This is a genomic window from Nocardia thraciensis (genome assembly GCF_054782435.1).
On record NZ_BAAGSM010000023.1, the window covers coordinates 226494 to 457179 of the forward strand.

Annotated in this window: 185 protein-coding genes, 1 other RNA gene and 3 pseudogenes (2 of these 189 only partly in view); 76 read left to right on the forward strand and 113 right to left on the reverse strand. The window is 70.0% G+C overall.

Annotation, left to right across the window (positions count from 1 at the left end):
• Positions 1-216, forward strand: the final stretch of a protein-coding gene (gene trpD / locus ACYVLQ_RS14785; RefSeq protein ID WP_460698019.1) for an anthranilate phosphoribosyltransferase. Its footprint begins 840 nt before the window's first position; the window shows 216 of its 1056 coding nt (coding positions 841-1056); its start codon lies beyond the left edge, outside the window; it ends in the stop codon at positions 214-216.
• On the opposite strand, the gene ACYVLQ_RS14790 is transcribed toward trpD, so the two are convergent.
• The 6 genes from ACYVLQ_RS14790 to cysD form a co-directional block, all read right to left on the reverse strand.
• Complete coding sequence (locus ACYVLQ_RS14790) at positions 213-665, reverse strand: MaoC family dehydratase (protein ID WP_460698020.1); 453 nt, start codon at positions 663-665, stop codon at positions 213-215. The two genes, trpD and ACYVLQ_RS14790, sit on opposite strands and share 4 nt — an antisense overlap.
• A gap of 76 nt (positions 666-741) precedes the next feature.
• Positions 742-1878: a sulfotransferase family protein gene (locus tag ACYVLQ_RS14795; protein ID WP_460698021.1), complete on the reverse strand. Its 1137-nt coding sequence runs from the start codon at positions 1876-1878 to the stop codon at positions 742-744.
• Between the two features lie 15 nt (positions 1879-1893).
• Positions 1894-2700, reverse strand: a complete 807-nt coding sequence (locus tag ACYVLQ_RS14800; RefSeq protein ID WP_460698022.1) for an SDR family oxidoreductase — start codon at positions 2698-2700, stop codon at positions 1894-1896.
• Positions 2697-3890, reverse strand: coding sequence for a hypothetical protein (locus ACYVLQ_RS14805; RefSeq protein ID WP_460698023.1), 1194 nt, complete (start codon positions 3888-3890; stop codon positions 2697-2699). The genes ACYVLQ_RS14800 and ACYVLQ_RS14805 overlap by 4 nt, the downstream gene beginning before the upstream one ends.
• Before the next feature lie 40 nt (positions 3891-3930).
• A complete protein-coding gene (gene cysC / locus ACYVLQ_RS14810) occupies positions 3931-5853 on the reverse strand; it encodes an adenylyl-sulfate kinase (protein ID WP_460698024.1) in 1923 nt (640 codons plus the stop codon).
• On the reverse strand, positions 5853-6770 hold the full coding sequence (gene cysD, locus ACYVLQ_RS14815) for a sulfate adenylyltransferase subunit CysD (RefSeq protein ID WP_460698025.1): 918 nt from the start codon (positions 6768-6770) through the stop codon (positions 5853-5855). The genes cysC and cysD overlap by 1 nt, the downstream gene beginning before the upstream one ends.
• 162 nt (positions 6771-6932) lie before the next feature.
• Between cysD and ACYVLQ_RS14820 the strand changes: the two genes are divergently transcribed.
• Positions 6933-7748: a helix-turn-helix domain-containing protein gene (locus ACYVLQ_RS14820; RefSeq protein ID WP_460698026.1), complete on the forward strand. Its 816-nt coding sequence runs from the start codon at positions 6933-6935 to the stop codon at positions 7746-7748.
• A gap of 21 nt (positions 7749-7769) precedes the next feature.
• On the opposite strand, the gene ACYVLQ_RS14825 is transcribed toward ACYVLQ_RS14820, so the two are convergent.
• The 9 genes from ACYVLQ_RS14825 to ACYVLQ_RS14865 all read right to left on the reverse strand — a co-directional run bounded on the left by ACYVLQ_RS14825 (position 7770) and on the right by ACYVLQ_RS14865 (position 15396).
• Positions 7770-8015: a hypothetical protein gene (locus tag ACYVLQ_RS14825; protein ID WP_460698027.1), complete on the reverse strand. Its 246-nt coding sequence runs from the start codon at positions 8013-8015 to the stop codon at positions 7770-7772.
• A 277-nt stretch (positions 8016-8292) separates the two neighbouring features.
• Positions 8293-9201 carry a cutinase family protein gene (locus tag ACYVLQ_RS14830; protein WP_460698028.1) on the reverse strand — a complete coding sequence of 303 codons (909 nt, stop codon included), beginning with the start codon at positions 9199-9201 and terminating at the stop codon, positions 8293-8295.
• A 304-nt stretch (positions 9202-9505) separates the two neighbouring features.
• The gene (locus tag ACYVLQ_RS14835; protein ID WP_460698029.1) at positions 9506-9736 is read right to left on the reverse strand and encodes a hypothetical protein; all 231 of its coding nucleotides are present in this window, start codon (positions 9734-9736) and stop codon (positions 9506-9508) included.
• 102 nt (positions 9737-9838) lie between these two features.
• Positions 9839-10786: an NADP-dependent oxidoreductase gene (locus tag ACYVLQ_RS14840; RefSeq protein WP_460698030.1), complete on the reverse strand. Its 948-nt coding sequence runs from the start codon at positions 10784-10786 to the stop codon at positions 9839-9841.
• A 91-nt stretch (positions 10787-10877) separates the two neighbouring features.
• On the reverse strand, positions 10878-11009 hold the full coding sequence (locus ACYVLQ_RS14845; protein ID WP_460698031.1) for a hypothetical protein: 132 nt from the start codon (positions 11007-11009) through the stop codon (positions 10878-10880).
• Between the two features lie 38 nt (positions 11010-11047).
• Positions 11048-11452 (reverse strand): hypothetical protein, encoded by a 405-nt coding sequence (locus ACYVLQ_RS14850; protein ID WP_460698032.1) that lies wholly within the window; start codon positions 11450-11452, stop codon positions 11048-11050.
• A 134-nt stretch (positions 11453-11586) separates the two neighbouring features.
• Entirely contained in the window at positions 11587-13539 is a 1953-nt protein-coding gene (locus ACYVLQ_RS14855; protein WP_460698033.1) for a vWA domain-containing protein, read from the reverse strand.
• 16 nt (positions 13540-13555) lie between these two features.
• Positions 13556-14950, reverse strand: coding sequence for an ATP-binding protein (locus ACYVLQ_RS14860; RefSeq protein WP_460698034.1), 1395 nt, complete (start codon positions 14948-14950; stop codon positions 13556-13558).
• Between the two features lie 104 nt (positions 14951-15054).
• A complete protein-coding gene (locus ACYVLQ_RS14865) occupies positions 15055-15396 on the reverse strand; it encodes an MmcQ/YjbR family DNA-binding protein (protein WP_460698035.1) in 342 nt (113 codons plus the stop codon).
• A gap of 189 nt (positions 15397-15585) precedes the next feature.
• Here ACYVLQ_RS14865 and ACYVLQ_RS14870 point away from each other — a divergent pair, with 189 nt between their 5' ends.
• The 7 genes from ACYVLQ_RS14870 (at position 15586) to ACYVLQ_RS14900 (ending at position 22159) form a co-directional block, all read left to right on the forward strand.
• Positions 15586-16320: a DUF6008 family protein gene (locus tag ACYVLQ_RS14870; RefSeq protein ID WP_460698036.1), complete on the forward strand. Its 735-nt coding sequence runs from the start codon at positions 15586-15588 to the stop codon at positions 16318-16320.
• A gap of 150 nt (positions 16321-16470) precedes the next feature.
• A complete protein-coding gene (qcrB, locus tag ACYVLQ_RS14875) occupies positions 16471-18099 on the forward strand; it encodes a cytochrome bc1 complex cytochrome b subunit (protein ID WP_460698037.1) in 1629 nt (542 codons plus the stop codon).
• Positions 18096-18341 (forward strand): hypothetical protein, encoded by a 246-nt coding sequence (locus ACYVLQ_RS14880; protein WP_460698038.1) that lies wholly within the window; start codon positions 18096-18098, stop codon positions 18339-18341. The genes qcrB and ACYVLQ_RS14880 overlap by 4 nt, the downstream gene beginning before the upstream one ends.
• Before the next feature lie 79 nt (positions 18342-18420).
• A complete protein-coding gene (locus ACYVLQ_RS14885) occupies positions 18421-19059 on the forward strand; it encodes a carbonic anhydrase (RefSeq protein WP_460698039.1) in 639 nt (212 codons plus the stop codon).
• Positions 19060-19332: 273 nt separating this feature from the next.
• A complete protein-coding gene (locus tag ACYVLQ_RS14890; RefSeq protein WP_460698040.1) occupies positions 19333-19626 on the forward strand; it encodes a hypothetical protein in 294 nt (97 codons plus the stop codon).
• A gap of 42 nt (positions 19627-19668) precedes the next feature.
• The gene (locus tag ACYVLQ_RS14895; protein ID WP_460698041.1) at positions 19669-21495 is read left to right on the forward strand and encodes an alkyl/aryl-sulfatase; all 1827 of its coding nucleotides are present in this window, start codon (positions 19669-19671) and stop codon (positions 21493-21495) included.
• A gap of 214 nt (positions 21496-21709) precedes the next feature.
• A complete protein-coding gene (locus ACYVLQ_RS14900) occupies positions 21710-22159 on the forward strand; it encodes a hypothetical protein (protein WP_460698042.1) in 450 nt (149 codons plus the stop codon).
• Here the strand turns inward: ACYVLQ_RS14900 and ACYVLQ_RS14905 are convergent.
• Together ACYVLQ_RS14905 and ACYVLQ_RS14910 are read right to left on the reverse strand one after the other, a co-directional pair.
• Positions 22150-22386, reverse strand: a pseudogene (locus ACYVLQ_RS14905) (aldo/keto reductase); the annotation flags it as partial. The gene ACYVLQ_RS14900 and the pseudogene ACYVLQ_RS14905 sit on opposite strands and share 10 nt — an antisense overlap.
• Positions 22387-22482: 96 nt before the next feature.
• Complete coding sequence (locus ACYVLQ_RS14910) at positions 22483-22923, reverse strand: pyridoxamine 5'-phosphate oxidase family protein (RefSeq protein ID WP_460698043.1); 441 nt, start codon at positions 22921-22923, stop codon at positions 22483-22485.
• A 242-nt stretch (positions 22924-23165) separates the two neighbouring features.
• Here ACYVLQ_RS14910 and ACYVLQ_RS14915 point away from each other — a divergent pair, with 242 nt between their 5' ends.
• Positions 23166-23501 (forward strand): hypothetical protein, encoded by a 336-nt coding sequence (locus ACYVLQ_RS14915; RefSeq protein ID WP_460698044.1) that lies wholly within the window; start codon positions 23166-23168, stop codon positions 23499-23501.
• A gap of 484 nt (positions 23502-23985) precedes the next feature.
• Here ACYVLQ_RS14915 and ACYVLQ_RS14920 read toward each other — a convergent pair whose 3' ends face one another.
• From ACYVLQ_RS14920 to ACYVLQ_RS14940, 5 genes are all read right to left on the reverse strand, one after another.
• Positions 23986-24591, reverse strand: coding sequence for a dihydrofolate reductase family protein (locus ACYVLQ_RS14920; RefSeq protein ID WP_460698045.1), 606 nt, complete (start codon positions 24589-24591; stop codon positions 23986-23988).
• An 84-nt stretch (positions 24592-24675) separates the two neighbouring features.
• Positions 24676-24993 (reverse strand): DUF222 domain-containing protein, encoded by a 318-nt coding sequence (locus ACYVLQ_RS14925; protein ID WP_460698046.1) that lies wholly within the window; start codon positions 24991-24993, stop codon positions 24676-24678.
• Positions 24994-25163: 170 nt separating this feature from the next.
• Positions 25164-25898: an SDR family NAD(P)-dependent oxidoreductase gene (locus ACYVLQ_RS14930; protein WP_460698047.1), complete on the reverse strand. Its 735-nt coding sequence runs from the start codon at positions 25896-25898 to the stop codon at positions 25164-25166.
• 111 nt (positions 25899-26009) lie between these two features.
• Entirely contained in the window at positions 26010-26600 is a 591-nt protein-coding gene (locus tag ACYVLQ_RS14935) for a TetR/AcrR family transcriptional regulator (RefSeq protein WP_460698048.1), read from the reverse strand.
• 69 nt (positions 26601-26669) lie between these two features.
• On the reverse strand, positions 26670-27131 hold the full coding sequence (locus ACYVLQ_RS14940) for a hypothetical protein (protein ID WP_460698049.1): 462 nt from the start codon (positions 27129-27131) through the stop codon (positions 26670-26672).
• 80 nt (positions 27132-27211) lie between these two features.
• Here ACYVLQ_RS14940 and ACYVLQ_RS14945 point away from each other — a divergent pair, with 80 nt between their 5' ends.
• Complete coding sequence (locus ACYVLQ_RS14945; protein WP_460698050.1) at positions 27212-28576, forward strand: wax ester/triacylglycerol synthase domain-containing protein; 1365 nt, start codon at positions 27212-27214, stop codon at positions 28574-28576.
• A gap of 90 nt (positions 28577-28666) precedes the next feature.
• Here the strand turns inward: ACYVLQ_RS14945 and ACYVLQ_RS14950 are convergent, their stop codons facing one another.
• Entirely contained in the window at positions 28667-29461 is a 795-nt protein-coding gene (locus ACYVLQ_RS14950) for an alpha/beta fold hydrolase (RefSeq protein ID WP_460698051.1), read from the reverse strand.
• Positions 29462-29785: 324 nt separating this feature from the next.
• Here ACYVLQ_RS14950 and ACYVLQ_RS14955 point away from each other — a divergent pair, with 324 nt between their 5' ends.
• The gene (locus tag ACYVLQ_RS14955) at positions 29786-31063 is read left to right on the forward strand and encodes an FAD-binding oxidoreductase (protein WP_460698052.1); all 1278 of its coding nucleotides are present in this window, start codon (positions 29786-29788) and stop codon (positions 31061-31063) included.
• A 43-nt stretch (positions 31064-31106) separates the two neighbouring features.
• On the opposite strand, the gene ACYVLQ_RS14960 is transcribed toward ACYVLQ_RS14955, so the two are convergent.
• From ACYVLQ_RS14960 to ctaC, 3 genes are all read right to left on the reverse strand, one after another.
• Positions 31107-31721 (reverse strand): molybdopterin-dependent oxidoreductase, encoded by a 615-nt coding sequence (locus ACYVLQ_RS14960; protein ID WP_460698053.1) that lies wholly within the window; start codon positions 31719-31721, stop codon positions 31107-31109.
• A 180-nt stretch (positions 31722-31901) separates the two neighbouring features.
• Positions 31902-32318, reverse strand: a complete 417-nt coding sequence (locus tag ACYVLQ_RS14965) for a cytochrome c oxidase subunit 4 (RefSeq protein ID WP_460698054.1) — start codon at positions 32316-32318, stop codon at positions 31902-31904.
• A 13-nt stretch (positions 32319-32331) separates the two neighbouring features.
• A complete protein-coding gene (ctaC, locus tag ACYVLQ_RS14970) occupies positions 32332-33330 on the reverse strand; it encodes an aa3-type cytochrome oxidase subunit II (RefSeq protein ID WP_460698055.1) in 999 nt (332 codons plus the stop codon).
• A 414-nt stretch (positions 33331-33744) separates the two neighbouring features.
• Between ctaC and asnB the strand changes: the two genes are divergently transcribed.
• Both asnB and ACYVLQ_RS14980 read left to right on the forward strand, forming a co-directional pair.
• Complete coding sequence (asnB, locus tag ACYVLQ_RS14975) at positions 33745-35667, forward strand: asparagine synthase (glutamine-hydrolyzing) (RefSeq protein ID WP_460698056.1); 1923 nt, start codon at positions 33745-33747, stop codon at positions 35665-35667.
• 43 nt (positions 35668-35710) lie between these two features.
• Complete coding sequence (locus tag ACYVLQ_RS14980) at positions 35711-35980, forward strand: DUF2277 domain-containing protein (RefSeq protein WP_460698057.1); 270 nt, start codon at positions 35711-35713, stop codon at positions 35978-35980.
• A 16-nt stretch (positions 35981-35996) separates the two neighbouring features.
• Here ACYVLQ_RS14980 and ACYVLQ_RS14985 read toward each other — a convergent pair whose 3' ends face one another.
• The 4 genes from ACYVLQ_RS14985 to ACYVLQ_RS15000 form a co-directional block, all read right to left on the reverse strand.
• Entirely contained in the window at positions 35997-36563 is a 567-nt protein-coding gene (locus ACYVLQ_RS14985; RefSeq protein ID WP_460698058.1) for a dihydrofolate reductase family protein, read from the reverse strand.
• A 100-nt stretch (positions 36564-36663) separates the two neighbouring features.
• On the reverse strand, positions 36664-37413 hold the full coding sequence (locus ACYVLQ_RS14990) for an adenosylcobinamide-GDP ribazoletransferase (protein ID WP_460698059.1): 750 nt from the start codon (positions 37411-37413) through the stop codon (positions 36664-36666).
• Positions 37414-37731: 318 nt separating this feature from the next.
• Positions 37732-39768, reverse strand: coding sequence for a nicotinate-nucleotide--dimethylbenzimidazole phosphoribosyltransferase (cobT, locus tag ACYVLQ_RS14995; RefSeq protein WP_460698060.1), 2037 nt, complete (start codon positions 39766-39768; stop codon positions 37732-37734).
• 71 nt (positions 39769-39839) lie between these two features.
• Positions 39840-40796, reverse strand: coding sequence for a helix-turn-helix domain-containing protein (locus ACYVLQ_RS15000; RefSeq protein WP_460698061.1), 957 nt, complete (start codon positions 40794-40796; stop codon positions 39840-39842).
• A gap of 86 nt (positions 40797-40882) precedes the next feature.
• On the opposite strand from ACYVLQ_RS15000, the gene ACYVLQ_RS15005 reads away from it, so the two are divergent.
• Positions 40883-41095, forward strand: coding sequence for a hypothetical protein (locus ACYVLQ_RS15005; protein ID WP_460698062.1), 213 nt, complete (start codon positions 40883-40885; stop codon positions 41093-41095).
• Positions 41096-41194: 99 nt separating this feature from the next.
• Here the strand turns inward: ACYVLQ_RS15005 and ACYVLQ_RS15010 are convergent, their stop codons facing one another.
• Complete coding sequence (locus ACYVLQ_RS15010) at positions 41195-41872, reverse strand: DUF3043 domain-containing protein (RefSeq protein ID WP_460698063.1); 678 nt, start codon at positions 41870-41872, stop codon at positions 41195-41197.
• 299 nt (positions 41873-42171) lie between these two features.
• Between ACYVLQ_RS15010 and ACYVLQ_RS15015 the strand changes: the two genes are divergently transcribed.
• From ACYVLQ_RS15015 to ACYVLQ_RS15025, 3 genes are all read left to right on the forward strand, one after another.
• The gene (locus tag ACYVLQ_RS15015; protein ID WP_068033002.1) at positions 42172-42522 is read left to right on the forward strand and encodes an iron-sulfur cluster assembly accessory protein; all 351 of its coding nucleotides are present in this window, start codon (positions 42172-42174) and stop codon (positions 42520-42522) included.
• Between the two features lie 221 nt (positions 42523-42743).
• Positions 42744-43715 (forward strand): carbohydrate kinase family protein, encoded by a 972-nt coding sequence (locus ACYVLQ_RS15020; protein ID WP_460698064.1) that lies wholly within the window; start codon positions 42744-42746, stop codon positions 43713-43715.
• Positions 43716-43891: 176 nt separating this feature from the next.
• Positions 43892-44605 (forward strand): MBL fold metallo-hydrolase, encoded by a 714-nt coding sequence (locus ACYVLQ_RS15025; protein ID WP_460698065.1) that lies wholly within the window; start codon positions 43892-43894, stop codon positions 44603-44605.
• A gap of 4 nt (positions 44606-44609) precedes the next feature.
• Here the strand turns inward: ACYVLQ_RS15025 and ACYVLQ_RS15030 are convergent, their stop codons facing one another.
• Positions 44610-45707 carry a branched-chain amino acid aminotransferase gene (locus ACYVLQ_RS15030; protein WP_460698066.1) on the reverse strand — a complete coding sequence of 366 codons (1098 nt, stop codon included), beginning with the start codon at positions 45705-45707 and terminating at the stop codon, positions 44610-44612.
• A 228-nt stretch (positions 45708-45935) separates the two neighbouring features.
• Here ACYVLQ_RS15030 and ACYVLQ_RS15035 point away from each other — a divergent pair, with 228 nt between their 5' ends.
• Positions 45936-46145, forward strand: a complete 210-nt coding sequence (locus ACYVLQ_RS15035) for a hypothetical protein (RefSeq protein WP_460698067.1) — start codon at positions 45936-45938, stop codon at positions 46143-46145.
• Positions 46146-46177: 32 nt separating this feature from the next.
• On the opposite strand, the gene gcvT is transcribed toward ACYVLQ_RS15035, so the two are convergent.
• Together gcvT and ACYVLQ_RS15045 are read right to left on the reverse strand one after the other, a co-directional pair.
• Entirely contained in the window at positions 46178-47278 is a 1101-nt protein-coding gene (gcvT, locus tag ACYVLQ_RS15040) for a glycine cleavage system aminomethyltransferase GcvT (protein ID WP_460698068.1), read from the reverse strand.
• Between the two features lie 30 nt (positions 47279-47308).
• Positions 47309-47923, reverse strand: a complete 615-nt coding sequence (locus ACYVLQ_RS15045; RefSeq protein WP_460698069.1) for a GNAT family N-acetyltransferase — start codon at positions 47921-47923, stop codon at positions 47309-47311.
• Positions 47924-48084: 161 nt separating this feature from the next.
• Here ACYVLQ_RS15045 and ACYVLQ_RS15050 point away from each other — a divergent pair, with 161 nt between their 5' ends.
• Positions 48085-48933 (forward strand): TetR/AcrR family transcriptional regulator, encoded by an 849-nt coding sequence (locus ACYVLQ_RS15050; protein ID WP_460698070.1) that lies wholly within the window; start codon positions 48085-48087, stop codon positions 48931-48933.
• 10 nt (positions 48934-48943) lie between these two features.
• Positions 48944-50470, forward strand: coding sequence for a leucyl aminopeptidase (locus ACYVLQ_RS15055; RefSeq protein ID WP_460698071.1), 1527 nt, complete (start codon positions 48944-48946; stop codon positions 50468-50470).
• Between the two features lie 73 nt (positions 50471-50543).
• Here the strand turns inward: ACYVLQ_RS15055 and ACYVLQ_RS15060 are convergent, their stop codons facing one another.
• Entirely contained in the window at positions 50544-50888 is a 345-nt protein-coding gene (locus ACYVLQ_RS15060; protein WP_460698072.1) for an oxidoreductase, read from the reverse strand.
• A 326-nt stretch (positions 50889-51214) separates the two neighbouring features.
• Here ACYVLQ_RS15060 and sucB point away from each other — a divergent pair, with 326 nt between their 5' ends.
• The 6 genes from sucB to ACYVLQ_RS15090 all read left to right on the forward strand — a co-directional run bounded on the left by sucB (position 51215) and on the right by ACYVLQ_RS15090 (position 58912).
• Positions 51215-53005, forward strand: a complete 1791-nt coding sequence (sucB, locus tag ACYVLQ_RS15065; protein WP_460698073.1) for a 2-oxoglutarate dehydrogenase, E2 component, dihydrolipoamide succinyltransferase — start codon at positions 51215-51217, stop codon at positions 53003-53005.
• A 13-nt stretch (positions 53006-53018) separates the two neighbouring features.
• Positions 53019-53921, forward strand: a complete 903-nt coding sequence (locus ACYVLQ_RS15070) for a TIGR01777 family oxidoreductase (protein ID WP_460698074.1) — start codon at positions 53019-53021, stop codon at positions 53919-53921.
• Between the two features lie 37 nt (positions 53922-53958).
• Positions 53959-54480, forward strand: a complete 522-nt coding sequence (locus tag ACYVLQ_RS15075) for a GNAT family N-acetyltransferase (protein ID WP_460698075.1) — start codon at positions 53959-53961, stop codon at positions 54478-54480.
• Between the two features lie 231 nt (positions 54481-54711).
• A complete protein-coding gene (gene lipB, locus ACYVLQ_RS15080) occupies positions 54712-55491 on the forward strand; it encodes a lipoyl(octanoyl) transferase LipB (RefSeq protein WP_460698266.1) in 780 nt (259 codons plus the stop codon).
• A 52-nt stretch (positions 55492-55543) separates the two neighbouring features.
• Positions 55544-56596, forward strand: a complete 1053-nt coding sequence (gene lipA, locus ACYVLQ_RS15085) for a lipoyl synthase (RefSeq protein ID WP_460698076.1) — start codon at positions 55544-55546, stop codon at positions 56594-56596.
• A 123-nt stretch (positions 56597-56719) separates the two neighbouring features.
• On the forward strand, positions 56720-58912 hold the full coding sequence (locus tag ACYVLQ_RS15090) for an elongation factor G-like protein EF-G2 (protein ID WP_460698077.1): 2193 nt from the start codon (positions 56720-56722) through the stop codon (positions 58910-58912).
• 19 nt (positions 58913-58931) lie between these two features.
• Here the strand turns inward: ACYVLQ_RS15090 and ACYVLQ_RS15095 are convergent, their stop codons facing one another.
• Positions 58932-59300, reverse strand: a complete 369-nt coding sequence (locus ACYVLQ_RS15095; protein ID WP_460698078.1) for an anti-sigma factor antagonist — start codon at positions 59298-59300, stop codon at positions 58932-58934.
• A gap of 161 nt (positions 59301-59461) precedes the next feature.
• Positions 59462-60211, reverse strand: a complete 750-nt coding sequence (locus tag ACYVLQ_RS15100) for an ATP-binding protein (RefSeq protein WP_460698079.1) — start codon at positions 60209-60211, stop codon at positions 59462-59464.
• A gap of 205 nt (positions 60212-60416) precedes the next feature.
• On the opposite strand from ACYVLQ_RS15100, the gene ACYVLQ_RS15105 reads away from it, so the two are divergent.
• Positions 60417-61160, forward strand: coding sequence for a DUF4191 domain-containing protein (locus ACYVLQ_RS15105; RefSeq protein WP_460698080.1), 744 nt, complete (start codon positions 60417-60419; stop codon positions 61158-61160).
• A 15-nt stretch (positions 61161-61175) separates the two neighbouring features.
• Here the strand turns inward: ACYVLQ_RS15105 and ACYVLQ_RS15110 are convergent, their stop codons facing one another.
• Positions 61176-61634 (reverse strand): RDD family protein, encoded by a 459-nt coding sequence (locus ACYVLQ_RS15110; protein WP_460698081.1) that lies wholly within the window; start codon positions 61632-61634, stop codon positions 61176-61178.
• A gap of 342 nt (positions 61635-61976) precedes the next feature.
• Between ACYVLQ_RS15110 and glnA (ACYVLQ_RS15115) the strand changes: the two genes are divergently transcribed.
• The gene (glnA, locus tag ACYVLQ_RS15115) at positions 61977-63413 is read left to right on the forward strand and encodes a type I glutamate--ammonia ligase (protein WP_460698082.1); all 1437 of its coding nucleotides are present in this window, start codon (positions 61977-61979) and stop codon (positions 63411-63413) included.
• A 355-nt stretch (positions 63414-63768) separates the two neighbouring features.
• Here the strand turns inward: glnA (ACYVLQ_RS15115) and ACYVLQ_RS15120 are convergent, their stop codons facing one another.
• The 3 genes from ACYVLQ_RS15120 to ACYVLQ_RS15130 all read right to left on the reverse strand — a co-directional run bounded on the left by ACYVLQ_RS15120 (position 63769) and on the right by ACYVLQ_RS15130 (position 80490).
• A complete protein-coding gene (locus ACYVLQ_RS15120) occupies positions 63769-64698 on the reverse strand; it encodes an aldo/keto reductase (RefSeq protein WP_460698083.1) in 930 nt (309 codons plus the stop codon).
• 27 nt (positions 64699-64725) lie between these two features.
• On the reverse strand, positions 64726-78984 hold the full coding sequence (locus ACYVLQ_RS15125) for a non-ribosomal peptide synthetase (protein WP_460698084.1): 14259 nt from the start codon (positions 78982-78984) through the stop codon (positions 64726-64728).
• A gap of 618 nt (positions 78985-79602) precedes the next feature.
• On the reverse strand, positions 79603-80490 hold the full coding sequence (locus ACYVLQ_RS15130) for an oxidoreductase (RefSeq protein WP_460698085.1): 888 nt from the start codon (positions 80488-80490) through the stop codon (positions 79603-79605).
• Positions 80491-80558: 68 nt separating this feature from the next.
• On the opposite strand from ACYVLQ_RS15130, the gene ACYVLQ_RS15135 reads away from it, so the two are divergent.
• The 7 genes from ACYVLQ_RS15135 (at position 80559) to ACYVLQ_RS15165 (ending at position 87711) form a co-directional block, all read left to right on the forward strand.
• Entirely contained in the window at positions 80559-81149 is a 591-nt protein-coding gene (locus tag ACYVLQ_RS15135) for a TetR family transcriptional regulator (RefSeq protein WP_460698086.1), read from the forward strand.
• 442 nt (positions 81150-81591) lie between these two features.
• A complete protein-coding gene (locus tag ACYVLQ_RS15140) occupies positions 81592-82503 on the forward strand; it encodes an oxygenase MpaB family protein (RefSeq protein WP_460698087.1) in 912 nt (303 codons plus the stop codon).
• Between the two features lie 105 nt (positions 82504-82608).
• Positions 82609-83964 (forward strand): M20/M25/M40 family metallo-hydrolase, encoded by a 1356-nt coding sequence (locus ACYVLQ_RS15145; RefSeq protein WP_460698088.1) that lies wholly within the window; start codon positions 82609-82611, stop codon positions 83962-83964.
• Between the two features lie 145 nt (positions 83965-84109).
• Entirely contained in the window at positions 84110-84946 is an 837-nt protein-coding gene (locus ACYVLQ_RS15150; protein WP_460698089.1) for a lysophospholipase, read from the forward strand.
• Between the two features lie 69 nt (positions 84947-85015).
• Positions 85016-85507 (forward strand): SRPBCC family protein, encoded by a 492-nt coding sequence (locus ACYVLQ_RS15155; protein ID WP_460698090.1) that lies wholly within the window; start codon positions 85016-85018, stop codon positions 85505-85507.
• An 85-nt stretch (positions 85508-85592) separates the two neighbouring features.
• A complete protein-coding gene (locus tag ACYVLQ_RS15160) occupies positions 85593-86318 on the forward strand; it encodes a DUF2334 domain-containing protein (protein WP_460698091.1) in 726 nt (241 codons plus the stop codon).
• Between the two features lie 277 nt (positions 86319-86595).
• A complete protein-coding gene (locus tag ACYVLQ_RS15165) occupies positions 86596-87711 on the forward strand; it encodes a glycosyltransferase (protein ID WP_460698092.1) in 1116 nt (371 codons plus the stop codon).
• Positions 87712-88217: 506 nt separating this feature from the next.
• On the opposite strand, the gene ACYVLQ_RS15170 is transcribed toward ACYVLQ_RS15165, so the two are convergent.
• The 9 genes from ACYVLQ_RS15170 to ACYVLQ_RS15210 form a co-directional block, all read right to left on the reverse strand.
• A complete protein-coding gene (locus ACYVLQ_RS15170) occupies positions 88218-89108 on the reverse strand; it encodes a DMT family transporter (protein WP_460698093.1) in 891 nt (296 codons plus the stop codon).
• Positions 89109-89164: 56 nt separating this feature from the next.
• Complete coding sequence (locus ACYVLQ_RS15175) at positions 89165-90613, reverse strand: neutral zinc metallopeptidase (protein ID WP_460698094.1); 1449 nt, start codon at positions 90611-90613, stop codon at positions 89165-89167.
• A complete protein-coding gene (locus tag ACYVLQ_RS15180; protein WP_460698267.1) occupies positions 90537-91136 on the reverse strand; it encodes a YciI family protein in 600 nt (199 codons plus the stop codon). The genes ACYVLQ_RS15175 and ACYVLQ_RS15180 overlap by 77 nt, the downstream gene beginning before the upstream one ends.
• A gap of 25 nt (positions 91137-91161) precedes the next feature.
• Positions 91162-92481 (reverse strand): MFS transporter, encoded by a 1320-nt coding sequence (locus ACYVLQ_RS15185; RefSeq protein WP_460698095.1) that lies wholly within the window; start codon positions 92479-92481, stop codon positions 91162-91164.
• Between the two features lie 40 nt (positions 92482-92521).
• Positions 92522-92968, reverse strand: coding sequence for a VOC family protein (locus ACYVLQ_RS15190; RefSeq protein ID WP_460698096.1), 447 nt, complete (start codon positions 92966-92968; stop codon positions 92522-92524).
• A gap of 159 nt (positions 92969-93127) precedes the next feature.
• A complete protein-coding gene (locus ACYVLQ_RS15195) occupies positions 93128-94507 on the reverse strand; it encodes a bifunctional lysylphosphatidylglycerol flippase/synthetase MprF (RefSeq protein WP_460698097.1) in 1380 nt (459 codons plus the stop codon).
• Between the two features lie 579 nt (positions 94508-95086).
• Positions 95087-98098 (reverse strand): bifunctional [glutamine synthetase] adenylyltransferase/[glutamine synthetase]-adenylyl-L-tyrosine phosphorylase, encoded by a 3012-nt coding sequence (locus tag ACYVLQ_RS15200; RefSeq protein ID WP_460698098.1) that lies wholly within the window; start codon positions 98096-98098, stop codon positions 95087-95089.
• Positions 98099-98196: 98 nt separating this feature from the next.
• Positions 98197-99534: a type I glutamate--ammonia ligase gene (gene glnA, locus ACYVLQ_RS15205; RefSeq protein WP_460698099.1), complete on the reverse strand. Its 1338-nt coding sequence runs from the start codon at positions 99532-99534 to the stop codon at positions 98197-98199.
• Positions 99535-99592: 58 nt separating this feature from the next.
• Positions 99593-101137: an alpha/beta hydrolase gene (locus tag ACYVLQ_RS15210; protein ID WP_460698100.1), complete on the reverse strand. Its 1545-nt coding sequence runs from the start codon at positions 101135-101137 to the stop codon at positions 99593-99595.
• A gap of 159 nt (positions 101138-101296) precedes the next feature.
• Between ACYVLQ_RS15210 and panB the strand changes: the two genes are divergently transcribed.
• From panB to ACYVLQ_RS15230, 4 genes are all read left to right on the forward strand, one after another.
• Positions 101297-102145, forward strand: coding sequence for a 3-methyl-2-oxobutanoate hydroxymethyltransferase (gene panB, locus ACYVLQ_RS15215; RefSeq protein WP_460698101.1), 849 nt, complete (start codon positions 101297-101299; stop codon positions 102143-102145).
• A 203-nt stretch (positions 102146-102348) separates the two neighbouring features.
• On the forward strand, positions 102349-102807 hold the full coding sequence (locus ACYVLQ_RS15220; RefSeq protein ID WP_460698102.1) for a hypothetical protein: 459 nt from the start codon (positions 102349-102351) through the stop codon (positions 102805-102807).
• Entirely contained in the window at positions 102807-103766 is a 960-nt protein-coding gene (pip, locus tag ACYVLQ_RS15225; protein WP_460698103.1) for a prolyl aminopeptidase, read from the forward strand. Before ACYVLQ_RS15220 ends, pip begins: the two co-directional genes overlap by 1 nt.
• Positions 103766-104638: a CHAD domain-containing protein gene (locus ACYVLQ_RS15230; protein WP_460698104.1), complete on the forward strand. Its 873-nt coding sequence runs from the start codon at positions 103766-103768 to the stop codon at positions 104636-104638. The genes pip and ACYVLQ_RS15230 overlap by 1 nt, the downstream gene beginning before the upstream one ends.
• 152 nt (positions 104639-104790) lie before the next feature.
• Here the strand turns inward: ACYVLQ_RS15230 and ACYVLQ_RS15235 are convergent, their stop codons facing one another.
• From ACYVLQ_RS15235 to ACYVLQ_RS15245, 3 genes are all read right to left on the reverse strand, one after another.
• Positions 104791-106362, reverse strand: a complete 1572-nt coding sequence (locus tag ACYVLQ_RS15235) for an RNB domain-containing ribonuclease (RefSeq protein WP_460698105.1) — start codon at positions 106360-106362, stop codon at positions 104791-104793.
• Between the two features lie 15 nt (positions 106363-106377).
• A complete protein-coding gene (locus ACYVLQ_RS15240; protein ID WP_460698106.1) occupies positions 106378-106710 on the reverse strand; it encodes a hypothetical protein in 333 nt (110 codons plus the stop codon).
• A gap of 755 nt (positions 106711-107465) precedes the next feature.
• On the reverse strand, positions 107466-107687 hold the full coding sequence (locus tag ACYVLQ_RS15245) for a hypothetical protein (RefSeq protein WP_460698107.1): 222 nt from the start codon (positions 107685-107687) through the stop codon (positions 107466-107468).
• 463 nt (positions 107688-108150) lie between these two features.
• On the opposite strand from ACYVLQ_RS15245, the gene ACYVLQ_RS15250 reads away from it, so the two are divergent.
• Together ACYVLQ_RS15250 and ACYVLQ_RS15255 are read left to right on the forward strand one after the other, a co-directional pair.
• A complete protein-coding gene (locus tag ACYVLQ_RS15250; protein WP_460698108.1) occupies positions 108151-109464 on the forward strand; it encodes a hypothetical protein in 1314 nt (437 codons plus the stop codon).
• Positions 109465-109468: 4 nt separating this feature from the next.
• Positions 109469-110335 carry an EamA family transporter gene (locus ACYVLQ_RS15255; RefSeq protein WP_460698109.1) on the forward strand — a complete coding sequence of 289 codons (867 nt, stop codon included), beginning with the start codon at positions 109469-109471 and terminating at the stop codon, positions 110333-110335.
• On the opposite strand, the gene ACYVLQ_RS15260 is transcribed toward ACYVLQ_RS15255, so the two are convergent.
• Positions 110274-110972, reverse strand: coding sequence for a phosphoribosylanthranilate isomerase (locus ACYVLQ_RS15260; protein WP_460698110.1), 699 nt, complete (start codon positions 110970-110972; stop codon positions 110274-110276). The genes ACYVLQ_RS15255 and ACYVLQ_RS15260 overlap by 62 nt on opposite strands.
• Positions 110973-111457: 485 nt before the next feature.
• On the opposite strand from ACYVLQ_RS15260, the gene ACYVLQ_RS15265 reads away from it, so the two are divergent.
• On the forward strand, positions 111458-111658 hold the full coding sequence (locus ACYVLQ_RS15265) for a hypothetical protein (RefSeq protein ID WP_460698111.1): 201 nt from the start codon (positions 111458-111460) through the stop codon (positions 111656-111658).
• A 28-nt stretch (positions 111659-111686) separates the two neighbouring features.
• Here ACYVLQ_RS15265 and rnpB read toward each other — a convergent pair.
• Positions 111687-112093, reverse strand: an RNA gene (gene rnpB, locus ACYVLQ_RS15270) — RNase P RNA component class A.
• A 220-nt stretch (positions 112094-112313) separates the two neighbouring features.
• On the opposite strand from rnpB, the gene ACYVLQ_RS15275 reads away from it, so the two are divergent.
• Positions 112314-113201 carry an alpha/beta fold hydrolase gene (locus ACYVLQ_RS15275; protein ID WP_460698112.1) on the forward strand — a complete coding sequence of 296 codons (888 nt, stop codon included), beginning with the start codon at positions 112314-112316 and terminating at the stop codon, positions 113199-113201.
• A 92-nt stretch (positions 113202-113293) separates the two neighbouring features.
• Positions 113294-113764 carry a GNAT family N-acetyltransferase gene (locus ACYVLQ_RS15280; protein ID WP_460698113.1) on the forward strand — a complete coding sequence of 157 codons (471 nt, stop codon included), beginning with the start codon at positions 113294-113296 and terminating at the stop codon, positions 113762-113764.
• A gap of 101 nt (positions 113765-113865) precedes the next feature.
• Here ACYVLQ_RS15280 and ACYVLQ_RS15285 read toward each other — a convergent pair whose 3' ends face one another.
• Both ACYVLQ_RS15285 and ACYVLQ_RS15290 read right to left on the reverse strand, forming a co-directional pair.
• Positions 113866-115080, reverse strand: a complete 1215-nt coding sequence (locus tag ACYVLQ_RS15285; protein ID WP_460698114.1) for a bifunctional RNase H/acid phosphatase — start codon at positions 115078-115080, stop codon at positions 113866-113868.
• A gap of 8 nt (positions 115081-115088) precedes the next feature.
• Complete coding sequence (locus tag ACYVLQ_RS15290; RefSeq protein ID WP_460698115.1) at positions 115089-115826, reverse strand: zinc ribbon domain-containing protein; 738 nt, start codon at positions 115824-115826, stop codon at positions 115089-115091.
• 182 nt (positions 115827-116008) lie between these two features.
• Between ACYVLQ_RS15290 and ACYVLQ_RS15295 the strand changes: the two genes are divergently transcribed.
• Positions 116009-116449 (forward strand): OsmC family protein, encoded by a 441-nt coding sequence (locus ACYVLQ_RS15295; protein WP_460698116.1) that lies wholly within the window; start codon positions 116009-116011, stop codon positions 116447-116449.
• Here the strand turns inward: ACYVLQ_RS15295 and ACYVLQ_RS15300 are convergent.
• The 7 genes and pseudogenes from ACYVLQ_RS15300 to cobC form a co-directional block, all read right to left on the reverse strand.
• Positions 116446-117525 (reverse strand): alpha/beta hydrolase, encoded by a 1080-nt coding sequence (locus tag ACYVLQ_RS15300; protein ID WP_460698117.1) that lies wholly within the window; start codon positions 117523-117525, stop codon positions 116446-116448. The genes ACYVLQ_RS15295 and ACYVLQ_RS15300 overlap by 4 nt on opposite strands.
• Entirely contained in the window at positions 117522-119783 is a 2262-nt protein-coding gene (locus tag ACYVLQ_RS15305; RefSeq protein WP_460698118.1) for a thioester reductase domain-containing protein, read from the reverse strand. Before ACYVLQ_RS15305 ends, ACYVLQ_RS15300 begins: the two co-directional genes overlap by 4 nt.
• A gap of 14 nt (positions 119784-119797) precedes the next feature.
• On the reverse strand, positions 119798-125185 hold the full coding sequence (locus ACYVLQ_RS15310) for an HAD-IIIC family phosphatase (protein ID WP_460698268.1): 5388 nt from the start codon (positions 125183-125185) through the stop codon (positions 119798-119800).
• A pseudogene (locus ACYVLQ_RS15315) lies at positions 125168-133084 on the reverse strand (SDR family NAD(P)-dependent oxidoreductase); the annotation flags it as partial. The gene ACYVLQ_RS15310 and the pseudogene ACYVLQ_RS15315, both read right to left, overlap by 18 nt.
• A 60-nt stretch (positions 133085-133144) precedes the next feature.
• Positions 133145-138376, reverse strand: a pseudogene (locus ACYVLQ_RS15320) (beta-ketoacyl synthase N-terminal-like domain-containing protein); the annotation flags it as partial.
• A 554-nt stretch (positions 138377-138930) separates the two neighbouring features.
• Complete coding sequence (locus ACYVLQ_RS15325) at positions 138931-140070, reverse strand: Nif3-like dinuclear metal center hexameric protein (protein WP_460698119.1); 1140 nt, start codon at positions 140068-140070, stop codon at positions 138931-138933.
• A 25-nt stretch (positions 140071-140095) separates the two neighbouring features.
• Positions 140096-141151: an Rv2231c family pyridoxal phosphate-dependent protein CobC gene (cobC, locus tag ACYVLQ_RS15330; RefSeq protein WP_460698120.1), complete on the reverse strand. Its 1056-nt coding sequence runs from the start codon at positions 141149-141151 to the stop codon at positions 140096-140098.
• Between the two features lie 44 nt (positions 141152-141195).
• Between cobC and ACYVLQ_RS15335 the strand changes: the two genes are divergently transcribed.
• Entirely contained in the window at positions 141196-141684 is a 489-nt protein-coding gene (locus ACYVLQ_RS15335) for a low molecular weight protein-tyrosine-phosphatase (protein ID WP_460698121.1), read from the forward strand.
• The gene (locus ACYVLQ_RS15340) at positions 141681-142562 is read left to right on the forward strand and encodes an SURF1 family cytochrome oxidase biogenesis protein (RefSeq protein WP_460698122.1); all 882 of its coding nucleotides are present in this window, start codon (positions 141681-141683) and stop codon (positions 142560-142562) included. Before ACYVLQ_RS15335 ends, ACYVLQ_RS15340 begins: the two co-directional genes overlap by 4 nt.
• Before the next feature lie 28 nt (positions 142563-142590).
• Here ACYVLQ_RS15340 and ACYVLQ_RS15345 read toward each other — a convergent pair whose 3' ends face one another.
• On the reverse strand, positions 142591-143589 hold the full coding sequence (locus tag ACYVLQ_RS15345; RefSeq protein ID WP_460698123.1) for a cobalamin biosynthesis protein: 999 nt from the start codon (positions 143587-143589) through the stop codon (positions 142591-142593).
• A 171-nt stretch (positions 143590-143760) separates the two neighbouring features.
• Between ACYVLQ_RS15345 and sigJ the strand changes: the two genes are divergently transcribed.
• Complete coding sequence (sigJ, locus tag ACYVLQ_RS15350) at positions 143761-144690, forward strand: RNA polymerase sigma factor SigJ (RefSeq protein WP_460698124.1); 930 nt, start codon at positions 143761-143763, stop codon at positions 144688-144690.
• Positions 144691-144716: 26 nt separating this feature from the next.
• On the opposite strand, the gene ald is transcribed toward sigJ, so the two are convergent.
• Both ald and ACYVLQ_RS15360 read right to left on the reverse strand, forming a co-directional pair.
• Positions 144717-145829: an alanine dehydrogenase gene (gene ald / locus ACYVLQ_RS15355; protein WP_460698125.1), complete on the reverse strand. Its 1113-nt coding sequence runs from the start codon at positions 145827-145829 to the stop codon at positions 144717-144719.
• Positions 145830-146150: 321 nt separating this feature from the next.
• The gene (locus ACYVLQ_RS15360) at positions 146151-146681 is read right to left on the reverse strand and encodes a hypothetical protein (protein ID WP_460698126.1); all 531 of its coding nucleotides are present in this window, start codon (positions 146679-146681) and stop codon (positions 146151-146153) included.
• Here ACYVLQ_RS15360 and ACYVLQ_RS15365 point away from each other — a divergent pair.
• The 3 genes from ACYVLQ_RS15365 (at position 146680) to ACYVLQ_RS15375 (ending at position 148286) form a co-directional block, all read left to right on the forward strand.
• Complete coding sequence (locus ACYVLQ_RS15365) at positions 146680-147195, forward strand: gamma carbonic anhydrase family protein (protein WP_460698127.1); 516 nt, start codon at positions 146680-146682, stop codon at positions 147193-147195. The genes ACYVLQ_RS15360 and ACYVLQ_RS15365 overlap by 2 nt on opposite strands.
• A gap of 173 nt (positions 147196-147368) precedes the next feature.
• Positions 147369-147527 carry a hypothetical protein gene (locus tag ACYVLQ_RS15370; protein ID WP_460698128.1) on the forward strand — a complete coding sequence of 53 codons (159 nt, stop codon included), beginning with the start codon at positions 147369-147371 and terminating at the stop codon, positions 147525-147527.
• Between the two features lie 138 nt (positions 147528-147665).
• Positions 147666-148286 (forward strand): TetR/AcrR family transcriptional regulator, encoded by a 621-nt coding sequence (locus ACYVLQ_RS15375; RefSeq protein ID WP_460698129.1) that lies wholly within the window; start codon positions 147666-147668, stop codon positions 148284-148286.
• A 1-nt stretch (position 148287) separates the two neighbouring features.
• Here ACYVLQ_RS15375 and ACYVLQ_RS15380 read toward each other — a convergent pair whose 3' ends face one another.
• The 5 genes from ACYVLQ_RS15380 to ACYVLQ_RS15400 form a co-directional block, all read right to left on the reverse strand.
• On the reverse strand, positions 148288-150549 hold the full coding sequence (locus ACYVLQ_RS15380) for an Eco57I restriction-modification methylase domain-containing protein (protein ID WP_460698130.1): 2262 nt from the start codon (positions 150547-150549) through the stop codon (positions 148288-148290).
• A 151-nt stretch (positions 150550-150700) separates the two neighbouring features.
• Positions 150701-151498 (reverse strand): nuclear transport factor 2 family protein, encoded by a 798-nt coding sequence (locus tag ACYVLQ_RS15385; RefSeq protein WP_460698269.1) that lies wholly within the window; start codon positions 151496-151498, stop codon positions 150701-150703.
• Between the two features lie 81 nt (positions 151499-151579).
• Positions 151580-153085, reverse strand: coding sequence for an MFS transporter (locus tag ACYVLQ_RS15390; RefSeq protein WP_460698131.1), 1506 nt, complete (start codon positions 153083-153085; stop codon positions 151580-151582).
• A 336-nt stretch (positions 153086-153421) separates the two neighbouring features.
• Positions 153422-154360 carry a DoxX family protein gene (locus tag ACYVLQ_RS15395; RefSeq protein ID WP_460698132.1) on the reverse strand — a complete coding sequence of 313 codons (939 nt, stop codon included), beginning with the start codon at positions 154358-154360 and terminating at the stop codon, positions 153422-153424.
• Positions 154361-154537: 177 nt separating this feature from the next.
• Positions 154538-155452, reverse strand: a complete 915-nt coding sequence (locus ACYVLQ_RS15400; RefSeq protein ID WP_460698133.1) for a helix-turn-helix domain-containing protein — start codon at positions 155450-155452, stop codon at positions 154538-154540.
• A 153-nt stretch (positions 155453-155605) separates the two neighbouring features.
• Between ACYVLQ_RS15400 and ACYVLQ_RS15405 the strand changes: the two genes are divergently transcribed.
• From ACYVLQ_RS15405 to ACYVLQ_RS15415, 3 genes are all read left to right on the forward strand, one after another.
• Positions 155606-155839, forward strand: coding sequence for a hypothetical protein (locus tag ACYVLQ_RS15405; protein WP_460698134.1), 234 nt, complete (start codon positions 155606-155608; stop codon positions 155837-155839).
• Positions 155840-155907: 68 nt separating this feature from the next.
• Entirely contained in the window at positions 155908-156708 is an 801-nt protein-coding gene (locus ACYVLQ_RS15410) for an SAM-dependent methyltransferase (RefSeq protein WP_460698135.1), read from the forward strand.
• A 59-nt stretch (positions 156709-156767) separates the two neighbouring features.
• Entirely contained in the window at positions 156768-157181 is a 414-nt protein-coding gene (locus ACYVLQ_RS15415) for a maleylpyruvate isomerase N-terminal domain-containing protein (protein WP_460698136.1), read from the forward strand.
• A gap of 34 nt (positions 157182-157215) precedes the next feature.
• Here ACYVLQ_RS15415 and ACYVLQ_RS15420 read toward each other — a convergent pair whose 3' ends face one another.
• The 3 genes from ACYVLQ_RS15420 to ACYVLQ_RS15430 form a co-directional block, all read right to left on the reverse strand.
• On the reverse strand, positions 157216-157788 hold the full coding sequence (locus ACYVLQ_RS15420; protein WP_460698137.1) for a putative immunity protein: 573 nt from the start codon (positions 157786-157788) through the stop codon (positions 157216-157218).
• A 402-nt stretch (positions 157789-158190) separates the two neighbouring features.
• Entirely contained in the window at positions 158191-159126 is a 936-nt protein-coding gene (locus ACYVLQ_RS15425; protein ID WP_460698138.1) for a serine hydrolase, read from the reverse strand.
• Positions 159123-159998, reverse strand: a complete 876-nt coding sequence (locus ACYVLQ_RS15430) for a LysR family transcriptional regulator (RefSeq protein ID WP_460698139.1) — start codon at positions 159996-159998, stop codon at positions 159123-159125. Before ACYVLQ_RS15430 ends, ACYVLQ_RS15425 begins: the two co-directional genes overlap by 4 nt.
• Positions 159999-160163: 165 nt before the next feature.
• Here ACYVLQ_RS15430 and bla point away from each other — a divergent pair, with 165 nt between their 5' ends.
• On the forward strand, positions 160164-161090 hold the full coding sequence (bla, locus tag ACYVLQ_RS15435; RefSeq protein ID WP_460698140.1) for a class A beta-lactamase: 927 nt from the start codon (positions 160164-160166) through the stop codon (positions 161088-161090).
• A gap of 133 nt (positions 161091-161223) precedes the next feature.
• On the opposite strand, the gene ACYVLQ_RS15440 is transcribed toward bla, so the two are convergent.
• Entirely contained in the window at positions 161224-161556 is a 333-nt protein-coding gene (locus ACYVLQ_RS15440; RefSeq protein WP_460698141.1) for a hypothetical protein, read from the reverse strand.
• Between the two features lie 147 nt (positions 161557-161703).
• Between ACYVLQ_RS15440 and ACYVLQ_RS15445 the strand changes: the two genes are divergently transcribed.
• Together ACYVLQ_RS15445 and ACYVLQ_RS15450 are read left to right on the forward strand one after the other, a co-directional pair.
• A complete protein-coding gene (locus ACYVLQ_RS15445; RefSeq protein WP_460698142.1) occupies positions 161704-162222 on the forward strand; it encodes a GtrA family protein in 519 nt (172 codons plus the stop codon).
• Between the two features lie 82 nt (positions 162223-162304).
• On the forward strand, positions 162305-162877 hold the full coding sequence (locus ACYVLQ_RS15450; RefSeq protein WP_460698143.1) for a DinB family protein: 573 nt from the start codon (positions 162305-162307) through the stop codon (positions 162875-162877).
• A gap of 8 nt (positions 162878-162885) precedes the next feature.
• Here the strand turns inward: ACYVLQ_RS15450 and ACYVLQ_RS15455 are convergent, their stop codons facing one another.
• Positions 162886-163389, reverse strand: coding sequence for a nucleoside deaminase (locus ACYVLQ_RS15455; protein ID WP_460698144.1), 504 nt, complete (start codon positions 163387-163389; stop codon positions 162886-162888).
• 662 nt (positions 163390-164051) lie between these two features.
• Here ACYVLQ_RS15455 and ACYVLQ_RS15460 point away from each other — a divergent pair.
• From ACYVLQ_RS15460 to xdhC, 3 genes are all read left to right on the forward strand, one after another.
• Entirely contained in the window at positions 164052-165527 is a 1476-nt protein-coding gene (locus ACYVLQ_RS15460) for a xanthine dehydrogenase small subunit (RefSeq protein ID WP_460698145.1), read from the forward strand.
• Between the two features lie 64 nt (positions 165528-165591).
• Entirely contained in the window at positions 165592-168081 is a 2490-nt protein-coding gene (gene xdhB / locus ACYVLQ_RS15465; protein WP_460698146.1) for a xanthine dehydrogenase molybdopterin binding subunit, read from the forward strand.
• A 1-nt stretch (position 168082) separates the two neighbouring features.
• Entirely contained in the window at positions 168083-168892 is an 810-nt protein-coding gene (gene xdhC, locus ACYVLQ_RS15470; RefSeq protein ID WP_460698147.1) for a xanthine dehydrogenase accessory protein XdhC, read from the forward strand.
• 372 nt (positions 168893-169264) lie between these two features.
• Here the strand turns inward: xdhC and ACYVLQ_RS15475 are convergent, their stop codons facing one another.
• Positions 169265-169708 (reverse strand): winged helix-turn-helix transcriptional regulator, encoded by a 444-nt coding sequence (locus tag ACYVLQ_RS15475; protein ID WP_460698148.1) that lies wholly within the window; start codon positions 169706-169708, stop codon positions 169265-169267.
• Between the two features lie 84 nt (positions 169709-169792).
• Between ACYVLQ_RS15475 and ACYVLQ_RS15480 the strand changes: the two genes are divergently transcribed.
• Positions 169793-171043 carry an MFS transporter gene (locus ACYVLQ_RS15480; protein WP_460698149.1) on the forward strand — a complete coding sequence of 417 codons (1251 nt, stop codon included), beginning with the start codon at positions 169793-169795 and terminating at the stop codon, positions 171041-171043.
• Positions 171044-171056: 13 nt separating this feature from the next.
• Here ACYVLQ_RS15480 and ACYVLQ_RS15485 read toward each other — a convergent pair whose 3' ends face one another.
• The 4 genes from ACYVLQ_RS15485 to ACYVLQ_RS15500 all read right to left on the reverse strand — a co-directional run bounded on the left by ACYVLQ_RS15485 (position 171057) and on the right by ACYVLQ_RS15500 (position 172642).
• A complete protein-coding gene (locus tag ACYVLQ_RS15485) occupies positions 171057-171473 on the reverse strand; it encodes a methyltransferase domain-containing protein (protein WP_460698150.1) in 417 nt (138 codons plus the stop codon).
• 64 nt (positions 171474-171537) lie between these two features.
• Positions 171538-171876 carry a hypothetical protein gene (locus ACYVLQ_RS15490; RefSeq protein ID WP_460698151.1) on the reverse strand — a complete coding sequence of 113 codons (339 nt, stop codon included), beginning with the start codon at positions 171874-171876 and terminating at the stop codon, positions 171538-171540.
• A gap of 114 nt (positions 171877-171990) precedes the next feature.
• Positions 171991-172326 carry a histone-like nucleoid-structuring protein Lsr2 gene (locus ACYVLQ_RS15495; protein WP_460698152.1) on the reverse strand — a complete coding sequence of 112 codons (336 nt, stop codon included), beginning with the start codon at positions 172324-172326 and terminating at the stop codon, positions 171991-171993.
• Positions 172327-172456: 130 nt separating this feature from the next.
• Positions 172457-172642 carry a hypothetical protein gene (locus ACYVLQ_RS15500; protein ID WP_460698153.1) on the reverse strand — a complete coding sequence of 62 codons (186 nt, stop codon included), beginning with the start codon at positions 172640-172642 and terminating at the stop codon, positions 172457-172459.
• An 18-nt stretch (positions 172643-172660) separates the two neighbouring features.
• Between ACYVLQ_RS15500 and ACYVLQ_RS15505 the strand changes: the two genes are divergently transcribed.
• Positions 172661-173383, forward strand: a complete 723-nt coding sequence (locus ACYVLQ_RS15505) for a hypothetical protein (protein ID WP_460698154.1) — start codon at positions 172661-172663, stop codon at positions 173381-173383.
• 345 nt (positions 173384-173728) lie between these two features.
• On the opposite strand, the gene ACYVLQ_RS15510 is transcribed toward ACYVLQ_RS15505, so the two are convergent.
• Genes ACYVLQ_RS15510 through ACYVLQ_RS15520 form a run of 3 tightly spaced genes read right to left on the reverse strand, consistent with a single transcriptional unit; the run spans position 173729 to position 176380 of the window.
• On the reverse strand, positions 173729-174382 hold the full coding sequence (locus tag ACYVLQ_RS15510; RefSeq protein WP_460698155.1) for an isochorismatase family protein: 654 nt from the start codon (positions 174380-174382) through the stop codon (positions 173729-173731).
• A gap of 50 nt (positions 174383-174432) precedes the next feature.
• Positions 174433-175575, reverse strand: coding sequence for an isochorismate synthase (locus ACYVLQ_RS15515; RefSeq protein ID WP_460698156.1), 1143 nt, complete (start codon positions 175573-175575; stop codon positions 174433-174435).
• A gap of 7 nt (positions 175576-175582) precedes the next feature.
• A complete protein-coding gene (locus tag ACYVLQ_RS15520) occupies positions 175583-176380 on the reverse strand; it encodes an SDR family oxidoreductase (RefSeq protein ID WP_460698157.1) in 798 nt (265 codons plus the stop codon).
• Positions 176381-176470: 90 nt separating this feature from the next.
• Between ACYVLQ_RS15520 and ACYVLQ_RS15525 the strand changes: the two genes are divergently transcribed.
• Complete coding sequence (locus tag ACYVLQ_RS15525) at positions 176471-178117, forward strand: (2,3-dihydroxybenzoyl)adenylate synthase (protein WP_460698158.1); 1647 nt, start codon at positions 176471-176473, stop codon at positions 178115-178117.
• A gap of 38 nt (positions 178118-178155) precedes the next feature.
• Here the strand turns inward: ACYVLQ_RS15525 and ACYVLQ_RS15530 are convergent, their stop codons facing one another.
• The 8 genes from ACYVLQ_RS15530 to ACYVLQ_RS15565 form a co-directional block, all read right to left on the reverse strand.
• Positions 178156-178395 (reverse strand): phosphopantetheine-binding protein, encoded by a 240-nt coding sequence (locus ACYVLQ_RS15530; RefSeq protein ID WP_460698159.1) that lies wholly within the window; start codon positions 178393-178395, stop codon positions 178156-178158.
• Between the two features lies 1 nt (position 178396).
• Positions 178397-179236: a siderophore-interacting protein gene (locus ACYVLQ_RS15535; protein WP_460698160.1), complete on the reverse strand. Its 840-nt coding sequence runs from the start codon at positions 179234-179236 to the stop codon at positions 178397-178399.
• Positions 179233-180351, reverse strand: a complete 1119-nt coding sequence (gene entS / locus ACYVLQ_RS15540) for an enterobactin transporter EntS (protein WP_460698161.1) — start codon at positions 180349-180351, stop codon at positions 179233-179235. The genes ACYVLQ_RS15535 and entS overlap by 4 nt, the downstream gene beginning before the upstream one ends.
• A 102-nt stretch (positions 180352-180453) precedes the next feature.
• Positions 180454-181446: an ABC transporter substrate-binding protein gene (locus ACYVLQ_RS15545; protein WP_460698162.1), complete on the reverse strand. Its 993-nt coding sequence runs from the start codon at positions 181444-181446 to the stop codon at positions 180454-180456.
• A 36-nt stretch (positions 181447-181482) separates the two neighbouring features.
• On the reverse strand, positions 181483-188922 hold the full coding sequence (locus ACYVLQ_RS15550) for an amino acid adenylation domain-containing protein (RefSeq protein ID WP_460698163.1): 7440 nt from the start codon (positions 188920-188922) through the stop codon (positions 181483-181485).
• Positions 188923-189044: 122 nt separating this feature from the next.
• Positions 189045-189884 (reverse strand): ABC transporter ATP-binding protein, encoded by an 840-nt coding sequence (locus tag ACYVLQ_RS15555; protein WP_460698270.1) that lies wholly within the window; start codon positions 189882-189884, stop codon positions 189045-189047.
• 13 nt (positions 189885-189897) lie between these two features.
• Positions 189898-190947: a FecCD family ABC transporter permease gene (locus ACYVLQ_RS15560; protein WP_460698164.1), complete on the reverse strand. Its 1050-nt coding sequence runs from the start codon at positions 190945-190947 to the stop codon at positions 189898-189900.
• The gene (locus ACYVLQ_RS15565) at positions 190944-191975 is read right to left on the reverse strand and encodes an iron chelate uptake ABC transporter family permease subunit (protein WP_460698165.1); all 1032 of its coding nucleotides are present in this window, start codon (positions 191973-191975) and stop codon (positions 190944-190946) included. The genes ACYVLQ_RS15560 and ACYVLQ_RS15565 overlap by 4 nt, the downstream gene beginning before the upstream one ends.
• 434 nt (positions 191976-192409) lie before the next feature.
• Here ACYVLQ_RS15565 and ACYVLQ_RS15570 point away from each other — a divergent pair, with 434 nt between their 5' ends.
• A complete protein-coding gene (locus ACYVLQ_RS15570) occupies positions 192410-193117 on the forward strand; it encodes a hypothetical protein (RefSeq protein WP_460698166.1) in 708 nt (235 codons plus the stop codon).
• A 54-nt stretch (positions 193118-193171) separates the two neighbouring features.
• Here ACYVLQ_RS15570 and ACYVLQ_RS15575 read toward each other — a convergent pair whose 3' ends face one another.
• Genes ACYVLQ_RS15575 through ACYVLQ_RS15590 form a run of 4 tightly spaced genes read right to left on the reverse strand, consistent with a single transcriptional unit; the run spans position 193172 to position 198769 of the window.
• On the reverse strand, positions 193172-193957 hold the full coding sequence (locus tag ACYVLQ_RS15575; RefSeq protein ID WP_460698167.1) for an IclR family transcriptional regulator: 786 nt from the start codon (positions 193955-193957) through the stop codon (positions 193172-193174).
• A gap of 60 nt (positions 193958-194017) precedes the next feature.
• Positions 194018-195166 carry an aromatic ring-hydroxylating oxygenase subunit alpha gene (locus tag ACYVLQ_RS15580; protein WP_460698168.1) on the reverse strand — a complete coding sequence of 383 codons (1149 nt, stop codon included), beginning with the start codon at positions 195164-195166 and terminating at the stop codon, positions 194018-194020.
• The gene (gene solA, locus ACYVLQ_RS15585) at positions 195163-196311 is read right to left on the reverse strand and encodes an N-methyl-L-tryptophan oxidase (protein WP_460698169.1); all 1149 of its coding nucleotides are present in this window, start codon (positions 196309-196311) and stop codon (positions 195163-195165) included. Before solA ends, ACYVLQ_RS15580 begins: the two co-directional genes overlap by 4 nt.
• A 4-nt stretch (positions 196312-196315) precedes the next feature.
• Positions 196316-198769 carry a GcvT family protein gene (locus ACYVLQ_RS15590; protein WP_460698170.1) on the reverse strand — a complete coding sequence of 818 codons (2454 nt, stop codon included), beginning with the start codon at positions 198767-198769 and terminating at the stop codon, positions 196316-196318.
• 199 nt (positions 198770-198968) lie between these two features.
• On the opposite strand from ACYVLQ_RS15590, the gene ACYVLQ_RS15595 reads away from it, so the two are divergent.
• The 3 genes from ACYVLQ_RS15595 to ACYVLQ_RS15605 all read left to right on the forward strand — a co-directional run bounded on the left by ACYVLQ_RS15595 (position 198969) and on the right by ACYVLQ_RS15605 (position 206327).
• The gene (locus ACYVLQ_RS15595) at positions 198969-199316 is read left to right on the forward strand and encodes a bifunctional 3-phenylpropionate/cinnamic acid dioxygenase ferredoxin subunit (protein WP_460698171.1); all 348 of its coding nucleotides are present in this window, start codon (positions 198969-198971) and stop codon (positions 199314-199316) included.
• Complete coding sequence (locus tag ACYVLQ_RS15600) at positions 199309-200475, forward strand: NAD(P)/FAD-dependent oxidoreductase (protein ID WP_460698172.1); 1167 nt, start codon at positions 199309-199311, stop codon at positions 200473-200475. Before ACYVLQ_RS15595 ends, ACYVLQ_RS15600 begins: the two co-directional genes overlap by 8 nt.
• Before the next feature lie 401 nt (positions 200476-200876).
• Positions 200877-206327 carry an ATP-binding protein gene (locus ACYVLQ_RS15605; protein WP_460698173.1) on the forward strand — a complete coding sequence of 1817 codons (5451 nt, stop codon included), beginning with the start codon at positions 200877-200879 and terminating at the stop codon, positions 206325-206327.
• A gap of 239 nt (positions 206328-206566) precedes the next feature.
• Here the strand turns inward: ACYVLQ_RS15605 and ACYVLQ_RS15610 are convergent, their stop codons facing one another.
• The gene (locus ACYVLQ_RS15610; RefSeq protein WP_460698174.1) at positions 206567-208162 is read right to left on the reverse strand and encodes a dolichyl-phosphate-mannose--protein mannosyltransferase; all 1596 of its coding nucleotides are present in this window, start codon (positions 208160-208162) and stop codon (positions 206567-206569) included.
• Positions 208163-208233: 71 nt separating this feature from the next.
• Entirely contained in the window at positions 208234-209037 is an 804-nt protein-coding gene (locus ACYVLQ_RS15615) for a hypothetical protein (RefSeq protein WP_460698175.1), read from the reverse strand.
• A gap of 540 nt (positions 209038-209577) precedes the next feature.
• On the opposite strand from ACYVLQ_RS15615, the gene ACYVLQ_RS15620 reads away from it, so the two are divergent.
• Positions 209578-210126 carry a hypothetical protein gene (locus ACYVLQ_RS15620; protein ID WP_460698176.1) on the forward strand — a complete coding sequence of 183 codons (549 nt, stop codon included), beginning with the start codon at positions 209578-209580 and terminating at the stop codon, positions 210124-210126.
• Positions 210127-210129: 3 nt separating this feature from the next.
• Here ACYVLQ_RS15620 and ACYVLQ_RS15625 read toward each other — a convergent pair whose 3' ends face one another.
• The 3 genes from ACYVLQ_RS15625 to ACYVLQ_RS15635 all read right to left on the reverse strand — a co-directional run bounded on the left by ACYVLQ_RS15625 (position 210130) and on the right by ACYVLQ_RS15635 (position 214311).
• Positions 210130-210789, reverse strand: coding sequence for a Crp/Fnr family transcriptional regulator (locus tag ACYVLQ_RS15625; RefSeq protein ID WP_460698177.1), 660 nt, complete (start codon positions 210787-210789; stop codon positions 210130-210132).
• Positions 210786-212771, reverse strand: a complete 1986-nt coding sequence (locus ACYVLQ_RS15630; protein WP_460698178.1) for an adenylate/guanylate cyclase domain-containing protein — start codon at positions 212769-212771, stop codon at positions 210786-210788. The genes ACYVLQ_RS15625 and ACYVLQ_RS15630 overlap by 4 nt, the downstream gene beginning before the upstream one ends.
• A gap of 241 nt (positions 212772-213012) precedes the next feature.
• Complete coding sequence (locus tag ACYVLQ_RS15635; protein ID WP_460698179.1) at positions 213013-214311, reverse strand: flavin-containing monooxygenase; 1299 nt, start codon at positions 214309-214311, stop codon at positions 213013-213015.
• Positions 214312-214431: 120 nt separating this feature from the next.
• Here ACYVLQ_RS15635 and ACYVLQ_RS15640 point away from each other — a divergent pair, with 120 nt between their 5' ends.
• Positions 214432-214869: a MerR family transcriptional regulator gene (locus tag ACYVLQ_RS15640; RefSeq protein ID WP_460698180.1), complete on the forward strand. Its 438-nt coding sequence runs from the start codon at positions 214432-214434 to the stop codon at positions 214867-214869.
• 33 nt (positions 214870-214902) lie between these two features.
• Here the strand turns inward: ACYVLQ_RS15640 and ACYVLQ_RS15645 are convergent, their stop codons facing one another.
• The 9 genes from ACYVLQ_RS15645 to ACYVLQ_RS15685 form a co-directional block, all read right to left on the reverse strand.
• On the reverse strand, positions 214903-215880 hold the full coding sequence (locus tag ACYVLQ_RS15645; protein ID WP_460698181.1) for a glycine betaine ABC transporter substrate-binding protein: 978 nt from the start codon (positions 215878-215880) through the stop codon (positions 214903-214905).
• Positions 215877-216614, reverse strand: coding sequence for an ABC transporter permease (locus ACYVLQ_RS15650; RefSeq protein ID WP_460698182.1), 738 nt, complete (start codon positions 216612-216614; stop codon positions 215877-215879). The genes ACYVLQ_RS15645 and ACYVLQ_RS15650 overlap by 4 nt, the downstream gene beginning before the upstream one ends.
• Positions 216611-217894 carry an ATP-binding cassette domain-containing protein gene (locus ACYVLQ_RS15655; RefSeq protein ID WP_460698183.1) on the reverse strand — a complete coding sequence of 428 codons (1284 nt, stop codon included), beginning with the start codon at positions 217892-217894 and terminating at the stop codon, positions 216611-216613. Before ACYVLQ_RS15655 ends, ACYVLQ_RS15650 begins: the two co-directional genes overlap by 4 nt.
• The gene (locus ACYVLQ_RS15660) at positions 217891-218535 is read right to left on the reverse strand and encodes an ABC transporter permease (protein ID WP_460698184.1); all 645 of its coding nucleotides are present in this window, start codon (positions 218533-218535) and stop codon (positions 217891-217893) included. Before ACYVLQ_RS15660 ends, ACYVLQ_RS15655 begins: the two co-directional genes overlap by 4 nt.
• A gap of 312 nt (positions 218536-218847) precedes the next feature.
• Positions 218848-219642, reverse strand: coding sequence for a MerR family transcriptional regulator (locus tag ACYVLQ_RS15665; protein ID WP_460698185.1), 795 nt, complete (start codon positions 219640-219642; stop codon positions 218848-218850).
• 12 nt (positions 219643-219654) lie between these two features.
• A complete protein-coding gene (locus tag ACYVLQ_RS15670; protein WP_460698186.1) occupies positions 219655-220473 on the reverse strand; it encodes an alpha/beta fold hydrolase in 819 nt (272 codons plus the stop codon).
• Positions 220474-220617: 144 nt separating this feature from the next.
• Positions 220618-221040, reverse strand: a complete 423-nt coding sequence (locus tag ACYVLQ_RS15675) for an organic hydroperoxide resistance protein (protein ID WP_460698187.1) — start codon at positions 221038-221040, stop codon at positions 220618-220620.
• A gap of 1 nt (position 221041) precedes the next feature.
• Positions 221042-221491: a MarR family winged helix-turn-helix transcriptional regulator gene (locus tag ACYVLQ_RS15680; RefSeq protein WP_460698188.1), complete on the reverse strand. Its 450-nt coding sequence runs from the start codon at positions 221489-221491 to the stop codon at positions 221042-221044.
• An 82-nt stretch (positions 221492-221573) separates the two neighbouring features.
• Positions 221574-221927: a hypothetical protein gene (locus ACYVLQ_RS15685; protein ID WP_460698189.1), complete on the reverse strand. Its 354-nt coding sequence runs from the start codon at positions 221925-221927 to the stop codon at positions 221574-221576.
• A gap of 133 nt (positions 221928-222060) precedes the next feature.
• On the opposite strand from ACYVLQ_RS15685, the gene ACYVLQ_RS15690 reads away from it, so the two are divergent.
• From ACYVLQ_RS15690 to ACYVLQ_RS15700, 3 genes are all read left to right on the forward strand, one after another.
• Positions 222061-223011, forward strand: coding sequence for a glycoside hydrolase family 43 protein (locus ACYVLQ_RS15690; RefSeq protein WP_460698190.1), 951 nt, complete (start codon positions 222061-222063; stop codon positions 223009-223011).
• 29 nt (positions 223012-223040) lie between these two features.
• Entirely contained in the window at positions 223041-224048 is a 1008-nt protein-coding gene (locus tag ACYVLQ_RS15695; protein ID WP_460698191.1) for a glycosyltransferase, read from the forward strand.
• 109 nt (positions 224049-224157) lie between these two features.
• Positions 224158-225531 (forward strand): FAD-dependent oxidoreductase, encoded by a 1374-nt coding sequence (locus tag ACYVLQ_RS15700; RefSeq protein ID WP_460698192.1) that lies wholly within the window; start codon positions 224158-224160, stop codon positions 225529-225531.
• A 10-nt stretch (positions 225532-225541) separates the two neighbouring features.
• Here ACYVLQ_RS15700 and ACYVLQ_RS15705 read toward each other — a convergent pair whose 3' ends face one another.
• Positions 225542-226420, reverse strand: coding sequence for a TIGR03619 family F420-dependent LLM class oxidoreductase (locus ACYVLQ_RS15705; RefSeq protein ID WP_460698193.1), 879 nt, complete (start codon positions 226418-226420; stop codon positions 225542-225544).
• Between the two features lie 228 nt (positions 226421-226648).
• On the opposite strand from ACYVLQ_RS15705, the gene ACYVLQ_RS15710 reads away from it, so the two are divergent.
• From ACYVLQ_RS15710 to ACYVLQ_RS15720, 3 genes are read left to right on the forward strand one after another with little or no spacing between them, the layout of a single operon-like run.
• Positions 226649-227458, forward strand: a complete 810-nt coding sequence (locus ACYVLQ_RS15710; protein ID WP_460698194.1) for an ABC transporter ATP-binding protein — start codon at positions 226649-226651, stop codon at positions 227456-227458.
• Positions 227459-227482: 24 nt separating this feature from the next.
• Complete coding sequence (locus ACYVLQ_RS15715; RefSeq protein ID WP_460698195.1) at positions 227483-228463, forward strand: ABC transporter substrate-binding protein; 981 nt, start codon at positions 227483-227485, stop codon at positions 228461-228463.
• Positions 228460-230487: an iron ABC transporter permease gene (locus ACYVLQ_RS15720; protein ID WP_460698196.1), complete on the forward strand. Its 2028-nt coding sequence runs from the start codon at positions 228460-228462 to the stop codon at positions 230485-230487. The genes ACYVLQ_RS15715 and ACYVLQ_RS15720 overlap by 4 nt, the downstream gene beginning before the upstream one ends.
• Positions 230488-230603: 116 nt before the next feature.
• Here the strand turns inward: ACYVLQ_RS15720 and ACYVLQ_RS15725 are convergent, their stop codons facing one another.
• Positions 230604-230686, reverse strand: the 3' portion of a protein-coding gene (locus ACYVLQ_RS15725) for an FAD-binding and (Fe-S)-binding domain-containing protein (RefSeq protein ID WP_460698197.1). It continues 2770 nt past the right edge of the window; the window shows 83 of its 2853 coding nt (coding positions 2771-2853); the start codon falls outside the window, past its right edge; its stop codon occupies positions 230604-230606.

Consider the following 230686-nt stretch of genomic DNA (forward strand, 5'->3'; position numbering starts at 1 on the left):
CTGGCCGGTCAGCCGGGTCCGGTCCGCGATGCGGTGCTGCTGAACTCGGCCGCCGCCATCGTCGCCTACGAGCTGACCCCGGAGACCGCCGACAAGGACATCCACGACGCGCTGGGCGGGGCCGTGGACCGGGCGGCGCACGCCGTCGACAGCGGTGCGGCGACGCGGTTGCTGGACCGCTGGATCGTCCTCACCAGCGAACTCGGTTCGGACTAGTACAGATATCGGGCGATGCTCTCGGCGACGCAGGCGGGCTTGTCGGCGCCTTCCAGTTCGATGGTGATGGTGCGCTCGGCTTGGAGGCCGCCCGGGATGTCGCGCACCGCGTCAAGGGTGACGCGGGCACGGATGCGACCGCCGGAGGGCACCGGGGTGATGAAGCGAACCTTGTTGAGGCCGTAGTTGATTCCCATCCGGATGCCGCCGACGGTGGCGGCCTGGTTGGCGAGCGGCACCGACAGTGACAGGGTGAGGAAGCCGTGCGCGATGGTCCGGCCGTAGGGGCCCGCGGCCGCTCGGTCCGGATCGACGTGGATCCACTGGTGGTCGCCGGTGGCCTCGGCGAAGGTGTCGATGCGGTCCTGCTCGACGCGCAGCCAGTCGCTGACCCCGATCTCGGCGCCCACCGCGGCTTTCAGCTCCTCGAGATCGGCGAAATCCGTCATGTGAAGCGCTCCTTCGGTTCTCGCTGGCGGACCTTGTACCGTGCCACGGCGACTCCCCTACAGTCCCATACCCTTATCAGGGCAGCCGGAACTCGTCTCGAATCCGGTCCTCGGTCAGGCCGTAGTCCGACAGGTCGTACCGGTGCGCGGGCCTGCGGTCGCCGGTGCGGCTCTCCTCGTCGAGGGCGGACATCGCCGCGCGGGCGGCGTCGGTGAACTCGATGCCGAACGCCCGGTAGATGGCTTCGACGGTCCCGAGGGGGTCGGCGCGCAGGTCCGTGAAGTCGATATCCAGGAATTGCGCCTGGTCGTAACGCTTACGCGCCGTGGTGAATTCGTGCAGTCCCCGGGACCACAGCTCGAGCTGGCTCTCGCCGATCCGGGAGCCGGTGAAGGTGTGCGACCAGCCGCGCGCTGCGTGTTCGGACAGGCTGCACACCGAGGCCAGCACGGTGGCCGGGTCGCGGTGGGTCTGGATCACCAGGGCGTCCGGGTACACGGCCATGAGCGCGTCGAGCGCGAACAGGTGGCTGGGGTTCTTCAGGATCCAGCGGCGCTCGTCACCCAGGCCGATGAGCTGCAGGTTGCCGCGGTGGCGGGCGTAGGCGTCGGTCCAGTCCTGCTGCCGCAGCCACCGCGAGTAGGTGGGCAGGTAGGCAAGGCACTCGTAGGACACCGATTTCACCGTCTGCCGCAACAGCTGCCAGCATTCCTCGACCTCGGCGGCGGTCATGTAGTGCAGGCCCATGAACTCGGGATTCTCGATGTGATGCTGGGCGAATCCGGCGTCGATCTGCCGGTAGACGGGGTTGTCGGCCCAGGTCTCGCGCGGCGGTCGGGGCTGCGGGAACTCGGTCAGCCACATCTCCAGCGCCTGGTGGCCGGGGTCGGCGGCCAGCAGGCGGTGCAGCGCGGTGGTACCGGTGCGGGGCAGCCCGGTGACGAAAATCGGCCTGGTGACCGGGGTTTCGGCAGAGCCGGGATTGGCCTTCCAGGAGGCCTCGCTCAGCGCGCGAGCCACCAGGGCGCCGCGCAGGAAGTAGCGGTTCATCTTGCTGCCCAGCTCGGTGAGGTCGGCATCGCGCCGATAGCTCTCGAGCAGGATGCCGAGGGCCTCGTGGTAGTCGCGGGAACCGAAATCGGTCAGGCCGCAGGCTTTGGTTGCCGAGGCGTGCAGATCCTCGACCGTGCCTACGTCGGTGCGGGTGGTCATAGCGCGATCCTTGGTTCAGGCGTGGTATTCGCCGCAGTTGACGTCGAGGGTCTGGCCGGTGATGGCGCTGGACCAGTCGGAGGCGAGAAACACCACGGCGTGGGCGATTTCGTCCGGTTCGGGCAGGCGTTTGAGGTCCGACCGCGCGGCGGTCTGCTCGTACACCTGGTCGACGGTGATGCCGTACTTCTTGGCGACCTCGCCGAAATACCACTTCAGCTGGTCGCTCCAGATGTAGCCCGGCGCCACGCTGTTGACCCGGATTCCCTTGTCCCCCAGTTCGGTCGCCAGGGTCTGCGACATGGCCAGCAGGGCGGACTTGGCCATCTTGTAACTGCCGTAGCGCGGTTCGGAGTGGCGCAGCACGGCCGAGTTGATCATCACCACCGCCCCCTCGGTCGCGGCCAGCGCCTCGGTGAACGCCTGCGTCATGCGCAGGCCGCCCAGCACGGTGAGGTCCACGCTGTCGCGGATCTGCTGAAAGTCGGTGCGGGCCAGCGGTTTCATCGACGGCACCGAGAACGCGTTGTTGACCAGGGCATCGACCCGGCCGAACGCGTCGACGGTGCGCCGAACCAGATTATCGACCGCCGCCTGGTCCGCGATATCGGTAGGCACACAGAGGGTTTCGCCGCCACCGGCCTCGATCTCGGCGGCGACCTCCCGCAGGCGGGATTCGGTGCGCGCGGCGAGCACCACCTTCGCCCCGGCCGCCGCGGCCTCCAGACAGATGGACCGACCCAGGCCGGGGCCGACCCCGCTGACCACGACGACCTTGTCCGCCAGCAATGCGGTACTCACGCTGTTTCCTTCCTCGCTCATCCGAGCATCCGTGCCGCGAAACCGCGCTGCCGGGCGGCGATACGATCGCGCCAGCCCGCCTCGTCGACGGCGTTCAGTTCGTAGTGCGGCAACAGATCCCGGACCTTGCCGAACGGCACCACCTCGGCCACCGGACCGTCCGCGGGGGTCATCGCGCGGTCGGTGCGCTGCCAGCGGAACTGCAGGATGCCGTGTGCGCATCCGGTGGTCTCGATCCAGTTCGCGACGCCGGGATCGCGCGCGGCGACCACCATCCGGATCATGCCGTCCGGATCGACCTGCGCTTGGGCGCTGTTGAGGCTGGTCTGGTGGTGGACGTAGTCGAGCGAGATGTACCAGCGGCTGCCGAGCTGGAAACCTTGGTAGGGCGCATCGGATTTCGGCACGGTGATCAGCAGCGCCTGATCGTCGTCGAGGTCGAAGTGGCCGACCGAGGAGTACTGGGTGCTGAGCCCGCCGGGCGTGAGCCGCGGTTCGGTGAGCGTGTTGACCGGCAGGTCCAGGTAGAACCATTTCGGGAAGTTGAACCAGGTGTGGATGCGCTGCACCAGCATGCGCGCGGCCGCCCGGTAGCGTTTGCGCAACTGCTCGACACTCGGTGCGGCAGGGGCGGTACCGAGGGTGTCGACGCGTTCGATGCGGATGGCGCCCTTGTGTTCAGCGTTCCAGTCGCCGTACACCTCGCGCACCGCGAGCATGGAGGCGCTCTCGCCCAGCACGAAGTAGTTCGGGCCCGGATCTTGTTTCGGCGGACCGAATCTCAGCTCGTAGGAACCGTCCGGGGCGATGTCGATCCGACGGTCGTCGAAGGCGTCGTCGCCGCCCGGGACATTGGTGGCGGTGTAATCGCCCTGGAGGACCTGGAAACTCAGATCGACGGTGCTGCCCCGCGTCCCGGTGATCAGGTATTCCACGTCCGGCTCCACGTTCGCGTGGTAGTAGAGCGTATCCGGGTTGTCCAGGCCCATCTTGGTATACGGGCCGGTGGAGGTGACGAAGGACGGGTGGCTGGTGCCGTGCACGCCGGACAGCTGCATGACGGCCTGGATGCTGCCCGCGAGGTACTCGTAGCCCTCGGCCAGATCCCGCTCGTCGCGAATGAAATCGGCTGTGGCGATGAGCCTTTCGGCCTCGGCGATGGCGGTGAGCAGCGGCTCGGTCAAGGGCGGATCTGGCTGGGATGGTTCCATCGGATTCCTGTTCTCGAGGCGGACTGTGCGTGCCGCGCGGCTACAGCCGCAGGTGGTGACGGATGTGCGCGGCGATCTCGGCGGGCGTGCCGTGGTCGGGGGTGACCACGAGGTCCGGATGTTGGGGCGCCTCGTAGGGCGAGTCGATGCCGGTGAATTCGCGCAGTTCGCCCGCGCGGGCGCGGGCGTACAGCCCCTTCGGGTCGCGCCGCTCGCACAGCGCCAGGGGGGTGTCGACGAAGACCTCGTGGAACGGTAGTCCACGGTCGCCGTGCACCGCCCGGGCGAGCTTGCGCTGCGCGGCGAACGGGCTGATCAGAGAGACGATCGCGGTCACGCCCGCATCGGCGAACAGGGCGGCGACCTCGGCTACGCGGCGGATGTTCTCGCGGCGATCGTCGTCGCCGAAGGCCAGGTCGCTGTTCAGCCCGTGCCGCAGGTTGTCGCCGTCCAGCAGATACGCCGGGCGGCCCGATTCCACCAGCCGCCGCTCCAGCTCGACCGCGATAGTGGACTTTCCGGAGCCGGACAGGCCGGTCAGCCAGATCGTGGCGCCCGCGTGCGGGCGCTCGGAGCGGGTGACGGCCGAACTCTGCCAGACCACGTTCGCGCTGCGGCCACGGCCCGCCGCGCGCTCACCCGCATCCGGCCCGATCCCGGTGTCACGCGCCAGTATCATCCCCGCCGCCACCGTCTGGTTGGTCGCTTCGTCGACGAGGATGAAGCTGCCCGTGCGGCGGTTGTCGCGGTACGGGTCGGCCATCAGCGGCTGTCGACCGGACAGTGAAACTCGCGCGATATCGTTGAGCGCCAAGCTTTCCGCGTCCGTGACGCGGTGCAGCGTATTGACGTCGAGGCGGTAGTCCAGACCCGTGACACGCACCCTGCCGGACTGCGCGGCGGTGCGCAGTTCGTAGTCGCCGCCGACGCGCAGCTCCGTATCGTCGGAGAACCAGCACACCATGGCGTCGAGATCGCGGGCGATGTGCGGGCGATTTCCGGGGCGCGCCAGCATATCTCCGCGCCCGACGTCGATCTCGTCGTCGAGGGTCAGCGATACCGCCATCCCGGTGAACGCCTCGTCCACCTTGGCGCCGCCCGGGCCCCAGATGCGCGCGACCCGGGTGGTCCGGCCCGAGGGCAGGACCACCACCTCGTCGCCGGGCTTGAAGATGCCACCGGCCACCGTTCCGGCGTAGCTGCGCTGCGCGGCGTCGGCCGCTGTCCCCGACCGCCCCACGGGCGCGCTCGTGTCCGGAGCCGTACCGCGCGGACGGATCACGTACTGGATCGGCAGCCTGGCGTCGATCAGGTTCCGGTCCGAGGCGATGTGGACATCCTCCAGGTGGCGCAGCAGCGACGGGCCCGGATACCACGGCATATGCGGCGAGGAGTCGACGACGTTGTCGCCGTGCAAGGCCGAGACCGGCACGAAGCCGAGGTCGCCGACGGTCAGTTTGGCGGCGAAACCGGCGAATTCCGTGCGGATCTCGTCGAACCGGGTCTCCGACCAGTCCACCAGGTCCATCTTGTTCACGCACACCACCAGGTGCGGCACCCCGAGCAGTGCGGCGAGAAAGGCGTGGCGGCGGGTCTGCTCGACCACGCCGTGGCGCGCGTCGATCAGGATCAGCGCGAGGTCGGCGGTGGACGCGCCGGTGACCATGTTGCGCGTGTACTGCACGTGCCCCGGAGTGTCGGCGATGACGAATTTCCTTCGCGGCGTGGCGAAGTAGCGGTAGGCCACGTCGATGGTGATGCCCTGCTCGCGTTCCGCTCGCAGCCCGTCGGTCACCAGCGCCAGATCCGCAGCGGCAGCACCGCGTTGGGCGCTCACGCGCTCGATGGCCGCCAGTTGATCGGTGAACAGACTCTTGGAGTCGTAGAGCAGTCGCCCGATCAGCGTGGACTTGCCGTCGTCCACGCTGCCCGCCGTGGCCAGTCGTAACAGGTTGCGGCTCATCAGAAGTACCCTTCCCGCTTGCGGTCTTCCATACCGCTGTCGGAGATTCGGTCGTCGGCGCGAGTCGCGCCGCGTTCGGTGAGCCGGGTGACGGCGGTCTCGGCGATCACCGCGGCCGGGTCGGCGGCCGTGCTCTCGACGCACCCGGTGCAGGTGGCGTCGCCGACGGTGCGGAAGCGCACGGTGGCGTCGAGCACCTCCTCGCCGTCGCGGGGTGTCAGGAATCGCCCGGCCGCCAACAACATTCCGTCGCGGCGCAGCACGGTGCGGCGGTGCGCGTAGTACAGCGAGGGCAGTTCCACCGCCTCCCGGTCGATGTACTCCCAGATGTCGAGCTCGGTCCAGTTCGACAGCGGGAACACCCGGATGTGCTCGCCCGCACGGTGTCTGCCGTTGTAGAGGTTCCAGATTTCCGGCCGCTGCGCCCGCGGCTCCCATGCCCCGAACTCGTCGCGGAAGCTGAACACCCGCTCCTTGGCGCGCGCCTTCTCCTCGTCGCGCCGGGCCCCGCCGAAGACGGCGTCGAACCGGTGCTCGGCAATAGCGCGCAGCAGCGTCGTCGTCTGCAGACGATTGCGGGTCTCCCCCGGCCGCTCCACCACGCGTCCGGCGTCGATATCGTCCTGCACCCGCGCCACCAGCAGCCGCGCCCCGACCCGTGCCGCCGTGCGGTCGCGGAAGTCGATCACCTCGTGGAAGTTGTGCCCGGTATCGACGTGCAGCAGCGCGAACGGCAGCGGCGCGGGCCAGAACGCCTTGCGCGCCAGCTCCAGCATCACCGCCGAATCCTTGCCGCCGGAGAACAGCAGCACCGGCCGCTCGAAGGTGGCCGCGACCTCCCGGAAGATGTGCACCGACTCGGCCTCCAGGGCCGCCAGATGCGACAGCTCGTATCCCGTCCGCAGCACTGCGCTCACCCACTCACCGCACCGAACACCCACACTTGCAGTGTCGAATATTCGACGCTAACGTTCGATATTGTGACACCGACGATAGGCCGATCCGGGCCCGCCGGTCAAGAACCTGTTTCAGAAAATGGGTCCGCGACCGCCTCACCGCCCACCCGCCGCGTGGTCCGGGTGGTCGAGCTGTTGTCCCGCCATCCGGCCGACCACCTATCGCTGGCCCGCATCGTGCGCGATACCGGCCTGTCGCGCGCCACCGCGCACGCCGTGCTCACCCAGCTCACCGCGGACGGGTGGACGATCCGCGACGCCGACGGCAATTACGGCCTCGGCCTCGGGCTGCTCACCGTGGCGAGGCGGGCGGAGGCGGCCTTCCCGCTGCGTCGGCTCGCGCTGGATCCGATGCGGGAACTGTCTTCTCGGCGCGGCATCCCCGTCTTCCTCGCCGAGCGCGACGGCGACGCCATCCTCATCACCGAGGTCGTCGGCACCCCGTCGGTGCCGTGGATTCGCCGGGGCCGCCGACTGCCCCTGGCGCCGCCGGTGGCCCGCGAATTCGTCGCCTGGGCACCGGAATCCGAGCGCGCCGCTTGGCTGGGCCACGCCGACCCGGCGCACCGCGACCGCCTGCGGGCGGTGCTCGATGCCGTCCGCACCCGCGGCTACTCGGTCGAGCGCCTCGCCGACGATTCCGCTCCCATACTGGAAGCCCTTGCGGCCCTGCGCAATTCCCCCGTCACCGACCCGCTGCGCCACCGTCTGGGCGGCATGATCGCCGACCTCATCACCATCGACTACCTCCCGCAGGAACTGGGCGAGGAGAACGCGGTGGTGACCGTCGCGGCGCCGATCCGCCACGGCGACACCGTCTCCGCCGCGCTCGTCGCCTGCCCCGATACCCGCCTGTCGGCCACGGCCCTGGCCGACCTCGGGTCCGCACTCGAGTCCACCGCCGACCATCTCACGTCGGCTCTCACCCGGACGCACTGAACGGCCGCTGCGAACACCGACCTATCGCGTGAGCACCGGCAGGAAAGTGTCGGCAATGCGGCGGTATCCGGCGGCCGTGGCGTGGCCGTCGTTGTCGGTGCACTGGTATGCCCAGGCGCAGATGCGGGCCACGTTCCGGGGGATGGCACCGTAGCGGGGGTCGGCGGTCGGGGTGAAGTCGTGGGTGTCGAAGGCGGCGTTGACGTCGGCGACGGCTAAACCGTTGGCGTGGTAGGCAATTCGCCCCAAGGCGTTGAAGGCGTCCACGAGCGGCACCGAGGCGGCCGCGACAGCCCGGCCGGGAACGCCGGTGAGCCAGGCGGCCAGTCGGGGTCGTAATAGGCCATCGCGGCGTAGACCGGGGTGTCACCGCCCGCCTGCCGCAGCCGCGAAGCGATTCGCGACAGCTCGGTGAGCAGCGCCCCGCCGCCACGCATACCGCACGAAAGGTCGCCGTGGAGGACGCACCCGGCGTGGCGGACGAGCGGGAGCGCAGGATTCTTCGCGGGTGCGTCCCGATACCACTGTCCGTCCGGAGCCGGTGTCAGTTCCGCGTCGAGTTGATCAACTGCTGGCGCAGCCACGTCAGGGGAGTGGCGCCGCCGGGACCGACCACGTATCCGGGGTAGCTCTGGTGGATGCCGGACTTCACGAAATCGTCGATCTGCTGCTTGCGTTCGTCGTAGGCGGACGTGTTGAGTTGGTCGCCCAGCAGGCCGAGGCCACCCGCGGCGAGCGCGTCGGCCAGCAGGTTGGAACCCTGCTGCTGATACACGCCGAACTGGGACGGGTCCGGATTCGAGATCTGGGCGAAGAATCCGGCGATGCGACCGGCGAAATCGCCGTCCGGCATCGCGCAGTACAGATCGCCCGGGACGCAGAAGGTGTAGGTCTTGGGAGTCAGCCAGCCGAAACCGCCCACGCGCGAACCACCGGCGCCGGCGCCCAGCACGGGCGGGCCGATCAGGTTGTCGGTCGGGGAACGGCGCGGGTCGGCGATCAACCCGACCAGCGACACGCGGTTCGGCGGGACGACACCGAGCCCCGTGCCGATCTCAGCCGCCAGATCACCCGCGGCGTCCGCGCCCTGGCTGTAGCCGAGCAGCGCGATCTGCGTGGCGCCGCACCGCTGCGCCATCGCGGCGACCAGCCCGCGGGCACCGTCGACGGCCTCACGCTTGGAGCGGCCGTAGACGTCGCCCTCCCACGGGAACGCGGTCGCCGGGTAGGCGACGTAGTCCGTCTGCACGCTTCCGGGGAGGTTGTCGGTGACAGCCGACAGCATGCCCTGGCCCGGGTCGGACTTCGAGGTCTCCCACGTTCCGGGAACCGCCACGACGTATGTGTCGGGGCACTGCGGTGCGGCCTGCGCGGGCGTGGCCGCGGCGATCGGAAGTACGGCGATAACCGTGGCGGCCGCGCACAGGGCGGCGCCCCTCCATCTAGAAAACATCCTGCTACTCCGGGTGTTCACGGTCGGCATGGGTGGCCGACCGGCGAAATCTACTCCGTGAGTGTAGACGTCGGGACGGAATTGCGCCGGAGTAACCAATCAACGGGAGGAATGTCCGGTACGACACGGCACAGGTAGTCGGGCAGCTTCGCGAGGATTCACCCGTTTGTTGCGCGAATATTCACCTTCGGGGCCTGGATTCAGCTCGGCGCCGCGGACTCGCGCACGCTGCGCCCACGTAATCCGTTGCGGACCTGCGGGTCCGGCAGCAGCACCGCGGTGGTGAGGCGCGCCGCCACCCCTGTCAGGCGCCGAGCAGGCGAATCTCCGTATTCAACAGCTCCGCCTCGACGGCCAATTGCGAAGCCTCGGGCTGGTCGCCGATGCGCTCGGCCAGTTCGCCGCGGGTGACGACCTGCAGCCCGCTCTCGTCGCCGCCGGCGCCCGGTGCGAGCCGGATCTCGCCCTCCACCACGATCAGCCGCGTCCCCGGGCTGCCGGTCTGCAGCAGTTGCCGCAGGTCGGCCTCCGTCACCTGCGGACGTCGGCGCGACGCCGAATATTGTCCTGTGCCAATCTGTTCGTCGGTATTCATGTTGTCCCGGGTGCCCGGGCGCACCGGGCCGAAACAACCGGGTCAGAAGCGCAGCACCAGTCGCCCGCGCACCCCGCCGGCCTCCAGCAGGCGATGGGCCTCCGCGGCGCGCTCGGCGGCGAAGGTCCGCGCCACCCGCAGCGAAAGCACGCCCGCCCCGGCCAGGCGACTCAGCTCGGCCAGCTTGGCGGCGTCGCGGACGTGGTCGGTGACCATGACGTAGTGCACGCCGATGCCCCGTTCGGATTCCACCCCGCCGGTCAAGACGGGTGGTCGCAGCGCGACATAAGCACCGCCGTCGCGGACGGCGGGCAGCACGGCGCCGCCCAGCAGCGCACTGTCCACGACCGCATCGACGCCTTCTGGGGCGTGCTGTCGAATCCGTTGCGCGACATCGGTTCCGCGTGCCACGACGATATCGGCGCCGAGGTCGGCGACCAGCTCGGCATCCGCCGGCGCGGCGTCGGCGATCACCGTGAGCCCCAGGTGTTTCGCCAGCTGGACAACGTAGCCGCCCACCGCGCCCGCCGCACCGGTCACCGCGATCGTCCGTCCGGGTTCGGGCCCGAACGCCTCGAGGGCGATGAGGGCGGTCAGCCCGTTCATCGGAAGTGTCGCGGCCGCGGCCATATCCGCGCCCTCGGGCAGGCGGGCCACCGAATCACCGTGTACCACAATCCGTTCGGCGTAGGCGCCGCCACCTTCGAGGACCGGCTTGGTGACGGCGACGACGCGGTCACCCACCCGCCACCCGGTCTCCGGATCCGCCTCGTCGATCACGCCCGCCGCGTCCCAACCCGGCACATACGGCGGCGCGACGTCGCGATACCGGTCGTGCGCCCGCCCGGAGCGGGTCACGATATCGGATGGATTCACCGTCGCGGCCTCGACCCGGATGCGGACCTCTCCCGCTCCCGCATGCGGTTCCGGCAGCTGCACCGGCCGCAGCACCTCCGGACCACCCGGCTCGTCGAATCCGATCGCCAGCATCACCACTCCCAACCGTCGCTTGCCCCTGCCCTGGCAGCAACGCCGCGCACATACTTCGCTGTTCCCGAGCCCTCGACCGCCGAGGCGGCGATCAGTTCTGCCGCGGCACCGGTTCGGCCACGAAGCGGTCGATGAACTCGTCGATCGGTCGAATACCTACGAGTTCACCGGCGAGGTCGAGGTCGCCTACGTCGCGGATCCGCCCGCGGCGTACGCGGAGCACGTGGCGCGCTCCGCCGCGACATAGGCCGACCTCGCCCGCTAGAACGCGCTTCCGGTCGACGGCGGCACCACGGGCCAGCCGTACCAGCCGGGGTAGACGTATCCGGGACGGTTCCAGCTGTTCCAGCCGCCGTAGCCGCCGTAGCCGCCCCAGCCACCGTGGCCCCAGCCGCCATGCCCCCAGCCACCGTTCCCCCAACCGCCGCGATGGCCCCAGCCACCGCGGTGACCCCAGCCACCGCGATGGCCCCAGCCACCGTGGACTTCCTGTGCGGACCCGTCGGCCTCGAGCTGGACGGGCTGTTCCGGTGCGGCCGGTGCGCTCACCGCCGGGGAGGCGAGGGCGGGCGCGGCGACGGCCAGCGGCGACGCGGCCACGGCGAGCACGGCGGCGACGCGGAACACGGTCTGCCGGGAGCGTACGGGGATGTGATTCCGAGTCATCGGAACTTCCTTACCTGCGGTCGTTTCCAGCGGATGACCGGCGATCCGGCCAACCTCCTGCCACAAAGTAATGTACCGCTATTTAATGGCACGTTCAATGGGGTATTTACCACTCCCGTGTCGGTACCGGTCCGTCAGCCCCGCCGACCACGCAGGTAGTCGCGCACCACGGCTGCGCCGAGGCCGTCGAGATCGGGCGCCACCACGCGCCCACCGCTGCGCCGCGCCACCAGGTCGACGAAGGCGGCCAGGCGCGGGTCCTCGCCGAGCATGAACACCGTCACCGAGGCGCCCAGCTTGGCGAGGACGTCGACCTGGTTCATCGTCACGCCCAGCGTGCGCGGTTCGGGCGGCCAGTTGAAATACGCCTCGCCGTCGGGCTCCAGATGCGCGGTCGGCTCCCCGTCGGTGACCACGAGCACGACGGGCACCGCGTCCGGATGCCGACGCAGGTGCCGCCCGGCCAGCAGCAGCGCGTGGTGCAGATTGGTGCCCTGCTCCCAAATCGGTTCCTGCGCGGTCAATTCGCCGATATCGACGGTGGCGGCGTGCCGCCCGAAGGTGATCAGGCTCAGCGCATCGGAACGGAACCGGGTACCGATCAGGTGGTGCAGGGCGAGGGCCGTGCGCTTCATCGGCACCCACCGGCCGTCCTGCACCATCGACCACGACGTGTCCACGCACAGCGCCACGGCCGCCCGCGCGCGCTGCTCGGTCTCCATGATCTCGACGTCCGAGACATCCAGCGCCACCCGGCGACTCCCGGACGACGCCGACCGCAGCACCGCGTTGCGCACGGTCCGCGGCACGTCCCAGGGCTCGGTGTCGCCGAACTGCCAGGCCCGCGCGGCGCCGGTCGGCTCACCCGCCGCACCGGCCAGCGCGGTGTCCCGCTCGCCGCGCCGGGAACGCAGCTGGCCGATCACATCTCGCAACGCCGTCTCGCCGAGCCTGCGCAAGGCCCTGGGCGTCAACCGCAGCGACCCGTCGGGCGCGCGCTCGAACAGCCCCTGCCGCCGCAGCTCCCGCTCCAGCTCGGCCAGCCGGGCGGCGTCCACGCGGGCGTCGTCGCCGAGCTGACGGGCCAGCGCGTCCAGGTCGATGTCCCCGAGCCGGGCGCCCGGGTAGGACTGGCCGAGTTGCTCTGCGAGAGCATCCAATTCGGCCAGATCCTGTAGGGCCTGCGCGCCCTCGCCGAGACCCAGGGGATCCTGACCGCGGAATCGCCGCGCCGAATCCCAGTCCTCCCCCGGACGCAGTGCCCGCAGGTTCGCGTCCAGCGCGGCGATCTGCCGGGCGATGCGCGGGTCGCCGAACGCCTGGCCGGTCAACTCGGACAACTCGGCCCGTTGCTGTTCGGTCATCGAGTTCATCATGCGCTGCGCCGCGGCGGCGCGGGCGGCCAGTGCGTCGATCAATTCCTCGGTGTCGCGCGGGTTTTCGGGAAAGAACTCACCGTGCTGCGCCATGAAATCGGCGAACTGCCGCTCGGTGTCGTCCCCGCGGGCGTGCGCCGCGAGCAGATCGTTCAGGTCCGACATCATCCGGCGGATCCGCTCGACATCCTCCGGCGTGGTGTGCCGCAGCGCCTGCTTCATGCCCTGGAAGCGGGACTCCAGCAGATCCCGGCCGAGCAGGTCGCGGATCTTCTCGTAGTTCGCCCGGCCCGTATCGGATCGCCAGGGGTATTCGGCGAGTTCACCGACGGCGGCGGCCGTGCTCGACGGCAGCGCGTCGAGGCGCGCCTCGGCGAACCGGGCGTCGTCGGACGGGTCGGGGAACAGCGCACGACGCTCGGCTTCCAGTGCCTCGTCCAGCAATTCGCGAAGCTGCCGCAGCGAACCGTCGAGTCGATGCCGCCGGGAGATCTCCGACCGGCGCTGCCACAACCGGCGGGTGAGATCGTCCAGCCCCGCCGTATCGCGCAGGCCCCGCCGCAGCAGTTCCTCGAGCGCGCTGCGCGGCGAACTGCCCTCCATCACATCCCGCCCGACCTGATCCAGTGCCTCGCGGAGGTCGAGCGGCGGCGCCAGGGGATCAGGTCCGTCGTGATAGGGGCCGTAGGAGTAACGGTCAGCGGAAGTCATTGCGTCTCATCGGTTGTCACTGGCCGTACACCGTCATGCCGTCGTCGGAGTCCTTGGCGATTTGGCGGGCCAGATACAAAGACTCCAAGGCGAATTCGACCGCTGCGGCGATGCGGGCCGGGGTGTCGGCGGCGTCGACGCCGAGCCTCGCGGCGACCTCGTGCAGCACGGGGAGTTCCGGCAGGGCGGACAGGACGTCCCGGCCGGGCACGCTCTCGCCGGTGGTGACCAGGTGGCCGTCGCCCACGGCCTCCGACAGCGGCCGCAAGTTCAACCCGCCCAACCGCTCCCGCGCGGACTCGGCGAACGACCGGCGCAGCAGGTGGGTGAGGTGTTCCTGTTCGCGGCCCTCCTCGCCCGATTCGAACTCCAGCTTGCCGCGCAGCACCGCCGGTACCGAGTCGAGGTCGACGGGGCGGGCGACGGCGGGCCGCTCGCCCGTGATCGCGGAGCGGCGCAACGCGGCCGCGGCCACCGTCTCCGCGGCCGCCACCGCGAACCGGGCCGACACCCCGGATCGCTGATCGATCGCCGGGGATTCGCGCAGGTTCCGGACAAACCGGGCGATCACCTCGATCAGCGGATCACCCACCTCGGCTACCAGATCGGCCTCCTGCCGGACCATCGTCACCTCGGCCTCGATCGTCAGCGGGTAGTGCGTGCGGATCTCCGCGCCGAACCGGTCCTTGAGCGGGGTGATGATCCGGCCGCGATTGGTGTAGTCCTCCGGATTGGCGGTGGCGACGAGCAGCACGTCCAGCGGCAGCCGCAGCGTGTAGCCGCGGACCTGGATATCGCGCTCCTCCATCACGTTCAGCAACGCGACCTGGATACGCTCGGCGAGGTCGGGCAGCTCGTTGATCGCGACGATGCCGCGGTGGGCACGCGGAACCAGACCGAAGTGGATGGTCTCCGGATCGCCGAGGCTGCGCCCCTCGGCCACCTTCACCGGATCGACGTCACCGATCAGGTCGCCGACCGACGTATCGGGCGTGGCGAGCTTCTCGGCGTAGCGCTCCGAGCGGTGCCGCCACGCCACCGGCAGGTCGTCACCGAGCTCGGCCGCCAGGCGCCGACCGGCCGGGCTGATCGGGTCCAGCGGGTGTTCACCCAGTTCGGTGTTCGCGATGACGGGCGTCCACTCGTCGAGCAGACCGGCCAGCGTGCGCAGCAGGCGGGTCTTGCCCTGGCCGCGCTCCCCCAGCAGCACCACGTCGTGCCCGGCGAGCAGCGCGCGCTCCAGCTGCGGCAGCACGGTCCGATCGAAGCCGACGATGCCCGGCCACGCGTCCTCGCCGGAACCCAGCAGCGCCAGCAGGTTGTCGCGGATCTCGGTCTTCACGCCGCGCGGCTCGTAACCCGCCGCGCGCAGCTCACCCGCGGTGGCGGGCAAGTGTTCTGGAACAGTCACGACATCGACGCTACGACGATTCCGCGATCACGTCGACGTGGAGTAACTCCAGCAAAGCCGCTGGAAAAGCGGTTGACAGCAGGAGCGACACGGCATTCGGGACCCTATGTGGCGTCGTTGTCCAGCAGGTTGCGCGGCGCGGCCTGACGCCACGAATCGGTGATGATGGTCTCCAGCTCGTCCCGGTCGTCGAGGGCGGCCAGGCGCACCCGGACCCAGGCGTTGTTGGCTTCGTGGGAGGCGATCCAGAACTTGCCGGGCTCGGCCAGGACCAACTCGTCGCGTTCGAGGACGGGGCAGCGCACGGCCATCGAGGTCTCGTTCTCCGGCAGCGTGAGATACAGCTTGCCCGCGACCCGGAAGGTCGGCATCCCCCAGGTGAATTGCTCGGCGGTCTCCGGCAGCGAGAGGGCGAAGGTGCGGACATCATCCCCAGTCGAACTCATATGCGGGATCTTTCCAGGCCTACACCCCGACCGACATTCACGTGTCCATTTCGACCGAATTGTGAGATTGGACAACATTTCTCGGAGACGGGAGCGACGGGTGTCGCGAACTGTATTTTCGACACAGATCGATCAGCCTCCGCAGCCGACCATCGCCGTCGGCGGAGTGGGCCGAAGGGGCGGTTGCAGATGGAACACACGGCCGAAGCGAGCGGATGGGCCATCGCCGGTGCGATCGGCATGGTGCTGCTCATGGTGGTGATGTGGGCGGGGGTCGCCGTCCTGCTCGTCGGGCTGCGGAAACCGTTGCGGCCGTGGATGTTCTGGACCGGAGCCGGCGTGGTGGTACTCGGAGTCTTCGCGCAGATCGGCCACTTCCAGGAGCATGTGCTGCAAGCCGGATACTGGATCGGGCACTCCAACGCGCCCGCGTGGATGACGCCGTGGGGCACGAGTCTCGCCAACGGCTTCGGCCAGGTGAACCACGCGAAACCCACACTGGGAATGGAGATCCTGCATCTGGTCGGCAACTTCCATTTCCTGGCCGGGCTGGCCGGAGTCGCACTGCTCACCCACCATGCTATGCAGAGCAAGGCGCGGCGGTGGGGCCGAATGGGCGTGCTGATGCAGGGCATCCACGGCCTGGAACATATCGCCCTCACGGTGTCGGTCCTGCTGGGCAGCAAGGCGATCGGCCTGTCCACCATATTCGGCCTGCTCGAGGCCGGACCCGGGCTGTGGACCTTCCGGGTCTGGTGGCATTTCCTCGCGAATGTCGCGGGCACCAGCATCTTCGCCATGGCCCTTTACCACCTCTGGCGCGAGCGCGCGACCATCACGGCTTCCTACAGCGTGGCGGGACTCCCGCGGACGACGACCGCCCCGGCCGGTCCGGTCGAGGACGCGGTACCCGCACTGCCGTAGTACCGCACACTCAGATATCAGTTCCGCCATCTCGGCCATGTCGGTTCCCGTCTCGGAAATGTAACGACGGTCACACGGCGTCACAAATCGCACCTCCCGAACGTCTCATGGGCACACGGTTTCGTCGGCCGATCGGGAGGTCATGCATCCATGAGCACGGTGGCACACCAGGCGGACGCGGTAGACCAGCGCTACCACGCTGCCGCTTTCGTCAAACGGTCGATCAACAAGGTCTTCCCGACCCACTGGTCGTTCCTGCTCGGCGAGATCGCGCTGTACAGCTTCATCATCCTGCTGCTGTCGGGCGTGTATCTGACGCTGTTCTTCGACCCGTCGATGAGCGAGGTCGTCTACAACGGCGCCTATCAGCCGCTGCGCGGCGTGACCATGTCCCGGGCCTTCGAGAGCGCGCTGAACATCACCTTCGAGGTGCGCGGCGGCCTGTTCGTGCGACAGGTACACCATTGGGCCGCACTGCTTTTCGCGTCCTCCATGATCATTCACATGTGTCGGGTGTTCTTCACCGGCGCCTTCCGCCGCCCGCGCGAGGGCACCTGGGTGATCGGTTCACTGCTGCTGATCCTGGCGATGTTCGAGGGCTTCTTCGGCTACTCGCTGCCCGACGACCTGCTCTCGGGCACCGGCCTGCGCGCCGCGTTCTCGGGCATCACCATCAGCATTCCGATCATCGGCACCTGGCTGCACTGGCTGATGTTCGGCGGCGACTTCCCGGGCGATCTGATCATCCCGCGCCTGTACATCGCGCACGTGCTGTTGTTCCCGGGCATCATGCTTGCGCTGATCGCCGCCCATATCATGCTGATCTGGTATCAGAAGCACACGCAGTACCCGGGGCCGGGCCGCACCGAGAAGAACGTCGTGGGCGCCCGCATCGTGCCGGTGTTCTCCCTCGATCAGACGGCGTTCTTCATGTTCACCCTGGGCGTGCTGGCGATCATGGGCGGCGCCCTGCAGATCAATCCGATCTGGAATCTGGGCCCCTACAACCCTTCTCAGGTCTCCGCCGGTACCCAGCCCGACCTCTATCTGATGTGGACCGACGGGTTCCTGCGCCTGTTCCCGGCGTGGGAGGGCTACATCTTCGGGCACACCGTCCCCGGCGCGTTCTCGATCGCCCTGCTGATGCCGTTGATCTTCGGGCTCATGACGGCCTACCCGTGGATCGAGAAGCGCCTCACCAAGGACTACGCGCACCACAACCTGGTGCAGCGGCCGCGCGACGTGCCGGTGCGCACCGCGATCGGCGCCATGTCGCTGACGTTCTATCTGGTGCTGACCCTGGCCTGCGTCAACGACATCATCGCCCTGCAGTTCGACATCTCGCTGAACGCGACAACATGGTTCTTCCGCATCGCCCTGCTGTTCGGACCGCCGCTGGCCTATTTCCTGGCCTACCGACTGTGCCTGGGTCTACAGCGCAGCGACCGGCAGGTGCTCGAGCACGGCATCGAGACCGGCATCATCAAGCGACTGCCGCACGGCGAGTACATCGAAATGCACCAGCCGCTCGGCCCGGTCGACGACCACGGCCACCCGATCCGGCTGGAATACCAGGGCGCCCCGGTACCGAAGAAGATGAACAAGCTGGGCTGGGCGGGCAAACCGGGCCTGGGCTCGTTCCTCAGCGCGGACCCCACCGCGCAGGTAGCGGACCTCACCGCCGACGAGCACGAGCAGGAGCGCAAACAGCTCGCGGTGCTGCGGGACTATCAGGACCGCAAGGGAATCGGCCGCAACGGGAGCGGAGACGACCGATGAGACCGTGGCGCAACCGATCGGCGGCGGAACCCGAGACCGAGGACTACGGCCTGCTGGTCGTCGCCGCCACGGCGCCCAGCGACGACGCGGCCCGCGTGGTCCGGAACCTCCTGCGCGCCAATGGCATCCGTTCGACTGTCGGACCGGCGTTCCGGCACCCGGAACGCCACCACCGCCGCGTGCTCGTCTTCGCCGAAGACGCCGCGCGAGCCTATCGAGTGATATGCGCACACACGAGGTGACCCGCGCGCCGCCCTCGGAGAACAGCGTGGTCGAGGCCCGTCGTTCGCCAGCCGGATGCTCATATGGTAAATCGGACATATGCCCCACACGAACCCCATCAGTGCCTGGAAGTCCCTGCGTGACGGCAACGACCGATTCGTCGAGGGAGCGCTGCAGCATCCCGGCCAAGGAGCCGCGGACCGGGCCAAACTCGTCGGCGGACAGCAGCCGTCCGCGATTCTCTTCGGATGCGGCGACTCCCGCGTCGCGGCCGAGATCATCTTCGACCGCGGGCTCGGCGATATGTTCGTCGTCCGCACCGCCGGTCACGTCGTCGACTCGTCGGTCCTCGGGTCGATCGAGTACGGCGTGGCGGTGCTGAACGTCCCGCTGATCGTGGTGCTCGGCCACGACAGCTGCGGGGCCGTGCGCGCGACCATCGACGCGCTCGACGGCGAGGGCGTGCCGGGCGGGTTCATCCGCAGCGTCGTCGAGAAGGTCACGCCGTCGATCCTCATGGGTAAGCGCGAGGGCCTGACCGGGGTCGACGAACTGGAGGCCCGCCACGTCGTGGAGACCACCCGACTGCTGATGCAGCGATCCTCGATCATCGCCGAGCGTGTCGCCGCCGGAGAGTGCGCGATCGCCGGTGTCACCTACACACTGGCCGACGGCAAGGCGCAGCTGCGCGGCGTGATCGGCGACATCGGCGAAACGGCAGTGCCCATCGAACTCTGAGCGGATCACCGCGACGGCAGGACCTCGACATATCCGTCCGCGCCGTTCACCCGGGATGCGGTCCCCGTCGCGGATCAGCTCGGTGGCATGCTCCACGCCGACGACGGTAGCCGCGCCGACGTGTCAACTCTTCACACCTTCCGGACGAATTCGATCCGATCAAGATTCCATAGCACCCTCGGCATACAGCAAACCTTCGGTATACGTTCGGGAACGGTCAGATCAGACGCGCTACACACGCTCGGCCGAAATGGAGAACCTTACGGAGGGGTTGTGGCTGCACCGGAACTATCCGCTGTCGATTCGGGCGACAACCGTGGTCTCGCCGAGCACGGAACAAGGCATACGCCGCCCGTTCTCCCATTCGCTCCGGTCCCAGTAGCCGAGTCGCACGAACGTCTCGACCGCGCCGCCCGCACACCCAGCGGGCATACCGTCCTCGTCTGCGCCCCGAGCGTCACCGCCGACACGGGCGTCTCGATCAACACCGTCGAGACCCACCTGCGCGGCATCTACCACAAGCTCGGCGTCCGAATCCGCGCCGACGCGATCACCGGCCTCATCTGAACCCGTCGGAACCGATATTCCCGTGACCGAAACGAGGCATCCATGACCACATCGCCGAACTTCGACGACGCCACCGACTTCGACGACGCCGCAAGGGGTTTCGTCGCCGCGCTCGATCCCGCCCTCATCAAGACGGCGGACGGGCGCACGGTGTGGGACGGCGACGCCTACCGCTTCCTCGACGCCGAGTGCCCGCCCACGGCGAACCCCAGCCTCTGGCGACAGGCACAACTGTGCAACAAGCAGGGCCTGTTCGAGGTGGCCGAGGGGATCTATCAGGTACGCAACCTCGACCTGTCCAATATGACCCTCGTCGAGGGCGACCAGGGCGTGATCGTCATCGACCCGCTGATCTCGGCCGAATGCGCGGCGGCCGCCCTGGCGCTGTATCGCGCCTATCGCGGGGACCGCCCGGTCACCGGCATCATCTACACGCATTCACACGCCGATCACTTCGGCGGCGTGCGCGGCGTGCTCCCGGAAAGGCACGAACCGGTTCCGATCCTCGCGCCCGCGGGCTTCCTCGAACATGCCGTGAGCGAGAACGTCTACGCCGGAAACGCCATGACCCGCCGCGCGATCTTCATGTACGGCGGCGCACTCGCCAAGGGCCCGCAGGGGCAGATCGGCTGCGGGCTGGGCATGACCACGTCCCTCGGCAGCATCGGCCTCGTACCGCCCACGGTCGACATCACCGAGACCGGGCAGGAGGAGAAGATCGACGGGGTCAGCATGGTCTTCCAACTCACCCCGGGCACCGAGGCGCCGTCCGAGATGAACTTCCTGTTCCCCGACCGGCGGGCACTGTGCATGGCGGAGAACGCGACACACAACATGCACAACGTGCTCACGCTGCGCGGCGCCCTGGTCCGCGACTCTCGCGTCTGGGCGCACTACCTCGATGAGGCCATCGCGCTGTTCGGCGACAAGGCCGATGTGGCCTTCGCCTCCCACCACTGGCCGACCTGGGGCGCCGACCGCTGGACCGCCTGGCTGGCGGGGCAGCGCGACATGTACGCCTACATGCACGATCAGACCCTGCGACTGATCAACCAGGGCCACACCGGAGCCGAGATCGCCGAGGAGTTCGAGTTCCCGCCCGAACTCGACCGACTCTGGGCCAACCGCGGCTACTACGGATCGACCAGCCACAACACCAAGGCCGTCTACCAGCGCTACATGGGCTGGTTCGACGGCAATCCCGCGCATCTGTGGGAGCATCCCCCGGTCGAGCAGGCGAAACGCTACGTGGCCGATTACGGCGGCGTCGACGCCGTCGTCGCCAAGGGCCGCGCCTACGCCGACCAGGGCGATCTCCGGTTCGCGGCCACTCTGCTCAATCACGCCGTCTTCGCCGAGCCGGGGCACAGCGGCGCCAAGGACGCCTTGGCCAGAGTCTACGAGCAACTCGGGTACGGCGCGGAGAACGGGCCGTGGCGCAACTTCTACCTCGTCGGCGCCCAGGAACTGCGGCACGGCACCACACCGGCCGAACTCGACACCACCGATGCGGAGATGCTGTCGGCCCTGACCATCGACATGCTCTTCGACTCACTCGCCGTGCGCATCGACGGTCCTCGCGCCGCCGCGGCCGGGAACCATACCATCGACTGGGATCTCACCGACCAGGACCGCACAGTCCGCCACACCCTGTCCAACGGGGCACTCACCCACCGCACCCACACCACGCAGGCCCCCCTCCGCGGCGCCGCCGACCTGACCCTCCACCTCACCAAACGCCAACTCCTGCAAATCCTTACGGGCGCGGATCCCGACGGCGTCGCCATGGACGGCGATCCGCGCGTACTCGAAACCCTCACGGGGCTGCTCGACGTCCCGGACCCGCGCTTCCACATCGTCGAGCCCTGACGCGCCGGTCCGCGGGCGTAGTCCCCACTTGACCTTGACCCGAGGGCAAGGTGCAGCCGCCCGGCATGACCGATCGCCGACGCCATCGGCCACCCGGCCTTCCTGGGCTGGGCCGCACGCGCACCGGCCGCTACATTCCCCGGATTCTGGTTCGCCTGGCGGCACAGGGACATTCGGCTGTCGACCGGTATGCACGTCGGCGTGACAAACGATCGTGGCGACCATCGGCGCCGTCACCCTCGCGCTGGACTCGCCTGAGCGACGTCACCTCAGCGCGGACGACCGCACCTACCAGCGTCGGCAACTACAGGCATTCCGCACGCTGCGCCCGAACTCGGCGCTCGGCAAGGCTCGTGGCATGAGCGCGAGGGGGCGTATCCACCGTTCGGTTTCGACCTGGCAGCAGCCGTTTCCGGGGTTCGTTTCAGCCGAGCGTGAGGCACTGGTCGATCGGATCGCCGAACGCGTTCTGGCGCTGGGCTCCCATCGTCTGGCGGTGGGCATCGACGGATTGACGGCCTCGGGCAAGACGAGCTTCGGCCACGAACTCGCCGAGCGGATCGCGCGGACCGGGCGGCCCGTACTGCGGACGAGCCTGGATGATTTCAAGAATACGTGGCGGGACCGGCACCGCTACGATCGCGCGACCGGTGAGGGCCCATAGGCTTCGGCGGTGTCGATGAAGTCCACCCCGAGTTCCGCGGCGTGCCGCAGCACGGTGATGGCCGCTTCACGGTCCGCGGGATCACCCCAGGTGCCTGGTCCGGTGAGCCGGATCGCGCCGTAGCCGAGGCGGTGCACGGTCAACTCACCGAGCCGGACGACCCCCGCACGATGGGCTGGCGGCTCGAGAGACAACGGGCCCACAGATCGAATCTGTCTATCGGTCATTCCCATATGCTCGCTATTGAAGTCGGCTTGAACGCAACCCAGAGATTCGAGTGGACCGAGAGCTGTACTCCCTCGCCGATGTGGCGCGCGGCGGGATCAGCGGGGGCGCCGGTGGTTGTCGACCGGTTGTGTGGCGCGGCGGTAGTCGGTGCCGGTGATGATGTCGGGCCGGATGACGATGAGGCGTTCGCGTTGTCGGTCGGCCGGTGAGCAGGCGGTGAGCGTGGCTTCGCGCAGGGCGTGCTGGTCGGGGTCGGTGATCTCGGTGGCGAGACCGGTGACGGTGACGAACCATCCGGCGCGGGTGCGATGGTCGAGCGTGTCGGCCTGATAGGTGACCACTTGGGGGTCGCTGCTGAGCGTCAGGGCGTCGGGAGCGGCGTGTACGAGGAGTTCGCCCGCGTCGAGCACGTGGTCGACGGGCCGCACGATCAGCAGCGCATACCTGCTGTAGACGAGACGGCCGAACGACACACTGCCCAACCTGCGCAGCGCCTCGTCGATCGACAGCGAATGGATGACAGGCGGCCCAGTCATAGCGATGTTCCCTCCTGTGGTGATGTCGACGGGCGGAGTATCCGGTTCCGTCGAGGACGGCGCCGGATAGTATCGAGTTTTGTTCTGCCCCAGGGGTTTCCGCCCGTCGAGTGGAGGGAACACGAAGTCTGGGATGGTGTATAAATCCTAGTTGGATTCGTCATCGATGACGGATCGCGCTTGCAATTCGAGTGTCCTCCGCACCCGGAGTTCGATGCTCGACCGCGGAGTGTGGACGTCTGATGGGCACTGAGAACAACACCGCCGACGACCGGTCGTCCGGCGGGCCATGGCCCTTGACGCCGGACAGCATGCTCGCGGGCTGGTCAGGAGCCGAGGTCGAGGAGTTCATGCGGTCCTGCGACCGTCTCGTCCGGCACCTTTTCGACGTCGGCCTGCGCCTGCACACGCTACGCGGCGGCCGTCCCGGCACCGCGCTGGATGCCGAACTGTCGAGCGTCCTCGACGAACTGGACATCCTGATCCGCGACTCGGCCATCGCCATGCTGACCCTGGCCCGCGCCTCCGGCAACACCAACCACCACCACGGCCGCCCCACTCGCCGCCGACGACGGTAACCGGACGCTATCCCGAACCGGGCCACCGCTGAGCCGGACACCGAACTGGTGGCTGTACATCGTCGGCTGGGACTGCTGTGATCGTCGGGTGAACGCACCTGTGTCGCCGTCCCGTCCGGCACCACGATCGTCGCAACGGTCCGGCCGGTGGGCGTACGTCGCGCTCGGTCTCGCGTGCATCGCAGGGGCCGCGACGTTCACGACGTATCAATTCACCTGCCCGTGGGACCCGCGTCAGGTTACCTTGACTGGGTCGCTGACCTGGGCCTTGTGGCCCATGGTCCCGGCGTCCCTAGCGCTCTTGCTCGGCGGCACGGGAAAGGTTCGCGCCGAAGACACGAGACGCCGACCCTGGCCCGCAATCGCCGCGCTGTTCATCGCGAGCCCTGCCCTCTTGCTGGCCCTGCACCAAGCGGCGCTCATGCTGGTTCTCGCCCTGGCGATGCGAGACTCCTCGACTTTCGACTGAGTCCGGACCGGCGGATCACGCAGGGGCGCCCAGCGGCGGGTGCTCGAGCACGCGGGGCTTGTACTCGACCAGTTGGATGCTGCCGTCGAAGGTGCGGTGGTCGATCATCTCGAGGGCGATGTCGGGATAGCCGTCGTAGATGCGTTCCGCGCCTGTGGCACCGGTGATCACCGGGAACATCACGACCCGGAAGCGGTCGACGAGTCCGGCTCGCAGCAGGGACCGGCACAGGCTCAGGCTGCCGATCGTGGTGAGCAGCCCCGAGCCACTCGACTTCATGGCGCGGACCGCCTCGACGGCGTCGTCGCGGACGAGTGTGGAGTTGGCCCACGTCAGCGGCTCCTCGAGCGAGGAGGAGAACACGACCTTGGACGCGCGCGTGAGCTCGTCGACGGACGCCTCTTCCTCCGGCCTGAACTCGTCCTGGCCATCCGGGACCTCACCGGCGGCGAAGCCCGACATCAGGCGGTAGGTGTTCGCTCCCATCAGGTGGGTGGCCTCGGGCTGTTCGCCGAGCCATGCGAGATACTCCGGCCCCTCGAGACCCCAGAACCCGGGCCACCCCTCTCCCGAGGCGTAGCCGTCGAGAGAGGTGATGAAGTCGACGAGAAGCTCCGACATGGCGATGTCCTTTCCTAGGGTGTCACCAACTTCGACCGGCCGAGAGCCGCAAACTCATCGGCCGCGTTCGTAACCGGAGATCGCTCAGCTCGCCGCCGTCAGCACCCGCCACGCCTTTCTGGGACGCGAGCGGGCCCGCGGAGCGGCGTAGTCGATCCGGCGGCGCGCCTCGGAGGCGCTGATCCGCAGTAGATCACTCAATAGCTCCGCTGTGTCCCGATAGCCGGTATCGGCGGCGAGACCACGGCGCTCCGCCTCGGCGACGGCCGAGACCATGGCCGCCCCCAGCCGACGCCGACGCCGTTCGGTTTCGACCAGGGTGCGCAGCAAGTCGACATCGGCCAGTTCCGCCCAGCTCCGCGCCGGAGCATCCGATGCCAGTGCAGTCGAATGTGTCTTCACCCGAGCCACCCTACCTCACATCTCGAACATACGTTCGATTAAAGCGGAGTAGATGCGCGCCACTAGCGGACGTTCGGGCGCTGCTCGACCGGCGTCGAGGACCAATGGTCCTCAATCGCTTCGACAGACCGATTTCAGCGAGTTCTGAACCGGCGGCCGTGGCTTGGGCCTCAGACCTGGGCGAAGCCGCCGTCCACGGCGAGTTCGGAACCGTTGACGTAGCTGGACGCGTCGGAGGCGAGGAAGACAGCTGCCGCGGCGATTTCCTCCGGTTCGGCCAGCCGGCCGAGCGGAACCGACGCCCCCGCAGCGGCGGCCGTCTCGGCTGAGATCAGGTCGACCAAACCCTGCGTGCGGGTACCGCCGGGGGAAAGCATGTTGATCCGATACCGACGCGCCCCGGCGTCGTGGGCGAATCCGCGAACCAGGTTACGGAGCGCGGCCTTGGACGCCCCGTACACGGGCAGGTACGGCTCGGGCCGCGAGGCCGCCGTCGATCCGGTGAGGATGATCGACGCCCCCGGCGAGAGCAGCGGCAGCGCCTTCTGCACGGTGAACAGCGAACCCTTGACGTTGGTGGTGAACATGGCGTCGAACTGCTCCTCGGTGATCTCGCCCAACGGCGCCACGATCCCGATCCCGGCGTTGGCGACCAGGACATCGATCCGGCCCGCCTGCTCGGCGACGGCCGAATAGAGCCGGTCGAGGTCTTCGAGTCGGCCCACGTCGCAGCGAATCCCGGTGACCTCGGGGCCGAGTTCGGCCTCGACCTCGTCGAGCTGCGCCTGGCGACGACCGGCGACGAACACTCGCGCCCCCTCAGCACGGTAGGCCCGCGCGATCGCCAGCCCGATACCCGCGTTCGCCCCGGTCACGACCGCGACCTTGCCCTCCAGCATCTTCATGACAGCTCCTGTACCGATTATTGACTGTTCGGTCCATAACCCTCCTCTATATGGACTGAACAGTCAATAACCTGAGCGGCGCTGTGTCGTACACCACTACGGCAGGAATGCTCAGGACGCAGGCAGCAGGCCGTCGAGCAGACCCTCGGCCATGGCCGACAACGCGGCCGGGTCCTGGCCGACTCGACCGAGCACGATCAGCCCGAGCTGCCCGGCCAGCACCGCGCGGGCGGTGACGTCCGCGTCGAGACGGGGCGCGACATCGCCCTCGCGCTGTGCTCGTCGTACCGCGTCGGCCAGCACCGCAGTGGTCGAGGCGTAGCTGCGCCGCGCCTCCGCGGCCACCTCGGCGGCCCCCACCGACAGCTCCATCGCAGTGTTGGCGAGCAGGCAACCCCGACGTGCCTGCACGCCGCTGGGATCACGCACGGGCCCGGTCACGAAATCCCGGATGACATCGATGCCGCGCTCGGCTTGCTCGAGCCAGCTGCGCAGCATTTGATCATTGGCCTCGTCATACATGCGCAGCACGCGCAAGAACAGGCTCTTCTTGTCTCCGAATGCTCCATACAAGCTCCCCTTGCCGAGCCCACTGGCCATCAGGAGATCTTCGAGCGATGTGCCCGCGTACCCATTGTCCCAAAACACCGCCTGCACGGCCGACAGCACGCGCGCTTCATCGAACTGTCGTGGACGTGGCACGTGGTCGATCCTACCCGTGCTGGACCGATCGGTCCAGTATAGTTGCGGGGGCCCGACCTGCACTACGGCTCACTGAACTCGATGCGCGTCATCTACGTCGAGGTAGCCGGTGGACCGTCGGTTCGCGATAGCGTCGAACCTGTGCGGCTCCAGGACGCGCACTCGCATCTGTGTCTGTGCTGTGAGGGAGGCCTTCAAGAGTCGGTGGATTCCGTCGAGGATCACGATTCGGCCGTCACGACGCAGGTAGGCGTCCACGGGATAGCGCAAGTCGGCGGCGTGGGTGCGTTGCCACTGCCGCTGGTAGACCTCCGGTCGGGCGGCGACCGTGTTCGGCGTGACCGCGAACGGGATCGCCTGTGCCGACCAGAACGGTAGATCGAGATGCCAGGCCAGCTCGGCGGTCGGTACGGTTCGCACAGGCAGGTCCAGCGCGTGTAGCCGCTCGAGGTCGAAATGGAAGTCCAGGATGACATCTCGCAACTCGGCAGGAACCTGAGCCAGAAGCGGGAACGGCGCACGGTACGGCACGACCCGACAGTATCTGACCGGCTCGACCGAGCCCGCCCGGCGTTAGAGTGCAGGAAATCGGGATCGACGAGAGCAGGCGGATGCACGAAGCACAGCTCGCGGCCAATGACGCGTGTTATTACTACTTCACGCGCTCGGGTCGCCACATCGACTGGCCGATGTGGTGGGTGTTCGAGAATTCGGGGGGCGCACCGTCGGCCGCCGATCTCGTCCGCCACGTCACCGATCGGGCCACCGCGCTGGAACCGCTGCGCCGCCGGATTCACGAGGTGCCCGGGGGACTGGGCCATCCGTTCTGGGGCACCGACGACAGCCCGGTCGAGAGCCACGTGACCGTGCATTCCGAAAGCCTGGACTGGGCAGGATGTCTCGAACGGATGGGCGCGGTCCTGGAGCAACCGCTCGACGCCCGGGTCAGCGCGTGGGAACTGCACATCTTCCCCGACGTCGCCGGAATTCCGGCGCTGACCGGCCCCGGGACCGTCGCCATGATCCACGTCAGCCATGCGCTGATGGCGGGCCCGGCCATGACGTCGCTGTCGGAGGCCCTCTTCGCACCCGGACCGCCCGCGCTACGCATCGAAGGACTCGGCCCGGCCGCGCGACGCCCGCCGGTACGGCTCGCGGCCGTCCTGGGCGCGCTGCGCTGGCCGGTGCAGCTGCTGCGCTTCGCGGCCGGGGTCCGGGCGGAGAACCGGCGCATCGCCCGCGAGAACGACGAGGGCGGGCCGAACCTCACGCCGCGCACGCCGACTGTCCTCAACCGGCGCATCGGCCCCCGCCGCGCCGTGCGGACCTTCCCCGTGGACCTGCGGACCGTGCGCGTCCCGGGGACCACCGTGACGGCAGTCGGCCTGACCGCGATATCCCAAGCGATGCAACGATATCTGGACAAACGCGGCGCGGAATGCCCCGACGATCTGGCGGCCTTCGTGACCATCGCGGTGCCCGACGCGACCGTGATGGGCGTCAACCGGGTCGGCGCCGACGTGGTCGACCTGCACCCGGCGACGACCGATCCGGCCGAGCGGACCCGAGCGGTCGACGCCACCCTGCGCGTCCGCCGCGGCTCCGCCACCAGCCGCCGCGAACTCAACCGTCTGGAGTTGACCGACATGCTGCCCAGTCGCATATACCGTGCCGCGCACGGGACGCTCCGACCACCCGAGGCGGCGCCGCCCACCGTCGCGCACACGGTCCTGACCAGCATCCGGTGCGAGCCGAGCGCCGAATGGTCCGTGCTGGACAAGCCCTTTCGCTTCGCGGGCATGCTGCCGCCGGTCTATCCGGACATCGGCCTGGCCCATTCGTTCGTAGGCGCGGGCGACGCCTTCGCGGTCTCGGTCGTCTGCGATCCGGCCCTCGTGGACGACATCGACGACTACTGCGACATCCTCCAGGAGGCGTTCGGCACCGTCACCGCCGCCCTCGCCGACTCGCGGTAAGCCCGTCGGCGCATCGGCGCCGCGGCCAGGAACTCGCCGGTAAGCCCGTCAGCGCATCGGCGCCGCGGCCAGGAACTCGCGGTCAGCCCGTCAGCCCGTCGGGATCGCGGCCAGGAACTCGCGGATGGCCGGGGCCACGGCGTCGGCAAGGTCGTCGGCCGTGCGCATCTCGGCGCTGAAACCCGGGCCGAGCCGGGCGTCCGGCAGGATCCGCGACAGCTCCTCCGCCAGCGCCGTGGGATGTCGCCGGTCGATGCCAGGAAACAGCAGGACCGGCGCCGCGATGGCCGCGAATTCGGCGGGACCGCGGAAGCTGCGGTCCCGCCCGATCGCGGCGGCCGCGGCGATACTCGCCGGATCGCTGCGCGGAATCGCCTCGCGGACAAGGGTTTCGATCACCGGCGCCAGCTGCGGCAGGATCGGCGCCCACGCCGCCTCGATGCCCGCCACGGTCACGGCATCGGCGAAGGCGTCCATCATCGCCGTCTCGGCCCGTTTCGCCTCGTCGTCCTCGATGTCCTCGACGCTGATCAGAATCCCCGCGGCGAACCGGTCCGGATAGGCCAGCAGCGCCCGTGCCGCCACGGTCGCCCCGAGCCCCGTCCCGCCGACCACGGCACGCTCAGCGTCCAGATGGTCGAGCAGGGCCACCACGTCCTCGGCGTAGCGCGCCCAGGTGTGCCGGGCCGGATCCGCGCAGCGCGACGCGCCGTAGCCGCGGACGTCGGGCAGCACGACGCGGTAGCGATCGGCCAGCCGATCGGCCAGCGGCAGCAGGCTGCGATGGTCCGGACCGCCGCCGTGCATCAGCACGACATCCGGCCCGGCGTTGCCCACCGTTGACGCGGACAACGGCCAGCCGTCATGACCGGAATAGCGGAACACAGGTCCTCCAAGAATCGTCGATGCTGATCAGGGTAGGGACGGGACCGGGTTGCCGCTTCCACCGAAGCGCCACGCGATGTCGGCAATCCGCCACGCCGCGCGTGTCGCGATCGCCCGCTCGAGTTCGGGGCAGACGAACCGCCGCGACTGTGGTTAGCTGTGAGGCCATGAGCCAGCGCAGTGAGCAATCCCCGAAACACAATGCGCCCGTGCGCATGCCGGTGCCGAGCAGCGGCGAGGCGACGGCGTGAGCGGGCTTGCGAGCGAACCGAGGACACGGCGCTCCCCGCGCGCGACGGAGCCGAGCGTCAGCGAGGTGCAGTCGTGAGCATCACCCTGGCCGATCTGCCCGATGAGTATCTTCCCCGCGATACCGCGGATGTCGTGCGCACGGTTCGCGACTCCCGCCCGCAGCCGCTGACCGTCCGCGGCGGTGAGTACGGCGACCACGCCGAGGACGAGCTCGCCCCGCCCGACCGCCGCGTCGTGCTGTCGCTGCGGCGGATGAACCGGGTGCAGGCGGTCGACGCCGACGCCCGGCTGGTCCGGGTGCAGGCCGGTGCGCGGCTGTCCGATATCGATCGCACGCTGGCCGCGCACGGTCTGGGGCTCCCGATCGTCGGCGACCACCGCGAGATCACGGCGGGCGGGTTCGCGGCGGTCGGCGGGCTCAGTGCCGCTTCGCATCGCTACGGCATGTTCAGCGATAACGTCGTCGCTCTCGAATACGTCGATCCGGACGGCAGATTCGGCACCTGCGGGCGCGCCCACCACGCCGACCGCTTCCGCCGCATCCTCGGCGGGGCCGGTCGCACCGGCATCATCACCGCGCTCACCCTGGAGGCCGTCGAGGTCGACAAGGACCACACCTGGCTGACCTCCGAGGCGCACCGCTTCCTCGACTTCGACACCTTCGTCGAGCATTCGGTCGCCGAGATCGAGCGGCCCGGCGACGCCATGCTCCAGGTGGGCCGCTGGGTCGACACCGCGCCGCTGCGGGTGTCGCGCCCCGTCGGCACCGGGCATGTGCAGCTCGGCACGGTGCGCTTCGGCCAGTGGTCGAGCCTGCACCCCACCACCGCCACGGCCTCGCTGCGGGCCCGGCGCGAACTGGGCTCCCGGGCGCGGAAGTCGCTGGGCGCCATCGCCTCCGCGGCGCGCGGCCCGGCGGGCATGCCCGTGCGCAACGCCGCCGCCGGTGCGCTGATGTTCTCGCCGAAGGTGCTGACGCTGCGCGACGCGGAGTATCTCGCCGATACCGTGATCACCTCCGCCGAGCGCGGCCCGGCCTACCGGGTGGCGGTGTTCGCGCCGCTGTCGACGTATACGGCGGTATTCCACCGCCTGCACGACCTGTTCACCGACTACCGCGAGCGCAGCGGCTGCTTCACCGTCATCTCCGCCATGACCTATGGCGTGCGCTCCCCTTATCTGCACGAACTATCCGGCGAGGACCACGGCTTCCTCACCTTCACCTGCCGGGTCCGCCCCACGGAGACCTACACGGGCAAGTCGGGCACCTCCGAACTACTCCGCGAGATCGACGCCGCCATCGCCGACATCTGCCACTCCGAACGCGCCCAGCGCTACGAGACGGACTAGGTGCGGGGGCTGCCCAGGGCGCTCAGCTTGCGGATCGGCGCGATCAGTAGCCGGTAGATCGGGCGGACCACGCGGCCGGGCAGGTAGCGGTGGCGTTCCTCCTGCCAGACCCTCGCGCGAGGGTTTCCCGCGGTGACCATCGGTCGGGGGCCGGGGGTTCGGAGCTGTGTAATTCGATGCGGCACAGGTGTTTGATGCTGATGTAGCCGTACTGGCTGGGGCTCACCAGCCGCATCGGAGCGCCGTGGTCGCCATCGAGCGGACGCCCGTCGAGTCGGTCGGCGATGAGCACATCATCGGCCAGGGCGTCCTCCAGCACCACGATCGACCGGATGCCGTCGAGGCCTTCGAAGACCACGTGGCTGATCGCGGCGCCCGGCTCGAGCAGCGGTTCGATCCGCGTGCGGTAGAGGATCCCGAAGGGGATTCCTTCCCACAGCAGACCGGTGGCCGACCACCCAGCGACACAATGGAAGTCGGCCTTGCGCTCTTGGCGCGGCAACTCGGCGAGGTCGGCCACCGACAGGGTCGATGCCTCGGTCACGGCCCCGCAGATCTCGATCACCGGGTCGGCGGGAACAGGCGGCGGCGGGTGATGCAGATGTGTGCCGAACCGAGGGAATCCGTCGACGGCACGTTGGCCCGGGGGAAGTGTCATGCCGATCCTCTGTCTTCGCGATGCCGCTTCTATTTGGAGCAGACGCTCCATATAGAAGAAACGTACTAGAACGAGGCGTCATCTCGCAAGCACGACCTTGGCGTGGTCGAGCAGCCGCCCGACATGCAAAACGCGGCGCCCCGGTCGGAGTCGACCGGGGCGCCGCGTTCGTCTTGTGCGCTAGTGCTTCTCGGGGCCCAAGTGGTACTCGAACACCAGGCCGCCCACCGTGATGAGGACGCAGATCACGCCGACGGCGATCAGCCACAGCTGGAAGAACGCGAAGCCGATCGCGGTCACCGAGGCGGCCGCGGCGATCAGGATGGGCCAGAAGCTGCCGGGCGAGAAGAAGCCCAGGTCGCCGGCGCCGTCCACGATCTCGGCGTCCTCGTAGTCCTCGGGCCGCAGATCCAGGCGGCGGGCCACGAAGCGGAAGTAGGTGCCGACGATCAGCGTCAGGCCCGCGGTCAGCACGATCGCGGTGGTCCCGGCCCACTCGACGCCGGTGCGCGACTGCGCGGTGAAGAATGCGTAGACGACGCCCACGATGATGAAGAACACCGTGAGCAGCTCGAAGATGCGTGCTTCGACCTTCATGTCAGTTCAGTCCTCACTTGCTCTCGGCCTGGGCGGCTTCGCGCGCGGTGCGGTCGGTGTCGAACGGGTGCGTGGTCACCGACACCGGCGACTCGCCGATGCTCGCCAGCGCCTCGGCGTTGGTCGCGCCCTTCTCCCGCACCTGCAGGTAACGCTCGAACTTCTCCGGGCTCACGGCCCGGACCTCGAAGTTCATCATCGAGTGGAAGGTACCGCACATCTCCGCGCAGCGGCCCACGAAGGCGCCCTCCCGCTCGATCTTGGTGATCTGGAAGGTGTTGTCGGAGTGGTTTTCCTTGGGGTTCGGCATCACGTCGCGCTTGAACAGGAACTCCGGCACCCAGAAGGAGTGGATGACATCCGCGGCCGCGAGCTGGAACTCGACGACCTTGCCGGTCGGCAGCACCAGCACCGGGATCTCCCGGCTGGAGCCGATCGTCTCGATCTTGTCGTAGTGCAGATACGAGGTGTCGTTGGCGGGCAGGCCGTTGTTCGGCCCCGGCCGCGGGTGACCGTCGACCTTGCGCTCCCGGTACTCCTCGATGATCTCCTGGTTCAGGGAGTTGCGCTCCTTGTCGGCGCCGTCGTAGATCTGGCCGCCCGGCAGCACCGCCTTCTGGTAGCCGAACTTCCAGTTCCACTGGAACGCGGTCACATCGACGACCACATCGGGGTTGGACACCTTCTCGTGCACGTAGTTCTGCACGACGACGGTGAAGTAGAAGAGCACCGCGATGATCACGAACGGGATCGCCGTGTAGGTCAGCTCCAGCGGCACGTTGTAGCCGGTCTGGCGCGGGAACTCCGGCGAGTTCGACTTCTTGCGGTGGAAGGCCACGGTCCAGAAGGTGAGGCCCCAGACCAGCACGCCCATCGCGAGGGCGGCGACCACCGACCAGGTCCACAGCTCGCGCATCCGGGTCGCCTGCGGGGTGACACCCGTGGGCCAGCCGAACCGCAGCACCGGGTTGTCGATCGAGCAGCCCGAGACGAGCAGCACGGTGATCCCCATGGACACCGCCAGCCCGGCCCGCCGAAGGGCGCGGCCCCGTCCGCCGGAGGTAGAGCCCCCGCCGGGGCGTGCCCCTGTCGCTTCGCTCGCCTTGTGCGCCACGCTCAACGCCTTCCTGGTCGTCCAACCGACTGCCGCCGCCCGGCGCGGACCGGGCGACGCAATATTCAGCACGTTCGGGGATCATGGGCGGACCGGTGCAAACGCGCGGCCACGCCCGGGAGTTCCCGAGTACTACGCAGCGTAGACCAAACCGGGTACCGCGTTGTGCCCGGGTCGCATTCGACACACCGACGACCTCCGGTTCCTCGGAAATCCCCTCCCGCACGCACCGCGGCTCGGTACGGCATACTCGGAGACTGGGTTTCGCTCGTCCTGCCCGCACCCGATCCCGGAAACGAGGTTCTCGACGCAGTGTGTGGACTGCTCGGATTTCTGACCGCTGACGTCGCGACCGACGACGTCGTCTCCCAGGTCTACGACGCGCTGCAGTGTGGCCGCCACCGCGGCCCCGACGAGCGCGGCACCTGGCACGACGAGCACATCATCCTCGGCTTCAACCGGTTGTCGATCATCGACATCGAGCATTCGCACCAGCCGCTGTTCTGGGGGCCGCCGGAGAATCCGGAGCGGTACGCGCTGGCGTTCAACGGGGAGATCTACAACTACCTGGAGCTGCGCGAGCAGCTGCGCGACGAGCACGGCGCGCAGTTCCGCACCGAGGGCGACGGCGAGGCGATCGTCGCCGCCTATCACTACTGGGGCACCGACGCCGTCGCCCGGCTGCGCGGCATGTTCGCCTTCGCGATCTGGGATACCGAGCGGCGCCAGCTGGTGCTGGCCCGCGATCCGTTCGGCATCAAACCGCTGTTCGTCGCGACCGGCCCGAACGGCACCGCCTACGCCAGCGAGAAGAAGAGCCTGCTGGAACTGCTTCCGGCGCTGGGCCTCTCGGACGAGCTGGATGTGCGGGCGCTGGAGCACTACACGGTGCTGCAGTACGTTCCGGAGCCGGAATCGCTGCACAAGAACGTGCGGCGGCTGGAGTCCGGGTGCTACGCGACGCTGGGTCCGGGTGAGACTCCCCGGGTCACACGGTATTTCGAGCCGCGGTTCCGGGTGGCGCCGTTCAGCTCCGCCGAGTCCCGGTATCACGAGATCGCCGAGGTGCTGAAGGATTCGGTCGCCAAGCACATGCGGGCCGATGTCACCGTCGGCTCGTTCCTGTCCGGCGGCATCGACTCGACCGCCATTGCGGCACTGGCGATTCAGCACAATCCGAACCTGCTGACCTTCACCTCCGCCTTCGAGCGCGAGGGCTACTCGGAGGCCGACGTGGCCGCCGAGACCGCCGAGGCCATCGGCGCCAAGCACTACATCCGGACCGTGAGCCCGGAGGATTTCGCGGGGGCGATCCCCGAAATCGTCTGGTACCTCGACGATCCCGTGGCCGATCCCGCCTTGGTGCCGCTGTACTTCGTGGCCAAGGAGGCCCGCAAGCACGTCAAGGTGGTGCTGTCCGGGGAGGGGTCGGACGAACTGTTCGGCGGTTACACCATCTACCGGGAACCGTTGTCGCTCAAGCCCTTCGAGTACCTTCCGCAGGGTCTGCGGCGACTGGCGGGCCAGCTGTCGGACCGCATCCCCGAGGGCACCCGGGGCAAGAGTCTGCTGCACCGCGGCTCGCTGACGCTCGAGCAGCGCTACTACGGCAACGCCCGCAGCTTCAACGATGCCCAATTGCGTTCGGTGCTGCGGGAATTCCGGCCCGAGTGGACGCATCAGGACGTGACCGGGCCGATCTACGCCAAGCAGGACGCCGACATGGATCCGGTGGCGCGCATGCAACACCTGGACCTGTTCACCTGGCTGCGCGGCGACATCCTGGTCAAGGCCGACAAGATGACGATGGCCAACTCGCTGGAGCTGCGGGTGCCGTTCCTGGACTCCGAGGTCTTCGCGGTCGCCGAGAAGATCCCCTTCGACCAGAAGATCACCAAGGAGACCACCAAGTACGCGCTGCGGCGGGCATTGGAGGAAATCGTCCCGCCGCACGTGCTGCACCGTCCCAAGCTGGGTTTCCCGGTACCGCTGCGGCACTGGCTGCGCGGGCCCGAACTGCACGACTGGGCGGCCGCGCAGATCGCCGACTCCCAGACCGACCACCTGCTGGACAAGTCCGCGATCAAGGCGATGCTGGAGGCGCACCGCACCGGCGCCTCCGACCACAGCCGCCGCCTGTGGACACTGCTGGTGTTCATGATCTGGCACGGCATCTTCGTCGAGGACCGCATCAAGCCCCAGATCCAGGAACCCACCTATCCGGTGCGTCTCTGATCGAGGCCTCGTACCTGTCGCCCGGCGGCGCTAGCCTCGGAGCATGTGCAGAAATATCACGCCCCTGCGCGGGCTGGAGCCAGCGGCGACGTCCGAGGAGATCCAGGCCGCGGCGTTGCAGTACGTGCGGAAGGTCGGCGGCCTGTCCAGCGTCTCCGAGGCCAACCGCGCGGTGGTGGAGGCCGCGGTCGCCGATATCGCGGCCGTGACCACTCGCCTGCTGGCCGAACTGCCCGAGCGCAAGGTCCCCCCGAAGGCCCTCCCGCCACTGCGCCGCCCCGAGGTCCGGGCCCGCATCGAGGCCCGCGGCTGAGCCCTGCCCGTCCAGGTCACCTTCGGTAGGACTGCAGGACGACGCCCGAAGCGGGGAACGCGCGGGATTCGGTGAAGCGCAGGTTCCGGCGGGTGTCGTCGGCGAAGAGCCGCTCCCCCGCGCCCAGGAGTACCGGGAAGACCAGCAGCCGGATCTCGTCGACCAGGTCGCGGCGCAGGAATTCCTGTGCCGTGGCGGCCCCGGCGAACAGCACCAGCGGTCTGCCGGGCTTGCTCTTCAACTCGGCCGTCTCGGCGGTGAGATCGGCGCCGATGGCCGACGCGGGCTGCCAGTCCAGCGGGGCGTCCGGCCGCGAGGTGACCACGATCTTCGGCAGCCCGTTGACCAGTGCCGCGAGCTTCGCATCGCCCGGCGTGGCCGGATTCTGCTGCGCCTGCGGCCAGTACTCCCCCAGCAGTTCGTAGGACTTGCGCCCGAAGATCTGCGCGTCCACGCTGCCGAGCAGATCGGCCAGGTAGCCGTCCAGATCGGGGTCGTCCACCTCGATCCAGTCCAGGTCGCCGCCCGGCCCGGCCGCGTACCCGTCCAGGGTGACCATCATGTGCAGGATCAGTGGTCGCATAGCTCTCCTCGTCGAATTGAGTCGTCTCTCCGATTGGGACGAGCCGAGCCGACGAAACTTATCGGGTCCCCGCACCGTGTGCATCCCCTGGGTCCCGGTGTCACGGGTGCAGGGACAGCAGGGCTGCGGTCACGGTGACGGTGAGCTCGCTGGCGGCCCCGAGGACGTCGCCGTTGAGGCCGCCGAAGCGGCGGCGACAGTGGCGGACGAGCAGTGCGGCGCCGGCAAGACCCGCCGCTACCGCCAGCGCCCCGAGCCAGGGGCGGTCGAGGATCGCGAAAACTCCTGCGGCGAGCGCGATTACACACCAGACGGCCACGACGCCGATGGACTGTGTACCGGCCACCAGCGCACCGAATCCGGCGCCGGGCGCGGCGGTACCGCCACGGTGGCAGGCCAGCACGACCGCGACCCGCCCGGCCGCGACCGCCAGCGCGACGGCCCACCACCTGCCGTGCTCGACCAGCGCCGCGAACGACAGCGCCTGAATTCCGACGGCGAACAGCAACGCCGCCACGCCGAACGGCCCCGCACCCCCACTCTTCATGATCTCGCGCGCCCGTTCGGGCGGGCCGTAACTGCCGAGGCCGTCCATGGTGTCGGCCAGGCCGTCCAGGTGCATACCCCGCGTCGCCAGCGCCAGGACCGCGACGGCGAGCACCCCCGCCAGCGCGAAAGTCGTTCCCGCCGTAGCCGCTACCCACAGCACCCCGGCCGCACCGCCCCCGAGCAACAGCCCGACCAGCGGGGCGAGGGCGATCGCCCGGCCCGCGACCGCCCGATCCACGGTCGTCGGCCCACGAACCGGCAACACGGTCAACCACGACAGGGCCAACCGAACCCCGCTCACAGCCCCCGCCCCCGAACCCGGTCATCAGCACGTACACCGCGCCCCACCCCATCACGGCCCGCAACCACAAGCCCGACAACCCCGCTCCCGCACCCCGCGCCTGGTCCCGCACCACCTGCAGGGCCAGGGAGCGGGTGCGAGGACATGCGGCGGGTGCGCGAAGCGGCCTGCGATGACCGGCGCCGCGGCACCGTGCGAGACCCCTGCCCTGGAGTTCCGGGATGGGGGCGCGAGCCGCACCGGCCGAGACTCACCATTCCGGGCCGCCGGGTGCCGGATTACCGCGGGCAGACTTGACGCGGTGCATCACGTGCCCGGTCAGGGCGCGACTTCCGATGGAGCCGGGGCGCTTTCGGCCGCGGTGCTGACGCCCGCGTCGGCGAAGGTCGACATGTCGGCGAGGGACGCGACGGCGGCCCGCAGGATCGGAAGGGCGGTGAGCGCGCCCGACCCCTCGCCGAGCCGCATCTCCAGGTCCACCAGTGGTTCCAGGCTCAACCTGGACAGAGCCTGCGCGTGCGCCGGTTCGGTGGAGCGGTGGCCCGCCACCCACCAGGCCTTCGCGCCGGGCGCCAGCATGTCGGCGAGCAGCGCGGCGGCGGTGACCACCAGGCCGTCGAGGATCACCGGGGTGCGGCGCGCCGCGGCCTGGGCGAGATAACCGGCCGCGGCCGCCAGGTCGGCGCCGCCCGCGACGCGCAGCAGGGCGACCGGGTCGTAGCGGTGCGTGCGGGCTCGCCACATGGCGTCGCGGACCGCGGCGGCCTTGCGCATCCACCCGGCGTCGTCGACACCGCTGCCGCGCCCGACCGCCAGCACCGGCTCGGTGTCGGTCAGTGTGGCGATGAGAACCGTTGCGGGCGTGGTGTTCCCGATGCCCATATCACCGGCGATCAACAGATCGGCGCCGCCGTCGACCTCCTCGTCGGCGATCGCCTTGCCCGCCGCCAGCGCCGCCCGCACCTCGGCCTCCGACAGCGCGTCCTCGCGGTCGATGCTGCCGCTCGAGCGGCGCACCTTGTACCCGGAGGCAGCGGGGTCGGTGTCGCCCTCGACGGCGATGTCCACTACCCGCACGGTGGCGTCCGCGAGACGCGCGAGCGCGTTCACCGCGGCGCCGCCGGCCAGGAAATTGGCGACCATCTGCCCGGTCACCGCGCTCGGATACGCCGAAACCCCGTGTCGCGCAACGCCGTGGTCCCCGGCGAACACCACCACCCGCGCGCGTTCGAACTGCCGCGGCGGACACACCCCCTGGCAGGCCGCCACCCAGTTGCCCAGCGCCTCCAGCCGCCCCAGCGCACCCGCGGGTTTGGTGAGCTCGAGCTGCCGCGCCTCCGCCTCGGCCCGCAGCCCCGCATCGGGCGTGGCCACCGGCCCGAATTCCGGTGCGCCACCGGAGGATCCCGCAACATACCCGAACTCCCCGCCACCGGGTTCCGTTGCGGCCGAGCCGTTGTCATCGTGCGAGGACGAACCCGTATCGACCGAATCCGGCCCCGCCCCACCGGAAGTCGCGATCACCTCAGTACCACCGACCGCAGCAGCCGTCGGCCCCGCACCGGCACCACCTGCGTCAGTCGCGGCGGCCGAACTCACATCAGCAGTCGCCGCCGGGTTCACCTCGGCAGTCGCCGCGGTCGTTTCGGAGGCGGCGGCAGAGGTCGAGTTCCGGTAGGTAGCTGCGCGCTGCACATCGGACCCACGTGCCGCGGACCCAGCGGCCACCGCTGCGCCACTCGCTGCCGATCCGACACCGTCCGCACCCGCCGAGGTCGATTCGGAATCACCAGCGCCTGGCGAAACCTGGGCACCCTTGACGCACGTCGGGATGCCCGCGACCACCAGGTAGACCTCGTCGCAGACCGCGGCGATCCGCTGGTTCAGCTCGCCGATCTCGTCCTGGAACAGCCGCCCGGACTTGGTCGCCGGGACGACGCCCAGCCCGACCTCGGGACTCACGATCACCAGCCGCTGCCGGTATCCCCGCACGGCCGCGACGAGGGCGTCGGTGTCGGGTTGTACGGTGCCGCGCGGCGACTCCCAGGCCGCCCGCGCGTCGATGCGCCCGGTCAGCCAGGTGCCGAGATCGTCGATCAGCGTCACCGGCGCGGGGTCGGCGAGCACCGCGACCGGATCGCCCTCCACCACAGTCCATACGCCGGGCCGCCGGACCCTATGTGCCGCAACGCGTTCGGCGAAATCGGCATCGGCGGGATCCACCACGGCGGTCGCGACGTACCGCACCGCACCGGACAGCCCGGCCAACTCCTCGGCGAACGCCGACTTCCCTGACCGCGCCCCGCCGAGTACCAGCGTCCGCACCGCTCGCCCGCTCGCCGCTTCGTCAACCACGCCAGAACGGTACCAACCACCGCCCGCCCCTGGACGACCTGCACACTCGCGAGCGAAGGGTTGGTGGCGGGTCAGGCGCCGAAGCGGCGGCGGTATTCAGTGGGGGCGATGCCTACCAGGCGTTGGAAGTGGTGACGCAGGAGGGCGCCGGAGCCGAAACCGGAACGGCCCGCGATGGTCTCCAGGTCCAGGGTGGTGTCCTCCAGGAGATGCTTGGCCAGCAGGACGCGCTGGTTGGTGAGCCATTTGAGCGGGGTGGTGCCGGTCTCGGCGACGAACCGGCGGGCGAAGGTGCGCGTCGACATGGCCGAACGGGCGGCCAGGTCCTCGACCGTGTGCGGCAGCTCGAGATGCTGGTCCATCCACAGCAACGTCTCGCGCAGGCTGTCGGATTCATAGCCCGGCATCGGTCGCTCGATGAACTGCCGCTGCCCGCCGTCGCGCTGCGGCGGCACCACCATCCGCCTGGCGATCTTGTTGGCGACGGCGCTGCCCAGCTCCCGCCGCACCAGGTGCAGGCAGGCGTCGATCCCGGCCGCGGTGCCCGCACTGGTGATCAGATTGCCCTCGTCCACGAACAGCACGTCCGGATCGACGGTGGCCTGCGGATACCGCTCGGCGAGCTGGTCGACGTAGCGCCAGTGCGTGGTGCACTTGCGCCCGTCCAGCAGCCCCGCCGCGCCCGCGAGGAACGCGCCCGAACAGACCGTGAGCACGGTCGCCCCCGAATCGGACGCCGCGCGGACCGCCTGCACCACGCGCGGATCGAACTCGTAGCCCGGGGTGACCGGATACGCGGGGACGGCGACCAGATCGGCGTCGAGCAGTTCGTCCAGGCCGTGCTGCGGTGTGACGGTGATACCGGGGGTGCTGGAGGTCAGCGACGCGCCGGGCTCGGCCCCGCAGCCCCGGAAGTCGAAGGCGGGCAGCCCGTCGTCGCGGCGGTCCAGCCCGAAAACCTCGCAGAGGACGCCGAATTCGAACATGGCGACGGTCTGGCTGAGCACCGCGGCGACCTTCGTCAGCATGCCCACAGTGTACGTGGCCGAATATTTACGAACAATGACACAACTGCCACTGGTGGCAGGAAGTGCATGGGGGAAAAATTACTGCCATGCTCACTTACCTGCTCTCCTTCCTGTTCATCGTGATGATCGTGCTGGCGATGCGGGTCTTCCTGCACCACGGAATCACCCTCCCCCCAACCGGATCCAGCAACATCGACGACCGCGACGCCCAGCGCATCGACATCGAACTACGCGCCATCACCGGCATGCGCGAACAGCTCCCCGGCGGCTGGAACACGGCAGACCACCCGACCCGGTAATCAGCATTCCCGCACCCCGTGTTCGCTCACGCACCCTGTACAACGCATGTACCGGGTGCGCGAACACGCAGGGGGTGCGAAGGGGGCCGGGACGCCCGGCTAGACCGAGTCGCCGGGGCTGACGCGGGGCTTGGGAGCGCGCATGCGGCGGATCTGGGAGGCGCGGACGAAGGCGTACCAGCCCAGCGACCAGGACGAGCTGGTGTCGTCGGGGTAGCGCTCCTGGACCCGCTTGTTGATGGTGCGGCCGATCAGGAAACCCTCGCCGACCATGAACACCATCATCACCAGCATGGCGAGCGTGACGTAGGCCTGCACGGCGGGGGTCAGGAACATGGTCAGGATCAACACCAGCGCCAGCGGCATGAACAGCCCGACCAGGTTGCGGCGCGCGTCGACCAGATCGCGCACGTACGCGCGGACCGGGCCGCGATCGCGCGGCAGCAGGTACTTGTCCTCACCGGCGAGCATGCGCGCGCGCCGGTCGGCCGCGGCCGCGCGACGATCGGCGGCGGCCGCCTTGCGCTCGGCCCGGTTGCCGCGGGTGGCCTTGCGGCGGGCCCGCGCCTCCTTCGCCGTCAGGGGCGCGGGCGCGACCGGACCGCGCCGCTTGCCCTCGGCATCGCGGCGCTTCGGGGTGGGCCGGCCCTTACCGGCGGTGGCGGCCACCCGGTCGGGGGTGTCGACCGAGCCGCCCGACTCATCGGCGGGGGCGCCCGAGGTCCGGTCGGCGAGGTCGTCGGTCTTGCTGGCATCGCCGCGGCGGAGGAACTTCACGCCGACCAGGCTATTCGATGGCACACCGCCCTGGAAATCCGGTTCGCCGAGTTGTTGTGTCCTGTGCCATACCCCGGCGTTCACCCGCCGCTAACCGGCCGTTTCCGCTCGGCATCCGAGTACGGTCGATAGGGAGCAGAACAAGCACGACTGGTATTCAGCCCGGATGCGAATGGGTATACGGACTGGGGCGCGACCGCGTGAGAGTGGCAAGATTGGAATAGCCACCCGCGAAGTGGCGTTGACAGCTTCGAGCCGTGCGCTGTTCACGGGATGACCACGGGTCCTGAGGAGACTTCATGACTGCACCGAACGAGACCACCACCCACGGTGTGACGCTGACCGATGCGGCCGCCGGCAAGGCGAAGGCGCTGCTCGATCAGGAGGGCCGCGACGATCTGGCGCTGCGGATCGCCGTGCAGCCCGGTGGTTGCGCCGGTCTGCGCTACCAGCTGTTCTTCGACGACCGCAGTCTCGACGGCGATCTCGTCGCCGAGTTCGGCGGTGTCAAGCTGACCGTCGACCGGATGAGCGCCCCCTACGTGCAGGGCGCCGCGATCGACTTCGTCGACACCATCGAGAAGCAGGGTTTCACCATCGACAACCCGAACGCCACCGGCTCCTGCGCCTGCGGCGACAGCTTCAACTGACCCTCGCCGTCAGCGCGGAATCCCCGACCGGGGGTTCCGCGCTGACTGCTGCCCGGGTGAACCAAACCGGTTGTCGCACAACATGAGTGTTACCGACTGAGACACTCGTGTCGCTCAGGTGGTGAGGTTCCTGTTCGACGGTGTACGTTACGAGCGACCGATTTACGCGTCTGTCGAGCAGCGACGAGGCGTGCGCAGCGCACGACACCGAAGGACCTCCCGTGACCATCGCCGTGTCCGCATCCATTGCGACCGACAACCTCATGCACTTCCCCGGAAAGTTCTCCGAGGCGCTGCTGGCGGATCAGCTCGAGCATGTCTCCGTGAGCTTCCTCGTCGACGATCTGAACATCCGCCGCGGCGGCGTCGCCGGGAACATCGCCTACGCCATGGGCCTGCTCGATCGCAATCCCCTGCTGCTCGGCGCGGTCGGCTCCGATTTCGGCGAGTACCGCGAATGGTTGGAGCGCCACGGCGTGGACTGTTCGGCGGTGCTGGTCTCGGAGAAGGCGCACACCGCGCGGTTCATCTGCACCACCGACGACGAGATGGCCCAGATCGCCGCGTTCTACCCGGGCGCCATGAGCGAGGCCCGCGACATCTCGATCACCGAACTCGCCCGCACCCACGACCTGGAACTGGTGCTGGTCGGCGCGAACGATCCCGACGCCATGCTGCGCCACACCCGCGAATGCCAGGAGCTGGGCATCCCCTTCGCCGCCGACCCGTCGCAGCAGCTGGCGCTGCTGAACGCCGAGCAGGCCCGCGAGCTGATCGACGGCGCCGCATACCTTTTCACCAACGAGTACGAGCTCGGCCTGCTGCGGCAGAAGACCGGCCTGACCCTCGACGAGATCGGCCAGCGGGTCGGCATCCGGGTCACCACGCTGGGCGCGAAGGGCGTGCAGATCGTCGACCGCGACGGCACCGAGGTGAACGTCGAGGTGGTGCCGGAGCGGTCGAAGGTGGATCCGACCGGCATCGGCGACGCCTTCCGCGCCGGCTTCCTCACCGGCCACACCGCCGGGCTCAGCCTGGAGCGCTCCGCCCAGTTGGGCTCGCTCATCGCCGTGCTCGTGCTCGAGACCGACGGCCCGCAGGAATGGGCACTGCGGCGCGACGAGGCCCTCGATCGGCTCGGCGCGGCGTACGGTCCGGACGCCGCCGCGGATATCGCGCCGCTGCTGCGCTGATCGCCGGCGAAAACGTCTGCGCCGCAGCGTCGTTCGCCGAGGTGCAATTTCCGCAATCCGCAAATAGGTGATCCGGCGATTCGGCCGCGAGTGTTTCGTTTCCTTCCTCCCGCGACGTGACGATTCACAGTCCGACCGAATGCGCGCCGATCGCCACCGAGCCATAGGGTGTGCGTATGGGATCCAACCGTGTGTATTTTCGTCAGCTGCTGGCCGGGCGCGATTGGGCCGTGGGCGATCCGATCGCCACGCAGATGCGCAATTTCGCGTATTTGATCGGCGATAGAGACAGCGGCGAGTGCGTGGTCGTGGATCCCGCGTACGCCGCGGGCGATCTCGTGGATATCGCGGAGGCCGACGGGCTGCGCCTGACCGGCGTGCTGGCCACCCATCACCACCCCGATCACGTGGGCGGCACCATGCTCGGTTTCACCCTGCGCGGGGTGCGCGAGCTGCTGGAGCGGGTGCAGGTTCCGGTGCACGTCAACGCCGAGGAACTGCCGTGGGTGGCCAATGTCACCGATATCGCGCCGAGCGAGCTGACCGGCCACGATCACGGTGACAAGGTGAGCGTCGGCGGATTCGAGATCGAATTGCTGCACACCCCCGGGCATACGCCGGGCAGCCAGTGCTTCCTGTTCGAGGATCGGCTCGTAGCCGGTGACACCCTGTTCGTCGACGGCTGCGGCCGCACCGATTTCCCGGGCGGCGATTCCGATGCGATGTTCCGCAGCCTGCGCTATCTGGCCGGGTTAGCGGGAGATCCGGTCGTATATCCGGGCCACTGGTATTCGCAGGACCCGAATGCCGCGTTGTCGAACGTGCGCGACAACAACTATGTGATGCGCCCGCAGACTTTGGAGCAGTGGCACATGCTGATGCCGGGGTGAACGATCAGAGCGTGCGCATCCAGCCGTGAATATCGGCGAAGGTGCCGCGCTGAATTCCGGTCAGCGTCTCCCGCAGCGCCATGGTCACCTCGCCCGGTTCCCCGTCGCCGATGGTGAATTCCCCGTCCTCCGAGCGCACCGAGGCGACCGGGATCACCACGGCCGCCGTGCCGCAGCCGAAGACCTCGGTGATCTCCCCGGATTCGACGCCCGTGCGCCACTCCTCCACCGACACCTTGCGCTCCTCGACCTGGTAGCCCGAGTCGGCGGCCAAGGTCAGCAGGGAGTCGCGGGTGATGCCGGGGAGCAGCGAACCGGACAGCTCCGGTGTCACCAGCCGCGCCTGTGAGCCCGCGCCGAACACGAAGAACAGGTTGTTGGTGCCCATCTCCTCGACGTAGCGGTGGTCGCAGGCGTCCAGCCACACCACCTGGTCGCAGCCCTTGTCGGCGGCCTGTCTCTGCGCCAGCAGCGACGCGGCGTAGTTCCCGGCCACCTTCGCCTCGCCGGTGCCGCCGGGTGCCGCGCGCACGTACTCGGTCGACAGCCACACCCGCACCGGCTTCAGGCCGCGCGGAAAGTACGCTCCCGCGGGCGAACCCAGCAGCAGGTACTTGTAGGCCTCGGCCGGTTTCACCCCGAGGCCCGACTCGGTGGCGAACATGAACGGGCGCAGATACAGCGAATCCTCGCCGCCCGCGTCCGGGACCCAGTCGGCGTCGACCTCCAGCAGCTGCCGCACCGACTCGACGAACAGGTCCTCCGGCAATTCGGCCATCGCCATCCGGCGCGCCGACCGCTGGAACCGCTGGGCATTGGCGTCGATGCGGAACGTCGCGATGCCGCCGTCGGGCTGCCGGTAGGCCTTGAGGCCCTCGAAGATGGCCTGACCGTAGTGGAACACCATGGTCGCCGGGTCCATCTGCATCGCACCGTAGGGCTCGACCCGCGGGTTGGCCCACTCCCCGCCGATGTAGTCGATCGAAACCATGTGATCGGTGAAGAAGCGCCCGAAGCCCGGATCCGCCAGCATCTCCTGTCGCCGCGCCGCCGGTGTGGGCGACGGATGCGGAACGCGGGTGAACTGTGCGGCAACGGTCATAGTTCCGATCCTAGAACCCGGCGCCCGGCCCGTGATGCCAGGTCCGCCATCTCGAACCTGTGCGACCTCGGGTGCTGCGCACTCTGCTCGGCTGGGCGGGAGCGTGGCCGGTGACCGGTGGGCAAGTCGCGCGGCGGCCGGTCCCGGACACCGAATTCGTCGAGGGCGCTAACGGCTGGCGGCCGTCTGCGATGGAGGGGTGGGGTCCGAGCAGGAGGGAGCGGGACCGTGCGCTTCGCGGCACAGTGGCGGCACCGCCGATGGGCTTACGTCCGCACCGGTGCCGGGGTTCTGGCGGCGATCGCTCTGATGTGCGCGGCGCTGCTGCTCCTGCCGGAGCGGAGTGCGCCCGGGCACGACGGTCAGCCCGTCGTCCTGCTGCCGGTCATCTCGACGGTGGCGCCGCCCGCGTCCGCCCCGGTGACGCCGACCGGCTGACGACCGGTGAAACAGCGGCGGGCTCCCGCCCGTCAGGAGGTGTGGGGGGTGACGAACGGGGGTTTGACGACCTCGGCGCGCAGGCGGCGGCCGCGGACGTCGACCTCGACCTCATCGCCCGGCTCGAGACCGGCGGACTTGTCCAGCAGCGCGAGGGCGATGCCGATCCCGAGGGTCGGCGAGAAGGTGCCCGAGGTGGTCTCGCCGACGGTCTCGTCACCGCGCAGCACGGTCTGGCCCTGCCGCAGCACGCCGCGGTCGAGTGCCTTCAGCCCCAGCAGGGTTCGGCGCGCTCCCGCCGACTTCTCCTGCTCCAGTGCGGATTTGCCCCAGAACTCCGGCTTCTTCCAGCCGACCGCCCAGCCGCAGCGGGCCTGCACCGGCGAAATATCCAGGGACAGTTCATGTCCGTGCAGCGGATAGCCCATCTCGGTGCGCAGGGTGTCGCGGGCGCCCAGTCCGGCCGCAGCGCCGCCGGTGGCGCGCACCTCCGTCAGCAGAGCGCGGAAGAGCGGTTCGGCGTCGGCCCACGGGGGCAGCAGTTCGTATCCGTGCTCGCCGGTGTAGCCGGTGCGACAGACCCGGACCGGGCGACCCTCCCACTCGGCATCGGCGTAGGCCATGTACTCCATGTCGGTGGGCAGGCCCAGCGCGGTGAGCACCTCCGCCGACTTCGGGCCCTGCACCGCGAACACCGCGTACTCGCGGTGCTCGTCGGTGACGGTGATGCCCGCCGGGGCGGCCTTCCGCAGCGCCCCGACCACCCCCGCGGTGTTGGCGGCGTTCGGGACCAGGAACAACTCGTCGTCGCCGACGTAGTAGACGATCAGGTCGTCGATCACGCCACCGTCCTCGGCACAGCACAGCGTGTACTGCGCCTTTCCCGGGCGGATCTTCCCGAGATCGTTGGTCAGCGCGGAATTCACGAACGCCGCCGCTCCCGCTCCGCGCACGGTCGCCTTCCCGAGATGGCTCACATCGAACAGGCCGACGCTCGTTCGCACCGCGGTGTGCTCGGCCACCGTCCCCCCGTACTGAACCGGCATTTCCCACCCCCCGAACGGCGCGAACGTCGCCCCCAGCTCCACGTGCACGTCATGGATAGGCCCCTGCAGCAGCGTCGACTCGGTCACCAGCCGAGCTTAACCGCCACCGCGTGAGGCTCAGCCCCGGAACCACATGGGGCGGAGGGTGGGGCCGCCGTCGGGGAGGAGGATGGGCTCGCCCCGCAGGACGAAGCCGCAGCGTTCGTACAGGCGCGACGAGCGCTCGGTGCTGGCTTCGAGATAGGCCGGAAGGCCCTCCGCCGCAGCGGCTTTCAGGCGGTCGGTGAGGATCGCGGCACCGGCGCCCGAGCCCCGGCGGTGCGGCACCGTGGCGATGGACTGCAGGTAGCGGTGCGGGAATTCCGTCGGATGGCGCGCGTTGACGGCGGTGAGCACCGCCTCCAGCCGCTGGAACGGGAGCGCCCCCGTGGTCCGCGCCAGTTCCCGGATCTCGGCGTGCTGCGCCTCGTAGCGGTCCAGCGAGGCGACCGTGTGCCAGAGCGAGATCGCCCAGATCTCCTCGCCGACACCGGCCACCCAGACCTCGTCGTCGCGCAGGTTCTGCGCGATCATCTCGGGTACATGGTGCGCCGCGAACTCCGCGGCGAACTCCGCGTTGCCCGCCAGCACCCAGGTCGTCACCGCCTCGTCGGCATTCGCCTCGGCATACGCCGCCGCCACCGCGTCGAGTTCGTCCGCGCTCGCGCGCCGAATCACGATCCGTTCGTCCATCCGCCGACCTCCCGTCGAGAATTCGTCTCCGCCACGCGTCGCGGCGGCACCCCGGCCGCGGCCGGGACACGATGTGCCAGGTGGTCGCCGGAACACCGTGTGCGACTGCCAACCTATGAGCTCCCCAGCGCAGTTACGAGTAATTCGTCACACTGAATATTGTGACGAAATCAGAGCAGCCGTGCACGATCTGCGGCGAGCCGTTCGCTCAGCGCCCGCGCGGCAGGCGGCGGCGCTATTGCTCGCGCTCATGCCAGGCCCGCGCCTATCGCGCCCGTCGTACGACGCCCGCGCCGCCCCGCCGCGCCGCCCAGACGCACCATCTCACGACCGTTGGGATCGTCAGGGCCGCAGTCGAATTGGCCGATCGCGAGGACCTGGACGCACTGTCGATGCGCCGCCTGGCCACGGAACTGGGAGTGGCAACCTCCAGCCTCTACCGCTATTTCACCGACCGCGACGCGTTGCTCGCCGAGATGGCCGAACTCGTCATCGCCGATGCCCCGCCCCCGCCTGCCGAGCCCGCGGACTGGCGGTCGCGGCTGGCGCACGAGGCCCGCGCCGAATGGCTGCTGTACCGGCGGCATCCCTGGATGCTGCCGGTCCTCGCCCAGACCCGGCCGCCGGTGGGCCCGGCCCTGCTCGACAGCCTGGAGCGCTCGTTCGCCGCACTCGACGACCGAGACCTGACCCGGGACCAGATGCTGACCATCTATCTGACGATCTCGGGGCTGGTGCAGGGCCTGGCCCTGCTGCCGGGGTCCGAACGCACCCCGCAGGGCATGGACTCGCCCTCGGTGGCGGACTTCCGCGCCGCGGCGGCCGATCTCGTCGCCGACGAAACCCACCCCACGCTCGCCCGCTACTTCGATCCCGATCAGGACGTCGAGGGCCTGGAGCTGGACTTCGATCAGCTGCTCGAGGACGGCATGGCGTTGCTGCTCGACGGCATCGCGTCCCGGCACTTCCCCGCCACCCGGCTCGGCGACCCGTATCCGCCCGACCAGTAGCCTTGTCCGCATGACAGCTGTTGCAGATCGTTCGCTCGGACCGGAACTGGCACTCACCGCGACCATCGGCACCGAAACCGATGTGCTCGTCGTCGGACTCGTCACCACCGACGACGGCCCGGCGATCGTTCCCGGTCCGGCGCTCGAGGGCGAGACGGCGTTCGACGACGTGCTGGACGCCGACACGCGGGCGGCGCTGCTGGCGCAGCTGCGGGCGGTCGGCGCGAAGGGCAAGGGCGAGGAGCTGACCCGGGTTCCGGCGCCACGGGGGCTCGGGGTCGCCAGCGTGCTCGCGGTGGGTCTGGGCGCCGCGGAGAAGGCCGACGCCGAGCAGATCCGCAAGTCGGCCGGTGTTGCCGGGCGCGCGCTGTCGGGCACCAGCACCGCCGTCACCACCCTGTCCGGCCTGAATCTCGGCGCCGCGGCCGAGGGCTTCTACCTGGGCGCCTACACCTTCACACCGTTCAAGTCGGACAAGTCCGCGCCCAAGCCGGACGAGCAGCCGCTGCGGCGCGTCGAATTCCTCGTTCCCGAACCGGGTCTTGGCGAGGAGGCGCTGTTCCGCGCGCAAGCGACCGCGGAGGCCGTCGCCACCGCCCGCGACTTCGTGAACACGCCGCCCAGCCACCTCTACCCCGCCGAATTCGCCGCGCGGGCACAGGAATTGGCCGAGGCAGCCGGGCTGGAGGTCGAGGTGCTCGACGAAAAGGCCTTGGAGGCACAGGGTTTCGGCGGCATCGTGGGCGTCGGCAAGGGGTCCTCGCGGCCGCCGCGGCTGATCCGCATCAGCTACCGCGGCGGCGCCAAGAAGGTGGCGCTGATCGGCAAGGGCATCACCTTCGACACCGGCGGCATCTCCATCAAGCCCGCCGCCAACATGGAGAATATGACCTCGGACATGGGCGGGGCCGCGGCGGTCATCGCCACCGTCCTGCTGGCGGCGCGGCTCAGCCTGCCGATCACGGTCACCGCCACCGTGCCCATGGCCGAGAACATGCCGTCGGCCACCGCGCAGCGCCCCGGCGATGTGCTCACCCAGTACGGCGGCACCACCGTCGAGGTGATCAACACCGACGCCGAGGGCCGTTTGATCCTCGCCGACGCCATCGTGCGGGCGGGCGAGGACGAACCCGACTACCTCATCGATGTCGCGACGCTGACCGGCGCGCAGTTGGTGGCGCTGGGCGCCCGCACCCCCGGCGTGATGGGCACCGACGAGTTCCGCGATCGGGTCGCGCGCCTGTCGCAGCAGGTCGGCGAGAACGGCTGGGCCATGCCGCTCCCCGCCGAACTGCGCGCCGACCTCAACTCCAAGGTCGCCGACCTGGCCAACGTGACCCCGCACCGCAACGGCGGCATGCTCGCGGCCGGGCTGTACCTGAAGGAGTTCCTCCCCGAGGGCGTGCAGTGGGCCCACCTGGACGTCGCGGGCCCCGCCTTCAACACCGGCGCCCCGTTCGGCTACGTCCCCAAGGGCGGCACCGGCGTCCCCGTCCGCACCCTCATAGCCGTCCTCGACGACATCGCCGCCGAGTAACCACCCCGCCGCACGTCGACCAGCCGGTCCAGGGGGCCGTCGGCGACTGCGCCTGATGGAGGCGGCGGACCGCTCACGGGCCGGTGTCGCCCAGATCCCGCTCCAGCGCCCGCTTCCGCTCTATGCGGCGGCGGGCGTCGTAGTCGCGCATGCGTTGCGGGTAGCCGGTGCGGCCCACGTCGTAGACGGGAATGCCCAGGCGGGCCGACAACCGCCGCGCGCCCTGCTCCCCCACGACGCGCCTGGTCCATTCACCATCCGTGGCAACAAGAACCACCGTGACATCGGTCACGGTGGTTTTCGGTTCCACGAAGGCCTCCACCCCGATGTGGGTGCGCACCCAGTTGTCCAGATAGCGGAAATCACCGGCATCGGCGCCGCCCGGCCCGCTGCGGCGGAAACGATCCAGCAAACCCATCCCCGCCCCACCTCCTCGTTTCACAAACCGGACACGCTCGGACCCGGTCCATCGATACTGCCAGGAGGACGGCCGCCGCGTCGGGACCTGCGTACGCTCGCGGCGAACACGGCCGCGGGCGCGGGGTACCACCCGGGACACGGCCCGCCCTGTGCTACGCGCCGCGGCGGCGAGTGCAAGGATGGAGAGTCGGAACAAGAACCACGGTTCTCCGGTGCCACAGAATGAATCGGTGGCAGTTCGGACCTCCGCCGCGACCAACGGCGGGTGCCCGCCGAGAGACGAACTGTTGTAGACCCGTCGAGCAGTTAGAGGAGTCAACGGACATGGCCTTCTCCGTCCAGATGCCAGCGCTTGGTGAGAGCGTCACCGAGGGCACCGTGACCAGGTGGCTGAAGCAGGAAGGAGACACGGTCGAGGTCGACGAGCCCCTGCTCGAGGTATCCACCGACAAAGTCGACACCGAGATTCCGTCACCCGCCGCCGGCGTGCTGACCAAGATCGTGGCCCAGGAGGACGACGTCGTCGAGGTCGGCGGCGAGCTCGGCGTGATCGGCGAGGCCGGTGCGGACGCCGCGTCCGCCCCCGCCCCGGCTCCAGAGGCCGCCGCGCCCGCGCCCGCCGAGGCCCCCGCCCCCGCGCCCGAACCGGCCCAGCAGCCCGCCCCCGCGCCGGAACCGGCCGCGGCTCCGGCCCCCGCCGCCGCGAGCGGCACCCCGGTGCAGATGCCCGAACTGGGCGAGTCGGTCACCGAGGGCACCGTCACCCGCTGGCTGAAGCAGGTCGGCGACCAGATCGAGGTGGACGAGCCGCTGCTCGAGGTCTCCACCGACAAAGTCGACACCGAGATCCCGTCTCCGGTGGCCGGAACCCTGCTGGAGATCTCCGCGAACGAGGACGACGTCGTCGCGGTCGGCGGTCAGCTCGGTGTGATCGGCAGCAGCTCCCCCGCCGCCGCGTCCACCCCTGCTCCCGCCCAGGCCCCCGCGCCCGCCCAGCAACCAGCTCCCGCACCGGCCGCCGCCGCTCCGGCACCCGCACAGGCTCCCGCCCCTGCACAGGCTCCGGCACCCGCACAAGCTCCCGCCCCTGCGCAGGCTCCCGCCCCCGCACCGGCTCCGGCACCCGCCCCGGCCCACGCCGCCACCTCCTCCGGCAATGGTGAGGCTCCGTATGTGACGCCGCTGGTCCGCAAGCTGGCCGCCGAGAACAACGTCGACCTGTCCACCGTCAAGGGCTCCGGCGTGGGCGGCCGCATCCGCAAGCAGGACGTGCTCGCCGCCGCCGAGCCCAAGCAGGCCCCCGCGGCATCGCAGCCCGCCGCCGCACCGGCCGCCACGCCGAAGGCCCCCGCGCCCGCCTCCGCACCGGCGGGGGTCCGCCCGCAACTGCAGGCGCTGCGCGGCACCGTGCAGAAGGCCAGCCGCATCCGGCAGATCACCGCGGTCAAGACCCGCGAGTCGCTGCAGACCACCGCGCAGCTGACCCAGACCCACGAGGTCGACGTCACCAAGATCGCGGCGCTGCGCGCCAAGACCAAGGACGCCTTCAAGGAGCGTGAGGGCGTCAACCTGACGTTCCTGCCGTTCTTCGCCAAGGCCGCGGTCGAGGCGCTGGGCGTGCATCCGAACGTGAACGCCTCGTACAACGAGGAGACCAAGGAGATCACCTACCACTCGGCGGTGCACCTGGGCATCGCGGTGGATACCGATCAGGGCCTGCTCTCGCCGGTCATCCACAACGCCAGCGACCTCTCGCTGGCCGGTCTGGCCCGTGCCATCGCCGATATCGCGGGTCGCGCGCGCACCGGCGGCCTGAAGCCCGACGAGTTGGCCGGTGGCACCTTCACCATCACCAACATCGGCAGCCAGGGCGCGCTGTTCGACACCCCGATCCTGGTGCCGCCGCAGTCGGCGATGCTGGGCACGGGCGCGATCGTCAAGCGGCCCATGGTGATCGCGGACAACGGCAACGAGTTCATCGGCATCCGCTCGGTGTGCTACCTGCCGCTGACCTACGATCACCGGCTCATCGACGGCGCCGACGCGGGCCGCTTCCTCACCACCATCAAGCACCGGCTGGAGGAAGCCGCGTTCGACGCCGACCTGGGTCTGTAAAAAGAGATCCGGCATGAAGGTTGTGATCGCCGGTTCGTCCGGACTGATCGGGACGGCGCTCGTGGCGGCCCTGCGGCGCGACGGGCACGAGGTGGCTCGCCTGGTGCGCCGTCCCGCCGCGGGCCGCGACGAGTTCTCCTGGGACCCGGCGCGCGCCCAGGTCCCGCACCAAGCGCTGCGCGGTGCGGAGGCGGTGGTCAACCTCTGCGGTGCCGGGCTCGGGTCCCGCCGCTGGAACGGCAGCTACAAGCAGGAGCTGCGGGACAGCCGGATCACGCCCACCGACGTGCTCGCCGAGGCGGTCGCCGCCGCCGGGGTGCCCACGCTGCTCAACGCGAGCGGCGCGCACTTCTACGGCGGCGACACCGGCGACCGGGTGATCACCGAATCCGCCCCTGCCGGAACGGGTTTCCTGGGGACGCTGTGCCGCGACTGGGAGGCGGCGACGCATCCGGCGGCCGAGGCGGGCGCACGGGTGGTGCTGCTGCGCAGTGCCGTCGTGCTGGCGCGCCACGGCGGCATGCTGAGCATGCTGCAGCCCCTGTACTCGCTGGCGCTGGGCGGGCGGCTGGGCAACGGCCGCCAGTACATGCCGTGGATCTCGCTCGACGACGAGATCGGCGGCATCGTCTTCGCCCTCACCCACGACACCGTGTCGGGCCCGGTGAACATGGCCGGTCCGGCCCCGGTGACCAACGCCGAGTTCAACCGCGCACTCGGCCGCGCGGTGCACCGCCCCGCGCCGTTCGTGGTGCCCGCCTTCGCTTTACGCCTCCTCATCGGCGAATTCGCCCAGGAGGCAATCCTGCACGGCCCCCGCGCCATCCCCACGGTCCTCGAGTCCGCGGGATATACGTTCCAGCACAACACGATCGGCCAGGCCCTGGATGCCGCGGTGGGCCGCCGCGACGCTTGACACTCCCCCGACACCATTTCCGAGCGAGCAGGTCGATGTGATCATCCGCGACGCACGGGAGGCGGACCTCCCGGAGATCCTCGTGATCCACAACGATGCCATCGCCGCGACCACCGCCATCTGGGACACCGAGCCGGTCGGGATCGAGGAGCGGCGGACGTGGCTGCGGGACCGCCGCGCCGCCGGGTATCCGGTCCTGGTCGCCGAGATCGACGGCGAGGTCGCGGGATACGCGAGCTACGCGCAGTGGCGGCCGAGGTCCGGCTATCGGCTCACCGTGGAGAACTCGGTGTACGTCGCCGACCGCTTCCACCGCCGCGGGGTGGCCACGGCGTTGCTGGCCGAACTGCTGAACCGCGCCGCCGGGGCCGGGACCGTGCACGCGATGATCGCGGCGATCGAATCGGCCAACACCACCTCCGTCAAGCTGCACGAGAAGTTCGGGTTCCGGATCGTCGGCGAGCTGCCGGAGGTCGGCCGCAAGTTCGGCCGCTGGATGGATCTGACATTGATGCAGCTCACACTGCCTGTCGCGGATACCGGGGACGAGCCGCGCTGACCACGCCGACAGCTGCGCGCAGCACCGTCGACGCCGCTGCCGCACCCGCCGCGCACCGGTCTCGCGGCCGACGCCCGGCCGGCCGGCGGCCCGCCCCCGCACACCGGTAACGATGGCGTAACCTCGCTGACCGTGAGTGAGCGCAGCGACCCTGCAGGCGACCCTTCTCTATCCGACGGACCGTCGACCACATCGACCCCGGAGTCGCTGACCGACACCTCGGCCCTGCCGATCCTCCCGGCCGCCCGCAAACCCGCCGAATCCGCGCGCTACGACGACACCCCCGTGATCGTCGAGCAACTCGGCCTCATCGACTACCACCACGCCTGGGAATTGCAGCGCGGCATCGCCGAGGAGCGCGCCGAAGACCAAGGCAGCGACCGGCTGCTGCTGCTGGAACACCCCTCCGTGTTCACCGCCGGACGCCGCACCGAACCGACCGACCTGCCGATCGATGGCAGCCCGGTGATCCAGGTCGACCGGGGCGGCAAGATCACCTGGCACGGTCCGGGGCAACTGGTCGGCTATCCGATCGTGCGGCTGGCCGAACCGGTCGACGTGGTCGACTACGTCCGCCGCCTGGAACAGGCCCTGATCACCGTGTGCACCGGCCTCGGCGTCGAATGTGGACGGGTGGAGGGCCGCTCCGGGGTATGGGTGGCGGCCGACGCCACGCGGCCGGACCGGAAGGTCGCGGCGATCGGCGTGCGGGTGCAGCGCGGCGTGGCCCTGCACGGCATCGCGCTCAACTGCAATTCGGCCCTGGACGGCTTCGAGACGATAGTGCCCTGCGGAATCCGCGACGCCGGGGTGACGACCCTGAGCCGCGAGCTCGATCGCGAGGTCACCGTGCCCGAGGTCCGCGACCTGGTCGCCGACGCGATCCTGCGAGCCCTCGACGGCGCCCTGCCGGTCACCGACCACACGACGCACCCCGTGCCCGGGCGGTCGCGGACGGAATGCGAACACAGGCACAGGCCGAATGATTCCCGCGAGGCCGCGTCGCGATGACCACCCCACCACCCTGGAAACCGGGTCGCAGGCGCCGCGTAGAGTCGATTTCGTGACCTCCGTCGACACCCCGACATCGCAAGGCTCGGCACACACCGCCGCAGCGCCCAACGGCCGCAAGCTGCTTCGCATCGAGGCACGCAACGCGGAGACGCCGATCGAGCGCAAACCCTCGTGGATCCGCACCCGCGCCACCATGGGCCCGGAGTATTCCGAACTCAAGGGCCTGGTGAAACGTGAAGGGCTGCACACTGTCTGCGAGGAGGCGGGCTGTCCCAACATCTTCGAGTGCTGGGAGGACCGCGAAGCCACCTTCCTCATCGGCGGCGAGCAGTGCACCCGCCGCTGCGATTTCTGCCTGATCGACACCGGTAAGCCGCAGCCGCTGGATCGCGACGAGCCGCGCCGCGTGGCCGAGAGCGTGCAGCAGATGGGCCTGCGCTACTCGACCATCACCGGCGTCGCCCGCGATGACCTCGAGGACGGCGGCGCGTGGCTGTACGCCGAGACCGTGCGCGCCATCGAGCGCGTGTCCCCGCACACCGGCGTCGAGCTGCTCATCCCCGATTTCAACGCCAAGCCCGACGCGCTGGCCGAGGTGTTCTCCTCCCGCCCCGAGGTGCTGGCCCACAACGTGGAGACGGTGCCGCGGGTATTCAAGCGGATCCGCCCCGCCTTCACCTACGAGCGGTCTCTGAGCGTCATCACCGCCGCCCGCGAGGCGGGCCTGATCACCAAGTCCAACCTCATCCTCGGCATGGGCGAGACCCCCGAGGAGGTCACGCAGGCGATGCGCGACCTGCACGAGGCGGGCTGCGACATCCTCACCATCACCCAGTACCTGCGCCCCTCCCCGCGCCACCACCCGGTGGACCGCTGGGTGAAGCCGCAGGAGTTCGTCGAACACTCCGATGTCGCAACGGAAATCGGCTTCGCCGGCGTGATGGCCGGGCCGCTGGTCCGCTCCTCCTACCGCGCCGGAAGGCTCTACGCCCAGGCCATGAAGCGCCACGGCCGCGAGTTGCCCCCGCAGATGGCGCACCTCGGCGACGAGAGCACCGCCGCCCAGGAGGCCACCTCGGTGCTGGCCCGCTTCGGTTCCTGACCGCCCGTCTCCCGCGGGCCGCGTGCGGCGCGTCCCGGGATCTTTCGAATCGATGACAGGCCGTGGTCCCCGGTGGGAAGCTCGAGTGAACCGCACGTGTCGACTCCGGGAGCGAGGACACACATGGCCGACAGAGCGAGTACATCGGCAGGCGCCAACGGTACGACCATCACGGCGGAGCGTCCCGACGCCATCCGCAATGTGGTGCTGGTCGGCCAGAGCGGATCGGGTAAGACGACACTGGTGGAGGCCCTCGCGATGGCCACCGGCGCCGTCACCCGGGCCGGTCGCGTGGAGGACGGCACCTGCGTCTCCGATTACGACGACATAGAACAGCGACAACACCGGTCGGTACAGCTGTCGGTGGTGCCGGTCGGCTGGGCGGGCATCAAGATAAACCTCCTGGACACACCCGGGTACGCCGATTTCGTCGGGGAGCTGAGGGCCGGTCTGCGCGCCGCGGACGCGGCCCTTTTCGTGATCTCGGCGGCCGCGGGCGCGGCGGGCGTGGGCGGGCAGACGCTGGCCCTGTGGGAGGAGTGCGCGAGCGTCGGCATGCCGCGCGCGCTGGTGATCACCCACCTGGACGCCGCCCGCGCCGATTTCGACGAGATGACCGAGACCTGCCGCGAGTTGCTCGGCGGCGGTGCGGCGGAAAGCATGCTGCCGCTGCATCTTCCGGTGTACGGCGCGAAGGGTGCCGACGGGCACCGCCCCGTCACGGGCCTGATCGATCTGCTCACCGAGCATGTCTTCGACTACTCGAAGGGCGAGCACACCCGCGCCGAGCCCACCGCCGACCAGGCCGCGCTGATCGATCAGGCGCGCGGTCGGCTCATCGAGGGCATCATCGCCGAGAGCGAGGACGAGTCCCTCATGGAGCGGTACCTGGCGGGTGAGGCGATCGACCTGACCACGCTGGTCACCGACCTGGAGCGGGCCGTCGCGCGCGGCACCTTCCATCCGGTCCTGATCGCGGCGCCGCCCCCCGAGGGCGCGCGCGAGGGCCTGGGCATGGTGGAGATCCTGGACCTGATCACGCGCGGATTCCCCACTCCCGCAGAGCATCCGGTGTCGGCGTCGGGCCTCGACGGCGCCCGACCCGCCCCGCTGTCCTGCGATCCCGACGGCCCGTTGGCAGCGGAGGTGATCCGCACCGCGTCGGACCCGTACGTCGGCCGCCTGTCGCTGGTGCGGGTGTTCTCCGGGACGCTGCGCGCGGACGAGACGGTGCACGTCTGCGGCCACGGCCCGGTCGAGGAGCGCAATCACGACGTCGACGAGCGGGTGGGCGCGGTATCGGTGCCGTTCGGCAAGCAGCAGCGCCCGCTGGGCCAGGCCATCGCCGGAGATATCGCCTGCGTCAGCAAGCTCGGCCACGCGGAGACCGGCGACACCGTCTCGGCGAAGGACGCGCCGCTGCTGATCGAGCCCTGGCCCATCCCGGAACCGCTACTGCCCGTGGCCATTCGGGCGCACGGCAAGGCCGACGAGGACAAGCTCTCGCAGAGCCTGGCGCGCCTGGTCGCCGAGGATCCGACGGTCCGGCTCGAACAGAACGGCCAGACCCACCAGCTGGTGCTGTGGTGTCTGGGCGAGGCGCATCGCGATGTCGCCCTAGAGCGGCTGCGGTCCCGGTTCGGGGTGCGGGTCGATACCGTCGAGCATCGCGTCGCGCTGCGAGAGACGTTCGCCACCACCGCATCCGGGCGCGGGCGGCATGTGAAACAGTCCGGCGGCCACGGCCAGTACGCCATCTGCGAGATCGAGGTCGCGCCGCTACCGGAGGGCTCGGGCATCGAGTATATCGACAAGGTGGTGGGCGGAGTCGTTCCGCGACAGTTCATTCCGTCGGTGGAGAAGGGTGTGCGGGCGCAGGCCGCGCGCGGGGTGGCCGCGGGATATCCGCTGGTGGATGTGCGAGTGACGCTGTTCGACGGCAAGGCGCATTCGGTCGACTCCTCCGACGCCGCCTTCCAGACCGCCGGTGCGCTGGCCCTGCGCGAGGCCGCCGCGGCCGCCCGCATCAGCCTGCTGGAGCCGATCGCCGAGGTCCGGGTGACGGTGTCCGACGACTACGTCGGCGCCGTGCTCAGCGATCTGTCCGGCCGCCGCGGCCGCGTGCTCGGCACCGAGCCGACCACCGCGGGCCGCACCGTGATCCGCGCCGAGGTCCCCGAACTCGAATTGAGCCGCTACGCCATAGATCTGCGCTCCCTCGCGCACGGCGGCGCGCAGTTCACCCGCAGCTACGCCCGGCACGAGCCGATGCCCTCGCAACTGGCCGAGAGCATCCGGACCCAGACCTCGGCCTGAGCACGTCCGCGCGCTGCGCTCACCCGGCCGACGCTGCGGTGTCGGCGCTCCGATAGACGGGCAGCAACGCGGAGAGGTCGGCGGCGCCGATGATGCGCGGCACGATCGAGGCCGTACTGACCAGATGCAGGTCGATACCCCGCCGACGGCACCGGGCGGCCTCGTCCGCCAGCGCGGCGAACGCCCGGCATCCGATGAAGTCGAGTTGCTCGAGATCGACGACGAGCGGGCCGGGCGCGGTCACGGCCGCGGCGGCCGCATCCAGCAGGTGCTTCCAGGTCGGCAGCGTGCACGCGTCCACTTCGCCCTGCGCGCGCAGGAGCAGCGCCGGGCCTCGGAACTCGATATCGCCCGTGAGCCGGGACGAGATGGCGGCCGGGCCGGACATTCTTCCTCGGCGGTGGGTTATGGAGGAGACGGTGGGGCTCATAGCGCCCTCCCGGTAGTCGCGCCGTAGCGTTCGATATCGGATCCGCCCTGCCGATCTGAAGGCCGATCCTTCCTTCGAGTAACCGCCGCCCAGACCACCGAAACCTGTCGGCGAAGCCGCTACGCACGGGCAATCGGCAGCGACGCCCAGACCACCTTGCCCAGCGGCCAGCGCGGAATACACCCCCAGGCCAGCGCCAAGCGGGCCACGATGTGCAGCGAGCCGGGCGGCTCCGAGCCCGGCGCGGGTTCGCGCAGCATCGCCACGCGGGGGTCGGAATCGGACACCGCCACGGTGAACGTCCCCCTGCTCAGCTCCAGCCGCAGCCCGATGTCGTCATCGCTGTCCGCGTGTATCAACGAGTTCTCCACCAGTTCGGTCGCCACCAGCGCGCCGTCCGGACACACCTCGGGCACGGCCCAGCGCTCGCACACCTCCTCGACGAATCGCCGGGCCCGGCGCCCGGAGGGCGGAGCCCGGGTGAGCCTGAGCCCGGCGTGCCGCCGGGGCGGCGTCGCGATGACACCGGCCACCGCGGCGGCGAGGGTGGCGAACACCGGCACGACGCGATCGATGGCGCTGGACCGGAAGCGGGCACGCATTCCCGCCTCCTCCACGACCAGCAGGATCGGCACCGCGGGCCAAGTGCCGGTGCGCATCCGGGCGCTGGAGAACGCGGTCAGCGACAGATCGGAGGGGATCGCCAGATCGTCCACCGGCACGATGACGGCCCGCGGCTCCTCGATGGCGAATCTGACCAGGTCATCGCCGAAATTCCGGTAGTTGAGCGCATTCAGCTCGCCGCGCGGCCGGATGATCGAGTAGCCCTCGAACTCTGTTCGTACCCAAACGATTTCAGAATTCGTCATCTGCCTCATACCCTTCGGTCCCGCCGGTCGGGCCCTGCGGCCCCGGCGACCCGTCACGACACCGCGTCGGCCCGACTCCGACCGACTCCTTCGTCGGGTAGCCGCCCCGGCCGGTGCCAAACAGCCTCCCGTCACGGCCGCAACGGCCCCCTCCCGGTCCCTCCCGCCGCCGAGGCAATCGGGCATTCCCGATATCCTGAGAGCCATGGCAGCAGGGAAGGGCGGGAAGCCGTCCAAGGAAGCGAAGGCCGCGGCGAAGGCGGCGCGCAAGCAGGCGTCGAAGGAGCGGCGCCAGCAGCTCTGGCAGGCGTTCCAGATGCAGCGCAAGGAAGACAAGCTCCTGCTGCCGTTGATGATCGGCGCATTCGTCGGCATCGCCGTGGTGCTGTTCGTGATCGGCCTGATCGTGGGCCTGCAGTGGTTCTTCCTGCCGGTCGGGCTGCTGTTGGGCGCGCTGGTGGCGTTCATCATCTTCGGGCGCCGGGTGCAGCGCAACGTGTACGCGCGGGCCGAGGGCCAGGCCGGGGCGGCCGCGTGGGTGCTGGACAATCTGCAGGGCAAGTGGCGCGTCACCCAGGGCGTCGCCGCCACCACCCAACTCGACGCCGTGCACCGCGTGATCGGCCTGCCGGGCGTGATCCTGGTCGCCGAGGGTTCCCCGTCGCGGCTGAAGTCGCTACTGGCGCAAGAGAAGAAGAAGACCGCGCGGCTCGTCGGAGACACCCCGATCTACGACGTCGTCATCGGCAACGAGGAGGGCCAGGTCCCGCTCAAGGGCCTGCAGCGCTACTTGACCAAGCTCCCCCGCAATATCGACGCCAAGCGCATGGAACTCATCGAGGGCCGCCTCGCGGCGCTCGCCACCCGCGGCGGCCCCGCCCTGCCCAAGGGCCCGCTGCCCACCGGCGCCAAGATGCGCGGCGTGCAGCGCACCATCCGCCGCCGCTGACGCGGTGACGACGGGCTAGCGCGAGCGGACCAACGCCGTTCCCGTGGCGCGGTCGTGCATGCCGCGGCCGTCGGAGTCGGTGAAGAGGGCGGGGACGACGAAGATCAGCAGGACCTGGCGGGCCAGGGCGCGGACGATGCCGACCGTGGCCTCGGCGTCCACCCGGATCACCCGCATGCGCAGGAAGAACTGGCCGGGCGTGAACCCGAACAGGGTCACGCACCCCACGCCGAGCGCGAACCACACCAGCAGCGTGAGGGTGTTGATGGAACCGCCGCGCGCGATGATGGCCGCGATCCCCATCGCGATGAACCAGTCGATGAAGAGCCCGGCGATGCGCCGCATCATCGACACCAGCGATCCGGCGCCGGACTCCGGCAGCCCCAGCAGCTTGCCCGGATACTCGTCCGGCCCAGGCCCACCCGGGTCCGCCGCATCAGGTCCGGACAACCAGGAACCGGTAATTCGCGCCATGCCCCCAGCTTAGGCGGCCGAAGCACATCGGACGGTGGGCAGGTTGCGCGTGGGAAACTCTCAGCATGCCATGGCGCTCGAAGCGCGATTCGTAACACATATTTACGGGCCTCCGCGACCGCCCGCTTCCGCGGAGTGGCAGGATATGCGTGCTGGTCGAGCAACGATCGGCGTCGAACCCGGCCCCGCGGACGGCTCCGGGACGCCGCGATGCGCGGTCGGCGCCACGTGTAACACTGGCGAAACACAGTCTTGATTGTCGGGAAACACCGCGTCCATAGCGTTCATCGACGACGCCCAGCAATCGGCACAGGCTGGGAACCGATCCGTAAGGAGTACTAAGTGGCGTTCAGCACGGCCGACGAGGTCATCAAGTACATCAAGGAGGAGGACGTCGAGTACGTCGACGTCCGGTTCACCGACCTCCCCGGTGTGCAGCAGCACTTCTCGATCCCGGCGAAGGCCTTCACGGCCGACCTGGCCGAAGAGGGCCTGGCGTTCGACGGATCGTCGGTGCGCGGTTTCCAGTCGATCGACGAGTCGGACATGCTCCTGCTGCCCGACTTCAGCACGGCTCGCATCGACCCGTTCCGCGCGGCGAAGACCCTGAACCTCAACCACTTCGTGCACGACCCGTTCACCCGCGAGGCCTACAGCCGCGACCCCCGCAACGTCGCGCGCAAGGCCGAGGAGTACCTGAAGAGCACCGGCATCGCCGATACCGCCTTCTTCGGCCCCGAGGCGGAGTTCTACATCTTCGACTCCATCCGCTACGACTCGGCGATGAACGGCTCCTTCTACGAGATCGAGTCGGTCTCCGGTTCGTGGAACACCGGCGCCGAGTTCAACCCGGACGGCACCCTGAACCGCGGCTACAAGGTCCGCAACAAGGGCGGCTACTTCCCCGTCGCGCCCTACGACCACTACGTGGACCTGCGCGACAAGATCTCGACCAACCTGCAGAACGCGGGCTTCGAGCTGGAGCGCGGCCACCACGAGGTGGGCACCGCCGGTCAGGCCGAGATCAACTACAAGTTCGGCACCCTGCTGTCGGCGGCCGACGACCTGCAGCTGTTCAAGTACATCGTGAAGAACACCGCGTGGGCCGAGGGCAAGACGGTCACCTTCATGCCGAAGCCGCTGTTCGGCGACAACGGCTCGGGCATGCACGTGCACCAGTCGCTGTGGAAGGACGGCAGCCCGCTGTTCCACGACGAGGCCGGCTACGGCGGCCTGTCGGATCTGGCGCGGCACTACATCGCGGGCATCCTGCACCACGCCCCGTCGCTGCTGGCCTTCACCAACCCGACCATCAACTCCTACCACCGGCTGGTGCCGGGCTACGAGGCCCCCATCAACCTGGTGTACTCGCAGCGCAACCGCTCGGCCGCGGTCCGCATCCCGGTCACGGGCAACAACCCGAAGGCCAAGCGCGTCGAGTTCCGCGCGCCGGACTCCTCGGGCAACCCGTACCTGGCGTTCGCCGCGATGATGATGGCGGGCCTGGACGGTATCAAGCGCAAGCTGGAGCCGCTGGCCCCGGTCGACAAGGACCTCTACGAGCTCCCGCCGGAGGAGGCCAAGAACATCCCGCAGGCCCCCACCAGCCTGGATTCGGTCATCAACAAGCTCGAGGAGGACCACGAGTACCTCACCGAGGGCAACGTCTTCACCGAGGACCTCGTCGAGACCTGGATCTCGCTCAAGCGCGAGAACGAGATCGCCCCGGTCAACCTGCGCCCGCACCCCTACGAGTTCGAGCTGTACTACGACGTGTAAGTCGCTGTACCGCAGGTTCTCTCACGGAGCCCCGGCCGATTTCGGCTGGGGTTCCGCCCTTTTCGCCCTCATCACCTCCGGCACGCGATGCCTCATCTTATTTCCGGCGCGCCACATACGGAGGGCTTCGAATGCCTTGGGGCGTAGGAGAATTTGTGTTGTCGATAGCGAATCCCGGTGAGTGCGTGGACAGTCCCGCTCAGTGAGGCAACGGCGGCGAGATGGATGAGAAAGCTGTCGCGGACGGTGCAACCGGTTCTAACGTCGCCCGCCATGAAGATTTCGCTCATTTCCCTTCTCGGCGCGGCCGTTACGGCCGTCGCCCTGACCGCCGGTCCGGCAACGGCCGACCCGATCAGCGCCCCAGCTTCGGCAGGCGGAAGCGTGAGCCCTTCGCCGCGGCGGCGGGCTTGTTCACCGCGGACAGGGCGGCGTACTCGTCGTCGGTGAGGGTGAGGGTGAGGGTGGCCGCGGCGATGTTCTCCTCCACGTGCGCGACGCTGGAGGTGCCGGGGATGGGCAGGATGACCGGCGACCGGCGCAGCAGCCAGGCGAGGGCGAGCTGCGACGGGGTGGCGTCTTCGCGCTTGAAGGTGTCGAGCGGTCCGCCCGGCCGGGCGAGATCGCCGGTGGCCATGGGGAACCAGGGGATGAACGCGATATCGTTCGCCTCGGCGTAGTCGAGGACGTCCTCGGCGCTGCGGTCGGCCAGGTTGTACAGATTCTGCACGGAGACGATCTCGGCGATCTTGCGCGCCTGCGCCAACTGCGCCACCGTGACCTGGGACAGCCCGATATGCCGGATCTTCCCCTCCTTCTGCAGCGCCGCCAGCTCGCCGACCTGATCGGCCAGCGGCACCTGCGCGTCGATACGGTGCAGCTGGTACAGATCGATGCGCTCCACGCCCAGGTGGCGCAGGCTCAGCTCGAGCTGCTGGCGCAGGTATTCGGGACGGCCGACGGGGATCCACTCGCCCGGGCGGGGACGGCTCAGCCCGCCCTTCGTCGCGATGACCATATCGTCCGAATACGGGTGCAGCGCATGGCGAATGAGCGTCTCGCTGACGAACGGACCGTAGGAGTCCGCGGTGTCGATGAAGGTGACACCCAGCTCGGCGGCCCGGCGCAGCACTCGGATCGCCTCCTCCGGATCCTTCGGATCACCCCACACGCCGGGGCCGGTGATCTGCATCGCGCCGTAGCCCAGGCGATGCACGGGCAGATCGCCGCCGAGGGCGAAGGTGCCCGAGGCGGCGGCGGGACGCGAGTCGGCTTGGGTGGTCATACATTCCTTCCGAACGGGGATGGCTGATCAGTCGGGGCTGGGAAAGAAGCCCGAGTTGATGAAGGACCGGACATAGGCGTCCAGCGCCGCCGCATCGATCGGCGGGCAGTGGATGCCCGCGCCGCGCAGCGCCGCCCGCGTCCGGGTGTCGTCGACGGGCGCGACGGTTCCACCGTAGTTGCCGCTGACCAACACCGCGCGCACGAGCGAATCGTCGCCGGACGCATCGCGGGCGGCGGCCTCCTCGGCCAACCGGGCCGCGATCTCCTCGATCGGGGCGACCGACACCGCGATCCCGTTGCCGCGCAACGAGTCGAAGATATCGGCGATCGCCACCGACTCCGAGTGCACCAGATGGTAGGCCGAACCGTCGGCGGGCCGCGCGGACAGCGCCACGATGGCCTGCACGACGTAGTTCACCGGGACCAGCGGCATGGCGGCGTCACCGGTGTCGGGCGCCAGTCCGAGTACGGCGGCGGCCCGGATCATGTTCCAGAACGAGTCGTCGACGCTGTTCACCCCGACCCGCGGATCGCCACTCACGATTCCGGGGCGGTAGATACTCACCGGGACGCCGCGCTCCCCCGCCTGCCGGACCAACTGCTCGGCAACCCATTTGCTGGCGACATACCCGTTCGCGGCCACGTCGCGGACGTCGAGGTGGGCGTCCTCGCGGCCGACGAAATCCGGTGCGGGAGTGGCCGGTACGACCGCGTTGACGGTGGAGACGAAGTGCACGGGTTTGATCCGCCCGAGCGTCGCCAGCCGCAGCACCTCGCGGGTGCCCGCCACATTCGCCGCCCGCAGCCGGGCGTAGGGCTCGATGTGATTGACGCGGGCGCCGTTGTGGTAGATCGCCTCGATCCGGTCGGCCAGGCGGGCGTATTCGGGGCCGTCCAGCCCGAGCCTGGGCACGGCCAGATCGCCCGGCACCGCGACGATCCGGCGGCGATCGGCGTCGTCCCAGATGCGGTACTTCTCCAGGGCGCCGCGAATCCGCTTGTGCGCCTGTTCCTCGTCATCGGCCCGCACCAGGCACCACACGCGGGCGTCGGTGCCGGACAACAACTCTCGTGCCAGATGTGCGCCGACGAATCCGGTGACGCCGGTGAGCAGCACGTCGCGCGGCGCCCGCGTGCGACCGGGGGCCGCGCCCGCGCCGTCGATATCCGGTTCGAGCACGGCATCGGCGGCGAGCATGGCGAAGTCGACCGGCGGCGGCGCGGCGGCCGGTTCGGTCGGGTTGTCGATGCGGGCGGCGAGGCCGCGCACGGTGGGCGCGGTGAACACCGCGGCCATCGGCACGTCCACGCCGAGCCGGGCGGTCAGCGCGCGCTGCAGCGTGAACGCCAGCAGCGAGGTGCCGCCGAGGTCGAAGAAGTCGTCCTCGGCGCCCGCCCGGGCCACGGCGAGCACCTCGGAGAACGCCTCGGCGACAAGGCGTTCGGTGACGGTGACCGGTTCGACGTACTCGCGGGCCCGGAAGACCGGCCGCGGCAACGCCGCCCGATTCAGCTTGCCCGCGTCATTGGTCGGGAAGGAGTCCAGCACCATGATCACCGACGGCACCATGTACGACGGCAGCACCTGCCCCAGCGATTCCCGCAGTCCGTCCACCGAGATAGCGCCCGGGACAGCGGAATCCACCGCCTCAGCGATCGAAGTACCAGCGTCCGAGGCAGCGGGAGCCGTCACGGCGTCCGCCGAACCAGCGATCGTCGCGGTAGAGCCCGCGGGGACTGAGTCTGTCGGCGCGGCCGGGACCACGTAGGCGGCGAGCTGGTCGCCGGTCTCCGTGGCCGCCGCGACCACTACCGCCTGGGCGACGGCGGGGTCGGCCAGCAGGGCGGCCTCGATCTCGCCCAGCTCGATGCGGTGGCCGCGGATCTTCGCCTGGAAGTCGCTGCGGCCCAGGTATTCCAGCACACCGTCGGCGTCGCGGCGGACCAGATCACCGGTGCGGTACATCCGGGCGCCGTTGCCCCCTGAGGCACTCATCCCCCCGAAGGGGTCGGCGACGAAGCGATCCGCGGTCAGCTCCGCGCGCCGCAGGTATCCGCGCGCCAACTGGTCTCCCGCCAAATACAATTCGCCGACCACTCCGGCGGGCACCGGGTGCAGTCGGGTATCGAGTACGTAGGTGCGCGTATTCCATTGCGCGACACCGATCGGCACGGTCGCGCGGTCGCGGGTCGAGGCCTGCCGGTAGGTCACCGAGACGGCGGCCTCCGTGGGCCCGTACAGGTTGTGCAGACCCGCGTCGGACAGCGCGGCGAACTCGGCGACGGTCCCCGGCGGCAGCGCCTCGCCGATGACGAAAACATCACGCAGCGAGGACAATTGCTCCGCCCGCGCGGCGGCGAGGAACACCTGCAGCACCGACGGTACGAAATCGGTGAGCGTCACCCCGTGGGTGGCGATCAACCCGGCGATATAGCTCGGGTCGCGCTGGCCGTCCGGCGCCGCCAGCACCAACCGCGCACCCGCCCACAGCGGCGCGAAGAAGCCCCACAGCGAGACGTCGAACGTGGTCGCCGTCTTCTGCAGATAGGTGTCGCCGGGCTCGAATCCGTAGTGCGCCACCATCCATTCGATCTGGTTGGTGATCGCGCCGTGCGAGACCAGCACGCCCTTGGGGCGGCCGGTCGACCCGGAGGTGAACAGCACGTACGCCGGGTGGTCCGGTCGCACCGGGGCGCGCAGTTCACGGGCGGCGACGGAATCGGCGGCGTACTCGGACAATTCGAGGGCCTCGATGTCGACGACCCGAATGCCGTTCTCCGGCACCGAATTACCACCGGCAGTCAGCACGCAGACGGGTTCGGCTGTCTCCAGCACGTAGGCGATGCGCCCGGCCGGATGGTCGAGATCCAGGGGCAGGTACGCGCCGCCCGCGGTCAGCACCGCGTACATCGCCACCAGCAGCTCCGGCGAGCGCGGGATCGCCAGTGCCACCACGGACTCCGGGCCGATCCCCTGCGCGATCAGGTACCGCGCCAAACGGTTCACCCGCGCATCGAATTCTCCGTAGCTCCAGGCGGTTTCGCCGGAGACCAGCGCCGGTGCGTCCGGCGTCGCGGCCACGGCGCGGCGGTAGCCGGTCAGCAGCAACTCTCCCGCCACGGGATGCGCGGTGTCGGCCGCATCGGACAGCAGCCGCGCGCGCTCGCCCGCGTCGAGCAGGTCGATATCGCCGACCGCGGCACCGGGGTCCGCGGCGATCGCCGCGAGCAGGCGCACGAACCGCTCCACGAAACCCCGCACGGTGTCGTGGGAGAACATGTCGGTGGCGTAGGTGACGATGCCGCCGAGCCCCGCCGGGGCGCCCGCCGCGTCGTAGGTGTCGCCGATCATCCAGTGCAGGTCGAACTGCGAGACCTCGGCGCCGATGTCCAGACTCGTCACGGTCAGCCCGGGCAGTTCCAATTCGACCGAGCCCAGATTCTGGAACGACAGCGCCACCTGGTACAGCGGGTGGCGGGCGGTCGACCGCACCGGATTCAGCGCGTCGACCAGGCGCTCGAACGGCACGTCGGCGTGTGCGAACGCCTGGATGTCGGATTCGCGCTGCCGGGCCAGTTGCTCGCGGAAGCTCGCGTCGCCGTCGTAGCGGGTGCGGAACACCAGGGTGTTGATGAACATGCCGATCAGGTCGTCCAGCGCGGCGTCGCCACGCCCGGCGACCGGCCCGCCGATCGCGATGTCGTCGGTGCCCGACAGCCGCGCCAGCAGCACCGCCAGCGCGGTGTGCACGACCATGAACAGCGTCGCGCCCTCCGCGCGCGCCAAATCGGCCAGCGCGCGGTGGGTTTCGGCATCGATGGCGATCTCGACCCGGCCACCGGCGATGGACCGCACCAGCGGACGCGGCCGATCCGACGGCAGGTCCAGCTGGTCGGGCAGCCCGGCGAGGGCCTCCCGCCAATAGGCGATCTGCTCGGATACCGGCGACCGCGGATCGTCCTCGGATCCGACCACCGCCCGCTGCCAGATGCTGAAATCGGCGTACTGCACCGGCAGCGGAGCCCAATCGGGTGCGGCCCCCGCGCCGCGCGCCGCATAGGCGGTCATCAGGTCGCGGGCAAGCGGGCCGATCGACGAGCCGTCGGCGGCGATGTGGTGCACCACCATCGCGAGCACGTACTCGCGCCCGACGGTGGGCGCGGCGCCGAGGTCGAACAGCACGACTCGCACCGGTATCTCGGCGGTGAGATCGAACACCGTCCGCGCCAGCGCGGCCAGCTCCGCCGTCAGATCCGCGGGGTCGACGGGCACGACGCGCAGCTGCGGAACCGCCTGCGACGCAGGCAGAATCACCTGGACCGCGGCATCGCGCCCGCTCCCGTCCGGCGTCTCCCGCGGCGGGTAGACCGTGCGCAGGATCTCGTGGCGGGCCACCAGGTCCGCGATGGCGGCCTGCAGCGCGTCGGCGTCCACGGCGCCGGTGAGTCGCACCGCCAGCGGCACGTTGTAGGCCACCGAGGCGGTGTCGAGCCGGTTGAGCAGCCAGAGTCCCTGCTGTGCCAGCGACAGCGGAATCTGTTCCGGCCGTGGGCCCGCGGTGAGAGCGGGACGGTCGTCGGCGGCCCTCTGCTCGCCCAACCGGACCGCCAGCGCCGTTACCGTCGGCGCCTCGAACAGCAGCCGGACCGGCACCCGCAGGTTCAGCGCGGCGCCCAGCCGCGCCATCAGCCGGGTCCCGATCAGCGAGTTGCCGCCGAGTTCGAAGAAGTCGTCGTCGGCGCCGACGGGCGTCGCGGGACCGAGCAATTCGGCGAATACGTCCGCGACCAGTTCTTCCAGCCGACCGGACGGCGCGCGGAATTCTCGGGTGTGCAGGACGGGCGCGGGCAGCGCTGCGCGGTCCAGCTTGCCGACCGGGGTGAGCGGGATCTCGTCGAGCAGCATCACGGTCGTCGGCACCATGTGCGCGGGCAGGTTGGCCTCGGCCAGCGCGGTCAGATCCGCCACCGCGACCTCGGATCCCGGGGCCGCGTGCACGTAGGAGACGAGAATCGTCGCGCCGCTGGGCAGTTCGTGCCCTACGGTGACGGCGAAATCGACCGCCTCGTGCCCGGCGAGGACCGCGTCGATCTCGCCCAGTTCGATGCGGAACCCGCGGATTTTGACCTGGAAGTCGTTGCGGCCCAGATACTCCACGTTCCCGTCGCCGGTGCGCCGCACCAGATCGCCGGTCCGGTACAGCCGTTCGCCTCCGGAACCGAACGGGTTGGCGACGAACCGGGCCGCGGTCAGCGCGGGCCGCTCGTGATATCCCCGCGACAGCTGCGCGCCGGTGATGTACAGCTCGCCGACTGCCCGGCCGGGCACCGCCGAGAGGCGTTCGTCCAGCACGTATTCGGTGATGCCGCGAATCGGTCCGCCGATGGTGACGGTCTCCCCCGGCGCCAGCGGCGCGCTGATGTTGGTCATGATCGTCGTCTCGGTCGGCCCGTAGCCGTTGTACAGTTCGCGGGTGCGGCCGCCGGCGATCGGAATCACCCAGCGCCGCACCAGGTCCGGCGGGCAGGCCTCGCCGCCGGCGATCACCACCCGCAGCTTGTCCAGACCCTCGGGATCGACCGACGCCAGCGCCGACGGCGTGATGAACGCGTGCGTCACCCGCTCCCGGCGCAGCAGCGCGGCCAGTTCCGCGCCGCCGTAGACGGCCGGCGCGGCCACCACCATCGTGGCGGCCCCGCCGACGGCCAGCAGCAGTTCCAGCACCGAGGCGTCGAACGACGGCGACGCGAAATGCAGAGTGCGGGAACTGCTCGTCACCCGGTACCGCTCACGCTGTTCGGCGCAGAAGCCCGCCAGCCCGGCCTGCGTGACGATCACGCCCTTGGGCTTGCCGGTCGATCCGGAGGTGTAGATGGCGTACGCCGGATGCTCGGCGCGCAACGGCCGCAGACGGTCGGCATCGGTCACGGGATCGGCCGAGTAGCCGTCGAGTTCGCTGTCCACATCGTCGCCGTCGACGGTCAGCCACGGCAGCTCACCGGGTAGCCCGGCGGCCAGCCGCTCGGCCGTAAGCCCCAGTACCGCATGCGAATCCGCGACCATGTGGGCGATCCGCTCGGTCGGGTAGGTCGGGTCCACGGGCACGAATCCCGCGCCGGTCTTCGCGATCGCCCAGACCGCGAGCACCGACTCCACCGAGCGCGGAATGCCCACGGCCACCAGGTCTTCCGGGCCGACGCCGCGGCCGATCAGCAGTCGCGCCAGCCGGGTCGACCGCTCGTCGAGGTCGACGTACTCCAGCTCGTCCAGCCGCTGCGCGGCATCCGCGAGCACGACCGCGATGCCGTCCGGGTTGTCGTCGACGGCGGCGGCGAGCAACTGCGGCAGCAGGGTCGCCGCGTCCCGCGCCGCGGGTTCCGGCCGGGCGGGCGCGGACAGCGCCCGGTCGCGTTCGGCCGCGTCGAGCAGATCCACGTCGCCGACGACCGCCTGCGGATTCGCGGCGACCGCGGTGAGCAGCCGCTCGAACCGCCGCCCCAGGTCTCGCACGGTGGATTCGTCGAAAACGTCCGTCGCGTAGGTGAATTCGGCGACCAGCTGGTCCGGGGCGCCGTCCTCGGCATAGCGCGGCTCGACGGTGACCTGCAGATCGAACTTGGCCACGATCTCGCCGGTGTCGACCGCCGCGACCGTGAGACCCGGCAGCTCGAGCGCGGGCTGTTCGAGGTGCTGGAACGACAGCATCACCTGGAACGGCGGACCGTCCGCGCCGGCAGTGACCGTCTCGACCACCCGCTCGAACGGGATATCCGCGTGCGCGAAGGCCGACAGGTCGGTCTCGCGTGCCCGCTCGACGAGCGCCGCGAACGGGGCGGCGCGATCGACGTCCACGCGCAGGGTCAGCGTGTTTACGAACATGCCGACGAGATCGTCGAGGACCGCGGCGCCCCGGCCCGCGATCGGCGTGCCGACCGCGATGTCCGATCCGCCGGAGAAGCGGGCCAGCAGCGCCGCCAGCGCGGCGTGCACCACCATGAACAACGACGAATTGTGTTCGCGCGCAATACGGGCCAGCCCGGCGTGCGCGGCCGCGGGGACGGCGGCCGTGACCGCGGCGCCCCGGCCGGACGGCCGGGCCGGGCGGGCACGGTCCAGCGCCAGCCGCGCGGCGCCGGACACACCGGCGAGTTGCCGTCGCCAATAGTCCAATTGCCCTGCGGCGACGGATGTCTCGTCCTCGTCGGTACCGATGACCGACCGCTGCCAGATCGCGAAGTCGGCGTACTGCACCGCGAGCGGCGCCCAGCCCGGCGCCGTGCCGCCGGTCCGCGCCAGGTAGGCGGTGACCAGATCACGAGCGAGCGGCGCCAGGGATACACCGTCCGCCGAAATGTGGTGCACGACAACGACGAGCAGGTGATCGCCCGCCGCCGCGTCGGAGAACAGTCGGGCCCGCACGGGCGGCTGCGCGGTGACGTCGAACCCCGCGGACATCAGCGCGGCGACCTTGTCGTGGTCGCCGGGCATCGCGGACTCGACCACCAGGCCGTCCGGCAGCGCCTCTGCCACCGGCAGGATCTCCTCGTACGGTTCCCCGCCGGGTCCGCGCACCGGGAACCGGGTGCGCAAGGCCTCGTGCCGCTCCAGGACGTCCGCGACGGCCTGCCGCAGCGCGGGTACGTCCAGGTCGCCGGTCAGGCGAATGGCGAAAGGCAGGTTGTACGACGGGGATTCGGGGTCGACCTGGTTGAGCAGCCACATGCGCTGCTGCGCCAGCGACAGCGGCACGAATTCCGGCCGTTCGGCGCGGGCCAGCGGCGGCCGGTCGTCCGCGTCGCCCGCACCCGGCACGATCCCGGCGGCCAGCGCGGCCACCGACGGCGTGTCGAACAGCGTCCGCACCGACACTCGCGTATCGAGCGCCGCGCTCAACCGCGCGACCACCTGGGTGGCGATCAGCGAATTGCCGCCGAGGGCGAAGAAGTCGTCGTCGGCGCCCACGCGGTCCATGCCGAGTACGTCGGCGAACACCCCGGCCACGATCTCCTCGATCGGGGTGGCGGGCGCCCGGAACTCGCGGGCAGCGAATCGCGGCCGCGGCAAGGCCTTCCGGTCCAGTTTGCCGCTGGTGTTGAGCGGGAACTCGGCCAGCTCCACGAGCGCCGCCGGGACCATGTAGACGGGCAGCGTCCGCCGCAGCGCAGCGAGCAGCTGATCCGCATCGATCCGCGCACCGGGTGCGGGGACCGCGTATGCCACCAGTTGGTCGCCCAGTTCGGACGGCAGCACCAAGGCGACGGCCTGGCTCACCGAAGGCTGCGCCAACAGCGCCGATTCGATCTCACCCAATTCGATGCGCTGCCCCCGGAACTTCACCTGGAAGTCGGTGCGCCCGATGTACTCCAGCACCCCACCCTCGCGCCACACCACGAGATCACCGGTGCGATACATCCGCCCACCCGTGCCAGCAGCCCCGAAGGGGTTGGCCACGAACCGATCCGAGGTCAGATCGAGACGGGCAACATACCCGCGCGCCAACTGGACACCGGCGAGATACAGCTCACCCGGGACCCCGGCAGGCACCGGCCGCAACCGCGAATCCAGCACGTACACCTGAGAATTCCACTGCGGCCGCCCGATCGGCACACCCGACCGCTCCTCGCCCGTGGCGGGCCAGTACGTGATCGACACCGCCGCCTCGGTCGGCCCGTACAGGTTGTGCACCGCCGCCTCCGACACCGACCGCAGCGCGGCAACGGTCTCCGGCGGCAACGCCTCACCGATCACGAACACATCGCGCAGCGACGGTATGGAACCCTCGGGAATCTGCGTGGCGAACACCGTCAGCATCGAAGGCACGAAGTCGGTGACCGTAACACGCTGTGCGGCAATCGTTTCCGCGATATACCGCGGATCGCGATGGCCGTCGTGCGTGGCGACCACCAACTTCGCCCCGGCCCGCAACGGCATGAAATAACCCCACAGCGACACGTCGAACGTGGTCGCGGTCTTCTGGAAGTAGACGTCGTCGACACCCATCGGGTACTCGGCCAGCATCCATTCGACCTGATTGTGAATCGCCCCGTGCGACACCGCCACACCCTTCGGGCGACCCGTCGACCCCGACGTGAAGATCACGTAGGCCGGATTGTCCGGATGCACGGGTTCCAGCAGCTCGTCCGCCCGCACCGGGGTGCCGTCGAAACCGTCGAGATCCACGGTGTCCATATGCAGCACCGGGATATCGCCGGGCACGGGCACCGCGTCCGCCGTCGTGCTGAGCACGCACACCGGTTGCGCGGTCTCCAGCACGTGCGCGATGCGCTCGGCCGGATGATCCGGATCGAGCGGCACGTACGCACCGCCCGCGGTGATGATCGCGTACATGCCGACGACCAGGTCCAGCGACCGCCGCACGGCCAGGCCGACCAGCGATTCCGGTCCGACATCCTGGTAGATCAGGCGCCGGGCCAGCACGTTGACCCGCTCGTCGAACTCGCGATAGGTCAGCTCGTGGCCCTCGAAGGCCACCGCGACCCGATCCGGATGCTCGGCCACCGCGCGGCGATAACCGTCCAGCAGCAGTTCGGACCGCACCGGATGCCGGGTCTCGTTCCAGTCCAGAACGATCCGGTCCCGCTCGGCGGCGGAGCGCATGATGTCGATCTCGCCCACCGGCGCGTCGTGGTCGTCGATCAACGCGTCCAGCACCCGGACCATCCGTGCCGCAAGAGCTTCCACCTCGTCGGCGGTGAACCGGCTGTTCAGGTACTTCCAGGTGAACTCGATGGTCGAATCGGCCAGCACCATCAGCGTCAGCGGGTAGTGCGTCTCGTCGTGCATGCCGACCCCGGTCACCGACAGCCCGTCGATGGAGCTGGCGGCGGCGATGGCGTCCCGGTCGATCGGATAGGATTCGAAGATGATCAGGGAGTCGAATTGCGCTCCCGCACCGGCGATCTGCTGGATATCCGGCAGCCCGACATAGTGGTGGTCGAACAGCTCCGCCTGCTCGGCCTGCAGCCGCCGCAGCAGTTCGCCCCGCGCGGCGCGATCGTCGACGCGGACCCGCACGGGCAGCGTGTTGATGAACAGGCCCACCATGGATTCCACACCGGTCAACTCGGCCGGGCGGCCGGACACCGTGGCGCCGAACACGACATCGTCGCGGCCCGTGAGCCTGCTCAGCAGAATGCCCCAGCCCGCTTGGACGATGGTGTTCACCGTGACGCCGAGGTCGGCGGCGCGCTCGCTGAGGCGGCGGGTGCGCTCGGCATCGATCTCGGTGGCCAGCTTGCTGATTCCGTGCCCCTCGGGACCGTGCGCCCGCGGCGCGAGCTGGGTCGGCTCGTCCACACCTGACAGCGCGCGTTCCCACACCCGCAGCGACGCCACGCGGTCCCGGCTCGCGAGCCAGTCCAGGAACGTGCGGTAGGACGCCACTCGCGGCAGCGCGGACCGATCACCGCGAGTTGCGTACAGCAGCAACAGATCCCGCATGAGCAACGGTATCGACCAGCCGTCGAGCAGGATGTGGTGGGACGTGATCACCAGATGCCACCGCCCGTCGGAGGCGGCCGAGGTGCGGTACAGGACGAAGCGCATCAGCGGCGCGGCGGCCATGTCGAAGCGGGTTTCGCGCTCGGCGACCACCAGCCGTTCCAGCTCCGCCGCCCGCTCGGACTCGGGCAGGTGCGTCAGATCCACCTCGCGCCAAGGCACTTCGACCGAATCCATGATCAGCTGCACGGCGTGCCCGCCGGAGTCGGGGACGAAGGCAGCCCGCAGATTCGGGTAGCGGTCCACGATCGCCTGCGCGGCCGCGCGCAATCGGCCGGTGTCCAGCGTGCCGCCCAGGTCCACCCGGGCTTGGGTGGTGTAGATATCCACCGTCGCCTGCGCCATCAGGGCGTGGAACAGCAGGCCCGACTGCAGCGGCGACAGCGGCCACACATCGCTCAGCGCCGGGTAATCGCGTTCCCACCCTTCGATATCCGGCTGGGTGACCCGGACCAGCGGCAGATCCGACGGCGTGCGGCCACCGGACTCCGGGCGCCGCGCGTGCCGGGCCAGCGCGGTGAGCGCCTCGACCCACAGATCGGCGAGTTCCTGCACCCGCTCGCGCGACAGCAGCCCGGTCGGGAAGGCGAACGACGCGCCCAGCCGCGGGCCTTCGGCGCCGTCGGTGACGATCGCGTTGATGTCGATCACCCCGTTCGCGGGCATATCGGAATCCAGCTCCGCGTCGAGCGACCCCAGATCGGTGACCGGCGCCCAGCCCGCTTCGGCGATCTCCCCCGCGTCCGCGGCGCCCCCGGCCGACACGCGGCCCAGGTAGTTGAAGGCGATCTGACCGGACGCGGGCAGCTGCGCGGCGGTCTCGGGATTCAGATGGCGCAGCAGGCCGTAGCCGAGGCCCCGGCCCGGCACCGCCAGCAACTGCTCCTTCACCGCCTTCAGCACCGACCCCAGCACAGGGCCACCGTCGAAGGCCTCGGCGAGATCCGCGCCCGCCGGATCGATCCGCACGGGGTACGCGCTGGTGAACCAGCCGACCGTGCGGGACAGATCCGCGCCCGGGGCGAAGTCCTCCTCACGACCGTGCCCCTCGAGCTTGACCAGCGCCGGGCGGGCGGTGGTCTCGCCACGCCAGCGGCTCACCGCCAGCGCCAGCGCCGACAGCAGACCGTCGTTGACGCCGCCGCGGTACGCCGCCGGGATCGCGGTCAGCACCGCATCGGTCACGGCGGCCGGGACCGTTACCTGTACTCGGTCGAGCGTAGCGAAGGTGTCGACGGCGGGATCGAGCGGCCGGGTACCGAGCAGCGGATCGGGAGTCTGTGAAACCTCTTGCCAGAAAGGCAGTTCCGCGATCCGCGCCGGATCCTCGGCCGCCTCGGCCAGCGCGTGTGCCCAGCGCCGCACCGAGGTTCCGTTGGCGGGCAACGACACCGGCTGACCGGCCACCACCTGCAGCCACGCCATCGCGAGATCCGGGATCAGGATCCGCCAGGACACGCCGTCGATGACGAAGTGGTGCGCGACGACGAGCAGCACGTCACGGCGAGTGTCCTGTTCCGGGAACGCGAACCAGACGAACCGCACCATCGCGGCCGCGGCCGGGTCCAGACGGCCCAGTGCCGCATCATATTCCGTGCTCGCCAGCCGCGACAGACCGGCATCGTCGATCTCGGCGGGCACCTGCACGTGGTGCAGCAGCACATCGACGTCGACCGCGCCAGGCTCCAGCGCCTCGAAGGTCCAGCCCTGCTCCGCCGAACCGCGCAGCCGGGCGCGCAGGATGTCGTGGTGGTCGAACACTGCGCCCAGCGTCGCGACCAGGATGTCGCGGTCGATGCCCTCGGGCAGGCGCAGCGACATCGACTGCGAGTACCGCTCATACGACGTGCCGCCGCGCACGGTCGCCGCGATCAGCGGCGTCAGCGGGATCTCGCCCACCCCTCCGCCGGGCAGCTCGGCCAGCTCCTCCCGCACGGATGTTGCTGCGCGGGAAGCGATCTCGGCCAGCGCCGCCACCGTGCGATGTTGGAAGACGTCCTGCGCGCTGAACACGATACCGCGGGCCTTGGCCCGCGACACCAGCTGAATCGACAGGATCGAGTCGCCGCCCAGCGCGAAGAACGAATCGTCCACGCTCACCCGCTCCACGCCGAGCACGGCGGCGAACAGCTCGGCCAGGACGGTCTCGTCCGCGGTGGCCGGGGCACGGAATTCCCGCGTCTCGAAGACCGGTGCGGGCAGGGCGGCGCGGTCGAGCTTGCCGACCGGGGTCAGCGGAATCTCGTCCAGCACCATGATCAGTGCCGGAATCATGTGCGCGGGCAACGACTCCGCGAGGAACTCCGCCAGCGCGGCGGTGTCGACGGCGGTTCCGACGCGCGGCAGCACGTAGGCCACCAGCGCCGCCGCGCCCGAGGGCTGGGTGTGGCCGATGGTGGCCGCGTAGTCGATATCCGGATGGGCGGTGAGCGCGTTGTCGATCTCGCCCAGTTCGATCCGGAAACCGCGGATCTTGACCTGGAAATCCGAGCGGCCGAGATATTCGATCGCGCCGTCGGATTCGTTGCGCCGCACCAGGTCTCCGGTACGGTACAGCCGGGTGCCCGGGCTTCCCGTATCGGCACCGAACGGGCTCGCGACGAACTGCCCCGCGGTCAGGCCGGGCCGTCCCAGATACCCCTGCGCCAGCGCCGGACCCGACAGATACAACTCGCCTGTGACGCCGGACGGCACGGGGCGCAGCCGCGCGTCGAGAACGAAGGCGCCGAACCCGGGGAGCGCGGTGCCGATCGTGATCGGCTCGTCCGCCGCCATCGGCGCGGTGGCGGTGGCCCAGATCGTGGCCTCGGTCGGGCCGTAGACGTTGGCGAACGACCGACCGTCGCGCGCCCACCGCCCGACCAGCTCCGGACCGAGCCGATCCCCGCCGACCATCACGACCGCGAGGTCGCTGAGGTCCGCCGGATCCACCGACTCCAGGACGCCGGGCGTGATCAGCAGGTGCGTCACCCGTTCGCGCCGCAGCAGCTCCGTCAGGTCGGCGCCGCCGATCACCTTCGGCGGCACCACCACCAGCGTCGCGCCCGAGGAAAAAGTGGCCAGAAATTCCAGGACGGAGGGATCGAAGTTCGGCGAGCACACGTGCGTCATCCGCGAATCCCCGCGCACCCCGAAGCGTTCGCGCACGTAGGCCACCAGCGCACCGAGCCCGGCGTGGGTGACCACGACGCCCTTCGGCCGCCCCGTGGACCCCGAGGTGTAGATGACGTAGGCCGGATGCTGCTCGGTCAGCGGGCGCACGCGGTCGGCGTAGGAGATCGGATGCGAAGGCCGTTCGGCGACCCGGGCGGCCTGAGCGGGCTCGTCCAGCTCGAGCCAGTCGGTGCCGGTGCCGAAGGCCGGTCGGTGCGCGGTGGTGGTCAGGCCGAGCGCCGCGCCGGAATCGGAGAGCAGATGCGCGATCCGCTCGGGCGGATAGGCCGGGTCCACCGGCACGAAGGCCGCGCCGGTCTTCGCTACCGCCCAGACCGCCAGCACCGATTCGATGCTGCGGGCGATGCCGATCGCGACCGTATCACCCGCGCCGATCCCGCGGTCGATGAGTTCGCGGGCCAGCCGTGAGGAGGTCTCGTCGAGCTCCCGGTAGGTCAGCTGCCGGGCCTCGGCCCCCGCGCCGGATGGGGGGACGCGCACGGCGACGGCGTCGGCCGCGGATTCCACCGCCGCGGTGAGCAAATTCGCGAACAGCAGGCCGCCGCCTCGACGACGACTACCACGCGAGGAACGACGATCCCTACCCACTTTGGTGCTTCACCTCTTGCCTCATACCAGCTCTACCCGCACGAAAATCATTGCCCGGAACGGAAATACGTTTCACAGGCGGACCCGGATATCGACACGAGTCGTACTATTCACACCGAATTCGGCAACTTTTTCGCGTATTCCCAATACTGGAAATATATTTCGGGAACACCGCGAATCGTCGTGGCGCCCCGCGAAACCGACTCGGACCGGCCGCGCCGCGTCGATCACGGCCGGATGCTGCGGCAGCGAGGGGCGGGGGTCCGCGCATACGGCGGCGGGGGCTTCCCGTCCGTTCACCGCGCCGAACCTTCGTCCGTCACATATCATTCGCTGAGCACCTATCCGACCGATCGACGTTGCCGCACAACACACAACACAACAACGCGACACGGCAACCTGCGAAATCATAGCGATCGCGCGCGGCTATCGCACACCGCGTTTCTCACCACCAGGTCAGGGCGTTCCCGAGGATCGACCAGGACGTTGCGATCCGTGCAATGCACAATTGGTATCGACGGATATTCGGCAATCCGCGGCCGCTCCGGGTGATGCGCGCACGCGGATTATACCGAACATTTCCAGCAGCCCCGGAGCTATCACAACGGGCGCCGGGCGTCAGCCGAGGTAGCGCACACCCGTCGCGGTCTCCGAGGCCGACCACAGGGCCGCTCGCAGCCGCGAGTCCTGCGATCGCGCGCTGGATTTCACCACCTCCGGATGGCCCTGAATCTCCAACAGCCCACCCGGACCGTAATACTGGCTCCCCCGGGCGGACGGATCCGTGGCCGCCCGCAGCGTCGGCAGGGCACCCATCGCGGGCGTGCGCCCGAACAACTTGGCAACGGCCAGATTCGGGATCCGGAACCATGGCGCCGAATACCGGAACACCTCCGTGCTGGCCCCGCCGGGGTGGGCTGCTAGTGCCGACACCGGCCGGTCCGCCGCCCGCAGCCGCCGGTCCAGCTCGTGCGTGAACAACAGGTTGGCCAGCTTGGAATCCGCGTACGCGCTTGTGCCGCACGGATTTCCCGCATCATCGAAACGGCCGAACCGGTGGCCGATACTGCTGACCGACACCACCCGCGCGCCCGGCGCCAGCAGGTCCAGCACCAGGCCGGTGAGGGCGAAATGGCCGAGATGATTCACCCCGAACTGGATCTCGGCGCCGTCGGCGGTGCGGCCCCGCAAGCCGGTGACGCCCGCATTGTTGATCAGCAGGTCGATCCGTTCGTGCCGGTCGCGGATCTCGTCCGCCGCGGCGCGCACCGAGGCCAGGGAGCCGAGGTCCAGCGGCACCGTCGCGACCTCGGCGCCCGGCGCCGAATCGGCGATCCGCTCGGCCGCGGCCCGCGCCCGCTCGGCGTCCCGGCACGCCAGCAGCACGGCGGCCCCGCGCGCGGCCAGCGCCCGGGCGGTCTCGTAGCCGATGCCCGTATTGGCGCCCGTGACGACGGCCACCCGGCCGCGCTGATCCGGCACATCCGCCGCAGTCCATTTGCTCATCGTTCGCTCCTAACATGAACCATCCGTTCATATTTAAGGTGAACGACTGGTTCATGTAATGTCAAGCCATGGCTACCCCACGCCGAGCCGATGCGCAGCGCAATCGGGAGGCGATCCTGCGCGCCGCGCGCGACCTGGTCATCGCCCGCGGGCCGGAGGTCGGGATGGATGAGATCGCCGCCGCCGCGGGCGTGGCCGTCGGCACCCTGTACCGGCATTTCCCGACGAAGAAGGATCTGATCGAGGCGATCGTCGCCGAGTTGGAGGCGCGGATCACCGCCTCGCTGGATGCCTCGGCTGCCCGCGTCCGCGCGCGCGAATCCGCCGCGTTGGACGAGATCGTCGGCCTGCTCCGCCAGGTGACCGTGGAACTGCGGGAAGAGCGGCTACTGCGGCATGCCGTCACCGGGCTCGCCGACGACTCTTTGCGGCGGCTCCGAGACGGCGCGGCCGAGGCGGTGCGCGGCTTGGTCGCCGCGGCCCACCGAGAGCACGCCCTGTATCCGGACGTCACGGTCGATGACGTGGTATTGCTGCTGGCCACCGCTCCGGCCGACAATGCCGCGCAGGCGGTGCGGTCCAGATGGCTGACCCTGGCCCGGCGCGCCCTGGGTCCGATATCTACCGGGGCGTCCCAGGTTTCGGTGGACCACACCTAGCGACCGGGCAGGACAGGTTGCGGCGGCGCGGGTCTCAGCGAATCACCGCTGGCAGCCGCGCGAAACAGGCTGCGGCGTAAGCAATGCCGCCGTGCTCAGAGATGTGGGTGGCAGCCTAGAGACGCGGAGAACACCGCGGGCCGACGGTCGGGCACTGCGCGATGCGCGCGTTCGGGCGACGTACGGCCGAACCGCAGTGACCGGCGCGCATAATCCCGCAGCACCGGCAGGAATGCGCGGTGTTCGGTGTGGTGGAAGTGGGTTCGGATGCCCATCACGCTCCCTTCTCCGCCCTCGGGGGGAAGGCTCATTCTTCCACCCATACCGCCGGTATGCCCGTCGAATTTCCGTTCAATCACCTCGGCGGTTGCCGACCCCCCGAGAGAGTGAGATGATTCGCTAGTAAGCCTCTCATCTTATCTAGTGGTCGAAGGAGATCACCATGACCGCGTCGGTCGCACATATCGATAGGAACACCCGGGACCTCCCGCCCCGGCAGCCCTTCGGACCGGGCAACATCATGTGGGACGAGACCGGGCTGATCACGTTCTCGCTCACCGCGGGCTCGGCCTTCCTGCTGCAGACCATGGAGCCGACGATCGCCGCGGTGGTGGACGAGCACTCGACCTTCCGCACCGACCCCATGGGCCGGGCGCTGCGCAGCGTCGCCTCGGTGATGATGTGGATCTACGGCGGCGAGGAGGCGCTGGCCGAGGCGGACCGGCTGCGCAAGATGCACGCGACCCTGAATACCGTCGACGCCCACGGAGTTCAGCACAAGGCGCTGTCGTCGGGACCGTGGGCCTGGGTGCTGCACACCGCCATCTACGCCTATACCGAGGGCAATCGCCACTTCACCCGCAAGCCCCTGACCGACGCGGACAAGGAGCAGTACTACCGCGAGGTGGTGCAGCTGATGCGCAACTTCTCGGTGCCGCCCAAGGAGATTCCGCCGACCTACGCCGAATGGGAGAAGTTCTTCACCGACACCGTCGAGAACCATTTGGTGGCAACCACTGTCGCCGAGGACTATCTGCGGGTGAGCCGCAAGATCGCGCGCCCGACCTTCGTGCCGCGGGCCTTGGCTCCGGCGTGGAACGTGGCGGCCACGCCGGTCAGCCGGATGCAGTACTTCTTCACCGTCGGCACCACGCCCGAGGTGGCCCGCCGCAAGCTCGGCCTGACCTGGACCGCCGCCGACGAGCGCAAGCTGCGCGCGCTGGGCTGGGTGATCGGCCGCACTCTCCCGCTCCTGCCCGAGCGGGTCCGCTACTTCCCCATCGCCTACGAGGCCCGCCGTCTCGAGCGCGACCGGGCCCGGCTGCGCAAGATGATCGACCTGCGGCCGCTCTGAGCCGCGACCGGCCGGTCCCGGTACGGCGTAGTTCCCCGCTACGCGCCTCGGCGTGTTGAAGAATGCTACGGTGACCGACCCCTTCCCCGACCGCGGCGGTGATCGATGACGAGCAGTACGCATTCGGCGTCCGGCGTGGACGACGACACCGCCGAGCGACTGGCGCAGGCACTGCGCTGCGCCACCGTCTCCGCCGATACCGGCGCCGCCACGGCCGACGCCGCGTTCGAGCAGCTGGCCGCCCATCTCGAACATTGTTACCCGCTGGTCCACGCCGAGCTGGAACTGCGGCGGTTCGGTCACAGTCGGCTCTATCGCTGGGCGGGCGCCGAGCCGGGCACGGCGGCGATCCTGTTGGCGCACATGGACGTCGTGCCTGTCGACGACGAAGCGCGCTGGACGCATCCGCCGTTCGCCGGGGTGGTCGACGACGAATTCGTCTGGGGCCGTGGGGCGATCGACGACAAGAGCCGCGTGATGGCGATCCTGGAGTCCGTCGAGGCGGCGCTGGCGGCGGGAAAACGGCCGCGCCGCACCATATTTCTCGCCTTCGGGCACGACGAGGAGGTATTCGGCACCACGGGCGCCGCCCGGATGGCCGAGTACCTGCGCTCGCTCGACATTCGCGCGGACCTGCTGGTCGACGAGGGCGGCGTGGTCACCACCGGCATCGCCCCGGGGGTGCGGCGGCCCGTCGCCTTCCTGATGCTCGGCGAGAAGGGCTGGGCCACGGTGCGTCTGGCGGTGACCGACGTCGGCGGGCATTCGTCGATGCCGGGGCGGCAGACCGCGGTCGGGCGAATCGCGCGGGCGGTGGCGCGGCTGCAGGACAATCCGATGCCGCTGCGCATGACGCCCGCGATCGCGGACATGCTCACCCGGACCCGGCCCGCCATGTCCGGATTCCGCCGCGCCGCAGTGGGTTTGCTGCCCAGGTCGGGTGGCGCGGTGGCGCGGGTGATGGCCACGCAGCCGCAGACCGAGGCGCTGGTGCGCACCACCACCGCGCCCACGGTCATCCGCGGCGGTGTGAAGGCCAACGTGCTGCCGCAGTCGGCCGAGGCCCTGGTGAATTTCCGCATCCTGCCCGGTGATTCGGTGGCCGGGGTGCTCGAGCACTCCCGGCGGGTCGTGCGCGACGACGGGGTAGCGATCGAACTCGTCGGACTCGCCTCGGAGCCCTCCGACGTCACCGGACCGGGCCCGGACTTCGACGTCCTCGCCGACATCGCCCGCGCCGTCGTACCCGAGGCGGTGATCAGCACCGGCCTGGTCCCCGGGGCCACCGACTCCCGCTACTACGACAACCTCGCCACCACCCGCTGCAACTTCGCCCCCATAATCCTCACCAAATCCGACCTCGACCGCATCCACGGCACCGACGAACGCCTCTCCCGCACCAACTACGCCCGCCTCATCACCTTCAACACCCACCTCCTAACCCACCTAACCACCCCCTAACCCCTCCGCGCACAGGCCAAATGCGGCAACCCCGAATGGTGTGAGCGGAGATGATGCCCGGCTCCGACGTCGTGGGCAGGTTGGTGACGCGGGGGTCGTGCCGGAGAATGGCGGAGTCCGGTGGATTGGTGGAGGGAGAGGTGTGATGACTGGGAATGCGGGTGGGCGGTTCGGTGGGCGGGGTGGGGAGATCTTCTGGCGGGCTTGGGGGCCTGAGCGAGAGGTGCGGGGGGTTATGGTGCTCGTGCATGGGGTGGCCGAGCACTCCGGGCGGTATGGGCATGTCGGGGAGCGGCTGGCGCGCGGGGGGTTCGGGGTGTACGCGCTCGATCACATCGGGCACGGACAGTCGGACGGAGGGCAGGCGAATATCGACTCCATCGAGGGGGCGGCCGACAATGTCGCCCGGATGCTCGAGATCGCGACCGAACGGCATCCGGGCCTCCCCCGGTTCGTCGTCGGGCACAGCATGGGCAGTCTGATCACCCTCTACCTCGCCACCCGGGCGCCGCTGGACGTGGCGGGAATCGCGGTATCGGCCCCGCCGCTGGTGATCGAGGCAGGCAACTCGGTACAGCGGCTGCTCGCACCGGTATTGAGCCGCTGGACTCCGAAACTGGGTGTGCTGCAATTGGATTCATCGCTGATCAGCCGCGATCCGGAGGTGGTGCGCGCCTATGACGCCGATCCGCTGGTGTTCCGCGGCAAGTTGCCCGCCCGCACCGGTGCCGAGATCTTGCGGGCGACCGAAACGGTCGTCCGGCGCCTGCCCCGGCTCACCGTCCCGACACTCGTGCTGCACGGCGGCGCCGACGCCATCGCGGCGCCCTCGAGCGCGGACCTGATCGAGCAGCGCGCGGGCGCGAAAGACCTTACCGTCGAACGGTATCCGGGTCTCTACCACGAGATCTTCAACGAGCCGGAACAGGAGACCGTGCTCGACGACCTGGTCGACTGGCTCGACAAGCACCTCGCCCCATAGCGCTTCCGGACGGCAACCGTGGGCCGCGGCCGAAAGGCTTACGGGATAGCACCCCCGGCTTCTACTATGATGTGTAGTAGCACCGCAACCCCGGGGAAGGTCGCACATGGAACCATTACCGTAGAACGCACCATCGCGGCGCCGATCGAGGACGTCTTCGAATGGTTGTCCAACGCGGACAACTACACCCACTCATCGGTCGTCCTGCGTCGGCGGCTGGTGCGGCCCGGCGCGGACGCCCCCTACGGACGTGCCGCGGTCCGGGATCTCACCTGGGTCATCGGCTGGTTCCGCGAGCGCATCACCGCCTACAACCCGCCGCACAGCTTCGACTACTACGTCGAGCGCAGCATCCCGCCCGCCCGGCACGACGGCGGGAGGCTCGTCTTCGCCGAGGTGCCCGGCGGAACGCGGGTCGTCTGGACGACCACCGCGGAGGTGCCGGTGCCGCTGGTCGGGGGCCTCGTCACGCGGGTGCTGGCCGGGCCGATCATCTCCTACGTCTTCGGGAAGGTGCTCGAGACCGCGGAGCGCTCGCTCGGCGTCGGCACCCCGGCGTAATTCGCCGCCGACCGCTCCCGAACCGGCCCGCAATGCGACGAAAACTGTTCAACCAGCGGCAACCGTGGGCTGTTACCGTGCGCGCGTGTCCGCACGCCTGGTGGTAAGTGTCCATGACGTGGCTCCGGCGACCGCCGGCGAGACCGAACGCTGGTGTGCCGACGCCGATGCGCTCGGTATTCCCGTCTCGTTGCTCGTGATTCCCGGCCCGTGGCGCGGCGGCAGCCTGTCCGAGGCGCCCGAGTTCGCGGCATTCCTGCGGGGGCGCCGCGAGCATGGCGACGAGATCATGGTGCACGGCTGGGACCATCGCGCGACCCGTGCGGGCGCGCTGAAACGCAGGGCGGTGGCCCGGCTGGTCGCGCGGGGCGCGGCCGAATTCGCCACCCTCGATTCCGCGGACGCCGAGGAACGGCTGCGGCGGGCCGTCGCGGTGATGGACGAGCAGGGGTTGTCCACCACCGGCTTCACCCCGCCCGGCTGGCTCACCTCACCCGCCGCCGAACGCGCGCTGATCCGGACCGGATTCTCGCACACCACAGACCATTTCGGCGTGCGCGACCTGCGTTCCGGACGCCGCGTGCGCGGGTTCGCGCTGTCGCAACGTCCCGGCGGCCTGGGCGAGCGCCTGGCCACGCGGCTGCTCCAGGTACAGGCCCGCCGGACGGCCGAACGTGGTGGATTCGTCCGTATCGCACTGCATCCCGACGACCTGCGCCGCCTAGGCCTGCGAGATGCCGCCCTCCGCGCCATCGACCTCGCACTGTCCGCCGGTGCCCGCGCCACCACCTACGCCGAGGTGATCCGATGACCACAACCCGGCACCCCACCCCTGATCGACGGGTGGATCCCGGCCAAAAGCACGCCGGGAATAGGAGGGGGCAAAGCGCCGGGGTTATGAAGGGGGATGTAGCGATGGGCGTATCCGAGCTGGTCGATCGTGGTGGTTGCCAGGGCTCGTGGCTTGGTGCCGAGGGGGAATGCGCGGCCGCTCCGGTGCGTGCCGAAGGACGCGGGCAGGGACGGGGCGATCAAGGACGGGTTCGGGGGCTGTCGGTGGTGGGGCGGGGCGGGATGGTTGGCGGCTGATGCGGATAGTGCAGTTGGCCAATTTCTATACGCCTGCCTCGGGTGGGCTGCGGACCTGTGTCGATGAGATCGGGCGGGGGTATCGGGGCGCCGGGCACGACCGAGTGCTGGTGGTGCCGGGGCTGGCCGATGCGGACGAGTTCACTCCCGCCGGGCGCCGAATCACGGTGCGGGGGCCGCGTTTCGGCACGGCCGGATATCACGTGCTCACCGCCCGGCGCACCCGTCCGCTGCTCGAACGCCTGCGGCCGGACGTGCTGGAGTGCAGCGACAAACTCAGTATGCGCTGGCTGGCGCCGTGGGCCCGGCGCGCGGGTGTGCCGCTGGTGCTGTTCTCCCACGAACGCATCGACGCCATCCTGCGGACGCGCGTACCCCCGGGCTTTCCGCTCGCCACCGCCGCCGACCTGGCCAACCGGCGGCTGGCCAACCGGGTCGAACACATCGTCGTCACCTCCGATTTCGCCCGCGCGGAATTCACCCGCATCGGTGCGCGCAATGTGCACCGCATCCCGCTGGGCGTCGATCTGGGTGTCTTCCGGCCTGACGAGAATAAAAGTCCCGCAGGGCATTCCGGGCCGCTGCGCCTGATCCTGGTGAGCCGGTTGTCCCGGGAGAAGCACCCCGAACGCGCGATCGAGGCGTTGCGCCTGCTGCGCCACAACGGCATGGACGCCGAACTCACCGTCGCGGGCGACGGCCCCCTCGGCGATGATCTGCAGGTGCTGTCCCGCGGTCTCCCGGTCCGGTTCGCCGGACACATCTCCGACCGCGAGGTCGTGGCGGCCATGATCGCCACCGCCGACATCGCGCTGTGCCCCTCCCCCGCAGAGACTTTCGGCCTCGCCGTCCTCGAATCCCTCGCCTGCGGCACTCCCGTGATCGTCCCGCGTGACGGCGCGGCCCGCGAACTCCTCGGGCCGCCCGGCTCCGGAATCGATTGCGACGGAACCCCACAAGGTATCGCCGCGGCGACCCGCAAACTGCTGTCCGTCCCCGCCGAACACCGCGGCCGCGCCGCCCGCGCCAGCGCCGAACGCTTCCCCTGGTCGCGCACGGTGACCGGAATGCTCTGCCTCTACGCGGATTTCGAACCGGGACTGCGCACGGCATAGAACGCCGCGTTCTCGCATCCATCCCATGGCTGGACCGCTGGTCACACACGACCCACCAAAATGCTCCGCCACCAGGCATTCCAAGCGGGGCTGCGCACGGCACAGAGCGCCCACGGCACACCAGCCCGGCACCCACTAGGCGCGCCGGTTCCGGGCCTCCATTGCGGTATCCACCAACGTCGGACAACCCTCCCTTAATTTCTGCACGCGTTTGGCCGGAATCTCACTGCGGCTGAGGAGATCCCGGCCAAGAGCACGCCGGGATGACGGGGGCGGCACACCGAGACGACAAGAGCGGCACGCCGGGGACGACACGAGCAGCACACCGGGGACGACGGGAGCTGTCACCGCCGGGATGACAGGGGTGCCATCCGCAAACGAGATGGGGCGCAGACGTTCGGCCCTTCCGGCTGGGGACCGAGCCGATGTGGAAGGTCGTGCAGCGCCACGCCCTCGTGGGCGGGGCGCTGGTCATGGCTGGTGAGCCGGGTTCTGACGATGGGTGTCTACCGGTGGGAGGTGGACAGGACCGGTTCCGGCGCCGGGAGTTCGTCGCGCAGGGTGGGCGAATTGGCGAGCAGCGCAACGCCTCCGATCACCGAGGCCGCCGCGGCGACGAGCGGGACGACGGGCGGGTACGTGGTAGCGGCGAACAGGGTCAGGCCCGCCGCGTAGCTCAAGACCGGGTCGGTGATGGTCATGGTGGTCAGGGCGGTGGGCAGCGAGCCACGGGCGAACGCCTCCTGCGTCAGGATCCCACCCACCACGGTGGACACCGGCACCCCGAGCCACGCCCAACTCAGCTGCGGCAGCGCCGATGTCGCGACCGTGACCAGCACCGCGGTCGTCGCGAAACACCAGCCCGCCGCCATCGCGGTGCACGCAGAACGCAGTTGCGGCGGCCGCACGAGACGCCCCACGGCCAGCAGTGCCGTCACCGCGACCAGCGCGATGCAGGCCGCGACGGGAAGCCGCTCCACGCGGACCTCACCGTGCGGAACACCCGGCGCCACAAGCAGAACCAGCCCACCGCACACCGACGCGGTCCCCACCCAGTCCCGCCGCGGCAGTCGCGATCGGCGCCGCCCGGCCGCGAACGGCAGCGCGAACAGCAACTGGGTCACCAGCAGCGCCTGCACCATCGAGATCGCCCCGACGCGCAGCGCCGCAGCGTGACACAGGAATCCGGCGACGCTGCACGCCTGCCCGATCAGCCAGCGACGATTCGTCAGCAGCGTCCGGGCGATCCCGGCCACCGCGAGCACCCCCGCGTCGCCGCCCGCCGCCAGCGCGGCGCTGCGAGCACTGCCCTGTTGCAACGCCGCCGACACCGCGAACAGCAGGGCGGCCAGCAGCGCCAGCGCACCACCGGCCGCCCCCGGCCCGGTTGCGATCACCAGCCCATCCTGGCCGCCCCGGGTTAATCGGAGATGGCGTCCGCGTGGATCGCCGCCTACTTGTAGTTCGCCAGGCAGGCGCCCTCGCCGTCGAGCACGCCGGATCGGAACGCGTCCAGCCGCTGATAACCGCTGGCCACGACCTTGCCGTCGACATCACCGGCCGCCGCGCCGTCGGCGAGCAGGCCGGACACGGCCGCGTCCAGATCGCCCGCGGTCAGCCGCGGGTCGCTGGCGGGATCGCTGAGCCTGGTAGTGATCACACCCGACAGGCACGCGGTGCGCAGGCCCGCGCTCTCCGCGCCGGACAGCGGCAGATTCCGGTCCTGCTGCACCGCCAGCGCGTAGCGGGAGATGAACACGAGGAATGCGTTGTAGTTGCCCTCCACCATCGCCGACAAGGGCTCGTCGGCGCCCGGCAGATCCCCGGCCCGCTCGGCCAGTCCCGGCACATTCGCGCCGATCTTGTTGGTCGCCGGACAGTACGACACCGGTTCCGCCGCAGTGCCTTTCGGGCAGTTCCGCACGACGCCCGAGTAGTCGATCTGCGGCGCCTGCCGCACCGGATAGATCCGGCCCAGCGCCTGGGCGACCAGGTCCAGCGACGCGTTGTCGACCGGCAGCTGGTTCTCCCTGTCACCCTCTTCGAAGGTGGTCGGCAGCTCGCCGCGCCGCTGCTTGATCTCCTTGCGATTGATGTTCTTACAGCCCTCGGTGCCGTCCTGCCAGCCGATCTGCACGGCCGTCACCCGCTCGAACGCCGATCCGTGCACATTGCGCGGGTTGTCCGGATCGTGATCGCGGACCGCGACGGCCGCGCCCAGCACACCGTTCATCCCGTCGGTGGTGTTGAGGGTGAAATGCGCCGAATTGCCCTCGGCCACTTGCCGAAGGAACACTCCGGCGAAGCAGTCGGCCTGCTGTTCCAGGACGATGCCCGGGGTGAGGAAGCCGTTCAGCCGGGCCTGGTCCTGCAGCGCGTGGCCGTACTCGTGAGCGAGCACCATCACCACGGCCATCTTCCCGTACTTGTCCGCGATCAGCGGCAGCAGTTTGCCGCGGTCCCAGCCGATGGTCTTGTCCAGTTTGCAGTAGGCGGCGTTCACCATTTTGTGGGTGGAGGACTTGCAGAAGGTGACAGCCTGCTCCTTGGGCGCGCGCGCATCCCAGGAGATGAACCGGTCCACCGGTTTGAAGTCGCCCTTGAAGAACTCGGGATATTCGGCGGCCCAGTATTCCTGCAGATCCGACAGTGTATTGAGGGCCAGCCGGTCCATCTCGCCGCCGTCGCCGTTCTCCGCGTGCAGCGGAGCGTCCGGCGCGCCCGCGCGCGGCCCGCTGGGCCCGCCGCTCTGGGCCGCACCCGCCACCGCCCACGGATTGTCCGCCTCGGCGGCGACCTGTTGCACCGCGGAGCCTTTCGGCTCGTCACCGCATCCGGCCAGTGCCGCGCCGAGCACCAGCAGCGCGGCCAGCGCCCGCCGCGGCCGTATGTGTCGTACCAAGTTGTCTCGCCTCCCCGAATTCCGATATCACCGACCCGGATCCCACGACGATCCGGAATCCGCGACAGCGGCCCCCCGTCTCCGAGCGCACACATCGTAATCGCAAACACCCGCACCAGCGCAACGAATGTGGCGAGATCGTGTGGTCGCCGAGGGCGAGCAGGCGTTCGTAGAGCAGGGTGATCTGCTTGGCGCGAGTGATGCGCCGGGTCGTGGTCGCCTCGGACACCGGGAACGCGCGGGCGATCTCGGCGGCGCAGCAGGTCGCCGGTTTCGCTGCGGGACTTCCCGTCTCGTCCGCGGACTCCATGATCGGCCTGATGTCGGTGTAGGCGACCGGAGGCGCTGGGCACCCCTGCCAGCACGCCGCGATCTCGGTGGCACGGTCGAAGCTCTCGCACTCGACCCACCAGAAGCCCGCCAGCACCTCCTGCGTTTCGGCATACGGCCCGTCGATGACGAATGCCATGCCACCGTCGTGAACTCCGCCATCTTCGCGAAACCCTCGGGCGTCCAGGCCGATTCACCAGCGACGTCGGAGCCGCCTCCTATTCTCGGACATCGCGACGCGAAACATTTCGCGTCCGCAGGGCCAGCGTGGCCAGTCCCGCTATCACCATATACACGCCGACGACCCACAGTCCCGCGCGCTGCGTGCCGGTCAGATCCTTCAGCCAGCCCGTGATGTAGGGCGCGGCGAACCCGCTGACATTGCCGAGGGAGTTGATCAGCGCGATGCCACCGGCCGCCGCCGCGCCGGACAGGAACGTGCTGGGCAGTGCCCAGAACGTGGGCAGCGCGGCCATCACCCCGACCGCGCACACCGTGACCGCGGTCATCGCCGCGAACGGGTTGCCCAGATACAGCGCGACGGGGATCGCCAGGCCGCCGAGGATCGCGGGCAGCGCCACATGCCAGCGCCGCTCCCCCGTCCGGTCGCCGTGGCGGCCCCACCACACCATCGCCACGGCACCGATCACATACGGCACCGCGGTGATCAGCCCGCGCTGCACCACCGAGTAGCTCGCCCCGTACTGCTCCTGGAATCCCGCGACGATCGTCGGCAGGAAGAAGCCGAGCGCGTACAGCCCGTAGGCGATGCCGCCGTAGATGGCGGCGAGACCGAGAATGCGCGGGTGGGTCAGCGCCTTGCGGACCGTCCAGTGCTCGGCCTGGGCCAGTTCCTCCTGTTCGCGCGTCAACTCGGCGGCCAGCCATTCGCGTTCGGCCGGTGCCAGCCAGCCCGCGCGCTCGGGCCGGTCGGTCAGATAAAACCAGGTCAGCACCGCCAGCAACAGCGCGGGCAGCCCCTCCACCAGGAACATGAACCGCCAGCCGGACAACCCGAACACCCCGTCGCCGTACTGGATGATCAGGCTCGACAGGGTGGAGCCCAGCGCGGTGGAGATCGGGACCGCGGTCATGAACAGCGCCACCACCCGCGCCCGGTACCGCTGCGGGAACCAGTAGGTCAGATACAGCAGGATCCCCGGAAAGAATCCCGCCTCGGCGACGCCGAGCACGAATCGCAGGATGACCAGCACCGTCGGATTGGGCACGAAGGCCATCGCCGTGGCTATCACACCCCAGCTGAGCATGATCCGGGCGATCCACCGCCGCGCGCCGAAGCGGTGCAGCGCCAGGTTGCTCGGCACCTCCAGCACCAGATAGCCGAGGAAGAAGATGCCGGAGGCGAACCCGAACACCGTCTCCGACATCCCGAGTTCGGCCTTCATGCCGCTCGGCCCGGCGAAACCGATGTTCACCCGGTCCAGATAGTTCACGAAATACAGCAGTCCGAGGTACGGCACCAGGCGCAGTCCGACCTTGCGCAGGGTGGTCCGGGAGACATCGGTGTCATCGAGCACCTGCGTACTCTCCGGTCCGGAATGCCGGAAGTCAAGGCCGCTATTGCACGCAGAACTCGTTGCCGTGCGGGTCGGCCATGGTGGTCCACTCGCCGCCGAGGTCGCCGTCGTAGAGCCGGGTCGCGCCCAGGGTCTCGAGCCGGATCACCTCGGTCGCCCGGCGTTCGGGACCGACCTCGACATCCAGGTGCAGCCGATTCTTGACCGTCTTGGGTTCGGGCACGAACTGGAACACGATGCGGTCGCCCTGCGCGATGCCGGTCGTCTCGTCGACCGCCGCCTCCGGTGCGCGGATGGCGGAGAAGTCCAGCCAGTACAGTCGGTCCCCGGCGCGCACCACGCGGTCGGCGGCGATCTCTCCCGAGTCGACCATCCGGCGCAGCAGCGGCGTGTGGTTCTCGATCACATAGCCGAGCGCCTGCGCCCAGAACCGGGCCAGTTCGTTCGGGTCCGGTGAATCGATGACGACCTGGTAGCGGATGCCCATCCTGTTCCTTCCTCCGGTGTAATCCCTGCCACGTGACAGGATTTCACCGTCGGCCGCAACTCGGAGACGCGATGCCGGATCCGGCTCGCGAGGCGGCACAGGGATAGACGGCAATCAGCGCGCGAACCTCTTCGGGCTCATTCCCGGGGCCGGCCTCGACTACTCCGACCGAGGGCGGTGGGGGACGAATTCCAGGGTGAGCAAGGCCGCGGCGGTGAAGACGATCTCGCGCCAGCGGATCAGGACGAAGCGCTGGTCGCCGAAGGAGTTGAACTTGCGCAGGAACCGGTACAGCGACTCCAGGCGGATCAGTGGGTCGAGGGTGCGGGCGGCCAGGTAGATCGCCTGTAGCGAACGGGTCCGCTGCTTGTCGGCGAACAGCTCCGGGAATGCCGCGAACGCCAGCGAGATACGCTGCACGCCTTTGTCTTTGCCGTATTCGACCAGATCCACGATCATGCGCTCGTCCAGGCCGTTGGGCGCCTCTTTGCGGCGCCACGGGACGTCCAGGCTCAGCTCGGCGCCATGGTTCGATTCGCCGTAGCGCTGGAAGCCGACCACCCGTCCGTCCGCGTCGCGCGCGATGACCACGAGCATGCCGGGGTGGCGGCCGTCGAGGAGGTGGTCGAGGATCATCGAGAACCCGCGCGTCTGACGGCCCTTGCCCCACTCGTCGACGATGTCGAACAGGGCGCCGCGCAGCCGCGGGTCCAGCTCGGTCTCCCTGACGATCTCGGTGGTCACCCCGAAGTTGCGGGTGCGGCTGACACCCTGGCGCAGATTGCGGTACTTGCGGCCCACCATGTCGAACCGGGCGACGTCGATGACCACGTCCCGGCCGATCGGAATCGCCCGCAGCCCATGATGTTCCGCGGCGCAGCCGCGCCACAGCTCGGTCAGGTCCGGGCTGGCGCCGAGCACCGCGACACGCCAGCCGTGGTTCATCGCGAAGTCGGAGAACTCCCGGATCAGGGTGGCGAAGTCGGCGCGGTTGCCGACCGGATCACCGGCCACCACCGCGATGCCGAAGCGGGTCCGATAGCCGAGGGCGGCCGTCGAATTCGCGTTGAAGAAGTAGGTTTTCGCCGAGTGCAGGGCGAAGGGCGCCAGCGGGTCGCCGGCGGTCCGGTCGACAAGCGCGGCCACCCGGTACTGCTGTTCCGGCTGCGGGCACGAGGAGACCGGCAGCATCAGGATGAATCCCGTCGCGGCCAGGCTCACGAACCCGATGGCCGAATGCCCGTTGTGGTAGGCGATATTCGAGATGCCGAGCACCAGCAGCGCCCACGCGAAATGCGGCAGCGTGATCGGCCGCCGCAGATGCAGCCCGCGGGCCACGAACAGCCCCGCCAGCGACACCGCGACGAACCAGCTGTGGTCGACCCCGACCCGCGAGGCCCGGTCGGCGGCGTACACCAGCACCACGCCGACCAGCAGCAGCACCACGATCAGTGGGACCCGGACCGCGCGGGCGGGCGAGACGGCCGCGTCCCGGTACGTCCTGCGGTACCCGGTGACAGCGGAGTTCAGCTCGGCCACGTCACAAACCCCGGCATCCACGCAGGTGAGCCCGCCGACCGCCCACGAAAACCCTCGCCATCCTCATCCTCCCGATGGTCCCGTCCCACCACGACTATCCAGAACAAACCCTCCGGTCGGAAGTATCCCACCGAAATCCGCACACCTCACGACCCGCCCGACCGACATCGAACCCACCGACCCTGCGGACCCATCCCCTAAATCATAGGATGAATCCGCAAACGGGCGCGCACGGAGTTCAACCGATACTCCCCCACCCCTGTTCCCGCAACGGGTTTATGCATTGCGCCACACCACAATTCCCGCACCCCTCATTGATTCACGCACCCCCTCCAGCACATGCGGAGGGTGCGTGAGCATGCACGGAGTGCGACGGTGCTCACACCCCATCGGCCAGCGGGCTGGTGCGCGAGCCTGCGCGGAAAGGTACGCCCACCTGACCGACCCACGCACCCCGCGTCGATCCGCGCACCCGCTGCAGCACGTGCACAGGGTGCATGAGTACGTACGGGGTGCGACGTCCTCACATCCAGGGGCCATCCGCCCGGCCAGCGCGGTGGAGAGGTGCTGGATGCGGGGCTACCCCCCGAAGACTCGTTCGACCACGGTTTTCGCCCGTCGCGTCACCCGCATGTAGTGGTCGAGGAACTCGCTGCCGTCGTCGTTCGGCCAGCCCGCGACCCGGGCCACCGCGGACAGCAGCTGCCCCGGTCCTGGAAGCTGGTCGACAGGTTTACCGCGGACCAGCACCAGGGCGTTGCGCGCGCGGGTGGCGGTCAACCACGCGTCCCGCAGCAATTCCACATCCTCGGCGTCCAGCAGCTCCGCCCGCTCGATGGCATCGAGGGACTCCAGCGTGGACGTGTTGTGCAGCGAGGGCACCTCGTGCGCGTGCCGCAACTGCAGCAGCTGGACGGTCCATTCGATATCGGCCAGCCCGCCGCGCCCCAGCTTGGTGTGGGTCGCCGGGTTGGCGCCGCGGGGCAGCCGCTCGGAGTCGACCCGGGCCTTGATGCGGCGGATCTCACGCACCGCGTCGGCGGAGACGCCGCCCTCGGGGTAGCGCACCTTGTCGATCATGTGCAGGAACCGCAGGCCCAGTTCCTGTTCGCCCGCGACCTGGTGCGCGCGCAGCAGCGCCTGCACCTCCCACGGCTGGGCCCACTGCTGGTAGTAGGCCTGATACGCAGCGAGCGTGCGCACCAGAGCACCGTTGCGGCCCTCCGGGCGCAGGCCCGCGTCGACCTGCAGCGGCGGGTCGGTGCTGGGCGCGCCCAGCAGGCGCTGCACCTTCTCGGCGATGCCGATCGCCCACTTGACCGCCGTCGTCTCGTCCGCGCCGGGCCGGGGGTCGCAGACGAACAGCACATCGGCGTCGGAGCCGTAGCCCAGCTCCTTCCCGCCGAGCCTGCCCATGCCGATCACCGCCATATCGGCGGGCGCGGGCCCGCCCAGTTCGGCCTCGCTCGCCCGGATCACCGCCAGCAGCGCGGCCTCGAGCACCGCCACCCACACCGACGACAGCGCCCGGCACACGCGCGGCACGTCGAGCATGCCGAGCACGTCGGCGGAGGCGACGCGGGCCAGTTCGTGGCGGCGCAGCGACCGGGCGGTCGTGATCGCGCGCTTGGGGTCCTCGTAGCGGGCGGCCCCGGCGAGGATGCCGTTGCGGACGTCGTAGAGCTTGGGCGACAGCAACAGCGGGCCGTGGGGCCCATCGGCGAACATCCGGATCGTCTCCGGCGCGTTGATCAGCAGGTCGGGCAGATAGGCCGAGGAGCCGAGCACGATCATCAGCCGCTCCGCGATGGCGCCCTCGTCGCGCAGTTCGCGCAGGAACCAGATCTGGTTCTCGAGCCCCTCCGACACCCGGCGGTACGCGAGCAGGCCCTGGTCCGGATTGGGGGTGTCGCCCAGCCATTCCAGCAGGGTCGGCAGCAGCAGCGCCTGGATGCGGCCCTTGCGGCCCACCTCGCCGGTGAGCGCCTTGAGGTGCCCGAGGGCGTTCTCGGGGGCGGCGTAGCCGAGCGCGGCGAGCAGCCGCACGGCCGCCGTCGGGCTCAGCCGTAGCGCGGCGGCGTCCAGGCGGGCCACCGATTCCAGCAAGGGGCGGTAGAACAGCTTGGCGTGCAGCCGCCGCACCCGCATGGCATTGCGCTTGATCTCGCTCCGCAGGACACCGACCGCGTCCTGGCGGCCGTCGGGGCGCATATGGGCCGCGCGCGCCAGCCAGCGCATGCCCTCGTCGTCGTCGGCGGCGGGCAGGGTGTGGGTGCGCTTGAGCCGCTGCAGTTGCAGCCGGTGCTCGAGCAGGCGCAGGAATTCGTAGGAGGCGGTGAGATTCGCGGCGTCGTCGCGGCCCACGTAGCCGCCCGCGGCCAGCGCCGTCAGCGCCTCCACCGTGCCCTGCACGTGCAGCGACTCATCGGCCTTGCCGTGCACCAATTGCAGCAGCTGCACGGCGAATTCGACGTCGCGCAGGCTGCCGTGGCCGAGTTTCAGTTCGCGCTCGCGCAGGTCCGCGGGCACCAGATCCTCCACGCGGCGGCGCATGGTCTGCACCTCGGCGACGAAATCAGGCCGCTCCGAGGCATTCCAGACCATGGGCATCAGCGCGTCGCGGTATTCCTCGCCCAGCGCGAGATCTCCGGTGGCGGGCCGATTCTTCAGCAGGGCCTGGAACTCCCACGTCTTGGCCCACCGCTTGTAGTACGCCACATGGGATTCCAGAGTGCGCACCAGCGCACCCGCCTTACCCTCGGGCCGCAGCGCCGCGTCCACCTCGAAGAACGCGCTGCCCGCGACGGTCATCAGCTCGGCGGCCAACCGGGTGGCGGTGGTGTCGGCGGGTTCGGCGACGAACACCACGTCCACGTCGGACACGTAATTCAGTTCGCGCGCACCGCATTTGCCCATGGCGAGCACGGCCAACCGCACCGGCACCGGCTGATCCGGGCACACTCGCGCCACCGCCACCGCCAGCGCGGCGGTCAGCGCCGCATCCGCCAGATCGGTGAGATGGCGGCCGACCTGCTGGTACGGCAGGACCGGCTCGTCCTCCACGGTCGCGGCGAGGTCGTAGGCCGCCAACTGCATCAGCTCGTCGCGATACCGCTTGCGCAGCAACGCGATAACCTCCGGCCCGGCAACCTTCGCGCGATACAACAGGGGCCCGGCGTTCGGCCCGTCCTCGGGCACGGCCTGCACCACGCCGAGCAGGTCGGCGATCAGCTCGTCCCGCTCGGGCAGGTCCGCCCGGCGCAGCAACCGCCAGGTGTCCGGCTCGGCAACCAGGTGATCGGCGAAGGCGCTGGAGGAACCGATCAGCGCGAACAGTCTGCCGCGCAACGAGATTTCGGTGCGCAGCGCCGCGTCGAGCTCCGCCCAGCCCGGCCCGAGCCGCTCCCGCAGGCGTGTGAGGGTCAACAGAGCGAGGTCGGCATCGGGTGCGCGCGACAGCGCCCAGAGCAACGGAATGCTATCGACGTTGTCCCAGGCCAATTCTCGCAGGGAATCGGCGGCCGTCGGCTCGAGCAGTCCCAGCCGACCGGCGCCGGGGACCGCGGGACGGGCAGTCGGTGGCCGTACCATGCTCTCAAATTACATGGTCGGCCCCGGCCATCACGCCCGCATGCGCCGGCCGTGGAGAAAGTGTTCTCACTTCGTGCCGCAATGCCCTGCGGGGGCCTTTACAGATCCAGGTACTCCTGCAGCTCGTACTGGGTGATCTGGGCCCGGTAGCCCGCCCACTCGCGGCGCTTGTTGCGCAGGAAGAAGTCGAACACGTGCTCGCCGAGGGTCTCGGCGACCAGCTCCGAACGCTCCATCGCCTTCAGCGCCTCGTCCAGGCTGCCCGGCAGTTCCTTGAAGCCCATGGCGCGGCGTTCGGCGGTGGTCAGCGACCACACGTCGTCCTCGGCCTCCGGCGGCAGCGTGTACCCCTTCTCGATGCCGCGCAGGCCCGCGGCCAGCAACACCGCGAAGGCGAGGTACGGGTTGCACGCCGAATCTGGGCTGCGGATCTCGACGCGGCGCGAGGACTGCTTGTCGGGCGTGTACATCGGAACCCGAACCAGCGCGGAGCGATTCGAACGGCCCCAGGACGCCGCGGTCGGCGCCTCGCCGCCGTGGATGAGCCGCTTGTAGGAGTTCACCCACTGGTTGGTGACCGCGCTGATCTCGTGCGAGTGCTCCAGGATGCCCGCGATGAACGCCCGCGCGGTCTCCGACAGGTTGATCGGGTCATCCGGGTCGGCGAAGGCGTTCTGCTCGCCCTCGAACAGGCTCATATGCGTGTGCATGGCCGAACCCGGGTGCTCGGCAAAGGGTTTCGGCATGAACGTCGCGCGCGCGTTCTCGTCGATGGCCACCTCCTTGATGAGGTAGCGGAAGGTCATCACGTTGTCGGCCATCGACAGCGCGTCGGCGTAGCGCAGGTCGATCTCCTGCTGGCCGGGCGCGCCCTCGTGGTGGCTGAACTCCACCGAGATGCCCATCGACTCCAGCGCGTCGATCGCGTGGCGGCGGAAGTTCGGCGCCTCGTCGTGCACGGCCTGGTCGAAGAAGCCGCCGTTGTCGACCGGCACCGGGTTGCCGTTCTGTAGCGCGGACTTCACCAGGAAGAACTCGATCTCCGGATGCACGTAGCAGCTGAAGCCCAGGTCACCGGCCTTGTTCAGCTGCCGACGCAGCACGTGCCGGGGGTCGGCCCACGACGGCGAGCCGTCGGGCATCGCGATATCGCAGAACATGCGCGCCGAGTGCTGGTGGCCCTTGCTGGACGACCACGGCAGCACCTGGAAGGTCGAGGGGTCGGGCCGGGCGACCATATCGGCCTCCGAGACGCGGGCGAAGCCCTCGATGGCCGACCCGTCGAATCCGATGCCCTCCTCGAAGGCGCCCTCCAGCTCGGCGGGAGCGATGGCGACCGACTTCAGATACCCGAGGACGTCGGTGAACCAGAGTCGTACGAAGCGGATATCCCGCTCCTCGAGCGTCCGCAGCACGAATTCCTTCTGGCGATCCATACGCGCGAGCGTAAGCACCCGGCGTTAAATCCGTGTTACATAGCCATTGTGGAGCTAATTAACCGCATGTGAGGCCGGGCGCAGGCTCGGTCAGATCCGTCAAATACGCGAACGCCGCGTCGTCGACGCAGGGCACGCCGCCGGACAGGAACACGGTGTGCCGGGTGCCGCGGTTCGTGATCAGCGCCGCACCCAGCTCCTGCGCCAGGTTCACGCCCGCCTGGTAGGGAGTGGCGGGGTCCTGGGTGGTGGAGACGACGACGGTCTTCGGCAGGCCCGGCGCCGAGATCCGGTGCGGGCTGCTGGAGTTGGGCACCGGCCAGAACGCGCACAGCTCGAGCGGCGCCTGCCCGGTGGCGTGGCCGTCGTCGAGGAAGGGGGCAACCTTGCGGTATTCGGTGTCCTGCTTGTCGGCGACCGCCCGATCCTTCACCGCGGGGTCGTCCACGCAGTGGATCGCCAGGAACGAGTCCTGCGAGTTGTCGTAGCTGCCGTCCTTGCGGCGGCCGTCGTACAGGTCCGCCAACCGCAGCAGGATGTCGCCCTGCCCGGCGGTCAGCTGGGCGAGCCCGGCGCTGAGCACATTCCAGCTGTCGTCGGCGTAGAGGGTGTTCTGGACGCCGGTGATCGCGTCGCCGTAGGTGAGGCCGCGGCCGTCCTCGGTGATCGCGGGCTTGTCCCACAGCGGCCCGACCAGTTCGCGGAACCTCGTCACCGCCTGCGCCGGATCCGCGCCCAGCGGGCAGTCCGGCTTGCTCGCGCAGTCGGCGGCGTAGGCGTTGAAGGCCTGCTGGAATCCGGCGGCCTGCTGCACCGATTCGGAAACCGGGTCGGCGTTCGGGTCCAGGGCGCCGTCGAGCACCATCGCGCGTACCCGGTCCGGGAACTTCTCGGCGTAGGCCGAGCCGAGCCGGGTGCCGTAGGAGTAGCCGACGTAGTTGAGTTTCTCGTCGCCCAGCACCGCGCGGATCACGTCCATGTCCTGCACCACCTCGCGAGTGCCGACGTGGGCGAGGAAATCGTTGCCCGTGCGCTCGGTGCAGCGGGAGGCGAACTGCTTGTTCTCGTCCTCGGCCGCGGCGATGCCCGCCGGGGTGTTGTCCTTGGGCGGCTCGGCGCGCTCGCGGTCCCATTCCTCGCCGGTCAGGCAGGTGATCAGCGGTGTGGACGCGCCGAGGCCGCGCGGGTCGAAACCGATCCGGTCGAACCGCTCCGCGAGCGGGGTGTCCTGCCCCTGCTGCGCCATCCACAGGCCGGGCTGGCCGGGGCCGCCCGGGTTGAACAGCAGCGAGCCGATGCGCTGCCCGGTCGCCCTGATCCGCGAGATCGCGATCCGCGCCGTCGCGCCCTGGGGCTCGGCGTAGTCGACCGGCACGGTGACGCGGGCGCACTGGGCGCCGTCGGGGAATCGGCTCGACGCGTCGCCGAAGCCCTCGCAGTCGCTCCACTCGGGGGTCTGGGCATAGAACTTCTCCAGCCCGGCCGGTGACGACGAGCCCGCCGGAGGCGAGGCGGGCTGATCATTCGTCGATGTGGAACAGGCGGCGGCCACACAGATCAGGGCCAGCACGGCTGTCGAACGACCGGTACGCGACAAGGGCATGCGAAGAATCCTTCCAGACCTCGCCGTGTGACGAATTGCATGGTCGGCACGCCTTAATCGGGGTGCCGGGGCGGTGGCACACTGGGAGGCGTCCAGGCTTGGACGAGTCATGAAAACCCGGGGACCCGCACGGGCCTCGAGGAGACGACGAAAGGGACGATGATGTCCGCATCCGGAGAAACCGCTGCCTACGGTGCCGCACCGACAACTTCGCGAAAGAAGACGCGAGTACAGCACCTGCAGCAGATGAAGGCCGCGGGTGAGAAGTGGTCGATGCTGACCGCCTACGACTACTCGACGGCGAAGTTGTTCGAAGAAGCAGGCATTCCCGTGCTGCTGGTCGGCGATTCGGCCGCGAACGTGGTGTACGGCTACGACACCACCGTGCCCATCACCATCGATGAGCTGGTCCCGCTGGTGCGGGGCGTGGTGCGGGGTGCGCCGCACGCGCTGGTGGTCGCGGACCTGCCGTTCGGCAGCTACGAGGCCTCCCCCGAGCTGGCGTTGGCCTCGGCCACCCGGTTCATGAAGGAGGGCGGCGCGCACGCGGTGAAACTCGAAGGCGGAGAACGGGTTTCCGAGCACATCGCGCGGCTCACCGCGGCCGGGATCCCGGTGATGGCGCATATCGGGTTCACCCCGCAGAGCGTCAACACCCTCGGCGGGTTCCGCGTACAGGGCCGCGGCGACGGCGCGGAGCAGCTCATCGCCGACGCCCTCGCGGTCCAGGAAGCCGGGGCGTTCTCCGTGGTGATGGAGATGGTTCCGGCCGAACTCGCCGGGCAGGTCACCCGCAAGCTGACCATCCCGACCGTCGGCATCGGCGCCGGTGTCGACTGCGACGCCCAGGTGCTGGTCTGGCAGGACATGGCCGCCTACACCAGCGGCAAGACCGCCAAGTTCGTCAAGCACTTCGCCCAACTCGGCGACCAACTCCGCGACGCGGCAGCCACCTACGCCGACGAGGTCCGCCGCGGAGTCTTCCCGGCCCCGGAACACAGCTTCTGACCGATACGAGATACCGGCGCCCGCTCGTGCCCGTGTACGGGCGGCGCTTGAATTCCGGCCAAAAAGCACTCCGGGAAATGAGAGGCGAGGAGGCCGGGAAACGAAAGGCAGTGGCCAACCCTCTACTCCGCGGGAACAACCCTCGCCCCCGATCGGTGGCAGACTCGGTGTCCGACGGAGCACGAAACGAGTAGAGGGAACAGATGTCGCAGAGCCGTTGGATGACTCGTGGGGCGCTGGGCGCGGCAGGGGTGGCCGCCATCGCACTGATCGCCGGATGTGGGGGCGGCACGAGCGGATCGCCCGAATCCGCCGGATCCAGCGGATCGGCGACCACCACCGCACAAGCCAGCGGTTCGGCCACCGCGACCGGCACCACGACGCCGGGCGCCGTCGACGTGCCCGACCAGGCCGCCAAGGCGCTGTGCGACAGGATCCAACCGCAGCTGTCGGACTGGCGGGTGCAGGGGCCGACCCTGGGCCGGGTCGCCTGGAACATCACCGTCCACGAGTGGGCGGCCCAGAACGGCGGCATCAACGGCCGGGTGCTCGCGGACAAGGCGGTCGTCGACCGCATCACCACCGCGAGCTGCCCGGACGTCCGCACCCAGGCCGTACAGGCGCTGGAGCTGCCGAATCTGGCCGCGGGGGTCGCGTTCTGATGCGCACGCTGTATCCGCCCCTGGAGCCGCGCCGCGAGGGCATGCTCGACGTGGGCGACGGTCAGCGGATCTACTGGGAGGAGAGCGGCAACCCCGCGGGGAAGCCGGTGGTGTTCCTGCACGGCGGGCCCGGCGGCGGTACCGCGCCCTTCCATCGCCAATTCTTCGATCCGCAGGCCTATCGGATCGTGCTGTTCGATCAGCGCGGCTGCGGGCGGTCCGCCCCGCACATCGCCGACGGCGCGAGCCTGGAGACCAACACCACCTGGCATCTGGTCGCCGACATCGAGAAATTGCGAACGCACCTGGGCATCGAGCGCTGGCAGGTGTTCGGCGGCTCGTGGGGTTCCACGCTGGCGCTGGCCTACGCGCAGACCCATCCGGATCGGGTCACCGAGCTGGTGCTGCGCGGCATCTTCCTGTTGCGGCGCAAGGAAATCGACTGGTATTACAACGGCTCGGCCGGTTACGTCTATCCTGACCAGTGGGAAAAGTTCCTGGCCCCGGTGCCGGAAACGGACCGTCAGGGAGATCTCGTGAGCGCTTACCACCGGCTGCTGCACTCTCCCGATCCCGAAGTCGCCACCGCCGCGGCGGTCGCCTGGTCGACGTGGGAGGGGGCGACGAGTTCGCTGCTGCCGCAACCCGATCGGGTGGCCGAGACCGCGGAGCCCCGGTTCGCGCTGGCCTTCGCGCGCATCGAGAACCACTATTTCGTGAACGGCGGCTTCCTCGACGACGGCCAGCTGCTGCGCGATATCGACCGCATCGCCCACATCCCCGCCGTGATCGTGCAGGGGCGCCACGACATCGTGTGCCCCGCGGTCAGCGCCTGGGACCTGCACCGGGCCTGGCCGAATTCGACGCTGCACCTCGTCGGCGACGCCGGTCACGCCGCCAGCGAACCCGGCATCACCCACCACCTGGTGGAAGCCACCGACAAGTTCCGGAGCACCTGATGAGCACGACGACAACCGGCCCCGCCCTCCGCGCCGCCCTCGACGCCGACGTGGACCGGTTGTTGTCGGCCGAACCCGATGTGCGCCAAGACCTTCCGGACTCGGTACACCAGATGCGGGTCGCCACCCGGCGGCTGCGCAGCGTGCTGCGCTCGTACCGGAAGGTGCTCCGCCGCACGGAGACCGACGACCTGCGCGACGAATTGCGCTGGCTCGCAGGGCTGCTCGGAGCCGCCCGCGACGCCGAGGTGCGGGCGGAGCGATTCACCGCCCTGGCCGAGGAACGGACCGCGGCCCAGCGGCGCGCCGGGCGGCAGCTGGCCAAGGCCGAACGCGCCCGATACACCTCGGCCCACCGCGCCGTGGTCGAGGAACTCGACGGCGAGCGCTACGCCCGCCTGCGGGAGCGGCTCGAGCGACTGCGCACCCGTCCCCCGCTGCGCCGCAAGCGTGCCCGCAAGGGCGCCGCCAAGCACTTCTCCGCCGTGCTGCGCGACGACTTCCGCCGCGTGCGCCGGCTGGTCCGCGACGAACCCGAGGTCGAGGAGTCCGAGCGCACCGAGCACATGCACGATATTCGCAAGGCCGCCAAGCGATTGCGCTACTCCGCCGACGCCGCCGCCCCCGTGCTGGACGGCCCGGCCGAGGAACTGTCCGCCCGCGCGAAGAAGCTGCAATCCGTCCTCGGTGACCACCGCGACGCCGTCGAGGCGATGGACACCATCCGCGCCCGCGCCGTCACCGCCGCCACCCGCGGCACCGACACCACCGGCTACGACGGCCTCTACGAGGCCGAATCCGACGCCGCCCGCAAGGCCCTCGACCAATACCCCGCCGCCGCCACCTTCCTCCGCCACAAGTACGCCGACTAACCCGCCTTCTCGCACCCCTGGCATGTTCCCGCACCCGCTGCAGCGCTTGTAGCGGGTGCGGGAATATGCCAGGAGTGCGGGAAGTGGGGCGGTAGTGCGAGCGATGCCCGGGCGCGGAGACTGGCGGGGGGTGCGGGAAGTTGGGCGTGGGGTCAGGGGGTGGGGTATTCGAAGATGACTGTGCGTTTGGTGGGGTCCGCTTCGATGAGGCGGATGCGGACGCGTTCGCCTTCCGGGGGTGAGCCGACGCATTTGGCGAGGACCGGTGGGTCGGCGACGAAGACCTCGGCGCGGCGGGTGCCGTTGCCCTCGCGGACCACGACGGCGTCGAAGTCGCCGCCCAGACGTTGCGCGAGGACGGTGGATTCGGTGAGGTCGATGCAGGCGCGTTCGAGCTTGCCCGCCACGGCGTCGCTGCGCCGCATCGAGTCGGCGGCGGGGGCGAGGCCCTCGCGGGCCCAGGGCGGGATCTCGGTTCCCGCGCAGCGGGCCAGGCAGACCTCCGTGGCGAACCGGTCCGCCAGCCGCCGCAGCGGCGCGGTCACGTGGGCGTACGGGGCGCCGATGCCGCTGTGCTGCACCACCTCCGGGACCTCGCCCGCGAGCACGGTGTAGGTGGCGCCGCGCAGGAGACCGGTGGCCTCCGACATCAACACCAGGGCAGCGGGTGAGTTCGGGTCCAGACCGGCCAGCATGCGGCCGACCGGAGCGTCGGCGGGCCAGTCGATGCCGAGGGCGGTGGCGGTGCGGCGAATGGAATCGAGCGCCGACTGCGGCGGCGGGGGCATGGTGCGTAGCACACCGACCGGCTCGAAGGGAGCACCGGCAGGCTCGCCTCCAGCTCCGGAACCAGGACCGTCACCGACGTCCGGTCGGCCGCCCCTGCCGTCGCCGGGGCCACTGCCGTCGCCACCAGCGGGATCGGTGCTACTGCCGGAACCGAAGTCTCCCAGCAGGATTCGGGCCGCGCAGATGCCGGTCAGCAGGGAGATCTGTTCGTTCCAGTCGTCGGCGGCCGTGCGCGGTTCCACGATCAGCTGCCAGTGCTCGGGGCCATCGGGCGCGTGGTTGTGGCCGTCGCGCACCACGGTCTGGGCGGGCAGTCGCAGGCCGATCGCGCCGCGCGCCTGTCCGGCTTCGATGCGCAGCCGCCCGAACTCGGGCAGCGCGGCGATCGAGGGGTGCAGGCGGCCGGCGTCGGCGTCGGCCTGGACGCCGGTGTAGTCGAGGCGGGCCCGCGAGCGCACCAGCGCCCGGCGCACCGAGAAGCGGATCGGCTCGGCCCGTTCGTCGCATTCGATGGTCCACAGCGCGGCCGGGCGGTCCTGCCCCGGCAGCAGGCTGGCCGACCCCTCCGACAGCACCGGCGGATGCAGCGGCACGGTGCCGTCGGGCATGTAGAAAGTCTGTCCCCGGGCCAGCGATTCCCGGGCGAGCGCCCCGTCGGGGGCGATGACCGCACCCACATCCGCGATCGCGTACCGCAGCAGGAAGCCGGTGGGGGTGCGTTCGAGAGACAGCGCCTGGTCCAGATCCAGCGCGCCGGGCGGGTCGATCGTCACCAACGCGATGTCGGTGCGATCGACCCGGGCGCCCGCGAACGCGTCGACCGCGTCGCGGGCCTCCGAGACGGCCTCGGACGGATAGTCCGAGGCCAACCCGAATTCGGTTCGCACGGCGCCGAAATCGACCGGCGCCGACACGATCCTCTGATGGAGCTCCACGCGTATGCGCTGAAACTACTGCAGCGCCAGCATGGTGCCGCTCAACTTGTCGAACGGCCCGTACACGGTGAACACCACACGCCCGCCCGGGTACTGCGAGGACAGACCCGACGCCGCGTCGAGCGACTGCCCGAACGACGCCGCCGACGGGTGCGGCAGGCCCGAGATAGCCTGCCCGATGCGATTCTGGTGCACCCACTGGGTGTCACCGTGGTTCAGATCGACCTGCATCCCACCGGGCAGCGGGGTAACCGCGACCGCATTGGCGGACCCGGCCCCCAGCACACCCAAAACCGAAGCAGCACCGGCGATCAGCGCACCGGCAACCAGCTTGCGAACTACTCGCATAGAGACAGAACCTGCTTTCCGACGTTCGTTGACACCCACAGCCCCATTACCACCCCCAGCAACGGAACTTTCCAACGCGCAACACTTTATGACGTCGATCACCCATCCGGCCAGTTACCGACGGAACGCCGCGTCGGACACGCCCTCAGCGACGACTTCCGGCCGTCGTATGGCTGAATTCCGCGATTCTGGGAGCCCACGCCACCCGCGTCGGCCGCATCGGGCCTCGAAGACCTGCCACCCGGGGAAGCCTCCGATCGGAGGAACCGGGCGGTCGACTTTCGGCCTTTCCGGGCTTCCGAAAGGCGTCTCCGGCAGCGCGAGCCAGACTCCACCGCAATCCTCGGGCAAGTCACGCGTTCAAGATCAAGAGTCGATGACTATGACATCCGGGACGAACAGGCGGCTTCCGGACAGAAAGGACGACAGGGGTCGTCATGACCGAATCGCGTCCGAACCCCGGCCGATCCCCCCACAGCGACCGATTTCCGCTGGTAGTGCGCGGGCGTGCCCGCGCTGTTACTGTGGCCCGCAGTGTGCCCGGGGGAAGTCGATCTTCCCTCGCGCCTCGCTTTGTCCCCATCGTCGAGAAATAAGGGAGTTCCGCACCGTATGTCGTCCATCGTCTACGACTACCTGTTGCCGCTGCTCGGTCCCGAGCAGGCCGCCTACTGGGCGCAGATCCTGGTGATCAACCCAGCCGGCTGAGGACGTCCCAGCTCCACGGCGGTGCCCGACAAGGGCGCCGCCGTTCGCTATTTCGGCGGGTCCCGGCGTAGTTCTCCGGCGCGGATGCGGAAACGCCCTGGGGCCGTGCCGAATTCGCGTTCGAATGCCTTGGCGAAGCGTACCCGGACTGGTAGCCGCGGGCCGCCATCGTCATCCCGATCGGTCCGCAGCGCGATCCGCGCCGACGCGGCCGACCTGCCCAGCACGACGGCGAGCGCGGCCGCCACCGCGGCCACGTGCGGATACATGTCGGCCGCGTCGGCCCGCCCCGTACGCTCGGCGATCGCGGCCGCCAGCGCCTCCTGGATCAGGGCCTGCGCAATTATCCGACGAAGGCGCCGCCGGAGAACTGACCGCGACCCCGAATGCCCCGAATCCGACCTACACCGACATTGCAATTCGAGTGCAGACCGGGCCTGATCCCGTAACACACCCAACCATCCTGTGCCGCACCGTGATACAGGGCTTCTGTCGATACCGGAGACCGCTCCGAACCCCACTCCGGAACTCTTTCGCCCCCTATCGAATTGGCGCCGAACCCCGACTCCCGGCAGACCGATCCGTCCTTGATATGTAAACGAAATATGGCCGCCGCCAACTCATTCGGGCGATCGTCAGATTGCTCCGCTTGTCGGACCATCCGAGTAACGTGGCAGTTACCAGCGCCCCATCGGCGAGTCTCGGGGCCGCGTTCCAAAGGGCGGAAGGGCAGTGTCGAATATTGACGAGCGCATCCTGATGGCGGTGGAATGGCTGCGCGGCAGCCAGATCCCGCACCTCAGCGGCGGCGCCGGCTGGGGCTGGATTCCGGATGTGCCGCCGAATCCACAGAACACCGCCGAGGTGGTCTGCATGCTGCACCGCGCGGGCTGCGAGATCCCCCGGCCCGAGAAGGTCGCCGCCCTCGTCCGAATGACGGTGGTGCAGCGCCCCGTTGGCGACGAGTGGTACTTCCGCACCCCGATAGACGTGGCCTGGCGGGTGCGCGCCCTGCGCTGCCTGGGCGTCGACGAGTCCGATTCCGGTGTGGTGGAGGGCATCCGGTCGCTGCTGGATCAGCAGGATTCCGAGACCGGCGGCTGGCGGATGTCCGGCTTTCTGGGCCCGGTGTCCATCACCGCGACCGCCGCCGCGGTGCTGGCGCTGATCGCCGAGGGCGCCTTCGACGGCGAACGGCAGCAGGCGATCTCGCACGGCATCGCCTATCTGGTCTCCGCGGTATATCAGGAGCCGCGGACGCTGCCGATGTACGCGGCCGCGCACATCGCGAGCGTACTGTCGCGCCCGGAGATCGTCGCCATCGGCGACAAGCGCGCCGAGCGCGCCTGCACGCTGGCGGTGCAGCGGCTCATGACCGGCCTGCGCCGCTCCGAATGCGAGATCGAGACCGAGATCTTCCGCCGCGACGACCTCGTCGACACCTGGCGCCACATCACCCTGCACCTGGCCATCGGCGCGGTGGTGTCCGCCGACAGCCGCACCATCTTCGATCCGGCGGTCCGCGCCGCCATGGTCGAACTGCTGGATATGCAGGAGGTCGACGCGCTGGCCATCTACCGGGGCGGATTCCGCATCTCGGCCGAGGGCCCGGTCACCTCCTACGCCACCACGCAGGCGCTGGAGGCCCTGCTGCAGGTGCGGCCCGCGATCAACGAGCGGGTCAATCCGGCGAAGGTGTACGACGAGATCTGCCGCGCCGACGGCGCCCACCACACCGATCCGCAAACGGTGACCACGGTGCGCGGCCGTCCGGTGCTGATGAATTCGTCGGCGGGCGAGATCCTGCTGCTGCTCGGCGCCGCGGCGGGAGCGACCGTGTTCGGCCTGGCCTTCGGCTTCGACGAAGCCCTCGGCAAGATCGCCAGCCGCGCGCTGGTGGTGTGGGGCACGCTGCTGATCGCGCTCGGCACCTTCTGCGGGCTCGCGACCCGGTTTCCGCGACTGCCGAAGCGGCGGGTGGCCGCCTCCGTATTCGCCGCGTTCACCGCGCTGGTACTGCCGGTGATCTCGTTCCTGCTCACCTAGCGTCGTGACCGCCCCGCTGGCTCCCCTCACCCTGATGGTGGCCGTGACCTGCCTGTGGGGCGCCTCCAGCGCACTACTGGCCGCGGTCGCGGCGCCCACCACGGCGGGCCTGGTGGCGCTGGGCGGCGCGGTGACGCTGCTGGCCCTGGCCCGGCTGTGCGGGGAGCGGCCGTGGGAGACGCTGACCGCGCAACCCGCGCTGTATGCGCGGCTGGGCGCCCTGGAGGCGGCGAACCTGGCGCTCTACGTCGCCGCGCTGCGGATCGGCCCGCTGCCGGTGGTGGTCGCGCTGCACCTGACCGCGCCCGTGCTGATCATCACCGTGGCCCTGGTGCGCGGACGGCGACCGCCCACCGTGCCGGTGCTGCTCGAACTACTGCTGGTCGCGATGGCGATCTGGCTGGTCACCGGCCGTCCCGCGGCCGACGCGGGGGCGAGTTCGGCGGTCCTCGGCTGCCTGCTGGCGCTCGCCAGCGCGGGGTGCGTGGCCGCGCTGGTCAGCCTGATCGCGCGCAAGGCCACGGCCAACAACACGATCACCTCGGCCGGGCTGCAACTGCTGCTCGCCGGAACCGCCGGCAGCCCGCTGCTGGTGTTCGAACCGCCCACGGCGATGGTCGCGGCCGAGTTGGCCGCGCTCGGCGCCCTGCTGCTCGGGCCCGGATTCGCCCTCTACTGGCAGGCGCTGCGACGGCTGGACGCGGCGACGGCCAGCATCATCGGACTCAACGAGGCGGTGGTGGCCGCGCTGGTCGGCGCGCTGTGCACCGGCACCCGGCTCACCGCCGCGACGGTCGGCGCGGGCGTGCTCATTCTGCTGGCGGTCGGGCTAGAGCAGCGGTCGGCGCCTCGACGCCATGTGCCGCCCTGACGAATCCGGCGCAGTCCGACGGGTCCTTGTCGCCGCCGAGGCCGTCGACGCCGGAGTTGACGTCGACCCAGGAGGGCCGCACGGCCTCGATCGCGGTCCGCACATTGCGGGGGTTGAGGCCTCCGGCCAACATCACCGGGAAGTCCAGGCTGGCGAGCTTGTCGACGATGCGGGCGCTGATGGTCCAGTCGTGGGTGCGGCCGGTGCCGCCGAGCCGGTCGGCCGAACGCGAATCCAGCACGATCCCATCGCAATCGGGCGCCACCGCCAGCGCCGCGCCGATCGCGTGCGGCCCGGTGACGTGCACCGCGCGGATCACCCGCCGCCCCGCCGCGCCCGCCCGCACCGCGCGAACGGTGTCCAGCGTGATCAGGCCGTGCAACTGGATGCAGTCCACCTCGATGTAGTCGGCCAGACGCAGCACCTCGTCGGCCTCGGTGAGGTGGGTGACCAGCACTCGCTCCATCGCCGCGGGCACCAGCCGCGACAGCCTCCGGGCGCGCCCCGCGTCCAGCACGTCTTCGCTGAAATGTGTTGTGCCCGAGATGAATCCGGCCGCGTCGGCGTCAGCAGCGACCACGGCCCGGAGATCGGATTCACTCCGGATACCGCAAATCTTCGTTCGGACGTTGATCATCCGGCACACGATACTGCCTAGTCTGTGCCGCATCCGGCGAGCTAACGCCGGAGGAGGATCGCTGGTACTGCCGGTGCCGGGCACCGGACCGCCCGGAGCGGCCCTGACGACCGGCTTCCGGTGCCGACGGATTCACCGCACGGCTGCGTCGACGTTGATGCATGCCCCCTCAGTATGGGTACCCGGAGGCTCGGAGCGATATCACACTCTGATCACACCCAAGACACGACTTCACCCCCCGGTCCGGTTAGCCTGCCCGTCGCTCTGTGCCGCGCGGGGCACCCGATCCTCACCACGGGCCCGATAAGGGGTCTATCGCGTTCCGCACCCGCGCTTCTTCCGATACTGCGCCCGTGGCGCGGACGTGCGCGAGACCTCGAACTCGAGGGGCGAGCCGGTCCGAGAAGCGGGTCGCCGGCCCGAATATCGCCGACATGCGGGGCCTGGGCCGCGACACCGACCATCCCGTCTGTGAAGGTGGCATCATGACCAATCCTGCCGACGGTGAGCAGCGGGCCACCGAATACGTCCTCCGGCTCACCGTTCCCGCGGCGATGACCGAGGAGTTCGCACCGGCGTTCGGTCAGCTCATCGGGGCGATCGAGCCGCTGATGGGTGCGATCGTCGACCGTGGCGGCGACGTCCGGATCACGATGAACGGCGACGACATCACCGACATCCTGTGACGCCGGCGCGCAGCACCGAGGGCGGGTGGAGACGAGTCGGCCTGTAAGCCGGATCCTGTCCCAGCTCGCGCTGGGGGCGACCATCCATCTGGGTGCACCGTCGCCGGGCACCTCGAGCGGCCCACCCGCAGGCTCGGGCGAGCAGCCCTCGAACACCTGCGCAGCCGCACTCCGGGGAGTGCGGCCTTCGACCTTGCTCCGGGCGGGGTTTACCGAGCCGCCCCGGTCACCCGGGGCGCTGGTGCGCTCTTACCGCACCGTTTCACCCTTACCGGCGCTCGCGCGCCGGCGGTCTGTTTTCTGTGGCACTGTCCCGCGGGTCACCCCGGGTTGCCGTTAACAACCGCCCTGCTCTGTGGAGTCCGGACTTTCCTCGGCGACAGGCGGCGGCACAGCCGTGCCCGTTCCTGTCGACGCGGTCGCCCGACCGACTCGTCTCCACCATTGTGCCGTGCACCCGGCGCACCGGGCTCACGACCCCCGGGGAGCGGGTGCCGAAGATCCCGGCGGCCGGATCACCGCGACGCGACGGCACGACGCCGTCCCACCCGGCAACACCTCACACCTGACGCGCTCCGAACCGTTCATTACTGATCCGAAAAAGAAAGGGATCCAGGTCGCGGGCCGATTCCGCAACGCAGTACGGTATTCGGCCATGGAACGTGTCGAGGTGGGGTTCCCGTCGGGAAGCGAACAGTGTGCAGCGTGGCTCTATCGCCCGGACGGGCCGCCGAAGCCGCGGCCGCTGGTGCTCATGGCGCACGGCCTGGGGGCCGACCGGGAAATGGGCCTGGACAGGTACGCCCGTCGGTTCGCCAACGCCGGAATGGGCGTGCTGGTCTTCGATTACCGGCATTTCGGGGCCAGCGGGGGTAAGCCGCGCCAGCTGATCCATATCGGCCGCCAGCGCGAGGACTGGCGGGCCGCGATCGCCTTCGCCCGCACGCTGCGCGGATTCGACGCCACCCGAATCGCGCTGTGGGGCACCTCCTTCGGCGGCGGGCACGTGCTGTCGATCGCGCACGAGGACGACTACCTGGCCGCCGTGGTCGCCCAGTGCCCGTTCACCAGCGGCTGGGCCTCCGCGCGGGCCAAGGGCCCGATCAGCCTGCTCAAGACCGGCACCGTGGCGACCACCGACCTGCTGGTGGGCCCGATCCGGCGCAAACCCGTGGGCGTGCGGCTGGCCGGGCGCAAGCGGTCCTCGGCGCTGATGAGCGCGTCCGACGTGCCGGAGGGATTCGGCCGACTGGCCGAGGAGAGCGAGCAGTACCAGCCCAAGGTCGCCGCCCGCATCGGCCTGTCGACGCTGTTCGACTCGCCGTGGCGGCGCACCAGAGGCATCAAGGTTCCGGTGATGTACGCGATCTGCGACAACGATTCGGTCGCTCCCGTCGGACCGACGCTCAAGGCCGCCGAACGCACCAAGCACGCCGTCGTGAAGCGTTATCCCATCGGGCATTTCGACATCTACTTCGACGACTGGTTCGAGAAGGCCATCTACGATCAGGTCGATTTCCTGGTCTCGGTGCTGCGGCCGTAGTCCCCGGCCGCGTTTCGGCACAGGGCGACCCGCCGAGACGCCTCCGCATATTCCGATTGCCGGGCCGGGCGAGGTCGAGGCACGATCGGATCATGATCGTGCGACAGGTGGACGCCGAAGACTGGCGGGTGGTCCGGGCCGCGCGGCTGGGCGCACTGGCCGGATCCGCACCCGGAACCTTCGCGACCTCCTACGACGAGGCCGCGCTCTGGGACGAGCGATGCTGGCGGAGGTGGGCGGGCGGCCGGACGCTGTTCGTCGCCGAATCCGGGGGCGAGGTGCTCGGCTGCGCGGGCGGCCTGCTGGAGGACGACCTCGCCGTGCTGGTGTCGATGTTCGTCGCCGCATCCGCCCGCGGCACGGGCACCTCCGACCGGCTGATCGAGACGGTCGCGGACTGGGCGCGTACGGGCGGCCACGCGGACCTGCGACTGTGGGTACTCGACGGCAACACGCCCGCCGAGAATCTGTACCGCAGAAGGGGATTCGCCCCCACCGGACGACGCAGGCCGAATGCGCCCGACGACCCCCGAATCGAATACGAGATGGCCCGCGCGTTGTGAGGTGAGCCCCAGCCCACGCCGCACCCCGTACACGTTCCCGCACCCCGTGCGAGCGCTGTGGCGGGTGCGGGGATCGGCGCGGGGTGCGAGAACGGCGCCGACTACAGGTAGGACGTGTCGTTGACCAGGCGGACCGAGGAGCCGCCGTCGGGGTAGAACTCGGCGACCGACAGCGAGGCCAGGTCCAGGTGTAGGCGGTACAGCAGGGAGGGGCCGACGCCCAGCGCCAGTTGCAGCAGTGTCTTGATCGGGGTGACGTGGCTGACCACCACGACATTCCGGCCGGGGTACAGCGCAACCAGGTCGCGGCGCACCGCCTCGACCCGCTCGCGGACCTGGTCGAAGCTCTCGCCGCCCGGCGCGGGCAGCGACGGGTTGCTCAGCCACCGCGCGTGCAGTTCCGGATCCCGTTGCGCCGCTTCGGCGAACGTCAGCCCCTCCCACTCGCCGAAATCGGTTTCGATCAGGCCGTCGAGTACCCGCACGGGGACGTCGAGCGCCTGCGCCGCGGCCTCGGCCGTCTCCCGTGCCCGCCCCAGCGGGGAGGTGACGACTGCCGCGATATTCCCTTTGGCCGCAAGGTATTTCGCCGCCCGTGCGGCCTGTTCCCGGCCCAGCGCCGTCAGCGGCGGGTTACCCCGCCCCGAATACCGCCGCTGCACAGACAGTTCCGTCTGCCCGTGCCGCAGCAGCAACAACCGGGTCGGACGGCCCCGCGCGCCGGTCCACCCGGGTGCGGTGGTCTCGGATCCGCCGGATTCCGGCCCCTCGTGCCCTTGCTCGGACGACGAATGTGCCTGTGCCGCCTGCGCATCCGCGACCTCGTCTATCCAGCTGGGCAGGTCACGCTCGGCACCGGCCGCGGGACTGCCGTGCCCCGCTTCCTCCGCGGCGCGCACCTCGGCGACCACATCCGCGTCGTCCATGGCGTCGTTGGCCAACCGGTCGGCGTGCGAATTCTCCGCGCGCGGAATCCATTCGAACTCGACCCGGTCGAATCCCGCGACCAGCCGCCGGGCGCGGTCGGCGAGCGGAATCATGGCCGCGTGCTTGACCTTCCAGCGGCCCGACATCTGCTCCACCACGAGCTTGGAGTCCATCCGGATGTCGACCTCACGGGCGCCCAGCTCGGCGGCCGCCTCCAAACCCGCTATGAGCCCGCGATATTCGGCGACGTTGTTGGTCGTGACCCCGAGTGCCTCGCGCCGCTCGGCCAGCACCCGCGCATGGCGCGAATCCCACACCACCGCACCGTATCCGGCGGGCCCCGGATTGCCGCGCGAACCGCCGTCGGCCTCGACGATCACCTTCGTCACGGCCGAGCTCACAACCCGGACTGCTTGGTGCGCACCAGGATCGCGCCGCATTCGGGGCAGCGCACCACGACCTCCGGATCGGTCTTGGCGATGCGGGCGATCTCGCCCCGGTCGAGTTCGATGCGGCAGGCGCCGCAGCGGCGGGCCTGCAGCAGCGCCGCGCCCACGCCGTGCTGGGCGCGCTGCTTGTCGTAGATCGCCAGCAGTTCGGGCGCGAACTGGGTCACGAGCTGCTCGCGGTCGGCGGTGCAGCGCTGCGCCGCGACCTCGAGGTCGGCCAGCGCCTCGCCGCGACGACGCTGCGCCTCCTCCAGGTCCTGTTCGGCCTTCGACAGATTGGCCCCGGCGTGCTGGTGGTCGGCGACGGCCGCCTCGCGGCGCTCCATCACCTCGAGCATGTCGTCCTCGAGCACCGTGCGGCGGCGCTGCAGGCTGCCGAGCTCGTGCTGCAGCTCCGACAGCTGCTTGGCGGCGACACTTCCGCTGTCGAGCATGCCCTTGTCACGCTCCTCGCGCTTGCGGACGCCGTCGACCTCGGTCTCCAGCTTGCGGATGTCGCGGTCGAGATCGTCGATCATGATCTCGACCTTCACCGCCGCGTCCTTGCGCGCGGTGCGCTCCTGCTCCAGCCGCTGGACCTCCTGCTCTTCGGGCAGCACCTTGCGGCGGTGTTCGATCCGCGTCAGCTCGGCGTCGACGGCGGCGAGGTCGAGCAGCTTGGCCTGGATCGGTGGTTCGACATTCAACGCGGAACTTACTCCTCGGCACTATGGACGGTTCGGCGGCGGCCCGGTCGGGCGACCGACATCGAAGTTCAACCGTACTCCGCCGCGCACGCGATTCCTGCCAACCCCGCCTTCCTCGCCCGGCCACCGGTCGGCACGAAACCTCCGAGCGGGCGAATCGGGCGGTATGGCAGGGTCGTTGCATGCATCGCTACGAGGTGGAGGTCGTCTGGAACGGGGCGACCACCGACTATCGCTCCTACTCCCGCAACCACGAGGCGCTCGCGCCCGGCCGCCCGCCGCTGCCGAGCAGTGCCGATCCGGTCATCGCGCGCGGCGACGCCACCCGCTGGAATCCCGAGCTGCTGTTGGTCGCCTCGCTGTCCGAATGCCACATGCTGTGGTACCTGCACCTGTGCGCCGAGGCGGGCATCGTCGTCACCGACTACCGCGACCCCGCCGAGGGCGCTATGAACAATCAGCGTTTCCTGCGGGTCACGCTGCGCCCGCGGGTCACCATCACCGATCCGGCGCGCGTCGACGACGCCCGCGACCTGCACGCCGAGGCGCACAAGCGCTGCTTCATCGCCAACTCGGTGAACTTCCCGGTCGAGCACGAACCCACGGTCACCACATCCGGTTAACGGCCGGACGCCTTCCTCTGGCCGTCCAGGAACGCCAGGATGTGGCCGAAGACGTCGAGGGCGGCGCCGCGGCCGATGAAGGCGTCGAGGTGACCGTAGCCGGGGATTTCGACATATCGCACATCCACCTGCGGATAGCGGGTGCCGAGGACCTCATGGCACAGCTTGTTGGAATCGTGCCAGAACTTGTTCTCACTGCCGGACAGCAGCAGCACCGGGCAATCGATCCGGTCGGCGTGATCGAGGGCGTTGTCGGGCAGTGCGCGGTAGCGGTCGTCGCGTTCGTTCCAGCGAACCATGGTGTGCGCCAACTCGACTCGCCGTATATGCGGCAGTGTCCAGAGCGGGAGCGGACCGAGCAGGTCGGCGAGCCGGTCATGGGTGCGGCGGTCCAGATTGCGGTGGGCGAACAGCTCACCGCCCATCCCCCAATTCTTGTGCACCAGACGGCAGGTGGGGTCGATGCAGTCGCCGCCGCGGGACATCGCCGCGAACAGCGGCGTGTACCGCGACCACAGGCCGACCTTGCGGAAGTCGGTAGGGATGTGGTCGATCCAGGTCCGCGCCAGTTCGCCGCCCAGCGCCGACCGCATGCGGGCCGGACCGCTCAGCTTGGGCGTGAGAAACACTCCCTGGGCGACGACGCCCGCGAGGCCGGGCAGCAGTCCGGCGGCGAGGCTCATGGAGAGCGCGAGCGCGCCGATGCACTGCGCCACCACGAACAGCGGGCGCTCGCCGATGACCCCGCGGATATGCGCCACGGCGTCGGGAATGTCGTAGAGCGCGACGTCGTCGTAGCTGAATCGAGCGCCTGTCTCGTTGTAGGGCAGCGCGCTGCTGCCGCGCCAGTCCAGCAGCCATGGCTCGTACCCGGCGTCCACCAGCGAGTCGACGATATTGCGAATCTCGGGCAGCACGAACATCTCCGACGAGGCGGACTGGCCGTGCAGCAGCAATACCGCGGGACGATTCGTGTCGCCCGTCCCGACGCGGCGCAGCCGGAGCCGGGTGCCGTCGCCCGCGCGCAGCGGAATATCGTCGACGGGCGGTGGCGTGGTCGCGGGCAGCAGTGTCATCGGTGCAGCTCCTTCGATCGGGCGCCCTGGCGCAGGTCGAGCAGTTCGGCACCGGCTCGCAGCATGGGCTCGGCGAGCCCGAGGCCGACCTGGGAGTACAGCCACCCGAGCCAGAGCAGTTTGGCGGTGCGCGCCTCCCGCTCGGTGAGTTCGGGATCGGTCCGGATGCCGTCGATCTGATCCGCCACGTAGCCGTCGGGCGGCACGACGACTTCGCCTGTCAGAGTGGCTGATTCACCCTCGCGGCCGATCTCGACGGTCAGCGCGCGGGTCTGCCGCCACCAGTCGCGGCGGGCCGCGGCGGTCTTCTGGCCCGCCAGCCACCACGCGTTCCCGTCGGCGTCGCGCAGCCGCAGCCGGTACTGCAGCAGCGGGTGGCGCAGGCCGTGGCGGCGCGGGATACCCGCTTGCGGACGGACCCGCGCCGCACCGGATTCCACCGTGAGCGGGCCCGAATGTATTGCCGCGCAGCGGACCTCACCGGACACGTCGATGCGGCGCTCGGTGGTCAGCTGGTACATGCTCGCGATCGACAGCGTCAGCGACAGCGAGCACGGGCTGTCGCCGACGGTGCCCTCCAGGGTTTCCGGGAACCACAGGTGCGGGGCGTCTCCGGGCCGGGGCAGGACCGCGACGCCGCTATCGGCCAACCGCTCCACGGTCGCCTGCTGCGCGCGGGCGTCGTACCGCTCGGCGGGCGGGAGATCGCGCTCGGCGATGAACGCGCGGGTGCGCTCGCAGGTGGCGGCGGGCACGTTCATCGACGCCTCGCACAGGTGCCGCGCGGCCGGGTTCTCCAGGATGCGGGCCAGATACTCCAGCTCGGGCACCGGCTCGGATCTGATGCGGTGCAGCGTCTCCGCGCGCCAGTCCTCCCAATGCTGCACGCGCAGGCTCATTCCGGCGATCGACATATCGCGGACGACGTCGTCGAGGGCCCTGGGGACGCCGGTCAGGTGGTAGGTGTAGCCCCACGCCGACGGATCGCAGATGACGGCCGCCGAGATGCGGCTGACCCAATCCACCGGGGCGACATTGAGATACCGGAAGGCGGGGGCGGTGCGGAAGCGGGTGAAGGCGCCGCTGAACGCGCTGCTCAGATCGTGCGGGTTGTGGGCGCCGGTCGCGGTGTGCCCGCCGATGCCGCCGGGGCGCAGGAAGGTGACGGGCAGCCCGTGTTCGCGGGCCCGCCGCAGCGCGGCCTCGGCGGCCCATTTGGACTTGTCGTAGCCCGCGACCAGTTTGTCGAGGTGCGCGACCGGGTCGTCCTCCCCCATGGATTCGATGCCCAGCTCGTTGAACACCGCGATCGACGAGATGTGGTGCAGCGGTTTGGTTCTGCCGGTGGTGGCCAGGTCGGCCAGGGTCAGCGGCCCGATCACATTGCTCTGCCGCAGCGAGGAGTAGCCGCGCAGGAAGTCCACGGCCGCGGCGACGTTGACGATGGCATCCAGCTCGACGGCCAGTGCGTCCCAGTGCTCGTCGGACAGGCCGAGGCGGGGCTGGCGAATATCGCCCGCCAGCACCGTCACTCGTCTGCGCACCTCCGCCGACCAGGGCAGGTGGAAACGCGCGAGAGCCTCCCCCAGCCTAACCAGCGCGGCCTCGTCGTTCTCCGCCCGCACCAGGCACGCGACGTGAGCGTCGCTGTGGCGCAACAGATCCAGCAGGAGATGGCTGCCGAGGAAGCCGGTGGCGCCGGTCAACAGGATGCGCCTGGGGGCGATCTTCTCCGGCGCACCCACCCAGGGCAGATCGTCGGCGACCGCGACATCGGCCATGATTCGCCGTAGGTCCTCGTCCTCGACGGCAGGAACGACCGCCGCTGTCGCCGAGGCGGTATCGATGCCCCGCGCCGCCAGCCACCGCTGCGCCAGCCGCCGCGGCCGCGCATCGGCGAACACATCGTCCAGGCTCAGCTCGACCTCGAGCTCCCGAGCGGCGGCCGCCACGAACTCCACCGCCGCAACGGATGTCCCTCCCCCGTCGAAGAAGTCGGTGCCCGCGGTGATGGGCTCGGAAAGGAACCGATTCGCCACACTGGTGAGAGCCGCGGCCAAGGTATCGAGGTCCTCAGCGACTACAGGATCGGCGGGGGCGGGCTCGACGCGGGAGTGGTCGGCGGCGACGTGTTCAGTGGTGGTGGATTGAGGCGCGTCGGCGGGGGCGGTGCCGCGGGCGGCCGCGAGGAGGTCGGCGACGGACGAGCGGGGGCGCTCACCGGATTCGATGAATGCCGCGCGGGAATGGGGGTCCACAGGAACACCTTTCATTATCGCTGCTTCCACGACCGGTAGGCCCGTAGTCGGTCGGGCGATACCGTGACGTCGAGCGTCGGGGCGTCGGGATCGCCGTCGCCGAGGGCGGCGACCAGGCGGTGGGCCGGGACGTTGCGGCCGGTGTCGTGTGCCGTGAGGCGCACGCGGTCGCGGCCCAGGTCGTCGGCTCGGTCGGCGAGCCAGGCCAGCAGCCGCTCCTCGACGCCGCGACCCAGCGCGCGGCAGCTCAGGTGCCAGCCCAGCACCCGCAGCGCGTCCGCCTCGGCGCGCACGGCCAGCACGGCGATCTGGCCGTAGTCCCCGAACCGGTCGCGGGCCGTGGCCGTCCACACCTCGCCGTCGCGGCGCCACCGTTCGAGTTCTCCCGCGGCGACCGCGTGCAGCGCGAACTGGTTGGTGCGGCGGATGAGCTGGGCCGAGCGCTCCGCGGTCTCCTCGGTCAGCTCCGCGACATCCACCCGAAGTTCCAGCCGCGCGAGGAATTCCGCGAACTCCGTGCTGTCGCGAACCGCCTCGCGATCACGTTCCTGGTCGTAGAACCGCGACCGGGCGGCATCCTCGGCGGTGACCGCCAGCGGCACGACCGGCCACAGCCGCTGCAGGAATCCGTCCAGCTCGTCGGCCCCTGGGCAGGTGAGGCTCAGCACCTCGGGCAATTCGGCACGGACGCGGGCGATTTCGACAGGATTGTCGTCGAGGAACACGAAACTGTCGATCCCGAGCCGCAATTCGCGCGCGGCCTCGGTCAGACGCTCCGTCTTGGGCCGCCATCCGGTCGAGATCATACTGAAGTGCTCCGCCCGCAGGATGGCGTCGGGGCGATTCAGCACCGCGCGCACGGTGGCGTCGTCGTTGTTGCTGACCAGGACCAGCAGCGCACCCGCCGACCGCCACTGCGACAGTCGCCGGGCCAGGCGGGCCCGCGGCCCCGTGAGGTCGACGGCCTCCGCGCCGACCTCGCCCGCCACCCCGCTCCACAGTGTCTCGTCACCGTCCACCGCGATCACCTTCGGCGCGGGGGCGCTCGCGGCGGCGACGATATCGGCCAGCGTAAGTGCCACCGCCGCTTGGAATTCCGGCGTGAACGGCAGATGCGCGAGCGCCTCGGTGCGTTCGTCGAATCGATCCTCGACCGGATGGCGCCGAGCCCACCGGTCCGCCTCGACCACGGCGACGCCGGGAAGTTCGCGCAGGTCATCGGCCACCTGCCGCTCCCACCGCACGAACCGCTCCTCGACGGTGTGCGACGGGAGGAAGCCGATGATCAGCGGCCGCCGGGTCCGCTCGGTCAGCGACCGCACCGCCGCCGGGTACCCCGCGGCGAGTTCCGCGAGCACGTCGTCGGTAACCGGCCCGAACCGTTCCAAGTCCGCGCCGCGCAACAGGACCACCCCGAGACCCGTGGACGACGCCGCGAAGACGCCGGACGGATCCCGCAGGGCCGTCAGCACGTGATGGTACGGCGCCTCGGCGACCGGAATCCCTTCCAGCGCAAGCCCGCACAGCTGCGGCAGTGAGCCCAGCGCGAATGTCGCGCCCAACGCCACGGCCGGGGAGGGCGCGGGCGGCTGCGGCCGGACGGGCCGGTCGGGACTCTCGGCAATCTCGGCGAGCAGGCCGAGGTACTCCGCCCCGAGTTCGGCGCAGGCGTCCTCGTCGAGGATGTCGCGGTTGAAGATCACCCCGATCCGGCCCAGATCCGCCATCACCGTCACCATCAGGTCCAGGTCGGTGCTCCCGCTGGCGGCGGGCACCGCCTCCAGACGGTCGAAGCCCCGGCCGGAGCGCAGGAAATTGAAGTAGACCTCGACCATCGGCGCGTTGTCCCGATACAGTCCCTCGGCCGCGAGCAACGCCAGCGCATCGGAGAACCCGGTGCCGTGGGTGAGCAGCCTGCGCAGTCGGGAACCGGTGCGCCGCAGCACCTCCGCCACCGGCTCGCCCGCATCGACCGTCGCCGGATACGGCATCGGGACACCGAAGTATCCGACGGCATCCGGTGCGTCGCCGTAGATCCGGGTATCGACGGGGACGGCGAGCACGAATTTTTCGAGGCTCCGGCGGCGAGCCAGCAGCACAGTGAGGACGCCGAGAAAGAACGCGGCCGGGGTGATGTCCAACTCCCGCGCTCGCTCCGACACCCGGTCCAGCAGCCCGTCGGGCAGATCCAGTGCGAGCGTTCCGGACCGGTAGGACCGCGCCGCCGGGCGGGCTTCGGGCGGCACCAGATCGATCCGGCCGCAACCGCTGAATTCCGCACGCCAATCGGCATTTCCGGTCTCGGCGGCCCGCCGCTCCTGAGCGGTGACGAGGTCGTCGATATCGCGATTCGAGGCGGCCGCCGCCGCGGGCCGACCCGACAGCTCGGCATCGAGTTCGCCCGCCACCAGCAGCATCGATGCGATATCGGACACGCTGTGATGCGCACCGAAGATCAAAGCCTTTGCGCCGGAGTCGGTTTCGAGCAGCTCGAACCGCCACAGCCGGTCCGTGGCCAGATCGAACGCCGGCTCCAGCAGGACCCGCAGCCGCTCGGCCACCGTGTCGTCGCTCAGATCCGCGACGCGGTCCACGCGCAGCAGCGGGCCCGCGGGTGCTCGCCGCACTTCCAGGCTGCGGCCGTATTCGGCGCTCGGCACGATGGCGGTGCGCATGGCCGCGTGCCGACCGGCCAGCCGGTCCAGCGTCGCTTCCAGTTCCGGCGCCGTGAGCTCGGCATCGAGCCGGACCGCCATGGCGACGGTGTGCGCCGCCGCCGGAACCCCGTGCTGGGCACTGCGAATCAGCCGCATGACGTCACGCGGCGCCGGCCACGATTCGACCTCGGGCACCTCCGCGTCCTCAGCGCGCACGATCGCCGGGACTTCTCCGTCCGCCACGGCGGCCACCAGGTAGCGCGCGAGCGCCAGCGGAGTCGGGTTGTCGAAGATCGCGGACACCGCGACGACGGCGCCGGTGCTGTCACGCAATCGATTTCGCAACTCCACGACGGTCAGCGAGTCGAAGCCGAAGTTCTGCAGGGACTGTTCGGCGCCGATATCCGCCGACTGCGCGTGCCCCAGCACCGCGGCCATCTGTTCGCGAACCACGTCCAGGGCCAGGGCTACGGCCGCATCCTCGGGCAATCCGGCGACGCGCGCGGCGAACCGCGGCGCGGCGGCCGGATCGGCGGCCGCGGCGACCGCGGCCCGCCGGGGCGCCGCCTTGACCAGGCCGCGCAACAGCGGCGGCACGACCCCGTCGAATACTGCGGTATCGATCCGCACCGGGACGAGAACCGGTTCCGAGAGCCCGATCGCGGTGTCGAACAACGTCATTCCATCGCCCGGCGCGAGGGCCTCCACTCCCGCGCGGCGGATCCGGTCCCGGTCGCTGCCCGAGACCGAGTCGGACAGGCCGATGGCCCACATGCCCCACGCGAGGGAGTGTGCGGGCAGGCCCCGCGCCACCCGGTGCGCGGCCAGGCCGTCCAGGAAGGCGTTCGCCGCCGCGTAGTTCGCCTGCCCCGGCGAGCCGATCACGCCGGACACCGAGGAGAACAGGACGAACAGCGACAGGTCCAGGTGCGCGGTCGCCTCGTGCAGATGCAGCGCGGCATCGACCTTCGGGGCGAGCACCGCATCCAGGCGGTCCGGGGTGAGCGAACCGACGGTCCCGTCGTCTATCACGCCCGCCGCGTGGACCACACCGGTCAGCGCCGTATCGGAGACCAGCTCCCGCACGCTCTCGGCGTCGGCCAGATCACACTGCGCGACAACCACTTCGGCGCCCAGGGCGGTCAGCTCCGCGACCAGTTCGCCCGCACCGGGGGTGTCCAGCCCGCGGCGACCGGCGAGCAGCAGCCGCCCGACCTTGTGCTCGCTCGCCAGGTGTCGCGCGACGACTCGGCCTATCGCACCGAACGCGCCGGTCACCAGCACCGAGCCGCCCGCCAGCGCGGGGCGCTCCGGCTCGGCGCCGGGCTCTCGGACCAGTCGGGCCGCATGGGTCCGGTCGCCGCGGATCACCACCTGCGGTTCGCCGACAGCGACGGCGGCCACGATATCCAGCGGACCGTCGGTGTCCACCAGCACTATTCGACCCGGGTTCTCCGTTTGCGCCGATCGCACCAGACCCCACACGGCCGCACCGGCCAGATCCGCCACGTCCTCGCCGGGGAGGGCAACGGCATGCCTGGTGTGCACCAGAAGAATTGTCCCGCTGTGCTTTTCGTCGGCAAGCCAGTCCTGCAGCGTCGCGAGCATCTCCCGGGTGGCGGAATGCACGGCCTCGGCCGTGGCTCCGGGCGGGCTCTCCACCACGGTGACCGGCGAGCCCTCCGGCACGACCGGCGCCTGGACGGGCCGCCATTCCACCCGGTACAGGTCCCGCCGCGCACCGGAAAGCCCGACCGTGAGCTGCTCGGCGGGAATCGGACGAGCATAGACCGACGCGGCCGAGATCACCTGCTGCCCAGCGGGGTCCGCCGCGACGAGGGCCGCGCCGCCGGACTCGGATCGACGCAGCCGCACCCGCAGCGACGTGGCGCCGACCGCCGAAACGGTCACATCGTTCCACGCCAGCGGCAGCAGCACCTGATCGCTGTCGTCGTCGACGATCAGCGCGGCGTGCAGCGCGGCGTCGAGCAGCGCCGGATGCAGGCCGAAACCGCCCGCGTCGCAACCGGCGGGCAGCCCGATATCGGCGAACAGTTCGTCGCCGCGCCGCCAAACCGAACGCAACCCCTGGAAGGCCGGGCCGTAACCGTAGCCGCGCGCGGCCAACCGCGCATAGGCGCCGTCCAGGTCGACCGGGGTGGCATCGCCGGGCGGCCAGGCGCCGAACTCTTCCGGCGGAATCGTCGGCGCACCGCTCGTCAGCACCCCGTGGGCGTGCTGGCGCCACGCACCGCCGTCGCGGCCGAGCCGGGAGTAGATCGTCACCGGCCGCTCACCGTCGGCCTCGGTGCCGACGACGACCTGCACCTGCACCGCACCCCGCCGGGGAATGATCAAGGGCGCCTGCAGGATCAGCTCGCGCACCGTGCCGCAACCGGTTTCGTCGCCCGCACGCACCGCCAGCTCGACCAGCCCGGCGCCGGGGAACACGATCACGTCGGAGACGGTGTGGTCGGCAAGCCACGGCTGGGTCTGCACCGACAGCGAGCCGATCAGCGTCACCGCATCCGATTCGGGCCGCGGCACCACCGCGGTCACGAACGGGTGGCCGGACGAATCCCATTCCGCCACACCGGTGTCCGCGGCGGTCGGCTGCAGCCAGTGGCGAGAGCGCTGGAAGGCATAGGTCGGCAGATCGACGCGCCGCCCGCCATAACCCGCGTAGAAGCCCGCCCAGTCGACCGTCCCGCCCGCCGCGTGCAATCGGGCGGCCGAGGTCAGCATGCGGCGCAGTCCCCCGTCCTCCCGCAGCAACGTCGCGCCGATGTAGACGTCGGCGAAGGGGTCGACGGCGTCCACGGTCTCCTGAATGCCGGTGGTCAGCAGCGGATGGACCCCCACCTCCACGAACGACCGGTACCCGGCCCGGTAGGCGGCGCGTACCGCATCCTCGAACAGGACGGCGTCGCGGACGTTGTGCCACCAGTAGTCCGCGTCGAGTGCGCTGGTGTCGAGCAACTCGCCGCGCACGGTGGAGAAGAACGCGACGGGGGCGGCGGACGGGGCGGTATCGGCGAACGCCTCGTCCAAGCGGTCCCGCACGGCCTCGACGTGGTGCGAATGCGACGAATAGTCGACCGCGATGCGGCGCGCCCACGTGCCGTCGGCCTCGCACTGCGCCAGCAGTTCCTCGATATCCGCCCGGTCGCCGGAGACGACCGTCGAGGCGGGGCCGTTGATCGCCCCGACCTCGATGCGCCCGTGCCACTGCGCGATTCGCTCGCGCACCGCCGCCGCGGGGCTCGCCAGCGTCGCCATCGCCCCCGAGCCCGCGAGGGCGGCCAGGGCCCGGCCGCGCCGCGCGACCAGCCGCGCCGCCTCGCGCAGCGTGAGCGCACCGGCCACGCAGGCGGCGGCGATCTCGGCCTGCGAATGCCCGATCACCGCGGCCGGACGCACGCCGAGCGATTCCCAGAGACGGGTCAGCGAGACCGCCACCGCGAACAGCACCGGCTGCACCACGTCCAGCCGGTCCGGTTCGGGCGCGCCCTCGACACCGCGCAGCACGTCGATCAGCGACCAGTCGACGAATTCGCCCAGTACGTCGGCGCATTCGTGCAGCCTGTCCGCGAAAGCCGGTGCGGTGTCCAGCAATTCCAGTGCCATACCGGGCCATTGCGAACCGTTACCGGCGAAGACGAACACCGTCTCGCCGCTGCCGGTGCGGTGCCCGCGCACGACATCGGCGGACGGTGCGCCCGCCGCCAGCGACCGCAGCCCGGCCAGCAGCCGGTCGCGGTCGTCGCCGAGCACGACGGCGCGCGCGTCGAAGGTGGATCGGGTCGCCGACAGCGACCAGCCGACATCCACCGGATCCAGGTCCGGATGACGCTCGAGGTGCTCGAGGAGCCTGCGCGCTTGGGCGGCCACCGCTTCGGAAGTCGTGCCCGACAGCGCGAGTGGCAGCAGGGCGGGCCGCTCACCCGCCGCCGCGTCCCCGTCGACGACGGGCATCGCGTCGAGGGCCGGCGGTTGTTCGAGAATCACGTGGACATTGGTGCCGCTGATCCCGAACGACGACACGCCCGCGCGGCGCGGATGACCGTTCACCGGCCACTTGCGCGCGGCGGTCAGCAGTTCCACCGCACCGGCCGACCAATCCACGTGTGTAGTGGGGGCATCCACGTGCAGCGTCGCGGGCAGCACCTCGTTCCGCATCGCCGCGACCATCTTGACGACACCGCCGACCCCCGAAGCGGCCTGGGTGTGACCGAGATTGGACTTCAGCGAGCCCAGCCACAGCGGGCGATCGGCCGGGCGGTCCTGCCCGTAGGTGGCCAGCAGGGCCTGCGCCTCGATGGGGTCGCCGAGCGTGGTGCCGGTGCCGTGCGCCTCCACCACATCCACTTCGGCGGCCGCGACGCCCGCGTTGGCCAGCGCCCGGGCGATCACGCGTCGCTGCGACGGTCCGTTCGGCGCCGACAGGCCGTTGCTCGCGCCGTCCTGGTTCACCGCCGACCCGCGCACGACCGCGAGCACCGGATGCCCGTTGCGGACGGCGTCGGAAAGACGTTCCAGCACAACGACGGCCGCGCCCTCGGAGAAGCCGGTGCCGTCGGCGGCCTCGGCGAACGCCTTGATCCGCCCGTCGGGCGCGAGCCCGCGCTGACGCGAGAACCCGACGAACACGCTGGGGGTCGACATCACGGTCACACCGCCCGCCACCGCCAGCGTGCACTCCCCGGCCCGCAGCGCCTGCGCGCCCAGATGGAGCGCGACCAGCGACGACGAGCACGCGGTGTCCACCGACACCGCGGGGCCCTGCAACCCGAGCGTGTAGGCCACCCGCCCGGAAACCACACTGGTGGTGATGCTTTCGCCGAGATAGGCCTCGGCGCCGTCGGGCACCCGGCCGTGCAGCCGGGCCGCGTAGTCGGTGTAGGAGACCCCGGCGTAGACACCGGTCGAACTCCCCTTCAACGTCCTGGGGTCGATTCCCGCCCGCTCCAGGGCTTCCCACGTCACCTCGAGCATCAGCCGCTGCTGCGGGTCCATGGCCGCCGCCTCACGGGGGCTGATCCGGAAGAAGTTCGCGTCGAAATCGGCTGCGGCGTGCAGGAATCCGCCGGAGCGGGTGTAGGTCCGGCCCGGCGCGTCCGGATCCGGGTCGAACAGTTCGTCCAGATTCCAGCCGCGGTCGTCGGGGAACGGCGACTGCACGTCGCGGCCCTCGGCGACGACCTCCCACAGGTCCTCCATCGACTCCACGCCGCCCGGATACCGGCAGCCGATGCCCACGATGACCACGGGGTCGGCGGCGGGATCCGCTGTGGGCTCGGCGCTTTCGGGGGCGTCCGCGACCTGCGAGGGCGCCAGTATCGAGACGAGATGGTCGGCCAGGTCCTGCGGCGTCGGGTAGTCGAAGACGGTGGTGGCCGGGAGCTTCAGACCGGTCAGCTGACGCAGGCGATTACGGAGTTCGACGGCTCCCAGCGAGTCGAAACCCAGGTCCCGGAAGGTCGATTCGGGTTCGAGGGCGTGACCGCCGTCGTGGCCGAGCACCTCCGCGGCGTAGGCGCGGATCGTCGAGAGCAGCAGTGCGCGCCTATCGTTCTCGGGCAGCCCGGCCAGGCGGGCGACGATCTGCGGCCGCTCCGTGCCGCGCACCGGCCCGGCGTGCGCGCGGGTGAGGATGGCGGGCAACCGCGACTCGGGCACCTCGCGGACCACCAGCGAATCCAGCTGTGCCACGGGATTTCCCGCCTCGTCCGACAGAGCGACGCGCACGCGGCCCTCACCGGTCCGGCCCAGCCGCACCCGCAGCGCCGACGATCCGGCGGCGTACAGCGATACACCGGACCAGGAGAAGGGGAACAGCACCCGGCCCTCCCGCGCCGCCAGGCCCGCGAAGCCCGCGGCGTGCAGCGCCGCGTCGGCGAGCGCCGGGTGCAGGCCGTAGCGCCCGGCGTCGCGGCGCACCGGTTCCGGTGCGACGACCTCGGCGAAGATGTCGTCACCGCGCCGCCACGCCGACCGCAGCCCGCGGAAGGCCGGGCCGAATATGTATCCGCGCGCAGCGAGTTCGCGGTACAGCTCCTCCAGGTCGAGCGCCTCGGCGGCGACCGGCGGCCAGTCGGTCGGTGCGGGCAGCACCGAAACCTGTTGCGGCACAGCGGACAAGGTGCCCTCGGCATGAGTCACCCAGGGCGCGGCGGCATCGGAGTCCGGCCGGGAGAGAATCGAGATGCCGCGCTCCCCGGAGGCGTCGGGCCCACCGACCGCCACGTGCACCGCGAGCCCGCCGGAGGCCGGTATCACCACCGGGGCGCTCTGGACCAGCTCGCCGATCCCGGCACAGCCGACCTCGCGCGCCGCGCGCAGGGCGAGTTCGACCAGACCCGCACCGGGCAGCAGGACCCAGGTGCCACCGGCCGAGACGCCGTGGTCGGACAGCCACGGGCAGTTGGCCTGGGACAGGTGCCCGGCCAGCAGAACGCCGCCGGAATTGTGCTGCGGCACCACCGCGTCCAGGATCGGATGGTCCACATCCCGCAGTCCCAGGTGAGTCATGGTCGAGACCGCGTCGACCCGGCCGCCACCCGGCTGCATCCGTTCCCAATCCAGCGCGTAGCCACCGGCATACAGCTGCGCCAGGCCCTCGTGCAGGCAGGTCGGTCCGTGCTCGCCGCGCCGCAGCGACCCGGCCGCGACGATCTCGTGCCCGGCGTCCTCGGCAATGGCGTCGAGGGCGGCCACCAGCGAGGGGTGCATGCCCATTTCGACGAAGTACCGGAAGCCGTCCGCCAGCATCGCCTCGGCGGTCTCGGCGAAACGGACGGTATCGCGCAGGTTGTCGTACCAGTACTCGGCGTCCGGAATCCGTTCTCCGACAGGCGCGCCGAGAACGGTGGAGTACCAGGGCAGGTGACTCGGCCGCGGTGCCAGTTCGGCGAGGTCGGCGAGCAGGCGCTCGCGGATCGGCTCCACCTGTCGGCAATGCGACGGACGGCGGATCGCGAGCCGCCGCGTGAACACATCCTCGCGCTCGAGCTCGTCCAGCAGTGCCAGCAGCGGCTCCGGCTCACCGGACACCACCGTCGCGCGGCCGCTGTTGACCGCCGCCACCGAGACCCGGCCGTCCAGCGCCGCCAAGCGCTGCTCGATCTGGTCGCGGGGCAGCCCGATCACCGCCATGAGTCCGGTGCCGTCGTTGTCGGCCATGGCCCGGCTCCGCAGCGCCACCACGGCGGCGGCATCGGACAGGCTCAGCGCACCGGCGATGTGCGCCGCCGCGATCTCGCCCTGGCTGTGCCCGATCACGGCATCGGGCTCGACGCCCCGATCGCGCCACACCGCGGCGAGCGACACCATGACCGCGAACAGCACCGGCTGCACGATCTCCTCGCGATCGAGCAGCTGTTCCAGCGACGGCGCCCCGGCCTCGCCGCGCAGCACCGCCGCGGCGGACCAGTCGGTCAGCGGGCGCAGCGCGGCGTCGCACCGCTCGAACTGCGCACGGAATACCGGGGATTCGTCGAGCAGGTCGCGGGCCATGCCCACCCATTGCGCGCCCTGGCCGGGAAAGACGAACGCCAGCTTGCCCCGCACCGCGGCCGCCGGGGACGACACCAGCCCGGCCGCGGGCTGCTCGTCGGCAAGGCCATGCAATCCGGTGATCAGCCCGCCGCGATCGCGGGCCACCACGGCCGCACGGTATTCCGCGTGTGGACGGCGCGCCAGCGATCGCGCGAGCGCGGGCAGGTCCGACCTGCGATCCGCCGCGAGGGTGCGGGCCAGCCCGGCCGCCACCTCGCGCAGCGCGGCGGGAGTCCGCGCGGACAGCGGGTAGACGACCGGCTCGCGGCCGCCCGCGGGTTCCGACGGCTCGAGCCAGTAGCGCTTGCGCTGAAACGCGTAGGTGGGCAGGTCGATTCGGCTCGCACCCGTCCCCTCGAAGAAGCTCGCCGGGTCCCGGATCAGCGCCGCCCACGCCGTCTCCTCGGAACCCCACCGGACCTCGGTGTCGGAACCTGTTGCCAGCGCCCGCAATTCGCGCAGAATATGTTCCCGATCCGGCCCTGCCACGACCGTCCACTCGTCGAGCAGCGCACGACCGGTCGCCAGGGACCAGGCAACGTCGAGGATGTCCAGTTCCGGGCGCGCCTGCACGTACTCCAGCAGCCGAGCCGCCTGCGCCACCACCGCGGCGCGGGTCGCGCCGGACAGCACCCACGGCACCGACTCCAGCGTCCGCGTCCGCTCCGGCGCCTCCACGCCGACCGCGGCGGCCTGCTCGAGAATGACGTGCGCGTTGGTGCCGCTGATGCCGAACGACGACACCGCCGCCCGGCGCGGGCGGCCGTTCGCGGCCCACTCCCGCGGCTCCCCGAGCAGCCGCACCGCACCGGCCGCCCAGTCCACGCGGCTGCTCGGTGCGTCCACGTGCAGGGTCGCGGGCAGTACGCCGCGCCGCATCGCCTCGATCATCTTGATCACGCCCGCGACGCCCGAAGCGCCCTGGGTGTGACCGATATTCGACTTCACCGAGCCCAGCCACAGCGGATCATCGGCCGGACGCTGCCGCCCGTAGGTGGCCAGCAGCGCCTGCGCCTCGATCGGGTCGCCCAGGGCGGTGCCGGTGCCGTGCGCCTCCACCGCGTCGACGTCGCCCGCGCCGAGCCCCGCATGGGCCAGCGCCTGCGCGATCACGCGCTGCTGCGCGGGGCCGTTGGGTGCGGACAGCCCGTTGCTCGCGCCGTCCTGATTCACCGCCGAGCCCGCGAGCACGGCCAGCGGTCGGTGCCCGTTGCGGATCGCGTCCGAGCGGCGCTCCAGGATCACGACGCCGACGCCCTCGCCCCAGCCGGTGCCGTCGGCGCCGTCGGCGAAGGCCTTGCAGCGGCCGTCCGCGGAAAGCGCTCGCTGACGGGAGAATTCGATGAACACGTGCGGAGACGACATGACGGTCACACCGGCGGCGACCGCCATCGAGCATTCCCCGGCCCGCAGCGCCTGCGCCGCGAGATGCATCGCGACCAGCGACGACGAGCACGCGGTATCCACGGTCACGGCGGGCCCCTGCAGACCCAGCGAATAGGCGACCCGCCCCGAGATGACACTGCCGCCGTTGCCGGTGCCCAGGTACCCCTCGGCCTCGGACGGCACCCGGCCCTCCAGGCGGGACAGGTAGTCCTGGTACAGCACGCCCGCGTACACGCCGGTTTGGGTGTCACGCAACGATTTCGGGTCTATCCCGGCGCGTTCCAGCGCCTCCCAGGACACCTCGAGCAGCAAACGCTGCTGCGGATCCATGGCGGCCGCCTCGCGCGGGCCGATCCGGAACAGCCCGGCGTCGAAATCGGCTACCCCGTCGATGAATGCGCCGGTCCTGGTGTAGGTGGTACCGGTGTTGTCGGGGTCGGGATGGTAGAGCGAATCCGTGTCCCAGCCGCGGTCGTCGGGAAAGTCCGACAGCACGTCGCGACGGTCCGCGAGCACCTCCCACAGGTCGTCGGGCGAGGCGATCCCGCCGCCGAATCGGCAAGCGGTGCCGACGATCACGATCGGATCGTCGTCGGCGGCGGGAGCCACGGTGACGACCGGGACGGCCGCCGACTCGCCCATCGATTCGGTCCGCAGCCGACGCGCGAGAGCGATCGGTGTCGGGTAGTCGAATACGGCGGTCGCGGGCAGCCGCACGCCCGTCGCGCGCTGCAGCCGGTTGCGGAACTCCACGGCGCCGAGTGAATCGAATCCCGCCTCCCGGAAAGCCGTCGCGGCGTCGATGGTGTGGCCGTCCTCGTGCCCGAGCACCGCCGCCGCGTGCTCCCGGATCACCGACAGCACCAGCTCCTCCTGCTCGGCCACGGAGCGTCCGGCCAGCCGGGCGGCGAAGCGCGCCGCCGCGTCGGAGGCCCCCGCGGTACGCCGCTGCCCGCGCACCAAACCGCGCAGCAGCGCGGGGATTTCGTCCAGCTCGGCCACCGCGGCGGTGTCGAACCGCGCGGGCACCAACAGCGGTCGGTCCGACCGCAGCGCGGAATCGAGCAGTGCGAGACCGTATTCCGACGACATCGCCGCGACCGCGCCGCGAGTCAGGCGGCTGCGGTCGGCGCCGTCGAGATGGCCGGTCATGCCGGTGGCACGCTCCCACCAGCCCCACGCGAGCGCCGTAGCGGGCAGTCCGCGGCCGCGGCGGTGGTGCGCCAGCGCGTCGAGGAAGGTGTTCGCGGCGGCGTAGCCGCCCTGACCCGGCGCGCCGAGCACGCCCGCCGCGGACGAGAACAGCACGAACGCCGACAGATTCAGCTCCGCCGTCAGCTCGTGCAGATGCCAGGCGGCATCGACCTTGGGGCGGAACACGGTGTCGAGGCGCTCGGCGGTGAGCCCGGCGAATACGCCGTCGTCGAGCACCCCGGCCGCGTGCACCACCGCGGTCAGCGGGTGTTCGGCCGCGATCGTGGCGAGCACCGCCGCCAGCGCGTCCCGGTCCGCCGCATCGCACGCCTCGATCCGGACGTCGGCGCCCGCCGCCCGCAACTCGGCCGCGAGCGCGTCGGCGCCGTCAGCATTCGCGCCGCGCCGACCGAGCAGCAGCAGATGCCGAATTCCGTGCTCGGACACCAGATGACGGGCGACGAGCCCGCCGAGCACCCCGGTGCCACCGGTCAGCAGGACCGTGCCGTCGGGGTCCCAGGGGGCGGTCTGCCCGGGTTCGGAGCGATCCCGGCGCAGCCGCGGCGCCAGCACCTCGCCACCGCGCAGGGCCAGTTGCGGCTCGTCGGCCGCCATGGCCGTGGCGACGGCGACGTCCCTGACGTCGGGGTCATCGATGTCGACCAGCACGATCCGGCCCGGATTCTCGGTCTGGGCCGACCGCAGCAGACCCCAGACGGGCGCATGTCCCAGGTCGGACACGTCCTCGGCGTCCTCGGTGGCCATCGCCCGGTGGGTCAGGACCACCAGTCGCGAGTCGCCGTGGTCCCGCGCCAGCCAGGCCTGCGCGCGAGCCAGCACATCGGCCGTTCGGGACCGTAGATACTCGGCGAAATCGCCTGTAGCGGCGGCGTTTTCGCACTCCAACAACAGACCGGGCAGCGCGCCGGGATCCAGGCTCGGTTGCGGCACCCGCACCCACTCGACCGCGTAGGCCGCGTCCTCGCGCGGCACTGTGCCGAGATCGGGCAGGGCCAGCGGGCGCAGGGTCAGCGAACCGATCTCGGCCACCGGATCGCCCGCCTCGTCGGCGACGGTCACCCGCATCCGGCCGTCGTCCACACGGGTGAGCCGCGCCCGCAGCGCCGTCGCGCCGACGGCGTGGAGCACGGTCTCGCTCCAAAGGAACGGCAGCGCAACGGTTTCCGGATCGGTCTCGAACCCGGCGAAGTACATCGCGTGCAGCGCGGCGTCCAGCAGGGCCGGATGCAGGCGGTACCGGCCCGCGTCGCTCAGCGTCTCGGGCAGGGCGACCTCGGCGAAAATGTCGTCGTCGCGGCGCCACGCTGCCCGCAGGCCCCGGAACGCCGGACCGTAGAGCAGACCCCGGTCCGCCAGCCGGTCGTAGACGTCGTGCACGTCGAGAGCGGCCGCGCCCGGCGGCGGCCACTGCGCCAGATCCGATGTCGCCGCCCCGTCGCGGCCCGGCGCCAGGGCGCCGCGCGCGTGCAACACCCACTGGTCGATCTCGCCGAATTCGGTTCGCGCATAGATCGACAGCTCGTGTTCCCCGGAGTCCTGGGCCGCGCCCACCACGACCTGCACCGCGACACCGCCGCGCGGCGGCAGCGCCAGCGGCGCCATCATGATCAGCTCGACCAGCTCACGGCAGCCCACCTCGTCACCGGCCCGCACCGCCAGCTCGATCAGTCCGGTGCCCGGCACGAGCACCGTTCGCGCGCCGTCCGCGGGCCGCACGGCGTGGTCTGCCAGCCACGGGTGCGTTTCAGCCGACACCCGGCCCGTCAGTGTCACCGTGCCGGATTCCGGGTGCTGCACAACGGCTCCCAGCAACGGGTGCGCGGCGGCGGCCAGGCCCAGATGCGCGGCGCCACCCTGGACCGGGGCGGTCCAGAACGACGCCGGATCCCATGCGTACGTGGGCAGTTCGATGCGCCCGCGCGGGGGCGTCAGCCGCGCCCAGTCGAGATCTCGGCCGCCGACATACAGTTCGGCCAACGCCCGATCGATATCCGCCGACCCGACGAGCACCACCTCCGCGACGGACACCGGTTGCCCCGGGCCCACGTCCACGAGGTATCGGAAACCGTCCGCGCGCAGGCGTTCCGCCGTCGTGGTCAGCGCATCCGCCGCGTCGATCACCGCGTCCGGCACCACGCCGCGCGCCCGCCACTCGCGCGCGTTCGACGCGGCCTCGATGCTGTGGCCGGAGTGCACGAACGCCAGCTTCCCCGACACCGAAACCGGGGCCTCCCCCGTCACGACACCCTCGCCGGGCTGTCCCTCGGCCAGTCCGCGCAACCCGGTCAGCAATTCGTCCCGGTTCCGGGCGACCACGACGGCGCGCCGCTCGAAATGCGTCCGCTCCACTGCCAGCGAGCGCGCCAAGGCCGGTAGCGACAGCTCGCGATCCCCGGCGACCAGGGCGTGCAGCCGGGCCGCCTGCCCGCGCAACGACACCTCGCTGCGCGCGGAGACCGGATACAGCACCGGCTCGGGACCGGTCGCCTCCGGCGGCTCCGCAACCGGGGCCTCCTCGAGGATCACGTGCGCGTTGGTGCCGCTGATCCCGAAGGCGCTCACCCCCGCCCGCCGGAGCCGCGGGCCGGTCGGCCACGGCGTCGGGCGGTCCTGCACCCGCAGGCCGCCGTCCACCTGTGCGATCGCGGACTCCGCGTGCAGCGACGCGGGCAGCAGTCCGTGCCGCAGCGCCAGGACGGTCTTGATGACACCCGCGATGCCCGCGGCGGCCTGCGTATGCCCGAGATTGGACTTCAGCGAACCGATCCCGAGCGGCCGCTCCGCCGGACGTCCGGGCCCGAAAACCCGTGCCAGCGCCCGTGCTTCGATCGGATCGCCCAGCGTCGTGCCGGTGCCGTGGGCCTCCACGTAGTCCAAGTCGCCGGGCTCGAGTCCGGCCGCCGCGAGTCCGGCGCGCACGACGCGCTCCTGCGCGAATCCGTTCGGCGCGCTCAGACCCTGGCTGCGGCCGTCCTGATTGACCGCGGATCCGCGAATGACCGCCAGCACCGGATCGCCGTCGCGCACAGCGTCATCGAGCCGCTTCAGCATGAGCACGCCGCAGCCCTCGGACCATACCGCGCCGTCGGCATCGGCCGCGAACGGCGCGCACCGGCCGGTCCGCGACAGCACGCCGAGCCTGCTGAACTCGACGTGTGCGCCGGGCGAAACCAGCAGTGTCGCACCGCCCGCCAGGGCCGCATCGCACTCACCCAGGCGCAGCGCCTGCGCCGCGAGATGCAGCGCCACCAGCGACGACGAACAAGCGGTGTCGACGGTGACCGCGGGTCCCCGCAGCCCGAGCGCATAGGAGATCCGGCCCGAGGCCACGCTGGGTGCGGTACCCGTTCCGACATAACCGTTCAGCTGATCCAGGCCCGAACCCGAGAGGTACCCGCTGCTGTACAGACCGAGATACACGCCGGTCGCCGTGCCGTTCAGCTGCCGCGGATCGCGGCCGGACCGCTCGATGGCCTCCCAGCTCGCCTGCAGCAGCAACCGCTGCTGCGGATCCATCGCGGCCGCCTCCTTCGGCCCGATCCCGAAGAACTCGGCATCGAAAAGGTCGATGCCGTCGACGAAGCCGCCCCGCAGCGTGTACGCCTTCCCCACCGCCTCCGGATCCGGATCCAGCAGGCCGTCGGTTTCCCAGCGTCCGGCGGGCGGGTCGGACACCACGTCGACACCGTCGACGAGCAACCGCCACAACGCATCCGGGTCGTCGGCGCCGCCGGGGAAGCGGCAGGCCATCCCGATCACGGCCACCGCCCCCTCGGAACCGCTCTCGACGCGTTCCGGGTGGTCGGCTTCCGCGCCGGTGATGGCACCGGCCAGGGCGTTGATCGTCGGGTACTCGAAGATCAGGCTCGGATCCAGTTCCCGGCCAACCTGTTCCGAGAGTCCGGCGGTCAACTCCACCAGTTCGCGGGAGCCGAGACCGAACTCTCGCAGCGGGCGATCGCGGTCGATCCGCGATGCGTCCACTCCCGCCGCCGCGGCGACATTCTCCACCAGCCACCGCGCCACATCGTCGTCGTGCGGTGCGCTGCCGACGCCGTCGCCTTCGAGCGGCGCCGATGCCACGGGTGTCACGGCGACCAATTCCCCTGCGAGATAGGCTTTCCGGCACGCCTGGCGTTGAATCTTGCCGCTGCTCGTCTTGAGGATCGTACGCGGCGCGACCGGCACCACCGCCCGCACCGACAGCCCGTGTGCGGCGCTGATCGCGCCGCGCACCGCGTCCTCGAGTGCCGCCAGCACGTCGGCGTCGGTCGTCGACACCTCCGCCACGACGACGGCCCGCTCCCCGGCGCCGTCATCGACGGAGAAGGCCGCCACACAGCCGCGCCGCACGCGTTCGTGCGCCTGCTCGACGGTCAGTTCCAGATCCTGCGGATAGTGATTCCTGCCGTCGACGACGAGCAGGTCCTTGCTGCGTCCGGTGACGAAAAGTTCGCCGTCGCGGCGGAATCCGAGGTCGCCGGTGCGAAGAAAGCCGCCCCTGCCGTCGGCCAGGCTCACGTCGAACACCTCGGTGGTCGCCGCCTCGTGACCGAGGTAACCCGTCGCGACGCCGTCCCCGGCCACCCAGATCTCGCCGATCTCCCCGTCGGCGAGCTCCGTCCGGTGTTCGGCGTCCGCGATCACCACGGTGACGCCCGACCCGGGATACCCTGCGGCGACCACCTTTCCGGCGGCGTCGGGGTGATCGGCCAGGGTCGGCGCCCGGTCGACCGGGGTACCGGCCACCAGCAGCGTCGCCTCCGCCAGGCCGTACACCGGCTGCGCGGCCTCGGGGCGAAAACCGGTCTCGGCGAAGCGATCAGCGAAGCGGCGCAGGGTATCGGCGCGCACCGGTTCCGCGCCGTTGAACGCCACCCGCCACCGGCTCAGGTCCAGGCCGCTCAGCCACTCCGGTGTCGCGCGGCGCAGGCTCAGCTCGTAGCCGAAGTTGGGACCGCCGCTCGTATGCGCGCCGAACTCCGACACCGCGTTCAGCCAGCGCTGCGGCTTCTGCAGGAAGTGCAGCGGGGACATCAGCACGGTGGTCGCGCCGAGATACAGCGTCTGCAGCACCGGGCCGATCAACCCCATGTCGTGGTACATCGGCAACCAGCTGACCGAGAACGCCGCGCCCTCCCACTCCGCCACGCGCTCCGGCGAACTGTTCGTCAGCTCGGCGATGGCCCGCTGGTTGTGCATCAGATTGCCGTGTGTGACCATCACGCCGCGCGGTGCGCTCGTCGACCCGGAGGTGTACTGCAGGAACGCCAGCGAATGCGAGCGGAGCCGCGGCGGCCGCCACGACGACGCGGCATCGTCGGGAATGTCCTCGGTCGCGATCCAGGTCAGCGCCGCCAGCTCCGGAAGCTGGTGCGCCAGACCGGAAACCGCCTCGATCACGGGGCGCGTCGCCAGCACCACATCGATATCGGCATCGGCGATCATATCGCGCAGCCGCCGCATCGCGCGGTCCAGTTCGTGCGGCTGCGGCACCGGTGCGGGCACCGGGACCACCGCGCCCGCCATGCAACCCAGGAAGCCGCAGGCGAATTCGAGCCCGGGCGGATAGAGCAGCAGCGCGCGCCGCCGCGCGAATCCGCTGTCCACCAGATGGGCGCCGATCGCGCGGGCACGGCGACTCAGCCCGGCATAGGAAAGCTCCGCCGTCGGCCCGTCGGCTTCGCCCGACTCCAGGAACCGATACGCGATGGCGTCGGGCTGCCGCAACTCCTGCGCGGTCAGGACATCGAGAAACGAGCGATACACTGCAATCACCAATCTTCACGAGAGCACGAATCACCGAACCGCGGACGCCGGAAATCGCACTCGCGACATTCGAAGGAAGCGACCGCGCGGTCGTGGTGGTGGTGCCGGAATAATTCGGGTAGCGGCATGCGCCCTACGGCGCCACACGAATTCGAAGTCTCAGGCCCCCAAATCACCAAATCTCATTCAACCGACCGTCGCGAAGGGGAGGCACCGTGACCATTCGGCAAACAGGCACACGACTCGACCCAGGAGTCGCAAGCAGGACGGACTATACCGGCCGCCGCCGTGGCAGCTACCTCCCAGCAGCGGGAAGGTGGTCGGCGCAGAGGCGATTGTTATCCGGTCCAACCGGCCGACGCCGTGGATTGTATTCGGCGACAACGGCTTACTCGTTCACGAATTCGCTGATTCGGTGATAATAGGTTCACCTGCTGTCCATCTTCCCGTCGATCGATTCGCGCCAGCTAACGGCAACCGACAGTACTGGAAACCGCGGCGACCGGCAGTATGAGAAGTTCCTCACCAACACGCGGTCGAGTTGCCACGATAATGACACCGCCTCAGCCGTCGGCCGCGCCCAGCGTCCAGGGGTCGGTGCGGATCTCCGAGATACGGGTTTGCAAGGCGGGCAACGCCTCTCGCACGATCTCCGCCGCTTGGGCGCACCACGGGAATTCGGTGGCCCAGTGCGCGGCGTCGATCAACGCCGGACCACCCGCGCGCAGGTGTTCGTCCGCGGGATGGTGGCGCAGGTCGGCGGTGACGTAGGCGTCCACCCCGAGGCGGGAGACGGTGCCGAGGAACGAGTCTCCGGCGCCGCCGCATACGGCGACCGTGTGGATCGTCCGGTCCGGGTCGCCCGCCGCCCGCACGCCCCACGCCGTTCCCGGCAGCGCGGCCCGCACCCGGGCGGTGAACGCGCGCAACGACTCCGGCCGCGCGAGCGCACCCACGCGGCCCAGGCCCAGCCCGGAGGGCAACTCGGCGCGTTCGGTGACGTGAAAGGCCGGTGATTCGTACGGGTGCGCCGCCCGCAGCGCGGCCAGTACGGCGGCGCGCGCCGACGGCGGGGCCACCACCTCGAGGCGGTCCTCCGCGACCCGCTCCAGCGAACCGATCGTGCCGACGGCTGGATTCGCCCCCTCGACCGGCCGGAACTGCCCGGTACCCGGCACCTGCCAGCAACATTCGCGATAGCCGTCACTGCCACCCGCGCCCGCCGCGAACAAGGCCGCCAGCACGGCGTCGGTGTGCTCACGCGGCACCTGGACCGCCCATTTATCCACGGCCGCAACGGGTTTGGCGGAGATCGGCCCGGTCACCGTCAGCCCGAGGGCATACGCCAGTGCGTCGGAGACGCCCGGATCGGCCGAATCGGCGTTGGTGTGCGCGGTGAACAGCGCGCACCCGTTGCGGATCAGCCGATGCACCAGCGCCCCCTTCGGGGTGCTCGCCGCCACCGTGTCCACGCCGCGCAGCAGCAGCGGGTGATGCGCCACCAAAGCCTGTGCGCCCCAGCCGATCGCCTCGTCCACCACGGCCGCGGTCGCATCCACCGCGAACAGCACCCGCGACACGGCCTCCCCCGGATCTCCGCACACCAAACCCACCGAATCCCACGACTCGGCCAGCCCCGGCGGATACGCCGCGTCCAGCACGCCGATCAACTCCGACAGCGCCACCGCACCGCTCTCCGTCACCGAACCTCCTCCACTCCAGTAGCAGTCACCGACCCGCGCTCCCAGCCGGAACGAGCCCTTCAAGCGCGGTGATCAGATGGTCGACCTCGGCCGGGGCGCGGACGGCCAGGCGGAGATGGCCCGGGGCCAGGCCGGGGAAGGTGTCGCCGCGGCGAACGGCGATCTTCCTGTCCGCCAACCGTTTGCGAAGCGAATCGGCGTCGGGCACCCGGATCAGCAGGAACGGGCCGTGCGCGGGCTCGTGCACCTCGATGCCGAGTTCGCGCAGGCGCCCGATCATCGCCGCCCGGTTCGCCGCGATTCGCTCAGCGCGCGAACGGGATTCGGCGACCGCGGCCGGATCGGCCGTCGCGGCAATGGCTTCCAGCTGCAGCGTGCCGATCGGCCAGTGCGCCCGGCCGCGGTGCAGCCGCGCCAGCACCGGCGGCGGACCGAGAACATAGCCGCAGCGCAATCCGGCCAGCGCCCACGTCTTGGTGAGGCTCCGCAACACCAGGATGTCCGGAAGGGATTCGCCCGCAAGCGATTCCGTCTCACCGGGCACGGCATCGGCGAAGGCCTCGTCGATCACGATGAGGCGACCGGGGCGGCGCAGCGCGTGGATCGCCGCCGCCGGATGCAGCACCGAGGTCGGATTGGTCGGATTCCCCACCACCACGAGGTCGGCGGCCTCCGGCACCAGCCCCGGGTCCAACGCGTACGGGGGCTCCAGCACGACCCGGGCGACCGCCACCCCGGATTCCCGCAGCGCCAGCTCCGGTTCGGTGAACGACGGATGGATCACCGCCGCCAGCTCCGGCGCCAACCGCGGCAGCATGGCGAACCCCTCGGCGGCACCGGCCAGCAGCAGCACCTCCTCGGGTGCGCGACCGTGCCGGGCCGCCACCGCCGCGCGCACGGCGGATTCCTCTCCCGCGTCGGGATAGCGCCCGAGATCGCTCAGCCGGGCCGCGAGTCGCCGCCGCAGCCACTCGGGCGGCGCGTTCCCCTGCACGTTCACCGCGAAATCGAGCATGCCGGGACGCACATCGGCATCGCCGTGGTGGCGCAGCCGCGCGCGATCCGTCGTGTCCTGTGGCACAGCCCCCCACCCTACGTGGCTGCCGTCGGCACCGACCGGCCAGAATGGCTGTCGTGGGCGAGCTGCACGTGACCTTCATCTGCACCGGCAACATCTGCCGGTCCCCGATGGCCGAGAAGATCTTCGCCGCGCACCTGGAGCGGGCGGGCCTCGCCGACCGGGTGCGCGTGAGCAGCGCCGGGACCACGGCCTGGCATGTCGGTTCCGATGCGGACCCCCGCACCACCGCGCTGCTGCGCCGCCACGACTACCCGGTCGGCCACCTCGCGGCCATGATCGGCGCCGATCACCTGGACGCCGACCTGCTGGTCGCGCTCGCCATCTCACACGAGCGCGAACTGGCACGGCTGGGTGTGCCGCGGGCGCGCCGCCGCCTGCTGCGCAGCTTCGATCCGCACGCCGACGACGGCGACGTGCCGGATCCGTACTACGGCGGCGACGCCGAGTTCGAGCTGGTCCGCGCGCAGATCGAGGCCGCCGTCCCCGGCATGCTCGACTGGGTCCGCGAGCAACTGGGCGACGATCGATCATGAACCTCGTCCGCCGCCTCACGTTCCTGCTGCGCCCCAGCTGGCTGATCCTCGCGGTCGTCGTGGTGGCGTTCGCGTATCTGTGCTTCACCATCTTGGCGCCCTGGCAGCTGGGTAAGAACAACAGCACGTCTCATCGCAACGACCTGATCGCCGCCTCGGTGAACGCGGCGCCGGTCGACATCACCACGCTGCTCGACGATCCCGGGGCGCGCGACACCGAGTGGCGGCGCGTCGTCGCCACGGGCAACTACGTCCCCGGCTCCACGGTGCTGGAGCGGCTACAGCGGCTCAACGACAGCCCGGCCTACGGCGTGCTGGCCGAATTCCGGCTCGACGACGGCCGGACGCTGCTGATCGACCGCGGCCTGATCGCGGCCGTCGACGGCGCCCGCGTCCCGCCGATCGCCGAGCCGCCCGCCGGACCGCAGCGCCTCGAGGGCCGGGTGCGCAAGTCCGAGGGCGTGATCCCCGGCAAGGAGCCCATGACGCGGGACGGCTACCGGCAGGTGTACTCCATCGACACCGGCCAGCTGTCGGCCGTGTACGGCGCCCCGCTCACCACGGTGCCGCCGGACGGCGGGTTCCTGCAGCTGACCGACGGCCAGCCGGGCGCGTTCAGCCCGCCACCGCTGCCGCAGCTCGACGCGGGCCCCTACCTCTCCTATGGCCTGCAGTGGATCGCCTTCGGCATCATGGCTCCCCTCGGCCTCGGCTACTTCGTCCGGGCCGAACTCCGCGAGCGCCGCAGAGAGCGCACCACCACCCCGGCCCGCACCGAACCCCCCACCACAACAACCGATCCCGCCACAGACACCACACCCACACCGTCCTCCAACGCCGACCGCCTCGCCGACCGCTACGGCAACACCCGCCGCTGACCCCAGCGCGACTTCCCGCGTACCCGATTCAGGGGGCGGCGCGTCCGCGGGCGAGTGCCACTGTCGCGGCGATGAGGGCGGCCGCCGCCTGGATCGCCTGCGAGAGCTGGACCGCGCGGCGCAGGTCGGGGACGCGGGGGGCGGGGCCGTCGCCGAGGGTGGGGCGCATCTCGACGCCGTGCCGGTACTCGGTGCGGCCGCCGAGCCGGACGCCGAGGGCACCCGCCATCGCCGATTCGGCCACGCCCGCATTGGGGCTGGGGTGGGCGGCGGCATCGCGACGCCACGCGCGCACGACCGCGGCGGGCCGACCACCGACCAGCGGGGCCAGCACCGCGGTCAGCGCCCCGCTCATCCGCGCCGGGATCAGATTCACCAGGTCGTCGACGCGGGCAGCGGCCCAGCCGAAGTCGGTGTAGCGCTCGTTGCGGTAGCCGACCATCGCGTCCAGGGTGTTCGCCGCCCGATATCCGAGCAGTCCCGGCACGCCCGCGACCGCACCCCAGAACAGCGGGGCCACGGTCGCGTCGGAGGTGTTCTCGGCGATGGATTCGAGACCGGCGCGCGCCAGCCCGTCGGCGTCGAGCAGCTCTGGATCGCGCCCGCACAGCGACGGCAGCACCCGTCGCGCACCGTCGATGTCCCCTGCCTCCAGCAGGTCGGCCAGCTCCCGCCCGGTCCGCGCGAGAGTCGTCCCGCCCAGCGCGGTCCACGTGGCGAGCGCCACCGCCACCACCGTCCCCGCATTCGCCCCGACCACAACCGACACGTCCCCGCACCGCACGCCACGATCCGCGCGTGTACCGGCCCCCCATTGCACGACCGCCCCCGCCGCGGCGACGCCGCCGACCAACAGCGCCTCGTGCACGGCTCCCGCGCTCCGGGAATCCCGGTACGTCACGGACTCGAGCCGTGCCGCCGCCGACCCGAACCCGGCCACCGGATGCCACCGCCGCGGATCACCCAGCACCCGGTCCAGCGCAAAGCCCAGCACCAGCCCGACAGCCCTCGCGGTCCCCTTACGCACCGGGCGAGAGTAACCAGCAGACACCCGGATCTCGGCAGACCCCCGTCCCGAACACCGAACTCACGCACCCCGCGCCGCCTCTCGCACCGCCTGCACGACCTCTGGCGCCTGCGTGTCGTCACCCTTTCGACGCACCGATAAGCTCGGGCGAACGGACAGAAAGGCCCGCACGTGACAACCGAGGAACGCCCCGGCGATATCGACCAGGCGGAGCTGGCCCGGCAGTTCGAGGAGCACCGGCAGTACCTGCGCCGCCTCGCCTACAGCACGCTGGGCAGCCTCAGCGACGCCGACGACGTGGTGCAGGACGCCTGGCTCCGGTTGCAACGGTGGCACGAAACCCTTTCCCCCGGTGAGCAGATCGACAATCTGCGGGCCTGGCTGACCACCGTCACCGGTCGCCTGGCCCTGGATCAGCTCGGATCGGCCCGCGCCCGACGCGAACAGTACGTCGGCGAATGGCTGCCCGAACCGGAGGTCACCACCATGGACGATCCCGCCGACCGGATCACCCAGGACGAGCGGGTCACCACCGCGCTGCTGGTCGTGCTGGAGTCGCTGTCACCGGCAGAGCGCACCGCCTTCGTCCTGCAGGACGTGTTCGGCATGACCGGACCGGAGGTGGCCGAGGTGGTCGGGCGCACCCCGGCCGCGGTGCGGCAGCTGGCCTCGCGCGCCCGCAAGCACGTCGAGGAGGGCACGCCGCGCTTCCCCGCCAGCCGCGACGAGCAGGAGAAGGTGGTGTCGGCGTTCGCGCTGGCCTGGCGATCCGGCGATCTGAGCGCGCTGCTCGGCGTGCTGGACGAGAAGGTCACGCTGACCGCCGACGGCGGCGGCAAGGTGCCCGCCGTCCGCGAGCCGCTCAGCGGCGCCGAACTCATCGCCAAGCTGTTCTTCGGCTGGTACAAGGCGGGCACCGGCGCCTGGGGCAAGCACGTGCTCGTCAACGGCGAGCCCGGCCTGGTGGTGTACGACGGCAGCCACACCGGGGTGTTCTCGTTCATCGTCGACGACGGGCGGATCACCGGGATCACCATCGTCCGCAACCCCGACAAGCTGCACGAGGTTCCGGACGACGTCGAGCCGGATTGGTACCTGTAGGAGTCTGGACCGCGAACTCGCGGTACTCAGATCGCGGCCGGCGCGCCCACCGCGACCAACCCGTGCGCCTGCGCGACCTCCGTCGACAACAGTTGCCCCGCAGCGGCGGCCAGCCCGTGCGCCAGTCCCGGATCGGCCTGGCACGCCCGCTTCCAGCCGAGGTCGGCGATGGCGCGCACATACGGCAGCGTGGCGTTGGTGAGCGCGACGGTGGCGGTGTGCGGCACCGCGCCGGGCATGTTGCCCACGCAATAGAACAGCGAATCCGCAACGCGGAAGGTGGGTTCGGCGTGCGTGGTCGGGCGCGAACTCTCGAAACATCCGCCCTGATCGATCGCGACGTCGACCAGCACCGAACCCGGCCGCATCCGGTCGACCAGCGTGTCCGGCACCAGCCGCGGCGCCCGCGCGCCCGGCACCAGCACCGACCCGATCACGAGATCCGCTGCCGGAACCGCCTTTTCGACCTCGGCCGCATTGGAACCCAGGGTGGTGACGCGGCCGCCGAAGCGGGCGTCGAGTTCGCGCAGGCGGACCAGATTGGTGTCGAGCACCGTGACCCGCGCTCCCATCCCGACGGCGACGGTAGCGGCATTGGCTCCGGCGACTCCGCCGCCGAGCACCACGACATCCGCCGGTCGGACCCCCGGAACACCACCCAGCAACACCCCGGCACCGCCGTTGGGAGCCATCAGGTGATGCGCGCCCATCTGTGTCGCGAGCCTTCCGGCGACCTCGCTCATGGGCGCCAGCAGCGGCAGCGACCCGTCGCGGCCGCGCACCGTCTCGTAGGCGAGGGCGGTGATCCCGGACCGCAGCACGGCGTCGGTGCACTCCCTGGACGCGGCCAGATGCAGGAAGGTGAACAGCGCCTGCCCGGGCCGCATGCGCGGGTATTCCGGCGCGATCGGCTCCTTCACCTTCAGCACCAGTTCGGCCTCGCGCCAGACGGTCTCGGCCGAGGGCACGATCCGCGCGCCCACAGCGATGTAGTCGGTGTCGGTGAATCCGGAACCGTCGCCCGCACCGGTCTCGATCAGCACCTCGTGCCCGTGGCGGCCGAGTTCACCGGCGCCCGCGGGAGTCAGCGCCACGCGCCGCTCCTGCGGTTTGATCTCCCGCGGAACCCCGATCCTCATACCGCCATCGTCGTCCACCCGAACCCCGGCCGCCACGATCACGCATCGGCGATTCGCAAGATGGCGACCAATCGGCAACAGAGCGGCGGGATTCTCCGCAACGTGCGCAGTTCGGGGCGGTCCCGCCGCCGCGATCGCCGCGCCCAGCCGTGGTCACGTCTCGCCCCGAGCGCGAACATCGCACTCGCCGAACGCTATTGACGCAGACGCTGAATCCACGCGCGGTCTCGCATGGGGCTCGGCCTCACCTGGGAGCCGACAGTCGCGACCTGCTCCTCGACGAACGCACCCGGGCGCGCCGACGTCCGAGACGCGAGTTCCTCAGCCGCCGGGTGACGGAGACTCATGGACGGTTCGGGTCAGCTCCGGCTTGTACATCTCCACGGCGAGCCCGGCCAGCGCGACGACCTCGGCGTGGGTGAACGAACCGGGCTCGAGCCCGTCGCCGGAGATGAAGGCGTCCACCACCCGCTCACGCGCCACCTCGACCGGCAGCCCGGCCTGTACCAGCCGCTCGGTCTCCTCGGCCAGATTGCGTCCCGTGTGCACGGCACCGAGCATCGAGGCCCGCACCATGCGCTCCAGCGCACCGCCCGCGGCCAGCGCGGCGGCGACGAACCGGCCGTCCTGCTCGGTGAGCACCGGCCCGGAAAGCGGTGGCGGCACAACGGATTCATCCGGATGGTCCACCGCCGTGGCGCACCCCGCGACGAGGCACATCAGCGCCGCAGCAACAGCCGCCACCGCGGCCGATCTCGAAAGCACCGGCGAATTCTGCCACCGCAGCGGCGCCGCCGGGGCCGGTACGCGCGCGACACGACGCAGCCCGGGGCCGCTATGTTCGGAGATCATGAGGATCCAGTTGGGTGAGCATGTGCCGGATATCGACGACAGCGCGTGGCTGGCGCCGAACGCGACGGTGATCGGGCGGGTGCGCCTCGCGGCGGACGTGAGCGTCTGGTACTCGGCCGTCATCCGGGGCGACCTGGAGGCCATCAGCGTCGGCACCGGCACGAACATCCAGGACGGCTGCGTGCTGCACGCCGACCCCGGGTTCCCGCTGACCATCGGCGCCGGGGTTTCGGTGGGGCACAACGCGATCCTGCACGGCTGCACGATCGGCGACGATGTCCTGGTCGGCATGGGCGCGACCGTTCTCAACGGCGCGGTCGTCGGCGCCGGGAGCCTCATCGCCGCCAACGCGCTGATTCCGGAGGGCGCACAGATCCCGCCCGGCTCCCTGGTCGCCGGCGTCCCCGGTAAGGTCCGGCGCGAACTCGGCGACGCCGAGCTGGATCGAATCCGGCTGAACGCGGCGGTCTACCGGCACAACACGGCCACCCATCGCGACGGCGTCGAGGTGTGATACACGGCACACTGGTCATGTGACCATGTCTGTGGCTTGCTAGCATTTGGCCAGCGTGCCCGGGGTCCGGAAACCAATGCGGGCGGCTCGTTCGCGAGACGGGCCGTCCTCGGACGGCGGGCTCGCGACGAGGGCAAGCAGGAGGTTTCGCGGTGTCGTGCGAGCAGTCCGGTATGCACCGAAGCAGGGGAAAGATCAGCGTGGCCGATATCGCGGCCCAGCCGGGGGGCGTCGAGGCGCTGCGGCGCCGTGTTCACGAATTACGGTCCAGCGGTATAGATTTCGCCGCCAACGCCATCGAACAGGAGATGGCGGAGCTGGATCTGCGCTGAGCGGCGCGGCGAGTCTGCGGCTGTGCGACGGCTCACGTCGACACGCCGTGGCTGCGGCTGTGCGTGCGGTCCGGTGAGATAATGACGGTCACCCTTCCGCATCGACGCGGTAGCACAGCCGATTCGACTGGAGATTCGATGCCATCCGTTCCCCCCATCCTGGCTCGCATCCTGGAGAAGCCGCGGGCCGACGGCGAGCAGCTGCTGGAGAGCGCGCTGTCGGCCTTCCTCGACTTCGGAATCAAGCGCACCAGCATGGGTGAGATCGCGCGCCGCGCCGGAATCAGCCCGGCCACCCTCTACCGGCGGTTCGAGTCGAAGAACGATCTGATCGAGGCCGTCGGGGTGCGCGAGGCGCAGCTGTTCGTCGCCGAGATCGAGCAGCGGGTCGCGGGCATCGCCGACAGCGAGGACCAGCTGGTCGAGGTGTTCGTCGCGTTCATCACGCTGCTGGCGCGAAACGAGTTGCTACAGCGGCTGCTTCGGACCGAACCGGATCTGATCCTGCCGCGGCTGACCACCGAGGCGGGCCCGATCCTCGCGGTCGGCCGGGCCTATCTCGCCGACAAGCTGCGCGGGCTGCAGAAGTCCAACGACGGCTTGGATTTCGACGCCGACCTGGTCGCCGAGATCATGGCGCGCCTGGCGCAGTCGCTGGCCCTGACGCCCGAGGGCATGATTCCGCTCGGGGACGAGAACGCCGCCCGCGAGTTCGCCCGCCGCACGCTGATGCCCATGGTGGCGGTGCCGCGCGCCTGAGCTACCCGGGGCCGAACGCACCCGTGTCGACCGCCGGATCCAGCGCGAACGCCGCCGCCACCAGCTCGTCGAGCGCTTCCTGATCGAGATCCGCTGCGCCGTCGACACATTCGCCGACCAGCACGCCCAGTGCCGCCGCCGCGGGGGTGGCCGGATCCGGCAGCGGCAGGCGGCCGACATACTGCGTGATCCAGCGCCGCCGCCCCGCGTACAAGCGATTACCGCACACCGCGTCGTAGAAGCGCAGGCCCAGTGTCGAATTCGCCACACCCATCAGCAGATGCGCGAGGAGGTCGTCGCCGATGTCGGGCAGCGAGATCCAATAGCAGTCGCCGTTGACGATCGCGCCGCTGCGGTCGAGCGCGAACCGGGGCCGCACGCTGATGTCGGGAAACACCAGTTTCGGCCGCGACCACAGGTGCGGGCGCTGCGGCACCCAGATCTCGAACCATTCCCGCCCGCCCGCCGCGACGTAGTCCCGCGCGGCCAGCGTGTCCTTGTGTTCGGCCAGATACGCTGCGGCCGCGGGGAATTCGCCCAGATCTATCGGCGTGCGCCGGGACCGGGTCACGTCGTAGGGATACAGCACCCGCCTCGGGCTCGCCCGCGTGATCCGCCACGGCGCCAGGTCGTGGTGGGTCAGCAGATCGAACAGCAACTCCGATTCGGGCCGCGGATCCCGCTCGTCCCACCGGTCGGAGATGAACACCCGATCCGCGGTCGTCTTGATACCCACCCGGATTCGCGCCACCTCCCCGAACGTCCGCCAGGTCCGCTCCCCCACCCGCCGCAACCACGCATCCCTGCCCGGCCGCGACATCCGCCACGGCACCGACGAGTCGATCGGCGAACCTGCGTATTCCACTGCCGCACACGGTTGTCCATCGCCATCGACCGCGGCGACGGCATCCGGACCCGATTCGGTCGAGAGATCTCGTGCCGCCCCGGAGCCCGCCCCCGGTGCGTCGACACTCCCTCTCCCCACCAGTTCCGCTGCCGAAGCACCGGATTCGGACCCGTTTCCGAGCGGGCGGCCCCGAATCATCGGCGCCCCCACCGACACCAGCCCAGCCACCGGGCCCGCCGAGCTGGCCTGGCCAGCCAAGTCAGCCGGGGTAGCCTGTCCAGCCGCAGCAGGCGAGGCAGCCTGGCCAGCCACATCAGCCGACGCAGCCTGGCCAGCCACATCAGCCGACGCAGCCTGTCCAGCCACATCAGCCGACGCAGCCTGGCCAGCCACATCAGCCGACGCAGCCTGGCCAGCCACAGCAGCCGACGCAACCTGGCCAGCCACAGCAGCCGACGCAACCTGGCCAGCCGCGGTGGGCGAGGTGGCCCGGCCAGCCGCAGCAGGCGAGGGGGCCGAGGTGGCCTGGCCAGCCGGAGTAGCCGGACCAGCCGAGGCGAGAGTGCCGATCTCGACGGCGATTGTGCGGCCGCCATGTGTCACCAGTGCGTCGCCAGATCCACCCAGGGCGGCGAAAAGATCGGAGCCACTGGCTGTTTCGGCAGTTTCCAGCTCGTAGGCAGACACGTAGCGGCAGTGCCCGACCGGCCGGTCCCGCACCGCGACCGTGATCGCGGGCAGCACGGCGGCCTCGAACAGCTTGGTGTCGCCGAGGTCGTACAGCTCCACCGGCGACATCTCGGCCCGCAGCAGGGCACGCAGGTTCGCCCCCGCCTTGGTGGTGAGAAAGCGGTTGGCGCACAACAGCCCCAGCACCCCGCCGGGTCGCAGCAGCCGGGGCACCGTCGCGACGAACGGGTGGGTCAGGTCGATGCGACCGCGCAGGCCGAACCGCTGGCTGAGCAGCCGCGCGGTGTCCCCGCCCAGCTGCTGCGTCCGCACATACGGCGGGTTGGTGATCACGACGTCGAAACTCTCGCTCGTCAAATCCTCTGCGGCACACAGAAAATCCCCGGTGCGCCAGTCGACGCCGAGTCCTCTCACGCGCTCTCGCGCCACCCGGACGGCATCCGCGTGCAGATCGAAACCCACCAGCCGCAAGGGTATCCCCGGAAACCGCTGCGCCGCCGCTCGATTCACGGCCAGCAACAGTTCCCCGTCGCCGCAGGCGGGATCCAGCACGCGCAACTCACGCTGCGGAGCCACGTGCTCCACCAGCCGCTCGGCCAGGAACCGCGCCAGCCGCTCCGGCGTGTAGTGCCGCCCGTGCCGCTTGCGCGCGCCCGCCCCGCCGAGCCCCGCACCCGCCCGCCGGTCCGCCGATGCCTGCCCGCCCCAGCCATCCATATCGGGCATTCTGCCCGTCCCCACCCCGCTCCGCGCGCAATGCGCCGGTACGCCCGCGATCCGCGGTTCGTCTCCCGCACCCCGCCCGCATTCCGGCACCCGCTCCAGCAGCTGCAGGGGGTGCGCCGACAAGCGCGGGGTGCGAGAAGCGCGGGGCGGGCTACTCGGCAACGAAGATTTGCAGGGCCGTGATCTTTCCGCCGCGGGACACCTCGGCCTCGGCGATGCCGCGGCCGCCGGGTGTTTCGACCGTGGTGGTGACGAATCGCCCGGCGGCGATGGTCTTGCCGACCTCCAGCCCGCCCGCCCGGGCGACGAATCCCTCGATGCCGATAGGGGTTCCGGCCCAGTACACCCCCGCGTCCGGGGCCAGGGCGCCCCGCACCGCCGCGCCGTCGCCGCGGCCGGCGGCCAGCAGCAGCCCGGTCGCCGCGCGCCTGCCCGCCGCGCCGACTCGGAGGAAGCCCCGCGCGAAACCCAGTGCGCCGCCGATGCCCTGATTGCCCAGCAGCCGCGGCGCCAGCTTCGCCGCGGCGGCCAGACCGGGGACCCCGGCGGCCAGCAGCTGCCCGATCATCACCGGCAGCTCCCAGTGGGCGCGTAGCCGCCGGATCTTCAGTTCACCGCCGGTTCGGACGACGTCGTAGCGCAGGTGCATCGGCACCCGCAGCGTGACGCCGGTCGACATGGTCGTCTCGATCGCCAGGTCGCGGTACACCGTCATGCCGCAGACCACGTCGTGTTCGAGTCGAAAGGCGATGCCGTTCGGCGCGATGAAGGTGTCGTAGAACCGCTCGACCGCCGCCGTCCCGACGTGCGCCCGCGCGCCGACCGGATCCTCCACCCGGGCATCGGTGGCGAACAGGCCCACCCACGCGGCCCGGTCGTGCACGGCGACGGCCCGCGGTGACAGCTCGACGGTGGCCAGCAGTTCGGGTGCGGTGGCAGACATCGGCATTCCTTCGCGCTTCGGTGCGGGCGGCATGACCCACCCAATCTATAACGCGTTCTAATTCAACCAACCTGCCTGACAGTACACCTAAGGCCGCGACGACGGGATCTGGTGGAGAGTGGGGGGATGGCCTGCTCGGTAGCGGCAGTAGGTGGCGGATTCTGTGGTTGTGCGGGCTCGGTGGCTGTGGATGGCGGCGCCGTTGGCCAGGGCCGTTGCGCAGAGGAGGATGGTTATGGTCCACAGGCCTACGGAGAAGCCGCGGAAGAATGCGTCCTCGCCCGTGCCGACTCCGGAGAACACCGTGATGATCGGCGCCAGCGCCAGGGGGCCCAGGACGAGGCCCAGCCTGCTCACCGTGGCCTGCACGGCCGCGACCGAACCCGCCCGATCGGGCGCCACGGCCGAGATCGTCACCGCGGACTGCGCGGCCTGCGTCCACATCGCACCGAAACCCACGAGTGTCCCGACTGTCGCGTACAGCCAGGACTCCGCCCGCACGTCCACCCACCCGCCTAGAAAGACCCCGAACGCGCAGCACAGCAGGCCGAATATCAACATCTCCCGCAGCGGCACGCCCCGGTCCTGCGCCGACCCGGCCAGCACCGCGCCGATGACCATGCCCAGATACATCGGGACCGCGAGGATCAGCGCCGTGGTCGCCGCCCCCTCCGGACGGCCCGCCAGCAGTGTCGCGATCGGCAGCGTGTACGCGACGGCGGCCACGTCGCAGGCGAAACCCGCGAGGCAGGCGGCGGTGAACGGCGACGCCCGAAACAGCCGCACCGGCAGCGCGGGCTCCGGACGGCGATACTCCCACCACGCGAACGCCGCCGCCAGCACGGCCGCGAGCGCCAGCGCCCCGAACACCTGTCCACTGCGCCAACCGGTTTCGGCCACCCGGTACGTCCCGCCGAACAGCGCGACCGGCACCGCCGCGGCCAGCAGCACGCCGACCACGTCGCCGCGCCGCCGTCCGGTCCCGGCGACGGGAACCACCGCCCAGCCCGCGGCGACCAGCGCCACCGCCACGCCCGCGGTCAGCAAATACCCTGTGCGCCAACCCGGTCCGGTGACCAGCAAGCCCCCGGAGACACCGCAGACCAGGACGGCCGCCGACTGCACGGCCAGCCACATGCCGACCACCGCGGGCAATTCGTCCGGGAAGAACAGCCCCGGCAGCACGGCCAAGGCCGTCACGACGAGCGCGGCGGTGGCCGTGCCGGTGACCGCGCGCCCGACGATGAACATGACCGGATGGAAGGCGAAAGCCGTGATCAGACAGCCGATTACGAGGCCGCCGCCACCACCGAGCAGCATCCGGCGCCGCCCACTGCGATCACCGAGCACCCCCGCCGCCAGCAAGCCGGCGGCGGTCAGCAGTCCGGCGATCCCCGCCGCCAAACCCGCTGCGGCCGAGCCCATCTCGAACTCCTGCTCGATCTGCGCCAACGCGACGGCGTGCACGGCCGCGTCGACGCCGGGCAGGCAGGACAGCAGCGCGACCGCGCACAGCGCCAGTCGCCGCCGATCCCACCGCTGCGCCACCCGGCCCGGCCACACCTGCGGTACCGGAGTGTCGATCGTCGCCAAGCGCTCCCCTTCCCGAGCATCGAATGTCGTTCGCGGACATCGTGCCGAGCCGATCCCGGGGAGTCGGCGAGGCGCGGCCGACCGTTGCTGATCGGTAACCGTTCAGCCGCCGCCGACACTTCCTGTCCATCGGTGGGAAGCCGGTAGCGTTCGTCGTGCATGAGCCGAACAAGTCCATGCCTGCTCGGGCGCAGCGTGTCAAACCGGGTTTTACCATCTCGGAACCTTCCGGCAAGCGCATCCAGCATCGGCGTCACCGCCGTAGATGTTGCTGCACGCTGCGCCCTGCACAGTGCGACTTGGGGCCGTTCCACATAGCTGTCCCCGGGCCCTGCGCTAACCCTGATGCGCGGCCTTTGCGCGATCGCGCACCGTGCCGATCAACCCGCTCCCGCGCTCCTTGGCGGTAGCGGCGAGATCGGGTCCGCGGTCCTTCGCGAAGTCGGTCCACTCCGCGCCGTGCCCGCGCGCCAGATCGGCCCATTCCGCGCCGTGCTCGCGCGCGACCGCCGCCACCTCCGCACCCTGTTCCCGTGCGGCCCCGGCCCATTCCGGCCCGTGGGTCTTGACGTAGTCGGCCCACTCCGGTCCGTGCGTTTTCACGTACTCGGCCCACTCGGTCCCGTGCGTCTTGAGGTATTCGGCCCACCGGGACCCCTGGGTCTGCGCCGCACCGGCCAGTTCGGTTCCCTTGGCCGCCGCGGCGTCGGCGAGCAGCCGGGTGCGAATCGCGGTGTCGTGCGCGTGTTCTCGCAGTGCCCCTCCCGCCTCGCCCCCGGCGACGGCGCCGATCGGGAGCGCTGCCCGGACCGCCTCGGTGGACCGGCGGGCCGCCCGCCTGCCGCGCCACCCCAGCGACGGCTTGCCCTCGGTATCGGCTCCCGCGATGAGCAGACCACCGAGCAGGCCGAGGTCCTTCAGAAATGCGGTGCGCTTGCTCGCGCGGCGCTCCGGATCCTGTTCCGCCCAGAAATCCTGCTGGGTCACTGTCGCGGGGACCACCGTCGCCGCGAGCACCGTCGCGGCGATCCGCGGCATCCTGCCCAGCGCCAGCAACCCGCCAGCCGCCACCTGGGCCGCCGCGGTGACCCGCACCAGCGTCGCGGGATCGACCGCCGCGTTCAACGAATCCGAGGCGCCGCGGGAGATCAGTTCGGTGGCGGACCGCACCTGCCGGTCGGGATGCAGCAGCGTGTCCACCCCCTGCACGACGAACGTGGACGCGAGCAACGGTCGGGCGAGGCGGCGCAGCAGCATCTTCGACCCCTTTTGCATCGTGAGTCGTACCGGGACAGGTCGTTAACAAGCCCCAACAGGCTAACACTGGGCAACGCTACCCACCCGCCGGCGCGGGCGCGGTGTTTCCGATCCGCGGCATCAGTGCTTGCGGCCGACCGGCGTGCCCGACATGAGAGCGCGGGCGTGCGCGAGCACGGTCGGCCTGGTCCTCGTTCAGCTCAGCGTGTCCAAATCGGTCCGGCCGGCCAGCAGGGCGGCGATCGCGTCGCCGGTGTGGGCGGGCGGGGCGGCGTGCGCGCTCAGCCTGTCCCAGATCGCATGGTACGCATCCAGATCGCCGCGCCGGTCCAAAAACTGCGCGCCCGTGGTGTGGTGGAGGTGCACGATATCGCCGAGATCGGGTTCGTCGAAGCGAAGCAGCGTGAACGGCACCGCGCTGATGGCGGGCCCGCCGACGTGGTCGGGCAGGATCTGCACGGTGATATCGGGCCGCGTGGCGGCGTCCGCCAGGTGCTCGAGCTGGTCGCGCCAGATCTCGATGCCGCCGAAGGGACGGCGCAGCGCCGCCTCCTCGATCACCAGCCACAGTTTCGGCGGGGCCGGGCGGTGCAGCAGGCGCTGCCGCCGCATCAGCAGTTCGACGCGCCGCTGCACGTCGGCGGTCGGGCCCGGCCGCGACAGCGCGGACACCGCGTGCGCGTACGCGGCGGTCTGCAGCAGGTCCGGGATCACGCCCGGGGCGTAGGAACGCACCACGGTGGCGGCGTCCTCGAGGGCGAGGAAGGTGTCCAGCCGCTGCCCGGCATCGTCGTCGACCTGCCAGCGCCCGGTGCCGTTGGCCCGCTGCGCCAGCCGCAGATAGTCGGCGCGGGTGTCCGGATCCGCCACCCCGTACAGCGTCAGCAGATCGTCGATGTCCATCGCGCGGAATCCGACCCGCCCGGCCTCGAGGCGGCTGATCTTCGAATGGGAGGCCCGGATCGCGCGGCCCGCGGCCTGTCCGCTGATCCCCGCGGTCTCCCGCAGCCTCCGTAATCGCGCGCCCAGGACCAGGCGCAGCACCGCCGGATCCGCGCCCGCTCGGTCATGACCCACGGCGCGGGCCGCTACGGCGTTACCTTCGACCACGGTTCTCTCCTGTCGGGCTGCGGCGTCGCGTCATCGAGTGTGCCACAACGACTTCCAGCGCACCGATCGGCGATCGCACGTGCGGCCGCACGTGCACCGACGCGGTACACTCGATCAGGAACCGTCGGCGCCACTATCGAGCAGGGGGATGCCGTGACCGAGTCACTCGGACCCGCGACCACGTCCCGCGTCGGGATAACGGACGTCACCAGGGAATACGGCATCGAGGCCGTCCAACGGCGGATCGCGCACCTGCGCGCGTCGGGCCAGCACTACGCGGCGCGGGCCATCGAGCAGGAGCTGTACGCCACCGACGCCTGCCGCCGTCCGGCCACCCCCGGCGGCCGGAAAGTGTTGCGCGATAAGGACGCTCCGCGGGTAGCATAGGCGCGTTCGGAGCCGAGCGGCATCCGGCATCGCATCCGGAAACGACTGCGAGACAGAGGTTTGAGCCTATGACCGAGGACCGGGCGATCGCGGGCATCGATATCGATACCCCCCACGCGGCCCGTATCTGGAACTACTGGATGGGCGGCGCCGACAACTACCCGTCCGACCGCGCCGCCGGCGACGCGGTGGCAGAGGTGTATCCGGATATCGTGCGGATGGCCAAGCTGTCGCGAGAATTCCTGGTGCAGGTGGTGAGTCATCTGGCAGGGGCGGCCGGGATCCGGCAGTTCATCGATGTGGGCACCGGATTGCCGACGATGCAGAACACCCACGAGGTCGCGCAGCAGATCGCGCCGGAATCCCGGATCGTCTACGTCGACAACGATCCCCTGGTACTGGCGCACGCGCGGGCGTTGCTGACCAACACCAGCCCCGAGGGCGTGACCACCTACGTGCACGCCGACTTCCACGACCCCGACCTCATCCTGGCCGAGGCCGCCGAGGTCCTCGATTTCACACGGCCCACGGCGGTGTTGTTCATGGGCGTACTCGGCTACGAACCCGACCTCGCCGTGCTGCGCGACATCACCGCCCGTATGCTGGAACCACTGTGCGCGGGAAGCTATCTCGTGCTGTGGGACGGCACCGATACCGGCGACGAGGTGGTCGCGGGCAGCGAGAAACTCGTCCAGTCCGGCGGCGTGCCGTACATCCTGCGCGGCCCGGACCAGTTGCGCGCCTGTTTCGAGGGGCTGGAACTGGTGGAGCCCGGGATGGTCCCCATCACCGACTGGCGCCCGCTCGCCCGCCGCATCGGCCCCACCGAACCCCTCGACGCCTACGGCGCGGTCGGCCGCAAGCCCTGACCCGCCGCCGCACAGCTCCGGCGGCCCGCCGCCCCGCGACGGCGGAAAGCGTTGCGGCGGTGAGGCACAGCGCGGTCAGCACCGCCCTGCCGAAAATCGGCGCCAGAATCGGTGTCACCGGCGCTCTCACGACCACGGCCGATCGCCTACCCGAATGCGGCTCCGGTGTGATCCGCCTCACCAACCGTGGAATCTCCACCGGGCTGGAGTTCCTACCGTTCTGGAACATCACCGGACGAAGGAGCGCACACATGGCCATGTCGATGACCGAGGATCAGGTCTGGGAGGCCGTCGCCGCCGAGCGCGCAAGCCTGGTCGAACTGCTGCGGCCCCTGCCCGGATCCGGCTGGGACCGCCCCTCCCTGTGCGATGGCTGGCGGGTGCGCGATGTCGTCGCGCATCTCGTCGCACCGGAACAACTCACCGGAACCGCTGTGGCACAGTTGCTTTCGGAGCTGGCGCAACGCAGGTAGAGCGACGGCCCTCGCTCGGGCAACCTCTCCCCGGTTATTTCCGGCATACTTTGGCCGGAATCCCCCACCGCCGCAACGCCGAGTCCAACTCCCGCGCCAACTCGCCCACACGACCGCGACCACGCGGGGCAGGGGGGTAACGCACCAAAACGCGCACCACCGCGGCCCTCACCGAACCTGTTGCTTTCTCGATGTATCCGACACTGTGGTCGTCACCCGCGTTCAGCTCGAATGCCCGCGCCGCGTGGGCGGCCGCGCCGACGATGTGCAAGACCTGAGTCGCCTTGGCGAGCGGGTGAAGATAGGCCGCGCCGCACGCCGCGACGGCCGCCCGCGCCACCTCGCTCGCCGCGGCCTGCCCCGCATCGCGCGCTTCCCCATACGCCCGCTGCGCCGCCCACGCGGCGTCCCGAATCGCCTTCGACCGCCTGGCGCCCTCGGCGAACTCCCGCGCGGCCTCGATCGCGGCGCGCGGCCGCCGATCGCCGGGACAGTCGCGCTCGAAGATCGCCAGCGCGGGCTCCGCACAGGCCGCGGCATATCCCGCGACCTCGCGCAGCTCTTCCATGCCGAGTTCGATCGTCGGATTCTCGCCAGCCGCGTTCATGGCATCAACGGTATCGTTGAACAATCGGTTGGCACTTTTCTGAGGCAACAGCATGAAGTATCGACATAACCTTCAAACAGCTGGACAGACCACCGGGCCGGCTACCGGAATTTCAGGACGAGCATCTACCGGAAGCGGGCCAGCCGGCGCGCGAGATACCGGCTGTGCGGGCCGACGCCAGTCCCGGGTGCGAGCGGGACAACCCGTTCCGGTGCGCGGGCAGCCCGGCAGCGTCGAGCCGGACCAGATCGCGCAGATGCGCGAAGGCGGGCCGATATCCGGCGGTGCCGATGCGGCGGATATCCCTGCCTGCCCCGCGCCGATCACGATCGCTGGCGTATTCATGGCGAGTCTGATGGTGGCATCTCACCCGGATCCGGCCAATCGAATTTCGGCGCCGCTCTATCCGTCCGGAAGCGGGCGGCGCAGCTCGGTGACGGCGATGCGGGCGGCCTCGGTGATGGCCGCGTCCGCGACGGGCAGCATCGGGTCCGCCCGGGCCGCGCGGGTGAACACCGCCACCGCGACCGGATACTCGTCGGCGAACTCCACCACGGCGACCTCGTTACGAATGGCACCGATGGTGCCGGTCTTACCCGCCACGGAGACCCCGCGGTGCGGGAACGCCGCAGCGACCCGATGCGGCCAGATCTGCTTGCGCATCACGGATTTCACGAAATCGGTCTGCCCGGCCGACAGCACGTCCCCGGACCAGACGGCACACAGGAAGCGGGTCATCTCCTCCGGTGTCGTCGCGCTGGCGAAGGCGGGATCGTAGGCCGACACCGACCAGGCCTCGTCGTTGTCGGCCAGGGCGGCGAAGGCCTCGGCGGTGGTGTGGGTGTCGGTATCGCGCACCAGGCTGCGGTGCTGGTCGGCGGTGCCGCCCACCACCTGTGTCTCGGTGAGGCCGATCTCGTCGAGCAGTTCCTCGACCGCCGCCAGGCCGATCTCACCGAGCAGCACGTCGGCGGCGGCGCTGTCGGACACCGTCATCATCGACGTCGCCAGGTCGCGGCGGCTCAAGGTGACCGGATCATGCAGTGCGGCAATGCCGGTCGGGCCGGGTGTGCAGTCGGAGGGACGCACGGTGAGGTGCGCGGTGGGGTCGATCAGCCCGGCATCGACGCAGCGGCCGAACGCGACGACCAGCGGCAGCTTGTACACCGAGGCCATCACCACCCGGGACCGGCCGCCGACCGAGATCTCGGCGGCCGGATCGCCGCACCGGCGGGCATGCAGCCACCCGGTGCATCCCGCGTCGGCGAACACGGCACGAATCCGGTCCGCCGCGGGACCGGTGTTGCCCGGCGTGTCGAGGTGCACGGCCCGCCTCATCGCAGCCGCTCCCGATACAGCATGCGGTCCATCGCCTCGGCGTGGGAATCGGCGTTCGGACGGCGAATGACGCGAACCCGCAACGCGATTGCCTGCGGCGCCGTCCGCACCCACGTCACGCCCGGCGTCGTGACCGGCGGAGTCGCCGTGAAGCCGAAACTCGTCCCCGAGGCGACGGCGGCGAGCAGCGTGCGGTCGTCGGCCGCCGTCACGGTCGGCGCGTCCACGCCGCGCTCGCGCAGCAGGTCGATCACGGTATCGAAGGCGGGCGGGTTGGCCGAGCGCGGCGGATGCGCGAAGGCCAGCCCGGCGAGCATCGGGAAGGTGGGGCGTCCGGCGGTGGCGCTGCGATGCTCCGACGGCACCACCAGCCACCGCGGCAGCTTGACCACGGGCCCGGCCGCGAGCCCGTCGACGAGGGCCGGATGCTCGATCACCGCCAGGTCGTACAGGCCCGCGCGGACGTCGGCGACCAGGTCGACAGTCGTTCCCACGGCGGTGGACACCGCGCCGTCGGCACCCACGGAGGCGCGCAGCGCGGTGACCCCGGCGGTCACCACCCGGTCGGGCAGCGCGGCGGTCGCGCCCCAGTGCACGGTGCCGCGGGCGTGGGCGATGCGGTGCGATTCGGCCAGCAGCTGTTCGGCGTCGTCGACGAGCAGTCGCGCGCGGGGCAGCAGCCGCAGTCCCGCCGACGTGAGCACCGCCCCCTGCCGCGTGCGGTGGATCAGCTCGACGCCCAAGTGGTTCTCCAGGCGCCGCAAACCCTGCGACAGCGGCGGCTGGGTCATGTCCAGCGCCGTCGCCGCCCGGCCGAAGTGCCCCTCGTCCGCCACGGAGACGAAATAGCGGAGGTGGCGGATCAGGTCCATGCGGCCATTGAACCAGCAGCGGCCGAGGCGCCCGCTCGCTCGGCGCGCCGGGGCCGCCACCGGAACCTGTTCATAGGCTTCGAACTGCGGATATATCGAACTCGACTCGTCCGGGCCGGGATCGGATATTGGCGCGGGCCGCCGCCTCGATGATGTCCTGCGGCGGTGAAACTCTCAGCATTTCCCCACCGCCGCCGGCGGTTCCTCGCCGCGGCGCTGGCGGCGGCCGCGCTGTCGGTCACCGCGGCGTGTGATGCCGGAACCGCCGAGCCGAATCCTCCGGCCGCCGCCGCACCGGCCGCGAACTTCACCGATCTGGAGGCGAAACACGGCGCGCGGCTCGGCGTCTTCGCCGTGGACACCGGCACCGGGCGCACCGTGGCGACCCGCGAGGGCGAGCGTTTCCCCATGGCCTCCACGTTCAAGGGCCTGGCGTGCGGCGCCGTGCTGCGGGCGCATCCGCTGTCGTCGGGCTACTTCGACCAGGTGATCCATTACCCGGCAACAGATCTCGTGGAGAACTCGCCGGAGACGGAGAAGCATGTCGAAACCGGGATGACCGTCGCGGAACTGTGTCACGCCACGATCACCCAGTCCGACAACACCGCCGGGAACCAGATACTGAAACTGATCGGCGGCCCTGCGGGTTTCACAGCGTTCCTGCGTTCCCTCGGCGACACCACCTCGCGGCTGGATCGCTGGGAAACCGAGCTGAACACCGCCATACCCGGCGACGAACGCGACACCACCACGCCCGCCGCGCTGGCCGCCGACTACCGGGCGCTGGTCCTCGGCGACGCCCTGGCCGCCCCCGAACGCGAGCAGCTGACGTCGTGGCTGCTCGCCAACACCACCGGCGGCAAACGCATCCGGGCCGGACTGCCCGCCGACTGGAAGGTCGGCGACAAGACCGGGTCCCCCGCCTACGGCGGCGCCCTCGACGTCGCCATAGCGTGGCCACCGAACCACGCTCCGCTCGTCATCGCCGTACTGACCGCCAAACCCGAACAGCACGCCCAGCCCGACAACGAACTGGTCGCCACTGCCACTCGCGAAGCCGTTGCAGCCCTGGGAATTACATCCCCACGGTAGGTCTACTCGACGCGGATCGTGACCTTCCGGCCCTCGGCGGTCTTCGGGCATTCGGCGAACTTCACGTAAACGCTCCTCGAAGACCGCCGCGCCGACGCGGACACAGCCGGGTCTTTCCACCTGGACGCGGTACTCAGCGGGATCCGGGCGCGAGCAGGCCGTCGATGACGATATCGACGGCGACGCGGAAGCGCTGGGCGCCATCGCCGGTAACGAGTTCGGTGGCGTATGCGGTGAGGAGCGGGAACCGGTCGCGCGGGAGCCCGGTGAAGGTTTCGTAGACCGGTTCGCGGCTGTCGGTGCGCCGCATATCGGCCTCGACGGCGGCGTGGGTCACCAGGGTCGCGAAGATGTCGGTGGCCCAGCCGACGATTACCAGCCCTCGGATATCGCCGAACTCCTCGACGGCAACTAGTCGATCCCGGTCGACGAGACCCGGCAGCGGACCGGCTCCGGCTCGCACCACCGAAGTTGTGTGTCACCAGGCCTTACGTTGTGTCAGCGAGCATGTCAGATCGGCGTCAGGGCGGTATCAGGCGGGCTCGCGACGGTAGGTGGCGTGAACAGCACTGCGTTTGCCGCATCGGGACCGCGGAATGGGTTCGGGGACAGCATGGTCCTCGATGGCCACGATCGGGCCGTCCGAGCCAGCGCGTACCCCGTGGTCCGCGCGGGATGGTTGATACGCGCAGAATGGCTGGGCCGGGTAGGACAGCACCTGCGGGGCGATCATGTTCTCGCCCAGCTGATTCGGTTCGCGCTGGTGGGCGGGGCCAGCAATATCGCGTATGTCCTGCTGTTCACGGCGTTGAGCGAGACCGGCCCGCTGGTCGCCAATGTCGCCGGGTCGATCGTCAGCACGGTGATCGCGAACGAGTTGCACCGGCGGCTCACCTTCCGGGCGGCCGGGCGGGTCGGCTGGTTCACCGCGCAGTGGGAAGGCGGCGGGCTGGCGCTGATCGGCCTCGTGGTCAGCACCGCCGCGCTGGCCGGTCTCGACTTCTGGGCGCCGGGCCTCGGCGGACTCGCGCAAGCGACCGCCGCGCTGACCGTCATGGCCTCGATCGGCGGCATGCGATTCCTCGCGCTGCGCGGCTTCGTCTTCGGCACGAGCCCGGCCCCTACCCCGTAGCCTTCGTTCCCGGGCGACTGTGCACGACTCCACAATTCGATAGCGGACCGATCCTGTCCGCTCGAGATGTCAGGGTGAGGGTATGGATGCAGAACACTTCGATTGGAACCGGACACTGCGCGAACAGTGGGAGTTCCACTGGGACAATCAGATTCGGCCGCGCCTGGCGGGCCTGACCGACGACGAATACTTCTGGTCTCCGGTCCCCGACGCCTGGAACGTGCGACCGCGCGGCACCTCGACGGCCCCCGTGCAGGCCGGTGCCGGGGACTTCACGATCGACTACGCCTTCCCGCCGCCGGATCCGGCGCCGTTCACCACGATCGCCTGGCGGCTCGGCCACGTGATCGTCGGCGTGCTGGCCGCGCGCAATGCCGCGCACTTCGGCGCCCCCGCCGCCTCGTACGAGAAATGGGAGTACGCGGGCGACGCCGCCACCGCCCTCGATCAGCTCGAAATCCAGCTGGATATCTGGACGACCGGAGTCCGCGGCCTCAGCGACGCCGCGCTGCGAACCCCGGTCGGCGACACGGAGCCCTACCCCGACCTCCCCGTCGCCGACCTGGTGCTGCACATCAATCGCGAGCTGATCCACCACCTGTCCGAGGTCAGCCTGCTGCGCGACCTCTACCTGCACACGACCGGAACCCGGTAACGGCGGGGTCAGTAGTCGATGCGGTCGGACTTGGCCAGCCAGGCGTCGAAGGGCGCGGTGCGGTTGGGCAGGTCCAGCTGCTCGATCCGCAGCGGCCACAGCGAATGGTCCTTCTTCTCGAACAGCTCGTAGAACTTGCGGTCGTCGAATCCGGCGACCGCGGCGTCGTGGCGGTCGGCGGAGTACAGGATCCGGTCGACCCGCGCCCACAGCGCCGACGACAGGCACATCGGGCACGGCTCGCACGAGGTGATCAGGACGCAACCCTCGAGCGAGAAGGCGCCCAGCTCCCGGCAGGCGGCGCGCATCGCGCTCACCTCGCCGTGTGCCGTCGGATCCAGGTTCGCGGTGACCTGGTTGTGCCCGATGGCGACGATCTCGCCGCGCCTGGCGACCAGTGAGCCGAACGGACCGCCGCCGTCCGCCACGCTGTTGGTGGCCACCTTGATCGCCTCGTCCATCCAGGCGCGCTCCAGCTCCTGGATGTCCACTTCTCGGGTGTGCGCGGTCACGGTCACTCCTTCTCGGATGCGATGGGCGGATGCTCAGCCCGTGCGGACCACGGCACTCATCCCTGACTTGTCGCAACTTCTGTGCGAGGAGTACACAGCCGATCACCCGGAATCAGCTAGGGATGGAACCCATGAAGACATCGGCGCACCGATAGCGGCTTTTCGTAGACTTTGACAAGAGCCGGAAACCGCGGCCGGCTCGAAACGATTTGTTTACCGCGAGAAACATTGTCGCCATATCCCGCTGTGCGATAAAACGATCCGAATGACGTTTCCCGGGCGGCCCGTCGGAGATTCCTCCAAACTGTGTAAGGTCCCTCCGCGGCCGCTTGACCGGGTGCCCCGCGGCAACGTAGTTTCGGTCACACCGACTCGTTGAGCTGGAAGGAGGCGAGTTCGGATGCCGACGATCTCCGATCTGCGTCGCCTCGCTCACCGGACCGTGTGGGTCCCCGGTCGTGTAGCGCACGGCTGCTGAGCAGCCTTCTTCCCGGCGTGCCCGCATGCGTCCGGGCATTTCCGATCTCTAGGCACCGCCTGCCGCACGTCTTCGCGTGCCGATCAGCGCTCCGGGTGCACGGGCCGCGCCTCCGAAAACAGAAAGCTCTCGAAATGGCGACTAGGATAATCGTATCGACCGCGCACCGAAATGAGGATGTGCCATGGTAGCGGCGCGGATCACGGTCAATGGGAAAGTCGCACCGATTTCCCCGGCCGCACCCCACACAACGGTGCTGGATTTCCTCCGTGAGCGTGGCCTCACCGGAAGCAAGGAAGGCTGCGCCGAGGGCGAATGCGGCGCGTGCTCGGTCCTGGTCGCGCGCCCGGGCGTGCGGCAGCCCACCGACTGGGTCGCGATCAACGCCTGTCTGGTGCCGGTGGCCGCGCTCGACGGCCAGGAGATCGTCACCTCCGAGGGCCTCGCCACGGCCGGTCCGCCCGGCGCCGCCCCCACCCTGCACCCGGTGCAACAGGAGATGGCACTCCGCGGCGGCTCCCAATGTGGTTACTGCACACCGGGTTTCATCTGCAGCATGGCCGCGGAGTACTATCGCCCCGACCGCTGCGCGGCGGGGAAGCAAGATGGTGGCGCGGCGGGCTACTCCGACGCCGAGCAGGGGCCGAACGGGTTCGATCTGCATGCGCTGAGTGGGAATCTGTGTCGCTGCACAGGGTATCGGCCGATTCGGGATGCTGCGTTCGCTGTCGGCGCTCCGGCGGAGGACGATCCACTGGCGCGGCGGCGCGAGCAGTCCCCGCCCGAGGCGGTCGCCACCGACTATGCGCAGGGCGGTCGTGCGTTTCGGCGGCCCGGCACGCTGGCCGAGGCGGTGGGGCTGCTGCGTGATCGGCCGGATGCGATGGTCGTCGCGGGGTGCACCGACTGGGGTGTGGAGGTGAATATCCGTGCCCGGCGGGCGGATTGCGTGATCGCGATCGATCGCCTTCCCGAACTGCGGGAGCTGCGCGTGGATTCGGAGCGCTTCGAGATCGGGGCCGCGTTGTCGCTCACCGAGATCGAACGGCGGTTGGGCGGCAGTGTGCCGCTGCTCGCGGAGTTGTTCCCGCAGTTCGCATCCCGGCTCATCCGTAACGGCGCGACACTGGGCGGCAACCTGGGCACCGGCTCCCCCATCGGCGACAGCCCGCCGGTGCTGCTCGCACTCGAGGCCTCGATCGTGCTCGCGGGCGCCGACGGTGCGCGCGAGGTGCCACTGGCCGACTACTTCACCGGCTACCGGCAGAGCGTGCGCCGACCCGGCGAGCTGATCCGCGCGGTGCGCATCCCGCAACCGCTGTCGCCGGTCGTGGCCTTCCACAAGATCGCCAAGCGGCGCTTCGACGATATCTCCAGCGTCGCAGTCGCTTTCGCGCTCGATATCGAGGATGGGATCGTCCGCAAGGCCCGCATCGGACTCGGCGGCGTGGCCGCCACCCCCATCCGCGCCCGCGACACCGAGGCGGCGCTGGAAGGCCAGCCCTGGTCCACGGACACGGTGGAGGCCGCGTCCCGCGTGCTGCAGGCCGAGGGCACGCCGATGAGCGACCACCGCGCCAGCTCCGAATACCGCTCGGCCATGCTCGGCCAGAGCCTGCGGAAGCTACACGCGCAAACCACCGAGGCGGTGCTGTCATGAGCGAGCGTTCCACCCACGCCGGACTCGAGACGAGAATTCTCGACGCTGGCAGCGAGGTCCAGTCATGAGTCATCTTTCGGAGCGGCCCGAGAACCCGGTCGTCGGCGTCGCGATGCCGCACGAGAGCGCTACCCTGCACGTCACCGGGACCGCGCTCTACACAGATGATCTGGTGTACCGGACCAAGGACGTGCTGCACGCCTACCCGGTGCAGGTGATGAAGGCACACGGCCGGATCACCGCGCTGCGCACCGAACCCGCGCTGGCCGTGCCGGGTGTGGTGCGCGTGCTCACCGGCGCCGACGTGCCCGGGGTCAACGATGCCGGGATGAAGCACGACGAGCCGCTGTTCCCCGACGAGGTCATGTTCCACGGCCACGCGGTCGCCTGGGTGCTCGGCGAGACTCTGGAGGCCGTCAGGGAGGGCGCCGCCGCAGTCGAGGTGGACATCGACGAGCGGCCCGCGCTGATCACGGTGCAGGAGGCCATCGCGGCCGAGAGCTTCCACGGCGCCCGGCCCGTGATGGTGACCGGCGACGTGGAGGCGGGCTTCGCCGAGTCGGCGCACGTATTCACCGGCGAGTTCACCTTCGCCGGGCAGGAGCACTTCTATCTCGAGACCCATGCGGCGCTGGCCCAGATCGACGAGGCCGGGCAGGTGTTCGTCCAGAGCAGCACCCAGCACCCCTCGGAGACACAGGAGATCACCGCGCACGTGCTCGGCGTGCCCAGCCACGAGGTCACCGTGCAGTGCCTGCGGATGGGCGGCGGCTTCGGCGGCAAGGAGATGCAGCCACACGGGTTCGCGGCGGTCGCCGCGCTCGGCGCCCAGCTCACCGGGCGCCCGGTTCGGGTGCGGCTCAACCGGACCCAGGATCTGACCATGTCCGGCAAGCGGCACGGCTTCCACTCCTCGTGGAAGATCGGCTTCGACGCCGACGGCCGCATCCTGGCCCTGGAGGCGACCCTGACCGCCGACGGCGGCTGGAGCCTGGATCTCTCGGAGCCGGTGCTGGCCCGCGCGCTGTGCCACATCGACAACGTCTACTGGGTTCCCAACGCCCGCGTCCACGGTCGCATCGCCAAGACCAATACGGTCTCCAACACCGCCTTCCGCGGCTTCGGCGGACCGCAGGGCATGCTGGTGATGGAGGACATCCTGGGCCGGTGCGCGCCGCTGCTGGGCCTGGACCCGATGGACCTGCGCGAGCGCAACTTCTACCGTCCCGGGCTGGGCCAGTGCACGCCGTACGGGCAGCCGGTCGGCCACCCCGAGCGGATCGCCGTCACCTGGGATCAGGTGCGCGGCAACGGCGACATCGACGAGCGCCAGCGCGAGATCGCGGCCTTCAACGCCGCGCACCCGAATACCAAACGGGCACTGGCGATCACCGGCGTCAAGTTCGGAATCTCGTTCAACCTCACCGCCTTCAACCAGGGCGGCGCGCTGGTGCTGATCTACAAGGACGGCTCGGTCCTGATCAACCACGGCGGCACCGAGATGGGCCAGGGCCTGCACACCAAGATGATGCAGGTCGCCGCCACCACCCTCGGCATACCGCTGCACAAGGTGCGCCTGGCTCCGACACGAACCGACAAGGTGCCCAACACCTCCGCCACCGCCGCCAGCTCCGGCGCGGATCTCAACGGCGGTGCCATCAAGAACGCCTGCGAACAGCTGCGCGGTCGCCTGCTGCAGGTGGCCGGTTCCCAGCTGGGCGCGAACGCCTCGGACGTGCGCATCGCCGGGGGTGTGGCGCGCGCGCTGGGCAGCGACAAGGAGATCGCCTGGGACGAACTGGTGCGGACCGCGTACTTCCAGCGGGTCCAGCTGTCGGCGTCCGGCTACTACCGGACCGAGGGATTGCACTGGGACGCAAAGACATTCCGGGGCTCGCCGTTCAAGTACTTCGCCTACGGCGCCGCCGCGACCGAGGTCGAGGTGGACGGCTTCACCGGCGCCTACCGCATCCGGCGCGTGGACATCGTGCACGATGTCGGCGACACCCTCTCGCCGCTGATCGATATCGGTCAGGTCGAGGGTGGTTTCGTGCAGGGCGCGGGCTGGCTGACGCTGGAGGATCCGCGGTGGGACACCGGCGACGGTCCCCACCGGGGCCGCTTCCTCACCCAGGCCGCGAGTACCTATAAGCTGCCGAGCTTTTCGGAGATGCCCGAGGAGTTCAACGTCACGCTCCTCGAGAACGCCACCGAGGAGGGCGCGGTCTACGGGTCCAAGGCGGTCGGTGAGCCGCCGCTGATGCTGGCGTTCTCGGTGCGAGAAGCGCTGCGGCAGGCCGCCGCCGCGTTCGGGCCGAGCGGGGTGAGCGTTGAGCTGGCCTCGCCCGCGACGCCGGAGGCGGTGTTCTGGGCCGTCGAAGCCGCGCGCCGAGGCGATGGGACCCGAAACGGGCAGGCGCGCAAGGACCTTGTCGATCCGAGTTCCGCGCATGGGTATGTCACCGACGGATCCGGCAACGGCGCATCGGGGCCCGGCCACGGCCATGTCGACAGCCGAACCCGCACCGGCACAGGCGCATCGGTCGGTGCCTGACATGACCTGGGTCGCCGCGGTCGCGCGGTTGCGAGCACGCCGAGAGTCCGGCGTACTGGTGACCGTCGCGACCGTGCGCGGCCACGCCCCGCGCGGTCCCGGGGCGAAACTCGTTGTGGGCCATACCGAGACGTGGGGATCGATCGGCGGCGGCAATGTCGAGGCCGTGGCGATCGACCGGGCGCGGGAGATGATCTCCGCCGCCGAGCCGGAGCCCGAGCTGATGGATTTCGCCCTCAGCGACAAGGTGGCCAACCAGCACGGCGTGCAGTGCTGCGGCGGCACGGTCTCGATCCTGCTGGAACCGCTGCCCGTGGTGCCCGCGGTGGCGATCTTCGGCGTCGGGCACGTCGGGCTGGAACTGGCGCGCATCCTGTCGCGCCAGGACCTCGACCTGCACCTGGTCGACACCCGCCCGGATGTCCTCACCGACGAGCGCCTGGCCGTGCTGTCGGACGCGGTGGCGCGGGTGCACCGGCATCACACGCCGCTGCTGCCGGAGGAGGTACTCGCCGAACTCCCGCCCGGCGCCCACGTCCTGATCATGACCCACGACCACGCCGAGGACGCCGCCCTCTGCGACGCCGCCCTGCGCACAACCGATTTGGGCTCGATCGGCCTCATCGGCTCGTCCGCCAAGTGGGCCCGCTTCCGCAAGCGGCTCTCCGCCGAGGGCGGGCACGACGAGTCGGCGATCGCCCGCATCAAGACCCCCATCGGCCTCCCGGAGATCACGGGCAAAGACCCCGCCACCATCGCGGTGAGCGTGGCGGCCGACCTCCTCCAAGCCTTCCAGCACGAGCACGCCTGACCCTCGGCGCCGTGTCGGGGCCGTGTCCGATCGACATCAGGTCGGTATCGGCGGGCGACAAGCTGCTCCCGGCCGAACTGCGGGCACAGATATTCACGCCGCACCCGACGGGCATCCCGCACATGGACTACGGCCTGGGAGAGTTCGTGCCGCAGACCGGCGACGGCACCGTCATCAGCCACAACGGCGGCCACGGTGCGCTGATGTGCAGCACAGCCGACGGCAGCAAGACCCTGACCGGCTCGCTGAACTACGTGGACGACGCCGACCTCTCCGGCGCGGCGGCGTTCCAGGCGGCACAGCAGAAGATGATCGACACCGTGTTCCGGCCGACTCGGCTCAGCCGACACACTGAGGATCCTGCCCCGCTTTTCAGTCCACCTTGTGGACCCGGGTCGTCGCCGCCGCGAGGGGCTTACCGGTCCGGCTTTCCGGGCGCAGTCGAGCGACGGGGCCGCCGTCGAGGTCCCGGAGCGTGGAGTGCGGCTCGCCATCGGCGAAGGCGTGGCGCTCCCCCCATTGCCGCAGCGCGACGATGGTGGTGAACAGATCGCGCCCGGCCTCGGTCAGTTCGTAGATGTGCCGCTTGCCGCCGGGCGTCGGAGTGCTGACGAGGATGCCGTGGTCGACCAGGCGGCGGAGGCGGTCGGCGAGGATATTGCGGGCGATCCCGAGCCGCTGCTGGAACTCGGTGAACGCGGCCGCGCCGTCCATGGCATCGCGCACGATCAGCAGGCTCCATCGGTCGCCGACAAGGTCGACCGTCCGGGCCACGGGACAGGTGGGGTCGGTCCACGCATCGGATCCGCGCGTCATGAGCTTCTCCCAATCGGTTGCAATTCGAAACTATTATGCCTTACTGTCAAACAGTTTCAATTTGCTACCAAATTGGGAGGTCTCGTGTCGACAGGAGTCACCCGGTCACAGCGATGGATCCTGGCGCTGGTCTGCGCCGTCGCGGTATCGACGATCTATGCGATCCAGCCGGTACTGGCCGCGGCCGGGCGCGATCTGGGGCTGGCGCCGGAGTCGCTGGGCGGTCTGGTCGCCACCGGGCAGATCGGCTACTTCGCCGGTCTGATCGCACTGGTCCCGCTCGGCGATGTGCTGAACCGCCGCCGCCTCATCGCCGCGCACCTGGCGCTCACCGCCGTGGGGGCGGCGATCGTGGCCGCCGCACCCAACGGGGTCCTCGTGATGGCAGGGCTCGGTGTCGCCGGGGTCTTCGCGGTCGTGGTGCAGGTGACGGTCGCCTACGCGGCCGCCGTCGCGGCGCCGGGCGAGCGCGGCCGCACCATCGGCGCCGTCACGTCGGGCGTGGTGATCGGCATTCTCGGCGCCCGCGTGCTCGCGGGCGCGCTGGGCGATATGGCCGGATGGCGCGCGGTCTACGCGGTGCTCGCGGTGCTCTGCGCGGCGCTCGTCGTCACCGTTCGCGCGCGGCTGCGCCCGGATCCGAGGGCGGGCGCCACGCGATACACGCAGGTGCTGGCGTCGATGGGCAGGCTCGTGCGCACGGATCGGCTGTTCCTGAGCCGGGGTCTGATGGCCCTGTTCCTGTTCGCGTCCTTCGGCACGCTATGGAGCGGCCTCGCACTCCCCCTCAGCACCGAGCCCTGGAACCTGGGCACCACCGCGATCGGCCTGTTCGGATCGGCTGGCCTGGCCGGAGCGCTCGGTGCCGCCCGCGCGGGACGATGGGCCGATTCCGGTCGCGCACAACAGATCACAGGTTGGTCGCTGGTGCTGTTGACCGGGTCGTGGCTGTTCATCGCCCAAGCCGGATCGAACCTGTGGCTCCTGGTCGTCGGGATCGTCGCGCTCGACTTCGCCGTCCAGGCCGTGCATGTCGGCAGCCAGCACCTGCTGACCACCGCGCTCCCGGACCACGCCAGCAGCGTCATCGGCGTCTACATGGCCTGCTACTCCCTCGGGTCGGCCCTCGGAGCGGTCACGACCACCTGGGCGTACGGCACGTGGGGATGGTGGGCCTCCTGCCTGGTCGGCGCGCTCTGTGCACTATCCGCGCTGGTCGTGTGGGGCGTGGGTCAGCTCACGGGTGTCGCACGGCGTTCCGATCTCGGCTCGCAGCCCCCAGGCGGCTCGCACCACCGGTCGTTGTGCCCCGCGGGATCGCCGGAGCATTCCTGACCGACGCCACGGATTAGGTTGCCGCCGAGGACTTCTCGGAGGTCGCTCGTCGAGCCAGGGGCCTTCTTCCCCGACGCTGGCGAGCATCGGCAGGACCGCCGCGTCCGTGCGGACGATCGTGTGCACCCGCCACGGTGACATCTGTGAATCCGTTGTCCAGCAGCAGGTTCCGGTAGCGGCGGGCGACTCGCGGGCTCGGCATGTTGTCCGCGCGGGTGCGGACGAGACCGCGGGTGAATTCGGGAGCGTCGGAGTCGACAACCAGCGTGTCCCAGTCCTGGCCGATGAGCACCGCCCGGCCGCGCGCGGCGAGGACCCGGCGGGCTTCGACAACCGCCTGCTCGGGTTCGGGGAGGGCGTGCAGGAGCTTGTCGGCGCGACAGCCGGTGACCGAACCATCCTCGGGCGGCAGGGCGAGGGCGTCGGCCACGTGGAATTCGCCTGCGGGCCAACGCTCTACGGCGACCTCGATAGAGTCACCGCCACGATCGCCGTCAGGGGACCAGGGCGTACACCTTCACGAGGAATCCGTCGTCGGCGGCGCCGAAGGGGTTGGCGATGTAGAAACCGCGGCGGGACAGGGATTCTCGCTCGCGCGGGAGGCGCGTTCTCGAGCCGGAGGCGATGTTGGACAGGACGCGCTGATCGTAGTTCGCCCGGACGTCGGACATCACGCTGAACCTGATCGCCCCGCTGTCGGGTTCGGTCCGCCAGAGCAGTTCCTGGGTACCCTCCGGAACGGCGGCGAGCGAGAAGTTCTTGCTGGATCGATCTCTTCGTCCCGACCAGGGTTGGCTATCCGACCGGATCTCGGCGACCAGCACCTCGGCCATCCCTACTCTCCTCCACGCGTCGACGATCGTTCCCGCTGCTCGAGTGTACCGACAGGCGCCGATGAATTTCCGTCTCCCCGTTGGGGCAGCAGTCGACTGCTGCCCCGGCCGGTGTCAGCTGGCCTTGTTGTACGCCGAGACGACCTCGGCCTGGATCCGGCCGCGCTGCGAGACGCTGTACCCGTTCTTCCGCGCCCATTCCCGGATGGCGGCCGTCTGCTCCCGCCCTGCCGCCGTCCGCGGGGCGCTGCGATCCTTACCCTTGGGGACGCGGCCGACCTTGCGAGCGTGCGGCGTCCACTGTTCGAAGATTCCGCGCAGTTTGCTCGCGTTCAGCACCGACAGATCCATCTCGTACTCGACGCCGTCGACAGCAAACCTCACCGTTTCCTCGGCCTCGGACTTGCCGTCGTAATCGTCCACCAGCTCGACGGTGACCTTGCGTGCCACTCCATATCCCTTTCGTTGAACCAGCAGGAGGGCGCAAGCCTATCCCACGCCGCGTGCTGTTGATCACTGTCCGGCGCGGTCGGTTGTCGTAAAGCGCCGGGGTGCAGCCGAGTTCACCGCGGGCGGCCCCTCAGCCGTGGGAATTCTCGCCGGGGCCCGGGTCGGGCGGGGCTACCTCGGCGACTCTCTCGTGCAGGCGGGCGCGGATCTGTTCCGGCGTGTAGGAGCGCCGCTGCCGCTCCGCCCGCACGATCACGACTCCGGTCGCGGCGACACCCGCCGCGCCCGCCAGACCGAGTACCTTCCACCAGCGCATGTGCCTAGGCTACTGCCTATGGCGGGTACGAACATCGACCTCGACCGGGCGCTCGAACTCACGCGAACCGGGGATCTGTGGTTGTTTCGCGGGAGTTCGGCGGCCGATCGAGCCATTCGGATGACCACGAACAGTCCGGTCAACCATGTCGGGATGGCCGTTGCCATCGACGATCTCCCGGTACTGATCTGGCACGCCGAACTGGGCAGGCCGCTGCCCGACATGTGGTCGGGCACCAAGCACCGCGGCGCTCAGCTGCACGATCTGCGCGAGGCGGTACTCGTGTGGGCGCAGCGCTACGGCCAGCGCGCGTGGCTGCGCCAGCTGGACCGCCCGGTGACCCGTGAGATGGAGGACGCCGCGCTGCGCGCCATCGCCCGGCTCGACGGCCTGCCGTTCCCGTCGACCTCCGGTCTCGCCGCGCGCTGGCTGGGCGGCCGGGCCGCCCGGTTGCGGCGGAAATCCCGTACGGCCGAGGCGAGTTCGGCGGCCGGGCAGGACCTGCGGAGCGCCTACTGCGCCGAGATCGTCGCCCTCACCTACCAATCCATGGGACTGCTGCCCGAACGCCGCGCGAATTGGTATGACCCCGGGCGTTTCTGGAGCGGTGACACGCTGCGGCTGTCCGGTGACTACCACCTGGGTGGCGAGATTCCGGTGGAGGTCCCGGCCAAAAGCACGCCGGGAAATGAGGGGATGGGCACGCCGGGAAATGAGGGGATGGGCACGCCGGGGCAATGAGGGGATGGGCACGCCAGGAAATGAGGGGACGGGCGCGCCAGGAAATGAAGGAATGGGCGCGCCGGGGCAATGAGGAAGGGGCCCGCCGCGCCGGGCAATGAAGGAATGGGTGCGCCGGGCAATGGGGGATGGGGGATGGGCGCCGGGCAATGAGGGAATGGACGCGCCGCGAAACTAGAGGGGGGCACGCCGGGTAACGCGGGTGGGCACGTCGGGCAATGAGGGGTCAGTAGATCCGCGTCCACCTGCACATGGGCCTTCATCGCCATCGGTCGCCCCGACCTCCCTCGGCCGCGCCGCCGAAACAGGAGCGTGGTTCGTTCCGCGGGCGGCGCCCGGGACAGGTTACAAATGTCTGGACTCCGCGGCGGTGAGCCGGTCCAGCAGGTCGGCCGTCGACAGTACCGCGCCGCACCGGCGAGCGGTGTAGTTCAAGGCCATCAGATGTTCGTCGCGACTGAAGTCGGCGGTCGCGTCCAGGGCCAGGAACGGGCGCACGTCGCTCATGAAAGCCTCTGCGGCGCTGAGCATGCAGCCCATGTGCGTGTACACGCCGGTGACGATCAGATGGTCGCGGTGGTAGTAGCCGAGCAGCTCGCGCAGGTCGGTGCGCTGGAAGGCCGAGTAGCGCCATTTGGTGACCTGAATGTCCTGCGCGTCCGGCCGAAGTTCGGCGACGACCTCCGTATCGGGCCCGTGCGACATGCCCGAACCCCAGAAGTCGGCGAGGATGCCGCGGCGCGAGGGATGCTGGTTGCCCGGCTGCATGGTGTAGATGACCGGAATACGCAACTGGCGGCAGCGATGTCGGAGCCTGCCGATGTTCGCGATCAGGGTGCGGGCCGGGTCGCGGTCCGGATCGTAGGCCGACATGAAGTACTGCTGCATGTCGTGGATCAGCAGGGCCGTGCGCGCGGGATCGACATTCCAGGACACCTGGTCGGCGGTGACCTCGTCCGGTCCGGGCATCGGATAGGGCGCGATCGGGGGTATGGGCATGCTGTCTCCGAAGTCGTAGTGTGTGGTGCCGCCGGCGGGCTCGGCGCCGGTCAGGCGACGGTGAGTGGCAGGTCCGCGATACCGAGCGGCCCGAGAACGCGCTGGAATTTGCCTGTGGTCTCGGCCAATTCGGCCGCCGGGTCCGATTCGGCGACGATGCCCCCACCCGCGTGCGCGAGCAGCGTGCGGCCGTCGGCGTCGAGTTCGGCGCAGCGGATGCTCACCATCCACTCGCCGTTCCCGGCGGCATCGCACCAGCCCACCGCACCGGCGTAGAAGCCGCGATCGCCCTCCAGTTCGGCGATCAGGTCCGCCGCCGCCGCGGTGGGGGTGCCGCACACCGCCGGGGTCGGATGCAGGGCGAGGGCCAGTTCCAGGGCGGACGGGCCGTGGGCGGGCACCGTGGCGGTGATCGGCGTGCCGAGATGCCACATCACCGGCGTGCGGGTGAGCTCCGGGGTCGCCGGGGTGTGGACGCCCGCGCAGCGGTCCTGCAGCACTCCCGTGACCTGGTCGACCACGTACCGGTGTTCGTCGCGATCCTTCGACGAGGCCAGCAGTGCCTCCGCGGCCGCGCGGTCCCCCGCCGCGTCGGGGAGCCTGCGGGCCGAACCCGCCAGCGGATGGCTCAGCACCTCCGTGCCCGTCCGCCGCACCAGCACCTCCGGGCTGGCGCCCACGAGATGCCTGCCGCGGTACGGCCCGCCCGCGGCGGACAGATCGACGAGGAACCCGTTGCCCGACGGGTCGGTGGACACCAGGAGATCCAGGAGATCCCCGGCCGCCACGGGCTGCTCGGACCGAGCGCGAATCGCCCTGGCCAGCACCACCTTCCGCACCGGGTGCGCGAGATCGCCCAGCAGCCGCACGGCCGCGGCGACCCGCCGCAGATGCGCCTCCGGGGCCGGGACGGCGGCGTCCAGTTCGAACCGGGGCAGCGCGGCCGGTGCGGCGGATCGGTGCGGGGACGCGGTCATCGTCACCGATTCCGGCGCCCACAGCGCCGCGGGCGCGCCGGACGCGAACGGCAGCGCTCCGACGACGTAATCGGCCCGGCCACTGCGCAATGCGCGCACCGCCTCGTGCGCGGTGCCGAAGACGCGCCCGGTTCCCGCGACGACGGTCCGGTGTGGACGAGACAGGACGAAGGCCGGACCCGAGGGGGCGGCAGATGTTTCGGAAATGGTGATCATCCTCTCGTCACATATCCAACGTGGCGCCGCCGTCCACCCGCAGATCGTGCATGGTGATGTGGCGGGCGTCGTCGGACACCAGGAAGCGGACCGCCGCGGCGATATCGGCGGGACTTGCGATGCGCCGCAACGGTATTCCGAGGCGATACGCCTCCGGATCACCGTCGAGCAGACTCTCGAGCGCGGCGTCGTCCAGCGGGCCGTCGCCGTATATGCCGCGCAGCATGGGAGTGTCGGTGGAGCCGGGCGACACCACGTTCACGCGCACGCCGTGCGGGGCCACCTGCAACGCGAGCGACCGGGTGAACGCGGTGGCCGCCGCCTTCGCCGCGCCGTAGGCGGCCAGGCCGACCCGCGGAGTGGTCGCGGCATTGGAGGATACGACCACGATCGCACCGCGACCGGCCGCGACCATTTCGCGGGCGGCACGCTGGGTGATCCGCACGACGCCGGTGGCGTTGACGCTCAGGATGCGCTCCCACGCCTGCGGCGTGACGTCCAGCGGCGTACCCGGGGCCATGATTCCCGCGGCGTGCACGACCACATCGGGTGTGCCGTGTTCGGCGATCAGCCGATCGAAGGCCGCGGTGACCGCCGTCGCATCGGTCACGTCGACCTCGACCGCGTGCACCGAACCCGATGCGCGGGCGGCTATTTCCCGCGCGGACTGCCGCACCTGCGGATCGCGGTCCCACAGCGACAACACACCGGCGCCGATCGCGAGCTCTGTCGCGATCGCGGCCCCGATACCGGCGGCCGCACCGGTGACGACGACCACCGGGTCACCCGAAACGATCATAAACATAAGGTTAGCCTAACCTGACTATAAATGGTGTGCTTGTCCACCCTCGGGCAAGCGCACCTCGCTGGATTCGTTGAAAAGAGGTGGCCCCCAATGCCTTCGATCGTTCTTCCCGGTTACACGTCGTGGCCCGCGGCCGACGCCGCACGGTATCGGTCCGAGAAATGCTGGACCGGAGAGACGTTCGGCGACGTGCTGACCGCCCGCGCGGCGGCCGTGCCGGAGGCGATCGCCGTCGTCGACGACGCACACCGCTGGACCTACGCCGAACTCGACCACCGCACCCGCTCCCTGGCCACCGGGCTGGCCCGGCTCGGGATCGGCCGCCACGACCGGGTGCTGGTACAGCTGCCCAACCGCGCCGAGTTCGTGGAGGTGATATTCGCGCTGTTCCGGCTCGGAGCGCTGCCGGTGTTCTGCCTGCCCGCGCACCGGCAGGCGGAGCTGGCGCCGATCGCCACGGCGTCGGCCGCCGCCGCGATGATCACCTGTGGCGTGCATCAGCGCTTCGACCATGCGGCACTGGCGGATTCGATACGGCAGCGGGTCGGGTCGCTGCGTCAGGTGCTGGTCGTCGCCGACGACGCCGATGCGCTGCCCGAAGGTGTGCACGATATCGACGAATTCCGGGACACGCCGGGCGATCTGCCCGAGACCGATGCCGGTGAGGTCGCGTTCCTGCAGCTGTCGGGCGGTAGCACCGGCATCCCGAAGCTCATCCCCCGCACCCACGACGACTATCTCTACAGCGTGCGCCGCAGCACGGAGATCTGCGAACTCGACAGCGGCACCGTCTATCTCGCGGCGCTGCCCGCGGCACACAACTTTCCGATGAGTTCCCCGGGCATCCTGGGGGCGCTGTGGGCCGGGAGCACGGTCGCCATGGCGCCGGATCCGACTCCCGCCACCGCATTTCGTGCGATCGAGTGGTTCGGCGTCACCATCACCGGCCTGGTGCCGCCGCTGGCGCGGCTGTGGGTAGAGCGGGCCGAGGCGGGCGATACGCCGGATCTGTCCAGCCTGCGAGTGCTGCAGGTGGGCGGGGCCCGCTGCCCCGACGAGCTGGCGCGGCGCGTCGGCCCCGCGCTGGGGGTGACGCTGCAACAGGTGTTCGGCATGGCCGAGGGCCTGGTCTGCTATACGCGCCTGGACGATCCGATCGAGGTGGTCGTCGGTACCCAGGGCCGTCCCATGTCCGAGCACGACCGGCTCCGGGTCGTCGACGACGCGGGCGACGAGGTGCCGCCGGGGACCGACGGCAACCTGATCACCAGCGGCCCGTACACAATTCGCGGCTACTACGACAATCCGGAGGCCGACGCCCGCAGCTTCACCGCGGACGGGTGGTACCGCACCGGCGATATCGTGTGCCTGCGGCCCGACGGCAACCTGGTCGTGCGGGGGCGTGCCGGGGACTGGGTGAACCGCGGCGGCGAGAAGGTGTCGGCGGAGGAACTCGCGGCCCATCTGCTGGCGCATCCCGGTATCCGCGACGCGGTGATCGTCGGCACCGCGGATCCTGTTCTGGGACAGCGAATCTGCGCCTTCGTCCAGCCCGGCGACCCGGCGGCGCCACCCACCCTGTCGACCGTGCGCGCCTTCGTGCGGGAGCGCGGTGTGGCGGCCTGGAAGATGCCGGACGCCGTCGTGGTCGTGGACGATTTCCCGGAGACAGGGGTCGGCAAGACCAGCCGCCGGGAGTTGCGCCGGCTGCTCGCCGACGGGGCGCGGGCGCGGTGACGGCCGGGGTGGCGCGGCCGGTGCGGCCGCGCCGCCCGTCACGCCAGCGCTTCGAGCCACGAGCCGAGCACGGGATCCGAAGCGAGCGTGGGGAAGTCGATGTGCTCGTGGCCCGCGGACCGCCACTTCTCCACCAGGGACATGATCCGGACCGAGTCCAGCCCGGCGTCCAGCAGATTGGTCTCCGCGGTCAGCTCGCCCGGGCCGACGCCCAATGCCGCTGCCACATCGTCGATCACGCGCTGGCGGCCGTCCGCCGTCGCCTGCTCGTTCGTCATGTCATTCCTCTCGGTCGAAATCGGCGACGCCGCGCTTCCAATACCCGGCGATCAGATAGTCCTTGGGCCCCACACCGAGTTCGGTGCGCACCCACTTGCGCAGCGGGCGCAGCCAACCGGCCTCCCCCGCCATCCAGACGTAAATACGTTCTCCCTCCGGGACTTTCACTGTGCGCACCGCCTGCTCGAAGGCCTCGCCGGTGCCCGGGTCCGCGGGCCCTCGATGTACCCAGCGCACCTCGATGCCGGACGGCGGATCCAGCGGGATCTCCTCGGCGGCATCGACGACCTCGATGAACGCCCACCCGGAGGTGCTGCGGGGCAACCGTTCCAGCCATCGGGCGATGGCGGGCAGCGCGGTGATGTCACCGGCGAACAGGTACCTGTCGTAGGACTCCGGCACCACGACGCCGCCGGGCGGCCCGGCGATGTGCACCCGGATGCCGGGCGTGGCCGCGAGAGCCCAGTCGGACGCCAATCCGCCGGGGTGGATGGCGAAATCGATATCCAACTCGCCGTCCTCGGCGCTGTAGCGGCGCACGGTGTACTCCCGCGACACCGGGCGCGGGCTCCCCCATTCCAGCGACAGCCCATCCCGCTCCGGCAGCCGCAGCACGCCGTCATCGCACGGAAAGACCAGGCGCACATGCTCGTCCGGAACGTAGCTGTGGAACCCGTCCAGTTCCCGCCCGCCGAACGTGATGCGCAGCAGCCCGGACCCCACCTGCTCGGTGCGGATCACCTCCAGCTCCCGCAATCCGATCGGGTAGCCGACCTTGGCCCCGTGCGCACCGGACAATACCTCCGCGATGCGCTCGGCATAGGCGGCGCGATCCGTCACTTCTCCTCCTCTCGCTGTGGCGGCCCGGCGACGATCGCCACCAGCCCGCCGAGTACCAGCACCGACACCCCGTAGACCACGAGTGCGGCGCCCGGCGCGAACAATTGACCCATCAGGCCCGCCACCATCGAGCCGACGGCGGTGCCGGTGACCGACTGCACCATCAGCAGTCCCGACATCCGTCCTCGCAGTTCCTCGGGCGCCTGCTGCTGTAGCACCGTGTAGCGCAGCACCATGTTCACCGTCCGGGCCAGGCCGAATCCGGCGAGGCCCAGGAAGACCCAGGCGGCGTGCGACCACAGCCCGGCCGCGCTCACGCCGATCGGCATGAGCGCCAGCGTGAACAGCAGCGCCCGCCCGGGGCGGCGGGTGCGGCCGATCCAGCCGCTGGTCAGCGAGCCGATCACGGCCCCGGCGCCCGGTGCGGCGTACAGCAGGCCCAGCGTCGTCGGCCCCGCGCCGAGTTCCACATCGGCCAAGGCCGGAAGCAACACCAGCGGGCCGCTCACCAGCATGGCGAGCAGGCCGACCAGCAGGACGGCGCGAATGCCGCGGTGCCGCGCCGCGAATCCGATGCCCGCGAACAGTTCTCGCACCGGATGGCCGGCGGCGCGGGTCGGCGGCGGCGCGGGACCGATCGCTCGGATCAGCCCGACGGTCGCGGCGGTGGCGGCCGCGGCGATGAAAAACGCTATGGCGACACCGGTTTCGGCGATGAGTACACCGGCCAGCGCCGGGGCGACCATGGTGCCCGCATCGGAGGTGAGCGCGGTCAGCGCCCCGGCCGCGGCGACCTTCTTTCGCCCCACCAGCACGGGCACCAGTGCCATCAGGGTGGTTCCGCTGACCCCGCCCGCCACCCCGTCCAGCACGGCGGCGACATAGATCACCGGCAGCAGCGGATCCGGCAGCAGCGCGTTGACTCCGAGGATGAGAAACCCGAGACCGGCCGCGGTGCGCGACCATTGGATCACGTCGCGGCGGTCGTACCGGTCGGCGAGCACGCCGCCGCCGAGGCTCCCGGCCAACAGCGCCACCGCCGTCACGGTCGCCACCGCGGCGACGTGCACCGACGAACCGGTCAGCTGGTAGATCTGGACGGGCAGCGCCACCATGAGCAGCGATGCCCAGCACCGAGACCAGCCGCGCCGCGAACGCGCGGCGGAACCCGCGGCTGGTCCGCAGCGGGGAGATGTCGACGAGCAGCCCGGCGGCTGTCACCGAAACCGCTGCGCGATGGTGTCGAGGGTGCTCATGACACCGCGGTAGTCGAGGCGATAGCTGGCCGCTGGGAGGTCGAACACGCGGTGCGCCTGGAACGCGGGAAGCCTTGCGTACAAGGGATCTTCGGCGAGTTGGGCGCCGTTGCGGCCGCCCTCCAGCGGAAGGACGAACAGTACCGGAGCGTCCACGACGGTGGTCAGCAGCTCCGGGCTGAACGACACCCAGTCGGCGGCCGCGGCCCGGGCGGGATTGCCCGCCTTCGCGGCCACCTGGGTGTCATTGCTGAAGCCGACCTCCGCCAGCAGCGACGGCAACGCCGCGTCCGGCACGATCAGCGTCGGCTTCAGGTCCTTGCGCGACTGGAAGTAGGCGGCGGCGCCCGCCGGGACCGTGATCGCCGACTTCACCTTCATCACCTTGTCCCGGTACGCGGCGATCAGGCCGTCGACCTTCTCCCCGCGGCCCACCACGTCGGCGATCAGTCGCAGCTGCTCCTGCCAGTTCACGGTGGCGGCCGGGACCAGCACCGTCGGGGCGATGGCGCTGAGCTGGTCGTAGGCGTTGGCGGACTGCTGGGCAGGGAAGCCCTGGCCGCCGCCGATGATCAGGTCGGGCCGTTGCGACGCGATGAATTCCAGGTTGACGTCCTCGCCGATCGGCACCGCCGCGGTGCCCTGGCGCTTCGCGTCCTCGGCCCAGGCGGGCGGGAAGTCGCTGGTGAAGTTGTTGACGCCGAGCACCCGCGCGTCCGCCGCGGCCACCGGCGCGCCGAGGTCGTAGAGGTATCCGGCCAGGGCGCCGTTGAGCACGACGATGCGCTTCGGATCCGAAGGCACGGCAACGGATCCGCGTTCGGTCTGCACCTGCCTGGTGTCGGAGGCCGACGTGGCCCCGGGGGTGGAGCCGCAGCCCGCCACCGCGAGCACGGCGAGTATCAGCAGGGCGACGGCGGCCCGCACGCGGGCTCTCGGTCGGAGGGCAGTCATGGCGGGGTCAACCTTCTTTCTCGTTGTGCGCGAGGCTCAGTCGCGGATCGCGGGATCGACGTCGAGCAGTGCGGCGACCTCGGTCCAGCCGGTCGGGGACACGATGTCGAAGTGCGAGTACGGGAGTCGGCGGACGACGATGTCGGCGCCCGTCGCCCGCCAGCCGGTGATCTGGGCGTTGCCGCGTTCGGGTGCGGTACCGGGATCCCCGGCGTACAACGCCAGGGGTCCGGCGTAATGCGGCGGGTCCGACACGGTGACCATGCGCAGCAGCCGGGTCGCGGCGGAGCGGATCGCCTCCGCGAGTTCCGGTGCGTCGTCGGGGAGTTCGGGGAGCAGCCGATCCAGTTCGGCCGGGTCGGCCAAGGCTGTCTCGGCACGCTCGACGAGATTCGGCAACGGATGGGAATCGACCAGTCCGGCGAAGGCGATCGGCTCCCCTTCGGCCGCCAGCCGCGCCGACATCGCGTGCACGATATTGCCGCCCAGTGAGTAGCCGAGCAGGTGATACGGGCCGTGCGGCTGGATGTGGCGGATGGTGGCCAGATACCGGTCTGCCAGTTCATCGATGGTTCGGGCCCGAATCTCGTTGCCGCCCAATGCCGGAAACTGCAGCCCGAGGATCGGCCGCTCGGCGCGGAGCAACCGCGCCAGCGGCGCGAACTGCCAGGCGGTGCCGCCGACAGGATGCACGCAGAACAAGGGCGGGGCCGAGCCAGCGGAACGAAGTTCCAGCACCGGGTCCAAGCGGCTACCCAACATGGCCAGCCCATCGGGCAGCAGGGCCGCGTACCCGCCAAAGCCCGAGGAATGCCCGGCAGGTGCGGGCCCCCACCCAGCCGGATCGGAACCACGCTCGGCGCCGGACTGGGGGCGGGCGAATTCGACGTCGGGCACCTCCACTCGCGCCGTGACTCGCGCTGCGAGCGCGCGCGGCGTAGCGGCCTCGAACACGTCGTCGAGGACGACCTCGAGTCCCGAGCGCCGCAACCTGCCGGTCAGCCGGACAGCGGAGAGTGAATGTCCTCCCGCCTCGAAAAAGTCGTCGTCGGTAGCGATTTCGGGCACAGACAGCACCGCGGCCATAGCCTCACGGATACGACCCATCACCCGGCTCCCATCCACCCCCGAATTTCCGGCACGCTCGGGAATAGGAGAGTCGAGAGACTCGATGGGAGGGGTAGGGGCGCCGGGGCGGTGAGGGGTGGGGGTATGGGGCGGGGCGGGGAGGGCCTTGCGGTCGATCTTTTCGCTGGCGGTGCGGGGAAGGTCGTCCACGATGACGAAGGCGGCGGGAATCATGTAAGCGGGCAAGACCTTTTGGAGGGCGGCACGGATGGCGTCGATGTCGAGGGCGGTCCCCGATCCCGCGATGAGATAGGCGACCAGGCGCTGGTCGCCGGGACTGTCCTCGCGCAGCAGTACGACCGCCTGGGCGATGCCCTCGCAGGCCAGCAGCGCGGATTCGATGTCGCCCAGTTCGATTCGCTGACCGCGCAGCTTCACCTGGCTGTCGGTGCGGCCCACGTAGTCCAGTTCGCCGTGCGGGCCCCACTTGACCAGATCGCCCGTACGGTACATCCGCTCACCGCTGCCGCCGGGGTCGGCGACGAACGACCCGGCCGTCAGATCGGGTCGGGTGAGATACCCGCGTGCGAGCTGCACTCCGGACAGGTACAGCTCCCCCACCACGCCCGGCGGCACCGAACGCAGCCGCTCATCGAGCACACGGACGCCCGCGCCGCGCGGCGGCCGCCCGATCGGCACCGAGCCGATATCGCTGTCGGTCGTCACGTGGTAGGTGATGCACACCGCGGCCTCGGTCGGGCCGTACAGGTTGTTCACGCGCGCGCCGGTGAGTGCCCGGATGCGCTGCGCCGTGGCGGGCGGCAGCGGTTCACCACCGGTGAACACGCACCGCAGATCGCGATACCCGGCCAGGTCCCCTTCCTCGGCGAACACGGTGAGCATCGACGAGGTCATCTGCGCGGCGGTCACCCGCTCCCTGCGCATGAGCTGCGCCTGGTAGTACGGATCGCGGTGACCGTTGCGGCGGACGATCGCGATCCGCGCGCCGACGTGCAGCGGCAGGAACACCTCCAGCAGCGAGGCATCGAATGTCGCGGCCGTCCGGTAGAGCATGGTGTCCCCCGGCCCGAAGCGATGCTGCCGCTGCAACCATTCGAAGGTGTTCACGATGGCCGCGTGGCTGACGCCCACCCCCTTCGGCACGCCGGTGGATCCGGACGTGAACAGCAGATACCCGCAGTGTCCGGGACGCAGCGGCGCGCGGCGTTCGCCATCGGTGACCGGGGCTGCGGATCCTCCGGTCAGATCCAGTTCGTCGACCGCGACCACGGCGGCACGCTCGGTGGCGAAGGCATCCGCGGCGAGCCCGAGAACCAGTGCCGGAGCGGCGGTTTCGAGGATCCTGTCGATGCGCTGGGCGGGCTGGTCGGGATCCACCGGCAGGTAGACGCCGCCGGACCGGCATACCGCGTGCGCCGCGATCACCTGGTCTATGCCGCGAGGCATGGCCACCGCGACCACGGTCTCGGGCCCGACACCGCGCGAGATCAACCACCGGGCAAGTCGATTGGCTCGGGCGTGGAACTCACCATAGTCGAGCGTGATTTTGTCAGCGGTGATGGCGGGAGCGCACGGATCGACCATCCCCGACCCCCAGGTGGCGAGTGTGTTACCACGGGTCTCCACACGCGTTGCGGCGGCGGTGATTTCGGAGACAGTCGCGTCCTGGTCCATCACGAAGGCCGTCAGGACCGCGCCGAGCGTGTCCGCGAGCCGCTCGGCCGACGTTTCCGGCACCGCCTCGGGGTCGTGATGCAACAGCAGCTCGAACCGGTCGCCCGGCAGCGCCGTCACGGTGATCGGGTAGTGGGTGAGGCCGTGCACCGCCACGTCCACCATTTGCAGACTCTGCGCTTTCGTTTGCCGCAGAACGGCTTTCGGGAAATTCTCGAAGACGACGAGGGTGTCGAAAAGGCGGCGGTGTCCCGCGACTCGTTCGACGGCGGCCAGCCCCAGGTATCCGTGCGACTGCATGTCGAATGCGGATTGCTGGAACCGAGCCAGCTGCTCCGTCAGCGGCCGATGCGCGTCCAGGCGCATCCGGACCGGCACCGTATTGCTGAACAGCCCCACGGTCTTCTCCACATCGCGCAGGTCCGGCGGGCGGCCGGAGACGACCGTGCCGAACGCCACGTCGGTGCGACCGAGATGGTCGGCCAGAGTCAGCGCCCACGCTCCCTGGACGAGCGTGTTCATGGTGAGGCCGTGGCGGCGGCCGAACGTCTCCAGTGCCGCGGCAGTCGTATCCGGCAGGGGCACCGGCACTCCCACCGGTTCCGCCCGCCGACCGGCGATGCCGACCAGCGTCGGCGTCGGCAGGCCGGACAGGTAGGTACGCCAGCGATCCAGCTCACCCTCCGCGTCGCGGGCGGCCAGCCACGCCAGATAGTCGCCGTAGTACCCCGGTTCGGGCAGCTCGCTTTCGCCGCCGTGATACAGCGTGAGCGTCTCCCGCAGCAAGATCGGAATCGACCAGCCGTCCGCGAGCAGATGATGCGCCGTGAGCACCAGCCGCTGGGAGGTGTCGGTGAGCCGAATCAGCAGGGCACGCAACAGCGGCGGGATGCCGATATCGAATGGTGTAGTGCCTTCACTCCGTTCGAGCTCCCGAGCGGCGGTGTCGATGTCACCAACCGGCAGGCCGCGCAGATCCTCTACCCGCCAACATGGTTCGGGCTCTCTCGGGATGATCTGAACCGGGTGGTCGAACCATTCGTAACCGAAGGCCGCGCCCAGGTTCGGATGCCGGGACAGCATGCGCTCGAACGCGGCCGCCAGGCGCTCCGGATCGACCGGACCACGCAACTCGAAACGCGCTGTCATGGTGTAGATGTCGTCCGTCCCGTCCCGCAGCGCGTGGAAGAGCAGACCTTCCTGCAACGGCGACAGCGGAAGCACGTCGGCGATCGGACCGTACTGCGCGGTCATCGCGTCGAGGGTCTCGGGCGGCAACGCGCCCACGTAATCCCGGCGTGCTGTTGGCCGGAATTCACCGAGACCTGGTGCCGCATTGCCGGATTGGATCCCGGCAAAGAGTGCGCCGGGAATACTGGAGGTACCTACACCGACAGCGCCGAGAATATTGGAGGCACCTGCACCGACAGCGCCGGGACTACCGGTGGTGGCTGCGGCAGGGGTGGGTTGGGCGGTGGATGCCAGCTCGCACAGGGTGCGGCGGGTCAGGAGGTCCTGCGGCGACAGGGTCAGGCCGTGGGATCGTAGGCGGCTGCTGACGCTGATCGCGGTGATGCTGTCGCCGCCCACGGAGAAGAAGTCGTCGTCGATGCTCACCGCGTCGTCGTCGAGTGCCTCCGAAACTACCTGGCAGAGTGCGCGTTCGGCCGGGGTCGACGGTGGCCGGCCCCCGCCCTCGGACGGCGGATCGGGCAGCGCGGCGCGGTCGAGTTTGCCGTTGACCGTACGCGGCAGTTCGTCGAGCACGACGATGCGCGACGGCACCAGATGCGCGGGAACCACGTTCGCCAGGGAGCCGCGTAATCGAGTGGAATCCCATTCGGCGACGTCATCAGCCGGTACCGCGTACCCGATCAATGTCGGGCGGCCGGCGATCTCGCGAGTGTCGGCGGCGGCCGCCCGCACCTCCGACAGAGCACCGAGCGCGGCCTCCACCTCGCCGAGTTCCACCCGGTGCCCGCGAATCTTCACCTGGGCGTCGGTCCGGCCCGCATACTCGTAGCCGCGGCCCGGCACCCAACGCACACGGTCCCCGGTGCGATACATGCGAGCACCCGGCGGCCCGTACGGGTCCGAGACGAACCGCTCGGATGTGGCCGCGGCCCGCCCGAGATATCCGCGCGCGAGTTGCGGCCCGGCCAGATACAGCTCACCGACCTGGTTGTCGGCGACAGCCTGTAAACCGTTGTCGAGCAAGTAGACCCGAGCCCCCGGCAGCGGACAGCCGATGTGCGGAGTCTCCCCCGACACCCTCGCACCGATCGTGTCCACGGTCGCCTCGGTCGGCCCGTACATGTTGACCGCCGCCAGCCCCGCGCCTTGAACCTCCCGCCACAGGTCCGGCGGGCAGCCATCCCCGCCGAGCACCACCAGATGCGGTGCGACGGTCGGCAATCCGTGCTCCATCAGCGCCGCGACCAAACCGGGCGTCCCGTCCACGACATCGATTCGGTCCCGCTCGAACGCCGCCACCAGAGCCGCTGGATCGCGCCGAATCTCGCTGTCGTACACGTGAATACAATGTCCATCCAGCAGCCACAACAGCGGATCCAGCGCAGCGTCGAACGCGAACGACGTCGTATGCGCCACGGCCACAGGCCGATCCCCCACCCGCACCAGGGCATCGGCGAATATCCCCGCCCGATGCCCCGCCAGCAGCTGTGCCAGCGCCCCGTGATCCACCAGCACACCCTTCGGCCACCCCGTCGACCCCGAGGTGTAAATCAGATAGGCGGCATGCCCGGCCCGCGCGGCACCGTGCTCCGCCGCGGTCATCGGAGCATCGAACTGCCGAGCCACCTCGGCCCGAAACCCCACACCGTCGATCACGACGAGAAGGGCGCCCGAGGCTGCCGCAGAGCGTGTTTCGCCGGCCGAAAGCTTGCCGGAAATATGGGGAGGCGGCGTGCCCGAATCACGGCGGGCGGATTCCTCGGCCTCGTCCGCTGCACTGGGCGCCAGCTGCGCGGCCAGCGTACCGTCGGTGAGAATCAATTCCGGTGCGGCGTCATCGATTATCGCGCGCAGCCGCGGTATCGGATGCTCCGAATCGAGGGGGAGGAAGGCGCCGCCCGCGCGCCATACGGCGAACAGGGACACCACGAACTCGACTGTTCGGGGCAGGGCGATGCCGACGATTGTTTCCGGCCCCACTCCCCTGCCGCGCAGGTACCGGGCGAGGCAGTTCACACGGGAGCCGAATTCGGCTGCTGTCCAACGCCTCCCGCCTACCGACAGCACCGTGGCGGCAGGGCGCTCGGCCACCAGACGGTCCAGGGCATCCGGCACCAACTCGGCCGAGTCCGCGGCCGGCCCGGATCTACCGGCCAGCAGCGCCTGCCGCTCGGCGCGGTCGATCAGTTCCAGCGCGCCCACCGGCAACTTGTCCGCGCCGGTGAACGCGTCGATCGCCCGCACCAGACCCGTGATCCGCCGCCGCACGACGTCCGGATCATTGGTCCGCGCATCGGATTCGAAGCCGAGCAGCACCGTGCCGTCGGTCTGCGGCGTCACGATCAGGCCGAAGTCCTCCGGCGGCCCGCCCGCGACATTGCGCAGCACCCCGCGCGCCCCGTCGAAATCCAGGGAGAAGTCGAAGACCTTGAGGTTGACGCCGACGCCGTGCAGCAGTTCGCCCGCGCCGTAGCCGTGGAAGTCGCGCGCCAGATCGTCGCCGCTATATCGCTGATGTGCCCGAATCTCGCGCAGCGCCTCGGCCGCCCGCGGCCCGAGCTCCCCGATCCGGTCGTCGGCGTGGACGGCCAGCCGCAGCGGCAGCACGTTCACCGCCATCGCCGGGGTGGTCAGGGCCGCCCGTCCGACCCGCCCCATCAGCAGCAGGGAAAGCACCACATCGGAGGTGCCCAGTTGCCGGTTCAGGTAGGCGGCATAGCCCGCGACCAGCACATCCGCCCAGGTGATCCCGTATCGCTCGGCGCACTCCCGCAGTCGGGCGGCGGCATCGGCCGACAGCACCGCCTCGGCGCGAACCGTCCGCTCCACCGCACCGCCCAGGCGCCGCCCGCGGCCGCCGAGGTCCGGCCAGGGTGTCAGCCGTTCCCGCCAGAAGGCCCGGTCCCGTTCGAACCGCGCACCTGCGCGATACTGCTGCTCCTCGGCCACCAGCTCCGCGATGGTCCCGAAAGTCGGTTTGGGCGCGGGGATTTCGCGGCGCAGCGCGGTGTAATGGGCGGCGACCCGCCGCGACAGCAGCGCGGCACTGTACCCGTCCACGATGAGATGGTGGTACAGCTGCACACACCACACCTCGCGGTCGCTGAGCCGGATCAGCGTATAGCTGTACAGCTGCCGGTCGACCATGCCGCGGCAGTGCTCCGCGGCGCGCTGCCGTTCCAGCGCTACCGTCTCGTGGGCCAGCGCCATCGGGTCCGCCGCGGCGCGCAGGTCGACTGTCGGCCGCAGCACCGCCGCGGCGTCGGTGACGAATTGCCGTGGCCCCTCGGGTGTTTCGTCCATGCGCAACCGCATGTTCTCGGCCTCGCCCACGGTGCGGCGGATGGCCTCGGCCAGCAGATCGACGTCGACGGGTGCGTCGCCCGAGATCTCGAGGACCTCGCCGACCAGGTAGCGCCCCGATTCGGGATCGAGCCGCTGGGCGTTCCAGATACCCAGCTGCGGCCCGGTCAGCGGCAACCCGGGACGGTCGCTCGAGTCCTGTTCGACCGGCGGCACGGCAACTCCCTTCACCCATACAACACTCGCGTTCGGACACTTTCCCAGCGACGGGAAACCGGCACACCAAGAAAGGTTAGCCTAACCTCACTTAGATGAGAACCTTCCGTCAACTACCCACTTCACAGCACCCGCACGGCGTTCCGCGCGAGCGGAACCACCAGTGGCGCACCGGTTTCCGGATCATCGACAATGCGGCAGCCGAGATCGAAGACCTCCCGCACCAGCTCGGCGGTGACGATCTGCCGGGGCGCACCGGCGGCGACCACCCGGCCCTCCTTCATGGCCACGAGGTGGTCGGCGTAGCGGAAGGCGTGATTCAGGTCGTGTAGCACCGCGACCACGGTGCGCCCCGAATCCCGCTGCAGCGCCCGGCACAGGTCGAGCAGCTGGATCTGATGGGCGATATCGAGGTAGGTGGTGGGTTCGTCGAGCAGGATCACCGGAGTGTCCTGGGCTAGCACCATCGCGATCCAAACCCGTTGGCGCTGACCGCCCGACAGCTCGTCAACCGCGCGAGCCGACAGCTCTGTGACGCCCGTGGCCGCCATGGCGGCGGCCACCGCCTTCTCGTCGGCCCGCGACCACTGCCGCAGCAGCGACTGGTGCGGGTAGCGGCCGCGGGCCACCAGGTCGGCGACCCGGATCCCGTCCGGCGCCGTAGAGGTCTGCGGGAGCAGCCCGATCCGCCGGGCCACCTCCTTCGGCGGATACGCGGTGATCGGCTTCCCGTCCAACAGCACCGCACCGGACTCCGGTGTCAGCAACCGCGCGAGCGCGCGCAGCAGCGTGGACTTGCCGCAGGCGTTCGGCCCGATGACCACGGTGAACGCCCCGTCCGGAATGTCCACGGAGAGTTGATCACTGATGGTTCGCCCCCGGTAGCCCAGACGCACCCGATCGGCCCGCAGTCGCGCGTGCACCGCGCCGGATTCGCCGACGGGACCGTGCATTTCGTTCATCGTCATCTTTCCCTTAGCTCCGTCGGGCCTCGGCCACCAGCAAGTAGGCCAGGTACACCCCGCCGATCGAGACGGTGACGACACCGACCGGCAGGGTGGTGGGCGCGAAGACGCGCTGGGCAACCCAGTCGCTGCCGACCAGCAGCAGCGCCCCCATCGCCGCGGCGGGCAGCAGCGGCGTGGCGGGGGTGCGGGCCAACCGCCGACCCAGCTGCGGCGCGGCCAGCGCGACGAAGGCGATCGGGCCCGCGACCGCGGCGGCCACCGCGGTGAGCGCGACGCTCAGTGCGATCAGCAGCAGCCGCGTCCGCCCGACCCGGACACCGAACGACCGCGCGAGATCGTCGCCGAACTCCAGCATCTGCAGCCGGGGCACGGCCGGTACCAGCGCGATCGCGAGCGCGGCCAGAATGATCAGCACGGGCCCGACCTGCGACCACGACAGCCCGTTCAGGGAGCCGAGACCCCATGCCGCCGCCGACATCGCCGCGTCCAGGTCGGCGCGCAGGATCAGCCACGTGTTGACCGAGGCCAGCATGGCGCTGACGCCGATGCCGACGATGATCAGCCGGAAGCCGGTCACGTGGTGTCGGAACGCCAGTATCTGGATCACCAGCGCCGTGGCCAGGCCGCCGACCAGCGCGCCCGCCGCCGTCGGGAACTCGCCGCCGCCTAGGGCCAGGATCACCACCAGCGCGCCGGTGTAGGCGCCGGTGGTGAAGCCGACGATATCGGGACTGCCCAACGGATTTCGCGTCACCGACTGCAGGATCGCGCCGCTGACGCCGAGCGCGGCGCCCAGCGCCAGCGCCAGCACGACGCGGGGAAACCGCCACTCCCACACGACGAGCCGGTCGAACCGGTCGCTGCCGACGAACAGTGCCCGCAGCACCCGGTCCGGCGGGATCGGGTAGTCGCCGGTGCCCAGCGCCAGCACGGCCACGGCCAGCGCCGCCACCGCCAGGATCACGCACGCCGCCACGGCGCGCACACCCACTCGCGCGGTGACGCGCGGGGCACGCAGCACCAGCACCCGGCGGCCGAAATCGATGCGAGCGGTCATGTCGCACTCACCGTCGGACGCCGGGCCAGCCAGATCAGCGCGGGCGCGCCGAGGAAGGCGGCCACCAGGCCCGCCGGTACCTCGTCCGGCCGAATGATGATGCGGCCCAGCACATCCGCGGCCAAAACCAGAATCGGGGCCAGCAGCATGGAATACGCGACGATCCACCGCTGATCGGGGCCGACGATCCAGCGGGCGATATGCGGCACCGCGAGGCCGACGAAGGCGATCGGGCCCACCGCGGCGGTCGCGGTGCCGCACAGCAGCGTCAGCGCCGCCGCGGTGAGCAGCCGGGTGCGGCCCACCCGGACGCCGAGCGCCTGCGCGAGGTCCTCGCCGAGCGCCACCGCGTTCAGCGAGCGGGCGGCGATCACGGCGGCCACCACGCCGACGGCGATGAACGGCGCGGCCCCGCTGATGATGTCGTACCCGCGGTCGGTCAGCGAGCCGGAATCCCACTGCCGCATCTCGTCGAATGCCTTGGCGTTCAACAGAATCATGCCCTTGGTGAGCCCGGACAGCACGGCGGTCACGGCGACCCCGGCCAGGGTGAGCCGGATGGGATCGGCGCCTTGGCGCCCCGCGGTACCCAGCCGGTAGACCACGACGGACACCGCGGCCGCCCCGGCGAACCCGAACCACACGTAGGACGTGATGCCCGAGACGCCGAGGAACGCGACAGCGATCGTGATGGCGAAGGCCGCTCCGGCGTTGATGCCGAGCAGGCCCGGATCGGCCAGCGGGTTGCGGGTCAGTCCCTGCATCAGGCAGCCCGCGATTCCGAGCGCGACCCCCACCAGCAGACCCAGCAGGGTGCGCGGCACCCGATAGCCGGTGACGATCAGCCCGTCGACGGAGCCGTCGTCGCGCCAGAGTGCGGCCCAGACATCCTGCGCCGGAATGGATTTTGCGCCGACCAGCAAACTGACCACGCACACCACCGCCAGCACGGACACCGCCAGCGACAATCCGGGCCAGCGCCGGGTCCGGGTGGGTATCGGTGCGCGATCGACCCCTAAGCCAACCATCGGCAACCACGGCGGCGAACCGGTCCACGCCCGGGTCGTATTTTCGATCTTTTCATCTGGCACTCTTTTCCACCGGTTCGTGCAGTTCAGGCGGTTATGCCGGGTTGCGATGACCACCAATTCGAGCAAGGTTAGCCTAACCTGACCCTTGATAGCTAAGGCTTGCCTACCCTACTGTGTCAACTGTCCGATTCACAGCAGACACTCAGGTGTCGACGAGCTGACACACAGGCTCGGTGGCGACTCGAGGACCGCCACGGGGTGCGAATCAGACAGTGCTGCAAGGTATTACACGATGATGAGGAAATCGATGAGCAACGTGTCACACGTGACCTGATCGGTCGAAACCCTTCTTTTCCTTACCCGACAGTCGAATTCGCTGACTGCCGGTTACTCACTCGTGCCACGAGAGACCGAGAAAGGTTCACCGACCCTTGAAATTCACCAAGTTAGCCTTGGCGACCGTTACCGTCGGCGCCGTCCTGAGCACCACTGCCGGTACGGCGCATGCCGATCCGGCCGCGGCGGCACCGGTCAACTACACCGCCGACGCCACCGACAAGTCGACGATCATCAAGACCGATTCCGGGTCGATGGCCGTCGAGGACGGGGTGTTCAAGATCAAGGCGGCGAACGGCGTCACCGTGGCCGGTACCGAACTCGGCTTCCGCGTAGACGATTTCGTGTTCCCGATCGCCGCGGACATCTCCGACCGCACCGCCACCCTCATCCCGCAGTTCGACCTCGCACACGCGGTATACAAGCCGGTCGCACTGCCTTTCGAGGACACCGCGCCCTGGAAGACGCCTTACGACCGCGAAAAGGACGCGTGGAGCCGCATGACCGCCACCATCGCCCTGGGCGCCTCCATCGGCACCCTGGCCGGCGGCATCGGCGGCGGCGCGGTCGGCTGTGTCCTCGGCGGCATCGCCGGTGCCACCGTCGCCGCCGCCAGCATCGTCGGCATGTTCGGGCCCTTCATCCCCGCCGCCGCCGTCGGCTGCCTCGGCGGCATCCTCGCCATCGGCGCCCTCGGCACCCTGGCCGGACAAATCCTGGTCACCGCCCCCGTCGCCATCATCGCGGCCGTCCAGTACTTCACCACCATCAACCAGCCCATGCCCCCGGCACCGGCCAAGTAGCGCGACATCCGCACGGCGGGGGACCGGACTCGACCGGTCCCTCGCCTCGGCCGTTCAGCCTCGATATCCCATCCGGCGGCTGATGCCCGCCGCGCCGACCGCGACCAGCTGCGCCACCTCCGCGAAACGGTCCGGGCCCAGTCGATACGATGGGCCCGAAACACTCAGTGCCGCAACGACCGAGCCGGTGTGGTCGCGCACCGGGGCGCCCACCGCGTTCAGCCCGATCTCGAGCTCCTCACAGACGCTCGCCCAGCCGTTCGCGCGGACCTCGTCGAGTTGCGCGGTGAGAGCGGCGACGCTGCCCAGCGTGTTGTCGGTGTAGGTCTCCAGCTTGCCGCCGAATCGCCTGCGCACCTCGGCACTTTCGAGGGCGGCCAGCAGCGCCTTGCCGCTGGAGGTGGCATGCGCGGGGCAGCTGCGTCCGACCCAGGTCCGCAGGGCGACCGAGCCGGTGCCCATGGCCTCGACGATATTGATGATCCGGTTGCCGTCCAGCACGGCCATCGTGGTGGTCTCGCCGGACTCGGCGGCCAGCATGTTGCAGGTGCCCTGGCTCTGCCCGACCAGGTCGAGCTGTGCGCTGGTGGACCCGGCCAGCCGGACGATGGAGAAACCGAGGCGGTACTTGCCGCGATCGGACAGCTGCTCCACGTATCCGCGCGATTCCAGCACTGCGATCAACCGTGAGACGGTAGATTTGTGTACGCCGAGTTCGGCGGCGATCTCCGTGACACCGGCTTGGCCGAGCTTGGCGATGATCTCCATGACGAGCAGCGCGCGGTCGACCGATTGCACCGCGGCAACCCGTCCGTTGTCACCCTCATCCTGTTTTGCCATGACAGGATCATTGTAGTCGGATACGGGCCCGTTGCCTGGGCGCCGCCGACCGAGGGCCGGTCACCCCACGTCGCCGACGCGCTGACGCACCCATTCGTGGAACTCCGCGAGGTGATGCTCGGCGGGCACCAGCACCCCGCCGCGCCGATAGGCTCGCGACGACATGGACGGCTGAGTTCGCTCGCAGGCAGCGAAGTCCTGCTCGTTCACGCGATGGAACAGCTCGACCGAGCGGGAGGTGTCGCGCCCCGCCCCCACCACGTCACCGGTGTAGAGCCAATCGCATTCCACGACCGTGCGGTCCACCGCCATCGGGTACATGCGGTGGAAGATGATGTGATCCGGGACCAGGTTGACGAAGACCGTCGGGCGGACGGTAACGGCGAAGTACCGGCGGTCCCGCTCGGCGCCGACGCCGGGCAGCCGGTCGAACCCCGGCGAGCCGTCGACGGTGAAACCCGAGATCTCACTGCCGAATTCGGCGCCGTGCCCGACGAACGCCTGCGCGGCCATGCCGTCCGCGAATTCCGGCAGCACGTCGGTGAGCTCGGGGTGAATGGTCGCGCAGTGGTAGCACTCCATGAAGTTCTCCACGATGAGCTTCCAATTCGCGGCGACGTCGTAGACCACCCGGTGGCCCAGCTCGAGCGTATCGATGCGGTAGGCATCGACGGCGGCCGGATCGCCGAGCCGCTCGGCGACCGCGCCCATCACCTCGTCCTCGAACGAGGGCGGCTCGTCGGCGAGACACACCCACGCGTACCCGAGCCATTCGCGCAGCGCGACGGGCACCAGGCCGTAGGCGGCCCGGTCCAGGCCCGCACCGTCGTCGAACGACGACATATTGGGCGCGGCAATCAGTTTGCCGTCCAGCCCGTAGGTCCAGGCGTGGTACGGGCACTGCAGATTCCGGCGCACCCGCCCCGCGTCCTCGGTGCACAGCATCGCGCCGCGATGGCGGCAGATATTGAGGAACGCGCGCAGCGCGCCGTCGCGGCCGCGCACCACCAGCACGCTCTCCCCGCCGACCTGCACGCGCCGGAATCCGCCCGGCGCGGCCAGATCCGCGGCGCGCACGGCGCAAAACCACAGGCGCTCGAGGATGCGTTCCTGCTCGGCCGCGAAGATCGCGTCGTCGGTATACCAGCGACCGCCGAGCGTCGCCAGCAGCGGCGAAGTGGTCGCGGGCGGCGTATCCATCGTCGTCATGCGGTCACCAGCCGCTGCGGATCGAACAGTGCGATCGGATGGCGGGTCTGCCCGCCGATGGCCAGGTCGGCCAGGATCTCCCCGACGACCGGGACGAACTTGAAGCCGTGCCCGGAGAATCCGCACGCGATCGTGACGCGGTCGCGGTCGGGATGGCGGGCGACGACGAAATGCTGGTCGGGCGTGTTGGCGTACATGCAGGTGGCGGTGCGGACGGCGGGACCGTCCAGCGCGGGCAGCAGTTGTGCGACGCGCTCGCGCATTTCGCGTATCTCGTGCGGATGCACGACCCGGTCGATGGTGTCCGGCGTACACGCGATGCCCTTGCGGAAGAACGCCGTCTTGACCCCGCCCGCCGGGCCATCGATCGCCGGGAAGCCGTATATCTGCATGCCGGAGTCGTTCTCGGCGATGTAGACCGGCTGATCCTCGAAAGCTGCTGTCCCACCGGATGGTTCGAGCCAGTACTGCACCTGGCGCTCCACGGTGATCGGAATGCCGAACTCGGCCAGCACTTCCGGCGCCCAGGCGCCGGGACAGACGATCAGCTGTTCCGCGTGGTAGGTGGTGCGGGCCGTTGTGACGGCGACGCCGGAATCGGTTTCCGCCCAGTCGAGTACCGCCTCGCCGAACGACAGCGTCGCGCCCGACCGCAGGGCCAGGTCGATGTGCGCCCGCACGGTTTCCTCGGGCCGCGCGAAGCCGCCGTGGGGTTCGTAGATCGCGACATCGGTCGGGGCGGGGGTGAAATGCGGGAACCGGTGTCGCACCTCGGCCGCATCCAGCAGTTCGTGGGGCAGCGACCATTCGAGCGCGGCGCGCACGCTCCCGGCGACGGTCGGGCACTCGGGCGGGCCCAGGTACAGGCCGCCGGTGAGCCGGTAGACCTCGCGCCCGGAGTCGGCCGCCAGCCGCGCCCAGAGTTCGTAACCGCGCAGCAGCAACGGCACGTACGCGGGATCTTCGAAGTAGGACTGCCGGATGATCCGCGATCCCCCGTGGCTGGACCCCTTCGTATGCGCGGCCGGGTACTTCTCCAGCCCCAGCACCCGCTGTCCGCGCGCGGCCAGGTGGTAGGCGGCGGCGCTGCCCATGCCGCCGAGCCCGATCACGATGACGTCGTATCCGCTTGCCGCCGTGGCCATCTCACTACCTCTTGATCCGGGACATCTCGGGGTCCACCACCGGTTCGCTGTGCACGGTGGCGGACAGGCGCGCGCCGAGATACTCGGCCTCGACGGTGTCGCCCGGTCCGACGGCCGCGGGCAGCCACGCGTAGGCGATACAGCGGCCGATGGTGGCCGAGTAGCCCGCGCTGGTGACGTACCCCGCGCACTCCCCGTCCACGAAGACCGGCTCCTTACCGAGCACGATCGCCGACGAGTTGTCGAAGACCATGCTGCGCAACCGGTTCGGCGGCGGATCCGCGCCTTCCAGTGCGCGCTTACCCACGAAGTCACCCTTGCCCATCCGCACCGCGAAGCCGAGACCGGCGGCCTCGGGCGTATGTTCGGTGGTCATATCGGTGCCCCAGCCGCGATAGCCCTTCTCGATCCGCAGGCTGTTGAACGCGATGCGCCCGGCCGCGATCACCTCGTGCTCGCGCCCCGACTCCCACAGCAGATCCCAGAGCGCACCGCCGTACTCGGCGCCGGTGTAGATCTCCCAGCCGAGTTCGCCGACATAGGAGACGCGCAGCATCGTGACCGGAAGTGCGCCGAGGTGGGTCCGCAGCGCGCGGAAGAACTTGAACGCGCCGTGCGACAGGTCGTCGGAACACAAGGGCTGCACCAGGTCTCGCACCCGCGGGCCCCAGACACCGATACAGCAGGTCGCACCGGTGATATCGCGCAGGGTCACCTGCCCGGCGGTACCGAGGCGACGGGTGAACCAGTCGAAGTCCAGGGGGCCGTTGGCGCCCACCTGGAAATGCTCCGGCCCCAGCCGGGCGACGGTGAGATCGCTGCGGATACCGCCGTTCTCGTCGAGCAGCAGGGTGTAGGTGACCGAGCCGACGGTCTTGTCCAGATTGTTCGTGGTGAGCCGCTGCAGCAGCTCCAGCGCGCCGGAACCGGCGATCTCGTAGCGCGTCAGCGGCGTCATGTCGTACATCGCCACCCGCTGCCTGGTCCAGTACGCCTCCGCGATCGAGATCGGTGACCAGAACCGGCCCGACCAGTCGTCCCGCTCCGGAAACGGCAGCCCCTGCTCCCGAAGCCGGTGCGCCAGACCGGCATTGGCGTCGAACCAGGCGGGGCGCTCCCATCCCCCGGCCTCGAAGAAATAGGCGCCCAGATCGCGGTGGCGGGCGTGGAAGGGGCTGGTCCGCAGCCCGCGCAGCGCGGTGCGGAACTGATGCGGATGGATGATGTCGTAGACCTCGACGAACGCCTGCGTGCTCGTCTCGCGAATGAAGCGGTCGCTGCGGGCGACGTCCTCGAACCGGTACAGATCGCACTCGTGCATATCGATGCCCGGGGACCCGTGCACGATCCACTCCGCGGTCGCCTTCGCCACCCCCGCCGAATGGGTGACCCACACGGCCTCGGCGACCCAGAAACCGGTCAACTCCCGGTGCTCGCCGACGATCGAGAAACCGTCGGGGGTGAACGAGAAGATGCCGTTGAATCCCTCCTCGACCTTCGACTCCCCCAGTGCCGGAAGCAAAGCCGTGGATTCCTGCCAGGCGGGCGCGAAATCGTCGTCGGTGAACGGCAGCATCGACGGCATCGGCGCACCGGCGGTGTCGGAGGCCAGAGTCGACATGTCCACCGGCATCGGAGCGTGACCGTAGTAGCCGATGCCGAGCCGGTCGACGTGCTCGCGGAAATACAGGTCCTGGTCCTGGTGCCGCAGGATCGGCAACCCTGCCTCGCCGCGCTCGGTATTGCGGCCCGCCAGGGCCGCGAGGGGCCCGGTCCTGGCGTACTGGTGCGCCATCGGCAGCAGCGGCAGCACCAAGCCGACCTGCTTCGCGACGGCGGCGCCCCAGAACCCGGCAGCGCACACGACGATATCCGCCGCGAGGACGCCCTCGGTCGTCTCCACCCCGACCACGTGGCCGCCGTGTTCCACGACGTCAAGCACCCGCGTGTGCGCCCGGAACCGCGCCCCGCGCGCCGTCGCCCTCCGGGCCTGCGCCTCCGCCGCGCGCAACGCCTTCGCCAATCCGTCTGCGGGAGTGTGGAACCCGCCGAGTATCCGGTCCGGATCGAGCAGTGGGTGCAGCGCCGCGCAGGCGGCGGGATCGAGCAGGCGTCCCTCGATTCCCCAGGACTGCGCCCACCCCGCCTTGCGGTGCAGGTCCCGCCAGCGCTGCGGCGTGGTGGCGACCTCGAGCCCGCCGACCGGATTGAACACCCAGCCGTCCGGATGGTCCAGCGCCCGGAACTTCTCGGTGGTGTAGCGCGCGAACTCGGTCATGGTCTTCGACGGATTCGTTTGGAACACCAAACCCGGTGCGTGCGAAGTGGATCCGCCGGTGACGAAGAGGGGTCCGCGATCGAGCACGGTGAGGTCGGTCCAGCCGCGGGCGGTGATCTCGTCGGCCAGCGAGGCGCCGACGATCCCGGCTCCGATGACGATGATTTTCGGATGAGCCACGGCATCCCTCCGATGTTGCTCTTGACGCAACCAACTCGAACTACGCAACAGATCGTCCCGTTGCTCGGGGGCGCTGTCAACCGGTGAAAATCGGCCTACCACAGCGAGAATTCGGGGTTGACGGCGGCCCGGAACGACGGGCAGACTGTTGCGTTAACTGCGCTATGTTGCGTTCTGAGCAACACCTGTGGAGGCTCGCATGGAAACCTTGGTGGAGCGACCGGAAACATCCGAAACCGAACTGCTCGTCGCACGCCTGGACGACCTTCCCCCCGGCGAGGTCGCGACGGTGCGCACCGGCGGCGGCGTGCCGATCTCGGTATTCCATACCGAGGAGGGACTTTTCGCGATCGACGACACCTGCACCCACCAGGACGCGTCGCTGGCCGACGGCTGGGTGGAGGACTGCGCGGTCGAATGTCCCTTGCACGACTCGTGTTTCGACCTCCGCACCGGCAAGGTCTCGGGGCCACCGGCGAAGGTCGCGGTGCGCACATACGAGGTTCGCGTCGTCAACGGTGATGTCCTGGTGACCGTTCATGAATGACTCGGTGATCGTCGTCGGCGCCGCACTGGCCGGATTCTCGGTCGTCCACGAGCTGCGCGCACAGGGTTACGCGGGCGCCATCACCGTGGTCGGCGAGGAGACCCATCCGCCCTACGACCGCCCGCCGCTGTCCAAGGAGTTCCTGCACGGCGACATCGATATAGCGCTGGGCGAGGGCTCGGACTACACCGACCCGCGCACTCGCTGGCTGCTCGGGCGGCGCGCGACCGGGATCCTCAGGGGGACAACGGGTGTCACCCTGGACGACGGCACCGAGCTCACGGGGCGGTCGCTGGTTCTCGCCACCGGTGCGCGGGCCCGCAGGCTCCCCGGCTCCGCGACGCTGCGCGGCGTGCACACCCTGCGCACGGTGGACGACGCCCGCGAGATCCGGGAGACGCTGCGCACCGTATCCACCCTGGTTGTGGTGGGCGCTGGCCTCATCGGCGCCGAGATAGCCGCCACCGCGGCGGGTTTCGGCATCGACGTCACCATCGTCGAGATCGCCGCCGAACCGCTCGCGACGGTATTCGGCCCCACGATCGCGTCGTTGTGCGCGGACCTGCACGCCGCCAACGGAGTTCGGTTGCGCACCGGGGTCGCGGTCGAGCGGCTGCTGGGCAGCGACCGAGTCCGCGGGGTACGACTGAGCGACGGCGCCGAGTTGCCCGCCGATGCCGTGGTGGCCGGAATCGGCGCGGTCCCCAACACCGAGTGGGCCCGCGACTGCGGCCTGCGGATCGACGGCGGCTTCCGCACCGACGCCCGATGCCGGACAGGCGTTCCCGGCATCTACGCGATCGGCGACTGCGCCCGGGCCTACGACGAGCGGTCCGGCACCTACCACCGGCACGAGCACTGGGCGGGCGCGACGGTGCAGGCCCGCATCGCCGCCGCGGCGATCCTCGACATCCCGCAGCCCCGACCACCCGCACCGTACTTCTGGTCCCGGCAATACGGTCGAATGATCCAATTCGCCGGAGTCCGCAGGCCGACCGACGACGTCCGCTTCGTCGACGGCGACCGATCCTCCCCTTCCTGCGCCGCCCTCTACGAACGCGACGGCACCCCGGTGGCGATCTTCGCCCTGGACAACCCGCGCACCTTCACGCGCTACCGCAAACAGATCGACCGCGCCGCACCCCTCCCGGTCCACTGAAATCAGGCCGCCGACCGGGCGAGCCTCGGCGCCTTTAGGGGAATTCCGGGTACCTACTGGCGAGAAACCTTGTTGCCGTGCAGTGTTGAGCCCCGGGTGTGGGTTACTGTTGGCGCGCCCGAGCGCCAGCGGCAGCGACAGCCACTGCGCCGGGCTGACCACGGACGGAGCCCGAAAACGACGCTGACCATGGTTGACGCAAGGCCTGAGCGGCCCCTACGTTGCTTGGTGAACAGTGCTCACCATGCGACGGTCGCGAAGTCGCGCGTCCCATCGGGCATTGTCGTTGTGCGGTCGCGCGCGAAACACAGCGTGCACGCGGGGGTAGCCGTCCAGCGCGAGAATTCGAGAGCAGACTAGCCACCCGACCGCTAGCGCTGTGGAGAGGAAGGGCTGCCGGAGTGTTCAGCCGTATCGCTATCGTCAACCGCGGAGAGGCCGCGATGCGGCTCATCCACGCCGTCCGGGATCTGGCCGCCCAGACCGGGACACCGATCGAGACCATCGCCCTGCATACCGACGTCGACCGCACCGCGACCTTCGTGCGCGAGGCCGATATCGCCTACGACCTGGGCCCCGCGTCCGCGCGCCCGTACCTGGACCTGAAGGTGCTCGAGCGCGCGCTGGTCGAGACCAAGGCCGAGGCCGCGTGGGTCGGCTGGGGTTTCGTCGCGGAGGATCCCGCGTTCGCCGAACTGTGCGAGCAGATCGGGGTGACCTTCATCGGGCCGAGCGCGGACGCCATGCGCAAGCTCGGCGACAAGATCGGCGCCAAGCTGCTCGCAGAGGAAGTGGGCGTGCCGGTCGCGCCATGGAGCCGGGGCGCGGTCGAGACGCTGGACGCCGCCTTGGCCGCGGCGGAGGAGATCGGCTACCCGCTGATGCTGAAGGCGACCGCGGGCGGCGGCGGCCGCGGCATCCGCGTCGTCACCGACGAGACCGAACTCACCGATGCCTACGAGCGCACCAGCCAGGAGGCCGCGCGCGCCTTCGGCAGCGGCATCGTCTTCCTCGAGCGCCTGGTCACCGGCGCGCGGCACGTCGAGGTCCAGGTGATCGCCGACGGCGAGGGCACCGCGTGGGCGCTCGGCGTCCGCGACTGTTCGGTGCAGCGGCGCAACCAGAAGATCATCGAGGAGTCGGCGTCGCCGGTGCTCGCGCCCGAGCAGGCCGCCGAGCTGAAGGCCTCGGCCGAGCGGCTGGCCATCTCGGTCGGCTACCGCGGCGCGGCCACCGTGGAGTTCCTCTACCACCCCGGCGAAAGGCTCTTCGCCTTCCTCGAGGTCAACACCCGGCTGCAGGTCGAGCACCCGATCACCGAGTCCACCACCGGATTCGACCTGGTCCGGGCGCAGCTGTGGGTCGCCTCCGGCAACCGGCTCGAGGGCGAGCCGCCGATGGAGCGCGGGCATGCGATCGAGGCCCGGCTCAACGCCGAGGATCCCGACCGCGACTTCGCGCCCGCCCCGGGCCGCATCGCGCGTCTGGACCTGCCCGCCGGGCCCGGCATCCGCGTGGACACCGGCGTCAGCGAGGGCGACACCATTCCCGCCGACTTCGACTCGATGATCGCGAAGATCATCGCCCACGGCCGCGACCGCGACGAGGCGCTGGCGCGGCTGCGGCGCGCCATGGCCGAGACCACGGTGATCATCGAGGGCGGCGCCACCAACAAGAGCTTCGTGCTGGACCTGCTCGACCAGCCCGAGGTGATCGACGGCAGCGCCGACACCGGCTGGATCGACCGCGTCCGCGGCGCGGGAAGGCTGGTATCGCACCGGCATTCCGGGGTCGCGCTGGCGGCGGCCGCGATCGAGGCCTATGAGGAAGAGGAGCGCGTCGAGGGGCAGCGCCTGCTGTCGACCGCGTTCGGCGGGCGGCCGCAGGTGCAGCACGAGAGCGGGCGGCCGCTCGATTTCGAGCTGCGGGGCCGCAGCTACCGCGTCCGCGTGGCCCGGGTCGGGGCGCATCGGTTCCGCATCGGCATCGACGCGGGTGAGGGCCCGGAGACCGCGGATGTCGAACTCGACCGGTTCGACCGGCACAGCGGGCGGATCGTCGTCAACGGCGCCCGGTATCGCCTGGTCACCGGCACGCACGGCCCGATCCACCTGGTCGAGGTGGATGGCATCACGCACCGGATCAGCCGCGACGAGGGCGGCGTCGTCCGCTCCCCCGCGCCCGCGCTGGTCGTCGCCACCCCGCTGGAGGTCGGCGCCGAGGTCGCCGCCGGCGCACCGGTGCTGGTGCTGGAGAGCATGAAGATGGAGACGGTGCTGCGGGCGCCGTTCGACGCGCGGCTGAAGGAATGCACCGTATCGGTCGGCAGCCAGGTGGAGACCGGGGCGCCACTGCTGCGACTGGAACCGCTGACCGACGAGGCCGAGTCCGAGGACGCCGCGGCCGCCGAACCCGTCGAACTGGATCTGCCCGCCCCCGCGGACGTCTCGGCCCCCACCCGCCTCACCCGCGGCCAGGAGGACCTCCGCAGCCTGCTGCTGGGCTTCGACGTCGACCCGCACGACGAGGGCCGCGTCCTCGACGACTACCTCGCCGCCCGCCGCGACGCCATCGCGGACGGCCGCCGCCCGCTGGCCGCCGAGGTCGACCTCGTCGACGTCTTCGCCGATCTCGCCGAACTCAGTCACAACCGACCCGCGGGCGAAGACGGCGGCAACGGCTACGTCCAGAGCGCCCGCGAGTACTTCCACACCTATCTGCAGAGCCTCGACGTCGAGCGGGCCGGGCTGCCGGAATCGTTCCAGGCCAAGCTCACCACCGCGCTCGGCCACTACGGCATCACCGAGGTGGACCGCAATCCCGAGCTCGAGGCCGCGGTGTTCCGGATCTTCCTGGCCCAGCAGCGCGCGTCCGCCGCGGCGACGGTCGTCACGACCCTGCTGCGGCTGTGGCTGCGCGAACCGCAGCCGGACGAGACGCTGCGCGAACCCACCGGCCTCGCGCTGGAACGGCTCATCGCCGCGACGCAGGTCCGCTTCCCCGTCATCGCCGACCTCGCGCGCGGCCTGGTGTTCGCCTGGTTCGGCCAGCCGCTGCTGCGCCGCACCCGCGCCCGCGTCTACGCCGACGTCCGCCGCCACCTGCGCCATCTGGACGCCCACCCCGACAGCCCGGACCGCGCCGAGCGCATCGCCGACATGGTGCGCAGCACCGAACCTTTGGTGCGACTGCTCGGCCAGCGGCTGGCCCGCGACGGCGCCGACAACGCCATCATGCTCGAGGTGCTCACCCGGCGGTACTACGGCAACAAGGACCTCACCGACGTCCGCACCGCGCAGGCCGCCGGGACCGCCTTCGTCGTCGCCGAGCGCTCGGGCTCGCGGGTGGTGTCCGCCGCGGTGAGCTTCGACGAGCTGAGCGGCGCGCTGCGCGGGCTCGCCGAGCTGGCAGCCGACAAGGACGCCATCGACGCCGACATCTACCTGGTCTGGGAGAACCAGCCGGACAGCTCCGAGGCGATGGCGGCCGCGCTGCACGAGATCGTGCGCGCGCACCCGCTGCCGGACCGGGTCCGCAGGCTCACCGTCGCCGTCGCGGGCAGTCACGGCGCGGTCATGCACCAGCACTTCACCTTCCGCCCGTCGACCACGGGAATGGCCGAGGAGCGGCTGATCCGCGGGCTGCACCCCTACATCGCGCAGCGGATGCAGATGGAGCGGCTCAGCAAGTTCGACCTCACCCGGCTGCCCTCCTCGGACGAGGAGATCTACCTCTACCGGTGCGTGGCGCGGGAGAACCCGTCCGACGACCGTCTCGTCGCCTTCGCGCAGGTCCGCGACCTGACCGAACTGCGCGAGCACGACGGCCGCCTGGTCGCGCTGCCGACCGCCGAGGACACGATCGCCACCTGTCTCGACTCGATCCGCCGGGCCCAGGCCCAGCGCGCGTCGGCGAAGCGCTTCCACACCAACCGGATCGTGATCTATGTGTGGCCGCCCAGCGATATCACCTACCCGGAGCTGGAGACGATCGCCGAGCGCGTGCTGCCGACGACCGCTGGCGCCGGGCTCGAGGAGATCGAGATGATCGCGCGCCGCCGCGATCCGAAGACCGGCGAGCTGATCAAGATCGCGGTACGCATCGGCTTCGACGCCACCGGCGGCACCACGCTGACCGTCGGCGAACCGTCGGGCGAGCCGGTCGAGCCGATCGACGACTACCGGCAGAAGGTGTTGCGCGCCAGCGCCCGCAACACGGTGTACCCCTACGAATTGACCGGTCTGCTCGGCGATTTCGTCGAGCACGACCTCGACGACAACCATGTGCTGGTACCGGTCGACCGGCCGAAGGGCAAGAACAAGGCCGCGATGGTCGCGGGCGTGGTCACCACGCCGACCACACGCCATCCGCAGGGCATCACCCGGGTCGTGCTGCTCGGCGATCCGACGAAATCGCTGGGCGCCCTGTCGGAACCGGAGTGCCGCCGCGTGATCGCCGCGCTCGACCTGGCCGAGCGGATGCAGGTGCCGCTCGAGTGGTTCGCCCTGTCGTCGGGTGCGCGGATCTCCATGGAGTCGGGCACCGAGAACATGGACTGGGTGGCCGCGGCGCTCAAGCGGATCGTCGAGTTCACCCAGGACGGCGGCGAGATCAATATCGTGGTCTCGGGCATCAACGTCGGCGCCCAGCCGTACTGGAACGCCGAGGCGACGATGCTCATGCACACCAAGGGCATCCTCGTGATGACACCCGATTCGACCATGGTGCTCACCGGCAAGCAGGCGCTCGACTTCTCCGGCGGCGTCTCGGCCGAGGACAACTTCGGCATCGGCGGCTACGACCGGGTGATGGGCCCGAACGGGCAGGCGCAGTACTGGGCGCCGAACCTGGCGGGCGCGCGGAACGTGCTGATGTCGCACTACGACCACACCTACGTCGCGCCGGGCGAATCGGCGCCGCGGTGGACGAGCACGACCGACCCCGTCGACCGCGACGTCTCGGCGTTCCCGCACACGGTGGAGGGCAGCGAGTTCACCACCGTCGGCGAGATCTTCTCCGCCGAGTCCAACCCGGATCGCAAGAAGCCCTTCGACATTCGCACCGTGATGCGGGCACTGTCCGACCAGGACCACCCGGTGCTGGAACGGTGGGCGGGCATGGCCGACGCGGAGACCGCGGTGGTGCAGGACGCCCACCTCGGCGGCATGCCGGTCTGTCTGCTCGGCATCGAATCGCGGTCGGTGCAGCGGCGCGGCTTCCCGCCCACCGACGGGCCGGACGCCTACACCGCGGGCACGTTCTTCCCGCGGTCGTCGAAGAAGGCGGCGCGGGCGATCAACGCGGCCAGCGGTAACCGGCCGCTGGTGGTGCTGGCGAATCTGTCGGGCTTCGACGGCTCGCCGGAGTCGATGCGCAAGCTGCAGTTGGAGTACGGCGCCGAGATCGGCCGCGCCATCGTGAATTTCGTGGGGCCGATCGTGTTCTGCGTGATCTCGCGGTACCACGGCGGCGCGTTCGTGGTTTTCTCCAAGGCGCTGAACCCGAACATGACCGTGCTCGCGCTGGAGGGTTCGTTCGCCTCGGTGCTCGGCGGCGCCCCCGCCGCGGCGGTGGTGTTCACCGGAGATGTCAACGCCCGCACCGCATCCGACGAGCGCGTCCGCGATCTGGAGGCCCGCGCCGCGGCCGCCTCCGGCGCCGACCGCGCCGCGCTGACCGCGGAACTCGACGAGCTGCGCTCCTCGGTCCGCGCGGAGAAGCTGGGCGAGGTGGCCGCGGAATTCGACCGCGTACACAGCATCCAGCGCGCCGTCGAGGTCGGCTCCGTCGACGCCGTGATCAGCGCCGCCCAGATGCGCCCCCGCATCATCGAGGCGATCACATCCCGGTAGACCACCGGGCCATCGTCGCGGTGGCCCCCCGGTCAATCACGTTTCGGTGGGCCACCGGGCAATCACGCCCGGCGGCCCACCGGACCCCCGTCACCCTCGTCATCCCCTCGGGCCATCGTCATCCCGCGGGCCCTCGTCACATCCCGCAGGCATCGTCATCCCACGAGCCATCGTCACATCCCGCGGGCCATCGTCATCCCGTGTGGGCCCTCGTCATCCCGGCACGCTTTTGGCCGGGATCAACTCCAGCTCGGTAGCCATAACCGGTGGTGCCAGTCATCGACCGTGATCGGCAGACCCGTGAGGATCGGCCACAGCCAGACGAAGTTGGCGACGACGAGACCCAAGTACAGGCATACCGCGAGCAAATTCAGGTTGCGCCCTTCGGTGGACAGCAGGAATCGATGGCCCCGGCGGTGCGCGAACGGCACGGGGCCGAGGATTTCGCCCAGCACCAGCGCGAGACCCATGACCAGGAACGGCGCCATGGGAACCGCGTAGAAGTAGTACATCTGCCGGTCGAGATTCAGGAACCAGGGCAGGAATCCCCCGAAATAGCCGACCAGCACGGCGGCATACCGCCAGTCTCGGCGCGTCGCACATCGCCAAATCGCCCACGCCAGCATCGGCAGCGACAGCCACCACAGGGCCGGGGTGCCAATCAGCATCACGGCCTTCACGCACGACGACTCTCCGCAGCCGCCGACGGCGCTGTCGGAATAGTGGTAAAGCATGGGACGCAGGCCCATCGGCCACGACCACGGCTTGGATTCCCAGTCGTGATGATTGCCCGCCGAATTCGTCAGGCTCTCATGAAAACTCAGCGATTCGCCGTGGTTGTGCCACAGCGAACGCAGCGAGTCGGGAATCCAGGACCAGAAGCCGCCGCTGCCGATCGGATTCTTCCCGGCGCTCTGATTGCCCACCGAATAGCGATCGTAACCGTCCTCGCTGGCGAACCACGCCACGTAACTGCCGAGATAGACCAGCACCGGAATCAACACGAGCGCATAGAGCGCGGGGACGACATCGCGCACGCCAGTGCCCGCCCACGGCCGCGGCACCCCGTAGGCCCGGCGGGCGGCGAGGTCGAAACACACCGACAGCAAACCGAAGGCGGCGATGAAGTAGAGCCCGGACCACTTGGTGCCGCACGCCAGGCCGAGCAACACCCCGGCGCCGAACCGCCACCAGCGCACCCCCACTCGCGGACCGAACTCGGTAACGCGACCTTCGGCGGCGACGCGGGCGAGCCGCGCGCGCACCTCGTCGCGGTCGGTGATCAGACAGCCGAAGGCGGCGACGACGAACACCGTCTGAAAGATGTCGAGCATGCCGATCCGCGACGAGACGAAGGTGGTGCCGTCGCAGATCAGCAGCACTCCCGCGATCGCGCCGAGCAGCGTGGACCGCGTCATCCGCCGGGTGATGCGAACCACCAGCAGCACCAGCACGATGCCGAAGACCGCCGCGGCGAACCGCCAGCCCCAGGGCGTATAGCCGAAGACGAACTCCCCCAGCGCGATCATCTGCTTGCCCACCGGCGGATGCACCACCACCCCGTAGGCCGGATTGTCCTCGACCCCGCCGCCGGTGAGCATCTCCCACGCCTGGTGCGCGTAGTACTTCTCGTCGAACGACGGCGTGCCGCCATCGGTCGGATAGTTCAGATTCAGCAGCCGGGTGACCGCGGCCAGCGCCGTGACCACCACGGTGACCACCCATCCACGCACCCGATCGGTCGGCCCGAAGTCGGCGGAGGGACGCAGTGGCGCCGGGTGAGACAGGGCTCGGCCCACCCCGATCGGCGGCCGCGCGTCGGTCAGCTGGGTCACGGAACCGATCGTATGCGGTCGGCGGCAACACCCGTGCAACGACGCGGATCCGACGACTTCCCGAAGGACGGCTAGCTGGCCAGCAGGTCGAGCAGGGAGCCGAAGATGAACAGCCCCAACGCGATCCAGCGCAGCGGGTGCGCCGGACGTTCGCGATTCATCACCCAGACGATCATTCGGGTCATCGGCACCGGAAGGTAGCAGACGGCCACCCCGAGCCAAGCCAGAACGGCTCCGGCGCGGCGGCGTTTACCCGGGTCGGTGACCACGGACGCCAACGCCGCGAGGATCACCACCGCGATCGGAATCGCCACCAGGAGCCCCGGCCGCTCCCATCCGACCCGCCACTCGACGATGATCAAGGCGAGGCTCCCGAGTGCGAGACCACCCAGCAGAATCGAGCCGATCGGATCGACCCACCGGTCGACGTCCTCGGCATTGCGCCAGGCTTTTCTGTCCTTTTCGGACAGCCCGTCGACAAAGAACGATTCGACCTGACTTTCGAAGATATCCCGGCCGTGCACGCATTCCCATTTGTAGACGGTTCGATCCGGGGAAGAAGTGGCGAGATCGTCGACGAGCGCGAATTGAGGCATCGCATATCTGCATGAGGCGCACGTGAATTCACCCCCGAACGCTTCGGCCAGCGAGGCCAGCAGTGACTCGTACTCCGGTGTTCCGGGATCTGTCCGTGTCGCGGTGAGGTCCGACTGCACCCGAGACTCCAGTGCGCGCAAACGCTCCAGCAACCGCGCCGCGCCGCGCGTGGCCGTGACCCTCGTTCTCGCCGCCCGCAGGCGCTCCGCCGACCGCCTGCCGAAGTCGTTCAACGCGGCCGCACCGAGCAGATCGAATACCACGGGAAGACCCGCCACGAGCTGAAACCCTTTCCCGAGACGCCCCCAGAACAACACCGACCGCCCCAGCAAATGATCGGCCTCGGGCAATGGTCCGCGCGACCACCGCACTACCAACTCCCACCACCACCCACGAAAAACCACCACCACAACCAGCAGCAACACACCAACCACCCACCAAGCCCAACGGCCAACCCGCTGCCGCTCTTCCACCACCTTCTCTCCACCCATACCCACGACAATCACCCAGCCCCCCTGCCCCCGTCCACTCGAACCCACCAGTTGCCTCCAACGGCCCAGCACGAGAGCGCCGAAGCGGTGGTCGAAAGTGGCGCGGACGGAATCGCCCGAGTAGTTCTCGCAACGCCTCGGTCGCCACCTACAGGCAGGTGGCAGGGGCGCGATCGACGACGGTGATCGGCGGCCATATCGCACAGGTGGTCCTCGGTGGCTTGTGTCGGCGCGGACACACAGTGGGTGTCGGTGCGCGGACAGAATATTCCGGGGCGGATCCGAAGAATTGCCGTTATCGACCACGACAGCTACTTCGGAGGAACCATGTCGAGATTCACCAGAACGATTACCACTGCCGCCGTCGCGATCGCAGCCGCCGGGGTGATGTCGCTGTCCGGCGCGCCTATCGCCACCGCCGTACCGGTCGCGCCGATTTCGGCACCGGTCCTCGCGAAAACCCAAGGGTGGCTGCAGGTTTACAGCGGGCGGGCGTCGCAGGGCGCCAATGCGGTGTCGCTGCGGGTCGTCGACGATCCCGCGGTCGGGTATCGCGTCACCAACGCGAACGGCCGCGCGCTCTACCGGTTCGACAAGGACACCGCGCAGCCGTCGCGCTCGAACTGCAACGGCGACTGCGCCGTCACCTGGCCGCCGCTGCTGGTCAACCGCGGCCAGGCACTCTATGTCGAGGGCGTCGATCCGGCCCTGACCGGATTCGTCGAGCGGGCGGACGGTTCCTGTCAGATCACCGTCGGCGGCTGGCCGGTGTACTACTTCGCGAAGGACAAGCACCCCGGCGACCTGCTGGGTCAGGGCGTCGGCGGCGTCTGGTTCGCGGTGTCGCCCACCGGCGGCAAGGCACTGGCCAAGTAGCGATCAGTCCGCGGCACGGAGCAGCGCCGCGCGGTCGACCACGGTGATGCGGCCGCGAGTCAGGGCCAGGATGTCGCGCTGCTGCAGATCGCGCAGCACCTTGTTGGCCGTGGCCCGTGTCGTCCCTGCCATCGACGCCAGGTCGTCCTGGTTGAGCCTGATCTCCGCGATCGGACTCGATCCCCCATAGATGCGGGCCAGGTCGACAAGACGCCGCACCACCCTGGTCTCGACCGGCAGATACAGCGCCTCGAGCACCTGCGCGGAAAGCCTGCGCACCTGCGCCGCCAACGTGCCGATGATGACACGATCGATCGCCGGATAGGTCTCCCGCAAGGCCGTCAGCTGCGCGCGGCTCAGCGTCAGCGTCTCGGCGTTCTCCACTGCCTCGACCGTCGCGGTGCGCCGGGAATTGCTGTCGGCCACGGCCAATTCGCCGAACGAGTGGCCCGGACCGAGCATCGTCAGGGTGGCGATGTTCCCGAACGGGGTGGCGACCCGGACGATGAGCCTGCCGGACTTGACCAGATGCAGGCAGTCCCCGGGATCGCCCTCGTGGCAGAGGATTTCCCGGCGCTTGAACCGGCGCGGCGTGCAGGAGGCGAGGATCTCCCGCCGCTCCCGGTCGCTCAGCCCACGCAGTATCTCGAAATCCGTTGTCACCGTAGACCATCCAGCACATAGCAGGTCACCGGCTCGCTCCGGCCCTTGACGGTCACCGTGCCGCGGCCGCGCACCCGAGCACGCGCACCTAGCTGGGCACGGGTCAGCGAGCCGATGACCACGGTCCCGGGTTCCGCCAGATTCTCCAGCCGCGCAGCGAGATTCGTCGTATCACCGATCGCGGTGTAGTTGCGCATCTGCGGCGCACCGACATTGCCGACCAGCGCCGGACCGGTATTGACCCCGACCCGGAAGCGCGGCCAGCCGGGATGGCGGTCCGCGGTCTCGCCGACCACCCGCTGCAGCGCGAGACCGGCGCCCGCCGCCCGCAGCGCGTGATCGGGCTGCTGCGCGGGCGCGTTGAACAGCGCCATCACCGCGTCGCCTACGAACTGCACGACGGTCCCCCCGTGGTCCAGGATCACCGGCACGATCGCGCCGTAGTACGAATTGAGCATATGCACCACCGCTTCCGGGGTAGAGGACTCGGAGAACGGCGTGAACCCCGACAGATCCGCCATCAGCACGGTGACCTCGGCGATCCGGCCGCCCAGCCCGGCCTGAGAGGGGTCGGCGAGCAGCGCGGTCGCCACCGCGGGCGACATATAGGACCGGAACAACCCGTCGAGCTGCTGATACAGGCGGGCGTTCTCCAGCATGACCGAGGCCCGGTCGGCGAACGAGCGCAGCAGCGCCAGTTCCGCGTCGCCGAAGGCACCGGCCGCGGGCCGAGCCTCCAGCACCCCGGCGTGGCTGCCCTTCACGACCAGCGGCAGCGTCACCGCCCGCGGATCCGCGGGCCCACCGTCGGGGAAGACCAGCGTTCCGTCGCGAATCAGGCCCAGCCGGAACCGGTCCCGCTCGAACGCCGCCGCGACCAGGCGCAGCACCTCGTCGAGCAACTCGTCTTCGCGCCGAATCACGTTGGACCGCTCCCCGATCGCTGCCAGCGCACCGAGCCTGCGGGCCTGCTCCCGCTCGCTGCCCAACGCGTGGGCGCCCTGCTGCAGCACCGCGACCTGCCGTTCGGTGAGCCCGAATCGCTTGGCCAGCCGGACCCCGACGGCACCGAGCGGCTCGGTCGAGGCCACGCCGCCCTCGGCGCGCTCGCGCAACGCATCGACCATCTCGTTCAGCGCGTGCGCGTAGTCGCGCTCCAGCCCGGCCATGGTCCGCTGCAATGTGACTCCGTCGAACAACCCAAGAGCCGAACCCTCGCGGCGGAATTGCAGATGCGCGCTGGCGGAGATGAGCACGAACGCGGCCAGCATCAGCACATGCCATTCCCACCACGAGGTGTGCCAGCTGCGGCCGAACCCCACCGCGAACAACGCCTCGGCCAACAGCACGAAGGCGGTCAGCACACTGAGCAGCACCACGCCGCGCCGCCGCAGGAACTGGCCCGCATAACCCAGTGCCGCAACGAAATAGCACGCGGAACCGAGGAACGCCACCACGATCAGCGAGCCACGGGCCTCGGCCGGGTCGGGGACATGATCCAGCGGCGGCAGCCCGGCCAGCGATACCAGCGCCCAGACCGCGAGCAGGACCGTCGGCAGTGCGGAGAGTACCCACGCGAACCGGTGCAACCGGGCGGCCGCGGCAGGCCCGAACTCCACCGCCGACGCCAGCGCGGCGACACCGCCGAGCGCCAGCCCGACGGGAACGGCATATACGAAACCGGCGTTCGGCTTCTCCAGAATCACACCGGGCGTCGCCAGCGCGTGCACGCCGAGGAAACCCGCGCTGAACTGGAACACCAGCGACACCAGGATCAACCGGGCATCGCGCCGCATCCGCGCGGCCCGCAACAGCATGACGCCCAACGCCATTGCCGTGGCGGCGGTGGCGAGCACCAGCCAGAAATGCATCCCGTGGTGCTCGAGGTCCACATCGAGCGCGGGCCGGGCGACCAGCAGCCACAGCCCCCACGCGGGTAACGAGACGTGCCCCAGCCAGAGCAGAACCTTGACCTTCGACACCATCGGAACGCTACCGCGCCGACCGGTCCGGTCACAGCCCTGGCCGCGCTTTCAACAGGCCCTGCTGTTCGGGACGGCCCCGGCACATCGTGCCGGGGTAGGACAATCACCAGGCTCGGTAGCTCGACGACCGGGCCCGGGCGATTTCGGTGATGGCGCTGGTCGCGTGCCGGTCGAACCGGTCCCGGTCGTTGCCCAAGACGCCGAAGATGGCGTGGGCGTTGAGCCGAATGTCACACCCTCACGGTGCGAGCACCGATCTCGAGGGATCCGACCGCATGAGGTAGTCGATTTGTATCTGGCGTGCGATGAATCTCCCGTTCTCGACATTGGCTCCGATGCCCGCGGTGGCGAGCGAATTCCCGTCCGGCAGTCCGGCGTAATACAGTCCGGGGATCGCGCCCAGAATTCCCTGCTGCTGAATCGGCGCCCCGCGGTCGTCGAGCGCCCGGTCCGGCAGGATCCGATAGTCCGGCCCGAATCCGGTGCACCAGATGATCGTCGTGATGCCGTACCGCTCCAGGTCGAGGAATTCCCCGAAATCGCCGATGCCCGCGAGATTCACGCCGGGCGGCGGATGCTGCTCGGGCGCGACGAATCCGCGCCGGCGCAGGCCCGTATCTATCTTGTCGAGTATTTCGCGGAACGACGCGGCCGATTCCTCCGCGATCGCCACGACATTGTCCGCCAGGCGGAGCACACCGCCCCGCGCCCCGCGCACCGAGCCGACGAGCACCACCCCCTTGTCGGCCAGCGTGCCGAGATTGAGTTCCGATCCGCCGTCCTTCACACCGGATACCGGCAATCCGGGCAGCCGCCGCGGGTCGTCACCGGCACGCACCGTCACGAAATCCTCGTACAGGGAGAATATGTACAGCCATTCGTGAATGCCGCGGCCGCGATAGCGGCGAGGGTAGGCGCGATGCCGCCCGACCGACAGGTAGACCCGACGCCCCGCGTCCGCGATTTCGTCGGCGATCTGCTGACCGCTGATTCCCGCGCCGACGACGAGAACGGCGCCATCGGAAAGGGATTCGGGATTGCGGTAGTACCGCGAATGCAGTTGCTCGACCGAAGCGTCGATATCGGACACCAGCTCGGGCATCCGGGGCACGGCATAGCCGCCCACCGCCGCGACGACATTGCGGGACTCGATGACCCCGCCCGTCGACAGGTGCGTCCGAAACCGTGCGTCGTCGCGATCGGAGGCCCCCGGAACGCATTCGACCGACCGGACCGGCGTCCGCTGCCGCACCCGGAGCTCGCGTTCCTCCGCATAGCGGCGCAAATGACGTGCCAACTCACGCCCCGGCATACAACCGTCCGGATCGTCGCCGTCGTAATCCCAGCCCGGGAATCGCACCGATCGGTTCCCGCTGCCCACGAGCAGACTGTCCCAGCGTTCGTGCGCCCATGCCTGACCGATCTCGGCCTTCTCCAGGACGATCGCCTCGCGCCCCAGTTCCTGCAGCGCCGCGGCTACGCCGCAGCCCTGCTGGCCTGCGCCGATCACGACCGTCTCCGAATATTCGCGTTCCATCGGAATCAACCTCTCTGCCACCGTCATCCGTTAGGGTTGCCTAACAACAACATGTGAAGTCGGCTTCAGATCAAGGCTCCGACAACGGGAACGGTGGGTGATATGGGCAACACTCCGGCGGTGGACGAAGGCACACGCGACGGCGACGACCTGGTCGGAATCGGCGCCGCCGCACGCCGTTTCGGCCTCGCCGACTCCGCACTGCGCTACTGGGAGCAGCGCGGACTGCTCCGCCCGGCACAGCGCCGATCCCGGTGGCGCCTGTACGGCCCGGACGAACTGCACCGGATCGGGCTGATCCAGATGTGGCGGGAAACCGGCCTGATGAACCTCGACGAGATCGCCACCATACTCACCGCGCACAGCCACGACTGGCGCCGCGCGGTCCTCGGGCGGATCGATGCGATCGAGCGGCAACAGCAGCGCCTCGCCGCCGCCAAGGCACACCTGGAACACCTGCTGACCTGCCCCGACACCAACCCCGCCGACCAATGCCCCTACCTGCGCGAGATGACGGCCGCCCGCATGACCGACGACGACTCGGCGCCGGCGCCGTGAATACCCGACCTCTGTCGCGGCCGAGGCACCCGCCTACTCGACCAGCTTCTCGCTCCTCAGCCAGTCGTAGGCGACATCGGCCGGGTCCTCGCCGTCGATGTCGACGCGGCCGTTGAGATCCTGCATCAGCCCGTCGGTGAGGTGTTCGGAGATCGTGCCGATCAGCGGCCGCAACTCCGGATGGCGGTCGAGCACCGCGCCGCGCACGACGGCCGTGCCGCTGTAGGGCAGGAAGAACTTCTTGTCGTCGTCCAGGACAACGAGATTCAGGTTCTTCACCCGGCCGTCGGTGGTGTAGATCATGCCGAAATGGCACGGCGCGCCCTTGGCCGTCGCCGTATAGACGACACCGGCGTCCATCCGCGTGACGTTGCCCACCGGGACGCCGTTCGGATCGTTGTACGGGATACCGTATTTCTGCAGCATCGGGATGAAACCGTCGGAGCGGCTGAAGAATTCGTCGTCGACGCAGAAGGTCCGGTCGGGCACCGGGAGCGCGGCCACCTCCGACAGCGACCGCACCCGCAGGCGTTCGGCGGTCGGCGTCGAGGCGCCGAAGGCATAGGTGTCGTTGAAGTTGGCGGGCGGCAACCATTCCAGGTTGTAGTCGCGCTCCTCCAGATCGTGCACGCGCTGCCAGAGTTCGTTCGGGTCCGCGATCGTCTCGGTCTGGCTGTGATAGTTGACCCATCCGGTGCCGGTGTACTCCCAGAGCACGTCGGCGTCGCCGTTGAGCTGGGCCTGCCGCGACGACGCCGACCCCGGCGCCCCGGTCATATCCCGAACATCGGCGCCCGCCGCGGCCAGATACGTCGCGGTGATCTTGCCCAGCAGCACGCCCTCGGTGAAGCTCTTCGAGGTGACGACCAGTTTCGCGCCGTCCAGCGGCTGGTCGCCGCCCGGCAGGCTCGCCTCGTGGAACTTCCCGGACGAGCTGACCAGGCCGCAGCCGGCCAGCATCGAAACCGTCACGGCGAGAACCGAGATCACGGTGGCCAGGCGCGCCCTCATGAGACACCTCGCGGAGTCGCGGCCAGTTCGACCAACCGGCCGAGCCAGTCGATGGTCAACGCCAGCAACCCGACCAGGATCGCGCCGGAGACGAGCAGCTTCGGCAGGAACAGCGTGACGCCGGTGGTGATCAGCGTGCCGAGGCTGGTCGCCCCGATGAACGTGCTCAGCGTCGCGGTCCCGACGAGGATGACCAGCGCCGTGCGGACGCCGTTGAGGATCACCGGCACCGCCAGCGGCAGCTCGACCTGGAACAGCGTGCGAGTGCCCGAGAACCCGATGCCGCGCGACGCCTCGATCGTGCGCTGATCCACCTGCCGCAGCCCGATGATCGTGTTCTGCAGGATCGGCAGGATCGCGTATACGACGAGACCGACTATCGCCGTGCGGAATCCGGTGCCGAGCCAGAAGGTGAACAGCACGAGCAGTCCGACCGCGGGCGCGGCCTGGCCGATATTGGCGATATTGACAGCGAGGGGCTCCAGGCGCTGCAGCGCGGGGCGGGTCAGCAGAATGCCCAGCGGTATCGCGACGACGACCACGATCAGCGTGGCCACCACGGTCAGCTTGATGTGCTCACCGATCGTGGTCCGCAGATTGTCCCAGCCGAGGGACGCCTGCTCGGTCGGGGTCAGCGTCGTCGACCGGTACCAGAGCACGTATCCGATCCCGATGACGACGATGATCAGCGGCTCGAACCACACGTCCATGGGAACGCGGCGCAGGCGATTCATGATTGCCCGGCCGATCCGGATTGCTCGTCATCGGCGGCCACGATCGGCGTGGGCGCCGGATCGGTGCCGTCCACGTAGGTCTCGTACGAGGTGTCCTCCGCCTCCGAGCGCACCTCGGCGAGCTTGGTTCGGATCGTCTCCGTCACCGAGTCGATGCTGAGCGAGCCGACGACCGCGCCCCGGCCGTCGGTGACCAGCGTCGCGCCCTGGCTGGCGGCGAGCATGGCGTCGAGCGCGTCGTTGAGGGTGGAAGATCGGGCGACGACGGGCAGCCGCCGATCGAGGTAGTCGGAGACCTCCGGCTTGGTCGCCACCTCCGACAGCGTGGGCCACGACCGCGGCCGCCCGGCCTCGTCGACGACCACGATCCAGCTGTGCCCACCGGCCTTGGCGCGTGCGATCACCGGCTGCGCGGGTTCGCCGATCCGGGCGGTGACCACCTCGTCGCAGTCGACGTCGCGCACCCGCTGCACGGTCAGGTACGCCAGCTTCGCGCCCGACCCGACGAATTCCTCCACGAACGGCGTGGCCGGATCGGTCAGGATCTCCTCCGGGCTCCCGTACTGCTCGACATGGCCGCCCTCGGACAGGATGAGCACCTTGTCGCCGAGCTTGGTGGCCTCCTCGAAATCGTGGGTCACGATCACGATGGTCTTGCCGAGTTCGTGCTGGATCCCGATCAGGCTGTCCTGCAGGCGAACCCGTGTGATCGGATCGACCGCGCCGAAGGGCTCGTCCATGAGCAGCACCGGCGGATCGGCCGCCAGCGCGCGGGCCACGCCGACCCGCTGCTGCTGGCCACCGGACATATCCTTGGGCAGCCGGTCGGCGAAGGTGGCCGGATCGAGCCCGACCAGATCGAGCAGGTACTCGGTGCGCTCGGCGATCCGCTTCTTGTCCCACCCGAGCACCCGCGGGATCGCGCCGACGTTCTTGGCGACCGACCAGTGCGGAAACAGCCCGCCGGACTGGATCACGTACCCGATCGACTGCCGCAGCGTATCCGGATCCTCCCGGGTGACATCGCGCCCGCCGATGAAGATCCGGCCCTCGGTCGGCTCGATCAGCCGGTTGATCATCTTGAGCGTGGTCGTCTTGCCGCAGCCGGACGGCCCGACGAACGCGACGATCTTGCCCGCCTCGATCTCCAGATCGAGGCGCTCCACCGCGGGTTTGTCCTGCCCCCGGTACCGCTTCACGACCGAGTCCAGGCGGATGGAGGCGCCGGTTACCTTGCGCTCCGGCGTTTCCGGAGCCGCCGGGGTGGCCACATCGGTCATGCGAGTCCCTTTGCAATCGTGAGGCGTCCGAGCAGGACGAGGAGTGCGTCGAACACCAACGCGATGACGACGATGAGGACGGTGCCCGTCAGCGCCATCTCGAGGGCGTTGGCGCCGCCGAGCCGGGACAGGCCGTTGAAGATCAGTGATCCCAGGCCCGGCCCGAGGACGTAGGCGACAATGGCGGCGACGCCGACGATCATCTGCGTGGACACCCGGATCCCGGTCAGGATCACCGGCCAGGCGATCGGCAATTCGACGGTCAGCAGAATGCGCCAGCGCGAGAAGCCGATCCCCCGCGCGGATTCGATGACCGAGGCGGGCACCGACCGCAGACCCACGATCGCGTTGCCGATCACCGGCAGCGCCGCGAAGAACGCCAGCATGACGAACGACGGGACCACGCCCAGTCCGAACGGGACCAGCAGCAGCGCCAGCAGCGCCAGCGACGGAATCGTCAGCATGACCCGGCTGGTGGTCAGCGACAGCGCCGCCACCAGCGGCAGCCGATAGACCGCGACCGCGATCAGCACGGCGACCGCGGTCCCGACCAGCACCGTCTGCAGCGCCAGGGAGGCGTGCTGATACGTCAGGAACGTCAGCAGCTCTCCCCGTCCCCGGACGTAGCTCCATAGATTCACGGGATTTCCCCTCGTCGGCCGCGGTCCGCACGTCGTCACCGAACGCGCGAGCCGTCAAAGGGTAATGGATATGGCGCGTTCGGCAATGGACGGCGCGCGGCGGGTGATCGCATGAATCGCGCGCATTTTCCGGCCGCTACCGGCGGTGGGGGCCATTCGTCACGAACCGATCCACAATTTCGCTCACGCCGATTTCAAATACGGAAACCAAACCCGTTGCGGCGCAATCCTCCCAAGCAATTCCGGATCCTCCCGCGTCATTTCCGGCATGCCGGAAATGACGCGGACGGTCAGCTCGCATCGACTGGCGGGCTACTCGCTCGGTGCGGGGCTGGCAGGCGGGTGCACACGCTCGAGTTCGGTCCAACCGGTCCAGCCGCGTTCTCGCAGCAGTTCTCCCAGTCGACGGGCCGGTGGCGCGGTGTCGAACGCCAAGGCGTCCAGCAGTCGGGCGAACGGTGGCTCGATGCCGGTATCGCCGAGGTAGTCCTCGCCCCGTTCCTCGGCGATCCGGGTGAGATAGGCGGCCAGTTCGTCGGCCAGTCCGACCAGCTCCGGATCGTCGCCGTCGCGGTCGAGGGCCCGGCCCAGGGTGAGATAGAAGTCGAGGAGCTGCGGCTCAGCCAGCTGTTTCCGCTTGCGTGCCACCCACTCCGGGACCCGCTCGGGCGAGTGCGCGGCCAAGGGGATCCAGCCGTCGCGTTCGACGCGGACGATCCGCTCGTCGACTCCGAGCGCGCGCAGCCGGTCCAGGAACTCCACTACCTCCGGCGGCAGGACCAGATGGTCCCCGGCGGCGAGCCGGGCGATCCGCTCGCGATGCCGCTGCCGCTCCCTGATCTCCGACCGCAGTCGCGCATCGATCTCCGTGACCGCGGCGGCGAACTCCTCGGGATCGGCCCGCAGCAGTTCCCGCACCCGCGACAGCGGGACACCGGCCTCGGCGAGCGTCCGGATCTTGATCAGCTCGACCGCGGCCCCGCCGTCGTATCGCCGATAGCCGGAGCGGTCCCGTTCCGGCTCCGGCAGCAACCCCTTGGCGTGATAGTGCCGCACCGCGCGCACGGTCACCCCCGCGTAGGCCGCCAGCTCGCCGATGGTCAACATGGGCTCAGTGTCCTACATGCCTCGGATGATCCCGGCGATCTCCGCGGCGTGGGTGCGGACCAGCCGGTGATCGGCATCGAGCCAGGAAGCGGTGACCTGCGGCCGCTCCCGGAGAAGCCGTTCGATCCCGTTGCGCCAGTTCCGATTCCAGCGCCGCGTCCGATCGTCGCCGCCGTCGCCCGCCATCGAGGTCGACATGATCATGCGAATCGGGCGGTCGATCCTCCGGTACCGATCGAGGATCTCCGATCGCACCGCATCGATCTCGAGGTTCACGTCGAGAATCTCCGGTCCCGTCAGCAGCACCTGGTTCGGGGTGCCCCGCGCGGCCTCGTGCTGCCTCGCCGAGTCGTCCCACAGGGCGCGGAACTCCGGCAGATCGGCCTTGGTGAGGAACGGTTCGGGCACCGGGTTCCCCCCGTCGATGAGAATGAGTTCGGTTGCGGTGCACGGGTTTTCGTCGACATAGCAGAGGGCCAAGTCCGCGCCCATCGAATAGCCGACCAGGATGGGCGGCGAGGGCAGGTCGAGCGTCGACAGCACGGCGGCGAGATCGCCGAGGAACGCCTCGAAGGTGTACCGGTCCGCGGCCGAGGAACGGCCGTGTCCCCGCAGATCGAAGGTCACCACGTCGTAGTCGCACCGCAGCAGCTCGGTCAGTTCGTGCAGATCGGCCTGCGTCGACAGCAGCCCGGGACACAGGACCAGGGGTCGCCCCAGCCCTCCACGAGATATCGAAATCCCGACGCCATCGTGCTGAATCGTGTACCGCCGCAGGGCCGGCTCGGCCCGCCGTCCGTCACTCGGAGTCGCCCTATCGTTCGTAGCCATGCCGGCCATGCTGAGACGTTGACCCTGGGGCAGGGTCAACGAATCCGGCCTCCGCATCCACTCTTCGACCCGAGACGGCAATTTCTGCCGCGGCTGGGCGAGAAGTGACCGCGGAGGCCGGTACACACGAACGGGCGAGACCGTTCAGTCCTCCGCTACCACGACCTGGACGTCGATATTGCCGCGCGTCGCGTTCGAGTAGGGGCAGACCTGGTGCGCGCGGTCGGCCAGGGCCTGCGCCTCGTCGCGGGACAGGTGCGGCAGCGAGACCTCCAGGGTGACCTCGAGCTGGAAACCACCGGACTCGTCCGGGCCGATGCCGACCTTCGCGCCGACCGCCGAATCGTCGATATTCGCCTGAGCCTGCTTGCCCACCAGCCGCAGCGCGGAGTGGAAGCACGCGGCATAGCCCGCCGCGAACAACTGCTCGGGGTTGGTGCCTTCGCCGTTGCCGCCCATCTCCTTCGGAACCGACAGTGCCACATCGACTTTGCCGTCGGTGGTGCGGGCGTTTCCATTGCGGCCGTCGCCGGTGGCCAGGGCCTCCGCGGTGTACAGGACCTTCATGTCAGTTCTCCTTCGATCCGGTGTGGGCGAGCAGTGCCCCGGTCATGCGCCGCAGCGTCGCGCGCAGCGCACCGAGTTCTTCCAGTGACAGACCGGTGGCCGCGGCCATCGCCTCAGGGATGTCACACGCCTGCTCGCGCAGGGCGCGCCCCCGGTCGGTGAGCCGAATCTCGACCCGCCGCTCATCGTCCGTCGAGCGGCTCCGCTCGATCAGCCCGGCGGCCGCCAACCGCTTCAGCAGCGGCGACAGGGTCCCCGAATCCAATGCGAGCGCCGCGGACAACTCCCCGACACCCCGCCCGTCCTCCTCCCACAGCACCAGCATCACCAGGTACTGCGGATAGGTAAGCCCCAGCGCCTCGAGCTTCGGCCGATAAACCGCCGTCATAGCCCGCGACGCCGCGTAGAGCGGAAAGCACACCTGCTGGTCGAGCGCCAATTGATCGGTCACACCCATCAAAAGTAGCCAGCAATTAAGTTGTGCACAACTTAATTGCCCATGATCTACATCACCCCGCCCGGTAGCGACTCCGCTATCTGATGCCTTGGGGCGCTTCGGCATTCCATACGGGCGAGGGCAGCGTAGCCGGGAGCGGCACGCCGTCGACGACGGTGCCGGTGACATCCGCGCCGAGGTCGTAGTCGCTGCCGCGGAACGGGTCTCCGCGGTGCAGCGCCCACTGCACGGCCACGGCGGGATCGTGCCCCCAGCGGCGTCGGGCATCGGTGAGCACGTGCTCCACCAGCCCGCCCAGATCCTCGGCGGTTCGCTCGCAGCGCAGCTTCCCGTCCAGCATCCCCCATTCGGCGCTCCAGCCGAATTCGTCGGGGTCGACGTCGCGGAACAGCGCGATCTCGACGATCCCGGGCGGCTCCTCCTCGGTCATGGCACCCGATACTGCCTGATGCCCGCGGGAGTTTCGGGGACCTCCGGCCGGTGTCGGGCGTGTCCGAGCCGAGCTCGCCGCGGTCTACGGCGTGTTGCCGGACGGTTGCGGTCGGCCGTGTTCTCATTTTGAGATGACCAGGTCATCCGGGGGAATGAGCCGCCGCGGCATGCTGGGACTGGCCGCCGGTATTCCGTTGAGCCTGACGCTGGGCCGCGCCGCCCGGGCCGCCCCCGTGCCCGGCCTGCGGTATACGGTGACCGGCTTCACCAACAGCAGCGAATCCGACCTGTTCGTCTACGAATCGGCCGATGCGACCAAGTTCTCGCTGCTCCGCGCCCGCGCCTACACACCGCCGACGGGGTTGATGCGCGACCCGTGCCTGTTCCGCCACACCGACGGCGACTACTACATCACCTACACCACGGCGTGGGAGGGCGACACGATCGGATTCGCCCGCAGTACCGACCGGATCGACTGGACACACCTGTACGACTTCACCGTCCCGATCCCCGGGGTGACCTCGACGTGGGCGCCGGAATGGTTCGTCGATCCGCACGGCAACGTCAACCTGATCGTCTCGCTGTCGGACGGGCGGCGCTTCACCCCCTACCTGATGACAGCCACCGATGCGGCACTGCGCTCGTGGACCCCGCTCACGCCGCTGGCGGGCCTGGCCCCCGCGCGCGACGATCCCGACGCGTTCGGCTACATCGACACCACGATCGTGCAGGTGGGCCGCCGGTTCGCCGCGTTCACGAAGAACGAGACCACCAAGTACATCGAACTCGCGGTCGCCGACGCGGTGACCGGTCCATACACCTTCGTCGCGACCGGCGACTGGGCGGGCTGGGGGACGCCGCGCGAGGGGCAGTCGGTCACCGCGCTCCCCGGCGGCGGCTGGCGAATCTACTTCGACGCCTACGACGACGGCAAGTACTTCTACAGCGACAGCCTCGACGGGTTCCGAACCTGGAGTCCGCCAACGGAATTGCCCGGTCTGTCCGGGACCGTCCGGCACATCACCGTCTTCCGCGAGGACGTCGCGGCGGTGCCGCCGGAGTCGCCGGGCGCCATTCGCTGACTTGCGGCCCGGTCGGTAGTTCGACCGGCATGCGTGTGCTGTTTGCCAGCCTGGCGTCGGTCGGTCATTGTTATCCCTTGATCCCGCTCGCGGTCGCCGCGCGGAAGGCGGGCCACGAGGTCCATTTCGCCGCCGGTGAGGCCGTGCACGCACCGCTGGCCGCCAACGGCCTGCGCCCGTTCCGTCCCGCGGACGCGTTCTCCGAGATCTACCCCGAGGACATCGAACCGGATCTGCGGCGCCTGCAACCGGATCTCGTCGTCCACGAGTGGGGGCTGCCCGGCGTCGCGGTGGCCGCCCGCCGCGCCGGGATTCCCGGAATCTGGCACGGTTTCGGCCGCATGATTCCCGAGGGAATCGGGTTCGAACTCCCGACGCGCAACACCGAGGCGCCCGGCCTGCCGCATATCGATATCTGCCCACCGTCGCTGCAGGACAAGGAGTTTCTGGCCGGTGAGCACCGCATTCCCCTGCGGCCGGTCCCCTATTCCGAACCGGCCGCGCCGCGGGCCCGCGACACCGTCCGCAATTCCCGGCCGCTGGTCTACCTCACCCTGGGCACCGTCTTCGGCACCGCGGAACTGTTCACCACCGTCCTGTCCGGGCTGGGGCGACTGGACGCACAGATCGTCGCCGCCACCGGCCGGGTGCGCCCCGACGACCTCTCCCCCGTGCCCGGCAACACCGTCCTCTACGGCTGGGTGTCCCAGGCGGATCTGCTGCCGCACGCCGACGTCGTGGTCCACCACGGCGGCAGCGGCACCATGCTGGCCGCCCTGACTTTCGGTGTGCCCCAACTGATCCTCCCCCAAGGCGCCGACCAGTTCGCCAACGCCGAAGCCCTCACGACCTCCGGCGCCTCTCTCCACCTGCACCCCCACGAGATCACCCCGGAAACCATCGCCGTCACCACCCACCGACTCCTCCCGCGCCACGACTCCCCCCACCGCGACGCCGCCCGCGCTCTGGCCCATGAGATCACCCGCATGCCCGGCCCCGACGAAGTCGCCCACCACTTGCGCGAATACGCCCGATAGCGGCGCGCGTGAGTTCTCGCCCGCATGCCGGGAACACAAGGGGAAGGACGCGCCGGGGAACAGTGAACCCGCGGCCGCGAAACCGGCGCTCACGGATACAGTGAATCGCGTGGCAGAGCGGCTGGCAGTCATCGGTGGAGACGCGGCGGGAATGTCCGCGGCCTCCCAGGCCCGCAGATTGCGGGACCTCAGTGATCTGGAGATCGTCGTCCTCGAGCGGGGCGGCTTCACCTCCTACTCCGCCTGCGGGATCCCCTACTGGGTCGGCGGCGACGTCGAGGACCGAGACGCCCTCATCGCCCGGACCCCGCAGGAACACCGCGACCGCGATATCGACCTGCGGATGCACACCGAAGCGTTGGAGATCGATGTCGCCGCCGGGCGGATCCGGACGCTCGACCGCGAATCCGGCGCCGAATCATCGCTGGACTACGACAAACTCGTGATCGCGACCGGCGCCCGGCCGACCCGGCCCCCGCTGCCCGGTATCGACGCGCCGGGCGTCCACGGCGTGCAGACTCTCGACGACGGCCAGGCCCTCATCGACACGCTCGAAGGCGCGTCCGGCCACCGCGCGGTCGTCGTCGGCGCCGGCTATATCGGCGTAGAGATGGCGGAAGCGCTGCTACAGCGCGGCTACGACGTCACGGTGATCGACCGCGGCGCCGAACCGATGTCGACCCTGGACCCGGATATGGGCGGAATCATCCGGGAAGCGATGCGCGGCATGGGAATTCAGGTCGTCGGCAAGACCGAGGTCACCGAGATCCGCACCGCGTCGGACGGCCGCGCCACCGCGGTGGTCACCGAGACCGCCGAGTACCCGGCCGATGTGGTGGTGCTCGGCATCGGCGTCAGTCCGGAGACGCGCCTCGCCCGCGCCGCCGGATTGCCGCTGGGCGAATTCGGCGGCCTGCTCACCGATGCCGCGATGCGGGTGCGCGGCCACGAGAACATCTGGGCGGGCGGGGATTGCGTCGAGGTACTCGACCTGGTTTCCGGGCGGCAGCGGCATGTTCCGCTGGGCACCCACGCCAATAAACAAGGGCAGGTTATCGGTTCGGGCGTCGGCGGCGGGTACGCCACCTTCCCCGGCGTCGTCGGCACCGCGGTCAGCAAGGTCTGCGATCTGGAGGTGGCGCGAACGGGCCTGCGCGAGAAGGACGCTCGGGCCGCGGGCCTGCAGTTCGTCGCGGTCACCATCGAATCCACCAGCCGCTCGGGCTATTTCCCCGGCAGCGCGCCGATGACGGTGAAGATGCTGGCCGAACGTTATACCGGGCGCCTGCTCGGCGCGCAGATCGTCGGCCGCGAGGGTGCGGGCAAGCGGGTCGACATCGCCGCCGTCGCCCTCACCGCCCGGATGACCGTCGAGCAGGTGACGCAGCTGGATCTCGGCTACGCGCCCCCGTTCTCGCCGGTCTGGGACCCGGTGCAGGTGGCCGCCCGCAAGGCCGTCGCCGCGGTGCGGACACGGCGCTAGCGCAAACCGATTACCCCGCCAGCAGTCGTTCGACCCAGTCCAGGTGGGCGTCGGTGCCCGACACCACGTACAACAGGTCGACGAAGGCGTCGGGGTAGCCGCTGTCGGCCAAGATCTCGATCGTCTCGCGCACCTGCTCGATCTCGGCTCCCGCCGCGACATTGATGCGCACGTAGGAGTGGATGGTTTCCGGGTCTCGCCCGGCCTCACGCGCCGCGGCGTCGATGACGGCGCGCTGCCGCCGCAGGCCGTCGACGTGGTGCAGGCGACCGGGGACCTGGACCACCGGCAGCCAGCCGTCGGCCCGCTCCCCGACCCGCCGCAGGCCCGGAGAGGTGAACGCCCCCAGGTAGATCGGTGGATGCGGCCGCTGCACCGGCGCGAGGTCGACCCACGACGGCGGGACGGACCAGCGCTCCCCCTCGTGCTCGATCGGCCCCGGTGCCCACCAGGCGTCCAGGATGTCGAGCAGTTCGTCGAGTTGGGCGCCGCGGCGGCGGAACGTCGCCCCGGCGGCTCGGAACTCCTCCGGCGACCAGCCGATGCCGAGCCCGGGCAGCAGCCGACCGCCGCTGACCACGTCGATGCCGGTCAGCTGCCGGGCCAGCTGGACCGGCGGATACCACGGCGCGACAAGCACATTGCTGCCCAGCCGCGCGGTGTCGGTCACCGCCGCGGCCACCGTCAACGCGACGAACGGGTCCAGGACGGTGCGGAACTCCTCCGGAATCGTGTCCGTCCCCGCGTATCCCACGCTCGGACGCACCGGCGCGAGCAACCGATCACCCACCCAGAGGCTGCCCGCCCCCAGTTTCTCCGCGGTGGAAGCGAAGCGGGCCACGTCGTCATAGGCGGCCCGACCGAACTGTGGCAGTGCGAATCCCAACATGACCCACATGCTAGCGCTTCCTAACCAATGCGTTCAATAATTAAAACCAGCTAGTTCAACCACCACAGATAGCGGAAACCGCCACGACAGCGCGGCCCGAAGGCGGGTGCGACGGCGACCAGCGCGGCCCAGCAGAACGCCGCGCTCCGCGAGATCGTCACGCACCGAATTAGGCTTGCCTTCCCTACTTTGCTACGGTGCTGATCCGGCTGGGTTAGGAGATGGCGGATGACCGGAGCGGGCGTGCGACTGGTGGCGCGTGGCCTCGACGTCGGCCACGGCGGCCGGACGGTGCTGCGCGATGTCGACCTGACGCTGCGGGCCGGTGCGGTAACGGTGCTGGTCGGGCCGAACGGCTGCGGTAAATCCACCCTCCTCCGCACGGCCGCCGGGTTGCTGCCCCCGCTGTCCGGCTCGGTGCGGGTCGACGACACGCCGCTGCGCTCGCTGTCACGACGCGCACTGGCGCAGCGGCTCGCGTTCCTGCCGCAGGCGCCGCTGGTGCCCGCCGGAGTGACGGTCCGCGAGCTGGTGCGGCACGGCCGATACGCGCATCGGGGCGCGTTCGGCAGGCACACCGACGCCGATCGAGCAGCCGTCGACTGGGCCCTCGACGTCAGCGACGCGGCCGCGCTGGCCGAGTCGCGGCTCGACGAGCTGTCCGGTGGTGAACGGCAAAGAGCCTGGCTGGCAACGGTTCTCGCGCAACGGTCCGGAATCGTGCTACTGGACGAGCCCACCACCTACCTGGATCTGCGGCATCAATTCGAGGTGCTCGACGTCGTCCGGCGCCTCGCCCGCGAGCACGAGATCGCCTGCGGCGTCGTGCTGCACGACCTCATGCAGGCGGCGGCCTACGGCGACGAGATCGTGGTGCTCGCCGACGGCGGGATCGCCGCGGCCGGGCCACCGGACGAGGTGCTCACGCCCGACACCATCGGCCGGGCCTTCGGTCTCGAGGTCACGGTGCTGCGGGATCCGGATTCCGGCCAGCTCGCATGCTTCCCGACGCGGCCCGACCCCGCGGCCTCGTCCTGATTTCCCTGCACAGTTGGAGTGAATATGCGTCGTATACTGCGCGTCTGCGCGGCCTCGGTACTTCTGCTCGGCCTCGCCGGATGTGGGTCCGGAACCGTGGGCGACCCGGCCGGAACACACTCGGGCGCGGCCGCTTCGGACGGCGCGATCACCGCGGACACCGCTCGGGGCCCGGTCTCCCTCCCCCGCCCGGCGACCAGGATCGTCTCGCTGGAATGGACCTACACCGAGGAATTGCTCGCGCTGGGTGTCACGCCGGTCGGCAACGCCGACTCCGCGACCTACGCCTCGTGGGTGACCGCCCGGGGCGCGGCGCTGCCCGCGTCGGTGACAGATGTGGGCAAACGCAACGAGCCGAGCATCGAGCAGATCACCGCGCTGCGCCCGGATCTCATCGTGGCCAGCGAGGATCGCGTCGGGGCCGGATACGAGCAGCTCGCGAAGATCGCACCGGTGCTGTCGTTCGACTACACCGCGAAACCGCAGCTGGACACGATGACGAAGAACTTCACGGCGCTGGCCGCCGCGGTCGGCGCGCAGGACCGGGCCGCCGAGGTGCTCGGCCGGATCGACACCGCCGCGGCGGATCTCGCGGACCGACTGACGAAGGCGGGCCGATCGGGGCAGGAATACGCCCTGGCACAAGGCTATTCGGTCAACGGCGTCCCGGCGATCCGCATCCTCACCGACGACGCGTTCTCCCCACAGGTGCTCGGCCGCGCGGGGCTGCGCAACGGCTGGCGGGGCAAGCCCGACGACTGGGGCATGACCACGGTCGGTGTCGAGGGACTGACCCAGGTCCCGGGATCGGTGACGTTCCTGTCGGTGGCCGCCGACAACGACAACCCGTTCACCGGCGCGCTGGCAGGTAATCCGGTGTGGCGCGGGCTCGCCTTCGTCGGCGCGGGCCGCGCGAAGTCGCTCGATCCCGGCACCTGGCTCTTCGGCGGCCCGCTGTCGGCGCTGCACCTGATCGACGAGACGGCGAAAGCCCTCGGCGTGTGAATTCCGCTCGGACACTGCGCATCGCACTGATCGGCGGTGCGCTCGCCCTCGCCCTGGGCGCGATTGCCGTCGTACACCTCGGGCTCGGCGCGGCCGGTACCGGTCCGGGCGCGCTGCTCGACCTGCTCACCGGGCACGCCTCCGCGCAGACCCACGCGGTGCTGGTCGGCAGCAGGCTGCCGCGCACGCTGGCCGGACTGGCCACCGGGCTCGCGCTCGGTGTCGCCGGATGCCTGATCCAGGGCGCGAACCGCAATCCCCTGGCCGCACCCGACACCCTCGGCGTGAACGCGGGCGCGTACCTCGCGGTGGCGGTGCTAGCGTATTTCGGTTGGGACAGTGGGATTCTCGGCTCCGGGATCGCCGCGTTCGCCGGGGGGCTGCTTGCCATCGCGGTCGTCTATCTGCTCGCCGGTCGCGGAGTGCTCACTCCCGGACGCGTGCTGCTGGCGGGCGCGGTCGTCGCCCTGGCCGGGACGGCCGCCGCCGAGTTCCTGCACCTGCTCGACGAACAGGCCACGAGCGGACTGTTCTTCTGGGGCAACGGAACCCTGCTGCAGACGGGGTTGCGGCGACCGCTCGTGCTGGGCGCGCTGATCATCGCCGGGGCGCTGCTCGCGGGGCCGCTCGCCCGACCCCTCGATCTGCTCGCGCTCGGCGACGAGGCCGCCGAGGCCCTGGGCGTGCGCGTGGGCCGGATCCGGCCCGCCGCATGGCTGCTCGCGGTCGTGCTGTCCGCGGCGGCCGTCACCTTGGCTGGTCCCATCGGATTCGCCGGGCTCATCGCACCCGTCGTCGTGCGGCTGCTCGGTGTCCGAGGGCACGCGGCACTCGTCCCGCTGTCCGGATTGTTCGGGGCGACACTGATTCTCGGCGCCGACTCCGCCGCCCAGCTGGTGTTCCCGCCCTCGGCGGGCTTCGGCGAACTACCGGTCGGCGTGGTCACCGCGCTGCTCGGCGGGCCGGTGTTCGTCCTGCTCGCCCGCCGCGCGACGACCGGGGACACCGACACCGGCGCCGCCGTGTCGGTCGCCCGCCCCAGGCGCGCAACGGGTTACGCGGTCATCCTCGCGGCGGGGTCGGTCGCGTTGCTCGCGGCCGCGGCGATCGGGCTGCGCGTCGGCGACGTCGACCTCGGCTGGGATCAGCTCGCGGCGGCGCTGGCGGGCACCGGCGACGGCCTGACGACCGCCGTGCTGTCGCTGCGGCTGCCCCGGATCCTGGTCGCCGCCGTCGCCGGCGCCTGCCTCGCCGCGGCGGGAGTCGCGGTGCAGTCGGTGGTGCGCAACCCGCTCGCCGAACCGGGCCTGGTCGGCATCACCGCCGGGGCGTCCGCGGGCGCGGTGCTGATGATCAGCGTGCTTCCCGCCGCCCCGGCGGTACTGCTGCCGCTGGCCGCGGGCATCGGCGGTGTCGCGGCGCTGGCGGTGGTCATCGGCATCGCGCGCGATCCCGCAGGCCTCGATCCCACCCGGGTGATCCTGGTCGGGCTCGGTGTCACCGCCACCGCGACCGCGGCGGTCAACGCGATGGTGGTCCATTCGCAGATGAATATCGCCTCCGCCCTCACCTGGCTGTCGGGCAGCACCTACGCCCGCGGCCTCACCGCCCTCGGGTGGCTCGCCGTGCCCGCGCTCGTCGCCGTCCTGCTCACGCTCGCCACCCGGCCGGTGAACATGCTCGCCCTCGGCGAGGATCTCCCCCGGACCCTCGGGCTCTCACTCGGCCGGACCCGGGTGCTCGTGCTCGGCGCCGCGGCCGTGCTGGCCGCCGGAACCGCAGCGGCCGTCGGCGCCATCGGCTTCGTCGGACTCGTCGCCCCGCATCTGGCCCGCAGGCTGGTCGGCGGCAGTACGGCCCGACTGGTCCCGATCGCCGCGCTGCTGGGCGCCACCCTGGTCGTCGCCGCCGACGCCGTCGGACGCGCGCTGCTCGCCCCGGTCGAGATCCCCGCGGGCATCGTCACGGCCCTGCTCGGCGCGCCCTACCTCGTAATTCTGCTGCGGCACACCGCAACCGACTGATCGGGGCCACACCCCGATTCCGACGCCAAGCAAGTCGTGCGGCGCTCGACGGATCAGTACATCCGCTGGGCGAGCGGAGAATTCGACGCCCTCACCTGAGACCTCGGTTGCCGCCGTCAGCCCCGCTTCGCGGTCCTTCCGGCGAGTAGTTCGGCGAGATGGGCGCCGCGCAGGTGAGACAGGTGTTCGATCTGAGTGC

Excerpts from the sequence above, each read along its gene's own strand:
- ACYVLQ_RS14790 (WP_460698020.1), bottom strand. The coding sequence starts at position 665 with ATGACGGATTTCGCCGATCTCGAGGAGCTGAAAGCCGCGGTGGGCGCC.
- ACYVLQ_RS14795 (WP_460698021.1), bottom strand. The coding sequence starts at position 1,878 with ATGACCACCCGCACCGACGTAGGCACGGTCGAGGATCTGCACGCCTCG.
- ACYVLQ_RS14800 (WP_460698022.1), bottom strand. The coding sequence starts at position 2,700 with ATGAGCGAGGAAGGAAACAGCGTGAGTACCGCATTGCTGGCGGACAAG.
- ACYVLQ_RS14805 (WP_460698023.1), bottom strand. The coding sequence starts at position 3,890 with ATGGAACCATCCCAGCCAGATCCGCCCTTGACCGAGCCGCTGCTCACC.
- cysC (WP_460698024.1), bottom strand. The coding sequence starts at position 5,853 with ATGAGCCGCAACCTGTTACGACTGGCCACGGCGGGCAGCGTGGACGAC.
- ACYVLQ_RS14830 (WP_460698028.1), bottom strand. The coding sequence starts at position 9,201 with ATGTTTTCTAGATGGAGGGGCGCCGCCCTGTGCGCGGCCGCCACGGTT.
- ACYVLQ_RS14840 (WP_460698030.1), bottom strand. The coding sequence starts at position 10,786 with ATGCTGGCGATCGGATTCGACGAGCCGGGTGGTCCGGAGGTGCTGCGG.
- ACYVLQ_RS14850 (WP_460698032.1), bottom strand. The coding sequence starts at position 11,452 with ATGACTCGGAATCACATCCCCGTACGCTCCCGGCAGACCGTGTTCCGC.
- ACYVLQ_RS14855 (WP_460698033.1), bottom strand. The coding sequence starts at position 13,539 with ATGACTTCCGCTGACCGTTACTCCTACGGCCCCTATCACGACGGACCT.
- ACYVLQ_RS14865 (WP_460698035.1), bottom strand. The coding sequence starts at position 15,396 with ATGAGTTCGACTGGGGATGATGTCCGCACCTTCGCCCTCTCGCTGCCG.
- ACYVLQ_RS14870 (WP_460698036.1), top strand. The coding sequence starts at position 15,586 with ATGGAACACACGGCCGAAGCGAGCGGATGGGCCATCGCCGGTGCGATC.
- qcrB (WP_460698037.1), top strand. The coding sequence starts at position 16,471 with ATGAGCACGGTGGCACACCAGGCGGACGCGGTAGACCAGCGCTACCAC.
- ACYVLQ_RS14880 (WP_460698038.1), top strand. The coding sequence starts at position 18,096 with ATGAGACCGTGGCGCAACCGATCGGCGGCGGAACCCGAGACCGAGGAC.
- ACYVLQ_RS14885 (WP_460698039.1), top strand. The coding sequence starts at position 18,421 with ATGCCCCACACGAACCCCATCAGTGCCTGGAAGTCCCTGCGTGACGGC.
- ACYVLQ_RS14895 (WP_460698041.1), top strand. The coding sequence starts at position 19,669 with ATGACCACATCGCCGAACTTCGACGACGCCACCGACTTCGACGACGCC.
- ACYVLQ_RS14910 (WP_460698043.1), bottom strand. The coding sequence starts at position 22,923 with ATGACTGGGCCGCCTGTCATCCATTCGCTGTCGATCGACGAGGCGCTG.
- ACYVLQ_RS14915 (WP_460698044.1), top strand. The coding sequence starts at position 23,166 with ATGGGCACTGAGAACAACACCGCCGACGACCGGTCGTCCGGCGGGCCA.
- ACYVLQ_RS14920 (WP_460698045.1), bottom strand. The coding sequence starts at position 24,591 with ATGTCGGAGCTTCTCGTCGACTTCATCACCTCTCTCGACGGCTACGCC.
- ACYVLQ_RS14930 (WP_460698047.1), bottom strand. The coding sequence starts at position 25,898 with ATGAAGATGCTGGAGGGCAAGGTCGCGGTCGTGACCGGGGCGAACGCG.
- ACYVLQ_RS14945 (WP_460698050.1), top strand. The coding sequence starts at position 27,212 with ATGCACGAAGCACAGCTCGCGGCCAATGACGCGTGTTATTACTACTTC.
- ACYVLQ_RS14960 (WP_460698053.1), bottom strand. The coding sequence starts at position 31,721 with ATGACACTTCCCCCGGGCCAACGTGCCGTCGACGGATTCCCTCGGTTC.
- ACYVLQ_RS14965 (WP_460698054.1), bottom strand. The coding sequence starts at position 32,318 with ATGAAGGTCGAAGCACGCATCTTCGAGCTGCTCACGGTGTTCTTCATC.
- ctaC (WP_460698055.1), bottom strand. The coding sequence starts at position 33,330 with ATGGGGATCACCGTGCTGCTCGTCTCGGGCTGCTCGATCGACAACCCG.
- ACYVLQ_RS14980 (WP_460698057.1), top strand. The coding sequence starts at position 35,711 with ATGTGCAGAAATATCACGCCCCTGCGCGGGCTGGAGCCAGCGGCGACG.
- ACYVLQ_RS14985 (WP_460698058.1), bottom strand. The coding sequence starts at position 36,563 with ATGCGACCACTGATCCTGCACATGATGGTCACCCTGGACGGGTACGCG.
- ACYVLQ_RS15000 (WP_460698061.1), bottom strand. The coding sequence starts at position 40,796 with ATGCTGACGAAGGTCGCCGCGGTGCTCAGCCAGACCGTCGCCATGTTC.
- ACYVLQ_RS15005 (WP_460698062.1), top strand. The coding sequence starts at position 40,883 with ATGCTCACTTACCTGCTCTCCTTCCTGTTCATCGTGATGATCGTGCTG.
- ACYVLQ_RS15015 (WP_068033002.1), top strand. The coding sequence starts at position 42,172 with ATGACTGCACCGAACGAGACCACCACCCACGGTGTGACGCTGACCGAT.
- ACYVLQ_RS15025 (WP_460698065.1), top strand. The coding sequence starts at position 43,892 with ATGGGATCCAACCGTGTGTATTTTCGTCAGCTGCTGGCCGGGCGCGAT.
- ACYVLQ_RS15030 (WP_460698066.1), bottom strand. The coding sequence starts at position 45,707 with ATGACCGTTGCCGCACAGTTCACCCGCGTTCCGCATCCGTCGCCCACA.
- ACYVLQ_RS15045 (WP_460698069.1), bottom strand. The coding sequence starts at position 47,923 with ATGGACGAACGGATCGTGATTCGGCGCGCGAGCGCGGACGAACTCGAC.
- ACYVLQ_RS15055 (WP_460698071.1), top strand. The coding sequence starts at position 48,944 with ATGACAGCTGTTGCAGATCGTTCGCTCGGACCGGAACTGGCACTCACC.
- ACYVLQ_RS15060 (WP_460698072.1), bottom strand. The coding sequence starts at position 50,888 with ATGGGTTTGCTGGATCGTTTCCGCCGCAGCGGGCCGGGCGGCGCCGAT.
- sucB (WP_460698073.1), top strand. The coding sequence starts at position 51,215 with ATGGCCTTCTCCGTCCAGATGCCAGCGCTTGGTGAGAGCGTCACCGAG.
- ACYVLQ_RS15070 (WP_460698074.1), top strand. The coding sequence starts at position 53,019 with ATGAAGGTTGTGATCGCCGGTTCGTCCGGACTGATCGGGACGGCGCTC.
- ACYVLQ_RS15090 (WP_460698077.1), top strand. The coding sequence starts at position 56,720 with ATGGCCGACAGAGCGAGTACATCGGCAGGCGCCAACGGTACGACCATC.
- ACYVLQ_RS15095 (WP_460698078.1), bottom strand. The coding sequence starts at position 59,300 with ATGTCCGGCCCGGCCGCCATCTCGTCCCGGCTCACGGGCGATATCGAG.
- ACYVLQ_RS15100 (WP_460698079.1), bottom strand. The coding sequence starts at position 60,211 with ATGACGAATTCTGAAATCGTTTGGGTACGAACAGAGTTCGAGGGCTAC.
- ACYVLQ_RS15105 (WP_460698080.1), top strand. The coding sequence starts at position 60,417 with ATGGCAGCAGGGAAGGGCGGGAAGCCGTCCAAGGAAGCGAAGGCCGCG.
- ACYVLQ_RS15110 (WP_460698081.1), bottom strand. The coding sequence starts at position 61,634 with ATGGCGCGAATTACCGGTTCCTGGTTGTCCGGACCTGATGCGGCGGAC.
- ACYVLQ_RS15120 (WP_460698083.1), bottom strand. The coding sequence starts at position 64,698 with ATGACCACCCAAGCCGACTCGCGTCCCGCCGCCGCCTCGGGCACCTTC.
- ACYVLQ_RS15130 (WP_460698085.1), bottom strand. The coding sequence starts at position 80,490 with ATGAGCAAATGGACTGCGGCGGATGTGCCGGATCAGCGCGGCCGGGTG.
- ACYVLQ_RS15135 (WP_460698086.1), top strand. The coding sequence starts at position 80,559 with ATGGCTACCCCACGCCGAGCCGATGCGCAGCGCAATCGGGAGGCGATC.
- ACYVLQ_RS15140 (WP_460698087.1), top strand. The coding sequence starts at position 81,592 with ATGACCGCGTCGGTCGCACATATCGATAGGAACACCCGGGACCTCCCG.
- ACYVLQ_RS15145 (WP_460698088.1), top strand. The coding sequence starts at position 82,609 with ATGACGAGCAGTACGCATTCGGCGTCCGGCGTGGACGACGACACCGCC.
- ACYVLQ_RS15150 (WP_460698089.1), top strand. The coding sequence starts at position 84,110 with ATGACTGGGAATGCGGGTGGGCGGTTCGGTGGGCGGGGTGGGGAGATC.
- ACYVLQ_RS15155 (WP_460698090.1), top strand. The coding sequence starts at position 85,016 with ATGTGTAGTAGCACCGCAACCCCGGGGAAGGTCGCACATGGAACCATT.
- ACYVLQ_RS15165 (WP_460698092.1), top strand. The coding sequence starts at position 86,596 with ATGCGGATAGTGCAGTTGGCCAATTTCTATACGCCTGCCTCGGGTGGG.
- ACYVLQ_RS15190 (WP_460698096.1), bottom strand. The coding sequence starts at position 92,968 with ATGGGCATCCGCTACCAGGTCGTCATCGATTCACCGGACCCGAACGAA.
- ACYVLQ_RS15200 (WP_460698098.1), bottom strand. The coding sequence starts at position 98,098 with ATGGTACGGCCACCGACTGCCCGTCCCGCGGTCCCCGGCGCCGGTCGG.
- glnA (WP_460698099.1), bottom strand. The coding sequence starts at position 99,534 with ATGGATCGCCAGAAGGAATTCGTGCTGCGGACGCTCGAGGAGCGGGAT.
- ACYVLQ_RS15210 (WP_460698100.1), bottom strand. The coding sequence starts at position 101,137 with ATGCCCTTGTCGCGTACCGGTCGTTCGACAGCCGTGCTGGCCCTGATC.
- panB (WP_460698101.1), top strand. The coding sequence starts at position 101,297 with ATGATGTCCGCATCCGGAGAAACCGCTGCCTACGGTGCCGCACCGACA.
- ACYVLQ_RS15220 (WP_460698102.1), top strand. The coding sequence starts at position 102,349 with ATGTCGCAGAGCCGTTGGATGACTCGTGGGGCGCTGGGCGCGGCAGGG.
- pip (WP_460698103.1), top strand. The coding sequence starts at position 102,807 with ATGCGCACGCTGTATCCGCCCCTGGAGCCGCGCCGCGAGGGCATGCTC.
- ACYVLQ_RS15230 (WP_460698104.1), top strand. The coding sequence starts at position 103,766 with ATGAGCACGACGACAACCGGCCCCGCCCTCCGCGCCGCCCTCGACGCC.
- ACYVLQ_RS15240 (WP_460698106.1), bottom strand. The coding sequence starts at position 106,710 with ATGCGAGTAGTTCGCAAGCTGGTTGCCGGTGCGCTGATCGCCGGTGCT.
- ACYVLQ_RS15245 (WP_460698107.1), bottom strand. The coding sequence starts at position 107,687 with ATGTATCCGCACGTGGCCGCGGTGGCGGCCGCGCTCGCCGTCGTGCTG.
- ACYVLQ_RS15260 (WP_460698110.1), bottom strand. The coding sequence starts at position 110,972 with ATGATCAACGTCCGAACGAAGATTTGCGGTATCCGGAGTGAATCCGAT.
- ACYVLQ_RS15265 (WP_460698111.1), top strand. The coding sequence starts at position 111,458 with ATGACCAATCCTGCCGACGGTGAGCAGCGGGCCACCGAATACGTCCTC.
- ACYVLQ_RS15275 (WP_460698112.1), top strand. The coding sequence starts at position 112,314 with ATGGAACGTGTCGAGGTGGGGTTCCCGTCGGGAAGCGAACAGTGTGCA.
- ACYVLQ_RS15280 (WP_460698113.1), top strand. The coding sequence starts at position 113,294 with ATGATCGTGCGACAGGTGGACGCCGAAGACTGGCGGGTGGTCCGGGCC.
- ACYVLQ_RS15295 (WP_460698116.1), top strand. The coding sequence starts at position 116,009 with ATGCATCGCTACGAGGTGGAGGTCGTCTGGAACGGGGCGACCACCGAC.
- ACYVLQ_RS15300 (WP_460698117.1), bottom strand. The coding sequence starts at position 117,525 with ATGACACTGCTGCCCGCGACCACGCCACCGCCCGTCGACGATATTCCG.
- ACYVLQ_RS15310 (WP_460698268.1), bottom strand. The coding sequence starts at position 125,185 with ATGCTGACCTCGGCCGCCCGATTGCACGCGGCGGGCGGGACGGTCGAC.
- ACYVLQ_RS15335 (WP_460698121.1), top strand. The coding sequence starts at position 141,196 with ATGGCTGTCGTGGGCGAGCTGCACGTGACCTTCATCTGCACCGGCAAC.
- ACYVLQ_RS15340 (WP_460698122.1), top strand. The coding sequence starts at position 141,681 with ATGAACCTCGTCCGCCGCCTCACGTTCCTGCTGCGCCCCAGCTGGCTG.
- ald (WP_460698125.1), bottom strand. The coding sequence starts at position 145,829 with ATGAGGATCGGGGTTCCGCGGGAGATCAAACCGCAGGAGCGGCGCGTG.
- ACYVLQ_RS15365 (WP_460698127.1), top strand. The coding sequence starts at position 146,680 with ATGAGGATCCAGTTGGGTGAGCATGTGCCGGATATCGACGACAGCGCG.
- ACYVLQ_RS15360 (WP_460698126.1), bottom strand. The coding sequence starts at position 146,681 with ATGATCTCCGAACATAGCGGCCCCGGGCTGCGTCGTGTCGCGCGCGTA.
- ACYVLQ_RS15370 (WP_460698128.1), top strand. The coding sequence starts at position 147,369 with ATGCACCGAAGCAGGGGAAAGATCAGCGTGGCCGATATCGCGGCCCAG.
- ACYVLQ_RS15375 (WP_460698129.1), top strand. The coding sequence starts at position 147,666 with ATGCCATCCGTTCCCCCCATCCTGGCTCGCATCCTGGAGAAGCCGCGG.
- ACYVLQ_RS15380 (WP_460698130.1), bottom strand. The coding sequence starts at position 150,549 with ATGCCCGATATGGATGGCTGGGGCGGGCAGGCATCGGCGGACCGGCGG.
- ACYVLQ_RS15385 (WP_460698269.1), bottom strand. The coding sequence starts at position 151,498 with ATGCCGATGTCTGCCACCGCACCCGAACTGCTGGCCACCGTCGAGCTG.
- ACYVLQ_RS15395 (WP_460698132.1), bottom strand. The coding sequence starts at position 154,360 with ATGCAAAAGGGGTCGAAGATGCTGCTGCGCCGCCTCGCCCGACCGTTG.
- ACYVLQ_RS15410 (WP_460698135.1), top strand. The coding sequence starts at position 155,908 with ATGACCGAGGACCGGGCGATCGCGGGCATCGATATCGATACCCCCCAC.
- ACYVLQ_RS15420 (WP_460698137.1), bottom strand. The coding sequence starts at position 157,788 with ATGAACGCGGCTGGCGAGAATCCGACGATCGAACTCGGCATGGAAGAG.
- ACYVLQ_RS15425 (WP_460698138.1), bottom strand. The coding sequence starts at position 159,126 with ATGAGGCGGGCCGTGCACCTCGACACGCCGGGCAACACCGGTCCCGCG.
- ACYVLQ_RS15430 (WP_460698139.1), bottom strand. The coding sequence starts at position 159,998 with ATGGACCTGATCCGCCACCTCCGCTATTTCGTCTCCGTGGCGGACGAG.
- ACYVLQ_RS15445 (WP_460698142.1), top strand. The coding sequence starts at position 161,704 with ATGGTCCTCGATGGCCACGATCGGGCCGTCCGAGCCAGCGCGTACCCC.
- ACYVLQ_RS15450 (WP_460698143.1), top strand. The coding sequence starts at position 162,305 with ATGGATGCAGAACACTTCGATTGGAACCGGACACTGCGCGAACAGTGG.
- ACYVLQ_RS15460 (WP_460698145.1), top strand. The coding sequence starts at position 164,052 with ATGGTAGCGGCGCGGATCACGGTCAATGGGAAAGTCGCACCGATTTCC.
- xdhB (WP_460698146.1), top strand. The coding sequence starts at position 165,592 with ATGAGTCATCTTTCGGAGCGGCCCGAGAACCCGGTCGTCGGCGTCGCG.
- xdhC (WP_460698147.1), top strand. The coding sequence starts at position 168,083 with ATGACCTGGGTCGCCGCGGTCGCGCGGTTGCGAGCACGCCGAGAGTCC.
- ACYVLQ_RS15475 (WP_460698148.1), bottom strand. The coding sequence starts at position 169,708 with ATGACGCGCGGATCCGATGCGTGGACCGACCCCACCTGTCCCGTGGCC.
- ACYVLQ_RS15490 (WP_460698151.1), bottom strand. The coding sequence starts at position 171,876 with ATGGCCGAGGTGCTGGTCGCCGAGATCCGGTCGGATAGCCAACCCTGG.
- ACYVLQ_RS15500 (WP_460698153.1), bottom strand. The coding sequence starts at position 172,642 with ATGCGCTGGTGGAAGGTACTCGGTCTGGCGGGCGCGGCGGGTGTCGCC.
- ACYVLQ_RS15505 (WP_460698154.1), top strand. The coding sequence starts at position 172,661 with ATGGCGGGTACGAACATCGACCTCGACCGGGCGCTCGAACTCACGCGA.
- ACYVLQ_RS15510 (WP_460698155.1), bottom strand. The coding sequence starts at position 174,382 with ATGCCCATACCCCCGATCGCGCCCTATCCGATGCCCGGACCGGACGAG.
- ACYVLQ_RS15515 (WP_460698156.1), bottom strand. The coding sequence starts at position 175,575 with ATGATCACCATTTCCGAAACATCTGCCGCCCCCTCGGGTCCGGCCTTC.
- ACYVLQ_RS15520 (WP_460698157.1), bottom strand. The coding sequence starts at position 176,380 with ATGTTTATGATCGTTTCGGGTGACCCGGTGGTCGTCGTCACCGGTGCG.
- ACYVLQ_RS15525 (WP_460698158.1), top strand. The coding sequence starts at position 176,471 with ATGCCTTCGATCGTTCTTCCCGGTTACACGTCGTGGCCCGCGGCCGAC.
- ACYVLQ_RS15530 (WP_460698159.1), bottom strand. The coding sequence starts at position 178,395 with ATGACGAACGAGCAGGCGACGGCGGACGGCCGCCAGCGCGTGATCGAC.
- entS (WP_460698161.1), bottom strand. The coding sequence starts at position 180,351 with ATGGTGGCGCTGCCCGTCCAGATCTACCAGCTGACCGGTTCGTCGGTG.
- ACYVLQ_RS15545 (WP_460698162.1), bottom strand. The coding sequence starts at position 181,446 with ATGACTGCCCTCCGACCGAGAGCCCGCGTGCGGGCCGCCGTCGCCCTG.
- ACYVLQ_RS15555 (WP_460698270.1), bottom strand. The coding sequence starts at position 189,884 with ATGAACGAAATGCACGGTCCCGTCGGCGAATCCGGCGCGGTGCACGCG.
- ACYVLQ_RS15560 (WP_460698164.1), bottom strand. The coding sequence starts at position 190,947 with ATGACCGCTCGCATCGATTTCGGCCGCCGGGTGCTGGTGCTGCGTGCC.
- ACYVLQ_RS15565 (WP_460698165.1), bottom strand. The coding sequence starts at position 191,975 with ATGGTTGGCTTAGGGGTCGATCGCGCACCGATACCCACCCGGACCCGG.
- ACYVLQ_RS15575 (WP_460698167.1), bottom strand. The coding sequence starts at position 193,957 with ATGGCAAAACAGGATGAGGGTGACAACGGACGGGTTGCCGCGGTGCAA.
- ACYVLQ_RS15580 (WP_460698168.1), bottom strand. The coding sequence starts at position 195,166 with ATGACGACGATGGATACGCCGCCCGCGACCACTTCGCCGCTGCTGGCG.
- solA (WP_460698169.1), bottom strand. The coding sequence starts at position 196,311 with ATGGCCACGGCGGCAAGCGGATACGACGTCATCGTGATCGGGCTCGGC.
- ACYVLQ_RS15595 (WP_460698171.1), top strand. The coding sequence starts at position 198,969 with ATGGAAACCTTGGTGGAGCGACCGGAAACATCCGAAACCGAACTGCTC.
- ACYVLQ_RS15600 (WP_460698172.1), top strand. The coding sequence starts at position 199,309 with ATGAATGACTCGGTGATCGTCGTCGGCGCCGCACTGGCCGGATTCTCG.
- ACYVLQ_RS15620 (WP_460698176.1), top strand. The coding sequence starts at position 209,578 with ATGTCGAGATTCACCAGAACGATTACCACTGCCGCCGTCGCGATCGCA.
- ACYVLQ_RS15635 (WP_460698179.1), bottom strand. The coding sequence starts at position 214,311 with ATGGAACGCGAATATTCGGAGACGGTCGTGATCGGCGCAGGCCAGCAG.
- ACYVLQ_RS15645 (WP_460698181.1), bottom strand. The coding sequence starts at position 215,880 with ATGAGGGCGCGCCTGGCCACCGTGATCTCGGTTCTCGCCGTGACGGTT.
- ACYVLQ_RS15650 (WP_460698182.1), bottom strand. The coding sequence starts at position 216,614 with ATGAATCGCCTGCGCCGCGTTCCCATGGACGTGTGGTTCGAGCCGCTG.
- ACYVLQ_RS15655 (WP_460698183.1), bottom strand. The coding sequence starts at position 217,894 with ATGACCGATGTGGCCACCCCGGCGGCTCCGGAAACGCCGGAGCGCAAG.
- ACYVLQ_RS15665 (WP_460698185.1), bottom strand. The coding sequence starts at position 219,642 with ATGTTGACCATCGGCGAGCTGGCGGCCTACGCGGGGGTGACCGTGCGC.
- ACYVLQ_RS15670 (WP_460698186.1), bottom strand. The coding sequence starts at position 220,473 with ATGGCTACGAACGATAGGGCGACTCCGAGTGACGGACGGCGGGCCGAG.
- ACYVLQ_RS15675 (WP_460698187.1), bottom strand. The coding sequence starts at position 221,040 with ATGAAGGTCCTGTACACCGCGGAGGCCCTGGCCACCGGCGACGGCCGC.
- ACYVLQ_RS15685 (WP_460698189.1), bottom strand. The coding sequence starts at position 221,927 with ATGACCGAGGAGGAGCCGCCCGGGATCGTCGAGATCGCGCTGTTCCGC.
- ACYVLQ_RS15690 (WP_460698190.1), top strand. The coding sequence starts at position 222,061 with ATGACCAGGTCATCCGGGGGAATGAGCCGCCGCGGCATGCTGGGACTG.
- ACYVLQ_RS15695 (WP_460698191.1), top strand. The coding sequence starts at position 223,041 with ATGCGTGTGCTGTTTGCCAGCCTGGCGTCGGTCGGTCATTGTTATCCC.
- ACYVLQ_RS15705 (WP_460698193.1), bottom strand. The coding sequence starts at position 226,420 with ATGTTGGGATTCGCACTGCCACAGTTCGGTCGGGCCGCCTATGACGAC.
- ACYVLQ_RS15710 (WP_460698194.1), top strand. The coding sequence starts at position 226,649 with ATGACCGGAGCGGGCGTGCGACTGGTGGCGCGTGGCCTCGACGTCGGC.
- ACYVLQ_RS15715 (WP_460698195.1), top strand. The coding sequence starts at position 227,483 with ATGCGTCGTATACTGCGCGTCTGCGCGGCCTCGGTACTTCTGCTCGGC.